Origin of the sequence: Rhodococcoides kyotonense (assembly GCF_001645385.1) — a bacterium.
Lineage (GTDB): Bacteria > Actinomycetota > Actinomycetes > Mycobacteriales > Mycobacteriaceae > Rhodococcoides > Rhodococcoides kyotonensis_B.
Window position 1 is genome coordinate 1 of record NZ_LVHI01000039.1, and the last position, 184931, is coordinate 184931.

At 65.2% G+C, this 184931-nt stretch carries 169 protein-coding genes, 1 tRNA gene, 1 rRNA gene, 3 pseudogenes and 1 riboswitch; of the genes and pseudogenes, 79 read left to right on the forward strand and 95 right to left on the reverse strand.

Annotated elements, in window-relative coordinates; translation table 11 throughout:
* Window positions 1-138: 138 nt before the first annotated feature.
* A complete protein-coding gene (locus A3K89_RS22590) occupies window positions 139-690 on the reverse strand; it encodes a TetR/AcrR family transcriptional regulator (RefSeq protein ID WP_084424036.1) in 552 nt (183 codons plus the stop codon).
* 113 nt (window positions 691-803) lie between these two features.
* Between A3K89_RS22590 and A3K89_RS22595 the strand changes: the two genes are divergently transcribed.
* Complete coding sequence (locus tag A3K89_RS22595; protein WP_068431107.1) at window positions 804-1718, forward strand: alpha/beta hydrolase; 915 nt, start codon at window positions 804-806, stop codon at window positions 1716-1718.
* Entirely contained in the window at window positions 1715-2512 is a 798-nt protein-coding gene (locus A3K89_RS22600) for an SDR family NAD(P)-dependent oxidoreductase (protein WP_068431110.1), read from the forward strand. The genes A3K89_RS22595 and A3K89_RS22600 overlap by 4 nt, the downstream gene beginning before the upstream one ends.
* Before the next feature lie 10 nt (window positions 2513-2522).
* Here the strand turns inward: A3K89_RS22600 and A3K89_RS22605 are convergent, their stop codons facing one another.
* Entirely contained in the window at window positions 2523-3488 is a 966-nt protein-coding gene (locus tag A3K89_RS22605; RefSeq protein WP_084424010.1) for an EamA family transporter, read from the reverse strand.
* 39 nt (window positions 3489-3527) lie between these two features.
* Between A3K89_RS22605 and A3K89_RS22610 the strand changes: the two genes are divergently transcribed.
* Both A3K89_RS22610 and helR read left to right on the forward strand, forming a co-directional pair.
* Window positions 3528-4079, forward strand: a complete 552-nt coding sequence (locus A3K89_RS22610; protein ID WP_068431113.1) for a CGNR zinc finger domain-containing protein — start codon at window positions 3528-3530, stop codon at window positions 4077-4079.
* A gap of 122 nt (window positions 4080-4201) precedes the next feature.
* Window positions 4202-6376 (forward strand): RNA polymerase recycling motor ATPase HelR, encoded by a 2175-nt coding sequence (helR, locus tag A3K89_RS22615; RefSeq protein ID WP_068431116.1) that lies wholly within the window; start codon window positions 4202-4204, stop codon window positions 6374-6376.
* Here helR and A3K89_RS22620 read toward each other — a convergent pair.
* A pseudogene (locus A3K89_RS22620) lies at window positions 6351-6703 on the reverse strand (VOC family protein). The gene helR and the pseudogene A3K89_RS22620 overlap by 26 nt on opposite strands.
* Window positions 6704-6826: 123 nt before the next feature.
* Here A3K89_RS22620 and A3K89_RS22625 point away from each other — a divergent pair.
* Complete coding sequence (locus A3K89_RS22625) at window positions 6827-7621, forward strand: HugZ family pyridoxamine 5'-phosphate oxidase (RefSeq protein ID WP_068431119.1); 795 nt, start codon at window positions 6827-6829, stop codon at window positions 7619-7621.
* Window positions 7622-7627: 6 nt separating this feature from the next.
* Here A3K89_RS22625 and A3K89_RS22630 read toward each other — a convergent pair whose 3' ends face one another.
* The 8 genes from A3K89_RS22630 to A3K89_RS22665 all read right to left on the reverse strand — a co-directional run bounded on the left by A3K89_RS22630 (window position 7628) and on the right by A3K89_RS22665 (window position 15377).
* On the reverse strand, window positions 7628-8284 hold the full coding sequence (locus A3K89_RS22630) for a nitroreductase family protein (RefSeq protein WP_068431122.1): 657 nt from the start codon (window positions 8282-8284) through the stop codon (window positions 7628-7630).
* Between the two features lie 100 nt (window positions 8285-8384).
* Window positions 8385-9197, reverse strand: coding sequence for an ATP-binding cassette domain-containing protein (locus A3K89_RS22635; protein WP_068431125.1), 813 nt, complete (start codon window positions 9195-9197; stop codon window positions 8385-8387).
* 6 nt (window positions 9198-9203) lie between these two features.
* Entirely contained in the window at window positions 9204-10262 is a 1059-nt protein-coding gene (locus A3K89_RS22640) for an ABC transporter permease (RefSeq protein WP_068431127.1), read from the reverse strand.
* A 64-nt stretch (window positions 10263-10326) separates the two neighbouring features.
* Window positions 10327-11367, reverse strand: a complete 1041-nt coding sequence (locus A3K89_RS22645) for a substrate-binding domain-containing protein (RefSeq protein ID WP_068431130.1) — start codon at window positions 11365-11367, stop codon at window positions 10327-10329.
* Window positions 11368-11519: 152 nt separating this feature from the next.
* Window positions 11520-12848: a hypothetical protein gene (locus A3K89_RS22650; RefSeq protein WP_068431133.1), complete on the reverse strand. Its 1329-nt coding sequence runs from the start codon at window positions 12846-12848 to the stop codon at window positions 11520-11522.
* Window positions 12845-13261 (reverse strand): hypothetical protein, encoded by a 417-nt coding sequence (locus A3K89_RS22655; protein ID WP_068431136.1) that lies wholly within the window; start codon window positions 13259-13261, stop codon window positions 12845-12847. The genes A3K89_RS22650 and A3K89_RS22655 overlap by 4 nt, the downstream gene beginning before the upstream one ends.
* Window positions 13258-13479 carry a hypothetical protein gene (locus tag A3K89_RS22660; protein WP_068431138.1) on the reverse strand — a complete coding sequence of 74 codons (222 nt, stop codon included), beginning with the start codon at window positions 13477-13479 and terminating at the stop codon, window positions 13258-13260. The genes A3K89_RS22655 and A3K89_RS22660 overlap by 4 nt, the downstream gene beginning before the upstream one ends.
* On the reverse strand, window positions 13476-15377 hold the full coding sequence (locus tag A3K89_RS22665; RefSeq protein ID WP_068431141.1) for a hypothetical protein: 1902 nt from the start codon (window positions 15375-15377) through the stop codon (window positions 13476-13478). The genes A3K89_RS22660 and A3K89_RS22665 overlap by 4 nt, the downstream gene beginning before the upstream one ends.
* A 285-nt stretch (window positions 15378-15662) precedes the next feature.
* Between A3K89_RS22665 and A3K89_RS22670 the strand changes: the two genes are divergently transcribed.
* On the forward strand, window positions 15663-17057 hold the full coding sequence (locus tag A3K89_RS22670) for an NAD(P)/FAD-dependent oxidoreductase (RefSeq protein WP_068431144.1): 1395 nt from the start codon (window positions 15663-15665) through the stop codon (window positions 17055-17057).
* Window positions 17058-17085: 28 nt separating this feature from the next.
* Here A3K89_RS22670 and A3K89_RS22675 read toward each other — a convergent pair whose 3' ends face one another.
* The 9 genes from A3K89_RS22675 to A3K89_RS22715 all read right to left on the reverse strand — a co-directional run bounded on the left by A3K89_RS22675 (window position 17086) and on the right by A3K89_RS22715 (window position 24662).
* Window positions 17086-17472: an ArsR/SmtB family transcription factor gene (locus tag A3K89_RS22675; RefSeq protein ID WP_068431147.1), complete on the reverse strand. Its 387-nt coding sequence runs from the start codon at window positions 17470-17472 to the stop codon at window positions 17086-17088.
* Window positions 17469-18134: an urease accessory protein UreD gene (locus A3K89_RS22680; RefSeq protein ID WP_068431150.1), complete on the reverse strand. Its 666-nt coding sequence runs from the start codon at window positions 18132-18134 to the stop codon at window positions 17469-17471. Before A3K89_RS22680 ends, A3K89_RS22675 begins: the two co-directional genes overlap by 4 nt.
* Entirely contained in the window at window positions 18124-18816 is a 693-nt protein-coding gene (ureG, locus tag A3K89_RS22685) for an urease accessory protein UreG (protein WP_068431152.1), read from the reverse strand. Before ureG ends, A3K89_RS22680 begins: the two co-directional genes overlap by 11 nt.
* A 34-nt stretch (window positions 18817-18850) precedes the next feature.
* On the reverse strand, window positions 18851-19507 hold the full coding sequence (locus A3K89_RS22690; RefSeq protein WP_068431155.1) for an urease accessory protein UreF: 657 nt from the start codon (window positions 19505-19507) through the stop codon (window positions 18851-18853).
* Window positions 19504-21225, reverse strand: coding sequence for an urease subunit alpha (locus A3K89_RS22695; protein ID WP_068431158.1), 1722 nt, complete (start codon window positions 21223-21225; stop codon window positions 19504-19506). The genes A3K89_RS22690 and A3K89_RS22695 overlap by 4 nt, the downstream gene beginning before the upstream one ends.
* Window positions 21225-21857 (reverse strand): urease subunit gamma, encoded by a 633-nt coding sequence (locus A3K89_RS22700; RefSeq protein ID WP_068431161.1) that lies wholly within the window; start codon window positions 21855-21857, stop codon window positions 21225-21227. The genes A3K89_RS22695 and A3K89_RS22700 overlap by 1 nt, the downstream gene beginning before the upstream one ends.
* A 118-nt stretch (window positions 21858-21975) precedes the next feature.
* Window positions 21976-23259, reverse strand: a complete 1284-nt coding sequence (locus tag A3K89_RS22705) for a DUF6986 family protein (protein ID WP_068431164.1) — start codon at window positions 23257-23259, stop codon at window positions 21976-21978.
* 5 nt (window positions 23260-23264) lie between these two features.
* Window positions 23265-23690, reverse strand: coding sequence for a PaaI family thioesterase (locus A3K89_RS22710; protein ID WP_157105425.1), 426 nt, complete (start codon window positions 23688-23690; stop codon window positions 23265-23267).
* Window positions 23691-23939: 249 nt separating this feature from the next.
* Window positions 23940-24662, reverse strand: a complete 723-nt coding sequence (locus tag A3K89_RS22715; protein WP_254303651.1) for a hypothetical protein — start codon at window positions 24660-24662, stop codon at window positions 23940-23942.
* A gap of 245 nt (window positions 24663-24907) precedes the next feature.
* On the opposite strand from A3K89_RS22715, the gene A3K89_RS22720 reads away from it, so the two are divergent.
* Genes A3K89_RS22720 through A3K89_RS22730 form a run of 3 tightly spaced genes read left to right on the forward strand, consistent with a single transcriptional unit; the run spans window position 24908 to window position 28334 of the window.
* Complete coding sequence (locus A3K89_RS22720) at window positions 24908-26383, forward strand: iron chelate uptake ABC transporter family permease subunit (RefSeq protein WP_084424012.1); 1476 nt, start codon at window positions 24908-24910, stop codon at window positions 26381-26383.
* A complete protein-coding gene (locus tag A3K89_RS22725; RefSeq protein ID WP_084424014.1) occupies window positions 26380-27486 on the forward strand; it encodes a FecCD family ABC transporter permease in 1107 nt (368 codons plus the stop codon). The genes A3K89_RS22720 and A3K89_RS22725 overlap by 4 nt, the downstream gene beginning before the upstream one ends.
* Window positions 27483-28334: an ABC transporter ATP-binding protein gene (locus A3K89_RS22730; protein ID WP_068431172.1), complete on the forward strand. Its 852-nt coding sequence runs from the start codon at window positions 27483-27485 to the stop codon at window positions 28332-28334. Before A3K89_RS22725 ends, A3K89_RS22730 begins: the two co-directional genes overlap by 4 nt.
* On the opposite strand, the gene A3K89_RS22735 is transcribed toward A3K89_RS22730, so the two are convergent.
* Complete coding sequence (locus A3K89_RS22735) at window positions 28331-30856, reverse strand: bifunctional lysylphosphatidylglycerol flippase/synthetase MprF (RefSeq protein ID WP_254303653.1); 2526 nt, start codon at window positions 30854-30856, stop codon at window positions 28331-28333. The two genes, A3K89_RS22730 and A3K89_RS22735, sit on opposite strands and share 4 nt — an antisense overlap.
* Window positions 30857-30939: 83 nt before the next feature.
* Window positions 30940-32241 (reverse strand): alpha/beta hydrolase, encoded by a 1302-nt coding sequence (locus A3K89_RS22740; RefSeq protein WP_068431178.1) that lies wholly within the window; start codon window positions 32239-32241, stop codon window positions 30940-30942.
* 180 nt (window positions 32242-32421) lie between these two features.
* On the opposite strand from A3K89_RS22740, the gene A3K89_RS22745 reads away from it, so the two are divergent.
* From A3K89_RS22745 to gndA, 4 genes and pseudogenes are all read left to right on the forward strand, one after another.
* Window positions 32422-32838, forward strand: coding sequence for a BlaI/MecI/CopY family transcriptional regulator (locus tag A3K89_RS22745; RefSeq protein WP_068431181.1), 417 nt, complete (start codon window positions 32422-32424; stop codon window positions 32836-32838).
* Between the two features lie 24 nt (window positions 32839-32862).
* On the forward strand, window positions 32863-33825 hold the full coding sequence (locus A3K89_RS22750; protein WP_068431184.1) for a M56 family metallopeptidase: 963 nt from the start codon (window positions 32863-32865) through the stop codon (window positions 33823-33825).
* A 256-nt stretch (window positions 33826-34081) separates the two neighbouring features.
* Window positions 34082-35766 (forward strand): annotated as a pseudogene (locus tag A3K89_RS22755) (DEAD/DEAH box helicase).
* A 167-nt stretch (window positions 35767-35933) separates the two neighbouring features.
* Complete coding sequence (gndA, locus tag A3K89_RS22760; protein ID WP_068431186.1) at window positions 35934-37385, forward strand: NADP-dependent phosphogluconate dehydrogenase; 1452 nt, start codon at window positions 35934-35936, stop codon at window positions 37383-37385.
* Window positions 37386-37452: 67 nt separating this feature from the next.
* Here gndA and A3K89_RS22765 read toward each other — a convergent pair whose 3' ends face one another.
* A complete protein-coding gene (locus A3K89_RS22765; protein ID WP_254303641.1) occupies window positions 37453-37959 on the reverse strand; it encodes a DUF4262 domain-containing protein in 507 nt (168 codons plus the stop codon).
* 165 nt (window positions 37960-38124) lie between these two features.
* Between A3K89_RS22765 and A3K89_RS22770 the strand changes: the two genes are divergently transcribed.
* From A3K89_RS22770 to A3K89_RS22805, 8 genes are all read left to right on the forward strand, one after another.
* On the forward strand, window positions 38125-38982 hold the full coding sequence (locus A3K89_RS22770) for a DMT family transporter (protein WP_068431471.1): 858 nt from the start codon (window positions 38125-38127) through the stop codon (window positions 38980-38982).
* An 18-nt stretch (window positions 38983-39000) separates the two neighbouring features.
* The gene (locus A3K89_RS22775) at window positions 39001-40437 is read left to right on the forward strand and encodes a GuaB1 family IMP dehydrogenase-related protein (RefSeq protein ID WP_068431191.1); all 1437 of its coding nucleotides are present in this window, start codon (window positions 39001-39003) and stop codon (window positions 40435-40437) included.
* 355 nt (window positions 40438-40792) lie between these two features.
* Window positions 40793-42175 (forward strand): hemolysin family protein, encoded by a 1383-nt coding sequence (locus A3K89_RS22780; RefSeq protein ID WP_068431194.1) that lies wholly within the window; start codon window positions 40793-40795, stop codon window positions 42173-42175.
* Window positions 42168-43277: a hemolysin family protein gene (locus tag A3K89_RS22785; protein WP_068431197.1), complete on the forward strand. Its 1110-nt coding sequence runs from the start codon at window positions 42168-42170 to the stop codon at window positions 43275-43277. The genes A3K89_RS22780 and A3K89_RS22785 overlap by 8 nt, the downstream gene beginning before the upstream one ends.
* Before the next feature lie 41 nt (window positions 43278-43318).
* Window positions 43319-44188: a 3-methyladenine DNA glycosylase gene (locus A3K89_RS22790; RefSeq protein WP_174551497.1), complete on the forward strand. Its 870-nt coding sequence runs from the start codon at window positions 43319-43321 to the stop codon at window positions 44186-44188.
* Window positions 44189-44252: 64 nt separating this feature from the next.
* On the forward strand, window positions 44253-46427 hold the full coding sequence (locus tag A3K89_RS22795; protein ID WP_068431473.1) for a malate synthase G: 2175 nt from the start codon (window positions 44253-44255) through the stop codon (window positions 46425-46427).
* Between the two features lie 76 nt (window positions 46428-46503).
* Window positions 46504-48231 (forward strand): substrate-binding and VWA domain-containing protein, encoded by a 1728-nt coding sequence (locus A3K89_RS22800; protein ID WP_254303642.1) that lies wholly within the window; start codon window positions 46504-46506, stop codon window positions 48229-48231.
* Between the two features lie 3 nt (window positions 48232-48234).
* Window positions 48235-49374, forward strand: a complete 1140-nt coding sequence (locus A3K89_RS22805) for a metallophosphoesterase (RefSeq protein WP_068431202.1) — start codon at window positions 48235-48237, stop codon at window positions 49372-49374.
* A gap of 4 nt (window positions 49375-49378) precedes the next feature.
* Here A3K89_RS22805 and gcvP read toward each other — a convergent pair whose 3' ends face one another.
* The 13 genes from gcvP to A3K89_RS22870 form a co-directional block, all read right to left on the reverse strand.
* A complete protein-coding gene (gcvP, locus tag A3K89_RS22810) occupies window positions 49379-52258 on the reverse strand; it encodes an aminomethyl-transferring glycine dehydrogenase (protein ID WP_254303643.1) in 2880 nt (959 codons plus the stop codon).
* Between the two features lie 150 nt (window positions 52259-52408).
* Window positions 52409-52506: riboswitch (glycine riboswitch) on the reverse strand.
* Between the two features lie 13 nt (window positions 52507-52519).
* Entirely contained in the window at window positions 52520-53212 is a 693-nt protein-coding gene (locus A3K89_RS22815) for a MerR family transcriptional regulator (RefSeq protein ID WP_371828822.1), read from the reverse strand.
* Between the two features lie 270 nt (window positions 53213-53482).
* A complete protein-coding gene (locus A3K89_RS22820) occupies window positions 53483-53956 on the reverse strand; it encodes a bifunctional nuclease family protein (protein WP_068431205.1) in 474 nt (157 codons plus the stop codon).
* Between the two features lie 115 nt (window positions 53957-54071).
* A complete protein-coding gene (gene ftsR / locus A3K89_RS22825) occupies window positions 54072-54809 on the reverse strand; it encodes a transcriptional regulator FtsR (RefSeq protein ID WP_068431208.1) in 738 nt (245 codons plus the stop codon).
* On the reverse strand, window positions 54806-55303 hold the full coding sequence (gene odhI / locus A3K89_RS22830; RefSeq protein ID WP_068431211.1) for an oxoglutarate dehydrogenase inhibitor Odhl: 498 nt from the start codon (window positions 55301-55303) through the stop codon (window positions 54806-54808). Before odhI ends, ftsR begins: the two co-directional genes overlap by 4 nt.
* A 179-nt stretch (window positions 55304-55482) precedes the next feature.
* Window positions 55483-55887, reverse strand: a complete 405-nt coding sequence (gene gcvH / locus A3K89_RS22835; RefSeq protein ID WP_068431214.1) for a glycine cleavage system protein GcvH — start codon at window positions 55885-55887, stop codon at window positions 55483-55485.
* Window positions 55888-55926: 39 nt separating this feature from the next.
* On the reverse strand, window positions 55927-56661 hold the full coding sequence (locus A3K89_RS22840) for a DUF881 domain-containing protein (RefSeq protein ID WP_068431216.1): 735 nt from the start codon (window positions 56659-56661) through the stop codon (window positions 55927-55929).
* Window positions 56662-56667: 6 nt separating this feature from the next.
* Window positions 56668-57084 (reverse strand): small basic family protein, encoded by a 417-nt coding sequence (locus A3K89_RS22845; RefSeq protein WP_084424016.1) that lies wholly within the window; start codon window positions 57082-57084, stop codon window positions 56668-56670.
* Entirely contained in the window at window positions 57081-57935 is an 855-nt protein-coding gene (locus A3K89_RS22850; protein WP_068431218.1) for a DUF881 domain-containing protein, read from the reverse strand. Before A3K89_RS22850 ends, A3K89_RS22845 begins: the two co-directional genes overlap by 4 nt.
* A complete protein-coding gene (locus A3K89_RS22855; RefSeq protein ID WP_243636803.1) occupies window positions 57928-58539 on the reverse strand; it encodes a CDP-alcohol phosphatidyltransferase family protein in 612 nt (203 codons plus the stop codon). The genes A3K89_RS22850 and A3K89_RS22855 overlap by 8 nt, the downstream gene beginning before the upstream one ends.
* A 40-nt stretch (window positions 58540-58579) precedes the next feature.
* Complete coding sequence (locus tag A3K89_RS22860; protein ID WP_068431224.1) at window positions 58580-59230, reverse strand: NUDIX hydrolase; 651 nt, start codon at window positions 59228-59230, stop codon at window positions 58580-58582.
* A complete protein-coding gene (locus A3K89_RS22865; protein ID WP_068431226.1) occupies window positions 59227-59634 on the reverse strand; it encodes a nitroreductase family deazaflavin-dependent oxidoreductase in 408 nt (135 codons plus the stop codon). The genes A3K89_RS22860 and A3K89_RS22865 overlap by 4 nt, the downstream gene beginning before the upstream one ends.
* 73 nt (window positions 59635-59707) lie before the next feature.
* The gene (locus A3K89_RS22870) at window positions 59708-61354 is read right to left on the reverse strand and encodes an FAD-binding dehydrogenase (protein WP_068431483.1); all 1647 of its coding nucleotides are present in this window, start codon (window positions 61352-61354) and stop codon (window positions 59708-59710) included.
* Window positions 61355-61484: 130 nt separating this feature from the next.
* Between A3K89_RS22870 and A3K89_RS22875 the strand changes: the two genes are divergently transcribed.
* The 3 genes from A3K89_RS22875 (at window position 61485) to A3K89_RS22885 (ending at window position 64628) form a co-directional block, all read left to right on the forward strand.
* Window positions 61485-62267: a PIG-L family deacetylase gene (locus A3K89_RS22875; RefSeq protein ID WP_068431229.1), complete on the forward strand. Its 783-nt coding sequence runs from the start codon at window positions 61485-61487 to the stop codon at window positions 62265-62267.
* Window positions 62268-62365: 98 nt separating this feature from the next.
* On the forward strand, window positions 62366-63523 hold the full coding sequence (locus tag A3K89_RS22880; RefSeq protein ID WP_084424018.1) for an alpha/beta fold hydrolase: 1158 nt from the start codon (window positions 62366-62368) through the stop codon (window positions 63521-63523).
* 82 nt (window positions 63524-63605) lie between these two features.
* Entirely contained in the window at window positions 63606-64628 is a 1023-nt protein-coding gene (locus tag A3K89_RS22885) for a LacI family DNA-binding transcriptional regulator (protein WP_068431232.1), read from the forward strand.
* An 11-nt stretch (window positions 64629-64639) separates the two neighbouring features.
* On the opposite strand, the gene A3K89_RS22890 is transcribed toward A3K89_RS22885, so the two are convergent.
* The 4 genes from A3K89_RS22890 to A3K89_RS22905 all read right to left on the reverse strand — a co-directional run bounded on the left by A3K89_RS22890 (window position 64640) and on the right by A3K89_RS22905 (window position 69405).
* On the reverse strand, window positions 64640-65569 hold the full coding sequence (locus A3K89_RS22890; RefSeq protein WP_068431235.1) for an aldo/keto reductase: 930 nt from the start codon (window positions 65567-65569) through the stop codon (window positions 64640-64642).
* An 81-nt stretch (window positions 65570-65650) separates the two neighbouring features.
* On the reverse strand, window positions 65651-66982 hold the full coding sequence (locus A3K89_RS22895; protein ID WP_068431484.1) for a YhgE/Pip domain-containing protein: 1332 nt from the start codon (window positions 66980-66982) through the stop codon (window positions 65651-65653).
* 82 nt (window positions 66983-67064) lie between these two features.
* The gene (locus A3K89_RS22900) at window positions 67065-68417 is read right to left on the reverse strand and encodes an MCE family protein (protein WP_068431238.1); all 1353 of its coding nucleotides are present in this window, start codon (window positions 68415-68417) and stop codon (window positions 67065-67067) included.
* 154 nt (window positions 68418-68571) lie between these two features.
* A complete protein-coding gene (locus tag A3K89_RS22905; protein ID WP_068431242.1) occupies window positions 68572-69405 on the reverse strand; it encodes a class I SAM-dependent methyltransferase in 834 nt (277 codons plus the stop codon).
* Between the two features lie 162 nt (window positions 69406-69567).
* Here A3K89_RS22905 and A3K89_RS22910 point away from each other — a divergent pair.
* The 3 genes and pseudogenes from A3K89_RS22910 to A3K89_RS22920 form a co-directional block, all read left to right on the forward strand.
* A pseudogene (locus A3K89_RS22910) lies at window positions 69568-69882 on the forward strand (winged helix-turn-helix transcriptional regulator); the annotation flags it as partial.
* 129 nt (window positions 69883-70011) lie between these two features.
* Window positions 70012-71097 (forward strand): Rv1355c family protein, encoded by a 1086-nt coding sequence (locus A3K89_RS22915; RefSeq protein WP_068431244.1) that lies wholly within the window; start codon window positions 70012-70014, stop codon window positions 71095-71097.
* Window positions 71098-71169: 72 nt separating this feature from the next.
* Window positions 71170-72387 carry a GGDEF domain-containing protein gene (locus A3K89_RS22920; RefSeq protein ID WP_068431247.1) on the forward strand — a complete coding sequence of 406 codons (1218 nt, stop codon included), beginning with the start codon at window positions 71170-71172 and terminating at the stop codon, window positions 72385-72387.
* Here the strand turns inward: A3K89_RS22920 and A3K89_RS22925 are convergent.
* Window positions 72355-73080 (reverse strand): hypothetical protein, encoded by a 726-nt coding sequence (locus A3K89_RS22925; protein ID WP_157105419.1) that lies wholly within the window; start codon window positions 73078-73080, stop codon window positions 72355-72357. The genes A3K89_RS22920 and A3K89_RS22925 overlap by 33 nt on opposite strands.
* Window positions 73081-73352: 272 nt before the next feature.
* On the opposite strand from A3K89_RS22925, the gene A3K89_RS22930 reads away from it, so the two are divergent.
* The 5 genes from A3K89_RS22930 to A3K89_RS22950 all read left to right on the forward strand — a co-directional run bounded on the left by A3K89_RS22930 (window position 73353) and on the right by A3K89_RS22950 (window position 79200).
* Window positions 73353-74267: a DUF4436 family protein gene (locus tag A3K89_RS22930; protein ID WP_254303645.1), complete on the forward strand. Its 915-nt coding sequence runs from the start codon at window positions 73353-73355 to the stop codon at window positions 74265-74267.
* Between the two features lie 80 nt (window positions 74268-74347).
* Window positions 74348-76648, forward strand: coding sequence for a transketolase-like TK C-terminal-containing protein (locus A3K89_RS22935; protein ID WP_068431250.1), 2301 nt, complete (start codon window positions 74348-74350; stop codon window positions 76646-76648).
* A 159-nt stretch (window positions 76649-76807) separates the two neighbouring features.
* Entirely contained in the window at window positions 76808-77998 is a 1191-nt protein-coding gene (locus A3K89_RS22940; protein WP_068431253.1) for an acetyl-CoA C-acetyltransferase, read from the forward strand.
* 60 nt (window positions 77999-78058) lie between these two features.
* Entirely contained in the window at window positions 78059-78880 is an 822-nt protein-coding gene (locus A3K89_RS22945) for an SDR family oxidoreductase (RefSeq protein WP_068431259.1), read from the forward strand.
* A 23-nt stretch (window positions 78881-78903) separates the two neighbouring features.
* Window positions 78904-79200: a DUF503 domain-containing protein gene (locus tag A3K89_RS22950; protein WP_068431487.1), complete on the forward strand. Its 297-nt coding sequence runs from the start codon at window positions 78904-78906 to the stop codon at window positions 79198-79200.
* A gap of 68 nt (window positions 79201-79268) precedes the next feature.
* On the opposite strand, the gene A3K89_RS22955 is transcribed toward A3K89_RS22950, so the two are convergent.
* Both A3K89_RS22955 and A3K89_RS22960 read right to left on the reverse strand, forming a co-directional pair.
* A complete protein-coding gene (locus tag A3K89_RS22955) occupies window positions 79269-80294 on the reverse strand; it encodes a Gfo/Idh/MocA family protein (protein WP_068431261.1) in 1026 nt (341 codons plus the stop codon).
* Window positions 80295-80307: 13 nt separating this feature from the next.
* Window positions 80308-81231 carry a sugar phosphate isomerase/epimerase family protein gene (locus A3K89_RS22960; RefSeq protein ID WP_068431269.1) on the reverse strand — a complete coding sequence of 308 codons (924 nt, stop codon included), beginning with the start codon at window positions 81229-81231 and terminating at the stop codon, window positions 80308-80310.
* 216 nt (window positions 81232-81447) lie between these two features.
* Between A3K89_RS22960 and A3K89_RS22965 the strand changes: the two genes are divergently transcribed.
* The gene (locus A3K89_RS22965; RefSeq protein ID WP_068431271.1) at window positions 81448-82431 is read left to right on the forward strand and encodes a LacI family DNA-binding transcriptional regulator; all 984 of its coding nucleotides are present in this window, start codon (window positions 81448-81450) and stop codon (window positions 82429-82431) included.
* A 33-nt stretch (window positions 82432-82464) separates the two neighbouring features.
* Here the strand turns inward: A3K89_RS22965 and A3K89_RS22970 are convergent, their stop codons facing one another.
* Window positions 82465-83217, reverse strand: coding sequence for an acyl-[acyl-carrier-protein] thioesterase (locus A3K89_RS22970; RefSeq protein ID WP_068431272.1), 753 nt, complete (start codon window positions 83215-83217; stop codon window positions 82465-82467).
* Between the two features lie 153 nt (window positions 83218-83370).
* Between A3K89_RS22970 and A3K89_RS22975 the strand changes: the two genes are divergently transcribed.
* Window positions 83371-84522: an acetyl-CoA C-acetyltransferase gene (locus A3K89_RS22975; RefSeq protein WP_068431273.1), complete on the forward strand. Its 1152-nt coding sequence runs from the start codon at window positions 83371-83373 to the stop codon at window positions 84520-84522.
* Here A3K89_RS22975 and A3K89_RS26525 read toward each other — a convergent pair.
* Genes A3K89_RS26525 through A3K89_RS22995 form a run of 4 tightly spaced genes read right to left on the reverse strand, consistent with a single transcriptional unit; the run spans window position 84503 to window position 87988 of the window.
* Window positions 84503-85594 carry an NAD(P)H-dependent flavin oxidoreductase gene (locus A3K89_RS26525; RefSeq protein WP_068431274.1) on the reverse strand — a complete coding sequence of 364 codons (1092 nt, stop codon included), beginning with the start codon at window positions 85592-85594 and terminating at the stop codon, window positions 84503-84505. The genes A3K89_RS22975 and A3K89_RS26525 overlap by 20 nt on opposite strands.
* Window positions 85591-86349, reverse strand: coding sequence for a CoA-transferase subunit beta (locus A3K89_RS26530; RefSeq protein WP_068431276.1), 759 nt, complete (start codon window positions 86347-86349; stop codon window positions 85591-85593). The genes A3K89_RS26525 and A3K89_RS26530 overlap by 4 nt, the downstream gene beginning before the upstream one ends.
* A complete protein-coding gene (locus A3K89_RS22990) occupies window positions 86346-87215 on the reverse strand; it encodes a CoA transferase subunit A (RefSeq protein ID WP_068431490.1) in 870 nt (289 codons plus the stop codon). The genes A3K89_RS26530 and A3K89_RS22990 overlap by 4 nt, the downstream gene beginning before the upstream one ends.
* A 5-nt stretch (window positions 87216-87220) precedes the next feature.
* Window positions 87221-87988, reverse strand: a complete 768-nt coding sequence (locus A3K89_RS22995) for an enoyl-CoA hydratase family protein (protein ID WP_068431279.1) — start codon at window positions 87986-87988, stop codon at window positions 87221-87223.
* 109 nt (window positions 87989-88097) lie between these two features.
* On the opposite strand from A3K89_RS22995, the gene A3K89_RS23000 reads away from it, so the two are divergent.
* Together A3K89_RS23000 and A3K89_RS23005 are read left to right on the forward strand one after the other, a co-directional pair.
* Window positions 88098-88895 carry an SDR family oxidoreductase gene (locus tag A3K89_RS23000; RefSeq protein WP_068431281.1) on the forward strand — a complete coding sequence of 266 codons (798 nt, stop codon included), beginning with the start codon at window positions 88098-88100 and terminating at the stop codon, window positions 88893-88895.
* Window positions 88892-89800: an SDR family oxidoreductase gene (locus A3K89_RS23005; RefSeq protein WP_068431284.1), complete on the forward strand. Its 909-nt coding sequence runs from the start codon at window positions 88892-88894 to the stop codon at window positions 89798-89800. The genes A3K89_RS23000 and A3K89_RS23005 overlap by 4 nt, the downstream gene beginning before the upstream one ends.
* An 8-nt stretch (window positions 89801-89808) precedes the next feature.
* Here the strand turns inward: A3K89_RS23005 and A3K89_RS23010 are convergent, their stop codons facing one another.
* Window positions 89809-90615 (reverse strand): SDR family oxidoreductase, encoded by an 807-nt coding sequence (locus A3K89_RS23010; protein ID WP_068431291.1) that lies wholly within the window; start codon window positions 90613-90615, stop codon window positions 89809-89811.
* Window positions 90612-91799, reverse strand: a complete 1188-nt coding sequence (locus tag A3K89_RS23015; protein ID WP_068431292.1) for an acyl-CoA dehydrogenase family protein — start codon at window positions 91797-91799, stop codon at window positions 90612-90614. Before A3K89_RS23015 ends, A3K89_RS23010 begins: the two co-directional genes overlap by 4 nt.
* A gap of 45 nt (window positions 91800-91844) precedes the next feature.
* Between A3K89_RS23015 and A3K89_RS23020 the strand changes: the two genes are divergently transcribed.
* From A3K89_RS23020 to A3K89_RS23040, 5 genes are read left to right on the forward strand one after another with little or no spacing between them, the layout of a single operon-like run.
* Window positions 91845-92711, forward strand: a complete 867-nt coding sequence (locus tag A3K89_RS23020; RefSeq protein WP_068431293.1) for an enoyl-CoA hydratase — start codon at window positions 91845-91847, stop codon at window positions 92709-92711.
* Between the two features lie 4 nt (window positions 92712-92715).
* On the forward strand, window positions 92716-93855 hold the full coding sequence (locus A3K89_RS23025; RefSeq protein ID WP_068431296.1) for an acyl-CoA dehydrogenase family protein: 1140 nt from the start codon (window positions 92716-92718) through the stop codon (window positions 93853-93855).
* Complete coding sequence (locus A3K89_RS23030) at window positions 93852-94832, forward strand: acyl-CoA dehydrogenase family protein (protein WP_068431298.1); 981 nt, start codon at window positions 93852-93854, stop codon at window positions 94830-94832. Before A3K89_RS23025 ends, A3K89_RS23030 begins: the two co-directional genes overlap by 4 nt.
* On the forward strand, window positions 94829-95953 hold the full coding sequence (locus A3K89_RS23035; RefSeq protein WP_068431300.1) for an acyl-CoA dehydrogenase family protein: 1125 nt from the start codon (window positions 94829-94831) through the stop codon (window positions 95951-95953). Before A3K89_RS23030 ends, A3K89_RS23035 begins: the two co-directional genes overlap by 4 nt.
* 31 nt (window positions 95954-95984) lie before the next feature.
* Window positions 95985-96665: a TetR/AcrR family transcriptional regulator gene (locus A3K89_RS23040; protein ID WP_068431302.1), complete on the forward strand. Its 681-nt coding sequence runs from the start codon at window positions 95985-95987 to the stop codon at window positions 96663-96665.
* 1 nt (window position 96666) lies between these two features.
* Here A3K89_RS23040 and A3K89_RS25895 read toward each other — a convergent pair whose 3' ends face one another.
* Window positions 96667-96813: a hypothetical protein gene (locus tag A3K89_RS25895; protein ID WP_157105421.1), complete on the reverse strand. Its 147-nt coding sequence runs from the start codon at window positions 96811-96813 to the stop codon at window positions 96667-96669.
* 220 nt (window positions 96814-97033) lie between these two features.
* On the opposite strand from A3K89_RS25895, the gene A3K89_RS23045 reads away from it, so the two are divergent.
* A complete protein-coding gene (locus tag A3K89_RS23045; RefSeq protein ID WP_068431305.1) occupies window positions 97034-97807 on the forward strand; it encodes a glucose 1-dehydrogenase in 774 nt (257 codons plus the stop codon).
* A 40-nt stretch (window positions 97808-97847) separates the two neighbouring features.
* Window positions 97848-98765 (forward strand): D-isomer specific 2-hydroxyacid dehydrogenase family protein, encoded by a 918-nt coding sequence (locus A3K89_RS23050; RefSeq protein WP_254303646.1) that lies wholly within the window; start codon window positions 97848-97850, stop codon window positions 98763-98765.
* Here A3K89_RS23050 and nac read toward each other — a convergent pair.
* Entirely contained in the window at window positions 98759-99691 is a 933-nt protein-coding gene (gene nac / locus A3K89_RS23055; protein ID WP_174551498.1) for a nitrogen assimilation transcriptional regulator NAC, read from the reverse strand. The two genes, A3K89_RS23050 and nac, sit on opposite strands and share 7 nt — an antisense overlap.
* A gap of 271 nt (window positions 99692-99962) precedes the next feature.
* Between nac and A3K89_RS23060 the strand changes: the two genes are divergently transcribed.
* The 8 genes from A3K89_RS23060 (at window position 99963) to A3K89_RS23095 (ending at window position 107608) form a co-directional block, all read left to right on the forward strand.
* Window positions 99963-100754 (forward strand): LamB/YcsF family protein, encoded by a 792-nt coding sequence (locus tag A3K89_RS23060; protein WP_068431311.1) that lies wholly within the window; start codon window positions 99963-99965, stop codon window positions 100752-100754.
* Entirely contained in the window at window positions 100751-101443 is a 693-nt protein-coding gene (locus tag A3K89_RS23065; RefSeq protein WP_157105422.1) for a 5-oxoprolinase subunit B family protein, read from the forward strand. The genes A3K89_RS23060 and A3K89_RS23065 overlap by 4 nt, the downstream gene beginning before the upstream one ends.
* Window positions 101436-102473 carry a biotin-dependent carboxyltransferase family protein gene (locus A3K89_RS23070; RefSeq protein WP_068431313.1) on the forward strand — a complete coding sequence of 346 codons (1038 nt, stop codon included), beginning with the start codon at window positions 101436-101438 and terminating at the stop codon, window positions 102471-102473. Before A3K89_RS23065 ends, A3K89_RS23070 begins: the two co-directional genes overlap by 8 nt.
* Window positions 102470-103813, forward strand: coding sequence for an MFS transporter (locus A3K89_RS23075; protein WP_068431314.1), 1344 nt, complete (start codon window positions 102470-102472; stop codon window positions 103811-103813). Before A3K89_RS23070 ends, A3K89_RS23075 begins: the two co-directional genes overlap by 4 nt.
* A gap of 10 nt (window positions 103814-103823) precedes the next feature.
* Window positions 103824-104579, forward strand: a complete 756-nt coding sequence (locus tag A3K89_RS23080) for an SDR family oxidoreductase (protein ID WP_068431317.1) — start codon at window positions 103824-103826, stop codon at window positions 104577-104579.
* A complete protein-coding gene (locus A3K89_RS23085; protein ID WP_068431318.1) occupies window positions 104572-105603 on the forward strand; it encodes an L-idonate 5-dehydrogenase in 1032 nt (343 codons plus the stop codon). The genes A3K89_RS23080 and A3K89_RS23085 overlap by 8 nt, the downstream gene beginning before the upstream one ends.
* 113 nt (window positions 105604-105716) lie before the next feature.
* Window positions 105717-106928 (forward strand): aspartate transaminase, encoded by a 1212-nt coding sequence (locus A3K89_RS23090; RefSeq protein ID WP_068431320.1) that lies wholly within the window; start codon window positions 105717-105719, stop codon window positions 106926-106928.
* 8 nt (window positions 106929-106936) lie between these two features.
* Window positions 106937-107608, forward strand: a complete 672-nt coding sequence (locus A3K89_RS23095) for a 4-carboxy-4-hydroxy-2-oxoadipate aldolase/oxaloacetate decarboxylase (protein ID WP_068431321.1) — start codon at window positions 106937-106939, stop codon at window positions 107606-107608.
* A gap of 6 nt (window positions 107609-107614) precedes the next feature.
* On the opposite strand, the gene surE is transcribed toward A3K89_RS23095, so the two are convergent.
* Together surE and A3K89_RS23105 are read right to left on the reverse strand one after the other, a co-directional pair.
* Window positions 107615-108379: a 5'/3'-nucleotidase SurE gene (gene surE, locus A3K89_RS23100; RefSeq protein WP_068431324.1), complete on the reverse strand. Its 765-nt coding sequence runs from the start codon at window positions 108377-108379 to the stop codon at window positions 107615-107617.
* Window positions 108376-109404, reverse strand: coding sequence for a 1-phosphofructokinase family hexose kinase (locus tag A3K89_RS23105; protein ID WP_084424022.1), 1029 nt, complete (start codon window positions 109402-109404; stop codon window positions 108376-108378). The genes surE and A3K89_RS23105 overlap by 4 nt, the downstream gene beginning before the upstream one ends.
* Before the next feature lie 109 nt (window positions 109405-109513).
* Between A3K89_RS23105 and A3K89_RS23110 the strand changes: the two genes are divergently transcribed.
* Together A3K89_RS23110 and A3K89_RS23115 are read left to right on the forward strand one after the other, a co-directional pair.
* On the forward strand, window positions 109514-110884 hold the full coding sequence (locus tag A3K89_RS23110; RefSeq protein WP_254303647.1) for a mycothione reductase: 1371 nt from the start codon (window positions 109514-109516) through the stop codon (window positions 110882-110884).
* 27 nt (window positions 110885-110911) lie between these two features.
* Window positions 110912-111790: a glucose 1-dehydrogenase gene (locus A3K89_RS23115; protein ID WP_084424044.1), complete on the forward strand. Its 879-nt coding sequence runs from the start codon at window positions 110912-110914 to the stop codon at window positions 111788-111790.
* Window positions 111791-111806: 16 nt separating this feature from the next.
* Here A3K89_RS23115 and A3K89_RS23120 read toward each other — a convergent pair whose 3' ends face one another.
* From A3K89_RS23120 to A3K89_RS23130, 3 genes are all read right to left on the reverse strand, one after another.
* Window positions 111807-112526: a TetR/AcrR family transcriptional regulator gene (locus A3K89_RS23120; protein ID WP_084424024.1), complete on the reverse strand. Its 720-nt coding sequence runs from the start codon at window positions 112524-112526 to the stop codon at window positions 111807-111809.
* The gene (locus A3K89_RS23125) at window positions 112471-113949 is read right to left on the reverse strand and encodes an MFS transporter (RefSeq protein WP_068431329.1); all 1479 of its coding nucleotides are present in this window, start codon (window positions 113947-113949) and stop codon (window positions 112471-112473) included. Before A3K89_RS23125 ends, A3K89_RS23120 begins: the two co-directional genes overlap by 56 nt.
* A gap of 110 nt (window positions 113950-114059) precedes the next feature.
* Window positions 114060-114668 carry a GyrI-like domain-containing protein gene (locus A3K89_RS23130; RefSeq protein WP_068431331.1) on the reverse strand — a complete coding sequence of 203 codons (609 nt, stop codon included), beginning with the start codon at window positions 114666-114668 and terminating at the stop codon, window positions 114060-114062.
* 183 nt (window positions 114669-114851) lie between these two features.
* Between A3K89_RS23130 and A3K89_RS23135 the strand changes: the two genes are divergently transcribed.
* Complete coding sequence (locus A3K89_RS23135) at window positions 114852-115433, forward strand: DedA family protein (RefSeq protein ID WP_114331009.1); 582 nt, start codon at window positions 114852-114854, stop codon at window positions 115431-115433.
* A 28-nt stretch (window positions 115434-115461) separates the two neighbouring features.
* Here the strand turns inward: A3K89_RS23135 and A3K89_RS23140 are convergent, their stop codons facing one another.
* The 4 genes from A3K89_RS23140 to A3K89_RS23155 all read right to left on the reverse strand — a co-directional run bounded on the left by A3K89_RS23140 (window position 115462) and on the right by A3K89_RS23155 (window position 120172).
* Window positions 115462-116643, reverse strand: coding sequence for a phytanoyl-CoA dioxygenase family protein (locus A3K89_RS23140; protein ID WP_068431503.1), 1182 nt, complete (start codon window positions 116641-116643; stop codon window positions 115462-115464).
* Window positions 116644-116816: 173 nt separating this feature from the next.
* Complete coding sequence (locus tag A3K89_RS23145) at window positions 116817-118289, reverse strand: APC family permease (protein WP_068431335.1); 1473 nt, start codon at window positions 118287-118289, stop codon at window positions 116817-116819.
* A gap of 124 nt (window positions 118290-118413) precedes the next feature.
* A complete protein-coding gene (locus tag A3K89_RS23150; protein WP_157105423.1) occupies window positions 118414-118869 on the reverse strand; it encodes a hypothetical protein in 456 nt (151 codons plus the stop codon).
* Window positions 118870-118978: 109 nt separating this feature from the next.
* Window positions 118979-120172: an acyl-CoA dehydrogenase family protein gene (locus A3K89_RS23155; RefSeq protein ID WP_068431338.1), complete on the reverse strand. Its 1194-nt coding sequence runs from the start codon at window positions 120170-120172 to the stop codon at window positions 118979-118981.
* A gap of 309 nt (window positions 120173-120481) precedes the next feature.
* On the opposite strand from A3K89_RS23155, the gene A3K89_RS23160 reads away from it, so the two are divergent.
* From A3K89_RS23160 to A3K89_RS23190, 7 genes are all read left to right on the forward strand, one after another.
* Window positions 120482-121873, forward strand: coding sequence for an NtaA/DmoA family FMN-dependent monooxygenase (locus A3K89_RS23160; protein ID WP_068431340.1), 1392 nt, complete (start codon window positions 120482-120484; stop codon window positions 121871-121873).
* Between the two features lie 28 nt (window positions 121874-121901).
* Complete coding sequence (locus A3K89_RS23165) at window positions 121902-123113, forward strand: acyl-CoA dehydrogenase family protein (RefSeq protein ID WP_068431506.1); 1212 nt, start codon at window positions 121902-121904, stop codon at window positions 123111-123113.
* A 2-nt stretch (window positions 123114-123115) separates the two neighbouring features.
* Window positions 123116-125026: an ABC transporter permease gene (locus A3K89_RS23170; protein WP_068431348.1), complete on the forward strand. Its 1911-nt coding sequence runs from the start codon at window positions 123116-123118 to the stop codon at window positions 125024-125026.
* Window positions 125004-125825 carry an ABC transporter ATP-binding protein gene (locus tag A3K89_RS23175; RefSeq protein ID WP_068431508.1) on the forward strand — a complete coding sequence of 274 codons (822 nt, stop codon included), beginning with the start codon at window positions 125004-125006 and terminating at the stop codon, window positions 125823-125825. Before A3K89_RS23170 ends, A3K89_RS23175 begins: the two co-directional genes overlap by 23 nt.
* Window positions 125822-126523 (forward strand): ABC transporter ATP-binding protein, encoded by a 702-nt coding sequence (locus tag A3K89_RS23180; RefSeq protein ID WP_068431349.1) that lies wholly within the window; start codon window positions 125822-125824, stop codon window positions 126521-126523. Before A3K89_RS23175 ends, A3K89_RS23180 begins: the two co-directional genes overlap by 4 nt.
* Before the next feature lie 15 nt (window positions 126524-126538).
* Window positions 126539-127735 (forward strand): ABC transporter substrate-binding protein, encoded by a 1197-nt coding sequence (locus tag A3K89_RS23185; protein ID WP_068431351.1) that lies wholly within the window; start codon window positions 126539-126541, stop codon window positions 127733-127735.
* 165 nt (window positions 127736-127900) lie between these two features.
* On the forward strand, window positions 127901-128269 hold the full coding sequence (locus A3K89_RS23190) for an OsmC family protein (RefSeq protein WP_254303648.1): 369 nt from the start codon (window positions 127901-127903) through the stop codon (window positions 128267-128269).
* On the opposite strand, the gene A3K89_RS23195 is transcribed toward A3K89_RS23190, so the two are convergent.
* Window positions 128259-128747: a hypothetical protein gene (locus A3K89_RS23195; protein WP_068431356.1), complete on the reverse strand. Its 489-nt coding sequence runs from the start codon at window positions 128745-128747 to the stop codon at window positions 128259-128261. The two genes, A3K89_RS23190 and A3K89_RS23195, sit on opposite strands and share 11 nt — an antisense overlap.
* A gap of 104 nt (window positions 128748-128851) precedes the next feature.
* On the opposite strand from A3K89_RS23195, the gene A3K89_RS23200 reads away from it, so the two are divergent.
* Window positions 128852-130096 carry an APC family permease gene (locus A3K89_RS23200; protein ID WP_068431358.1) on the forward strand — a complete coding sequence of 415 codons (1245 nt, stop codon included), beginning with the start codon at window positions 128852-128854 and terminating at the stop codon, window positions 130094-130096.
* A 534-nt stretch (window positions 130097-130630) separates the two neighbouring features.
* Complete coding sequence (locus A3K89_RS23205) at window positions 130631-131980, forward strand: APC family permease (RefSeq protein ID WP_068431368.1); 1350 nt, start codon at window positions 130631-130633, stop codon at window positions 131978-131980.
* On the opposite strand, the gene A3K89_RS23210 is transcribed toward A3K89_RS23205, so the two are convergent.
* The 6 genes from A3K89_RS23210 to A3K89_RS23240 all read right to left on the reverse strand — a co-directional run bounded on the left by A3K89_RS23210 (window position 131975) and on the right by A3K89_RS23240 (window position 137440).
* Window positions 131975-132838 carry an MBL fold metallo-hydrolase gene (locus A3K89_RS23210; RefSeq protein ID WP_254303649.1) on the reverse strand — a complete coding sequence of 288 codons (864 nt, stop codon included), beginning with the start codon at window positions 132836-132838 and terminating at the stop codon, window positions 131975-131977. The two genes, A3K89_RS23205 and A3K89_RS23210, sit on opposite strands and share 6 nt — an antisense overlap.
* A gap of 97 nt (window positions 132839-132935) precedes the next feature.
* The gene (locus A3K89_RS23215) at window positions 132936-133505 is read right to left on the reverse strand and encodes a DUF308 domain-containing protein (RefSeq protein ID WP_068431370.1); all 570 of its coding nucleotides are present in this window, start codon (window positions 133503-133505) and stop codon (window positions 132936-132938) included.
* Window positions 133506-133883: 378 nt separating this feature from the next.
* Window positions 133884-134774, reverse strand: a complete 891-nt coding sequence (locus A3K89_RS23225; protein ID WP_068431374.1) for a universal stress protein — start codon at window positions 134772-134774, stop codon at window positions 133884-133886.
* A 142-nt stretch (window positions 134775-134916) separates the two neighbouring features.
* Window positions 134917-135843, reverse strand: coding sequence for an SDR family oxidoreductase (locus A3K89_RS23230; RefSeq protein WP_068431376.1), 927 nt, complete (start codon window positions 135841-135843; stop codon window positions 134917-134919).
* Window positions 135844-135928: 85 nt separating this feature from the next.
* The gene (locus A3K89_RS23235; RefSeq protein ID WP_068431378.1) at window positions 135929-136768 is read right to left on the reverse strand and encodes a helix-turn-helix transcriptional regulator; all 840 of its coding nucleotides are present in this window, start codon (window positions 136766-136768) and stop codon (window positions 135929-135931) included.
* A 90-nt stretch (window positions 136769-136858) separates the two neighbouring features.
* A complete protein-coding gene (locus A3K89_RS23240) occupies window positions 136859-137440 on the reverse strand; it encodes an Rv1733c family protein (RefSeq protein WP_068431380.1) in 582 nt (193 codons plus the stop codon).
* A gap of 397 nt (window positions 137441-137837) precedes the next feature.
* Here A3K89_RS23240 and A3K89_RS23245 point away from each other — a divergent pair, with 397 nt between their 5' ends.
* The gene (locus tag A3K89_RS23245; protein WP_068431510.1) at window positions 137838-139526 is read left to right on the forward strand and encodes a SulP family inorganic anion transporter; all 1689 of its coding nucleotides are present in this window, start codon (window positions 137838-137840) and stop codon (window positions 139524-139526) included.
* Here A3K89_RS23245 and A3K89_RS23250 read toward each other — a convergent pair.
* The 3 genes from A3K89_RS23250 to pruA all read right to left on the reverse strand — a co-directional run bounded on the left by A3K89_RS23250 (window position 139511) and on the right by pruA (window position 143504).
* Entirely contained in the window at window positions 139511-140836 is a 1326-nt protein-coding gene (locus tag A3K89_RS23250; RefSeq protein WP_068431382.1) for a diacylglycerol/lipid kinase family protein, read from the reverse strand. The genes A3K89_RS23245 and A3K89_RS23250 overlap by 16 nt on opposite strands.
* Before the next feature lie 62 nt (window positions 140837-140898).
* Entirely contained in the window at window positions 140899-141861 is a 963-nt protein-coding gene (locus tag A3K89_RS23255; RefSeq protein WP_068431511.1) for a proline dehydrogenase family protein, read from the reverse strand.
* On the reverse strand, window positions 141861-143504 hold the full coding sequence (gene pruA / locus A3K89_RS23260; RefSeq protein ID WP_068431385.1) for an L-glutamate gamma-semialdehyde dehydrogenase: 1644 nt from the start codon (window positions 143502-143504) through the stop codon (window positions 141861-141863). Before pruA ends, A3K89_RS23255 begins: the two co-directional genes overlap by 1 nt.
* Before the next feature lie 131 nt (window positions 143505-143635).
* Between pruA and A3K89_RS23265 the strand changes: the two genes are divergently transcribed.
* On the forward strand, window positions 143636-145267 hold the full coding sequence (locus A3K89_RS23265) for a PucR family transcriptional regulator (RefSeq protein WP_068431512.1): 1632 nt from the start codon (window positions 143636-143638) through the stop codon (window positions 145265-145267).
* A gap of 29 nt (window positions 145268-145296) precedes the next feature.
* Here the strand turns inward: A3K89_RS23265 and A3K89_RS23270 are convergent, their stop codons facing one another.
* A complete protein-coding gene (locus A3K89_RS23270; protein ID WP_068431388.1) occupies window positions 145297-146577 on the reverse strand; it encodes an MFS transporter in 1281 nt (426 codons plus the stop codon).
* A 176-nt stretch (window positions 146578-146753) separates the two neighbouring features.
* On the opposite strand from A3K89_RS23270, the gene A3K89_RS23275 reads away from it, so the two are divergent.
* The 5 genes from A3K89_RS23275 (at window position 146754) to A3K89_RS23295 (ending at window position 151582) form a co-directional block, all read left to right on the forward strand.
* Complete coding sequence (locus A3K89_RS23275) at window positions 146754-147800, forward strand: ABC transporter substrate-binding protein (RefSeq protein ID WP_068431389.1); 1047 nt, start codon at window positions 146754-146756, stop codon at window positions 147798-147800.
* Window positions 147801-147883: 83 nt separating this feature from the next.
* Window positions 147884-148849 (forward strand): FecCD family ABC transporter permease, encoded by a 966-nt coding sequence (locus tag A3K89_RS23280; protein WP_068431390.1) that lies wholly within the window; start codon window positions 147884-147886, stop codon window positions 148847-148849.
* Window positions 148846-149604, forward strand: a complete 759-nt coding sequence (locus A3K89_RS23285) for an ABC transporter ATP-binding protein (protein WP_068431391.1) — start codon at window positions 148846-148848, stop codon at window positions 149602-149604. Before A3K89_RS23280 ends, A3K89_RS23285 begins: the two co-directional genes overlap by 4 nt.
* Window positions 149605-149643: 39 nt before the next feature.
* Entirely contained in the window at window positions 149644-150966 is a 1323-nt protein-coding gene (locus tag A3K89_RS23290; RefSeq protein ID WP_068431393.1) for a competence/damage-inducible protein A, read from the forward strand.
* Between the two features lie 40 nt (window positions 150967-151006).
* Window positions 151007-151582, forward strand: a complete 576-nt coding sequence (locus tag A3K89_RS23295; RefSeq protein ID WP_068431396.1) for a GNAT family N-acetyltransferase — start codon at window positions 151007-151009, stop codon at window positions 151580-151582.
* Window positions 151583-151627: 45 nt separating this feature from the next.
* Here the strand turns inward: A3K89_RS23295 and A3K89_RS23300 are convergent, their stop codons facing one another.
* The 3 genes from A3K89_RS23300 to A3K89_RS23310 are packed head-to-tail and all read right to left on the reverse strand — an operon-like array spanning window position 151628 to window position 155041.
* Window positions 151628-152623: an LLM class flavin-dependent oxidoreductase gene (locus A3K89_RS23300; protein ID WP_068431397.1), complete on the reverse strand. Its 996-nt coding sequence runs from the start codon at window positions 152621-152623 to the stop codon at window positions 151628-151630.
* Between the two features lie 44 nt (window positions 152624-152667).
* Window positions 152668-154200, reverse strand: coding sequence for an acyl-CoA synthetase (locus A3K89_RS23305; RefSeq protein WP_068431398.1), 1533 nt, complete (start codon window positions 154198-154200; stop codon window positions 152668-152670).
* Between the two features lie 37 nt (window positions 154201-154237).
* Window positions 154238-155041, reverse strand: a complete 804-nt coding sequence (locus A3K89_RS23310) for an SDR family NAD(P)-dependent oxidoreductase (RefSeq protein WP_068431400.1) — start codon at window positions 155039-155041, stop codon at window positions 154238-154240.
* 191 nt (window positions 155042-155232) lie between these two features.
* On the opposite strand from A3K89_RS23310, the gene A3K89_RS23315 reads away from it, so the two are divergent.
* The 5 genes from A3K89_RS23315 to A3K89_RS23335 all read left to right on the forward strand — a co-directional run bounded on the left by A3K89_RS23315 (window position 155233) and on the right by A3K89_RS23335 (window position 161379).
* The gene (locus tag A3K89_RS23315) at window positions 155233-155853 is read left to right on the forward strand and encodes a TetR/AcrR family transcriptional regulator (RefSeq protein WP_068431403.1); all 621 of its coding nucleotides are present in this window, start codon (window positions 155233-155235) and stop codon (window positions 155851-155853) included.
* A 105-nt stretch (window positions 155854-155958) separates the two neighbouring features.
* Entirely contained in the window at window positions 155959-156243 is a 285-nt protein-coding gene (locus tag A3K89_RS23320; protein ID WP_068431406.1) for a DUF1490 family protein, read from the forward strand.
* Window positions 156244-156286: 43 nt separating this feature from the next.
* Entirely contained in the window at window positions 156287-158428 is a 2142-nt protein-coding gene (locus A3K89_RS23325) for a heavy metal translocating P-type ATPase (protein ID WP_174551499.1), read from the forward strand.
* An 87-nt stretch (window positions 158429-158515) separates the two neighbouring features.
* Complete coding sequence (locus tag A3K89_RS23330; RefSeq protein WP_068431513.1) at window positions 158516-160903, forward strand: molybdopterin oxidoreductase family protein; 2388 nt, start codon at window positions 158516-158518, stop codon at window positions 160901-160903.
* Entirely contained in the window at window positions 160900-161379 is a 480-nt protein-coding gene (locus A3K89_RS23335) for a hypothetical protein (RefSeq protein ID WP_068431412.1), read from the forward strand. Before A3K89_RS23330 ends, A3K89_RS23335 begins: the two co-directional genes overlap by 4 nt.
* 65 nt (window positions 161380-161444) lie before the next feature.
* On the opposite strand, the gene A3K89_RS23340 is transcribed toward A3K89_RS23335, so the two are convergent.
* On the reverse strand, window positions 161445-162257 hold the full coding sequence (locus A3K89_RS23340) for an RCC1 domain-containing protein (RefSeq protein WP_157105428.1): 813 nt from the start codon (window positions 162255-162257) through the stop codon (window positions 161445-161447).
* A 319-nt stretch (window positions 162258-162576) separates the two neighbouring features.
* Here A3K89_RS23340 and A3K89_RS23345 point away from each other — a divergent pair, with 319 nt between their 5' ends.
* The 4 genes from A3K89_RS23345 to A3K89_RS23360 all read left to right on the forward strand — a co-directional run bounded on the left by A3K89_RS23345 (window position 162577) and on the right by A3K89_RS23360 (window position 166766).
* The gene (locus A3K89_RS23345) at window positions 162577-163071 is read left to right on the forward strand and encodes a CsbD family protein (RefSeq protein ID WP_068431420.1); all 495 of its coding nucleotides are present in this window, start codon (window positions 162577-162579) and stop codon (window positions 163069-163071) included.
* A complete protein-coding gene (locus A3K89_RS23350) occupies window positions 163071-164030 on the forward strand; it encodes a YihY/virulence factor BrkB family protein (RefSeq protein WP_068431423.1) in 960 nt (319 codons plus the stop codon). Before A3K89_RS23345 ends, A3K89_RS23350 begins: the two co-directional genes overlap by 1 nt.
* 209 nt (window positions 164031-164239) lie before the next feature.
* Window positions 164240-165208, forward strand: coding sequence for an LLM class flavin-dependent oxidoreductase (locus tag A3K89_RS23355; protein ID WP_068431426.1), 969 nt, complete (start codon window positions 164240-164242; stop codon window positions 165206-165208).
* A 631-nt stretch (window positions 165209-165839) separates the two neighbouring features.
* Window positions 165840-166766 carry a DUF1942 domain-containing protein gene (locus tag A3K89_RS23360; protein ID WP_068431429.1) on the forward strand — a complete coding sequence of 309 codons (927 nt, stop codon included), beginning with the start codon at window positions 165840-165842 and terminating at the stop codon, window positions 166764-166766.
* Between the two features lie 347 nt (window positions 166767-167113).
* Here the strand turns inward: A3K89_RS23360 and A3K89_RS23365 are convergent.
* The 19 genes from A3K89_RS23365 to rrf form a co-directional block, all read right to left on the reverse strand.
* A tRNA-Pro gene (locus A3K89_RS23365) sits at window positions 167114-167187 on the reverse strand.
* Between the two features lie 86 nt (window positions 167188-167273).
* Complete coding sequence (der, locus tag A3K89_RS23370) at window positions 167274-168710, reverse strand: ribosome biogenesis GTPase Der (protein WP_068431432.1); 1437 nt, start codon at window positions 168708-168710, stop codon at window positions 167274-167276.
* Entirely contained in the window at window positions 168707-169390 is a 684-nt protein-coding gene (gene cmk, locus A3K89_RS23375; protein WP_068431440.1) for a (d)CMP kinase, read from the reverse strand. The genes der and cmk overlap by 4 nt, the downstream gene beginning before the upstream one ends.
* Window positions 169390-170460 (reverse strand): pseudouridine synthase, encoded by a 1071-nt coding sequence (locus A3K89_RS23380; protein WP_084424030.1) that lies wholly within the window; start codon window positions 170458-170460, stop codon window positions 169390-169392. The genes cmk and A3K89_RS23380 overlap by 1 nt, the downstream gene beginning before the upstream one ends.
* 14 nt (window positions 170461-170474) lie before the next feature.
* On the reverse strand, window positions 170475-171158 hold the full coding sequence (gene scpB / locus A3K89_RS23385; protein ID WP_068431442.1) for an SMC-Scp complex subunit ScpB: 684 nt from the start codon (window positions 171156-171158) through the stop codon (window positions 170475-170477).
* Window positions 171151-171996 carry a segregation and condensation protein A gene (locus tag A3K89_RS23390; protein WP_084424032.1) on the reverse strand — a complete coding sequence of 282 codons (846 nt, stop codon included), beginning with the start codon at window positions 171994-171996 and terminating at the stop codon, window positions 171151-171153. Before A3K89_RS23390 ends, scpB begins: the two co-directional genes overlap by 8 nt.
* Window positions 171993-172892 carry a ParA family protein gene (locus tag A3K89_RS23395; RefSeq protein ID WP_068431516.1) on the reverse strand — a complete coding sequence of 300 codons (900 nt, stop codon included), beginning with the start codon at window positions 172890-172892 and terminating at the stop codon, window positions 171993-171995. Before A3K89_RS23395 ends, A3K89_RS23390 begins: the two co-directional genes overlap by 4 nt.
* 338 nt (window positions 172893-173230) lie before the next feature.
* Window positions 173231-174145, reverse strand: a complete 915-nt coding sequence (xerD, locus tag A3K89_RS23400; protein ID WP_068431443.1) for a site-specific tyrosine recombinase XerD — start codon at window positions 174143-174145, stop codon at window positions 173231-173233.
* A gap of 4 nt (window positions 174146-174149) precedes the next feature.
* Entirely contained in the window at window positions 174150-174779 is a 630-nt protein-coding gene (locus tag A3K89_RS23405) for an NUDIX domain-containing protein (protein WP_068431444.1), read from the reverse strand.
* Entirely contained in the window at window positions 174776-176524 is a 1749-nt protein-coding gene (locus A3K89_RS23410) for a CTP synthase (RefSeq protein WP_068431446.1), read from the reverse strand. Before A3K89_RS23410 ends, A3K89_RS23405 begins: the two co-directional genes overlap by 4 nt.
* A gap of 153 nt (window positions 176525-176677) precedes the next feature.
* The gene (locus A3K89_RS23415) at window positions 176678-177622 is read right to left on the reverse strand and encodes a copper transporter (protein WP_068431448.1); all 945 of its coding nucleotides are present in this window, start codon (window positions 177620-177622) and stop codon (window positions 176678-176680) included.
* A complete protein-coding gene (steA, locus tag A3K89_RS23420) occupies window positions 177619-178803 on the reverse strand; it encodes a putative cytokinetic ring protein SteA (protein WP_068431517.1) in 1185 nt (394 codons plus the stop codon). Before steA ends, A3K89_RS23415 begins: the two co-directional genes overlap by 4 nt.
* Window positions 178804-178892: 89 nt before the next feature.
* Window positions 178893-180653, reverse strand: a complete 1761-nt coding sequence (gene recN / locus A3K89_RS23425) for a DNA repair protein RecN (protein WP_174551500.1) — start codon at window positions 180651-180653, stop codon at window positions 178893-178895.
* Between the two features lie 2 nt (window positions 180654-180655).
* Window positions 180656-181612, reverse strand: a complete 957-nt coding sequence (locus A3K89_RS23430) for an NAD kinase (protein ID WP_068431452.1) — start codon at window positions 181610-181612, stop codon at window positions 180656-180658.
* On the reverse strand, window positions 181609-182436 hold the full coding sequence (locus tag A3K89_RS23435; RefSeq protein ID WP_068431454.1) for a TlyA family RNA methyltransferase: 828 nt from the start codon (window positions 182434-182436) through the stop codon (window positions 181609-181611). The genes A3K89_RS23430 and A3K89_RS23435 overlap by 4 nt, the downstream gene beginning before the upstream one ends.
* 1 nt (window position 182437) lies before the next feature.
* The gene (locus A3K89_RS23440; protein WP_068431455.1) at window positions 182438-182653 is read right to left on the reverse strand and encodes a hypothetical protein; all 216 of its coding nucleotides are present in this window, start codon (window positions 182651-182653) and stop codon (window positions 182438-182440) included.
* A 67-nt stretch (window positions 182654-182720) separates the two neighbouring features.
* Window positions 182721-183710: an HAD-IIA family hydrolase gene (locus A3K89_RS23445; RefSeq protein ID WP_068431457.1), complete on the reverse strand. Its 990-nt coding sequence runs from the start codon at window positions 183708-183710 to the stop codon at window positions 182721-182723.
* A complete protein-coding gene (locus A3K89_RS25615; RefSeq protein ID WP_084424034.1) occupies window positions 183707-184681 on the reverse strand; it encodes a hypothetical protein in 975 nt (324 codons plus the stop codon). The genes A3K89_RS23445 and A3K89_RS25615 overlap by 4 nt, the downstream gene beginning before the upstream one ends.
* 102 nt (window positions 184682-184783) lie before the next feature.
* Window positions 184784-184900 (reverse strand): 5S ribosomal RNA (rrf, locus tag A3K89_RS23460).
* Between the last annotated feature and the right edge of the window lie 31 nt (window positions 184901-184931).

Below are 184931 nucleotides of genomic sequence, written 5' to 3' on the forward strand. Positions count from 1 at the left end.
TCCATCCTGCTACCACCTTTCTCCTCGCTGCCACCGATACTACGGCGCGGTTAGATGTTGTTCGCACAATCCGCTGGCCCTCGACAACACCGAACTGGGGTAATTAGCAGGAGAACTCGCGACTACCGAACACGACACTTAATCAGTCACGACCGGCCATCGACTGGCCAGCGCTTCGCAGATGGCACGCTGCTCTCCCTCGTCGTGCGTGTGCATCAGCAGCCCTTCGACGGTGAACACCGCAATCATCACTTCGGCGTCGACGGTCTCCGCGGAGACGCCGGCTGCTTCCAGTTCGGCACGGAACAGACTGCCGGTGAGTAGATGAAAGTTGTTGTGCCACTCCGCTACCGCCGGTGAATGCGCCACGCGAGCATGGACTGTCGTCACCAGGCCGCTCATCTCGGTCAAACGCCGCACGATCCACAGCACCCGAGCCGCAATCGGCTCACCCGAAATTGCCTGATACATCGGCCAGACGTCGGCCATGACAGCCGAGACGACCGCGACGAGTACGTCGTCCTTGTCCCCGAAATACCAGTAGATCGTGTTGGCTGCTACCCCGGCTTCCTTCGCCAGCTTGCTCATCGACGTCGTGTCGAACCCGCCCTCGACGAACAACCTGCGCGCCGCCGCGACGATCTCTTCGCGCTTCTCATCGGCAGCTTGCGGTTTCTTGTTCCGCGCCACGGCGACGTTCACCTCCACGACGATGTTTCTGGAATGGCCACTGGCTCTTGAATGGCATTCAAGAGCCTGCTAGCTTGTTGAATACCATTCAAGATACCTCGTGGAGGTTTTCTATGACGTCTCAGCACAGTTACGTTCGGTCCGATGTCACTTTCGGATCCGGCGACGCGTCGTGCGCAGCCTGGCTCTACCGTCCGGACGGCGTCGCGAACCCGCCGATCGTCGTGCTCGCGCACGGCTTCGCGGCGTTCCGTGAACTCCGGCTCGACGCGTACGCCGCGCGGTTCGCCCAATCCGGCTATGCCGCATTCGTCTTCGACTATCGCCATTGGGGTGCCAGCGAGGGTATGCCGCGCCGCATTCTCGACATCGGCAAGCAGCAGGCCGATTGGGCTGCTGCACTCGCCTATGTTCGGAGCCTCGACGGCATCGACACACGGCGAGTGGTGGCGTGGGGGTCGTCGTTCGGCGGTGGCCACGTCCTGAAGCTGGCCGCCCGAGACACCGGCCTGGCCGCTGCGATCGTCCAAGTTCCTCACGTGAGCGGACCCGCGTCGGCGTTCTCCCAATCCCCGGCGTTGGTGGCGCGGCTGATCCTGGGTGGAATCCGTGACCAAGTCCGGGCATGGACGGGGCGAGCGCCCTACCGCATGGCCGCGGTGGGACGGCCTGGCGACATCGCGATGATGACCTCACCCGGCGCCTACGAGCTGGTCGAACGCATGGGCGACATGCGTGAGGAACTCCTGGCGGAGAACGACGTCGCCGCCCGGATCGCTCTACGCGTCCCGCTCTACTCCCCCGGGCGCTACGCACGCGACGTGAGCGCCCCCGTCCTGGTCCAACTCGCTGCGAAAGACGACGTCACACCGATCGAGAAGGCCCAGGCCGTCGCTCGCCGAATTCCGAACGGTGAAGTCCACACCTACGACATCGGCCACTTCGAGCCGTACCTCGATCCCTACTTCGACACCATCGTCGCCGAGCAAATCGATTTCCTCGACCGCCACTTGGGAGACCCACGATGACCACCGACACCGTTCGACGTACAGCCCTCGTCACGGGCGCCTCCGCGGGAATCGGAACCGCATTCGCCCGCCATCTCGCGGCAGAGGGTCACGACCTCGTTCTGGTCGCCCGACGCGCAGACCGGTTGGAGACGCTCGCACACGAACTGCGTCGGCAACACGGGGTACGCGCCGAGATCGTCGCGGCCGACTTGAGCGACCCGTCGACTCCAGCCGCGATCGTCGACCGCGCACACGAACTGGACATGCCGATCGACATCCTCGTCAACAACGCAGGGCTGTCCTCGAGTACCAAATTCTCCGATACACCATGGGAGTCGGTCGCTGCCGAGATTCAGCTGATGGTCACTGCCGTGACCGAGCTGACCCACCGTCTGATACCCGGAATGAAGGCGCGACGGTGGGGCCGCGTCGTGAATCTTTCGTCCCTCGCCGCGGTGTCTCCGCCGGGAGAAGGCCTGCTCTACACCGGAATCAAGACCTACGTCCTGAACATGTCCCAATCGCTCGACATGGAGCTGAAGCCCCACGGCATTCACGTCACCGCATTGTGCCCGGGCTTCACTTACAGCGAATTTCACGACGTCATGGGCACCCGCGACGCCGCAGACCGCCTACCGGGATTCATGTGGCAGCACCCCGAAGCCGTGGTCCGCGAGGGATGGGCAGCAGTTACCGCAGGAAAGCCCGTGTGCATACCCGGCGTGGTCAACAAGGTCTCCGCGGCAGCCATGCGGCCCATCCCTGGCCGTATCGGCTACTTCCTCGGGCGGACACTCAACCCGTTCAAGTAAAGGTTCTTCGTCAGAGACCGGTCTGAGCCCGCCTCCGCACACGGTTCTCCCCCAGTTTCACGACGACGACCCCGGCGAGGATCAGCACACCACCGCCGATTTGGACCGCCCGTGGAACTTCGCCCAGCAGTAGCCATGCGAACACCAATGCCGACACCACCTCGGTCAGTCCGACGAACGCTGCCAGTCGCGAGCCGAGCCGTCGGCCGGCAGCAATTCCACATACGTACGCCACTGCGGCCGTCACGACGCCCAGCACCAGAATCGAGACCCACCACGGCACACTCGCGCTCGCGAGCACCGCCGAACGCGTCGTCGCGGTGAACGGCACGATGCCGACGAGCCCGGCCAGCAGCAGAATCACTCCGCCACACAACAATCCACCGGCCGCAAGGGTCAACGGCGGCAGTCCGTTCGATTCGTCGGCCGATACGATCCAGTACACAGCCGCACCCGCCATAGCGCCCAACGCCCACAGGACGCCGATCGGATTCAGGGAGGTACCCGAGACGAGGTCGAGCACCAGCACCAATCCGACGGCCGCGACTGCTGCACCACCGAACGTCTGCAGCGTGGGACGTTGCTTGTGCCGCAACCACATCCACAGAACGACGACGACGGGCGACGTGAACTCGATCAACAGCGCCACACCGACCGGCATGTACCCCACCGCGTTGAAGTAGGCCAGCTGACATCCGGCGACGGCAATGGCCCCGTACGCGACGAGTACACCGATGTTGCGTGACAACACGTTCCATCGTCCACGCAGTGCAAGCAGGCCTGGAACGAGCAGAACGGCGGCGGCAATCAGAATTCGCGCTGTCACGGCTGCGCCTGCGCTCCACCCCGCGTCGAGCAGACCCTTGGCCAACGGGCCCGACAATCCGAACGATGCCGACGACACGAGCGCCAGTCCCAGACCGGACGCGAGACGAGATGGGCGTCGGACCGCGATGTCATCAGTCAAGGAGGTCATGACTCATGACGGTAGAAGGTGAAGATGTAAGGTGTCAATATGGTTTTCGCTCATGACACGGAGAGCGCGTTGGTGTCAGCGGTCGCCCTGGCCAACTCGGCCGAGAATCCCGACACACTCGAGACTCGAGCCGACCTGCGCGAGTTCTACCGGAACCACGAATACACCGGCCGATTCGACGGCGACGAGCACGAGCTGATTGCAGTTCGCGACCTGCGACCACTGCTCAGGCAGTTGCTGACGAGCGACCGCGACTCTGCGGTCGACGTCGTCAATCACATCCTCGCCGACGCGAATGCTCTCCCGCGTCTCGTGCGACATGGCGACACCGACTGGCATCTACACGCGGTCGGCGACGACCGTCCCTTCGCGGAACGCATCGCCGTCGAATCCGCTATGGCGATGATCGACGTCATCCGGTCGAACGAGATGTCGAGACTGCAGATTTGCGCCGCCGACTGCGACGGGATCGTCCTCGACCTCTCGCGCAACCGATCGCGCAAGTTCTGTAGCACGGCATGTGGCAACCGCACCGCAGTAGCGGCATATCGGAGTCGACAGAGCGAACGGGAACCGTCGGCCGAGGAATGAAGGAAGCGACGTATCTCGTCCTTCCACTGTCAATCTATAGCGCACCCGGGGCCTTGCGGCAAGGCCCCGTCCGTCCCTCATACTCGTGGACCCAACGCTTCGACCAGCGGAAACGAGAAAACATGAGTGGGAAACCGCAGACTGCCGACAGTGCCTTCGACCTTCCCGCGCACCTGCGCCACAAGAACGACCCGACTCTGATCGCCCACGACGAGGCCTTCTTCGCATCCGTCGCCGCGAGTCTCGAGCGCTCCATCACGGACTTGCTCGCTCGGCTCGACGCCACAAGGAAAGCGCCCGTCGAGATAGGTCGAGAAGCGCTCGAACGCGACATGGAGGTGCATCGGCTGAACGCTCGTATCCGGACGATGCGTCGGTACGGCCTCGATCTCTGCCTGGGCCACATCGTGAAAGCAGGTAGCGGCCGGACGGTCTACATCGGGCGACTCGGCCTGGTGGACTCGAACGGCGACCAGCTGCTGATCGACTGGCGCTCCCCTGCTGCCGAACCGTTTTTCGGCGCGACGCATGCACAGCCGATGGGCCTCGAACGACGTCGACGCTATCGCTGGACCCGGGGCCGAATCAGCGACTACTGGGACGAGGTCTTCACCGCCGACGGCTACGACGGTCCGCGCAAGGCAGCGCTCGACGATCAATCGGCGTTCATCGCGAGTCTCGGCGGTTCGCGGTCGCCGAAGATGCGCGACGTCCTGGGCACGATCCAGGCCGATCAGGATGCGATCGTTCGGGCCGGGTCGTCCGGAGCGCTCGTCGTCGACGGTGGGCCGGGGACGGGCAAGACCGTCGTCGCGCTGCACCGTACGGCTTATCTGCTCTACGCCGATCCACGTCTCGGGCGGGGCCACGGCGGCGTGTTGTTCGTGGGACCGCACAAGCCCTATCTCGCATACGTGTCCGATGTCCTACCCAGTCTCGGCGAAGAAGGCGTCGCCACCTGTACGCTCGCGGACCTCGTGTCCGAGGGCGAGAGAGCCGTCCCTGAGACGGATGCCGAGGTGGCCAGGCTGAAGTCCTCCGTCGAACTCGTCCGTGCGATCGACAAGGCGGTTGCGTTCTACGAACAGCCACCGAAGACGGGCATGACCGTCGAGACCGAGTGGGCGAACATCCAACTGACCCCGGACGATTGGACGGAGGCGTTCGACGCACCGGACCCCGGGACACCGCACAACGAGGCGCGCGAGATCATCTGGGATGCATTGATCGCCATTCTGATGGACAAGTACGCAGGTGACGAGCCGTTATCGTCGGTGCGGAAGTCGTTGCAGGAGAACGACGATCTGCGCACCGCGCTCGACAGCGCGTGGACTCTGATCGAGGCTGCCGACCTGGTCGGCGATCTGTGGTCGGTGCCGGCCTATCTGCGTCACTGCGCGCCCTGGCTGTCGGCGACCGACGTTCGCACGCTGTACCGCGTCGATGCGCACAAGTGGACGACCGCCGATCTTCCGTTGCTCGACGCTGCGCGTGCACGTTTGGGTGACCCGGAAACCGCACGGAGACAACGCCGTCGGTCCGCGGCTGCCGCAGCCGAGCGTTGTCGGATGGACAGGGTGGTCGACGAACTTCTTCAACTCGACGACGAGGACGGTTTGATGGCCCAGCTGCGTCAGGACGGCATTCGCGACGCGCTCGTCGACGGCGCCGCGGTTCCCGACGTCGACCCCGACCGCCTGGCCGGGCCGTTTGCTCACGTCGTCGTCGACGAGGCGCAGGAACTGACCGACGCCGAATGGCAGATGTTGTTGTTGCGCTGCCCTTCTCACAGTTTCACGATCGTCGGAGACCGGGCGCAGGCACGTCACGGGTTCGTCGAGACATGGCAGGAACGATTGGAGAGAACAGGACTGAGGCGCGTCCAGATGGCGTCGTTGAGCATGAACTACCGGACGCCGGAAGAAGTCATGACCGTGGCCGAGCCCGTCATCAAGGCGGCGCTTCCCGACGCAGGCGTTCCGAAGTCCATCCGTCGCAGCGGAATTCCCGTCGTCCATGCGCCGGTTGTCCAGCTCGACCAGATCGTCGACGCATGGACCGACAGCAATCCCGACGGAATCGGGTGTGTCATCGGACGCCCAGCTTTTCGCGCCAGGGACAGGATTTCGTCGCTGTCGCCGGAACTGGCGAAAGGACTCGAGTTCGATCTGGTGGTGGTCGTCGATCCGGAGTCGTTCGGATCCGGTATCGAAGGTGCCGTCGATCGGTACGTCGCGATGACCCGTGCGACGCAGAAGCTCGTCGTGCTGACTACGAGTGGTGCCGAACGATGTTGACGACGTTGCCGTCGGGGGCGCGGACGAGGAATCGCCGCACTCCCCACGCTTCGGTCGTCAGCGGGTGGACGATGTCGTAGCCGAGGCGTTCGGCTTCCTCGTACGCGGCATCGACGTCGTCGACCATCACCGACATGACGGAGTCCGCTGGTGAGGTTGCGTCACCGGTGACCACCTGCACGCTCGACTTCCCGTCGGGCGTCGTGAAGCGGGCCACCCAGCCGAGATCGAACTCCTTGTTCTCGGACCGAGGAATTCGCCGTAGAAGCTCTTGGACTGCTCGATGTTCCCGACTGCAAGATTCGGGACGATCTTACGCACTCGCATCGGCTCTCCTCGTGACGACCAGTGACGACCAGGCCAGCGTAGTGACGGCTCGAGGAACATGGGTACGGTTTCGCGTCGCGGAGCCGGTCCTATTCCGGCAGGTGCAGTACGTACACTTCGTCCATGGCACTCGACCACGGTGATCCCGGTGACGCACCCTCGACTCCTCCCCCGCTGACCGAGACCGAAACGGTGCGACGGCCCACCGCGGCCGAAGAAGCCCGAACCGTTGCCGCGTCGACCAACATCGCGACCCTCGCGAGCCTGACGGCAGACGGCGACCCATGGGCGTCGTACATCACCTACGGGCTCGTGGACGGCTCCCCTGTCCTGTGTGTGTCACGGATGGCCGAGCACGGGCGCAACCTTCTGCACGATGCGCGGGCGAGCCTGGCCATCGTTGCTCCCGAGTCCGCGAGCGATCCCCTGTCCGTCTCTCGGGTGACGTTGGCGGGCGTCGTCGAGTCGCCACGTGACGACGAACTGGACGCGGCCCGCGAAGCCCACCTCGCGGCGGTACCCGCAGCGAAGTACTACATCGACTACAGCGACTTCACGCTCTGGATTCTGCGTGTCCACCGGGCGCGGTGGGTCGGCGGGTACGGCCGCATGGATTCGGCGACCGCCGAGGACTACGCGGCCGCAGCCGCGGATCCCGTTTCGCCGCACGCCGCGTCGGCGATCACGCATTTGAACGACGACCACGCTGATTCACTGCTCGCCATGGCGCAACGTCTCGGCGGTTACCCCGACGCGACCGCGGCAACCTGCACGTCGGCCGACCGCTACGGTCTCGATCTCAGCGTGCGGACGCCGCGCGGCAATGCGACGACGCGCGTCGGATATGCACACCCCATCGATGCGATCGACGAGCTTCGTTCGGCGACAGTCGAATTGGCTCGACGCGCGCGAGGATGAACGCATTCACCACTTGTCGATGTGCAGAACGGAGTCGATCGGTTCCCGGGGCGCGGGCTTGAACGTCTCGCCGGTAAAGTACGCCGTCGGCATCAACGCTGCCTGGTGGAAGCCTTGCGGAATGCCGAGAAGGTCGGCCACCTCGGCTTCACGCGACAGATGCAGTGTGGTCCACGCCGTTCCCAGACCTCGCGCACGCGCAGCGAGCGAGTAGCTCCAGACGGCGGGCAGTAGCGATCCCCACAGTCCCGCCTGATTGCCTGCGGGCAACTCGACAGCTCCGCGGATGCACGGAATGACCAGGACCGGAACCTCGCCCATGTGCTCCCCCAGCCACGCGACACTGTCTCCGACCCGCCGCTGGACCGGAGCTCGGTCGGGGTCGTCGGAGAACAGCTTCGCTGCAGAACCGCGGGAGTCGAGGTACTTCTCGACTTCCTCGCGATAGATTTCGCCCAGCTGAGCGCGCAGCGATCTGTCGGTCACCACCATCCATTGCCAGCCTTGACGGTTCGAACCCGACGGAGCCTGCAGGGCGATCTCGAGACATTCGCGAATGAGTTCGACGGGAACCTCTTTGGACAGGTCCAGCCGTTTACGCACGGTCCTCGTGGTAGTCAGCAGCTCGTCGGGTGTCAGGTCGAGAACAGGAAACGACGTCATTCCTCGAGTGTGTCACCGACGGGTCGACGACTCAAAGACGTGGCCTCCGACCCGTGCGCGGATAGTTGTCAGGGGGTGGGACTATCCGCGCACGGGCGCGTCAGCGCCGTAGTTCGTGGGTGAGGGTGTCGAGTTCGTCGCCGCCTGCCATTTCACGGGTCAGATCATCGAGGCTGATCTCGTCGTAGGTGCAGTCGAGTTTCTGGCGTCCTCGGTTGAGCAGGACGAAGTGGTCACCGACCATGTAGGCGTGGTGCGGGTTGTGGGTGATGAACACGACCCCGAACCCTTGTTCCTTCGCCGCGGAAATGTACCGCAACACCATCCCGGACTGCTTCACACCCAACGCGGCGGTCGGCTCGTCCAGAATCAACACCCGCGCACCGAAGAAAATCGCCCGCGCGATCGCCACACACTGACGCTGACCACCCGACAACGATCCGATCGGGGCGTCGACGTCGGGCAGATCGATACCCATCTTGTGCAGCTCTTCGATCGTCGTCGCCCGCATCGCCGCCGCATCCAGGGTTTTGAACGGACCCTTCCGCAATTCCTGGCCGAGGAAGAAGTTCCGCCACACCGGCATCAACGACACCACAGCCAAATCCTGATACACCGTCGCGATGCCCTTCGACAGAGCATCTTTCGGAGAATCGAACTTGGTGTCGACACCATCGACCAACAACTCGCCCTCGGTCTGCTGGTGCAGACCGGCCATGATCTTGATCAACGTGGACTTACCCGCACCGTTGTCACCGAGCACACCGGTGACCTCACCGGCACCCACGCGCAGATTGATGTCCTTCAAAGCAATGATGTTGCCGTAGGACTTACCGACACCCTTGAGTTCGATCAACGGGGTCTTCCCACCCGACGGCGGAGTGCTGGTAGGAGTTTCAGCATGTGTGGTCATGACCGGTCACCTTTTCGCTGCATAATTACGGAAGCTGTTGTTGGCGATGACGGCGAACAGCAGCATCGCACCGAGGAAGAACTTGAACCAGTCCGGATTCCAGCCGGCATAAACGATGCCCTGGTTGGCCATACCGAAGATGAACGCACCGATCATCGCACCGACGGTGGTGCCGAAACCACCGGTCAACAAGCAGCCACCGATGACCGCGGCAATGATGTACAAGAACTCGTTACCCACACCCTGGCCGGACTGGACGGTGTTGAACGCGAACAACAGGTGCATACCGACGAACCAGGCACAGAACCCGACGAACATGAACAACCCGATCTTCACCTTCGTCACCGGCACACCGATCGCGCGGGCGGAATCCTGATTGCCGCCGACGGCGAAGATCCAGTTGCCGATGCGGGTCTTCATCAACACATACGTCGAGATCGCGGTGAACAGCAGCCACCACACCACCGTGATCCGAATCGACACACCGCCGATGGTGAACGAGGACGCGAACACCTTCTTCGCCGAATCGAAGCCGGCCATGTCCGAAATCGACGGGGTCGCGACCTGACCGGTGACCATCTTGGTCACCGCAAGATTGATACCGGTGAGCATCAGAAAACTAGCGAGGGTGATCAGGAACGACGGGATCTTCGTCTTCATCACCAGATAACCGTTGAAGAAACCGACGGCGAGGGCGAGTACCAGCGCGAGGGCCGAGCCGAGCCACACGTTCAGGTGCAGGTTGTAGGCGATCATCGAGGCCATGATCGAGGAGAACGTCACCGCGACACCGGTCGAGAGATCGAACTCGCCACCGATCATCAACAACGACACACCGATCGCCATGATCCCGATCGTCGACGACGCATACAACACCGTCGCCAACGCCTCAGGAGACCGGAACGGCGGCGCAACGATACAGAAGAACACGAAAATAGCGATCGCACCGAACAGGGCACCGATCTCCGGACGAACCAGCAACCGCTGCAACGGCTTCTGCTTCTTCACCCGCTCATCGGTGACCACAGTGTGCTTCGACAGATCCAAATCGGCCTGTGTACTCATAAGATTTCCCTTTCGCGCTGGACGAAAGGTGGCCCGGCCGGCGACAGCCGGGCCACCGACGGTCCTAGCGAGTTCCGTTCTTGGCGTACTCGGCAATTGCGTCGATGTTGGAGGAGTCGATGAACGCAGGACCGGTCAGGACCGGGGTGCCGCCACCGATGGTGTTGCCGTTGTTCAGGTACAGCCACAGCGAGTCGACTGCGAGGTAGCCCTGCAGGTACGGCTGCTGGTCGATCGCCCACTCGACGTCGCCTGCCTTGATGGCGTCGACCAGAGCGGAGTTGGTGTCGAAGGTGACAATCGTCGCGTCGCTGCCGGCGTTGGCCTTGGACTGCACCGCGGTAAGTGCGATCGGTGCGCCCAGAGCCACGATGTGATCGATGCTCGGATCCTGCTGCAGCTTGGCCGTGATGGTCGCCTCGACGGACGGCATGTCCTTGCTGTTCACGTTGAGGATTTCGGTGGTGCCACCGGTGAAGCCCTGCGTCACACCGGCGCAACGGGATTCGAGGGCAACCTGTCCCTGCTCCTGGATGATGCACAGCGTCTTACGTGCACCGTCGGCAGTCAGACGTTCTCCGGCGGCACGGCCTGCGATGGTCTCGTCCTGGCCGAAGTACTGCTGGACGCCCTGGTCCTTCCACGAGTCGTAGCCCGAATTGAATGCGACGACGGGAATGCCTGCGGCGGTTGCGGCTTCGACGGCAGGCGCCATGGCGTCGGGCTTCGCGAGGGTGACAGCGATCCCGTCCACGTCCGAGTCGATCGCGCTCTGAACGAGGTTGGCCTGGTTGGGAGCCTCGGGGTCTGCGGAATAGCGGAGCTCGATGTTGTCCTTCGCCGCTGCAGCCTCGGCGCCCTTCCGGATCAGGTCCCAGAACGTGTCACCGGGAACCTCGTGGGTGATCATGGCAATCGTCGCGCGAGGGGTGTCGGCCGTTCCGGCGTTGGATCCGCCGCCGGAGCTTTCCGGCGCACCGCCGGTGCTCGAGCAACCCGCCACGACGACGGTGGCACACAGCGCCAGCCCGATGGCGGCGCCCGAAGAGCGCAGCCTGCGGAGCGAACCCGGACGGCCAGTGCCGCGACTCGTGTGAAGTGTCATCAATTCTCTTTCTCGACGCCGGACCTAATGGCCCGGTGGTGAATCAATCGATGGTGCGATCAATATGTAAGCCACATCACAGCCGAATGTCAAGCATTTGTCCTGACATTAAAAACTCTCGCGTTCCGACGCCCGTCTCGCCGCGGTGCCGTTCAGCCTCCGAACAGCAAGAACAAACCTCCGAACGTGAAGAAGACCATCAGAACCATCAGCGCAAGTTGGCCGGTCAGACGGTGGTCTTTCGGCAATATCCTGAGCGACGCATCGTGTGCCCCGGAGACCCCGACGATGTGTCCCGCAAGCACGCACAGGACCTTGACCGTCGAGACGACGCCAGGGTGTTCCGACAGGACGTACGACACTTCCCAACCCTGCTGACCGACGAAGTTCCATCCCCGATGGAAGGGGTCCGCAAGGAGCAGTACGGTCGCCTGCCCCTTCTCGACGAGGTAGGTCAAGTAGTGAGCGAGTACGTAGCCGAACACGATCGGAACCAGCGAATGAACCAGCAGCCCCGGCAGTGTCGCGCGCTGCGCGGAGGTCACGCCTCCCGTCGCCCGGCTGCACAGCCAGAACGAGACACCGACGAACGAAACCAGCGCCAGCAATCCCCCGGTCCGCCACAGCATTGCCTCGGTGCTCGTCGACGACATGTCGTCGACGAGGTTGCGCCACGCGGGGAGTTGCGACGCGCTGTCGAACGCCGTCGACCCGAGCAATACTGCGACGACTGCAACCGAACCCGGAAGGACCGGCAGAGACGGCAAGCCGTTCAACGGATTTCGTAGAATCAGTGCCCTGTCCGCCGGGCTACGCGCCAGAATCGCGAGCCTGGAGATCGTATCGCTGTACTTCTCGAAGGGATCTGCGTTCTCGAACCACACACGTCCGAACACGACGCCGCCGACGATCATGACGAACACGTATGCGAGACACCAGGTTCGGATCGCGCCGAGTGATCCGGGGTCCGCGGACGCCAGCTCGAGCCAGACGAACGCGAACAGTCCGGCAGCGGAAGGCCAGGCGCCCCACCGTTTCGGGTAGGGCACCAGCATGCGGTCCGGCGACCGTCCGATCGCTCGGCATGCCAGGGTGTGCACCGTCCGCACCGGCGAGACCATTCGCCACACCGGTCCGAGTAACGCCGACACGACGGGAACGCCCACCCAAAGCAGCACGTAGAAGACTCCCGGCAGCGCGTTGGACGCGTCGTCCGGGCCGGTGATCGCGATCCAGACGACGAAGACCGTGAATGCCAGCGCTACGAGTCGGATCGCCGCCCGAGTAGTGGTCGCGTCGGCGACTCGGGTGACTCCCGCCGGAATCGTCGCCCACCGACGCGACGGATTCAATCGTGGTGTGCGCCAAGCGAAGATCAACACCGCGAACGAGATCGACAACGCCCACGCGCCGCCGATCAGAACGAAAGTGACCGGAAGCGGTAGGTCGGTGGATCCGCCGAGGCCGTGAGCGAGGATCACGGCCTGACGACGAGTGTGGCGATCGTCCGGTCTGCGTCGTGTAGTTCGAGAGCGACCTGTCCCGGAACGTCGACGGTGAACTCGAAGAGCTGTCCCTTCGTCGGCGCTATGTCGAACGAGTGCTCGGGCACCGAGTGGACGTGTAGTTCGTCCTCGGCGTCGCTGTCGACGCGCACCGTGACCTTCTCGCCCACCGACCCGTCGACGCGTTCGTTCGTGGGCGTGACCGAACCGTCCGCGATCACGACGTCGATGGTCAGCGAATCGGGTTCGGCCGTGACCGCAGACGTGGCGGCGGACGCCGACGTCGAGGTGACGGCCCCGTCATCGTCGTTCGACTGGCCGGACGAGCATCCGACCGCCAGACACAGCATCGCGGCGCCCGATATCGCGGCGCAGCGGACGTACTTCATGAACTCTCCTCGTCGTGGTGATCGTGCCCGGCGGGTCCTTCGCCTCGTGGCGTGCCCTCTGCTTGTTCGTTGCGTTCGGCGCGGCGGTCCTTGGCGACGACGTACAGGACCACCGCGACGATGACGAACGCCGGAATCAGGGCTGGTAGAGCGAGCACCACCGAATGGTCGGCCAGGTAGACGACGTTGTCCGGTGGTGTCGTCGCGAAAGCGGTCATGTTCGGCTCGGTGTCTTCGCGGTCCGTGCGTTACGAAGTGAGTTGCGTGGGGTGACCTCGCTGATGCGGACCGTGCCCCACGCCAGCGCCCACACGAGCGCCAGCGTGCAGACAAGAACCACCAGCGATGCCGCGCCGAACAGCCACGACGGGTGATCGAAGTTGCGTTCACGCTGCAGCAGTGTGATCTCCGAGACCAGATCGCGTGTGAACTCGGCGTCCGCGGACACTTCCGGCGCGCCGATGCCCGGGTCCGCGGCCATGAACACCGGTGCGGCGGTGAGCAATCGGCCGTCGTGGACGCGGAGCACCGTCTTCCACGTTCCGTCGACGGGCACAGGCTTGGTCGATCGATACGTCCCAGGTCCGGTCTGCTCGAGCTTGTCGACGACCAGGCCTCGCAACGTGTCTCCCGCGCCCTGCCACGCCAGGATCGCCAACCATTCGGGATCGTCGCTGACGAGGTCGGGCGGGTCGATCGTGACGTCCGCGGTGACCATGCGGTAGCCGTCGACCGGCGGCGCGTCGGTGAGGCGGACCGTCGCGGTGGCGTCGGTGGGGACGTCGAACATCAGACCGTTCGCCGTCGTGCCGGCGAGCGCCAGAATCATCGCCAGCACGATGCTGCGACGGACCGCCGCGCGGGGTAACCCGTCGCCGCTCAGCGCCTGGGCGAACAGTCCGGCGCAGAGTCCGGTCGTGATGCCCACCGGGACCGTCATCAGCAGCGTGTCCGCCCACATGCTCGACGTCCACGGAAAGATGTAGACGGCGTCGACCCACAGCGACTCGCCCCAGATGCCGATCGTTCCGACACCGAGGCCGGCGACGGCTCCGAACAGCAGGCGGCGCCTGACCAACGGAGTCAACGCAATCAGTTCGACGACGATCGCAGCACCCAGATACAACGCGAACACGTTGTGCGGTTGGCCGAAGACCGGCCCGACGAGCAGGGCCGTGATTTCGCGAACGACGGCCGCGAACGCCACGGCGAAGAGCGCGGCACCGGGACCGACCATGAGACGAGCGGCAACCAGCGCGAACGCACCCGCTCCCGCGATCAGCATCGGCTGGAAGATCAACTGGAACTGTTCGACTCCGAAGTCGAACTCGATCTGGAACACCGACAGACCGATCACCAGTCCGCCGAACGCGGAGCTCCGCAGAAGCCAGGTGACGACAGGACTCTTGTGCCAGCGGGGATCCGGGCCGTCGGCGTCGGACCCCATCGCGATACGGCCCTCGTGTTCGAGAAGGATCACGCCCACGAGCGACAGCCCCGCACCGCCGATCAACATCAGGTGCGTCGGACCCCACAACGTGACGTCCTGGCCGAAGATGCGGTGCCAGATGTCGTCGAGCGGGAAGCCGATCAGTGCATACAACCCTGCCCCGGCGATGAGGACACCACCGGTCGGCACGTACCAGGTTCGCGTCAGCTTGATCGCCGCACGGCCGGGCTTCTCGTCGAGCGGGAGGATCATCGCCAGTGCGCCGGCGATGAAGAGGAAGAACAGCCCGACGAGGATGAAGTAGTGCGCTGGGTTCGCGAGGGGTCCCTCGTCGCGCCCTTTCCCGATGTGCAGGCTGACATCCCAGATGAAGCCCAGGAACGCCGTCAGGATCGTCGATACGAACATCACCAACGGCAGCGCGGCCCAGCCCGGCAGGTTGGCCTTGCTGCCGGCGAAATCGGCAAGGCGTCCCAGCCAGGTGATCCGCCGAGTACGGTGCAAGAAGGCGAGATAGAGCAATCCCAACGAGATCACTCCGGCTGCCGCGCTCATGCCGAAGACCTGGTCGAGCGCCGCACCTCCACCTTGCCCGCCGCTACCTTGAGCGACGACGGTCGTCGGCGCCGCGTTGAGGTTACTCGCGGTAACACTTATCTCGAACATGGTCAGAGTATGTACCGCCTCTGCTCGAAAAACCAGAGTTTCGTCGTATTGCTCGACGCCACCCGCCGGTCGTATGTCCGGTGGTCACCGCACGTGTCGTTCTGAAGCGATCCAGTAGCTTCGACGCAACCATCGACGACCGCGCCGAAGACGCCGCCCCAGGTCAGTGGCCCTGCGGCATGTCGTCAGCAGCTAAAATGCCTGCCGCATGGGAACCTTGCCGCGACGACGAATCCGATGGCGACTACCGTTGCGTGAGACATCGCAATCTCTAGGGAGCAGGTAATGAGCATCCAACCGGTCGAATCGAAGCGTCATCATGTCGTCGTCATCGGTTCCGGATTCGGAGGACTATTCGGCGTCAAGGCACTCAAGAAGGCCGACGTCGACATCACGCTGGTCGCCAAGACCACCCACCACCTGTTCCAGCCGCTTCTCTACCAGGTGGCGACGGGCATCCTCTCCGTCGGCGAGATCGCGCCGACCACCCGAGTGATTCTGCGTAACCAGAAGAACGCCGAAGTTCTGATGGGTGAGGTTCTCGACATCGACCTCACGGCGAAGACGGTCACGTCGAAGCTGCTCGAGCGTGAGACGGTGACGCACTTCGACAGCCTTATCGTCGCGGCGGGCGCCCAGCAGTCCTATTTCGGAAACGACCACTTCGCCGAGTTCGCACCCGGCATGAAGACCATCGACGACGCGCTCGAGCTGCGCGGAAGGATCCTCGGCGCGTTCGAACAGGCCGAGCTGTCGAACGACCAGGAAGAGCGCGACCGTTTGATGACCTTCGTGGTCGTCGGCGCAGGCCCCACCGGCGTCGAGCTGGCAGGTCAGATCGCCGAGCTCGCGGACCGCACCCTCGACGGCGCCTTCCGCAACATCGATCCGCGCGACGCACGCGTCATCCTCCTCGACGCCGCTCCTGCCGTGCTGCCCCCGATGGGCGAGAAGCTGGGCAAGAAGGCAGCGGACAAGCTCGAGAAGCTCGGCGTCGAGATCCAGCTGAACGCGATGGTCACCGACGTCGACAACGACGGTCTGACCGTCAAGGAAAAGGACGGCACGACGCGTCGCATCGAGGCGCAGTGCAAGGTGTGGTCCGCGGGAGTTCAGGGCAGCCCCCTCGGCAAGCAGCTCGCAGATCAGTCCGAGTCGGAGACGGACCGAGCCGGTCGCGTCATCGTCGAGCCCGACCTGACGGTCAAGGGTCATCCGAACGTCTTCGTCGTCGGCGACCTCATGTCGGTTCCCGGCGTTCCCGGTATGGCTCAGGGCGCCATCCAGGGTGCGACGTATGCAGCCAAGCAGATCAAGGCATCGTTGAAGGGCGCCGACGCGACGCAGCGCGAGCCGTTCAAGTACTTCGACAAGGGATCCATGGCCACGGTCTCGCGCTTCAACGCGGTCGCCAAGGTCGGCAAGCTCGAATTCGGTGGCTTCATCGCCTGGCTGATGTGGTTGGCTCTGCACCTGTACTACCTGGTGGGATACCGCAGCCGCATCACGACCGTCATCTCGTGGTTCGTGACGTTCCTCGGCCGCGGTCGCGCGCAGATGGCGTCGACCGAGCAGCAGGTGTTCGCGCGACTTGCCATCGAGCAACTCAACTCGCTGGAGCCGTCACCTCCGGCGGTCGACGGTGACGGCAACCGTCGTGAGGAGAAAGCGGCCGGCTAGCCCGCCCGACGCTGCACCGAACTCGGCGTCACTCGTGCCCGTGATGGGCATGGGTGGCGCCGAGTTCGTGCAACATGGAGTGCACGATGTCGTCGTCGAGGCGGTACGACATCTTCTTCCCGTCGCGCTGAACCGCCACCCACCCCTCGTTTCGAAGAAGCCGGAGTGCGTGGGATACCGACGTCGCCGACATGCCGAGCGCGGCAGACAGATCCGACACGCAGATCCCCGGCGCGCGGTGCATGCACAGCAGAATGCGCAGCCTCGTCAGGTCGCCCAGAAGGTCGAAACGCTGAACCCAGTCTCCGATGTCGTCGACGGCATCGAGTGCGGCTCTGGCCTGGGCTACGTGTTCCGGATCGAAGGCTTCGGTCGAGTCGGTCGATGCCGGATCGGCAGTGGACGGGTCGGTCATGGCACCAACGGTAGTGCGTCGAGCGCGGGACCGGTGCTCGTCGTCAAACTCCCTCCCGCGGCCAACGGCATACGGACGGCGGAACTGCCGACGGCCCCGGCCGGTCGATCGTCCGGATACACGAGTGTGCTGGACAACGACCGCGGCGCGGACAACACGTCGTGTCCGACCGTGCCGACGCCCAATTCGACGCGGTGACGGAGATGAGCGTGTCCGTCCACATCGGTGTGCATCGTTCCGATCCACCGACCGAGGTTCTCGCCGACACGCCCGATCTGGACGCGCTCGCGATACTCGATTCGCGACGACGCAGCGAACTCGATCCGCGTGCGAGTGTGATGTATCGCGTTGCCCGCGACGACCATCGGCTCGGGATCGAAGACGAGGACGCCTCCCTCGTCCACGCTCACGAGCCATTCCGCATTCGACTCGACGACCGACCGGCCGGGAAGCGCGACCGACGCGGCCACGCTGTGCAGCGACAGCGTGGCACCGGCCCCGACGACGATCCTGATGCACAGAGTGTCGCCGCCGAGAGGCGTTGCGGCAGTGCCGATCATGTGGACGGTGTCCGGACCCGTCAGACGCGCGGCCAACCCACCGACTGCGTCGATCCTCGGACTTCGATCGGCGGACGCGACGATGGTGAGCTCAGTGCGCATCGGCCGCGGCCGACTCCCGCAGCTGCGTTCTGATCCATTCGAGCACCAGCGACGCCGACGGATCCTCGGTCAGCGAGACGAGAGCGGTAGGGCGGCCTTCCCGAACGCGGACGGCGTCGTTCTCCATCACGGTCAGGTCGGCGCCGACGAACGGGGCCAGGTCGGTCTTGTTGATCACCAACAGATCCGAGTAGGTGACGCCAGGTCCGCCCTTGCGCGGAACTTTGTCGCCGCCTGCGACGTCGACGACGAAAATCTGCACGTCGATCAGTCCCGAGGAGAACGTGGCGGTCAGATTGTCTCCACCCGACTCGACCAGGATCAGGTCCAGCGGCGGGTTGCCCTCCACCAAGTCGTCGATGGCATCGAGGTTGGCGGTGATGTCGTCGCGGATCGCGGTGTGGGGGCACCCACCGGTCTGCACGGCCGTGATGCGCTCGTCGGGCAGCACGGCATGACGCCGCAGGAAGTCGGCGTCCTCCGTCGTGTAGATGTCGTTGGTCAACACCGCGAGCGACAGCTCGTCACGTAGTTCCCGGCACAGCGCCGCCACCAGAGCGGTCTTGCCGGATCCGACGGGTCCGCCGATTCCGACGCGCAGCGCCTCCCCGGGAACGCGGGTCCGGCGCGGTCGGTCGTGGCTGTGGTCGTGCGGTTCGCCGTCGATCAGATGCGGAGGCATGGGTTTTCCGCCTTTCTTGTGGTGTGCCGATCGGTCAGGACACGAACAGAGGTCGTTCGCGAAGGGCATGGGACTCGGACAGGACGTCCAGCAGTGGATCGGACAGGTCGACCAACTCAGGATGCGTCGACACGACGACATCGGTGACCTCGTCACACGTGCGTGCCAGTCGCAGCGTGCAGGCGGCCACGTCCGATGGATCGAGGGCGAGCAGCCGCTGTGCCGCGATCGCCGACCCGGTCATCGTCGTGTAGATCTGAACCGCCGCGATGTCGCGATACGACAGGCCGGCGACTCGGCCGACTAGTCCGGCCACGACCGGTAGGTGCGGTCGGCGGGCCACGCCGTTCCAATCATGTTCGGGCCACGTCGTTTTCGCGAGCCTGAGCAGACCTCTCCCCTGCGCCCGTGACGCACCACGCGCTGCGGGCGACGGAATGCGCGCGTCCGTCTCGGCGTCCGCGGTCGTCGGGTCGAGCAGCCCGGCGCAGACCGAAGCGGCGATCGACGCACCCACGGCACCGCTTGTACGGAGACGACGGTTCAGGAATGCCTCGACCGTCGGCAGGTCGCGGACCACACCCTGTTCGACGGCTTCCTCGACGCCGCCGGAGTGCACGTGGCCCCCGGTGGGCAGGCGCGAATCGGCCAGGGTGAGAAGCGTCGAAACCTGAGCTGTCACTGCACTCAAAACAGGAAATACCTTTGCGCCATGGGCAACTCGGTGGCCGGCTGCTCGGTCCAGACCTCACCGTCGATACGCACGGTGAACGTGTCGGGATCGACCTCGATCCGCGGTTGCGCGTCGTTGTGCGGCATGTCGGCCTTTCCGACAGCGCGCACGTTACCGACCGGGACGAGCCTGCGGTCGCAGTTCAACCGGTCCGCCAAACCGTCCTCGATGGCCTGCGGGGCGACGAAGTGCACCGACGTCGCGGCCGCTGCCTTCGCGGAGGCACCGAACATCGGACGCGGCAGTTCGGGCTGAGGGGTCGGGATGGATGCGTTGGCGTCACCCATCTGGGCCCACGCGATCATGCCGCCCTTGATCACCAGGTGGGGCCGGACACCGAAGAACGCCGGATCCCACAACACGAGGTCGGCCAGCTTGCCCGGTTCGACCGAGCCGACCTCGTGATCCAGCCCATGAGCCACCGCAGGACAGATGGTGTACTTCGCGATGTAGCGCATGACGCGGGCGTTGTCGGCGCGGACATCGCCCGACAGGTAGCCGCGACGCTTCTTCATGACGTGCGCCGTCTGCCACGTCCGCAGTACGACCTCACCGATACGACCCATCGCCTGCGCGTCGCTGCCGATCATCGAGATGGCGCCCATGTCGTGCAACAGATCCTCGGCAGCAATCGTCGACGGCCGAATCCGGCTCTCCGCGAACGCGAGATCCTCCGGAATGGACGGGCTGAGGTGATGGCACACCATCAGCATGTCGAGATGCTCGTCGAGGGTGTTGACGGTGTGCGGCCGCGTCGGATTCGTGGAACTGGGCAGCACGTACCCCTCGGACGCGACGGTGATGATGTCCGGCGCGTGCCCTCCGCCTGCGCCCTCGGTGTGATAGGCGTGGATGCCGCGACCCTTGATCGCGGCGAGCGTCGTCTCGACGAACCCTGCTTCGTTCAGAGTGTCCGAGTGCAGCGCCGCCTGGACCCCTGCCTCCTCGCACACCGACAGGCACGCATCGATCGCCGCGGGCGTCGATCCCCAGTCCTCGTGCAGTTTGAACCCCGAAGCGCCTGCGCGCAGTTGCTCCCACATCGCATCGCGGCTGACCGTGTTGCCCTTGCCGAGCAACACGATGTTCATCGGCCAGTCGTCGAGCGACTCGAGCATGCGCGACAGGTGCCACGCGCCCGGCGTCACGGTCGTCGCCTTGCTGCCCTCCGCAGGCCCCGTGCCACCCCCGATGACCGTGGTGATGCCGCCTGCGAGTGCCTCGTCCATGATCTGCGGGCAGATGAAGTGGACATGGCAGTCGATTCCGCCTGCGGTGAGAATCTTGCCGTTGCCCGCGATGATCTCCGTCGACGGCCCGATCACGAGATCGGGATGCACCCCGGACATCGTGTCCGGGTTACCCGCCTTGCCGAGCGCCACGATTCGGCCGTCGCGAATTCCGACATCGGCCTTGACGATGCCCCAATGGTCGACGACGACCACTCCGGTGATGACGGTGTCGGGTGCGCCGTCGGCACGCGACGCGCGGGACTGTCCCATCGATTCGCGAATGACCTTGCCGCCACCGAACACGGCCTCTTCTCCGGCCAGACCGGGTCCGCCACTGCGATCCTCGGTGATCTCGATCAGAAGATCCGTGTCCGCCAACCGGATTCGGTCACCCGTCGTCGGTCCGAACAGTTGCGCATAGCGGGCTCGACTCAGGTGCGCCATCAGGCATCCAACTTTCCGGGAGGGTTCATGCTCAGCCCGTGCACTTCTCGTCCGCCGGCGAGGGGGACCAACTGCACCGTCATCGCGATGCCGGGTTCGAACCGCACTGCCGTGCCTGCGGGAATGTCGAGTCGCCGCCCGTACGCGGCGGCGCGGTCGTAGTCCAGTGCCTCGTTCGATTGCGGGAAGTGCACGTGGCTTCCGACCTGGACGGGCCTGTCCCCGGTGTTGACTACGTCGATCGTCACCACGTCGGCGCCTTCGTTGATCTCGATCGTTCCGTCCTCGGTGATGATCTCCCCCGGAACGAGATGGCCGTCACCACGCTTCGGCGAGATCGGCTCGTGCACGGTGATGAGCTTCGTTCCGTCCGGGAACGTCGCTTCCACCTGCACTTCCGGAAGCAGTTCCGGTACACCGCCGATGACGTCGTCTGCCGTGAGAACCTCACGACCCGACACCATCAGTTCGGCCACCGAGCGACCGTCACGCGCCCCCTCGAGCAGATGATCGGTGATCAGAGCGATCGCCTCGGGATGGTTGAGCTTGCGCCCGCGAGCCTGGCGCTTTCGAGCCAGCTCTGCTGCATAGCTGAGCAGTAGGCGATCCTGCTCGTGCGGAGTCAGCCGCATCGAATCTCCATCCCTCTCACGCGAACACCGTCGGGCGTCCACGCTAGTACCGACGCAGACCCACTCGGCGTGCGGGCGATGCTGAACGCCAGGGTGTTTCGCGGTGGAAACCCAGGTTTTACACGCTCGAAACAGGACCGGTTGGAGCGCCGGCGGTACCGTCGGACCGATCGAGAAGGCTGCGGAGCGAAGCCCGCGTGATCGACGACGACACGTCCGACAACTCCCGTTCGGTCACCGCCCCGGAATCGAGGCCGCGAACGAGCACTCCCGCAAGTGCCTGTGCGGTCGCGGGCTCGTCCATGACGCCGCTGTCCTGTCGACTCAGATAGGCCGCCACCCGTGTCGCAGCAGTCGGCATCGCGTCACGGAAGAACCCGAGCGTCGCTGCCCACCGCGTCACCAGGTGCCCCGGGTGCATGTCCCACCCCTGGTAGAACCCACGCTCGAGCGAACGGGTGACCAGACCGAAGTGCCTGCGCAACGCCGCCTCGATGTCGGCCTGCGAGCCGGCCGGGACCACCTGAGTGGACCCGTCGCACACCCAGACGCCGGTCTGCGCCGCCGCCGCGAGCATCACGTTCTTGGCATGATCGGCCACCGGATGCGCCAGCGACTGCTGAGCGGACGTGATTCCGCACGCGGCGCTGTAGTCGTAGGTTCCGTAGTGCAGAGACGTGCATCTGCCGTCTGTCAGGCGCAGTGCCCGCGCGACGGTCGCCGTACCGTCGGGACCCACGACGGCCTGGGGACTCTCGATCTGCAACTCGAAGCGCAGCGCGTGATCCGTCAGCCCGTGCGCACGTTCGAGCTCCTCGCACAGTGCGACCACCGCGGTGACTTGTTCGGCCACACGCAGTTTCGGAACCGTGAAGACGAAGCCGTTCGGGACACCGCCCGCAGCATCGAGAACCAGTTCGAGTGTGCGAACGGCACGTCGCCGTTCGTGGGCGGCAAGTCCTTTGGGCCGGATGCCCACCCACGAAGGACCCGTCGGATCCGCCGCCAGCGCGGAAAGAACCTGCCCTGCGTGACGTGCATCGCGGTCCTCGTCCTCGTCCGAACGCCAGCCGTAACCGTCCTCGAAATCGAGCCGAAGATCCTGGATCGGCGACGTGTGCAGGACATCGCGAACCGTCGTCAGAACCCCTGCGGCGTCGAGGGATTCGACGACGTCGGCGTGCGCGTCGACGAGACGGGCTGCCTGACTACCCCACTGCTGCGGGATGCCGACGTCGGCGACCGACGCGGGTACGTACACGGTGTGGATCGGCTGACCGCCGATACGGTCACCGGGATAGTCACGGGCGAGTTGCTCGTCGACGGGGCGGAGAATCGACTCGATGCGGCCGAGGGCTGCACCGTCCAACCGGGTGTCGAAGTATTCGGCGTCTCTTCTCACGCGCCCTAGTGTCCCAGAATTGCCGTGTCCACGATGTTCGCGAGGCGGACCTTCCCCTGCGCGACGGCCTTTCCTGCCTCGTCGACGATGTCGACCCGCCACAGTTGTTGCGTACGACCGCGATGCACCGGTACTGCCTCGGCGGACAGCGTGCCCGAACGTGACGCACGCAGGAAATCGGTGTTGTTGTTCACGCCGACGACGTGGCCACGATTCCCCAGCCATACGCTCGCGCCGATGCTGGCCAGCGACTCGACCACGGAACAGAGAACTCCACCGTGCATGATTCCTGCGGGCTGATGCAGGCTCGGCGTGACGTCCCAGCGCGCACGCACGCGGTCGGCGGTGACCTCGGTGTACTCCAACCCGATCGCACCGTCGAATCCACGCGAACTCACTTCGGTGATCGCAGCTACATCGCCGCTCGCCATCACGGCCGCGTCGACGGTGGGTCCTGGCTCGCTCATCGAATCTCCTCAAGCTGGTCCTGGTGTCACGACGGTTCGAACACCGACGAATCCAGAACTACACGAGGACATCTGCACATGGATCGGCGGGCCTCACATCGAGAGATGTGGACCGGGAGTCACTGCAGCCCTCAGGACTCCGGCGCGGTCCGTTCGTCTGGGATCTAGAATAGGCAAGCCTTACCTGATTGGCAACAGCTTCCGACGCCTTTTTCAGGAGGCTCGCGATCGCAGTCGCGCCGCTGTCGACAGGCGCGACCGAACCGGCGCGCCGGCCGCCACGAACGCGTCGAGCAACGCTTGACCACGACGCGCCCCGTCGGACACCCGGGCGCCGGCCAGAACCGGAACGTAGGTCGATGCACCCAGCACGGCGTCGCCGACAAGACTCCAGAATGTCCGCGCATCCAACGGCGCACGTGCTCCGATCGAGCGCAGTACTGCATGCAGCGAGGTGATGCATCGGTGGGCCGTCCAGACCAGAAGGGCTTCCTCGCACGGAAGGGTCACCGCACCCGGTTGGCCTTCGAGGTGGTCTCCGGGCAGGACGCGGAGCATCGGCGACGACACTCCCGCCCAATCGATTCCGCCGTCGCTGTCCATGTGAATCCACAGGTTGTCGATGCCGGGGTCCCAGGCACGACCCTCGAGCACGATCAGCGCCGCCACGCGCCCGACGACCGCATGAATGAGCGCGGTCGCGACCTGCGCGGCCGCAGCTTCGGGTAGCCGGAGGTCTTCCAACGACCTCGCGAGCATCTGATCGGTTCGGCCGTCCTCGAGCCCCACGCCTAGCTGCCACCAGCGCCGCTTGGCCTCCTGTGCCATGGATGCGATCGCGTACATGCGGGGGTAATCGGGGTTCAGCGCTCGAAGTTCGATACACGAGCGCGACAGCGCACCACCGTCGTCGATGCGGGTGATCGATCGATGCACCTCGGCCCATGCGGCGGACGTCGTAGTCGCAACTGACACCGAAACACTCCCTCTGTTGTTCCCTCGGCCCACGGCCGCTGTGCATAGGCTAGCCTAACCAATGCCACACGGTAGCGGTCCATCAGGCCATGTCTCCTGCATCACTGGAATGCGTTGGCTAGCCTTACCTGGACGCACGCTGAAGCAGAGGGTTCCGTAACCTAACTGCGTGGACCTTCGAACACAGTGAGGAATCAGGAACGACAGTGACTACGGCCCCCCTGCTCGGTCCGGGAGCACCTCACCCGACGCCCGACGACGACTTCGCCACCGAGGACATCCCCCGCGGACCTGCGCCGTGGGGTCCCAGAATCGCTGCGACCGTCGTCGATCTCGCGATCGTGCTGCTTCCACTGGGCATCGGGTGGTCCATCGTCGACTCGCTTCGGGACGACAACGGCGGCGGTGAAGCCGACAGGTTCGTGTTCGGCGCGATTTCGGTTGCCGTCGCCATCGGACTTCTGGTGTGGAATCAGGGGTTTCGTGAGGGTCGCGAAGGCCAGAGCACAGGAATGCGGTGGACCGACCTCGTCGTGCGCGACGCCGACACCCTGGATCCGATCGGTCCGAAGCGGTCACTGCTGCGCGCGGCAGGAGTCGGCCGGGGACGCACCGAGTCAGTACGCCAGAAGACCGCGCTGGACGAACAATTCGAGCCCATCCCCCGTGACAACTCGGTGGCGGGAATACGCAAGCGACGAATTCTCGGACTGATCGTGCTCGTCGTGGCGCTGGCCGCCGCCATACTCGCCAGCATCGCGATCGGGGCAAGGCCACTCACATTCGCCGAGATCGGCCACGCGCTGCTGAATTCCACCGGCACGGACACCGACATCATCGTTCGTACGCTACGAGTTCCACGTACGGTGCTCGCTCTCGTCGTGGGAATCGCGCTCGGTATCGCAGGTGCCTTGATTCAGGGGCACACCCGAAACCCATTGGCGGACGCGGGACTTCTCGGACTGAACGCCGGAGCCGCGTTCCTCGTCGTCCTCGCGATCTACCTGTTCCGCTTCAACTCTCCGAGTCAGTACCTGTGGTTCGCCTTCGCGGGCTCCGCCATCGCAAGTGTCGTGGTGTTCGGGCTGTCGTCGATAGGAAACGGAAAAGCGAGCCCGTTGAACTTGGCGCTCGCAGGCGCGGGGGTTGCGTTCTTCCTGTCGGCCATGACGAACGCCATCGTGCTGCTCGACCAGACAAGTCTCGACGGCTATCGCTTCTGGTCAGTCGGGTCCGTTGCAGGCCGCGGGCTCGACATCTTCTGGACGGTCCTCCCCTTCCTCGTCATCGGCGTCCTCATCGCGTTGGCCAGCACTCCTGGACTGAACGTGATGAGCCTCGGTGACGACGTCGCTCGGTCGCTCGGCACGAACATCGCCCTGACGCGCACCGTCGGAATCGTCGCGATCACTCTGCTCACCGGTGCCGCCACAGCCGCGTGCGGCCCCATCGCGTTCATCGGTCTCGTCGTACCGCACGTCGCGCGTGTGGTCACCGGCCCCGACTATCGATGGCTCGTGCCCTACGCGGGATTGATGGGCGGGGTGATGCTCATGATCGCCGACGTCATCGGCCGCGTCGTCGTCAGGCCCGGCGAGCTGCAGGTCGGCATCGTGCTCGCACTGTTCGGCGCGCCGTTCTTCATCGCTCTCGTCCGTCGTCGGAAGTTGGCAAGCCTGTGACCGCTCACCTCGAAACGCCGCTGTCCGAGTCGGATACGCCCGCGTCCACGGTTCCGTCCAGGCCTGCGTTCCGCTTCGGGCCTCTGTCTCTGGTCCGTCGTACGTTCATGGTCGTCGTGACCCTGATGTTGGTCGTTGCACTGTTCTTCGTCGTCTGCATCAACATCGGGCGCGGCGACTTCCCTCTGTCGATCGCGCAGGTCGTCGACGTGCTGTTGGGCGGCGGCTCCCGCATCGATCGATTCATCGTGATGGACCTGCGACTCCCGAGGTCTCTCACCGGCCTTCTCGTCGGTATGGCGCTCGGTATGTCCGGCGCTGTCACGCAGTCGATCTCGCGGAACGCTCTCGCCAGCCCGGACATCCTCGGCATCACGTCGGGCGCAAGTGCCGCTGCCGTCGCATTGATCGTGCTCGGCGGCGGCGGGTCGTTCGTCGGTGTGCTCGCGACGCTGGGCCTGCCCCTCGCTGCCCTGGTGGGTGGCCTCGTCACCGCCGTGTTGATCTACGCGCTTGCGTGGAAGCGGGGCGTCGAGGGCTTCCGGTTGATTCTCGTGGGCATCGCGATCAACGCGATGCTCGTCGCCGCGATCGGCTGGTTGCTGATCAGCGCCGACATCAACGACGTCTCGCGAGCGCAGCTGTGGCTCAACGGCTCGCTCAACGGCGCGGACTGGAGCAAGGTGTGGCCCGTGGCCGTGGCCGTCCTGGTCGTCGGCACGCTGACGATCATCTCGACGTTCACACTCGGCGCGCTTCGACTGGGCGACGACAACGCCAAGTCACTCGGTGTCCGCTTGCAATCGGGTCAGGCGACGCTCCTGCTCGCTTCGGTCGCACTCGCGGCGATCGCCACCGCCGCGGCAGGACCGATCGGGTTCGTCGCCCTCGCGGCACCGCAGATAGCACTCCGGCTGCTGCGGACTCCGGGGCCGCCGATCATCGCGTCGGCCATCCTCGGTGGTCTGCTCGTCGTCGGGAGCGATCTCATCGCGCGCACCATCCTTCCCGTCGAACTTCCCGTGGGCATCGTGACGTCCGCGCTGGGTGGCCCCTTCCTGCTCTACCTCCTGGTCCGCAGCAATCGAAAGGTCTCCGCATGACAACCATCGACCCGTTGCGCCTCGTCGCGGAAGACCTCACCCTCGGCTACGGCGACCGAACCATCGTCGAGAATCTCGACCTCGAAGTGCACACCGGTGTCATCACCACCGTCATCGGGCCGAACGGGTGCGGCAAGTCGACGCTGCTGCGATCCCTCGGCCGCCTGCTCAAGCCGAAGGCCGGTCGCGTCGTCCTCGACGGCAAGGCGATCTCGTCGATGCGCACCAAGGACGTCGCGCGGGTGCTCGGAATGCTCCCCCAGGCGCCGACCGCTCCCGAGGGACTCACCGTCGCCGACCTCGTGTCGCGCGGCCGCCACCCGCATCAGTCGTGGATCAGGCAGTGGAGTTCCGACGACGAATCCGAGGTCGCCAACGCACTCGAACTGACCGGCGTCGGCGACCTCGCCGACCGACCGGTCGACGAACTGTCCGGCGGCCAGCGGCAACGCGCCTGGATTTCGATGGCTCTGGCGCAGGGCACCGACATCCTGCTCCTCGACGAGCCGACGACGTACCTCGACCTCGCGCACTCCGTCGAGGTCCTCGACCTCGTCGACCGCATGCACGAGGACATGGGTCGCACGGTCGTGATGGTGTTGCACGACCTCAATCTGGCCGTGCGCTACAGCGATCAGCTGATCGTCATGTCCAAGGGCAAGATCGTCGAGAGCGGTCGACCGCAGGACGTCATCTCCGAAGAGTTGCTGCTCGACGTCTTCGGTCTCGAGGCGACGGTCATCGAGGATCCCGTGTCGGACAGGCCGCTCATCGTCCCGATAGGCACGCGGCACGTGTACGGCGCGACCGGCGGGCCTCGCAAGACCGTGACACGCCGGAACGCCTAGCGCTCGATCATCGTGCGCACGAGTCGATAACCCTGACCGAGAGACACCTCGGGCAGATACGCACGACCGACGGCGTTACCGATGCTCGGTAGCGCCGCAGGGTCGGCGTACGTCATGTGCATCGATTCGTACCGCGGCTGGAACTTCGACTTGAACGCCAGCAACGACCGGAAGCCGTAGACCGGTTCGAGCGTCCTGCCCAGCACGTCGAGCAACCGGTCGAGCAGACGCGAGAACGTCAGCTCTTCCGGTGTGCCGTTCTCGGAACTCTCGTCGTCGACCTTGGCCAGTGGCGCTCCGGACAGACTCAGGAAGCGGACCCCTTCCTCCTTCAGCAGAATTGCCGCCGACGCGATCAGGAATTCCATCGTCGGCCGGAATCCCTCCGACCGTCTCCGCATGAAATCCAGTGTCCATCCGACTATCTCGCCGTTCTCGTACACCGGCATCCACGACGTGACGCCGTGCACGGTCCGGTGCTCGTCGACCGCGATCAGACACCGCACCTGCGCATCGTCCACCTCTTCGAGGCCACCGAGAGTGAAGCCCATCTCGGGCATCCCCTTGTCGGCGACCCACTCCTCCGAGATCGCCTCGATCTGATCCGTGATCGCGAGGGGAGCATCCGGAAAACGAATCCATTCCGCATCGACGCCGGCTTTCTTGGCACGGTTCAGAGCCGTCCGCACATCCTGGAATCGCTTGCCGGTGAACGCCAATTCCTCCAGGTCGAGGATGGTCTCCTCCCCGACCTGGATCCCGCCCCAGCCGAGACCGTCCGTGATCTCTCGGACAGCAGGCGTCACCGAGTAGAAACACGGGATCCACCCGTTCTCCGACGCATACTCCGCGAATCCGACGACGTACTCGCGCAGCCGATCTCGGGGACCGACCGGATCGCCCGTCGTCAGTGCCACACCGGAGATGACCCGGTACGCGACGTAGCCACTGCCGTCCGGCGAGAACCAGTACGTGTTTCCTCGCCACGTCGTCATCCACGCGAGCGCGCTGCCGGAGCTCGACGTCAACACCTCACGTGCCCGCTCGGCCGCGTCGGACTCGGCTCCGAAGGCGGGCGTCAGAAAGGTTCCGAAGGTCAGGACGCATACCGCGACCCAGAAAACCACCCCGGTCCATTCGAACAGCAGCGTGGTCGGAATGTCCTCGGGCAGGAACCGAGGTTCGAGCCACTGGAGGTACACGGGTGGGATGAGTCGCTGGGGGAAGTCCGCGAGCAATCGAAGCGCAGTCGGGGTGTTGTCGAATCCACCTCGCGCCGCGAGCCCGCCCAGGACGTACAGGACCGCCAGGACCGCACCGGTGCCGATCACCGACAGGGTCCATCGCCGATAGGTTTCCTTCGGGGCCGACACGTCGAAGAACTTTCTGGTCGCCACCAGGATCGTGAGCACCACGAGTGGAAGGAGGAACGGAATCACGGTGCGGTACACCGTCGGCGATTCGAGACCGTAGAACAGGGACTCGTCGTCGCCGGACTCGAGGTATCGGATGGCGAAGTTGGCGACCGACACCACGAGGAGCACGACCTGAGCGACGACCGTTGCCCCCCATGCCAAGCGACGACCCCGGCGAAGGCCGTCGGCGAGAAACAGCAAGAAGATCGACGGCATCAACGACAGGATCGTCGGACCGACACCGCCGAGACGCAATTCGAGAAGACCCGTTCGACATTCGGGATCGGTCGCGGAATCGGCGCAGATCTCGCGTACCTCGGCGGCGGTGTACGGCACGCCGCGTACGACCTCACGCAGAACTGCAAAGGGGCCGACCGCATCGGGGCTCAGCGCGGCGAGCACAGGGCCGAGTGCACTCGCCGCGACCACGAGCGCCACCAACACGCGGCCTTCGCGCTGAGTGCCTGCAAGCCGCGAACCGCGTGCGGATCGGCCCACGAACGCCGGCCCGAGCATCAGCCCGACGATCGCCGCAGCCAGCCGAATGACGTCCTGAAGGTGGCCACTGAAGAGCGCCGACGTGATGAGAAGCGCAAGAAGCCCGACGCGAATGCGTCGGCGCCACAACGTGTCCATGCGGGCGCTCGCCACCATGACGACACCGACGATCCAGGTGGTGGGCCCGATGGCGGTTCCCACGTGCAGACGAAAACCCCAGTCCGCGTCGAACATCTTGGCCAGCGCCGCGAGCCCGAGTCCGAGCAACGCACCGAGCACCTGGGTCACGACGGCCGCAAGCGCGAACTTGCCCGACCCCATGCGTCGCTCGATCGGTGCCGCCGCGACGACGACGGCCACCACGACGACGATGTAGCCGAGAACGTTCGGCGCGAAGAGACCGGCCGTCAGGACAGTCCACACGCGGAAATCCTGGAACGCCATGATGCCGGTCGCGAAGTCACGGTGCAGAGTGTTTCCGCCGACCGCCACACCGATGATGCCGAGCGCGAGGATGACGGCGAGAGCACCGAAACTGACCGGAGCCCCTTTGGCGCCGTACACGATCAGCGAGCGCAGCCGTACGAGCTGACGGCCGGTGTTTCTCAGACCGGCGGCCACACGAATGCGGCGTAGTTCCAGCCAACTCGGCTCGGAGACCACGTCGTCCGTGGTGTCCTCGACGGCTTCGTTCACGAGATCAACCCCACTCTCTTCATCAGCCAGGGCAGCTCGAGTTCCAGTCCCTGCGACCACACGGCGAAACTGTGGCCCCCGGGAACCTCGTCGTAGCGCACGTCCATTCCAGCAGCCTTCGCCGCTTGATACATCGTTTGCTGGCCAGGCTTGTAGTCGTTGTCGTCAGCGCCGACGACGAATGCTCCACCCGAGTTCGGAAACTGCTCGGACTTCAGCAGATCGAGCGGGTTGACCGCGACGAACGCCGCATCGTTCCCGCCGAAGGCTTCGTCGACCGTGCGGGTCCGGTCACCCAGGGTCGGCTCGAGCTGGCCCGACAGATCGAGGAACGTCGGATAGACGTCGGGATGATTCGTCGCCATCTGTATCGAGCAGGTACCGCCGTACGACAGGCCACCGATGATCCAGCTCCGGGGATCGGTCGACACCTGCAAGTTCTGCTTGATCCACGCGGGCACGTCCTGAGAGAGGTACGTCGCGACGTTGCCGAGAGGCGAGTCGACGCACAACGGATTGGCGAGCGTCGACCCTGTCGCGTCGGCCACGACCACGACCGGCGCGAGACCGCCGTGGTCCCGCGCGAACGCGTCCATGGTCTCGGCCAGCTTGCCGCCCTTCAGCCAGTCGTCCGGCTCACCCGGCTGTCCGGCGAGGAGAACGAGGACCGGCAGTAGGGGACGTGGATTCGCGAAGTACGACGGCGGCAGATAGATCTCGGCCGGCCTCGCCGAGAAAGACGACGCCGTCGGAGGAATGGTGACCGACGTCAACTTGCCGGCCGACGGCATCGACGACGGCGGCTGCCATGCGTCGGACGTCGGATTGCCGCTGACGACCTGCTCCTGCGGCCCCGGTATGTCGGCGATCGAGATCCTGTCGACGTCCTCGACCCCGAACAGCGTCCCGACCGTCGGATACGCGGAGAACACGAGGTTGACGTGGGCGGACGCGGCCAGCACGACGAGAACGGCCGCGATCACCGATGCCGCCTTCGCCAGCACTCCCCGGGCAGCGATGGTGCGCGGTACGACCAGCAGCACCGCGGCGAGCCCGATGCCGATCCAGACGTAGATCTCCGTTTCGATGGGGTCGGGGAACGGACGCCACACCTTCTCGACGACGTAATAGAGCACCACACCGATCACGAATGCCGCGGTCGCGCCGATCGGCAGCGCCCGCAGCACATACCAACGCCGCTTCGACACGACAAGCCAAACGCCTCCGAGGGCACCGAGAACGGACAGGACCGTCGTCGTGGCGTCACTGACGAGCGACAGAGAGACGAACCAGTTCACGCGGTGCCTCCAGTTGTCTCGTCGTCGAGATGCTTCTGCAGAATAAGCGCATTCACCACCGGGCCCCCGAAGCCGCACAGGCGCGTGTGCAATGGACTATGACACATCACACACGCAGTGGCGGCGCTTACTACCACCAGTAGTACGCATTCCTGTCGGACTACCCGTAAACTTGGACGAATGGCAGGTCTAGGGGAACTCGAACGCGCAGTGATGGATCATCTGTGGGACTCCGCGGAGCCACAGACTGTTCGGCAGGTGCACGAAGCACTTGCTGCACACCGTGAGTTGGCCTACACGACCGTCATGACGGTTCTGCAGCGTCTCGCGAAGAAGCAGTTGGTGAAGCAGCAACGTGACGACCGCGCGCACCGTTACGCCCCGTTGCACGGGCGAGACGAGCTGGTGGCAAGTCTCATGGTGGATGCGCTCGCGCAGGCTCCCGAGTCCGGAGGCCGTGCAGCAGCACTCGTTCACTTCGTCGGACAGGTGGGTGCCGACGAAGCCGCAGCTCTCCGTGACGCTCTCGCCGCGCTCGAGGTGGCACAATCGGGTGGACGTGCCGGCTCGGCCGAAGCCGGACGACAATCGGACTGACCCCAGCCCTCGGTTAGTGAGGAAATGAACTCCACCACAGCTCTGGTCTTCGCACTACTTGCTCTGCTTCTTGCCGGGCCGGTTCCCGCCGTCCTGAGCAGGGCTACGTGGCCGTATCGAGCTCCTCGTGCAGCCCTCGTGCTGTGGCAGGCGATCGCCATCGCCGCAGTGTTCTCCGCGTTCTCCTCCGGCCTTGCCATCGGAGGGCTACTGCTCGTTCCTGGCCCCGACGGCCGCCCGACGACGGCGCCGACCGACGAAATCGATGCCCTCGGCCTGCCGCTGTGGCTTCTGTACGTCGTCGTTCTCGCGATCACCTTGGGTATCGGCGCGAAACTGATCTTCTCCGTGGTCCAGGTCGCCGTGCGTACTCGTCGCCGTCGCGCGCGGCACCGCGTTCTGGTCGACCTGCTCGACCGCAGCAGCGACGACGGTCGGCCGTTCCCCGGAGTCCGAGACGCGGATGTTCGAGTGCTCGACGCGGTCGAACCCATCGCGTACTGCCTGCCGGGCCTGAGGCAGCGAGTCGTACTGAGCGAAGGCGTTCTGACCAATCTTTCTCGTTCCGAGGTCAAGGCCATCCTCTCTCACGAACGCTCCCATCTGAGGTCGCGTCACGACCTGGTCCTCGAAGCGTTCACCGCGGTCAACGAAGCGTTTCCCCGCATCGTCCGTAGCAAGTCGGCTCTGGGCAGCGTCCAACTGCTGGTCGAACTGCTCGCCGACGATTCGGCGGTCAAGGTGACCGGTCCGACTCCCCTCGCCCGCGCGTTGGTGACGTGTGCAGGTTCGACGGCTCCCCGAGGCGCGCTGGCCGCGGGTGGACCGAGCACCTTGATTCGAGTGCAGAGGCTGGCGGGTCCCCGCAGCGACATGCCGCTCAGCGTCGCCGCATACGCAGCGGCGGCGGTGATTCTCGTCGTGCCGACCATCTTCGTCGCCATGCCGTGGCTCGAGGAGCTCAGCCGGCTTCTCGGCCACCGCTAGCAGTCGGCCAGCTCACAACTGTTCGAATCGAGGAATCGAACAGTTGTCGCGTACACTCGATCGAGGTCGCCATCGCGGCCGAGAAATTCGAAAAGGCACAAGCAGCTCCATTCTGCGCGACTTCAGTTCGCTCATCGATGGCCAGGTGACAGTGCCCTGGCTCGTCTCACTGTTTTGGCTGTGCCCACGTCTTCGATCGGCGTTTTCTACGGCTGTGGCTTCGTGGCGTGCCCGTAATCCGGAGAGGTTCAACTGCGTGACCCACGCTGTTCCATCTAGTACATCCGTTTCTCCTACCGCGGACGCCGACGACGCGACCGTCACATTCGCCGAGCTCGGCCTCCCCGAGCCCGTCGTCGCCGCACTCGCGCGCAACTCCATCACGGTGCCGTCGCCGATTCAGGCCAAGGCGCTTCCCGACGCCATCGCCGGCAAGAACGTTCTCGGTCGCGCTCAGACCGGCTCGGGTAAGACCCTTGCCTTCGGCCTGCCGATTCTGGCGCGCCTCGCACAGCACACGGATCGTCCCGCTGCGAAGCGACCCCGTGCGCTGGTCCTCGTTCCTACCCGTGAGCTGGCATTCCAGGTCGTCGACTCGCTGTCTCCGTACGCCGGAGCAGTCGGACTGAACGTGCGCGCCGCTGTCGGTGGCACGCCGTTCAACAAGCAGGTCGAGCAGCTGCGACGCGGCATCGACGTCTTCGTCGCCACTCCCGGTCGGCTTGCCGACCACCTCCGCCAGGGCACGTGCGTCCTGGACGCCATCGAGATCACGGCCCTGGACGAGGCCGATCAAATGGCCGACATGGGCTTCCTGCCCGAGGTTCGCGCCGTGCTGGCCGAGACCCCGTCCGACGGACAGCGGATGCTGTTCTCGGCGACGCTCGACCGCGAGGTGCAGTCCCTGGTTCGCCAGTTCCTGCCCGACCACGTCGAGCACTCGACGCAGGACGGCAAGGCGAGCGTCCGCACCATGGACCACTACATGCTGATGGTCGATCGTGGCCAGAAAGATCTCGTGCTGTCCGAGATCGGCGCTCGCGAGGGTGGCCGCACCATCATGTTCGCGCGTACCAAGCTCGGATGCGACGGCATCACCGATCGCCTGCGCGCAGTGGGCGTCGCTGCGGAGTCCTTGCACGGCGGTAAGGCACAGAACCAGCGCACCCGTGTCCTCGAGCGCTTCAAGAGTGGGCGCACACCGGTTCTGGTCGCCACCGACGTCGCTGCTCGCGGTATTCACGTCGACGGCATCGATCTCGTCGTGCACGTCGATCCCCCGGCCGACCACAAGGACTACCTTCACCGCGCAGGCCGTACGGCTCGCGCCGGCGAGAAGGGAACGGTCGTCGCGATCGTTCTGCCGAACCAGCGTCGGCAGATTCAGCGTCTGACCGGAATGGCCGGGGTCAAGGCCACCTCCGTGAACGTCGCACCGGGGTCCGCCGAATTGACCGACATCACCGGCGCACAGAAGCCGTCGGGCGAGCCGTTGCGCGCGGTCAGCAGCGGTGTGCGCGATCGACGTGACGACCGGCCTCGTTCCGGCGGCTACCAGGGCGACCGCCCCCGCACCGGCGGCTACCAAGGCGACCGCCCCCGCACCGGCGGCTACCAAGGCGACCGCCCCCGCACCGGCGGCTACCAAGGCGACCGCCCCCGCACCGGCGGCTACCAAGGCGACCGCCCCCGCACCGGCGGCTACCAAGGCGACCGCCCCCGCACCGCCAAGGCGACCGCCCCCGCACCGGCGGCTACCAAGGCGACCGCCCCCGCACCGGCGGCTACCAAGGCGACCGCCCCCGCACCGGCGGCTACCAAGGCGACAACCCTCGTACCCGGCCCAGCTACGCCCAGGACGACGCGAAGGCCGGTGGTTTCCGTAGCCGCACCGAGCGCCGCTCCTACGACGGATTCGACGGGCCTGCACGCGCCCGGTAATTCCATTCGGAATTCCTGATCGTCCGATGGCTGCCACCTCTTCCGAGGTGGCAGCCATCGTGCTTTCCGTGCGTCGGACAACCGGCGAAACGATGGGATCCTCGGCCGAAAGCGGGGACCACTTCGCTTGTCGTACGTTCGCGCGCCCGGCATGAAAAGCTGTACCTATGACCTCAGCAGTGAACTCGTCAGAACTCGCCCAGATCGGCGTCACCGGACTCGCCGTGATGGGCTCGAACATCGCCCGTAATCTCGCGCGCCACGGACACACCGTCGCGCTGCACAACCGCAGCATCGCCAAGACCGACGCATTGCTCGAGGAGCACGGAAGCGAAGGAAAGTTCGTCCGTACGGAGACGATCGAGGAATTCGTCGCCGCATTGCAGAAGCCACGCCGAGTCCTGATCATGGTCAAGGCAGGCGACCCCACCGATGCCGTCATCGAGGAGCTCGCGTCCGCGATGGAAGAGGGCGACATCATCATCGACGGCGGTAACGCGCTGTACACCGACACCATCCGCCGTGAGGCGTCCCTCAAGGAGCGTGGACTGCACTTCGTCGGTGCAGGCATCTCCGGCGGCGAGGAGGGCGCGCTGAACGGCCCCTCGATCATGCCCGGCGGTCCGGCCGAGTCGTACAAGGCTCTGGGCCCTCTCCTCGAGTCGATCGCCGCTCAGGTCGACGGCACCCCGTGCTGCACCCACATCGGTCCCGACGGTTCGGGCCACTTCGTGAAGATGGTCCACAACGGCATCGAATACGCCGACATGCAGCTGATCGGCGAGGCGTACAACCTGTTCCGCGACGCACTCGACCTCACCCCGGCCCAGATCGCCGACGTCTTCACCGAATGGAACAACGGTGACCTCGAGAGCTACCTCGTCGAAATCACCGCGGAGGTGCTGAAGCAGGTCGACGCGAAGACGGGCCAGCCGCTCGTCGACGTCATCGTCGACGCTGCAGAGCAGAAGGGCACCGGGCGGTGGACCGTCAAGGCCGCACTCGACCTCGGCGTCCCGGTTACCGGCATCGCCGAGGCCGTCTTCGCTCGTGCACTGTCCGGTTCGCGCACTCAGCGGAAAGCCGCCGTCGGCCTTGCGTCCGGCACGTTGTCCGAGAAGCCGTCCGATGCCGAGCAGTTCACGCACGACATCAGCCGCGCGCTGTACGCATCGAAGATCGTCGCGTACGCGCAGGGATTCGACCAGATCGCCGCAGGCAGTGCCGAATACGACTGGAACCTCCACCCCGGTGACCTTGCGACGATCTGGCGCGGTGGCTGCATCATCCGTGCACGTTTCCTCGACCGCATCAAGGACGCGTACGACGACAATGCCGAGCTTCCCAGCCTGATCCTGGCGCCGTACTTCCGCGAGGCGATCGAGAACGCGATCGACAGCTGGCGCCGCGTCGTCATCACGGCTGCGTCGCTCGGCATTCCGGTGCCTGCGTTCGCGTCGTCGCTCGCGTACTACGACGCGCTTCGCGCCGAGCGTCTGCCGGCGGCGCTGACCCAGGGACAACGGGACTTCTTCGGGGCGCACACCTACGAGCGCACCGATTCCGAGGGCAAGTTCCACACACTGTGGAGCGGCGACCGCTCCGAGGTGCAGGCCTAGTAAGCCACCGCCGCGACGAGCCGCCGGTCACGACACTCGCAGAGATGTCGTGACCGGCGGCTCGCTGTCACCATTCGCCGGCGTCGTACCACCCCGGCGGTGGACCGAGGACCGGTTGGACGATGGTCGACGGGGCGTCACCCTCCCACGGCAGGACGCCCTCGCAGTCTCTCCAGACGGCCTGGACGGCCCGTACCGATGCTGGAGAATACATGCCGTTCGCCATTGCCAACCACTCGTCGGTACGGTCGACGTCGACGACATAGAAGTCGAAACCCGCTGCCGAGACGTACATTCCGGCGCCCAGACGATCTCCACCGACGACCACGCGTCGCGCCAGCGCGTTCAATATCGCAGCGGAATCCGACGGGTCCCGGCCGGTCACCACGATCTCGGGGTGACCGTGGGCGGTCAAACCGATCGTGTAACAGAACGCGGGATCGATCCTGCCGTGCGGCAGGTCGGCGAGCGATCCTCGGGTGTCGGACTCCACGTACTGCAACGCCCACCCGTGTTTGTCGATCAGTTCTTCGATACTGCGTAGGTACTCCGGAAACGATCGGCCCTCACACATAGCGCACATGGCTCCCCCAAGCTCTCGACGTGGTGCTCGACAACCGATCGAACACATGTTCTCGCCGCGCATGTTGACTCGAGGCACCGACAGAAACCCGCCGCAGCGGTACTGTTCCGCTATGACGCACCCTCGTACGTTCGACGACGTGAGGTGACGGGCGAGATGCCCGTGCTGGCGATCGTCCTCGCTCTCGTCGCAGCGTTTCTCTTCGCGTGCGCGTCGGTGGCGCAACAAAGTGCTGCAGCTGCGGTACCCGAGGGCGAATCCTTGGTCGCTTCGCTCGTTCGCAGTCCGCGGTGGTGGGCCGGTGTCCTCGGCGACGTGGGCGGGTACGCCGTTCAGGTCGCGGCGCTCTGGGCGGGATCCGTACTGCTGGTTCAACCACTGCTGGTGTCGATGCTGTTGTTCGCGCTGCCGCTGTCGGCCAAGTTCTCCGGCTACCGAATGACGCGGACGACATGGGTTCTCGCGATCTCGCTCGCTCTCGCGCTTGCGGTGTTCATCGTCGTCGGCGATCCCACCGAGGGACATGCGAATGCACCGCTGTCGCAATGGATCGTGCCTCTGGTGATCGCGTTCGGCGTCGTCCTGGCGTGTATTGCTGCGGGCTCGATGTCGAGAAGACCCGGGTCCCGTGCGCTGCTTCTGGGCGCCGCGGGTGGACTGTTGTTCGGCATGGCCGTCGCGTTCACGAAGTTCGTGACCGACCTGGTCGAGCACGATGCGATGACCGCAGTGACTGCGTGGCAGACCTATGCACTGGTCTTCTGCGGCATAGCAGGCTTCTACCTGCAGCAACGCGCATTCCAGTCCGGGCCGCTGTCTGCTTCGCTCCCCGCCGTCACGATCGGCGAACCCTTCGGAGCGGCCTTCCTCGGCATCACGGTTCTGGACGAGCGCGTGCGCCACGATGCTTTCGAGCTGACCGTCATCGCCGCGGCCGTCGCCGTCATGATCTACGCGACGATCACCTTGTCGCGCTCGCAGGCGGAGGTCGCCGCACACGCGGACGCCGTCTGACCGGTACGCTGGCGCACCGTGCAGTTCCTCGATGGCCAGCAGCCCCCGTACGACTTGACCTACGACGACGTCTTCCTGGTGCCCAACAGGACCGACGTGACGAGCCGGTTCGACGTCGACCTCTCGACCGTCGACGGATCCGGAACCACCATCCCGATCGTCGTCTCCAACATGACCGCTGTCGCCGGTCGTCGTATGGCGGAAACCGTCGCGCGACGCGGTGGAATCACGGTCATTCCCCAGGATCTTCCGGTCGCAGCCGTGGCGGACACCGTCGCATTCGTCAAGAGCCGCGATCTGGTGGCCGACACCCCCGTCGTCCTCGGTCCCGACGCGTCGGTGTCGGATGCACTCGCGTTGATGCACAAGCGTTCACACGGCGCCGTCGTGGTCGTCGAGGCGGGCAAGCCTGTCGGAGTCGTCACCGAGGGCGCCTGCACCGATGTCGACCGCTTCGCGCGGCTCAGTTCGGTTGCCGTCACCGACTTCGTGACGGTGTCGTCGGACGCCACGCCTCGGGCGGTCTTCGAGTCGCTCGAAGCGTCACACGAGGGCCTGGCCGTTCTCGTGGCTCCGGACGGAACCCTCGCCGGCGTCCTCACTCGCACGGGCGCGATCCGGACCGGTATCTACACACCGGCCGTCGACGCCGCAGGCAAGCTTCGGATCGCGGCAGCGGTGGGCATCAACGGCGACGTCGCCGCGAAGGCAAAGGCACTCGTCGAGGCGGGCGCCGATCTGCTCGTCGTCGACACTGCGCACGGACATCAGGAGAAGATGATCGAAGCGCTGTCCGCCATCAAGGCGTTGGACCTGCCGGTCCCCCTCGCCGCCGGAAACGTGGTCTCGGCAGCGGGTACCCGCGATCTCGTGCAAGCAGGCGCGGACATCGTCAAGGTCGGCGTCGGCCCAGGCGCGATGTGCACGACTCGCATGATGACCGGTGTGGGTCGGCCTCAGTTCTCCGCCGTCGCTGAATGTTCCGCCGCCGCGGCGGAATTCGGTGCATCGGTCTGGGCCGACGGCGGTGTGCGCCACCCGCGTGACGTCGCTCTGGCGCTCGCTGCAGGCGCGGCGAACGTGATGATCGGCTCGTGGTTCGCCGGGACGTACGAGTCACCGGGTGATCTGCGATTCGATTCCGCGGGCAACGCCTACAAGGAGAGCTTCGGCATGGCGTCCAAGCGTGCCGTGGCGGCGAGGACTGCAACCGACAGCGCCTTCGACCGCGCACGGAAGGGTCTGTTCGAAGAAGGCATTTCGAGCTCGCGGATGCGACTGGACCCCGATCGTCCCGGCGTCGAAGATCTCATCGACCACATCTGCTCGGGGGTCCGAAGCACGTGCACCTACGCGGGCGCGCGAACGCTACCGGAACTTCACGAACGCGCCGTCCTGGGCGTTCAGTCCGCGGCAGGCTTCGCCGAGGGACGCCCGCTGCCCAGCGGATGGTGACGTCCGCCGCGGCACACGGGCGCGTCGTCGCCCCCAGACGTTAGAATGATGGCTTCGCGATTCATCGAACATCCTTCGGCCCGGTTCACGGACGTCACGTGCGTGGACAGGGTTCCAGGGAGCAACGGAAAGGAACAAGGTGCCTGAGGCACCCGTCATCACAACCGCCGCCGTCGCGTCCAGCGACCAGGGCGACGAGGGCTCCACTTCGGAGGGTTCCTCTATCGAGCCGGGTGAGAAACCCGGCGATCTCACTTCCTCTCGACCGGCATCTCGATCGACACTGTCTCGCCGTTCGCGGCAGCCGGAACCTCACGGCGCCATGCGCCTGTCCCAACTACGGCGGCGATGAGCCATGGACTTGATCCTGAGCATCCTCAGCCTCGTCGGATTCGTCGCACTGACCGCAGGCACTGCCCTCTTCGTCGCAGCCGAGTTCTCGCTGACGGCGCTCGAGAAGAGCGCAGTCGATTCGGCTGCTGCCGCATCGGGTGACATCCGTTCCCGGCAGGTGCAGCGCGCGCACCGAACACTGTCGTTCCAGTTGTCCGGCGCGCAACTCGGCATCACCATCACAACCCTCATCACCGGCTACCTCGCCGAACCGGTCTTGGCCCGCTTCTTCGTGCCCGTCGCCACGGCGCTCGGGGCGTCGGAATCCCTGGCGTCGGGTCTGTCCCTCGCGGTCGCTCTGATCGTCGCGACGTCGTTCTCCATGATCTTCGGCGAGCTCGTGCCCAAGAACATCGCCATCGCCGAACCCATGGCAACCGCGCGTGCCACGGCCGGATTGATGTCCGGGTTCTCGGCCGTCTTCCGGTGGGCCATCAACGGCCTGAACGGCTCGGCCAACTGGCTCGTACGCAGACTCGGCGTCGAGCCGGCCGAGGAACTTCGATCCGCCCGCTCACCACGTGAGTTGAGCTCGCTGGTGCGGACGTCGGCCCAGCACGGTTCACTCGACGAGAGCACTGCCCGTCTCGTCGGCAGATCTCTGCAGTTCGGCGAGCGCACCGCCGAGGAACTGATGACGCCCCGGGTGAAAGTCGAATCGCTGTCGGTGTCCGACACCGCGTCCGACTTGATCGAGACGGCGTCGCGCACGGGCTTCTCCCGATTTCCCGTCGTCGACGGCGATCTGGACGACACCGTGGGTGTCGTCCACCTGAAACATGCGTTCGCCGTGCCCGCGGGGCGGCGACGCGAGACCCTCCTCGACACGCTCGCCCAGGATGTGCCCGTCGTTCCGTCCAGCCTGGACGGCGACTCGGTCATGGAACGGGTGCGGGCGGACGGAATGCAGGTCGCACTCGTCGTCGACGAGTACGGCGGCACCGCAGGAATGGTGACCATGGAGGACCTCATCGAGGAGATCCTCGGAGACGTGCACGACGAGCACGACGAACCGGAAATCGACGTGCAGAGATTCGGCGACGGCTGGCTCTGCTCCGGCCTGCTTCGGATCGACGAGGTCGCCGCCGCGACCGGGTATCAGGCGCCCGAAGGCGAGTACGAGACCATCGGCGGCCTGGTTCTGTCCGAACTGGGCAGAATTCCGACCGCAGGCGACAAGGTGGTGCTCCCCCGCTTGGCGTCCGACGATCCGGCGGACTCCAACGGCGGTTGGGTCGCTCGAGTCACCCGCATGGACGGTCGACGAATCGACAGAATCATGCTCCAGCCCGTAGCCGCCGAAACGGTGGCACAGATCAGCGCGGAGGAGAACGCCCGTGGGTGACGTACTCGCCGTTCTGCTGGCGGTTCTACTGCTCGGCGGCAACGCATTCTTCGTGGGCGCCGAGTTCTCGTTGATCTCGGCACGACGCGACCGGCTGGAATCACAGCTCGCACAGGGCAAGAAACGTGCGAAGTCGGTGATAGAGGCCGGCCAGAATCTGTCCCTCATGCTCGCTGCAGCGCAGCTGGGCATCACGATCTGTTCCATTCTGCTCGGGCGCGTCGGTGAACCTGCCGTCGCGCACCTGTTCGAGAAGCCGATGGATCTGCTCGGCGTCCCGGAAGCACTGCTGCACCCGATCGCGTTCACGATCTCGCTCGCTCTGGTCGTCGTGCTGCACATTCTGATCGGCGAGATGGTTCCGAAGAACATTGCCATCGCGGGCCCGGAGCGCACGGCGATGCTGCTCGTTCCGGTGCATCTGATGTTCATCAAGGTCGCCAAGCCGCTGATCTCGTTCTACAACCTGTGCGCCAACCTCACGCTGCGTGCTGTGCGTATCGAACCGAAGGACGAACTGGAGTCGTCGGTGTCGGCCGACGAGTTGTCTCAGATGATCGGCGAGTCTCGATCCGAGGGCCTGATCGACGAGGAGGAACACCGTCGCCTCACACAAGCCCTCGACATCTCCGGACGCACGGTGGCCGAAGTTCTGATTCCGTTCGCGGAGGTGAGGACCGTTCGCTCGGCGAGTGCGACGTCGGGACCCACACTGGGTTCGGTGGAGGACGCCGTCGTCGCCACCGGCTTCTCGCGGTACCCGGTGCAAACAGCGGACGGTTCGCTCGCCGGCTATCTGCACCTGAAAGACGTCCTCGAGTACATGCTCGACGACACCGCAGGACCGGACACCGAGATACCCCGTGCGCAGGTCCGACGCCTACCCGTCATCGCGTCCGAGACGACGATCGACGACGCACTGACGCGGCTGCGTCGGATGAGCAGTCACCTCGGGGCAGTTCGGGACGCCACAGGAGCCACGGTCGGGATCGTCGCTCTCGAAGACCTCGTCGAGGAGTTCGTCGGTACGGTGCGCGACGGTACCCACCGGGTCGCCGACCCGATGCCCGGGCATCCGGCGCGTGGGAGTGATTCGTCCTGATCGCCACACGTTCGGTTCTGCCGGAACAGGAATGGACGGCGATGCGGGCCGCTCACGTGGACCGCGTGGATCGGCTGGTGGGCGAATATCTCGCGGAGCGAGCTCGGGGCGCGACGCACCCGGTCCTGGACTTCCTGTTCACCTACTACAGCTTCAAGCCTGGACATCTCCGTCGTTGGAACCCCGGCTACGGTGTCGTGCTCGCGGGCGACGTCGCGCGTGACTACGCCGGCTTCGCGTCGTACGAGCGACACGACGGTCCCGACGGAGGGATGCGAGTCCGTGAGTCGGTGCTGGACTCTCGTCGGTCCGCCATCGAATTCACCCTGGGTCTTCTCCGGGCGACCGCAGCGCGACCGCCCCACCACGGCTGCTTCGGACTGCACGAGTGGGCCATGGTCTACCGCGGCGGGCACGAGGCGCTTCGACACGGTTCGGTGCCGCTTCGGCTGGGCCACGACGGCACCGATGCCGTAGTCGATTCGATGACGATTCGGTGCACGCACTACGACGCTTTCCGCTTCTTCACCGACGACGCCGTACCCCGTAATCTGTTGCAGCTCGCGCCGTCGAGCCGGGTCGAGACGGAGCAACCGGGGTGCGTCCACGCGAGCATGGACCTGTACAAGTGGAGCTACAAACTCGCACCCTTGATCGATTCCGATCTCGTCACCGACTGCTTCGAATTGGCCCTTGCCGCACGCACTGTCGACATGCGGGCGAGTCCGTACGACCTGTCGGATTACGGCCTGGCTCCGATCGCCATCGAGACACCCGGTGGTCGGTCCGAATATGTGCGCGCGCAAGCCGCCCTGACGGCCAGGGCAACCCCTCTCCGACACGCCTTGATCACACGGTGTGAGAACCTACTCGTGAGCGGCGGCGATCCCGCCCGACCTACTGCCGAGTAACATCGTCCACGATGTCGTTGGGGCGGCCATGGAGTCGCCCGTGACCGGAAAGAGCGAGGGATTCATGACCGATCGCAAAACTGTTGGCGGACTGCAGGTTGCCGAGGTGCTGTACGACTTCGTCCAGAACGAGGCACTTCCGGGTACCGGCGTCGACGCAGACAAGTTCTGGGCGGGCGCGGAAGCCGTCATCACCGACCTGTCCCCGAAGAACAAGGCGCTGCTCGCCGTCCGTGACGAGATCCAGGGCAAGGTCGACGCCTGGCACGGTGAACATGCGGGACCGAACTACGACCGCGCCGCCTACAAGACGTTCCTGAAGGACATCGGCTACCTGACCGACGAGCCGGCCGACTTCCACATCACCACCGCGGGCGTCGACACCGAGATCACCTCGACCGCGGGCCCGCAGCTCGTTGTTCCGGTCCTGAACGCACGCTTCGCGATCAACGCATCGAACGCCCGCTGGGGATCGTTGTACGACGCGCTGTACGGCACCGACGCCATCTCCGAAGAGGGCGGCGCCGAGAAGGGCACCGGCTACAACAAGGTGCGCGGCGACAAGGTCATCGCGTTCGCCCGCGAGTTCCTCGACGAGGCAGCGCCTCTGTCGTCCGGTAGCCATGTCGGCACGACCAAGTACGTCGTGGATGCCGCGTCTCTGTCGGTCACGCTCGCCGACGGCTCGACCGTCGGTCTGGCGGATCCGTCGCAGCTCCTCGGCTACCAGGGCGCCCCGGATGTGCCGTCGGCAATCCTGCTGCGCCACAACGGTTTGCACCTCGAGATCCAGATCGACGCCGACAGCCCGATCGGCAAGACCGATGCCGCGGGTGTCAAGGACGTGCTGCTCGAGTCCGCGGTCACCACGATCATGGACTTCGAGGACTCCGTCGCCGCGGTCGACGCCGACGACAAGGTGCTCGGCTACCGCAACTGGCTCGGACTGATGCGCGGTGACCTCGCCGAGGAAGTCACCAAGGGCGGCAAGACCTTCACCCGCACCCTGAACGAGGACCGCGTCTACACCGCGATCGACGGAAGCGAACTGACGCTGCACGGACGTTCGCTGCTGTTCGTGCGCAACGTCGGTCACCTGATGACCTCCGATGCCATTCTGGACGCCGACGGCAACGAGGTCCCCGAAGGCATCCTCGACGCTCTCTTCACCTCGCTTGCCGGTCTGCACTCGCTGACCGAGGACAACGTGCTGAAGAACTCGCGCACGGGCTCGCTGTACATCGTGAAGCCGAAGATGCACGGCCCCGACGAGGTCGCGTTCACCGTCGAGCTGTTCGGGCGCGTCGAGCAGGTCCTCGGCCTGCCGGAGAACACGCTCAAGGTCGGCATCATGGACGAAGAGCGTCGTACGACGGTCAACCTCAAGGCCGCGATCGAGGCCGCGAAGGAACGCGTGGTGTTCATCAACACCGGCTTCCTCGACCGCACCGGCGACGAAATCCACACCTCGATGGAGGCCGGTCCGGTCGTCCCCAAGGGCGAGATGAAGGCACAGACCTGGATCAAGGCCTACGAGGACTTCAATGTCGACACCGGACTCGCCGCGGGCCTCGAAGGTAAGGCGCAGATCGGAAAAGGCATGTGGGCCATGCCCGATCTGATGCACGACATGCTCGAGCAGAAGATCGGCCACCCCAAGGCCGGAGCGAACACCGCCTGGGTGCCGTCGCCGACCGCCGCGACGCTGCACGCCCTGCACTACCACAAGGTCGACGTCTTCGCCCGGCAGGAAGAGATCGCGAAAGCCAAGCGGGCCACCGTCGACGAGATCCTCGAGATCCCGTTGGCACCGGCCACCGACTGGTCGGACGAGCAGAAGCAGCGCGAACTCGACAACAACGCGCAGTCCATCCTCGGCTACGTGGTGCGGTGGATCGACCACGGCGTCGGCTGCTCGAAGGTGCCCGACATCAACGACATCGCGTTGATGGAAGACCGTGCAACGCTGCGTATTTCGAGCCAGTTCCTCGCGAACTGGATTCGGCACGGCATCGTCACCGAGGACCAGGTCCGTGAATCGCTGCAGCGCATGGCACCGGTCGTCGATCGCCAGAACGCAGGAGACCCGGCATACAAGAACCTGGCACCGGACTTCGACTCGAACATTGCCTTCCAAGCAGCCAGCGACCTGATCTTCCAGGGCGCCGGCCAGCCCAACGGCTACACCGAGCCGATCCTGCACCGCCGCCGCCGCGAGTACAAGGCGGCCGCCAAGTAGGAGCCGACGCGATATCCCGGACCCCATGGGTCGGTCCGCAAGCTCTGCTGTCGCACAGCGCTTGTAGTCTTTCCACGTGGGTGAACATCGCACGTCGGGGGGCTCCCGGGGTATCAGCAAGGGACCGGTGATCGCGGCGGGCATCATCATCGTGGTGGTGCTCGCCGTGTTCGGATGGTTTCAATTGCGAGACCGAATCGCGGACCAGGGCGTGCAGGCGGCGAGTACGTGCGTCGAGGGTCCGTTGACGTTGCCGGTGACCGTCGATCCGGACATCTCGCCCATGGTCACCGAATTGGCCGCGCGTTTCGACGCCACCAACCCGATCGTGCGCGACCACTGCGTCACAGTCGACGTCGCGACGACGCCCACGGCTGCGATGGCCAGTGCCGTCGCAGCCGGCCCGGACAACTGGGACCCTGCCGCTCTCGGCGCTGTTCCCGCACTGTGGATTCCGCGCTCGTCCGACGCTCTGCAGGGGGTTCCCGCCGGAACGATCGACGGCACGCCCCGATCGGTCGCCCGTTCTCCGATCGTGCTCGCAGGCCCGGACGCTGTCACGTCCGCGTTGTCCGCCGGCAGCGTCGGATGGGCGGATCTGCCTCGCCTGCAACGCGCGTCGGACGGGCTCGACGCACTGGGGCTACCCGGCTGGGGTGGACTCCGCCTGCAGTTGCCTACCGGGCCCGATGCGGCGTCGACCTCCCCTGCATTGGCCGCGGTGGCAGCCACGACGGTCGAATCACCGACTGGATCGCTGTCGTTGGAACAGGCACGCAGCGGGGCCGTCGTGTCGGCCATGTCGGCGCTTGCGACCACCGATCGAGGACAGAGCGCCGTCTCCGTCGACTCGACCGATGCGGTCCTCGCACGGATCAGCGCCGATCCCTCCCCGAACTCGGATGTGCACACGGTTCCCGTCACCGCGCAGCAGCTGCGCGCGTCCGCCCAGACAGGACTGTCCACGTACGCGCCCGTCGGTGCGACGCCCGTCGCGGACCATCCCGCTGCGATTCTCGGAAGCCGCTTCTCGACCGACACGCTCGACCGGGCAGCCGCTCAGTTCGTCGAGTTCGTACGGCAGCCCGCCAACGCCACGGTCTTCTCCGACGCCGGTTTCGACGTCGGAGACACCGGAGCCGATGCTGCTGCGACCGCGTCGGACACGCGGCAGGCGTTGATCGACGCGGTTCAGGACCCTGCGACGCCCCGTCGCGCGACGGTGTTGCTCGACGTGTCCGGTTCGATGGACACGACCGAAGGTGCCAGGACGCGCTTGCAGAACACGGTCGACGCGCTGAACCAGCAGTTCGAGTCCGTCGTCGGCGCGTCCGATCTCGGATTGTGGGTCTACAGCGCGAATCTCGACGGTCAGCGGGCGTTCCGGACAGCGGTGCCCACCGGCCCCCTCGACGAGCAGATCGCGTCGGGAACGCGACGCGATGCTCTTGTTTCGGCGGCGAGCGCGCTGCGTCCCGAGACGTCGACGTCGACCTACGAATCCGTCGTGGCCGCCTATGTCGACGCCGTGGACAACTACGTGCCGGGCCGGCCGAACAGCGTCGTTCTCGTCACCGACGGACCGAACGACGACGCGTCGATATCGTCGGATCGATTCCTGCGCATGCTGTCCGACCTCGCCGAGCCCGACAAGCCGGTGGCCATCGATGTAGTGTCCATCGGAACCAATTCCGACATTCGCACGTTGCAGTCCATGTCCGACACGACCGGGGGTTCGACAACCACCATCGGTTCGTCGGACGGGCCCGAACTCCTCGACCTTCTCCGAAAGTTGCTGTACTGAAACATGACACGCCTGCTCGTGTTCGGCACGTTCCTCGCGCTCGTCGCACTTGTGCTGCATCTGCGTTACGTCAGAGCAACTCGACTGCCTCGCCCCTACTCCCTCGTCGTCGACGTCGTACTGGTCGTCATGTGGGCCCTTGCCCTGATCGGAATCGGTTCCGGTGAACTGTTCGACCCCGCATGGGCACGCATTCCGGCGTTCGTCGGTCTCAGCTGGCTCGCCGTGGTGCTCTACCTCGTACTGGGTACCCTGCTCGTCGGTCTGGCGACCTTCGCGATCCGCATCGCGGCGGCCGCACGCGGCCGCGACTCCGTTGCTACCCGTCGGCGGGTGACACGCGTGGGTTCCGCAGTGGTCGCGGCGGCGTCCGTCGCTGCCGTCGGGTACGGCCTCGTCGAGGCCGCACATCCCCGCATCACCGACACCACGATCGCGCTGGACCGCCTACCCGATGAGTTCGCCGGTCTCCGAATAGCATTGGTGTCCGACGTGCACGCAGGCCCGTCGCGCGGCCGGGACTTCGTGCAGAAGATCGTCGACGACGTCAATGCGCAAGCGCCGGACGTCGTCGTGCTCGACGGTGACCTCATCGACGGCACCGTCGAACTCGTCGGTTCGGATCTGGAACCACTGCGGCAACTGTCGGCGCCGCTCGGCGTGTTCGGAGTGAGCGGGAACCACGAGTTCTACGCCGACGACGGCGGCAAGTGGCTCGATCTGTGGTCGTCGCTCGGGGTGACGGTGCTGCGCAACGAGCGGGCCACCGTCAGCCGCGGAGGCCAGGACATCGACATCGTCGGAATCAACGACGCGACCGCACCTGCACCGTACGAGCCCGATCTCGCAGCCGCTCTCGAAGGTCGTGACCCCGAACGATTTTCGCTGCTGCTCGCGCATCAGCCGCTGCAGGCGGAGGAAGCGTCGGAGATGGGAGTCGACATGCAGGTGTCGGGCCACACGCATGCCGGGCAGATCTGGCCGTTGCGGTACCTCGTGCCGCTGCAGCAGCCGAGCGTCGAGGGCCTCGATCGAATCGGAAACACGACGCTGTACACCACGAGGGGTGCGGGCGCATGGGGTCCTCCGGTGCGAGTCGCAGCACCGCCGGAGATCGCGATGCTGCGACTCGTGTCGTCCTGACCGTTCAGGCGAACGATTCGATCGGCGGGCACGAGCAGACCAGGTTGCGGTCTCCGTGTGCGCCGTCGATTCGCCGCACGGCAGGCCACACCTTGGCTCGCCCGGCGCCCGTGTCGGGGAATGCGGCCTCCTCGCGCGTGTACGGATGAGACCACTCCCGCGCGAGGCTGCGCGCAGTGTGCGGGGCGCCCCGCAACGGGTTGTCGTCCACGGGCCATTCGCCCGAGCCGACGCGATCGATCTCGACGCGGATGGCGATCATCGCGTCGCAGAATGCATCGATCTCCTCGAGACTTTCGCTCTCGGTAGGCTCGACCATGAGCGTCCCGGCAACCGGGAAGCTCATCGTCGGTGCATGGAAACCGTAGTCCGCCAACCTCTTTGCCACATCGTCGACGGTCACACCGGTCCGCTTGGTCAGCTCACGAAGATCGAGGATGCATTCGTGGGCGACCATGCCGTTGTCGCCCGTGTAGAGCACGGGGAAGTGCTCGTCGAGGCGACGGGCGATGTAGTTCGCCGACGCGATGGCCGTCAGCGTCGCACGTCGCAGCCCCACCGCACCCATCATCCGGATGTAAGCCCACGTGATCGTCAGGATCGACGCGCTTCCGTACGGCGCAGCGGCGACGGGTGCGCCGCCTCCGAGTCCCTCGCGCAGCGGATGTCCCGGTAGGTACGGCTGCAGGTGGGCACGGACGCCGATGGGTCCGATACCCGGGCCGCCACCGCCGTGAGGGATGCAGAACGTCTTGTGCAGATTCAGGTGGCTGACGTCTCCGCCGAACTTTCCCGGACGGGCCAGTCCGACAAGTGCATTGAGGTTCGCCCCGTCGACGTACACCTGGCCGCCCGCGTCGTGGACTGCCGCACAGATGTCGTCGATCTGATGCTCGTACACACCGTGGGTGGACGGATACGTGATCATGATCGCGGCCAACGAGTCGGCATGCTGATCGATCTTCGCGCGCAGATCGTCCACGTCCACATCGCCGTTGGTACGACAAGCGACGACCACGACCTTCATACCGACCATGACCGCGGACGCCGCGTTGGTGCCGTGCGCACTCGACGGAATGAGACAGATGTTCCGATGACCGTCGCCGCGACCGATGTGATAGTCCCGAATGGCAAGCAGCCCAGCGTATTCGCCTTGACTGCCCGCGTTCGGCTGCAGGCTCACCGCGTCGTAGCCGGTGATGTCGACGAGCCACTGCTCGACGTCGGCTATGACGGACCTGATGCCTACTGTGTCGTCGTCGGGCGCGAACGGGTGCAGCCTCGCGAACTGCGGCCACGTGATGGATTCCATCTCCGCGGTCGCGTTGAGCTTCATCGTGCACGAACCCAGCGGAATCATGCTGCGATCGAGCGCGATGTCCTTGTCGGACAACATGCGTAGATATCGCAACATGGAGGTCTCGGTGCGGTGCCGGGTGAAGGCAGGATGCGTCAGGAACTCGGACGTGCGTCGGGCAGAAGCAGGAAGCGAGTCGGCGCCGTTCGCATCGGACCGCTCGGCGCCGAACGCCGCGAGCACCGCGTCGACGTGCTCGTCCGTCGTCGCCTCGTCACAGGACACACTCACGGTGTCGTCGTCGACGAGGCGCAGGTTGATACCCGCGTCCTTGGCGGCGGCCTCGACGGCGCCGGCACGCCCCGGAACTGTCGCCGTCACGGTGTCGAAGAACGCGTCACCGGCCAGCGAGACACCCGCATCGCGTAACCCCGCCGCCAGAGCACTTGCATGCGCTTTGACCCGCAGCGCGATCGAACGCAATCCGTCGCTGCCGTGATAGCTCGCGTACATCGCAGCGACGATCGCCAGCAACACCTGCGCGGTGCAGATGTTCGACGTCGCCTTCTCACGACGGATGTGCTGCTCTCTGGTCTGCAGCGCGAGACGGTAGGCCACGTCGCCGTCGGCGTCGACGGACACCCCGACGAGCCGTCCGGGCAGCTGCCGCGAATGCGTCGATCGAACGGCCAAGTAGCCGGCGTGCGGGCCGCCGTAGCCCATCGGCACGCCGAAGCGCTGAGAAGTTCCGAAGCAGGCGTCCGCTCCCACCTCCCCGGGCGGAGTCACGAGTGTCAGCGCGAGAAGGTCGGCGCCGACGGCCACGAGCGCACGCCGCTCGTGCGCACGGGCGACGATGACCGACAGATCGCGTACCACGCCGCTCGCACCGGGTGTCTGCGTCAGCAACCCGAAGAACTCACCGTCCGGAAGACCGTGCGACAGGTCGCACCGCACCAGTTCGATCCCGAGCGGTGCCGCACGCGTCTCGAGCACCGCAAGCGTTTGTGGGAAGACGTCGGTGTCGACGACGAATCTCGGTGACGTCGACGCCCGGTTCGCTCGTCGGAGCAATGTCATCGCTTCGGCTGCAGCGGTCGCCTCGTCGAGCATGGACGCGTTCGCGACCTCCATGCCCGTCAGATCCGCCACCATCGTCTGGAAGTTCAGCAACGCCTCGAGCTGACCTTGGCTGATCTCCGGCTGATACGGCGTGTACGCGGTGTACCAGGCCGGGTTCTCCAGGATGCCGCGGGTGATGACCGGGGGCGTCAGTGTGTCGTAGTAGCCGAGTCCGATCATCGAGACCGCGACCGTGTTCTGTTCCGCGCGCTGCGCGAGTTCGGCAAGCGCGTCGTGCTCGCCGACCGGGAGCGGCAACGCGTCGAGGCCGGCGCCGACTCCTGACGGTGCGTCGTCGAGGATCGCCTGCGGCACGGACTTGGTCGCGAGGTCGTCGAGCGTCGGCACCCCGACCACGTGCAGAATTCGTTCGAGTTCGTCGGCGCTGGGTCCGATATGCCGATCGGCGAACACGCGCTCGCTCGGCGTCGACGAAGAGTCGGTGGGGACGGTCGGATCGATCACGAGCCACTCCAGGTGCGTGCGACAGGGCCCTCCCCCTCTGTCGCATGCCCACCGACGCGGGCGCCTGAGAGATTCAGCCGGGGCGACGACGACGTCGTCCGGCCTTTCCCCTTGGGCGGATGGGTGCTCCCATCACTTTCCAGAGACGTCGAGGCTCACACGGTCCGTGTGCCTGAGAGATTGACGGGGAGGTGTTGCTCCTTCGGCGCCCGAGACTGGCTGTCCCGGAACTCTCCCGCGTAAGCGCGACGTGCGAAAAGTCTAACCGGTCTTTCGGCTGGCGCGATTCTTGCGTCGCGACGCGAGTTCGTCCTCGGGCGTCGTCTCGAAATCGCCGCCGTCGGCGCGTTCGGCCGGGAAATCCGCGATCAAGCCGGTCAGTTCACGCATGGCGCCGTTCACCGCGATTCCGAAGACACCCTGTCCGCCCTGCAGCAGGTCGACGACCTCCTCGGCCGACGTGCACTCGTACACCGTCGTGCCGTCGGAGAACAGCGTGATGTTGGCCAGGTCGCCGACCCCGCGCTGACGCAGATGATCGACGGCGACACGGATGTTCTGCAGCGAGATTCCGGTGTCCAGGAGACGCTTGACGATCTTCAGGACGAGCATGTCCTTGAAGGAGTAGAGACGCTGACTACCCGAACCCGCCGCGCTCCGGATGGACGGGACGACAAGCCCGGTGCGAGCCCAGTAGTCGAGCTGCCGATACGTGATGCCCGCGATCTGGCACGCGCTGGGAACGCGGTAGCCGACAAGTTCGTCCGGGACCGAATCGTCCGGAAACAAGCCTGGCTGGAAGTCCGGGACGGAAGTCGCCGGGGTCGCCTCGGCCGCGGAGGTGTCGGACGATGCGGCGGTGTCGGACGACGCCGTGTCCACCGCGTCCTGTTCAGCGGTGTCCGGCGTGTCGGACGCTGAACCGTGGCGGCGTTCCTGCGGCTGATCTCCCACTGACTGCTCCCTCTTCGGATGTCTCGACACTGCGCACGGATCGCCAACTTCGTTCGATCCGGCCGGGCTCAATTCCCGGCTTCCTGCCGCGTGAGGTCCATTCCGCGTACGAGGCCAGAGTACTCCCCGGCACGCAGCGACGACATGGGATCGCCGAGCGGAACTCACAGGCGGAACGTTAGGACCCGAGTGAGGGCGAATCAACGCAACGCGCCGTAACACTGAACCTAAAGTTGAGGTTGAGACTCTTCCGTTATCGAATCGGGCGCTCTACCCGCCGGTGGCCTTGAAATCATCCGGGGATACCGACTCGAGAAACTCCTTGAACTTCTCGACTTCGTCTTCGCGTTCGTCGGGCATCAGCAAGCCCGCTTCGGCGAGGACCGGCTCCTCCGCGTAGATGGGAACTCCTGCGCGCAGCGCGATGGCGACCGAATCGGACGGTCGAGCCGAGACGCGCACCTCTTTGTCGAACACGAGATCGGCGTAGAACGTGCCCTCCTGGAGGTCGACGATTCGAACCTCTTTCAGGGTGTGCCCGAGGGCGCCGATCAGGTCTTTGATCAGGTCGTGGGTCAGCGGTCGGGCCGGCTGGACGCCTTGCTGCTCCAGCGCGATGGCTGCCGCCTCCGTCTGCCCGATCCAAATGGGCAGATACCGTTCTCCATCGGACTCCCGCAGCAGGAGAACCGGCTGGTTCTGCGGCTGCTCGACCCTGATACCGACGACTCGCATCTCACTCATGGTGACTGCCTCCCACACGCGTTGAAATCGGGCCGCAGGTCTGGGTCCGTCCACTGCATTCGAGTCTATGGGAAGTCGGCGGTCGTAGTGGTGTCCGCCGACTTTCCTCCGTACATCAACGATCGAGTGCCCCGCGCACCGCTGCCTTCACGAGACACGTGTGCAGAGTCAGCGACAACGCCGCGAGTTCGCGGATCATCTCCTCCGCGCGGTCTCGCGCACCGGCGTCTCGGCTCTTCGCAACGGGCCCGGCGATCTGCGCGACCAGACCCGCCTCGCGGTCGGCGGCCAATTTGAACGCGCGAAGGTGCCGAACTTCGAGTCCGAATTGCAACATCGCATGTGCGGTCTTGGCCAGAACGACCGAGCCTTCGTCGTAGAACCCGGCCTGGCCGGGCGTGATCAGGCCGGCGCGGATCAGCTCGGTGAGGAACGAATCCTCGATTCCCGCGCGCTCCAAGAGATCGCTCTTGCTCAGACGCACCTCACGGTCGGCGAGGAACTCTTCCGGCGACACCTCCCCCGGCGCGACGCTCAGCGAGCGCGGCCGGCGGGAGGTCGGCTCGGCACGCTCGACACGCGCCGCGCCACTGTCGATGGCCTCCAGTTGCTCCTTGATGACCTTCAGCGGCAGGTACTGATCTCGCTGCGCCGTCAAGACGTACTTCAGGCGTTCGCAATCGGCGATGGAAAACCGCCGATAGCCGGACGGCGTACGTTCCGGCGAGATCAATCCCTCTGCTTCGAGAAATCGGATCTTGGAGATGGTGACGTCGGGGAAGTCGGGCCGTAGTCGATCGAGGACGGAGCCAATCGACATCCCCCCGGGAGACCGCTGCCCGACGGCGGTCACTGGCTGCCCGCACCCGCAGACGACTCGCCGACCTGAGTACCGGCACCGCCGCGAGGCCCGGTCAGGAAGACCAGGCGGAACTTTCCGATCTGTACCTCGTCACCGTTGGCCAGAACGGCAGAGTCGACCGGTTCACGGTTGACGTACGTGCCGTTCAGGCTGCCCACGTCGACGACCTGGAACTCGTCCTCGTCCTGGCGGAATTCTGCGTGGCGACGGCTCACGGTCACGTCGTCCAGGAAGATGTCGCTGTCGGGGTGGCGGCCGGCCGACGTCGTCGGCTGGTCGAGCAGGAAACGGGAGCCGGCGTTCGGGCCTCTCTTCACCACGAGAAGCGCGGACCCGACCGGAAGGCCCTCCACACCCGACACCGGAGCCTCGGACGTCTGACTCGTCGCCGAGTTGTCCAGCTCCTGCAGGAAGTCTGCACGGAAGACCGAAGTGGTCTCCGCCGGCGACTCTCCGTAGATGCCGTCGTTGTCGTTCTCGCTCACCGTTTCTCCTTCTCAGTCCGATCACCCGGGCGACGTACACCTCGGGTCTCGCAGTAGACAGCTTTCACGTTCAGTTCTTTGTGCGGACCTGTGCCCCCGACACGGCATCTACATACCCACGACCGTACCCTGCACACGAGCATGGGTGTAGACCGTTTCTCCGGTCCGCTCCCGCGAAGTTACCCGGCCGTAATGGCAGCATATCCGTCCGCGTCGAGCATCTGTGACACCGCCGCGTCCAGTGTCGCTTCGGTGTCGACTTCCAACTCCACCAACCACCCGTCGGTGTACGGACCCGAGTTGACCTTCTCGGGCGCAGCATCCAGATCTTCGTTGACAGCAACGACTTTGGCCGTCAACGGCGCGAAGACGTCGGACACGCTCTTCGTCGACTCGACCTCGCCCAACGAAGTTCCTGCTGTGACCTCGTCGCCGACGGACGGAAGTTGAACGAAGACGACGTCGCCGAGTTGTCCTTGGGCGAAGTCGGTGATGCCGATCCTGACCGTCGTCGGTCCCGTCCGCAGAACCCATTCGTGCTCGGGCGTGTACGACAATTCGGCGGATGGCGCGTTGTCACTCAACTCGGCGGTCCTTTCGGGTGGTAGTCGAGCGGGCTCGACCTAGTTTCCGGGCTGAGCGTATTGACGTGATCGCGGGTCTCGCAAGGCAGACACGGTGACCTGCTGAGATTGAGACACTGCGCACTCCCCACTGCTTTTCGCAACCGTGTCGACGACGCCACCGGGGATGTCCAGCGCGGCCGACAGCGTCGGCGGGTCGCCGATCGCGGTGATGACGAAGGGCGCCTTCAATTCCCGGCCGTCGACCACCGTGTTACCCGCCGGACCGGCGATCCAGGAATCGATGCCTATGCGAACCGTTTCGTCTGTGGCACCGGCGATCTGCATCGCTTCGGCACCGGCTGCTCGAAGTTCCTGTACTGCATCGACGAGAACCTCGGACCCGACGCCGTTTCGTGGATCGGTCACCGTGACGACGACGCCAGGCCCGGTCGCTGCGACCGACCCGACCTGGATCGACAGTGCGTCGAGCTCGGCGCGAGCCTCGTCCAGCGCCGCGCCGGATCCCCCGCTCTCGTTCTGCAGCGTCGTCAACGTGTTCTGCAGGGTGGCGATGTCCTCCCGGATGGCTGCCTCTCGGCGGCCGAGGTTGTCCAACACGACGAGCAGATCGGCCGGCCTCGCGGAGTCGAGATAGTCCTCGTTGTCGTTGACTCGCACCTGCGCGGCCAGGCCGATTCCGAGGACCGTCATCAGCAGAACAGCCAGGCATCCGAACACGACCGACCGACGACGGTTCTCACCGCGGCGTTGATGGCGACCTTCCTGCGACACCGTGTCTCACGCTCCGAACAGGCGGCGCCGGAGTGCCGCAGCGTTTCCGAAGATCCTGATACCGAGGACGACGACGATCGCGGTCGACAGTTGGGTTCCGACACCGAGCTGATCGCCGAGCCACACGATCGACGCGGCAACGAGCACGTTGAAGACGAACGAGACGACGAACACCTTCGCGTCGAAGATCTCGTCGAGGTAGGCACGAAGACCGCCGAACACGGCGTCCAACGCGGCCACGACGGCGATGGGCAGATACGGGGCCACGGGGTCGGGCACCTCGGGACTCGCGACGCTCCCGATGACGACACCGATCGCGAGTGCCACGAAGGCCAACAGAATCAGGCTGCCACCGCGTCGCCGGTGCTCCGGCGGTTCGTGCGGAGAATCGTCGACGTCCTTGTGCGTGCGCTCGTCGGTCATCGTGGGCCGTCCTGGTGTGCGAGGGCGATCGGGCGGCTGGCCGCTGCGGGTAGATCGATCTCGGACTCGGCTCGCACGTCGAATCCGACGCGGTAGAGCTGCGACAGCGCCGACATCCGGAGGTACGCGTCGCTGACCGAGAATCGAGCTTGCAGCTGTGTCGGCGACCCTATCGCCGACACGGTGTAGGGCGACGGCACCGGCCGATTGTCGACGAGCATCGCCCCTCCCGCCTGCCTGATGGTGACACCAGGACCGATCCTGATGCCGCCGACCGCAACCGCTTCGGCGCCGCTGGCCCAGAGGGAGTTGACGACGACTTGCAGGTCTCGATCCAACACGGTCGCGGCGGATGATCCGCGGGGCCGGGTGGACGCGTCGGACAGGGTTGCCGCGGCCGGCGGCTCGGACACGACGACGCTGATGCCGGGGCCCGTCACGGGCGTCGTTCCTGCCGCGTCCGCGACGGACTGCAGCGAGCCGAGTACGTCGTTGCCCGCATCGTCGCTCTGCAAGGCTTCTCGTCGTGCCTCGTCGACCGCGACGACCAGTTCGGCGCGCTGCGCATCGAGCTCGTCGGCGCGATGCGACGCCTCGCGAGCTGCACCGAGCGCATCTCGTCCCACCCCCGGAGCATCGGACGGGTCGAGCGCTGTGCGGCCGACGGCGACGCCGAACACTGCCCCGACCGCGAGCGTTCCTGCGATCGTCCAGGTGGCGGCCGACCGTCGCGAGCGGTTGTTCTTCGCGTGGCGAGATTCCGACGCGGCCGCGTAGCCCGGGTCCAGATGCTCCGACGTCAGCGACCGAAGGAGCGAGGACTGGGGATTGCGCTGCGCCGGCCTACGCATGAGGAGTCGGCCTGCTTTCGGCTGTCGGAGTCGTCATGCCGACGAGAATCGCCTGGTACGTGTACAAGATGCCGGTCCACGTGTACAACGCCGTCCCCCAGACAAGGAGTGCATATCCGATCGGCGAGCACACGTCGGCGACGGTCGAATCCCCTGCAGCGATCAGCAGGACGGGCAACGCCATCATGATGACGAACGTCGCCGCCTTGCCGAGGTAGATGACCTGCGGCGGAGGGAGTCCCCGTCGCCGATACACGAACATCGTTCCCGCCAGGACGAGATCCCGCCCGATCAGCAAGGCCGCAACCCACCAGGGAATGATGCCGCGCACGACGAATGCGACGAGCGCGGTCACTACCGACAGCCGATCCACCAGTGGATCGAGCAGTTCACCGAGCCGTGACGACTGGTCGAGGGCGCGGGCGAGCTTCCCGTCGAGCCAGTCGGTCGCACCGCTCGCGAGCAGCACGGCGAGTGCGAGACCGTCGGCGTGGCGGACCAGGAGCAGGTAGAGGAACAGCGGAATCAGCAGCAGACGGAGCACACTGAGAACGTTCGGAACGGTCAGGATGCGATCGCCCCGATCAGTTTCGGACGGACTCACCACTCGCACCTCGATTCCTGAACTGGCGAACGCAGATGCGTCAGCGCCACGCGAACACCGGCTGTTCGAAGTCTGCCACGCGTGTGTGTCGTCCTCGAAGTACCACCTCTCGGAACTGGTGAACCACCGCGCCCGTGGGCGCGTGGACGAGCGACTCGCGGAACGGCCACTGGATCACCGGTCGTTCCGATTGCTCGATGGTCACGAATCGCGGATCGATGTCGATTTCCGACACCCCGACCTCGTACACGATGGCGACCTCGTCGGGACTCGGTTTCAGTTCGGCCAAGCGGTCACCGACCCAGACGACGAACGGCGTGATCACGTAGCCCGATCTGGTCTCGTAGTCGTCGAGGCGTCCCAGCACGGCATCCTGGTCTGCCCGCAACCCGAGCTCCTCGTGCAGTTCACGCAGGCAGGCCTCGACCGACGACTCGCCCGGATCCACACTGCCGCCGGGCAACGCGAACTGCCCCGGGTGTGCACGCAGGCGCGACGGCCGTTTGGTGAGAAGCAGTCGTCGGTGTCCCGGTGTGCCACCGATCGCCAGCGCCACGGACGCGGCCCGCTTCGCCCGGGCTGGGACCGTCGTGGGGACGAACGACGAGAGAGCAGCGACGACGTCGGAGCGTTCGAGTCGGTAGTCGGGCGGTTCACCGGCGCCCGACGCGTCCGCCGTGTTCGCTGTCAGGACTTCGCCGACAACGCGACGACGGGAATGACCCGCGACGTCTTCTTCTCGTACTCCGCGAAGCCGGGGTACAGCTCTGCCTGTTTGCGATACAACTCGTCACGCTCGGTGCCGGTGATCTCCAAAGCCACGACGTCGACCGTCGAATCCCCCACCTCGATCGCGGCATCCGGGTTGGCCTTGAGGTTGTGGTACCAGTCGGGATTCGTGTCGGCCCCTGCCTTCGACGCGAAGATGACGTAACGATCGTCGTCGGGCAGGTACATCACGGGGCTGATGCGCCGAGCACCGGACTTGGCCCCCGTGCTGTGAAGCAGCAGCAGTGGCGCCCCCTCGAACGGCCCTCCCACTTTGCCGTGATTCGCGCGGAACTCCGCGATGACTTGCTCGTTGAAATCGGCCATCGAACACTCCTCGTCTGCGGCTGAACGGTGCGGTTCACTCTACCGAGACGGGGCGTCGAAACACCGGCTCCGGTCAACGCGCCGCGGCGCGACCTGCAGCTCGGCCCGAGAAGATGCATCCACCCAGGAATGTGCCCTCGAGCGACCGGTAACCGTGGACTCCGCCTCCACCGAACCCGGCCACTTCACCGGCTGCGAACAGCCCGTCGAACGGTTGTCCGTCGCGACGAAGAACTCGGGAATCGAGGTCGGTTTCGAGCCCGCCGAGTGTCTTCCGGGTCAGAAGATGGAGCTTGACCGCGATCAAGGGTCCCGATGCAGGATCGGACATCCGATGCGGCGTGGCGATCCGTGCGGCCTTGTCGCCCCTGTATCTACGGGCCGCATGAATGGCCGACACCGAGAGGTCCTTGCTGAAGTCGTTGTCCATTTCCCGGTCGCGTGCGGTGACCAGTCGTTCGATGTCGCCTGCTTTCAGTTCGACCTCGCCGATCCGGTTCATGCCGGCTACCAGTTCGCCGATCGAGTCGGCGACGACGAAATCCTCGCCGCGACGCTTGAAGGCTTCGACCGGTCCCGGTGCTCCGGATCGCACGCGTTCGAGAAGCTTGCGGACGCTCTTGCCCGTCAGGTCCGGGTTCTGTTCCTGGCCGGACAGCCCGAACTCCTTCTCGATGATCTTCTGATCGAGCACGAACCACGAGTAGTCGTATCCGGTCCGGACGATGTGTTCGAGTGTGCCGAGGGTGTCGAATCCGGGAAACAGCGGTGCGGGCAACTGTTGTCCGTGCGCGTCGAGCCACAGCGACGACGGGCCGGGCAGGATCCGGATACCGTGGTTCGGCCACACCGGGTCGAAGTTGGTGATTCCTTCGGTGTAGTGCCACATGCGGTCCGGATTGATGACGCTCGCGCCCGCGTCGGCGGTGATCTGCAACATTCTGCCGTCGACGTGCGCCGGTACACCGGTGAGCATGTGCTTGGGCGCAGGCCCCATGCGCTCGGGCCAGTTCTTCTTGACCAGGTCCCAATTCGCGCCGATGCCTCCGGACGTGACGATGACCGCGGGCGCGTCGAACTCGAACTCTCCGATGCCGAGACGCGACGACGGGACTCCGCGTGGCGCGCTCGACGGTTCGAGAACGGTGCCGCGCACGCCGGTAGCGGCGCCGTCGGTGACGACGATGTCGTCGACACGGTGGCGGTGCGCGAGCGTGACCAGCCCGTCGGTGACGCCCTTGCGCACGATATCGGCGAAGATCTCGACGAGCGCAGGCCCTGTCCCCCAGGTGATGTGGAACCGCGGAACCGAATTGCCGTGTCCGGTGGCACCGTATCCACCTCGTTCCGCCCATCCGACGAGCGGGAAGATCTTCAATCCTCTTTGCCGGAGCCAGCTTCGCTTCTCCCCTGCGGCGAACTCGACGTAGGCTTCCGCCCAGCGACGCGGCCACCGGTCTTCTTCGCGGTCGAACCCGGCCGTGCCCATCCAGTCCTGCAAGGCAAGCTCGTGCGAATCCTTGATGCCGAAGCGGCGCTGCTCGGGACTGTCGACGAAGAACAAGCCACCGAACGACCAGAACGCCTGACCACCGAGATTGGCCTCGCTCTCCTGATCCACCAGAATCACGTGCTTGCGCGACGCCACGAGCTCGGCCGTCGCGACCAGGCCTGCCAGGCCCGCCCCCACGACGACGACATCCGCCTTGGAAACGACCATGTCCACCCCTTCTCATCCACACCCCGCCGGTACTGCGCTCCGACTGTAGACGCCATGGCGAACGAGTCGAGGGCGAACGCACGGGTTCTGCACTACTCTGCTGTCGACTGCCGACCGGAAGGTACCTGCCATGCCCGTTCGCACCACCGACGACGATCACGTTCCCAGCGTTCTCTGCGTCCACGCGCACCCCGACGACGAAGCGCTCTTCACCGGGGGCGTGTTGGCCCGCACCGCTCGTCGGGGCGGACGGACCGGCGTCGTCACCTGTACGTGGAGCGAGGGAAGCGGCCGGGTCGAGGAACTTCGGCGGTCGCTCGACATTCTGGGCGCCGGCGAGCCGCGCCTGCTCGGGTATACCGACAACGCGTTCGACGACGGGGTGAAGTTCTGTTCCGCGCCGTTCGACGAGGCGGTCGGGAAAGTCGTCGGCCACATCAGGGACTTCCGTCCCGACGTCGTCGTCACGTACGACGCCTTCGGTTCCTACGGACATCCGGACCACGTCCACGCACACAGGGTGACCATTGCCGCTGTGGAGGCCGCAAGTCATCACCAGCTCTACCCGAACGCCGGGACGCCATGGGCGCCGTCGCATCTGTGTTTCGCGACGTTTCCGCGCAGCGAGGTCGAGAACCGGTGGGGAACGCTGTTCGGCGGCACGGCACCGCAGCCCGGCCCCGGAATCCCCGGCGTCGACGACGAACTCGTGACGGTGACCGTCGACGTTCGGGAGTTCTTCGAGACGAAGTGGGCCGCATTCACGGCCCACGAATCCGAACTCGCGCGCGGCGGCGGCGCGAGCCAGTTCGTCGCCATGAACGACTTGGATCGACGCGACACCCTCGGCACGGAGTGGTTCATCCATCGACAGCTGAGAGGCGACGCGACGGACCCCTTCGCGCCTCGGTGACCTGCGCGTCGACGCGGCCGCGTCGTGGTGTCGCCGACGACGCGTACCGTGGTCGAAGACCACTGAAGTCGAACGAGTAGGTCCGGAGAGTTCACCTCGTGCGATGGGACGACCGGCTGCGTCGCGAGCGCCTGGCGCAGACTCGGCTGGGGCACGACTGGATCGTTCTCGGCCGAACGCGTCGCGCGCTCCTACGCACGGCACTCGCCCTGATTCCACTCCTGCTCGTGCTGAATCTGTACTGGCAGCACGACGTCGCGCCCGAACAACGCAGACTCGCGTCGACGACTCCTCAGGTCGATCAGATCTTCGATGCAGCGGATCCTCGAGACCGCGCTACCGCCGTCGTCGACATGGTCGGACTGGGCAACGTCGATGCAGCACCGACCGCGATGTCGCTCCCTGCATTCGGTGCGATCGGCCGCGTCTGGGCGGTGCGCTACGACAACCGCGGTATCGACACCGAGGTGATCGGCCAGCTGATCGCCGCGCGCGCGAAGACCGCGGGGGTGAAGAACGTCGTGCTGGTCGGCCACAGCATGGGTGGCGTCGTCGCGCTCGAGGTCGCGCAGCATCTGTACGAGGACAGCGACGTCCGCGTGACCGGAATCGTGTTGGACTGCACGCCCCTCGACCTGCACGCCGTGCGCGCAAGCAGTCGAGACGCAGGTGAGAACCTGTTGCGGTGGATCGGCTGGCTGCCGGGAGCGCGTGAGAGTCGCACGCTACGCACCGTCGTCGAGATGGCCGCTCGCTCCGAGAGATTCGTCGACCTGCATTCGTCGTGGTACCCGAGAATCCACTGGGACGACGCCGTCGACGCGTTCGACGAAGTCATGCGGGACAAGATCCTGAACCCCTCGGCCGCGAGCAACGGGTTCATCGAGTCGCAGTTCAGGACCATCGTCGCGTCCGGCGCACTCGACAACCTCGATGCGCTGAACCGCCCGGTCGACGGAAAGCCCAGTCCGGCAATCGTCTTCATGCGTCCCTCGATCGGACGCGCGGACGGCGTCGTCGACGTCGACTATTCGCAGTCGATCCTGTTCGACCGGGTAGGTGGATCCGACGGGCAGCTACGTGTCGTCCGCATGCCGGGAACCGGTCATGCGAATCCGCGCCAGGAACCGCAGCGGTACAACGATGCCGTCGTCGACCGTGTACTGCCGTTTCTCGAACCACGCGTGTTCTCGTCGGGCCGCTCGGCGCTCCCGGTGAGCGGCGACGTCACTCGTCGGACGACGTCGCCGGGGTGACCGACGCTGCGGCGGCCCGCGACGCTATGGTCGTGACGGACACCCAGCGTGGATCCATCCGAAACCCCTCAGGAGTTATCCGATGCCCCACCCGTATCCGGTGCGCGAGATCGCGAGGCAAGCCGGCGTCAGCGAGGCGACCGTCGATCGCGTCCTGCACAAACGCCCAGGTGTGCGTGCCGGTACCGTCCTGCAGGTGGAACAGGCGATCGCCGACCTCGATCGTCAGCGCACGCAACTGAGGCTCTCCGGCCGGACGTTCATGGTCGACGTCGTGATGGACACACCCAATCGATTCTCCCGTCTCGTGCGCGAGTCCCTCGAGGCCGAGCTTCCGGGCTTGCGGCCCGCGGCCATCCGCGCACGGTTTCATCTGAAGGAGGGTTGGCCGGTCGACGACCTCGTCGCGACCCTGGACTCCGTCGCCGCGAAGGGCAGCCACGGCGTCATCCTGAAAGCTCCGGACACACCTGCCGTGGCTGCGGCGATCGATCGAGTGACGGCCGCGGGCGTTCCGGTTCTGACGCTCGTGACGGACGTACCCGCGAGCAATCGGATCGCGTACGTCGGGATGGACAACCGCGCCGCGGGAAGCACTGCGGCATATCTGGTGTCGCAGTGGCTACGGCAGTCCGACGCGGCCGTCCTGGTCATGACGAGCCGCAATTTCTTCCGCGGCGAGGAAGAACGAGAGATGGGCTTTCGTGCCGCGATGCGAGCACGAGACCCAGGTCGTCGCATCGTGGAGATCTCGGACACCGACGGCCTCGACGACACGTCTCGGATACTCGTCGCCGCCGAGTTGGAGCGAGGCCAGGACATCCGCGCTGTCTACTCCATCGGTGGCGGCAATTCCGGTGTGCTCGATGCATTTTCGGCCGCCGGACGCGAATGCGAAGTGTTCGTCGGACACGATCTGGCCCAGGAGAATCGTGCGCTTCTGCAGACCGGTCACCTGACGGCGGTGTTGCACCACGACCTGCGCGAGGACATGCGGTACGCGGCCCGGTCCATCATGACGTTCCACGGGGCGCTGTCGGGCTCGGTCCGTACCGTCCGGTCCAAGATCGACGTCATCACCCCGCACAACATGCCGGGGCGATGACGCGTTCGGTGTCAGTTGTTCTCGGGGAGGCCGCTGATCCAGGACGTGCTGCGGACACCGTCGGTGATCGCGAGGACGTCGGCGAGCAATTCCTCGTCGATGGGCGCCGAGACGGCGGCCACTGCTGCATCGAGGTTCTTGGCCTTGGTCGTGCCGATCACCGTTGTCGCACAACCGGATCGCTGAATCGAGAACTGGTTGGCGAGAAAGGACACGTCCACGCCGCGAGCGGCACACAGCGCGGAGACGGCGCGTGCCGCATCGAGAATCTCCTGCGGAGCAGGCAGATCGATCCGCAGGCCTGCTGGCGTCAGTAGACCGAGAGCGACTGCGGCAGCGTTGATCACGGCCGTGTCGTTGTCGCGGCACACCGGAGCGAGTACCGTCTCGAGTTCGGTGTTCAGCAACGTGAAGTGGGCGTAAGAGAGGATAACGTCGAGGTCCGTCTCGGTCACCGCGCGGGCCAGCGTGTGCATCGGATATCCGGTCATGCCGATGTAGCGGCACTTGCCCTCGTCGCGCAGCGAGACGAGCTCCGCGTAGGCGTCGCCGAACACGCCGTCGAGAGAGACGAACTCGATGTCGTGCAGTTGGAACACGTCGACGTGATCGGTGCCCAGCAGCTCGAGGCTGCGCTCGAGGCTCGTGCGAATCCCGTTGGGCGAGAAGTCGAAATCGTTCGCACCGTTGCGACCCGCCTTGGTGCCGATCAATACCTCGTCGCGTATTCCGGCGACGGCGCGACCGAGCCGGCGTTCGGCCAACCCCTGCCCGTAGTACGGGGACGAGTCGAAGAAATTGATTCCGGCGTCGACTGCGCGACGAACGGCGTCGAGCGCCGCCGTTTCGTCGGCACTTCCGAACATGTCGCCGAGGGGCGCCGTTCCGAACGATACGGCGGAGACCTTCAGCCCGGTGCTACCGAGGGTGTTGTACTGCATGGATTTTCGCGACTCCAGTCAGGTGAGGTGGTGCACCCGATTATTCAGGGCGGGCGGCAGCTCGGACAAGCGACCTGTCCATCAATTGTCCCTCGAGGTCACGAGAGCACCGTTGCGGCGCTCGAAGCCCTTGCGGTCGTAGAGGCGAACGACGACGAGACCGACCAGAAGACCGATCGCCATACCGATCGACGTCATGGTCACTCCGTGTCCGAGGCCTGCGTCCCATCGGGCGTCGAAGTAGAGGATCGCGCGCACCGCGAGGTAGACCTGGTGCATCGGCTCGAACTGTGCGAGCCATCCGAAGATCCTCGGTGCGGCGCTGATCGGGACGGTTGCGCCCGCCGACGGTAGCCCCAGAACGACGAACAGGATCAGGTTGATCAAGAGGCCGAGCGTGCCGAACACCGACACGATGGACACCGCCGTCACACCGACCGCGGTGATGGCCAACGCCCCGTACATCCACAGCAGCAGCGAATGCGACGACGGCATACCCAGCGCGTGGGAGATCAGCAGATACAAAGCCGACACCACCAGGCCGACGATGGCCATGAGCGCCCACTTGATCAGCATGGTCTGCAGGCGGGATATGGGCGCGGCCGCCGTGTGACGGAAGAACGGCCCGTACTCGGTCGGCGTGAATCCCAGGACGCTGTCGACCAGAGAGCTGACGACCATCGCGCCCGTGAAGCCGGCGAGAAGGAGCAACAGCGCATAGTAGAACGCAGACAGGCCGAGGCCGGTTCCGTCCGGGAGTGGATCGTGCGGAGTGACGATGATGTCGATCGGCTCGGCGAGCGTCAGTGCAGCGGCGCCCGAGATCGGCGACGCTTCGGTCGCACCGAGCTGTGCCTGCACCTGCTCCGTGAGCTGTTGTCCGACCTTGGCATTGGCTTCACCGAGCGCCTGATCGCCGATCGCGCTGAACAACGACGAGCCGAGGGTTCCTGCACGCGGGTTCGTGTAGACGGTGATGACAGGCTTGTCGACGTCGCCTGCAACGACACTGGCCTGCGCCAGTATGGACAGGCGTTTCGTGAAGTCGCTCGGAATGACGATGGCGCCGAACACGTCTCCACTGTCGAGTTGGTCGTGCGCCTGCGCGATCCCCATCTGCCTGAGGTCGACGGTGTTCGGGTCGATCCCTGCAACCAGTCCATCGCGAATCTGGTTGCCGAAATTCGCCTGTTCACCCGTCGGCAGAACGTCCCCTTCATCGCTGACGACGAGAGCGATCGGGAAGTCGTGCAAGCTCTTCTTCGGATCGAGGATGCCACCCATGTACACCGCAGCCAGCACGGACATCAGCACCGACACCACGAGGATCGGTGCGATCCACAGCCGAGGCACGCGAAGCGCACCTGCACCGGATCGCTCGTGCTGCCCGTGCTCGGGCTTCCCGTCTGTCATCCACGACTCCTCGAACGCAGTGAGAGGTCCGTCGCGTGCACCACGCGGCAAACCCTTGCCGGTCGGCGACACCGATCGCCGATCACCGGAAGCCTACTTCCGCCCCTCGTAGAGCGGGTGCGCCCAGGGTCGTCGTCCACGACGGCACATCCTCCGGAGCGACGCCTCCTGCTTCGCCGTAGATCACGGCGAGCGTGTCGCGTTCGAAGTCCGAGCCTTCGTAGGCACTCGGCAGTGCAGCGTCGGAAGCCGCGGGTACCGCGGAGTACTGCGGCGCCGGCAACTCCGGAACATCCTGCGGCCCCGGGTTTCTCGACGGGACCTGGTACGAACCGTCGTTCACGGAACCGCCCGGATACTGGCCGAAGAATTCACCGGCGGCGGTATCGGCAGGTTCGAAGCACCGGGGCCCGCGGTTGTCGAGGAACCGCGGCTCGTCCTGGTTCGGCAGGTAGCGGCCCTTGGGGTTCACGATCGGCATCGTGACGTTGATGCCGCGGTATTCGTCGCCCACGCCGATGACTTTCTGCGCCTCGGCAACTGTCGGAACGAACTGCGCGAACGTACATCCGAAGGAAGGCGAGTACTCGGCCAGAAGCTCGAGCGCTCGACGGGAGTCCGCGGCGATGCCGACGAGGTTGTCCGAATTCGCCTGCAGGAAATCCGAAGTCGTACCGGCCGTCGACGTGAGTGTTGCGATCAGCGTGTCCACCGCAGGTCGCGGTTCGACCACCGTGTTCCCTGTCACGGTGAGATTGTCGAGGGCGTCCACCAACTGCGGGGCCGCATCCGAATAGGTTTGCGTCAGATCCGCGAGGCCACGCAGATCGTCCTGAATGGTGGGCAGTTCGGTGTTCAGGGCGGCGAAGATGCGCTCGAGTCGGTCGATCGTCAACCCGAGATCGCTGCCGCGCCCGGTCAGTCCCTGCGCCAGCGCTCCGAGCGTGCTCGCGAGGTCCTGCGGCGGAACGGCTTCGAGCAGCGGAAGCAGGTTGTCCAGCAGCTGGCCCACCTCGATGGCTGCGCCGCTCGTGTCCTGCCTCAGCACGGAGCCGTTCGTGATCGGCTCTCTCCCCGCGCCTTTCGGCACGATCAGCGACACGAATCGCTCACCGAACAACGTCTTCGGCAGCAGACGAGCCGTCGTGTCCGACGGAATGAGGTCGGCCTTGTCCGGATCGATGGACAGACGGGCGGTGACCACACCGTCGGCCGCCGACGTGGATCGCACCTCCCCCACGATCAAGCCGCGAACCTTCACGTCGGCGTTGGCGGGCAACGCGTTTCCGACGGAGTCGGTGATCAGATCGACGTCGACAACCGTCTTGAACGTCTTGGAATACGACGTGATCGACCACGCGACGAACACGATGATCATCAGGAACAGGAGCATGCCGAGCAGTCGCCGCTTCAGCGGTGACGGAGATTCGATCATGCGGCGACGCCCGGCCGCGACCCGATTCCGGCCGAGCGTCGCGCAGACCGACAGGACGACACGAGGAGGGGGTGTGCGCTCATTCCGCGAATCTTAATGTAACGCGGGGTCACAGTTACAAGGGAATGTGACGCACACGATCACCCGACGGCTGTCACTCCGCGCGACGGCCGGTGACCAACAGATACTCCCATTCCATCGACGTTCCGTCGTAGAACTCCTCGGCCAGTTCCCGCAGGACTGCGTCCAGTGCCCGAACCTTGTCCGGCTCGGCCTCGATGCGCGAGTACACCGCGATGGTCGGACCGTACTTGGCCTTGAAGTAGTCGAGGAAGCCGTCGGGCTCCGCGAACATGTCGACGACCAACTTCTTCCTCGTGCACTGCAGGTCGGCGACTCGATCTCCGAACAACTCTCGCACGTGAGCCTCGTCACCCCACAGGGGCGGAGGCTGCGCTCCGGGCGGGGGCGGTGCCGCGTACGGCTTCAGTGCGGCGAACATGCGGCCGATGAAGCCCGTGGGGGTCCAGTTGACCATCCCTATCGACGCGCCTGGCCGGGCGACGCGAATCATCTCGTCGGCTCCCGCTCGATGGTGCGGCGCGAACATCACCCCGATGCACGACAGCACCGCATCGAACTCGCCGTCCTTCCACGGGAGCGCCTCGGCGTCGGCCTCACGCCACTCGATGTCGGTGAGTCCGCGTTCTGCCGCGAGTCGCCGTCCTTCGTCGAACAATTCCGGTGTCAGGTCCGAAGCCACGACGTGCGCGCCGCATGCCGCAGCGGCAAGCGCCACGTTGCCACTGCCCGCAGCCACGTCCAGTACTCGTTGTCCTGGCGATATCGAACACGCATGGACGAGCATCGGTCCCAGTTCGCCCACTACCTCGGCTGCAATGGCCGGGTAGTCACCCATCGCCCACATCGAGCGATGAGCCGCCTTCAGCGCACGGTCGGCGGCGATGGTGTCGATCGAGTCGGTCATGACATCCTCCTCTCGCGATTCGTTACCTCGACATGCTGTCTTCGAATGGTAAAAGCACTGCTCCCACTGCCTCCAGTACTGAATCTGTACCGCCTCGGGCTTCGGGCGAACAGGACCGGACGACTCTGTCGGTCCCGGCCGACCCGTCGTAACATCCGGCACATGGGGGCGACCTACCACCAGTTGTGTCCCGCGGCGAAAGCGATGGAACTGTTCGACGAGCGCTGGACACTCCTCGTCGTCCGCGAACTCGTTCTGGGAAGCAAGCGGTTCAACGAACTTCGACGGCAACTTCCGACTATGTCGCCGACGCTGCTGTCCAAACGACTGCATCGGTTGTCCATTGCCGGGATCGTCGAGAAATGCGTCGTCGACGACGACGTCCACTACGCACTCACCGAGTCCGGGCGAGATCTGCGCACGGTCGTCGACGCGCTGGGAGCATGGGGTGCACGCTGGCTCGACACTGCCGACGATGCGCACGCGCTGACGTGACGACACCTCGCACTGCACCGCGCGCGCTGACCCGTTTTCTCGGCTGCGTACGGAATGATCGGGATGGTGTCCGCATCGGTGCGGGCGGTGACGTGACTTCTGGAGGTATGGGTGGCCGAGCATCGGGTGTTCGATGTGTCCGTTCGCGGCGACGAGGAGGACGCCCGGCAACTACTGAACGACCCCACCATCGCGGTTCTCGACACCGTCGACCAGCAGCGGCGATCGCTGGCAGAGCTGCTCCCGAGGCCGGTGACCGAGCTCGAGGAGCAGGCGCGCTGGGTGCACTACCCGTGGCGCCGGACCGTCGCGCGAGTTCTCGGCCCCGACGGTTTCCACCGGCTTCGCTTGGACCGCAACCGGGACAAGATCACTCTCGACGAACAACGGACGTTTCGGGGTCTGAAGATCGGAGTCGTGGGGCTGAGCGTCGGGCACGCGATCGCCCATACTCTCGCCCTCGAGGGGTTGTGCGGTGAGCTGCGGCTGGCCGACTTCGACGAACTCGATCTGTCCAACCTCAATCGGGTTCCGGCGTCGGTGTTCGATCTCGGCGTCAACAAGTCCGTTCTCGCCGCCCGTCGCATCGCCGAAATCGACCCGTACCTGCCGGTTGTGGTGTTCACCGACGGCATCACCGAAGCGTCGATCGACGAGTTCGTCGACGGGCTCGATCTGGTGATCGAGGAATGCGACTCGTTGGAAGTAAAGCTGCTCGTCCGCGAGCACGCACGCCGACGACGTATCCCGGTGGTGATGGAAACCAGCGACGGCGGAGTGCTCGACGTCGAGAGGTTCGATCTCGACCCGGACCGACCGCTGCTACACGGACTTCTGCCGGATCTCGGACCCGCCCGGTTCTCGGCCATGACTGCCGAGGAGAAGACGGCAGTAGCTGCATCGATCCTCGACCCCGCGAAGATCACCGCCCGGATGGCGGCATCGGTACCGCAGATCGGATCGACTCTGTCCACGTGGCCGCAGCTCGGCGGCGATGTCGCGCTCGGCGGGGCGGCCGTGGCCGCGGCAGTACGGACGTTCGGACGCGGTGAGTCACTCCCGTCCGGTCGCAGACGTATCGATCTCGACGCACTGCTGCGCGCCGGTGAGGATCCGCTGGCCCGACAACGTGATTCCGCGGCACGCGCCGCCGTGCCGTCGCAGTCCGCATCGGGTGACGACGCCGACACCGCTTAGCGGACTAACTTCGTGCGTGTGATCTCTAGGTAGTGTTCGTTCGGTCCACTTCCCGATTCGAGGGTTTCGACGATGAATGTGTTTGCCCGGTTGCGCCCGCGTTCGTGGGTGAGCTCGTGGCGTTCGCATGTCGACACCCGCACGTCGATGGTGATCCTCAGCGCGACCGGCGCCGTGCCGCTTCTGGTCATCGCGATGATCTCGCCGACGTTCCTGCGACCGAATGCCTTTCCGCTTCTGATCGGTGTGCTCCTCTTCACCGCGGTGACAGTGCTGTTCGCGGCACGGGTGGGGCGGCTGACCGAACAGCAGTTCGCCGTGCTGGGTTTCGGCGGGATGGCCGGTGTCGCAGTGTGCGCCTACCTCATCGCCGACCCGGCGGGCATGCGGGCAGTGACGTCGATGTTGGCGATCGTGCCTGCCATCGCGGCGTCGGGGTCGCCGCCGCGCGTGACCATTGCCTTGACCGCGGTGTCGGTCGCCATGGCCACGGCGTTGTCGATCGAGGGCATGGGGTCGTCGGGCTGGGCGGTCACCGCTGTGGCGATCGGTGCTGCCGCAACCGCTGTGCTGGTTCCCGTCGTCCTCATCACCGGTCTTCGCCGTGCCCTGCATGTGATCAACGAACAGCTGCGAGTACTGGCGAGCACCGACCCGCTGACCGGGTTGGTCAATCGCCGTGGGTTGCTCACGCTCACCGAGGAATTGCTGGACACGGCCGCCCGACACGACTTCCCGGTGTCTGCATTGGTGGTGGACATCGACCTGTTCAAGACCGTCAACGACACCGACGGGCACGCGGCCGGTGACCGCGCTCTGACTGCAGTCGCGCAAGCCCTCGTCGATGCCGCTGACGATGCCGGAACACCGAACGCGATCGTCGCGAGAATCGGCGGTGAGGAGTTCCTCGTCCTCGCGCCGAGTCGACCTGGTACGAACCTGGCGGACAAGGTGCTGCACCGGGTTCGGTCCGACTGCACGGTCACCGTCAGCGTCGGAGCTCTCACCGTCGACCTGCAGCGGGCCTCCCCCGGCACGGAACCTCGCCCACCACGGTCGAGCGGCACCGAACGGGATATCGATGCGGTCCTCGACCAGGTGGTCCGTGCGGCCGACATCGCTCTGTACGCAGCGAAGAGCGCCGGCCGCGACCACGCCTGCCACGCAGGTGTTCTGCGCATTCCCTGGGGAGCCGACTCGGTGCGCGGCACACGCATCAGAGCGTCCGCCGACTCTCGTACTGCGACCGGTGAGAGATCACGCGGCGACGGCAGCCGCAGAGTGTCGTAGGGCCCGCGCGTCGCGATACATGCGGGACAGCACGTCGGGCCGAGCGTCGACCTGGATGCTCCGGCGATCCCACCACATGATGCGGGTGCGGTACCGCTCGTCTGGATACGCGGCGTAGGGCACGTGCTCCGCGACGCGGCCACCCGACGACTCCCACCGTCGCAGAACGTGTTCCGCTGCGGTCGCCATGATCCATCGCACGTTCATCGCATCCATCGTCGGCACCGCGACGCGAGCGAGCGCACCTGCGACGGCGCCTGCGTCGGCGAAATCGGCGTCCACCCAGGCAGTTTTCATCTCGACGACGCCGTCGCGCAGCCTCGAGTCGATCATGTCGCGGACCTGTTCGCGGCCGATGTTTCCCGCCCACTCCGTCATCGCATGCGACTGGTCGGCACTCGTGTATGCGCCCTGGCCGCGAACTCCGCCGACGACGGCGCCGGTTCCGTCGATCGACACGAAGAACAACGCCGTTTCGGATGCAAGGTGCCGCGAGTCGGCATCCAGGACGACCTCGACGCCATGCTTCGCGTACGAGATGTGCGCCCCGCGGAGGTATTCGGACCACAGGTCCGGGTCGTCGAGAGGTGTCGTGCGGACGAGGGTGAGACCGGTGAGGGCGTCGTGCACCTCGGCGCGCCCGACGTACCGCCAGGAGCGAGCAGGTGCTGTGTCGACTGTCGAGAAACTCATCTGTGGACCTTTCGAGGAACCGCTCCGAGCGGATCTGTGGGAAAAACGTGTGAATGTCGGTGCTTGCCCATGAAAACAGGCACCGCGGTCAATTCTCTGTGCCGGGACCACCTTGTACAACGTGCGCGCGCAAGATGCCTGTCCATCGAGTATCCGCAGAACGGGTACGAGAGACCGATTTTCGCCGGTGCCGGTCCCGAGGCCGCACGAATCGCATTGCTGTTCAGGGTGTTCCGACCCCGCCGCGCGAGCGCCGGCGCTAGACTCTCGCATTGTCGGAGTCTCGTGTCACCGCACCCCACCAGGTCCGACCCGGAAAGGGCGCCATGGGCATGCAGGACACAGACGGGGCTGTCTCCCAGCGCAAGCCGTGGCGAGCTGCGTCGATCGCCCTGCTCGTGGTCGCGCTGTACGTGGTCGTGGTGACGATCTACGGTCTCGGAGACCGCGCGGGGGCGCCCGATACCCGAGAACCTTCCGCGTCGGGCGCCCTCGTGTATCTCGACGTCGTCGGGGTGGACGGCGCGAATTTCTCGATCGACGCCAGAGTGACCGTCTATCCGGGACAGGATCTCGTGGACGACGACGGTTACCTGAAAGACGACCTCGTCGTCGACGTCTCGCCGCTTGCCGCGGGTGATCGGCTCGAGTACGTCGCGGGAACGACGCCGGGGGCTGGACCGGTGACGCTGTACGCGGACGGTGACATCACTCGGTGGCCGTTCGACGTGCACGACGCCGCCGACGTCGCAGTTCGGGTGACCAGCGAATCCGTCCGCGGCAGCATTCCGATCGCCACCGACGTCGCGGTCACCGATTCGCTGTCCGGATGGAATGTTCGAGCGGACGATCCCGATCGGTTGTCCCCGCAGTCGTTCGGCGTCACGGCGAACAGGACCGCAGGCTCGGTGATCTTCGCCCTCGCGCTGTGCGTCGTTCTACTCGTGCTGCCGGTGTGCGCGTTGTTCGTGACCGTGCAGACCGTCCGTGAACGCAAGAAGTTCCAGCCGCCGATGGTGACCTGGTTCGCGGTCATGTTGTTCGCGGTTCTGCCGCTGCGCAACCTGTTTCCCGGTAGTCCGCCGATCGGATCGTGGGTGGACTACACGGTGGTGCTGTGGGTCGTCGCAGGTCTCGTCACCGCGATGGGCATGTACGTACTCGCGTGGTGGCGTCAGGCTCCCTAGAGCACGCCCGGCTCGGCGCCGGGTGCCTACTGTGGACCGCAAGGCAAAGCATCGACCCGTTTCACGGCTTGGGAGGGTGAATGGTTGCGTCAGCGAACCTCGAGACTCTGACGGCGATCGAACGACGCGTCCTGTGGTTGTCGACATCGATGATCCATCACGCCAACCGCATTCGACCCAATCCGTCCGGCATGAAGGTGGGCGGGCATCAGGCGTCGTGTGCGTCCATGGTCACCATCATGACGACGTTGTGGTTCGAGCAGCTGGGTCCCGGCGATCGGGTGTCGGTCAAACCGCACGCGTCGCCGGTGTTGCATGCCATCAACTACCTGCTCGGCGACCTCGACGAGAAGTACTTGACGACGTTGCGCCAGTTCGGTGGTCTGCAGTCGTACCCCAGCAGGATCAAGGATCCCGATCCCGTGGACTACTCGACGGGTTCCGTCGGAATCGGTGCCACTGCACCGATCTGGGGCGCGATCGCGCGTCGCTACGTCGACACGGCGTTCGGCGACACCGGCGGTGGACGGCAGTACTCGCTCGTCGGAGACGCAGAACTCGACGAAGGCGCGATCTGGGAAGCGGTGATGGACACCTCGGTGGCCGAGCTCGGCGAGATCGTGTGGATCGTCGACCTCAACCGGCAGTCTCTCGATCGCGTCGTCCCCAACATCGCGGCCGACCGGCTGAGCCGCATGTTCGACGCGGCGGGCTGGCAGGTGATCGTCGTGAAGTTCGGTGCGCTGTTGGAGTCGCTGTTCCAGCGGCCTGGAGGTGATGCGCTGCGGACTCGCATCCTCGACATGCCCAACCCCGAGTACCAGCGTCTGCTGCGCTGCACGGCCGAACAGGTCCGTCAGCGCCTCCCCGGCGCGGGTACCGATGCAACCGACATCGAGAAACTGATCGTCGATCTGGACGACGACACGCTGCTCCGCGCGATTCGCAATCTCGGTGGCCATGACATCGATGCGATGAGGCTCGCCTACTCGCAGATCGACGACACTCGGCCGACCGTCGTCATCGCGTACACCATCAAAGGGCATGCACTGCCGACCGAGGGTCACCCGCAGAACCACTCGTCACTGCTTACCGTCGAACAGTACGACGATCTGGCACGCGAACTCGGCACAGACGTCTCCGATCCGTGGCGGCGCTTCGACGACGGCAGCGACGCGGCCGCGCTCTGCACCGCCCGTGCGCAGGCCCTGCGACGGGACGACGTTCGCCTGACTCCCCCGCCCTCGGTGCCCGTCGACATGGGGAGGACTCCGTCGGGCACGTCGACCACACAGGCGGCGTTGGGCCGAGCGCTGCTGGATCTGACGCGCGAGGCCCCCGACGTCGCCCAGCGGGTGGTGACGGTCAGCCCCGACGTCACCTCGACGACCAACCTGGCGGGGTGGCTGAACAAGGTCGGGGTCTGGTCACCCACCGAGCGACGTGACTGGTTCGACGACGACGCGGAGACGATCATGCATTGGCGCGAGAATCCGACGGGCCGACACATGGAACTCGGAATCGCCGAGACGAACCTCGTCGGACTGATCGGCGAGCTGGGTGCCACATGGAGCCGATGGGGTCAGCCGCTGTTTCCGATCGGCGTGCTGTACGACCCGTTCGTCGAACGCGCGCTCGAACCGTGGTCGTACGGTATCTACGCCGGAGGACAGTCGATCCTCGTCGGGACGCCTTCGGGCGTCACTCTCGCTGCCGAGGGCGGCGCGCATCAGTCCATCACCACGCCTTCGATCGGGCTCGAGCAACCTGGTTGCATCAGCTACGAACCCGCGTTCGCCATCGACACGGAATGGACGTTGTTCGCGAGCATCTCGCGACTCGGCCGTCCGGACGGCGTCTCGTCGTACCTGAGACTGTCGACGCGTCCGGTGGATCAGACACTGGCAGCGGTGCCGACCGACCGCGCGGCCCGCGAGCGACGACGGCGCCACGTCGTCGCAGGCGCATACGTGCTGCGGCACAGTCCCGATCCCGCGGTCGTCCTCGTCGGAATGGGCGCGATGATGACCGAAACCCTCGTCGCTGCAGATCGTCTCGCCGAGATGGGAAAGGCGGCCTGCGTCGTGTGCGTCACGAGTCCAGGGCTGCTGTTCGACGCCGTTCAGGCTCGGCGCGGGCTGTCGGACGCGCCGACGTGGATCCTGGACCAGGTCTTCCCCGCGTCGCGACAGGCCCCGATGGTGACGGTCCTCGACGGCCACCCGCACACGCTCGCGTTCCTCTTCGGCATCGGCGGAGTGCGCGGAACGTCGTTGGGTGTGACCGGCTTCGGCCAGGTCGGATCGCTCGACGACGTCTACCGCTACCACGGGATCGACGCCGACGGCATCGTCGGCGCCGCTCTGGACCTCGTCGGCTGAGAACGACGCGTTCACTCAGTGGACGGAACGGAGGCAGCAGACCACGGCATGAGCAGAATGCCGACCAAGTAGGTACTGCCCTACCCCTGCGTGGCATCCAGTGCCACACTGGGTGTCTACGAACACAGTTGGACATCCATCTTTTCTGGAGGAGATTTCGTGACTACATCTGTCATCGTCGCCGGTGCTCGCACTCCGGTCGGTCGACTGTCCGGAGCGCTCAAGGATCTGTCCGGATCCGACCTGGGCGGCATTGCCATCAAGGGCGCCCTCGACAAGGCAGGTGTCGCACCCGAATCCGTCGAGTACGTCATCATGGGCCAGGTCCTCACCGCGGGTGCGGGCCAGATCCCCGCCCGCCAGGCCGCCGTCGCCGCCGGCATCCCGATGGATGTTCCGGCGCTGACCATCAACAAGGTGTGCCTGTCCGGCGTCGACGCGATCGCACTCGCCGACCAGCTGATTCGCGCCGGTGAATTCGAGGTCGTCGTCGCAGGCGGCCAGGAATCGATGACGCAGGCTCCGCACATGCTCGAGAAGAGCCGCGCCGGCTTCAAGTACGGCGACGTCACGATGAAGGACCACCTCGCCTACGACGGGCTGTACGACATCTTCACCGACCAGGCGATGGGCGGGCTCACCGAATCCCGCAACGACGGCCCGACCGCGTCGACGCGCGAGGAGCAGGACGCGTTCGCCGCGGCATCGCACCAGCGGGCGGCGTCGGCATGGAAGAACGGCGTGTTCGACGACGAGGTCGTGCCGGTGTCGATCCCGCAGCGCAAAGGCGATCCGATCGTCTTCTCCGAGGACGAGGGCATCCGCGCCGACACCACGACCGAGACGTTGGCGAAGCTGCGCCCCGCTTTCAGCAAGGACGGCACCATCACGGCAGGCAACGCCTCGACCATCAACGACGGCGCTGCAGCGGTGATCGTGATGAGCAAGGACAAGGCCGAGAGCCTCGGACTGTCGTGGATCGCCGAGATCGGTGCACACGGCGTAGTCGCAGGCCCGGATTCGTCGCTGCAGTCCCAGCCCGCCCGCGCGATCGTCAAGGCATGCGCCAAGGAAGGCATCGATCCGGGGGATCTCGACCTGATCGAGATCAACGAGGCGTTCGCTGCCGTCGGGATCGCGTCGACGCGCGAACTGGGCATCGACGAGTCCAAGGTCAACGTCAACGGAGGCGCCATCGCGATCGGGCACCCGCTCGGCATGTCGGGTGCACGCATCGCTCTGCACCTGGCGCTCGAACTGAAGCGTCGCGGCGGCGGCGTCGGCGCGGCGGCACTGTGCGGTGGCGGTGGCCAGGGTGACGCACTGATCGTCCGAGTCCCGAAGCAGTAACCACCCTCGAACGACTCGAACGAGCGGCGCGAACCGGAATGGTCGCGCCGCTCGTTCGCGTTGCAGAAGGTGTGGTTCATCACCGGCACGTCACGCGGTTTCGGTCGGGAGTGGGCGATCGCTGCCCTCGACCGAGGTGACAAGGTTGCGGCTACGGCACGCGACACGTCGACGCTGTCCGATCTCGTCGACCGATACGGCGACTCCGTGTTGCCGATTCAGCTCGACGTCACCGACAGGGCAGCCGATTTCGCGGCAGTGAAGCAGGCACACGACCATTTCGGGCGTCTCGACATCGTGGTCAACAACGCGGGCTACGGCTTGTTCGGTTTCGTCGAGGAGGTGAGCGAACTCGAGGCCCGAGATCAGTTGGAGACCAATGTGTTCGGCGCGTTGTGGGTCACTCAGGCCGCGCTGCCGTTCATGCGTGAGCAACGGAGCGGACACATCCTCCAGGTTTCGTCCATCGGCGGCATCAGCGCGTTCCAGAATGTCGGGCTGTACCACGCGTCGAAGTGGGCATTGGAAGGATTCTCGCAGTCCCTTGCGCAAGAGGTGGAGTCGTTCGGCATCCACGTCACGTTGATCGAGCCGGGTGGCTTCACGACGGACTGGGCTGGTTCCTCCTCCAAGCGGGCGACGGAGCTTCCCGCGTACGCCGACGTGCACGAAGCGGCGAACGCTGCACGCGCACAGCGCACGTCGAAATCGGGAGACCCGAAAGCATCGGCCCGCGCGCTCATGAAGGTCGTCGATGCAGAAAAGCCCCCGCTTCGGGTGTTCTTCGGTGAAGCGCCGCTGGCCATCGCGAAGGCCGACTACGAAAGCCGCCTCGCACTCTGGGAGAAATGGCAGCCGGTGTCGATCGAGGCCCAGGGCTGACGCGGGGTCTAGACTTCCCCTCGATGTGGATCGGATGGATAGAACTCGATTTTCTACTGGGTGACGTGCACTCCTTGAAAGAGAAGCGCTCGGTCGTACGCCCTATCGTCGCCGAAATGCAGCGCAAGTTCTCGGTGTCGGCGGCCGAGGTCGATCATCTGGACCTGCACCGTCGCGCATCCGTCGGAGCGTCCGTGGTGGCAGCCGATGCGGCGCATGTGTCCGAAATCCTCGACCGGCTCGAACGGCAGGGCGCGGCTCGGCCGGAAGTACAACTCGTCGGCGCTCGTCGGCGCGTCATTCGCGCCGACGACATCTGAGGACGCGGACTCCCGACGAAAATGGCGCCCAGTGCAGATGCACTGGGCGCCACCGAGTTTCGATCGGATCAGATGGACGAACGCGCCACCATCTCGACCGGGACGCGCTCCCCGGTCTCGAGCGACTTCACCCCGGCTGCGCAGACGGCGGCAGCAGCGTAGCCGTCCCAGGCACCCGGCCCGTCGATGTAGTTCCCGGTTTCTGCGCCGGCCTTCACCGCGTCGACCCAGCGCTGAATCTCCGTGTCGTAGGCCTGCCCGAAACGCTCCTTGAACGACGGTGTGATGGTTCCGCCCCACGAACCGGGCTTGCTCTTGCGGACCAGGCCGACGTCGAGACCGATCATGGCGCTTCCCAGTTCCGCGACGACCTCGGTGCGCACCTCGTACGCGACGCCCGTCGTGACGAAGACCTCGGCGTCGACGTGGCGGCCCGACTCGGTCGCGAACAGTGCGATCTGCGGGTCCTGCAGTCCTTCGGGAGCGTTGGCGTTCGCCGACGGCTTGATGATCTGCACCGACGTGATCTCCTCGTCGAGAAGGAAGCGCGTGACGTCGACCTCGTGGACGAGCGAATCCTTGACGATCATCGCGCTGTCGAAGCTCGGCGGAACCGTGGGGTTGCGGTGTGCGCAGTGGACGACGAGCGGACGGCCGATGTCTCCGGAATCGATGAGCGCCTTGAGTTCTGCGTACTCGTTGTCGAAGCGGCGCATGAAGCCGACCTGGATGAGAGTCTTGCCCAGCGCGGCCTCGGCTTTCACGACGGCCAGCGACGTCTCGACCTCGGTGGTCAGCGGCTTCTCGCACAGGACCGGCTTTCCGTGCTCGAGGCAGGCGAGCAGCTGCTTCTCGTGCGTCGGGCCTGGGGTGGCGAGCAGGACCGCGTCGACCTCGGGATCGGCGATGGCCTCGAAGGGATCGGCGACGGCGCGGCAACCGGGGATCGTCGCGGCGAGTTCTTCGGCCTTCTCGGTGAAGAAGTCGTTGACGACGGCGACGCGCGCGCCTGCGATCTTGGTGGTGATGCGGGCGACGTGGTCGGCGCCCATCATTCCGACGCCGAGCACGGCGATGCGGAGGTCGTTCGACATGAAGAAAGCCTCTTTACTGGAAGGTCACGGACGGGATGCCACAGGAGCTCAGGTACTTCTGCGTACGCTGCGCGATGGGCAGGGGCGCGTCGGGCGCGCAGGGGTACATGTCCTGCTCGACGATCGCGAAGATGTCGGCGGTCAGCTTGCCGTCGTCGGCGAGACGCTCGATGGTGCTGAGCAGCGGAGGCATGTCCGGAATCCCCAGCGGCGGTTCGATCATGGCGCCGAGCTTGCAGGCCTCGCCGAAGGGCAGGTCCTCGGCCTCGACCTTGGCACGCACCTCGACGTTGACCTGCTTGAGGTGCAGGTATCCGATGCGCTCGGGGGCGCGTTCGATGATCGCGATGTTGTCGCCGCCGCAGTAGCTGATGTGTCCGGTGTCGAGGCAGAGGTTGACGAACTCGCTCGACGTGCCGTCGAGGAAGCGGTAGACGTTCTCCTCGGTGTCGACGTGGCTGTCGGCGTGCGGGTGGTACTGCGCCTTGACGCCGTACTGCTCGAACATGCGCTTGCCGAGCTCGTTCATGCCCTCGGTCTTCTTGCGCCACTGGTCGGCGGTCAGGTTGCGATCCTCGAGAACAGCGCCTGTGCCCGGGTCACGCCACATCTCCGGGATGACGACCACGTGCTTGCCACCGACGGCGGCGGTCAGCTTGGCGACGTCCTCGATCTGTGTCCAGACGGCGTCCCACGCGCCGTCCTGGTGCAGGTGCTCGAACACCGTGCCGGCGGACAGTTTCAGGTTGTGGGCGGCGAGTTCGTCCGAGAGCTGCTTCGGATCGGTGGGCAGGTAGCCGTAGGGACCGAGTTCGATCCACTCGTAGCCCGACGCCGAGACCTCGTCGAGGAATCGGGTGTACGGCGTCTGCTGCGGGTCCTCCGGGAACCACACGCCCCACGAATCCGGTGCAGATCCAACGCGGATCACGCTCATGGCCAGTCCTTTCGAGTGGTCTCGGGGTTGCGATGGTTCCCGAGCGAGACGAGAATCTGACGCGCGTTACTGACGCGCTTCAGTCGCTACTATGGTGACTCGATGTGTGATTGTCAAGACAATCTGTCGAGCAGCTGAAGACGGTCACCACGACAGGGAGGGCACGTGCAGAAGTCGAGGGAAACACCCGAGTCGTCGCCTCGGCGACGCGCCACCATGGCCGACGTCGCCGAGCGCGCAGGCGTGTCCCGCACGCTGGTGTCGCTCATCTTCAGCGACAAGCCGGGCGCGTCGGAGGAGACGCGACAGCGGGTGCTGCGTGCCGCGGACGACCTGCGGTACCAGCCGGACCGCGCAGCTCAGCTCCTCGCGCGCGGTCGTAGCCGAACCCTCGGCGTGTTGACCGACGTCAAGCAGACGTTCCAGGCGGAGATGATCGGGACGGTCTACGACGCCGCCGAAGAGGCCGGGTACGACGTGCTCCTGTCGGCAAGTGGCCCGACACGTGACGAACGCAAGGCCATCGAAGCGCTGTTGAGCCACCGGTGCGAGGGCTTGATCCTGTTCAACCCGCTGTCCGATTCGGACTACCTTCGATCGGTCGGCTCCCGTGCCGCGCTGACGATCGTCGGACGCAAGGTCACGGACGCCGCGGTCGACACCGTTCGCTCAGCGGACAGCACCGGAATCCAGCAATCGGTCGACCACCTCGTCGAACTCCGTCACCGCGACATCGTGCACGTCGACGGCGGCGAGCACTCGGTGTCGATCGACCGTCGTCGCGCGTACGCCGAAGCGATGCGGACCCACGGTCTGGACGACTACGTACGCGTCGTGCCCGGTGCGCACGACGAGGCCGCAGGCGCTGCCGCGGCGGAGTTCCTCCTCCGAGGTTCGACACTGCCGACGGCGATCATGGCAGGCAACGACCGCAGCGCGCTCGGCATCATGGATGTTCTGGTCAAAGCAGGCGTGTCGATTCCCGGCGACGTCTCGATCGTCGGTTACGACGACGCTCCCCTGTCCCGACTGTCCCGCATCGATCTGACGACCGTTCGTCAGGACAGCGCGCAACTGGCTCGAAAGGCCCTGGAGTTCACGGTATCTCGACTGGACGATCCCGAATCGACGGTCGGAGACAGCGTCATAGAGCCGGAATTGATCGTTCGCGGCACGACGGGTCCCGCACGTTCCACGTGAGCGCGAATGGGTACCCTGAGCGACCAGAGGGCGCTATACGTTCGCAGTCACGAGGGGTTCGACGCGCACCAGCGCGGACGTCGCCTTCTCCGTCTCGATCTGCATGTACAGCGTGTCGCCGTCGCGATAGGACTGCACCGTGACGTCGTCGCTCTGCAGCACGGCGCCGACATGTTCGACGATGGCACGATGCGGCCTTTCCACGAACGCCGGGTCGCCTGCGAGTTCGTCCTCGACCGGCTGCCAGTAGATCGCGTTGTTGACGTGGCCCAACCGGTCGAAATCCGTCGACCGCGTCGGAAACGCAGTTCTCCGCGTCTCGCGAGACCCGTCGAACGGACTCAGGTGCGCCTTCCACCGCAGCCTGTGCACGGTGGTCTGTTCGAGCATCGGCGCCATGAACCGATCGGTCATGCGACTGGGACCGCCCGTCGTCGGGTCGATATGGATGAAGAACGCTTCGGTCTCCACGAGTCCGCCACGATCGCCGACGATCTGGACACGAATGTTGCACCAGCGGTTGGACAATCCCGACGACCATCGCCGCAGCGTGACGTTCTCTCGGAACACGATCGGGCGTAGGACGTCGACGACGGTCCGTCGCACGATCCAGGCGCCGTGGAGGTGGCCGTCGTCGGACACGTCGAGATGGTCGAATGCGATGTCCTGCAAGTACCGCGCGACGGCGTCCAACCTCAGCCGGTCCTTCGTGTCGGTGTCGCCGAGGCGCACCGTCCACGTCCGTTCGAAGGCGGGCGTGTCGGGACCGAGCGCAGGCAGGGGCATCCGGGACGCGATGTAGTCCTCGCTCGAGACTGAAATTCGAATTCCTCCTGTGTCGGGTGGCTCACAGGCTAGCAAACGGAGCGCGCCGAAATCGCCTGCCAAACAATTGCTTGGTTGTTACAATCGCCGCATCCCGAGACCGCGAGGAGTCCCATGCCCGAGGCCTACGTCGTCGACGCCGTGCGTACCCCTGTCGGCAAGCGGGGCGGGGCGCTGTCGTCGATGCACCCGGCCGACCTCGGAGCGTGCGTTCTACGCGCGTTGCTGGACCGAACCCCGGTCGACCCCATCGATGTCGACGACGTCGTGTTCGGCTGCGTCGATGCCATCGGGCCACAGGCGGGGAACATCGCCAGGACCTCCTGGTTGGCAGCGGGCTATGCGGAGGAGGTACCGGGCGTCACGGTCGACCGTCAATGCGGATCGAGCCAGCAGGCACTGCATTTCGCCGCGCAAGCCGTCATGAGCGGCACCGCCGATCTGGTCGTCGCCGGGGGCGTGCAGAACATGTCCGCGATCCCGATCGCCGCGGCCATGACGGCAGGCCTCGCCTACGGATTCGACACTCCGTTCGACGGATCGGCAGGCTGGGTGCACCGATACGGGAAGCAGGAAGTCTCGCAGTTCCATGGCGCGGAGATGATCGCCGAACGGTGGAACATCGCACGCGACGATATGGAGGCGTTTGCTCTCTCGAGCCACGAGCGTGCGCGTCATGCCATCGCGACCGGGCGTTTCGACCGCGAGATCGTCGCGGTCGACGGGTTCGCCGTGGACGAGGGTCCGCGCGCCACCACGCTCGAGAAAATGGCCGCCCTCCCCACGCTCGTCGAGGGAGGACGACTGACTGCGGCGCTCGCGAGCCAGATCTCCGACGGCGCCAGCGCCACGCTGGTGGCGTCCGAGGCGGCGGTTCGCGAGCACGCGTTGGTTCCACGCGCTCGGGTGCATCACCTGAGCGCACGGGGAAGCGATCCGATCGCGATGCTCAGCGCGCCCATTCCGGCCACACGCCACGCGTTGAAGCGCACCGGATTGGCGATCGACGACATCGACGTCGTGGAGATCAACGAAGCGTTCGCCCCGGTGGTGTTGGCCTGGACGAAGGAGATCGACGCAGACCCGGCACTCGTCAACGTCAACGGCGGCGCGATAGCTCTCGGCCATCCGCTCGGCGCAACGGGCACGAAGTTGTTCGCCACGATGCTGTGCGAACTCGAACGCACCGGTGGCCGTTACGGATTGCAGACGGTATGCGAGGGCGGCGGCACCGCGAACGTCACGATCATCGAACGCCTGGGGTAGCGTCGTCCGATCGGTCCAACGTGGCACCGAGCCGTTCGATCGCCGCCACCGCGTCGTGCACGATGTGCTCGATCAACTGCTCGACCGTCGGAACGTCGTCGAGCACTCCGACGACCTGACCCGACGCCAACACTCCTGCGTCCGTATCACCCTGGACGAGACCCGATTTCAGCATCATCGGCGTGTTCGCGGCCATCAGCACCTGCGCCCAACTCAGGTCACGACTGCGGCGCATCTCCACGCCGTCGCGCACCATGGCGCGTAGCGACATTCCGGTCATTTTCCTGAACCGCACAGCACTCCGCACAGCGTTCACGAATCCCGTTGCATGCGAACCATTCTCCAGAGATTCGACCAGCGGGGTCCGAAGAACTCGGTGCGGCATGCCGTCGACGCGGGTCGACACGACCGTCCCGTCGAGCCCGGACTCCAGGTACTTTCTCTTGACGGCGTCGGGCACCGTGGATTCCTGCGTCAGCAAAAAACGTGTCCCCATCGCGACTCCCGCTGCACCGTAGGACAATGCGGCCGCCAACCCCCTGCCGTCGAAGAATCCGCCGGCTGCGACGACAGGGATGTCGACCGCGTCGAGCACCGACGGCAACAGCAACGTCGTCGCCACCGGACCGGTGTGTCCGCCGCCCTCTCCCCCTTGCACGACGACGGCGTCAGCACCCCACTGCGCGACCTTACGGGCATGCTTCGCTGCCCCGACGGAGGGAATCACCACTACCCCAGCCTCTTTCAGGGTGGCGATCAAGTCGGGTCTCGGTGCGAGCGCGAAGGACGCGACGCGGACGCCCTCTCGGATCAGTAGATCGACGCGCTGCCGCGCGTCGGTGGCGTCGGCACGGATGTTGACACCGAACGGGCACGACGTCGCGCGTCTGGTCTTCGCGATCGCTGCCGCCAGTTCGTCGTACGTCATCGTCGCCGACGCCAGGATGCCGAGACCACCCGCGTCGGCGGTCGCTGCCACGAGACTCGGTCCGGCCACCCACCCCATCCCGGTCTGCACGATCGGGTGACGCACTCCGACGAGTTCGGTCAGCGGCGTGGACAGCGTCGTCACGACGACGGCACCTCCTTCTCGCGCAGTGCGCGTGGATCGAGCACGTCTCGGATCAGGTGCAGTTCCTCGTCGGTCGGGATCCGCGTTTCCGCCACGTCGGTGCAGGCGAGCTCGAAACCCGTGGCGGCGCACACGTCGTCGACGGACACTCCGGGGTGTGCCGACAACAACCGCATCGAGCGACCGGGTCCCCCGAAGTCGAGGACACCGAGATCGGTGACGACGCGGTGCACGTCGAGGAAACGTGCAGCCGGATCGTCGCCGAGTCTGTCGTAGCCGACGCCGGACACCATGTCGACTGCGTCGACGAAGACCCGGGTGGAGTGCTTCGGTACCCAGTAGCTGGTCCGGTGATTGATCGTATTGCCCGGTCCGCCGCGCACCCCGAACATCTGACGCGTCGGCCGTGCATGATCGCCGAGGCACGAGATGTTCTGGTTGCCGTGACGATCGAGCTGGTTGGCGCCCATGACGACGTGGCGTCGCCCGCTTGCGACGACGTCGAACACTCTGCGATACGGAATCCAGCCTTCGATCGCGCCGCTGCCGCTGAGCGCGGGCGTGTCCGCGAGCAGATACGCCTCGCCGTCGGACAGCAACAGATCGGGTTCGGTGGTCAGTCGTGCGAGCCGTGCGCCGAGGGCCGGAACGAGCGCCATCGGGCTGGCGAGTATCTCCCCCGCGCCGAGGAAGAGGTCGGCGCACGCGGCAGTGCAGATCTCCGCGCGCGTCGCCGTCGTGGTCACCGTCGTCATCGCACTGCCTCCTGTCGCGCGTCGGCACCGCGCGCGAACCGCTCGACGAATCGTTTCCCTTCGGCGACGTCATTTGCCGCGCGCACGTAGTCCTTCTGCATCTCCTCGTCGCGTCCGTAGTCGGGCACGCACGACGTGAAACGAGCTCCCCCAGACACTTCGACGACGGCGTCGACCATCATGCGGTTGGTCAGCAACGCCTGCGGTGGTACCGCATCGACGAGATCCGCTGTCGATACAACCCGTTCGCACGTCAGGTAGCGTCGTTCGGCCGCAAGCAGATACAGGTCGTCGAAGTACGGGTCGGGCCCGAGGTACGCGCCGTTTCCGCTCGCATCCGCGAGATTGAGGTGCACGAACGCCGCGTCCAGAGTCAGCGAGGGCATGGCGACGAGTTCTTCGTGTGTCGACGTTCCGGGAATCGGATACGGTGAGAGCACGGTGCGCAGTTCCGGGTAGTACGCCATGACGTCCGATCCGAGCCCCGCGCGAATGGGCAGAAACGGCAGGCGTGCAGCCGCGGCCCGGAGGCCCGCGTTCAACATCCCCTCGTCGAGTTCGCGTACCTCGATTCGACCGGACGTGCGTGCTCGCGCGAACCACGGGTCGTACGGCACGGAATCCAGCGAGACGAACCCGAACACCACGCGTCGCACTTTCTCTGCAGCACAGAGCATCCCGACGTCGGGTCCACCGTACGACACCACGGTCAAGTCCTTCAGATCCGACCGCAGGATCGCCTGGACCGCCGCCATGGGCTTGCGTCGCGAGCCCCATCCCCCGAATCCGACGGTCATTCCGTCGGACAGTTCGGCGACCAGTTCGTCGAGGGTGGTCGTCTTGTCACGCCGAGTCGGTACGGCCATGTCCGTCATCCCTTCTCGGTCGGCGCGCGGAAGTTGTTGTCGAGCGATGCTCGCCGGGCCTCGTCGGCAGCGCCGGACAGATTCAGCTCGAACGTGAATCCCTGCTCGAATCTGTAACTCCGATGCACCTGCTGCGGGTCGATTCCGTTGAGCGCTTCTTTCGCGGCGCGAATGACGCGCGTGTCCTTGGCCGCGATCTCGCGCGCGACGCGAAAGGCTGCCTCGACGAGATCGTCGCGGGGCACGACGTCGTAGATCGACCCGAAGTGCTGCAGCGTCGCGGCGTCGATCTGCCGAGCCGTGTAGTAGAGCGTGCGCATCAGATGCTGCGGCACCAACCGCGCCAGGTGCGTCGCGGCTCCGAGCGCGCCGCGGTCGACTTCGGGCACTCCGAACGTCGCGTCGTCGGAGGCGACGACGACATCCGCATTTCCGACGAGACCGATTCCACCGCCGAGGCAGAAGCCGTGCACCGCAGCGACAACGGGCACCTCGCATTCGTAGACCGCGGAAAATGCTGCGGCGCAGCCCTTGTTGGCGCCGATGAGATGGTCGTAGCCAGAGAACTTCTCGATCTCCTTGATGTCGACGCCGGCGCAGAATCCGCGATTCTCGGCGCGAAGTACGACGACCCGCACGTCTGCATCGCGACCCGCGGCACGCACCTCGTCCGCGAGGTCGAACCAGCCCTGCACGGGAAGCGCGTTCACCGGCGGGTAGTCGATGGTGACGACGGCTATTCCCGGCTCGGGTTCGGTTGCAGTGATTGCCACGATCGATCCTCACGTTCGACGACAAAGCAAGCATGTGCTTGGTAAGTTAACACGGAGATCCAACGAACTCGGACGGTTCGGCGATTTCTCAGCCCGACGGGAGACAGACGTGGAATCAGCTCGCATCGGCAAGGTTGCCCTGGTCACCGGCGGCGCACGCGGCGTGGGAGCCGGAATCGCACGCGCATTTCTCCGAGCGGGGTATGTCGTCGTCACGTGTGCGCGACGCGAACCCGAATCCCCGGTCCTGGACGGCCTGGCGCACGCGGAGTTCTTGCGATGCGACGTGCGGCGGGAGGACGACGTGCAGCATCTCGTGTCCACGATCGTCGAACGGCACGGCAGCCTGGACGCGGTCGTCAACAATGCGGGCGGTTCCCCCTACGCGTTGGCCGCCGACGCGAGTCCGAATTTCCACCGGTCGATCGTGGAACTCAACCTCCTTGCCCCACTGCTCGTCGCGCAGACTGCGAATCACGTCATGCAGCAACAGGATTCGGGCGGGTCGATCATCATGGTGAGCAGCGTCAGCGCGCGACGCCCGTCGCCCGGGACGGCCGCGTACGGAGCGGCGAAAGCCGGCTTGGAGAATCTGACCGGGTCGCTCGCCGTCGAGTGGGCTCCCAAGGTTCGCGTCAGCGGTCTGACCGTGGGGATGGTGGCCACGGAACGGAGTGCGCTGCATTACGGCGACGCGGACGGCCTCGATGCCGTGGCGCATACCGTCCCACTGGGGCGGCTCGCGACGCCCGACGACGTAGGGGCGTCTGCCGTCTTTCTGGCGTCCCCGGCCGCGTCGTACATCACCGGAACGATGCTCGCAGTACACGGAGGCGGTGAGCGGCCCGCATTCCTGGGCGCGTCGAATGCCGACAGAGATCGAGAACCCGAGGGAGGACCTTCATGACAGGGTTGTGCCGAGACCGCGTCGTCGTCGTGACCGGGGCGGGGCGAGGTATCGGGCGTGCACACGCGCTCGCATTCGCGGCCGCGGGCGCCAAGGTCGTGGTCAACGATTTCGGCGTCGCGCTGGACGGGTCGACGGCGTCCGGGGGTCCGGCGCAGGCCGTCGTCGACGAGATTCGCCTACGTGGAGGCGACGCCGTCGTCGATACCAGCGACGTCGCGGACTGGGCAGGCGCTCGCACGGTGATCGACACGGCGATCGAGACGTTCGGGTCACTCGACGTGCTCGTCAACAACGCAGGCTTCCTCCGTGACCGCATGCTGGTGAACCTGGAGGAAGCCGAATGGGATGCCGTCGTTCGCGTGCATCTCAAGGGTCACTTCGCGCCGCTACGCCATGCGGCCGCGTACTGGCGGTCTGAGTCCAAGGCGGGACGACCGGTCGACGCGCGCATCGTCAACACGAGTTCGGGTGCCGGGCTGCAGGGAAGCGTCGGGCAAGGCAATTACGCGGCCGCCAAAGCCGGCATAGCGGCCATGACGTTGGTTGCGGCGAGCGAACTCGCGCGATACGGAGTCACCGTCAACGCCATTGCGCCCGCGGCACGCACACGCATGACGGAAGGCGCCTTTGCCGACGACATGGCCGCGCCGACATCGGGATTCGACGCCATGGCGCCCGAGAACGTCTCACCCCTCGTCGTCTGGCTCGGCAGTACCGAGTCGAAGGACGTGACGGGACGCGTGTTCGAGGTCGAAGGCGGAATAATCCGACTGGCCGAAGGGTGGCGCCACGGCCCGTCGGTCGACAACGGCGCACGGTGGGCCCCGGCGGACATCGGGAAGGGTGTGCACGAGATCCTCACGGCCGCAGCCGATCCGGTTCCCGTCTACGGCGCTCGTTGACGGACCGGTCACGCCCGCTGACTGGACACCGACACGACTTCGCCCGTCAGATACGTCGAATAGTCGCTGGCGAGGAATGCGATCGTGCTCGCGATCTCCCACGGCTCGGCGGCGCGCCCGTACGCCTCGTCCGCTGCGAGCCGATCGAGCAGTTCCTCCGACGTCACCTTGGCCAGGAATGCATGAGCGGCGATGCTGGGCGCGACGGCGTTGATGCGCACTCCGAACTCGGCGGCCTCGATCGCACTGCACCGAGTCAGGGCCATGACCCCGGCCTTGGCCGCCGCGTAGTGCGCTTGACCGTGCTGTGCACGCCACCCGAGAACACTGGCGTTGTTGACGATCACGCCGCCGTGATCGACTCCCCGGAAATAGTTCAGCGCCGCCCGAGTGCACCGGAACGTCCCGTTCAACGTCACGTTCAACACGGTCGACCATTGATCGTCCGTCATGTCGACGACGGGCGTCTCACCACCGAGCCCGGCATTGTTGACGACGACGTCGATCCGCCCGAACGCGTCGACTGCGCCGTCGATCAGCGCGTCGACCTGGCCGGTGTCGGTCACGTCGCAGACGATCGCTGTCACCGCGCCGAGCCCCAACCCCACGAGTTCGTCGCGCGTGGCCTCCAGTCGCCGGGGATGCGCGTCGGAGACGACGACGTCGGCCCCTTCCCAGAGGGCGCGACGCGCCGTGGCACTTCCGATTCCGGTGCCCGCGGCGGCGGTGACGACAACGACACGATCCGTCAGCAGACCGTGACCGGGCGTTTCGACGGGAGCGATCGAGAGGGGGCCGGGTGGGCGTGTGGTCAACGTCGTGCCTCTCGTGGAAGTCCGAGCACTCGCTCGGCGATGATGTTTCGCTGTATCTCGTTTGAGCCGCCGTAGATCGTGTCGGCGCGGCTGAACAGGTACAGCCGCTGTAGTCGGTCCAGGTCGTCGTTCGGAGCCATCGCCGACGGCGCACCGACGACCTCCATGGCCAATTCGCCGAGACCGCGATGCCAGGTGGCCCACAGCAGCTTCGAGACCGACGCCTCACCGTGCTCGCCCGATCCCCCGAGCGTCGACGACGCGTATGCCCGCATCACCTTCAGCCCGATCCACGCGCGAATCAACTTCTCGCGCACCACAGGGTCGTCGGCGGCCCCGTTCCGGTGCGCGATGTCGACGATGTCCGACAATTCCCGAGCGAATCCGACTTGCTGACCGAGGGTGGAGACGCCGCGCTCGAATCCCAAGGTGGCCATCGCCACCGCCCAGCCGCGCCCGGGTTCCCCGACGACGAGGTCGCCGTCCGTTCGGGCACCGTCGAAGAACACCTCGTTGAACTCCGATGTTCCGGTCAGTTGTCTGATCGGCCGAACGGTCACACCGTCCTGCTTCATCGGCACGAGCAGGTACGAGAGACCGGCATGTCGACGAGATCGCTTGTCCGTCCTGGCGATCACGAACGCCCAATCGGCGACGTGGGCGAGCGAGGTCCAGATCTTCTGTCCATCGATCACCCAGTCGCCGTCGATCAGAGTGGCCGACGTCGACACCGCTGCCAGGTCGGATCCGGCGCCCGGCTCCGAATAGCACTGACACCACAGCTCGTCGACGCTCGCGATGCCAGGAAGGAATCGAGCACGGTGCGCGTCGGTTCCGAAGGCGATGAGGGTGGGCCCCAACAATTGTTCTCCGATGTGCGCGACGCGGGCAGGCGCGTCGGCCCGCGCGTACTCCTCGTGGAAGATCACCTGCTGTTCGAGGCTCGCGCCGCGTCCTCCGTACTCGACGGGCCAGCCGATGCATGTCCACCCGGACCGAGCGAGGTGACGCTCCCACGCCACTCGGTCGTCGAACGCCTCGTGTTCACGTCCTGGACCTCCCATCCCTTTCACCGCCGCGAAATCGCCTGCGAGGTTGTCGCGCAGCCAGTCTCGGACGCGACGGCGAAATTCGTCGTCGGAGGTGTCTTCGAATCCGCCGAACCTTCCCGCGACGTTGTCCATTCGGGTACGTTAACAAACCAAGCCCTTGCTCAGCCAGGAGTCGACATGACCGAAACCAGCGACAGCCAGGTAGTCACGTACGAGACCCGCGGACGGGTCGCGCTCGTGACGATGAACCGACCGGAATATTCCAATGCACAGAATTCGGCGATGACCTACGCGTTGGACCGCGCATTCACCACGGCGGTCGAGGACGACGACGTCGCAGCAATCGTATTGGCGGGCAACGGAAAGCACTTCTCGGCCGGACACGACATCGGTACGCCGGGCCGTGACGTCGACGCGCACTACGAGAACCGAGCGGTGCTGTGGTGGGACCACGTGCGCAAGGCGGGCGGCGACCAGAGGTTCGCACGGGAGATGGAGGTCTACCTCGGAATGTGCAGGCGGTGGCGGGAGATACCGAAGCCCACCATCGCTGCCGTGCAGGGTGCCTGTATCGCCGGCGGTCTGATGCTGTCCTGGGTCTGCGACCTGATCGTGGCGAGCGACGACGCATTCTTCTCGGATCCCGTCGTGCGGATGGGTATCCCCGGCGTCGAGTACTTCGCGCACCCGTGGGTCCTCGGGCCACGTCGAGCGAAGGAAATTCTGTTCACCGGCCAGCGGTTCACGGCCGAGCAGGCACTCGAGTGGGGAATGATCAATCGGGTCGTTCCTCGCGCCGAGCTGCACGACGCGGCGTCGACGCTCGCCGAGCAGATCGGCGAGATGCCCGGATTCGGGTTGGTGCTCACGAAGAAGGCCGTCAATCAGTGTGAGGACATCATGGGACTTCGCGCCGGGATGGATTCGGTGTTCGGTCTGCACCACTTCGCGCACTCGCACAATGCCGAGGTCGATTCGGATTCGTTGGGCGGTATGGATGCCAGGTCCATGAAGACGTCCGCAGCTGCACGCGAAACGACGTGAGCGCATGGACCTCGACTTCGATTCCGACACAGTTCGTTTCCGCGAGAAGGTGCGAGAGTTCCTGCGGGACAACATCCCCGAACGGCCGTTGCGGTCGATGGACACGGCCGACGGTTTCGAGGCCCATCGCGAATGGGAACGAATGCTTGCCCGACATCGCTATTCGGTGGTCTCGTGGCCGCGAGACCTGGGCGGCCGGGACGCGTCGGTGCTCGAATGGCTTGTCTTCGAGGAGGAGTACTACGCGGCCGAAGCTCCGGGTCGCGTCTCCCAGAACGGCATCTTTCTCCTCGCCCCGACGTTGTTCGCGCACGGCACCGACGAACAGCTGCGACGGATTCTCCCCCGGATGGCAGCTGCCGACGACATATGGGCACAGGCGTGGTCCGAGCCCGAGGCAGGCAGCGACCTGGCCGGAATCCGGTCTTCTGCGCACCGGACCGACGGCGGCTGGCTGCTGCGCGGACAGAAGACGTGGAGCTCGAGGGCCGGGTTCGCCGACAAGGCCTTCGGGTTGTTCCGGTCCGACCCGGCGGCCGAGCGCCACCGCGGTTTGACGTACTGCATGTTCTCGCTGACGGCCGACGGCGTCACCGTCCGACCGATTCCGCAGTTGAACGGCGAATCCGGTTTCGCCGAGATCTTTCTCGACGACGTGTTCGTCCCGGACGACGACGTCCTCGGCGCAGTGCACGACGGCTGGCGCGTCGCGATGAGCACGTCCAGCAACGAACGCGGAATGTCCCTGCGCAGCCCGGGACGCTTCGTCGCCGCGGCCGATCGATTGGTCCGGCTGTTCCGTGAGCACGGCGATGCGTCGGACACCGCCGTGGCCCACCGCGTCGTCGACGCGTGGATCGGTGCCCAGGCGTATCGGCTGCACACGTTCGGGACGGCGACGACGTTGGCCGACGGCGGCAGCCTCGGCGCGGAATCCTCGCTCACCAAGGTGTTCTGGTCCGAACTCGACGTCGCGCTGCACGAAACCGCGCTCGACGTGCTAGGTACGGACGCAGAGGTACGCGGACCGTGGACCGACGGCTTCGTGTTCTCGTTGTCCGGCCCGATCTACGCCGGCACCAACGAGATTCAACGGGGTGTCATCGCCGAGAGACTGTTGGGCCTGCCGAAGGCACACCGATGAGATTCGTTCTCGACAACTCGCGACTCGATTTCGCGGCCTCGCTCGATTCGATGCTCGCCGCTGCCGACGTACCCCGCGTGTCTCGGGCTCTGGCGGCAGGTGACACCGGGCCGGTGCGACGGCTGTTCCGGTCACTTGCCGCGCTTGGGGTCACGGGCCTTGCGATCGACGCCGATCACGACGGCGTCGGCGCGGACCCCGTCGACATGGTGGTGGCGATGGAGCGACTCGGTCGGTGGGCGGTCCCCGGGCCGCTCGTCGAGTCGATCGCCGTCGTGCCCGTGCTGTTGACACACACGACATTCGATCGGCGCGATTCCTGGCTGACCGCACTCGAGTCCGGTGAGCTCATCGCCTCGTCGGCACTGCCGCCGTCGATGCCGCGTGCCGCCGACCCTGGCGTCGCCGATCTGCTGTTTCTCGTCGAGAACGGCAACGTCCGGACGGCCGTCGTCGACGCCGCGGTCCAGTCGGTCGATCCGTCGCGCACCCTGGCACACCTCCGCGCGTCCGACACCGTGTCGGCGCTCGCGGACGGGGCCGAGGTCGTCCTGAGCCTGAACGGGTCTTTGGCATGCGCTGCGCAGTTGGCGGGCGCAGGCCGGGCGCTTCTCGACACCACGGTCGAGTACGCGAAGTCCCGACGGCAGTTCGGCCGTTCCATCGGGACGTTCCAGGCCGTTCAACACGCGCTGGCGGACGTCGCGATCGAGATGGAGATGGCTCGTCCGCTCCTGATGGGGGCAGCGTTGTCCGTCGGGTCGGGATCGGTGGACGCACGCCGCGACGTCTCTGCCGCCAAGGTCGCCTGCACCGATGCCGCGTACCGGGCGAGCCGGACCGCGCTGCAGGTTCACGGCGCGATCGGATACACGAGGGAATGCGACCTGTCGCTCTGGATCGGAATGGTCCACGCGTTGCGTTCTGCGTGGGGAACGCCGTCCGCGCATCGACGGATCGTGCTGGAGTCGTTGTGAACATACTGAACGACGATCGGACGATGCTCGCGAAATCCGTGCGCGCGTTGCTGTCCAAGAGGTCGGGATCGCCGGATGTGCGTGCCGCGACAACGACCCCCGACCGATTCGACCGCGACCTGTGGACGACGTTGTGCGAGCAGATCGGAGTGGGCGGTCTGCTGATCGACGACGAGCACGGCGGTGCGGCGGGCTCGTTGATCGATGCGGCGGTCGTCGCCGAGGAACTGGGACGCATGCTCACCCCGTCCCCCATGCTCGGAACGGCGTGTCTTGCAGCAACTCTCCTGGCCGCCTCGACGGACGACGACGCTCGGGCGCGACTCCTCCCCGGGATCGCAACAGGAGCGACCGTCGTGTCGGCGTGCCTCGCCGACGAATGCGGCCGCTGGTCCGGCGCACGCCTCGGGGTTCAGGCGAGGCTCGAGCACGAGTGGACGCTGACGGGTACCGCCCACTACGTCCTGGACGCCGGTGCTGCCGATACGTTCGTCGTTCTCGCGACGAACGACGGCGATCCCGGCCTGTTCGAGGTCGGCGCTCACACCCCCGGTGTGGCCGTATCCGACGGCGGCACACTGGATCCGACGCGAGCTCTGTATCGAGTCACGTTCGACGACGCGAACGCTCGGCCCATCGCCGCCGCCGATCCGGTGCGAGCCGTCGATCATGCCCTGTCCTGTGCGACGGTGCTGCTCGCCGCCGAGCAGGTCGGAGCTGCGGCTCGGTGCCTGGAACTCACCGTCGACTACACGACGTCGCGCACCCAGTTCGGACGGCCGATCGGCAGCTTCCAGGCCCTCGCTCATCGGATGGCGGACCTGCACGTACTCGTCGAATCGGCCAGAGCCGCAGCCTATGTCGCGGCACAGTCGATGACCGAACACGGTGCGTCGAACCCGGACGTCTCGGTCGCCAAGGTCTGGTGTTCCGACGCGTTCGGAGCCGTCGCCGCCGACTGCGTGCAATTACACGGCGGGATCGCGATCACCTGGGAGCACGACATGCACCTGTTCTTCAAGCGAGCTCATGCGAGTTCTCTGCTGTTCGGTTCGCCGGGGACGCACGTCGCGGCGCTCGCCGAGGACGCAGGCTTCTCATCGGAACTGCCCCCAAGCTAACGCTCGGGCGGGGAGAGTGGATAATTTGCGCATGGCTGCATCGACCGAACCCTCGCGGAGCCCCGCGGCACCGCGGCGCCGCAAGAACGGGCGCGCGACCGACCCGGCATCCCAGGGTTCGACGCGCCGTCAGGCTCTCGTCGACATCGCAGCAGAACTGTTCGCCGAGCGCGGCTTTCGATCGACGACCGTGCGCGAGATCGGGGACGCGGCAGGCGTGCTGTCGGGCAGCTTGTACCACCACTTCGATTCCAAAGAAACCATCATCGACGAGATACTGACGAGCTATCTCGACAGTCTCATGGCCACCTACCGGGACATCGCCGGACGCGATCTCGATCCGAAAACGACACTGCGCGAACTGATCCTCGCCGCGTTCGTCTCCCTCGGTCCGCACCGAGCAGCCATCACGGTCATTCAGAACGAACGCAACTACCTGTCCCAGTTCCCTCGCTTCTCGTACCTCACCAAGGCCGAAACCGACGTCCGGCAGATCTGGGTCAAGGTGATAGAAGACGGAATCGCGCAGGGCGACTTCCGCGACGATCTCGATCCGATCATCGCGTACCGCTTCCTGCGCGATTCGGTGTGGGTAGCCGTCCGATGGTTCACCCCGTCGGGGAAGCTGTCGGCCGAGCAGCTCGCCGACCAGTATCTCTGCCTCGTTCTGGAGGGGCTGGAATCACCGAGGAAGACCCGTCGGCAGCGATGACCTAGCGGTCCGACGCGCCCGCGAGCTGCAATTCCTGCCGCACCGTCACGTCCGCCGTAGCGTCTGCGGGACGCCTGCACACTGCCATCGTCTGGTCCCACCACGACTGCACTGCGTTCGTCTCGGACCCCGACCTGCTGTTCTCCACCGATCTCCTCCAGGTGTTCGTCTCATTCGGCTCGCGCCTGAGCAGGTGATACCCAGCTCGTCTCATCTTCAATCACATTGCCGACGAGGCGCCGCGTATGACGTCAGACCCGATAGGTATGCCCGTCGGCCTTGCGCACCGAATGTCGCTTGGCAGGATGTATCGACAGACACCTCGGCAGCGCCGAGACCACGACATCTCTCCACGGAAGGCGTGATACGTGCACGGCCATGAGGTTTTCGACTTGCGCGACAAGGTTGCACTGGTCACCGGATCGAGCAGAGGCATCGGCCGCGCGCTGGCCACCGGGCTGGCGGAGGCGGGCGCGCGCGTCGTGTTGAACGGGCGCGACGCCGACGCACTGTCTCGCACTCGTGACGAAGTCGCCGAGGCGACCGGAGCCGACGTCCGCGCCGACGCATTCGATGTCACGGACTCGGCCCAGGTCGCGGCGGCAGCAGTGCGTATCGAGTCCGAGGTGGGCCCGGTCGAGATCGTCGTGAACAACACCGGCGTTCAGCATCGCGCTCCGCTGCTCGAGTTCCCCGACGACGATTTCCGTCGGGTACTGGATACGAACCTCACCAGTGCGTTCTACGTCGGCCGTGAGTTCGCACGCGCGATGGTCGATCGCGGGCACGGCAAGATCGTCAACATCTGTTCGGTCCAGAGCGAACTGGGACGGGCAGGCATCGCACCCTACGCGGCGAGCAAGGGCGGGTTGAAGATGCTGACCCGCGGTATGTGCGCGGATCTCGCTCCGCGCGGTATTCAGGTCAACGCTCTCGCGCCCGGTTACTTCGACACCGAGTTGACGCGCGCGCTCGTCGACGACGCCGAATTCACTGCCTGGCTCGCCGCGCGCACGCCTGCCGGTCGATGGGGCCGTACCGAGGAACTGGTCGGTTCGCTGCTGTTCCTGTCCTCGCCCGCATCCGATTTCGTCAACGGCCAGATTCTGTACGTCGACGGCGGCATGACCGCCGTCGTCTGACACACACCAACCGTTTCGTCCAGAAGAAGTGAGATCTCTCGTGGCACCTGTACGTATACACCTCGGCCCGACGCACAATGCCGAACTGGCCGACGCGATCACCGGCGCGGGAGGCGTCCTCGCACCGCTCGACGACGCCGACGCGGTGGTGTGGACGGCGGGTCCCGATTCGTTCCCGCGTGATCTGCCCGACTCGATCCGTTGGGTGCAGCTCTCGTCGGCGGGCGTCGAGTCCTGGTTGGACGCAGGGATCGTCGACGAGAAGAGGACGTGGACGTCCGCCGCCGGCGCCTATTCCCGCACGGTCGCACAACACACCATCATGCTGCTGCTGGCCGGTGTCCGACACCTGCCCGAGCAGCTGAAGGCAGACTCCTGGCGGAAGGACGAATTCGACCCGCGAGTCGGGACGCTGGACGGAAGCACCGTCGCGATCGTCGGGTGCGGCGGCATCGGCCGGGCACTCATCCCGTTCCTGCACGCAGCGGGCGCGAAAGTGCTGGCGGTGACGCGCTCGGGGGTTCCGGTCGACGGCGCCGCGCTCACGCTGCCCGCCGACCGTGTCGACGAAGTCTGGTCCAACGCAGATCATTTCGTGATCGCCGCGCCTGCGACGAGCGAAACCGCGCATCTGGTCGACGCGTCCGCGTTCGCCCGCATGAAGCCGTCGTCGTGGGTGGTCAACGTGGCGCGCGGGGCACTGGTCGACACCGATGCTGCCGTCGACGCAGTGAAGAACGGAGTGATCGGCGGAGTCGCGTTCGACGTCACCGATCCCGAACCACTCCCCGACCAGCACCCGTTGTGGTCGCTCGAGAACGCGATCATCACACCTCACGTCGCGAACCCAGCGTCCGGATTGTCGACGGCGCTGGCTGCACACATCGCACGTAACGTCGAACTTCGCTGCGCTGGAAGCGAATTGGTAGCCAAGATCGACCCGAACCGGGGCTACTGACCTCGTTCGGGCGGACGGGTGTTGGCGGCGACGTACTCCGCCAACACCGTCCGTAGCACCTCACGGACCGCTTCGGCGGGTTTGGACAGCGGCTGGTTCGCGGGTGTCCCCAACGACACCTGCACTTCGATGACCGGTTCGATCCGTCGCAGCTCCAGCCCCTGAACGTTCATCATTCTGCGCGCCACGGACAGCGGTAACACCGTCGCGCCGAGGCCACTTCTGACGGCTTGACCCATCAGGGTCACCGATTCGACCTCCGCCACGATCTTCGGTTGTGCCAGAGCGGATTCGAACGCTGCTCCGACGACCTTGCGGATCGTGTGCATCCGGCCGGGAAGCAGCAGCGGCACTTCGAGCAGGTCGAGCAACGACACGGCGCTACCGACTTCGCCGGGAAGACCGGTTCCCGACGGCGCGACCACCATCAACTCCTCGGTCAGCAGCCTCTCGAACGTGACGCCCTTGATCGGGCCCGCGTCGTAGAGCAAAGCCATGTCCATGCGGCCGGTCATCATCGCTTCGCTGAGCACACCGCCGAAGTTCTCGTTGATATGCAACAGAATCGACGGGTACCGCGCACGGACCGCCGTCAGCAGCGGCAGCGCGATCGCAGCGACGGTGCTGTACGGAGCAAGCCCCACCGACACGCCGCCGGCCAATTCCCTTCCGACGACACTGACTTCGGCCTGTGCGCTCTCCACCTGCCGCAGAATCACCTGCGCGTGTCGGTACAACGCCTTTCCTGCGTCGGTCGGTTCGACGCCCTGTTTGCTGCGAATCAAGAGCTGCTGCCCGAAGTGCGACTCCAACGCCGTCATCTGTTGACTGAGCGCCGGCTGGGCGATGTGGAGGATGTCCGCTGCGCGCGTGATGCTGCCGGCATCGACGATGCGAACGAACGAGTACAGCCGTCGTGTGTCCACTGTTTGTTCTTCTCTCCTATCGGTTCAGCACAAGGTTTCCTCACCGTTTCAGATGAGCTACAGCGCTGTAGCGATTCACGTGCATCCGACACGCGGGTCCCGCATATTCCCAGGTGAACCAGCATAGGCCTTTGCTATTACATCACTGCGAACGGGTATTAACGCTCGATCGCCGTTCCTGCGTAGCGTCCGTTCCAACGAGATGCGGCACCGGGCGTACAGCCCGCCGTCACCTGACGTTCCACTTCGACAGGCAGAAAGGCAGGAAGCGATGGTTTCCAGAATCGACCTCGTCGCCGATCTGGGCGAGAGCTTCGGCGCATGGACCATGGGCGAAGACGAGGCGCTGCTCGACCTGCTCACGTCGGCGAATGTCGCCTGCGGCTTCCATGCAGGCGACCCGCGCACGATGGACCTGACCGTTCGGCGTTGCGTCGAACGTGGGATTGCCGTCGGCGCGCACCCGAGCTTCCCCGATCTGGCCGGATTCGGCCGTCGCGCAATGGATCTGACGCCCGACGAGGTACGAACGGACGTCCTGTACCAAATCGGTGCCCTGCAGGCGTTCGCGACGGCGCACGGTACGTCGGTCACGCACGTGGCTCCGCACGGCCGGCTCGGCAATCTCGTTGCGACACGACCGGATTACGCCACCGCGGTCGTCGACGCCGTCTGCGCCCTCGACCCGAGCATGATCGTCATGGCGCAGGACGGCTGCCTCGCGGACGAGGCCCGCACGCGAGGTGTACGCGTCGGAATCGTCGGAATCGCCGATCGCGCGTACCGACCGGACGGCACCCTGGTGCCGCGCACCGAGCCGGGAGCCGTGATCGAAGACCTCGACGAATTGGTGGCTCGCACGGTGCGCATGGTGGTCGACGGTGTTCTCGACGCGGTCGACGGCACACCGATCGCCATCGCGGCCGATACCGTTCTACTGCACGGCGACAACCCGGGTGCAGTCCGCACCGCCGCAGCCATTCGAGCTGCTCTCGACGCGGCAGGCGTCGAGATTCGGGGGTTGCATTCGGACACCGTGCGCCGCGATCGCTGTCCGGCATGACGGGCTTGACCATCACCGACTGCGGCGACTCGGCACTGCGAGTCACGTCGTCGGCGGCGACGACGGAAGAGAAGTGGGCCCGGGTACACGCCCTGGCGGCCACCCTCGACGCTCGCAGTCCCGTAGGCGTGTTCGGCGCGATCGTGACCTACGACGCGCTGCTCGTCGAATTCGATTGCGTGACAACCTCACACGACGCGGTACGGCGGGCCGTCGAGTCCGCAGCACTGGCAGGTGGCGACACAGAGCATCGCGCACCGCGGTCCTTCGTCGTTCCGGTCGTCTACGGAGGTGCCCACGGTCCCGATCTGGAGCTCGTCGCCTCGGTACTGGGAGTGAGCACGGACGAGGTCGTCCGTATCCACTCCTCCGAGCCGCTCACCATGCGTTGCTTCGGGTCTCCGGGCGGAGCGCCCATGCTCGACGGGCCTGCGTTCGAACTTCCCATTCCTCGACGGTCCAGTCCACGCCCGAGTGTTCCGGCCGGAGCTGTCGCCGTCGCGGGACGTCAGGCCGTCGTATCCGCCCGACCGGCACCCGGCGGTTGGCAGGTTCTGGGCCGCACACCTGTCGAACTGGTCGACCTCACGTCGAGCCCGTTGTCGCCGTTCGCCCCGGGAGACACGTTTCGTTTCGAACCCATCGACGCTGCGGAGTGGGACGCGTACGCAGGAGGCATCGATGGCTGAGACCTTGACGATCCTGCAGCCTGGGATCTCCGCCGTCACCGACCTCGGACGGCGGCGCGCGAGCCGTGTCGGGCAGATGACCGGTGGCGCGTCGGATCAGTACAGCGCCGAGGTCGCGAACGCTCTCGTCGCGAGCGGCCCGACTGCACCGTTGATGGAACTTATGGCGTTGGACTTCGCCATGGTGCCGAGCACCGACATACTCGTCGCTGTCACCGGCGCCCCGGCCGATGTTCGCGTCGACGGCGTTCGGGCCGCGCAATGGGAACCCGTGGTGGTTCCGGCAGGCGCGACGCTGTCCGTCACACGGATCCGTCATGGGCTGCGCGTCTACATCGCCGTGCACGGTGCCGTGCACGCGCGGTCGTTGATGAACAGTTGCGCACCGGATTCCGTGCTCGGGTTCGGCAATCACCTCGCATCGGGAGACACGATCGAGATCGATGTCGACTGCCCTCCGATACGACACCCCCATTTCGACATCCCCGTCTTTCGTCTCGGCGCCGCCCGCCCCCGGTTCGGCGACCACTGGGACGTTCCCGTCACCGACGGCCCCGACATCGGGGACTTCGGTGGCACCGAGACACGGCTGTTCGACACCACCTTCACCGTCGGTGTCGCCAGCAATCACATCGGACTTCGCCTGGCCCCACCCGACGGCCATCGGCTTCCCGAACGCACCGCGGCGACGGAGATGTTGTCCCGCGGTGTTCCGATCGGAGCCGTCGAGGTTCCCGCCGGTAACGAACTTCTCGTCCTCCATCGAGGACGCGGGGTGACTGCCGGTTACCCGGTGCTCGCCGTCGTCACCACGATCGGCCTGTCACTACTCGGCCAGGCTCGACCCGGCCACACCGTCCGTTTCACCCGTACCGGCATCGACAGCGCGGTCGCTGCGCACCGACGACGGCAATCCGACATCGATGCAGTGCGGTCGAGAGTCCACACGGTCTTCACCGCGCTCGGCATTCCGACTCACGTCGGCCCTGGACCACTACCCAGCTCTGCACTCACACTGGAGTCAGCATGACAAACGCACTCACCCCGGACACAGGCACTGCACCCCCGGCACCGGAGACGACCAAGATTCGCAAGGTCGTCCTGGCCGGTTGTGTCGGCATCTTCGTCGAGCTGTACGACAACGGCATCTTCGCCTTCATGGCGACGGCGCTGGCCATCGTGTTCTTCGACGTCTCGAAGTCGTCGGATGCCCTGATGCTCGTGTTCGCCGGCTACGCCATCTCGTTCTTCATTCGACCGCTCGGCGCCGTGGTCTGCGGCATCCTCGGTGACCGCATCGGCAGACAGAAGATGCTGGTGTTCGTCATCATGCTGATCTCCGTCGCCACCGCAGGAATCGGTCTGCTTCCGACCTACCAGGCCATCGGAATCGCTGCTCCCGCGCTGTTGATCCTGCTGCGAATCTTGCAGGGCTTCTCGGTGGGCGGCGAGGCTGCAGGCGCGATGACGTTCCTCGCCGAGCACGCTCCGGACAACAAGCGCGGTCGAATCACCAGCTACGCCCAGATCGCATCGTTCCTCGCTCTGCTGACCGGCACGCTCGTCGCCTTCGCGATGTCGCCCTGGCTGAACGAGGCAGCGATCGACGGCGGCGGCGTCGCGAGTTGGGCATGGCGCGTTCCGTTCCTCGTCGCAATTCCGATGGGAATCGCCGGGTGGTACATCCGTCGTGCAATCAGCGACACCCCCAACTTCGAGAAGCTGAAGGCCGAAGGCGGTCTGTCTCGGAACCCGCTCAAGGAAGCATTCGCGACCCCCGAGCACCGCAAGGCAATGCTGTTGGCCCTGTTCATTCCGCTGATGAACGGCTCCGGTTACTACGTCCTGTTCTCGTACATGCCCACGTTCCTCAAGGGTGAGAGCATCGGATTCTCCACCGGCACCGCGCTGCTCGTCACCGCCGCATCGCTGGTCGCGATCTGCATTGCAATCCCGTTCATGGGCGCGCTGTCGGACCGGATCGGTCGGAAGAACGTCATTGCCGGAGCGGCTGCGGCCATGGCCGTCGCGGGCATCCCGTGCTACGCACTCATCGCTACCGGCAACGTCGCCCTCGCCGTCCTCGGCGCCTGCGTCATGGCCGTCATCTTCGCCGGACACACTGCCGTCATCCACATCCTGATCGTGGAGCTGTTCCCCACCCGCGTTCGCTACTCCGCGTACGGCCTCGGGTACAACATCTCCTCCGCTCTGTTCGGTGGAACGGCTCCGCTGCTGATGACCTGGCTCATCCCCCACTTCGGAATCTACGTCCCTGCCTACTACGCGGTGATCACCGCGATCGGCACGCTCATCGCCGTCAGCACCATCACCGACCGCGCCCACGAACCGCTTCGGGACACTCTCTAAGGACTCTGTCATGCCATTCAGCGACTACAGCACTGCCCTCGTCACCGGAGCGAACACCGGAATGGGCGCCGCCGCCACCGAACTGCTCACCAAACGCGGAATCACCGTGTACGGCCTCGCCCGCGATGCTGCCAAACTCGACGACGTCGCATCACGGACCGGAATGATTCCGCTCGCCGTGGACGTCACCGACACAGCCGCATTGACTGCAGCTGTCGGGGATCTCGACATCGACATTCTCGTCAACAACGCAGGCGTGTCGGCGACGGGCAACATCCTCGACGCCAGCGAGGAATCCGTCGACGCGATGGTCGACGTCAATCTCCGCGCCGTGCTCCATCTGTGCCGGCTGCTTCTGCCGGGCATGGTCGAACGCGACCGCGGACACGTCGTCAACATCAGCTCCATCGCCGGTCTGTACAACTTCTACGGACACACCGCCTACCACGCCACGAAGGCTGCGGTGCACCAGATTTCGCGCCAGCTCCGCAACGACACCAAGGGCAAGCGCATACGCGTCACCGAGATCTGCCCCGGCCGCGTCGAGACCGAGATCTTCGGTCGCAATCTCGGCGGAACACCGGAAGCCATGAAGGAAGCGTGGGACACGTTCTACGAGGGCTTCGAATCGATCACCACCAAGGACATCGCCGACGCCATCGAGTTCGCACTCGATGCACCGCGCCACGTCAACATGGGCCTGATGGAGATCATGCCGACGTTCCAGGTCCCCGGCGGCCTCGACTTCGTGCGGCGCAATGACTGAGACGACGCTCGGCGTGGTCGCACACGCAGCCGACGACCTGCGCGTCGAACAGGTGCCGGTTCGCCGTCCTGCTGCCGACGAGGCCGTCGTCGAGATCGCGTTCGGCGGAATCTGCGGATCCGATCTGCACTACTGGACGCACGGCGCCGCAGGCGAGTCCATCTTGAAAGCTCCGATGCTTCTGGGCCACGAAGTGGTCGGCACGGTCGCGGCGGCGGCGGCCGACGGAAGCGGTCCCGCCGCCGGGACCCGTGTCGCGGTGCACCCTGCCACCCCGAAGCCCGGCACCGTGCGTCATCCCGAGGATCGGCCGAACCTCTCACCAGGATGCACCTATCTCGGTAGCGCGGCCCAATTTCCCCACACCGAGGGAGCTTTCGCGAAGTACTCGGTGCTGCCGAGTCGCATGCTGCGCCCTCTGCCCGACACTCTGGACTTCCGCACGGCTGCCGTCGCGGAACCGGCCGCGGTGGCATGGCACGCGGTTGCACGTGCCGGCGACGTGACGGGAAAGAAGGCGCTCGTCGTCGGATGCGGACCCATCGGCGCACTCGTCGTCGCGGTGCTGGCACGCGCCGGTGCCGCCGAGATCGTCGCGGTCGACCTGCACGAGACGCCGCGTGAGATCGCCCGGTCGGTGGGTGCAACCCGCACCCTCGACGCCTCGGACTCCGAATCGATTGCCTGCGTCGATTCCGACGTTGTCATCGAGTGCTCCGGCAATCGATTCGGTCTCGAGTCGGCCATCCGCGGTGCGACGCGCGGTGGCCGAGTGGTCATGCTCGGACTGCTTCCGACCGGAATGCAGCCTGCTCCACTGTCTCTCGTCATCACGCGCGAACTCGAGCTGGTCGGTTCCTTCCGATTCAACAGCGAAATCGACGACGTCCTCGAGGCGCTGGCCGACGGTTCGCTCGACGCGAGCGCCGTGGTCACCCATACCTTCGGCGTCGACGATGCTCTCGAAGCATTCGCCGTCGCCAAGGATTCCGCACACTCCGGCAAGGTCCTGCTCGAGTTCTGAGCCTGCGCGTCATCGCCGATCGTTATATCCCGAGAACGAACAGGTCTTGGGCATCAGGAACATTCGACGCTAGCGTCGATGTCGACACCACCATATTCACCCGAGGAGATCACATGTCTTCGCCCCTTCTCGCCTCGCGTGTCACCCGCATGCGTGAGTCTCCGAGTGTTGCAGCGGCACAACGGGTTCGGGAACTGAAGGCCGAAGGGCGATCGATCCTCGATCTCACCGTCGGTGAACCCGACTTCGACACACCGGACCACATCAAGACGGCCGCGATCGCGGCGATGCAATCCGGATTGACCAAATACACTGCCGTCAACGGCATTCCAGTACTGCGCGAAGCGATCTCCAAGCGGTTGATGGAGAAGACAGGTCTCGACTACGACGCGTCGCGCATCACCATCGGCGGTGGCGCGAAGCAAGTCATCTTCCTCGCGCTGATGGCGACGGTCGAAGCCGGCGTCGAGGTTGTCGTCCCCTCCCCGTACTGGGTCTCGTACCCGGACATGGTCGAGGCGCACGACGGCACCCCCGTCGTCGTCGACTGCCCCGAGTCGGACGGATTCCTGCTGACGCCGGAACGTCTCGAAGCTGCCATCACACCGGCCACCCGCTGGGTCATCCTGAACACCCCGTCGAACCCCACCGGCGCGATCTACGACGCGGACAGGTTGGCGGCGTTGGCCGCGGTGCTCGACAGGCACCCGCATGTCCACGTGCTCTCCGACGAGATCTACGACGAGATCTGCTATCTCGACGCCCCCGCTCCCACGCTGCTCGGCATCGCACCCCACCTGCGCGATCGCGTCTTCCTCACCAACGGCGTGTCGAAGTCGTACGCGATGACCGGCTGGCGGCTGGGTTACGGCGTCGGCAATCCGGAGCTGGTCGGCGCGATCAACAAGTTGCAGTCTCAGTCGTCGTCGTGCCCGTCGTCGATCAGCCAGGCTGCTGCCGCCGAGGCGCTGTCCGGTGATCAGAGTTTCGTCACGGAGTCGGTGGCGAGTTACCGACACCGACGCGACGTCGTGTTCGAGTTGCTCGACGCCGTGGACGGGCTCGACCCCGTACTCCCGCAGGGTGCGTTCTACCTCTTCGTCGGCTGCTCCTCCCTGATCGGCGCGCGCACACCCGAGGGTGTCGAACTCCGTAGCGATCAGGATGTCGTTCTCTACCTGCTCGATCACGCTTCGGTCGCGACGATCCAGGGGTCCGCGTACGGCGCGGACGGGTACTTCCGGGTCTCGTTCGCCACGTCCGAGGACGTTCTACGTTCCGCCGCGGCCAGTATCTCCGCAGCCGTCTCGTCACTGACTCGATAGGAATTCTCATGGTCCACGTCACCACCAAGATCGACCGCCCTGCGAAGGAACTCGTCGACGAGCTCGGCGCCTTCTCGGCCGCAACCATTCACGAGGCTCAAGGACGTTCCGGCGCATTCGATTCCGGCATCAAGCCCCTCGATCGCGACATGTCGTTCTGCGGACCGGCTTTCACGGTCGTGTGCCATCCCCGCGACAACATCATGCTGCAGGTCGCCATCAGCTACGCCCAGCCGGGTGATGTGCTGATCGTGTCCTCGGGCGACCAGCCCGCGGGCCAGTTCGGCGACGTGCTCGCCAATGCCTGTGTTGCACGCGGTATCGCAGCACTCGTCACCGACGGCGGTGTCCGCGACTCGCGTGAAATTCGCGAACTCGGCTTCCCGGTCTTCAGCAAGCATGTGTGCATCCAGGGAACCGTCAAGGAATCCCTCGGGCCGATCAACCAGCCGCTCGTCTTCGGCGGACAGCTCGTCCGCCCCGGAGATGTGATCAAGGGCGACTGCGACGGTGTCGTGCTGACGCGTAGGGAAGAAGTGCGGTCGGCGATCGACGCCTGCCGCGAACGCGACGCCGCCGAGGCGGAGTACATCGAACGCTACAAGCGAGGCGAGACGCCCATTCAGGTCAGCAATCTCGCAGCGGTTCTCGAAAGCAAGGGTCTCACCGTCGACGTCTAGAGACGCTTACCGCGACGAGATCGTCCTGGTCAAGGCCGCGAGATCGACGTCGACAGCACTCGGTGCGCGCAGCGAGGTCACGGTCGCCCACTTACGGCCGATGAGCCCGGCATCGCTGTCGTCGTCGCTCTCCGCGACGATCTCGTCGAAGCGCACGGTCACGAAGCCCTCGCCTCGGTCGCCGATCTCCGCCTGCACCGCGCCGAACTCGGCCAACGGCGCAGCGGCGACGCCCTCGAGTTCGTCGAGTGGCACGTCGGGAATGTTGACGTTCAGCACGGAATCCGGCCTACCGTTCTCCATCGTCCACCGCACCGCATCGCGTACCACGAGCTCGGCGGTGTCCCAGTGCGTGGGGTTCGTCGTCGCGAGCGACGCCGCCATTGCCACCACGCCGTGTGTCGACGCCGTCAGAGCCGCGCCGACGGTTCCCGAATGCAACACGGCCGAGCCGGTATTGGGGCCGTGGTTGATGCCCGACAGCACCAGGTCGGGTGGATCCCCGAACGCGCCGCGTGTGGCGACGAACGCGATCAGGGCCGGCGACGCCTTCACGGCATACACCGGGACGTCGGCCAGACCGTCGATGGACCGGGTCGTGACCGCCAGACGCGCGTCGCTGCCCATCCCCGTCAGCGACGCGCTCGCACCGCTGCGCTCCTCGTGCGGAGCGGCGACGACTACGTCGAGACCAGCTTCGACGGCGATACGCGTCAACAAAGCGATGCCGTCGCTGAAGACGCCGTCGTCGTTGGTGACCAGTGCCCTCATGACGCGGATCCGAACGGGCGGACATCCACGGCCTCTGTCAGTCGCAGGACGAGATCGCGCTGACCGCTGCCGAGGCCACGTCGCGTGACGTTGGCGCTTCCCGCACCGCCACCCAGTTGCAGAGCGTCCCTCATCGACCTTCCTCTCGCCAGACCGGTCGCGATACCGGCACTCATCGAATCGCCTGCGCCGTGGTGGTCGACCTGACTCAGGTCGGGGGTCACGATTTCGAGGACTTCGTCGTCCACCAGAGCGAGCGCGGGTTCCGCGGCACGGGAGATGACGACTACCTGGGCGCCCTCGTCGTGCAGCGCTCGCATGGCCTCGATCAGCGCCTCCGGTTCCTCGGAATCGGCTCGGCCGTCCTCGATCAGATCCTCGTGACTGACCTTGAGCACGGTGAGCCCACCTGCCAATGCGGCCGTCATCGTCGGTCCGGACAGATCCGCCACGATCGGCACCCCGAGCGCAGTCAGATCGGCGGCCAGTCGGGTGTAGAGCTCGGGTGGGACGACGTTCCCGGAGTGGGGTCCGCCGAGAATGGCGATGTCGCTCTTGCTTCCGACTGCAAGCGACAGGCCGAACAAGTCGTCCAGTGCGTGGCGCGCCAAGGGCGGCGGGTCGACGGTCGCGACTTCCTTGCGTTCCCCGTCGCGGCGGTCGTGCACGTACGAACCGCTTTCCTGGCCGATCTCGACGGCCTCGACCTTGATGCCCTCGCGTTCGATGAGGTCACGCAGAACGCCACCGATCTCACCACCGAAGACCCCGCACAGCGTCACATCCAGGCCGAGCACCGAAGCCATCCGGGAGATCCAATGCCCTTGGCCACCCGCATGCACGTGCAGTTCCGGGTCACCGCTGGGCGAACAATCCAGCGTCACCGTCAACAACGGCGAAGGGGCGAATACGAATGCGGTCGGACTTTCGCGAATGTCAGGCACCGAGACGGAATGCCCGATCCACGCGCGGGTCAAACGGACTTTTCGGACGCCGTCGATGCCGGCGGCGCCGCCGTCGTGCATGTTTCGCGGGGCGACGGTTCGGCAACACCGAAGAGGTGTGGCCCTCTCGCGCGCCTCGCCCGAAGCGCGGTGTGAACCAGGCACACGACCACCGAAAGGGCTCGCACACGTGCACTTCGACATCGTCATCATCGGCGCAGGTTCGGGAAACATGGTCGCGGACAGCCGCTTCGACGACAAGTCCGTCGCCATCGTCGAGGAAGCCGCCTTCGGTGGTACCTGCCTGAACGTCGGATGTATCCCGTCGAAGATGTTCGCGTACACGGCCGATGTGGTCGACACCGTCGTCGGCGCGCCGAGTTTCGATGTACCTGTCGATCAGGACTCGGTGTCGGCCCGGTGGCCCGACGCTCGCGATCGCATCTTCGGTCGCCTCGATCGTGACGCGCGCGACGCGCGTCGGGGGCGTGAGGAGGCCCCCAACATCACGGTCCTGACCGGAACCGCCCGGTTCGTCGGTGAGAAATCCTTGCGCGTCGAACTGGCGGACGGATCGACGACCGATGTCAGCGGCGATCGCATCGTCGTCGCGGCGGGAAGCAGACCCGTCGTCCCCGACGCTCTCGCCGGCGACGACATCGGCTGTCACACATCGGATTCCATCATGCGCATCGACGAGGCCCCGACGCGCCTCGCCGTTCTGGGCGGCGGGTACATCGGAGCCGAATTCGCACATATCTTCTCGCGCTTCGGGTCGGCCGTCACGATCATCGAACCGTCGAAGACTCTGTTGTCGGGCCACGACGAGACGATCACCGACACCTTCACGACAGTGTCCTCGGCCCGCTTCGATCTTCGACTGGAGAACTCGGTGACGGCGGCACGCCGCACGGCCGACGGCATCGTCCTGTCACTGGAGAACGGCGACACACTGACCGTCGACACCGTGCTGGTCGCGACGGGGCGCACACCCAACACCGATCGACTCGACTGCGCCGCAGCAGGACTCGACATGGACGACGACGGGCACCTGCTCACCGACGCGCAACAACGCACCAACGTCGACGGCATCTTCGCGCTCGGTGACATCTGCGCGTCCGTTCCACTCAAGCATGTCGCCAACCGTGAAGCGAAGGTGGTGGCACACAACCTGGCCGACCCGGACCATTTCCTCCGGATGGACGACGACCTCGTGCCGTCGGCTGTCTTCACCATTCCCCAGATCGCCAGCATCGGAAAGACGGAACAGCAACTGCGAGACTCGAACACCGCCTACGTGGTCGCACAGAAGAAGTACTCGGACGTCGCCTTCGGGTGGGCCATTCAAGACGACACGGGTCTGTGCAAGATCCTGGCCGACCCGGACAGCGGTCGAATACTGGGCGCCCACATTCTCGGACCGCAGGCGGCGACGATGATCCATATTCTTTCCGTCGCAATGCACTTCGACATCTCGGCGCAAGACCTCGCCCGACGGCCGTTCTGGACACATCCGGCGCTCCCGGAACTGATCGAGAACACGCTGTTGGACATTCACTGAAATCATCTCGAACGAAAGGACATGCACATGACCGACCCGACGACCAGGTTTCCGATGCCCGAACGGAGCGGACAGCCGGAACTGCCGCATCCAGGGCTGACCCAGGACATGGTGACCGCTCCCGACCACGGAGAGAACAGCTACCGCGGATCCGGGCGACTGGACGGGCGCAAAGCACTGATCACGGGCGGCGATTCGGGAATCGGCCGCGCGGTCGCGCTGGCGTTCGCGAGAGAAGGCGCCGACGTCGTCATCGCGCACCTCGAAGCGGAGGCTGCCGACGCCCAGGCGACCGTCGAACTGATCGAATCCGCGGGACGTTCCGGACGCGCGATCGCATGCGACATCACCGACGAGGCGCAGTGCGCTTCTCTGGTATCCGCGGCGGTCGACACACTCGGCGGCCTCGACATTCTGGTCAACAACGCCGCGTACCAGATGGCCCAGAACGGCGGTATCTCCGACATCACTACCGAACAGTTCGATCGGGTGCTCAAGACCAACCTGTACGCACTGTTCTGGATTTCGAAAGCCGCTGTGGGAGTGATGAAATCGGGGTCCACGATTGTCAACACCACGTCGATTCAGGCGTCGAATCCCTCGCCGGAGCTGTTGGACTACGCTACGACGAAGGCCGGTATCGTGGCCTTCACCAAGGGTCTGTCCGCTGATCTCGCCGAGCGCGGAATCCGTGTGAACGCTGTCGCTCCGGGACCGATCTGGACCCCGTTGATACCGGCGACCATGCCCGCATCCAAGTTCGAGAAGTTCGGTGAGACGGTCCCTCTCGGACGCCCAGGACAACCTGCCGAGCTCGCGCCCGCGTACGTGTTCCTGGCCTCGGACGATTCGAGCTACATCACCGGCGAGACCATCGCCGTGACCGGGGGAACGCCGATGACGTGAGGCGACTCCGTCGTCGTCATCGGGTGCTCGGGGCCTGCCACAACCCGACGATCGCGTCGATCAGATCGGTACCGCACCGATTCCACTCCTCGACGGGGTCCGCGCGCGAGTCGGCGACGTCCCGTTCCGTTTCGGCGACGAAGTGTGTCATCAGGTTGCGTGCCATCGCCCCGCGCGAGCTCCTGACGTCGGCGGGCAGGTCGGGCTTGCGCGCGTCGAGGCCCGCGACGATGCGACGCAGCGATGCAGACGCGAGTGCTTCCTCGTACACGATCGGACGGAGCACGGGATCGGTGATCACCTGCGCGGCGAATCGTGCATACCACGTCGGACGTCCGAGCTGCGCCAAATAGTCGGTCGACGGCCTGACGAGAAGCGTGATCCATGTGCGCAGATCGTCTCGGTCCGAGTCGTCGTTCGCATCCGATTCCAGCAGGTCTCGCCGGATTCGCTCTATACCGCGAGCGTGTTTGACGACGATCGCGCGCACCAGGTCTTCCTTCGTACCGAAGTGGTAGCCGACAGCCGTGTTGTTCCCTTGGCCCGCAGCTTCGCTGACCTGACGGTTCGACACTGCGAACACGCCCTGTTCGGCGAACAGCCGTTCTGCGGCAGTCAGAATCACCTCGCGCGTCTCTGCCGCGCGAGGTGATCTGCTCTTCGAATGCGTCACTGCAGCATTATCGGGCCGAGACCGACTCGTCGTCGTCGGAGACCGCCACCGACCGGCTCGCATCGGCGTCCGGTCGTGCCGGAACGAACCGCGGCAGGAAGGCTGCGATCACCAATGCGACAACCGCCGCGCCCGCGGCGACCCCCATGACGACCTTGAAACCGTCCTGCGACGGCAACGACACCGAGCCCATCGACATGGTCATCTGCGCGAGGATCACGCCCGCGACCGCACTTGCGAACGACGTTCCGAGAGAACGCATCAGCGTGTTGAAGCTGTTCGCCGCGGCAGTCTCCGACGCGGGGACGGCTCCCATGATCAACGCAGGCATCGCACCGTAAGCCAGACCGGTGCCCGCACCGATGACGAGCGAGACCAGAACGAGCTGCCACACGGCGCCCATCAGGAAGACGCCGCCTCCGTAACCGATTGCCACCGTGATCGCACCCACCATCAACGTCACCTTCGGACCCATGGTGGTCGTGATTTTCGACGAGAGCGGCGCCACCACCATCATGACGAGACCGGACGGCGCCATCACGAGACCGGACAACAGCATCGACTGCCCCAATCCGAATCCGGTCTCCTTCGGCATCTGCAGAACCTGCGGAAGAACCAGCGTCATCGCGAACATCGCGAAGCCGAACACGATGGACGCGAGGTTCGTGAACAACACCTGCTTGCCGACACTGACGCGCAGATCGACGAGCGGCTGCGCCACTCGAAGTTCCCACCAGGCCCACACCGCGAACGCAGCCGCCGCGACGACGAAGCACGCCAGCGTCGTGCCACTGCTCCAGCCCCACGTTGCGCCCTTCGAGATCCCGAGGAGCAGCGTGACGAGGCCGATCGACAGCGAGGCCGCACCACCGAAATCGAACCGACCACCGGTGCGGACGGCCGATTCGGGGACGACCGTGACGACCAGCACCGTGACGACCGCACCCAGCCCGGCCGCGGTCCAGAACAGGAAGTGCCAGTTCGTGTATTCGGCGATCAAGGCGGCTGCAGGCAATCCCAGTGCACCGCCGACGCCCAACGAAGCGCTCATCAAAGCGATGGAGCCGGGCAGTTTGTGCACGGGCAGGACGTCCCGCATGACGCTGATCCCCAGCGGAATCACGCCCGCTGCAAGTCCTTGCAGCGCGCGCCCTGCGACGAGCGGAACGAGGCTGCTGCTCAGCGCGCCGACCACGGACCCGGCAATCAGGAGCCCGAGGCTGACGAGCAGCATCCGACGCTTACCGAACATGTCTCCGAGACGACCCATCGTCGGGACCGCGACTGCTCCGGCCAAGAGCGTCGCCGTCACCACCCACGCGGTGTCCGACGCCGGCGCGTTCAGCAGCGACGGCAACTGCGGGATCAACGGAATGACAAGGGTCTGCATCAGTGCGACGACGATGCCCGCGAACGCGAGTACGGCGACGACCGGACCCGTTGCGGGCGCGTGCTGCTCGTCGTGCGCAGCGTGCGTAAAGCTCATGAGAACTCCAGAAATAGGGGACGTGCGACCGCCATGTGGTTCAGTCGACTGACTTAAACTACGAACGTTGCTTGTATCCGTCAACTAATTCGCGGTGGATGTGTCCTCTATCACGCGACGGGCTGACGCAAGATGGTGCGCAGTTTCGACGCGTCCACGCGGCGTGGGTCGTTCAGATAGATCTCGTGATGCTTGCCGGTCATCGTCAGCCCCGCTTCGGGCAGATAGCGGTGATGCAGTTCTGCGAGCACAGGAGCCTCGTCGTCGTAGGGGCCCACATGGAGCGTCTGAACACACCGGCCTTCTCGAAGCGTCTCGACACGCACCGCGTCGATACTCCGCGGGTTGCTCTTGCCCCTCACGGCGACGACGGCCGCGTCGAACATCGACGCGTCGATCCAGTCCGGCACCATGATCATGACCGTCCAGTGCCATGCCGTTTTGTCCCGAGCGGTCGTGAACGAGTCCATGTCCGGCGCCCACCACAGCGCCTCCAGCGGCGGTACGACGTAGTCGCGTGTCAGATCGCGTTTGCTGGCGAACTTCAGCGTGTACGCCACCGGGTACAGCGCGGCGAGCGCATCGGCGTATGCGGATGCAGTGTTGGGGTCGCCCTGACCGTCGATCATCGCGTACTGCATCGGCGGCATGTCGACGACTCGAAACTCGCCGAGACGCGCGACGTATCCGTCGAGTGTCGTCTTGAAATCGACCTTCACGCCGGGCCCCGTCCGTCGGTTCAGGCGATCACAGTACCGCTGACCGCCTGAACGAGGACTCGACCGAGCACGCCACGGCGCCCGAATCGTCCATTTCGTACAGTGGATGCAGTGAACCACGTATCGAGCATCGCTGCATCCGAGAACGAGCTGGGTGGACTGGCCGGTTGGGCCGTCGGATTGATGGAGGCGATCGGCGGCCCAGGAGCGGGCATCGCGGTCGCGGCGGAGAACTTCTTCCCTCCCCTGCCGAGTGAGATCATCCTGCCGTTGGCGGGGTTCACCGCGTCGCAAGGCGGGATGACGCTGTTCAGCGCGTTGTTCTGGACCACAGCAGGCTCGGTGATCGGCGCGCTCGTTCTGTACTGGCTGGGCGTGAAGCTCGGGCGTGACCGGATGTACGCGATCGTCGACCGCATGCCGTTCGTCGACACGAATGATCTCGCGAAGGCAGAGGATTGGTTCGCCCGCCACGGTCGATCGGCGGTGTTCTTCGGTCGCATGATTCCGATGGTGAGATCGGGCATCTCCGTACCTGCAGGCGTCTCTCGCATGCCCGTCCTGCAGTTCACCCTCTACACCACGCTCGGCAGCCTGATCTGGAACTCGATCTTCGTCCTCGCCGGCTACTTCCTCGGCGAGAACTGGCACTACGTCGAGAATTACGCCTCGGTTTTCCAGTACGTCGTCATCGGGGTCGTCGTCGCTCTGGTCGTGTTCTTCGTCGTGAAGAAGAGGAAGAAGCGCCGCCAGCCGGCCTCCTGACGAAGACCGGCCGACGGCGTCGAACCGTCTAGGCCTGGTGACGAGCGAACAGCGCTCGTGCCGCCACGTCGAATTCCTCGAGGCTCATGCGGCTGTCCACGGCGCGCTTCACCAGTTCCGCATGGGTCTCCCCTGCCAATCCGGTGATCGGCTGGTCGAGATCCAGGTTCGACGGAAATGCGTAGCCCTCGGCGGATGCAGCGATCACGTTGTCGACCTCGCGGTCCCGACCCTGCTCGGTCCAGTCGAGCAAGATCGGGTACAGCGCGGAACCGATGACCTCACGGTCGACGCTGTCGAGCGCCCGTCCGAACGGGGACGAGACCTGCAGCAGGTTCGCCATGCGATAGATGTCGCTCGACGTGTTGTGACCGGCGGCATGGAACAGGGCGGGATTGAAGAACACCGCGTCGCCCTCCTCGAGGGGCAGCTGAATGTAGTTGTCCGCGAAGTACTCTCTGAACTCCGGAAGGTTGAACGCGATGTAGCCCGCTTCGAACTTCTGCGAGTACGGAAGGTACATCGTCGGGCCGCTCTCGATCGGCATGTCGCAGTGCGCCACTGCTCCCTGCAGCGTCAGGGCCGGTGACAGTCGATGGATGTGTGCCCGGAACTTCGCCGCGGTGTCCGTCGACATGAAGCCTAGGTGGTAGTCGCGATGCGGATTCTGTGCGGCCCCACCGGGGTTGACGACGTTGATCGCCGACGTGACTTGGTACATCGGACCTAGCCACGCCTCGGACACCAGCGCGAGAAGGTCGTTGGAGTAGTAACGGGCGAACTGTTCGGGCTCGGCGATCGCGAGCTTCTGCAATGCGGACCAGATGCGGTCGTTCGCACCCGGCTTCGCGAAATGATCTCCGCCCACCACACCGCTCTCGTGCTGCCGACGAATGATGTCGCGGAATGTCGAGGTGGTTTCCTCGATCGCGTGTTCCGACGTGAAAGCCTTCTTGAACACCACAATTCCGGGCCCGTTCAGCAAAGCGTCCGCGAGCTCGTCCTGAATCTCGGCACGAACAGCCGCATCCGAGGCCTTGTCGGTCAGCGCAGCTGCGTCGTAGATCAACACGTTCTTCAGTACGTCGAACGCGTGCGGGTAGTCGGCCAACGCCGTTTCCTGCGACACCAGAGCTCGGAATTCGTCGATGTCGCAATCGGACTCGCGAAGTCGGCCGGTGCGTGGGGTCTGCTGGATGTTGCTGGTCATGACACCGTCCTCGGCTGTGGAAAGGGTGGAACCGCGCATCACGGTTCCGGTGAAGTGGTTCAAAGCTTGCCGAACGCGGCAGCACGCGCACAACCCGCAAACCCATCAACTTTCCCTCGAGGATATCGAACGGCGATCGTGTCGGCGCGCGCGGCCGTGGAACGCGACCGACGCTAGCTCTTGTCGGTCGCCATCGTGGCTGCAAGCCGTGCATGTCGACGTCCGTACGCGAAGTAGATGACCAGCCCGAGCGCGAGCCACACCAAGAACCGAATCCACGTCTCGACCACCAGGTTCAGCATCAGATAGACACAGGCAAGACCGGACAGGATCGGCACGAGCGGAGAGAACGGAACACGGAAGGGCCGCTTCAGATCCGGCTTGGTCCGCCGAAGAATCGGCACCGCGAGGGAGACGAGGAGAAACGCGAACAACGCTCCGATGCTGACCATTTCGGCGAGTTCCTTCAGCGGCACCAGCGCGGCGAGCAACGCGACGGCTACCACGACGCCTGCGGTCAGTCGGGTGGGTGTGCCGAATCGGGGTGAGACCTTGGCGACCGATTTCGGCAGCAAGCCGTCCCGTCCCATGGCGAACCCGATGCGGCTGATCGTCACCAGTTCGACGAGGATCACCGACGTCAGTCCTGCGACCGCTGCGATCGACACGAGGGAGCCGGCCCAGCTCGCACCGACCGCGTCGAAAGCTTTGGCAATCGGAGCACTGTCGTCGAGATCGGTGTACTGGACCATTCCCGTCACGACGAACGCGACGAGCATGTAGAGAACTGTGCAGGCCACCAGCGTGCCGATCAACGCCCGAGGCAGATCGCGTGACGGATGCTTGGATTCCTCACTGAGATTGGCGACGGCTTCGAAACCGGTGTAGGCGAAGAACACCACTGCTGCGGCAGTGACGACGCCCGCGACGCCGAATGCTGCAGGCGCGATACCCGCCACTGCCTGCATGAGCGGTTGGTCGAGGGTCGAGCCGCCTGCCTCCGCCGGGGCCGACTTCGGAACGAAGGGCACGAGGTTGGATTTGCTGATGAAGAAGAAGCCGGCGACGACGATGAACACCGAGATCGCCACCTTGATTACGACGAGCGTGTTCGTCACGCGCGCAGACTCTTTGACACCGACCGCCGCGACCACTCCGAGCGCGACGACGATCAGCACAGCGCCCACGTTGACGGGCGCCTCCTCGGTGAACAGACTTGGTGGAAGTCCGAACAGGTCCGCAAGGTACCCCGACCAGCTGCGGGCGACGACTGCGGCGCCGAGAGCGAACTCCAACACGAGATCCCAGCCGATGATCCATGCGAACAGTTCGCCCAAGGTGGCGTAGGCGTAGGTGTAGGCGCTCCCGGCCGTCGGAACCGCGGACGCCAGTTCGGCATAACACAGGGCGGCGAGCAAACTGACGACACCAGCGATCGCGAACGACAGCACGACGGCGGGGCCGGCATTCTCCTTCGCTTGAACTCCGGTCAGCGTGAAGATGCCCGTCCCGATGACGATTCCGACGCCGAAGCCGAAGCCGACGAGATCACGAAGACGCAGTTGCTTGCGCAGACTCCCCGGGCCACTGTCGTCATCCACATCGTTCTTGATCTCGTCGACCGTCTTGGTGCGGAATATGTCCATTCATGTGACGCTAGAACACGAATTGTCGTGTTCGCCAACCGAACTCGATGTCTATTTTGCGACTTTTCGGGATTACGGACATATCGGGAAATACGCCCGTACCTGTGCGCTCGTACGGTACCGGTCAGGACCCGTCGCCGAGGTAGGCATCCAGTACTGCACGATTCAGCTCAGCCGCGGCGACGACGATGGCGGCCGCCTGAGCGGGGTCACACGTGCCATCGGTCGTCACCGCCACCGCTTCGCGTAGTCGCGCGCACATCTCGGTCACCTCGGGGTCGGAGGACTCGTCCACGTCGGCCGGTTCCGATTCGTCGACGAGCGAGAGCCGCGGCAACGAAACATCGTCGACGGTCGGAGTGCTCTCACCCTCGCGGTCGGCGGTCTCGTCCGCGGTCTCGGGACGGTAGTTTCTGGCATTGCCGTTCAGTACCGTCCGCTCCCCTTTCGACAGTGCGACGAAGGTCGCTCGTCCTGCGTCCGGATCGCCGCTCACCCGGAACACCGATGACGGCGCTGCCACCTTGCGCACCACCATCCCGTCTTCGACGCCGTTGGGGTTGCGGCGTGTCCACGCCATATCGGTCACCTCCGGGTGCGCTCGACGGGATTCGGCTCCCGTTTCAGACTTGCACACGACCGATTCGGCGTCGACTGTCGCCATGACGGACCCTGCACCGCCACCGACCTCAGACGGACCCGTCGAGGAGCCACCGACCGGCCCGGTGATACTTCCATCGAGCCGGGTCGTGGGTGCTGTGCGTGCGCACGTCACGCCAGTAGCGGTGGAAGTTCAGCGAGTCCGACGTCGACCGGGCGCCGATGAATTCGAACAGCTCACTCGCCGCTCGCTCCGCACTCTCGCTCGCGAAGGCACTGGCTTCGGCCACCGTGACGGCTGCCCGTTCGTAATCCTGCTCGGTGCGCATGACGTCGGCATGGTCGAGTCGTCGAGCGGCTTCGTAGAGCAGCTGCTCCGCGGCGTGTACGTGCGTCCCGAGCTTGCCCACTCGGTACGCGGTCAGCGGGTCGTCGACCGCGCGGTCGACGTGCGCTGTACGCCACGGTCGAGCGACGTCGCGCAGTAGTTCGGCACCCCGGTGCAGGACGCCGAGCCCTATTCCGACGTCGACGGCGGCATGGATGACGGTTGCGTACGGCGGGAACGTGTTCTTTCGATGATGCCCGTCGAAAGGCCTCAGCGAGAACAGTTCCGGCACTTCCACCCCGCTCAACCGGACCGTTCCGCTGTGAGTACTGCGCTGCCCCATGGCGTCCCAGTCGTCGACCACGGTCAGTCCCGCTGCGTCGCGCGGCACGTACGTCAACGAGAATTCGCCGGATTCGGTCGCGGCCTGCACCGGAATCCACTGCGCGGTCAAGGCCCCGGTCGAGTAGTGCTTGACGCCGTCGAGCACGACCGTTCCGTGACCGGTCTCGGTCAGCGTTGTCGTCGGCAACGACAGCACGGGCCGTGACCCACGTTCGGCTTGCGCGTTTCCGAACCGGTGTCCTGCAAGGATTTCCGCCGCGAAGTGACGCTTCTGTTCGAGCGTTCCGTCGGAGAACAACGGTTCGATCAGGTGGAAGTGGTTCTGCGGTACCTGACCGAGCGATCCACTGGCGCGGGACAGAACGACGAACACCCGGACGACGGTTTCGTAGGAGACGCCGGCGCCACCGAACTCGCGAGGCACGCGGATTCCCAGAAGACCACTCTCGGCAAGAGAGGTCAGTTCCTCGACCGGGACCTCCCGAGAGCGGTCCAATCGATCCGCCGCCGCACGAAAGACGTCGGCCAATTCATGGGCTGCCGCGAGAGCCTCGTCGGCGTCGCGTAGAACGGCGACCTTTCCGATCGGCAAAGCGGTGTCCGCGGTCATCGATTCTCCTACCATTCTCGGGGAATTACCCGCCGCTGCAGCATTGCGAGGGGCGCGGGCAGACTCAATCACCGGACCGAGAAAGCTGTCAACCTGCAATAACGTCTGTTTGTGATATACGTCACCACCGTCCCGGCATGCGGTCGACAGGAATGCCCTGTGGTCTGGCGAACTTTAAAACCAGCGTGAATTTAACTGAGGAATTTCACTCCGACGAAGAAATGCGCACGCACGAAAAGTTTGACTTCAATTCGAGCCGGTGTAACTGTTCTGCCCGGAACTGCACAGTCCGAAAAGAAAGTTCTGTCGATGCCAAGACCGCTCGTCTACAACGCTTTCCTGCACTTGACACCCAATCACCACAGCCACGGCTACTGGCGGACCCCCGAGGGCCGCGTCCAATACGGATACAAGGATCTGCAGCCGTACATCGACGTGGTGAAGACGCTCGAGCGGGGCCGAATCGACGCGCTCTTCATCGCTGATGTCGTCGGGGTGTACGACCTCGACTTCGGAGACGGCACGACGACCATACGCGCAGGCTCGCAGTTCCCGGAGAACGATCCGATCACTATCGTCTCGGCGTTGGGGCATGCTACCGAGCATCTCGGTATCGCTGTGACCAGCAACATCATTCAGGACCATCCGTTCTCGTTTGCCCGACGCCTCTCCTCGCTCGACCACTTCACGAACGGTCGCGTCGCGTGGAACATCGTGACGTCGTATCTCAGCAACGGATTCCGTAACTACGGGTACGACGAGATAGTCGGCCACGACGACCGATACGAGTGGGCACAGGAATACGTCGACGTCACCTACAAGCTCTGGGAACACTCGTGGGAGGACGACGCAGTTCTCCACAACCACGAGACCGGTGAATTCTTCGACCCCGCCAAGATCCACACCATCGATCACGTCGGCAAGCGCTACAAGGTGCAGGGTCCGCACATCGTCGAGCCGTCACCGCAGCGCACACCCGTTCTCTTTCAGGCCGGGAATTCCCCTGCCGGACGTAATTTCGCGGTCACCAATGCCGAGGTGACGTTCCTCCCCTCGTACAGTCCCGCCTCAGCGGTGCGTGACGTCGCGATCCTCGACGAGCAGGCGCGCGCGATCGGTCGCGAGCCGTCGTCTCTCAAGAAAATCGTGATGCTGTCCACCATCATTGGTTCGACGGAAGAGGAAGCGAAACGAAAGCGCGAGTACTTCCGAGAAAACGTCGACTTCGAAGCACTGCAAGCATTCTGGAGCGGAGGATCCGGCATCGACCTGTCTTCCGTCGATCCGGATACGCCGTTGTCCGAACTTGCCGGCCGGGCCCAACTCGGCAACCACGTGCAGTCCAACTTCCGCGCCGCGGCAGATTCTCTGGAGGACCCGTCGACGGTGAGTTGGCGCGAGTACCTCGTCGAGAAGTCTCTTCTGCCGGGCAGATTCGCCGGCACGCCGGAGCAGATCGCCGATCACGTGCAGGATTGGGCCGACTCCGGGATCGACGGTTTCAACGTCGTACCCATCACCACGCTCGGTTGGTGGGACGAGTGGGTCGACCACGTCGTGCCTGTACTGCAGGACCGCGGCCTAGCTCAGCGCGAATATGCGCCGGGCACGCTGCGTGAAAAGCTGTTCGGCCGTGGCGACCGCCTCGGTGACGACCACCGTGCCCGCTCTGTCCGCATCGGCAGCCACCAACCCGCATGATTCATATCCACTTCTCCGGAGCCACTTCATGACTGCCACGCTCGACCCCATCACGGTGCGAGAACGATTCGCCGATGTCCTAGCCGACATCGCAGCCACCGCCGTCGCGCGCGACCGCGATCGCACACTCCCCCACGACCTGGTACGACGGCTCGCCGAACGCGGTTTCGGCGCCCTACGCGTACCGACGGAATTCGGCGGGTCGGGTATCGCGGTTCCCGAACTCGCCGAGCTGGTACTCGATCTCGGCGCCGCCGACTCCAATGTCGTGCAACTGCTTCGCACGCACTTCATCTTCACCGAGGCGATCATCCACTCGCCTGAATCCGACGAACGTTCGGAGTGGTTGCGCCGCATCGGACGTGGCGACCTGTTCGGCGGCGCCTACACGGAACAGAATGCGCAGAACCAAACCCACTTCTCGACGCGCATCGAGTCGAGAACCGGTCGACGCCTGGTCACCGGACGGAAGTTCTACAGCACCGGGTCCCTCTACGCGGACTGGATTCTCACCACTGGAGAGGGAGACGACGACACTGTCGAGCAGGCCGTCGTGCCCGCGAAGGCCGACGGCGTCACACTCGTCGACGACTGGCACGGATTCGGTCAGAAGCTGACCGCAAGTGGCACGACGGTGTTCGACGCGGTCGACGTGACCGACGCTCCCCAGTTGCCCGCCGACCTGGAGCTGGGAAGCTACGGTACGTCCGTCGCGCAGTTCTGGCACCTGCTCGCCCTCGCGGGAATCGCCCGCGCGGCGCACGTCGACGTCGTCGAGTACGTCCGCGGTCGGGCCCGCTTCTTCAGCCAGGGTGCCCGGCAGTTGCCCCGTGAGGACGCGCTGGTGCAGCAGGTCGTCGGTGAGGTCAGCGCGGCACGCCATGTCGCCGAGACGCTGGTACGTCATTCGGCTCGCACGCTCGGCGACCACGGCACCGCCTTGCTGGGAGGCAACAACTCGCAGGAGCTGGAGGACGCGACCGAGATCGAGATCTACCGTGCTCAGGTGTCGGTCATCGATACCGTGTTGAAGGCCGTCACCCGGTTGTTCGACGTCGGCGGCGCATCGGCGCTCAGCGTGGAGAAGGGCTGGGATCGACACTGGCGCAACGCACGAACGCTGGCGAACCACAATCCGACGCCGTACCGTCTGGCGAGCATCGGCGACTTCGACCTGAACGGCGCGTCCCCGTTCCGGCAGTGGCTCAGCGGCATCGACCTGCGCAACAGGGAGAGCTAGCCGTGGACTTTCTCACCTACGCCTCGCTCGGATTGTCGACGGGTGGCGCCTACGCACTGGTCGCGCTCGGGCTGATCGCCGCCTACCGCGGCACCGGCGTCATCAATTTCGCGCAGGGCGCGCTGGGAACTTTCGGTGCTTACTCCTTCTGGAAGCTGCACGAAGCCGGCTTGCCGCTCCCCATCGCCATCGCAGCAGGCGTCGTGGTCAGCGGTCTGATCGGCGTCGCCTTCTTCGCGATCGTCGGCAAACGCCTGGCGCATGCACCCGTTGTCACCAAGATCCTGATCACGCTCGGTCTACTACTGGTTCTGGAAACCGTCATCCGACTCGTCTGGACCAATCACCAGATCACCATCGATCCGTTCCTGGTCAGCGGTGGGTTCGAGGTCGGCGGGGTACGCGTGCAGAACATTTCCGTCCTTCTCGGAGTCACCGCCCTCGTCGCCACCACAGCGTTGCATGCGCTGTTCACCCGAACGCGGTTCGGCTTGATCACCATGGCCATCCAGGACACCGACCTCGGTGCTCAGTCCATCGGTATCGATCCACGTAAGTGGGGATCGGCCGCATGGGGTCTCGCAGGTGTGCTGTCCGCTGCAGGCAGCGTCCTCGTTCTCCCGATAACGCAGTTGTCGCCGACGTCGGCTGCGACGATTCTGGTCCCTGCGCTCGGGGCCGCGCTCGCGGCGAAGTTTCGCAGATTCTGGGTGGCGTTCGGCGTCGCGATCGGAGCCGGTGTTCTCGAGGGCCTCGTGACCGGACTGTACGACGCGCAACTTGCGCGTGCCGTTCCGCACATCATCGCGCTCGCAGTTCTCATCGTGTTCGCACGCACCGACATGAGCCGAGGAACCCGCGAGGTCAAGGCGGTCTTCCACGTCGGATCGGGACGAATCCGCCCGCTGCATGTCGTGATCGGTACCGCTGTCGTCGTCACGCTCGTCACCTTCGGAAACGGTTCGACAGTCGACGCATTGAGCCTCACTGCGATTTTCGGCCTCGTCGCTCTCGGCATCGTCGTGTCGACGGGTTACACGGGCCAGGTCAATGCACTGCCGCTCACGTTCGCCGGCATCTCCATGCTTGTGTTCGGTGCAGTGAGCCACCACGGCGCCTCGCTCCTCACCGCCGCGGCGGCAGCGGTGGTCGTCTCCTTCGTCGTGGCAGGCCTCTCGTCGATCGTGTTCATACGTGCCCGCATCTACGAAGTGACCATCGGGTCCCTGGCAATCGCGTCGATCGTGCAAGTCCTTGTGTTCTCGGTGGACAAGTTCTTCAACGGCACGACGGGATGGGCCATCGGTGACACCGAGCTGTTCGGGATCTCGTTCAGCAACATCGTCGAACCGCAGAATTTCGCACTGCTGGCGTGGACCGTGCTGATCGTGGGGCTGATCGTCGTCGCGAACATTCGACGCTCTGCTGTCGGCCGATACCTGCTGTCGGTGCGCCAGGACGAGCGCCTGCCCGCCGCTCTCGGAATCAACGCTGTGCGAGCGAAATTCACGTCGATTCTCCTGTCGGGCACGTTGTGGGGGCTCGCGGGAATTCTGCTCGCGATTCAGCGTGGGTTCATCTCCAAGGGTCAGATCACGTTGGAGGGCTTCACCTACAGCGACTCGTTGGCACTGATCGCGTTCACGATTCTCGCCGGTACAGGACATCTCGCCGGCGCGGTCCTGGCAGGGTTGTTCGCCCCAGGTGGACTCCTCGCGAGCATCCTGTCCTTCACACTCGACATCAACGACTGGTTGTCGTTGTTCTTCGCCGCGAACATGATCCTCGTTCTGACCACCGAACCCGACGGTGTCGTCGGCCAGTTCCTTCGGCTCCGCGACGCGGCGTTTCGCACGTTCCGATCGGCTCCCGTACAGAAGGAGAAGGTGCATGCCACGCTTGAACGTCAGTGACCTGTCCGTCGACATCGGAGACCACAGGATTCTGAACGACGTGTCCTTGTCGGTGCCCGAGGGCCGAATCGTCGGACTACTCGGAGCCAACGGCGCAGGAAAGAGCACCGCGATCGACGCCATCACCGGGTATCAGCGCGTCACGTCGGGCACCGTCGAGGTCGACGGCAAGGACGTGACGAGGACGACCGCACCCGCTCGGGCCCGTCACGGCCTCAGCCGCACGTTCCAGGACTACCTGCTGTTCGAGGACCTCACCGTGGAAGAGAATCTCCTCTCCGCCACGGAAGTCAGGAGCCGAAAGTCGGTCGCTGCCAGCATTGTTCGGTTCGGTCGGCCCGGCGGCCAGGAATTTGCGCGGGTCGACGAGGTTCTCGTGGCCCACGGTCTCGACGCCATACGCCACAAGCGCGTCGAGGAACTGTCTCTCGGTTGGCACGCACGAGTGAATCTGGCGCGCGCCGTCGTGCAGGATCCGTCCGTGCTGTTGCTCGACGAGCCGGCCGCCGCGCTCAGCCTCGATGCACGACGACGCGTCGTCGACACCGTCAAGAACATTCGTGACACCTCGGACATCGCAATACTGTTGGTGGAGCACAATTTGGACGTCGTCACCGAAGTCTGCGACGACATCTACGTTCTCGAAGCGGGGTCCGTCATCGCGCACGGCCCCACTTCCGAGATCCTCGATCATCCGATGGTTCGGTCCATCTATTTCGGCGAGAAAGAATCCGGAGCTCTACCGGCCGGGAGCGGAGCCGGCGGAGTGACCCAGAAACGCACCGAGGTGACCGCATGACGATGGCAATCGACACCGCTGGCCTGCACGTGAAGGGCCTGACCGTCGACTACGGCAACGGCGCGGGGCTGTGGGACTTCGATCTCGACGTCGCACCCGGCGAAGTGGTCTGTGTCATCGGCAAGAACGGCGCGGGCAAATCCAGTGCATTGCTGGGCATTTCGGGTTTCGTGAAGCCACAGTCCGGATCGGTCGTGGTCGACGGGCATTCGCTCACGGGTACTCCGTACCGACGGTGCAAAGACCACATCGGTCTCGTCGTCAAGGGACGTTCGCTGTTCGGAAGCTTGACCCTGGCCGAGAACCTCGCGCTCGCGCACATCGACGATCGCGACTTCTTCGACCTCTTCCCACAGCTCGCCGATCGTCGCGACGTACCCGCCGGAAGCCTCAGCGGAGGTCAACAGCAGCTGGCCGCCGTCGGCCGAGCGCTTCTGCGTGACGTGCGTGTCGTGTTGCTCGACGAATTGACGTTCGGACTCAGCCCGGCCGTCCGAACCCTGATCGCGCGTGTCGTCGGCGAGCAGGCCCGAGACCGAAGCATCAGCGTGGTCGTAGTCGAGCAGCACGTGGAAACTGCGGTTGCCATCGCCGATCGCACCCTCGTACTCGCCGACGGCCGAACCGCACTCGAGCTCTCACGCGACGAACTGGTCGACGCCACCGAACACGTCGAACACACCTATCTACATCCCTGATCACGAAGGAAAACCATGTTCATACGTAAGTTCCGTGCGGGTCTGATCGGCTTGTCCGCACTGTCGCTCCTGGCCGCCGGATGCTCCGGGGGTGGCGACAGCGACTCCGACACGATCAACGTCGGCTTCATCGCGCCGCTGTCGTCGTCGCCGTCCGCGTTCCAGGATCCAGCATTGGTTGCCGAGATCGCCGAGAAGGCCGTCAACGACCAGGGCGGCATCAACGGCAAGAAGCTGAACGTCATCGTCTACGACACGAAAGGTCAGCCGGCCAACGTCATCGCGGGCGCACGCAAGCTGGTGAACGAGGACGACGTCGTCGCGTTCATCGGCGGCAACAGCGGCGACGGTCTCGCCGAGATCGGCAAACAGGCAGGCGTCGTCAACTGGTTCCCGATGGGCTGCGCCGCTGCCGACGTCTCGAACGAGCTGTCGATGATCGCTGCACTCAACTGCGCCGGCGCGGCTCAGGGAACGTACCTGGGCGGCACCAGGTTCAAGCCGAAGAAGGCCGTCTACGTCGCGTACGCAGGCAATACTCCGTACATCGAGAATGCGAAGCTCGGGTACCGAAATGCCGGCGTCGACGATGTCGAGATCATCGAGATCGCGGCCGACACGACCGATTACGCGCCCGTCATCGCCAAGATCAAGGCGGCGAACCCGGACGTGTGGGGCGGCATGATCTACACGCCGGAAAAGCTGACTGCACTGGTCCAAGCTGCCGTCGATCAGAATTTTCGAATTCCGATGGTGCTCAGCAACAACGTCATGGAAGACGCCACCATCAAGGTCGTCTCCGACTCCGGAATCCCGAACTCCGTCGCCCTCGAAAAGGGTGAGGACGCGGCGCAGTTCGCCACGTGGAAGGAGTACGAGGACCAGCTCGCGAAGTACGACCCGGAAGGCAAGGTCAAGACTCCGCACGACGGCAGCGTCAGCACCGACTGGCTGGCCGTCTGGACGTTCGCACAGGAAGCACGCAAACTCGACACCGTCGACCGCGACACCTTCCGCGAGCACACCCAGAACCTGACGGACTTCCAGACCGACGTACTGCACGACATCGACTTCACGATCCAGGACGGTCCGGTCCTCACTGCGCCGCGTCAGGCCAACTTGTGGGCCTTTGCCGGTCACATCGCCAACGGCAAATTGAATGTCGACGACCCGACCCCGTTCAGCGCGTTCGAGAAGACACCAGTGAAGTAGCACCGCCACTACCCACGACGAGATCGAAGTTGTGTAACGGATCAGAAGAATGCCGGTGCACAACTTCGGTCTGGTCGTCGTGTCGACAGGCCGTGACCCCCACGTTTCGCGACGGTCCGGCTCGGGCATGCGGACGCCATGCCCTCAATCCTCTACACCGCACAGGTGACCGCGACACCCGGATCCGTCGAAGCAAGCGACGGCGCTCTGACGTTGGACGTGCACGAACCCTCGGAACTCGGTGGAACCGGTGGATCCACCAACCCCGAACAACTGATGGCCGCAGCTTTGGCGTCGTGTCTGCTCGAGTCCGTCCGCATCGCTGCGGGCACGGCCGGCGAAAGCATCGACGACGTGTCCGTCGATGGTTCGGTCAGCCTGTCCGACACGGACGGCGTCGGCTACGACGCCACGTACTCTCTCGCTGTCTCGCTGCCGAACTTCGCGAACCCCGACAACGTTCTGGCTCAAGCGAAATCGATCTGCCCGTTCCTGAAGAAACTCGACGACGTCGACGTGACCCTCACCGACTGAAGTCTCTTTTCGCGCCGCTGCGAGTCAGCACGAGACCTGTACCGACGACGCCGATCAGACTGATCGCCAACGCAATCGAGGACCACCCCTCGGTGTGCCAGTACACGTCCTCCAGAGTGATCAACAGCGCTGCTTCGTCCACGATCAGACCGAGACCGATTCCCAGTGCCGCTCCCATCCAGGACCGACTTCTGGGTGAGCGGTCGATGAGCCCGAACACGGCCACTCCCGCCAGAATCAGTATCCCCCACAGGTAATGGTGAAGGTGCACTCCGCCGGCGGACACGTCACCGACGTTGCTTGTGTCGATTTGGATCAGCCACGTCACCAATCTCGCGCCGCCGAACGTCACGGTGAATGCCAACCACGCCAACACGATTCCTCGGCGCGCCGGATCCACTTGTCTGAGCCGACGTGGAAACCGGAACCGGGCGGGAGTGGATATCTCGTGGGACTTCGCGGCGGCATCGTCGGACATACTTACTGTCTACTCCAGTATGTCGGGGCGCCATCTGTCACCCTCGCCGAGCGGTGATGTGACGCCAGAGGAAGATGACGACACGCACACAGTCTGGAGGACACGTGACATCTGGCGGGGCGCTCGCGCGGCGGTTGGGGCTGTCCGACGCGATCGTGATCGGCGTCGGATCGATGATGGGCGCAGGTGTGTTCGCGGCGTTCGCCCCGGCGTCGGCAGCCGCGGGCGTCGGTCTGCTCGTTGGTCTTGCTGTCGCCGCGATCGTCGCCGTGTGCAACGCCCTGTCGTCGGCGCAGTTGGCTGCCCAGTATCCGACGTCGGGTGGCACGTATGTGTACGGGCGAGAACGGCTCGGGCACTGGCCGGGGTTCCTCGCCGGGTGGAGTTTCGTGATCGGCAAGACTGCGAGTTGCGCCGCGATGGCGTTGACGTTCGCCCACTACGCAGTACCCGACGAGTACACGAAACTCGCTGCCGTGGCGGCGGTGGTGGTGCTCGCCTCCGTCAACTACGTCGGCGTGACGAGAACCGCGGCGCTGACCAAGGTGCTCGTGACACTCGTCCTGGTCGTTCTGGTGGGAACCACGCTCGTCGGGCTGTCGGCACCGACGCGGCTGCCCGACGCCTCGGCGAGTATCGACCACGGCTGGTACGGGATCCTTCAATCGGCCGGACTGTTGTTCTTCGCTTTCGCCGGCTACGCGCGCATCGCCACGATGGGTGAAGAAGTCGTGGACCCACGCCGAACCATCCCCCGCGCCATCATCACGGCCCTGGCGGTCGCTCTGTGCGTTTACGCCGTCGTCGCGGTAACGGTCCTCGCGGTGCTGGGACCCGACCAGCTCGCTGCGTCTACCGCACCGCTGGTCGATGTCGTGACCACGGCGGGCCAATCATGGGCAGCCCCGATCGTGCGCGTCGGCGCCTCGCTGGCAGCGCTGGGTGCTCTGCTGGCGCTCATCGCGGGGATCGGGCGTACATCGCTGGCGATGGCTCGCAACCGCGACCTACCGCGCTGTCTGTCAGCGGTGCATCCGCGCTTCGCGGTACCCCACCGCGCCGAGATCACCCTCGCCGTGGTGGTCGGAGTTCTGGTTCTCACCGTCGACCTTCGCGGCGCGATCGGGTTCTCGTCGTTCGGGGTTCTGCTGTACTACCTGATCGCCAACGTCAGCGCGTGGACGCAGGCGCCGGACGATCGTCGGTATCCCCGACCTGTTCAAGCAGTGGGGGCCGTGGGATGCGTCGCGCTCATGGCGACCTTGCCCGCGCCGGCGATCGGCGTCGGCGTCGCGGTTCTCGCCGTCGGGGTCGTGTATCGCTGCGTTCGACTCCGACGGGCCCGCTGACGTCTCCGCCCGTCCGACATGTTCTGCGACGGCACAGGGTCGACGACCCGCCCTGTCTCCAGGCCGCCCGACATCGTCGACAACATGTCCACGGCCCCGACGAGGGCCAGCAGACAGAACAACGCAACGAACCACACCGAGAATCCCATCACGACAGACGCAATCCCCGCCCCGGCCAGCCCCACGACAACGAGGGCACCCCATCTTTCGTACACGTGAGAACTCCACTCGTTGCGGTTCCACTGTTTCGTCAATGAACATTCGCAGCGCGCGCAGCGGGGGCACAGAGTCCAAAGTCACCGACGGACGGCACAAGACCTCGTGTGCGGTGTCGCGAATTCAGTTCTCTCTGCGGACTTTTCGGCGACTGGACCTGCGGTCGTCACGAAAACGAGGGGCGGCGACGCGTAGCACGCGATCCGCCGGAGGAGTAGTCGGTTTACAGCGTCGCCCCCGACCACCGTGCCGGGATACCACTCGCCTCCCCCCACCCGGTTTCCGTTTCGTGCGTGCACGGAACGGGCACACACGCGCATGGTCACGAACGAGCCTGGAACAACCTCACCTCCGAACACCTCGACACCGTTGAAGCGTGCGATCACCGGGAAGATGCTGTTCGTGTTCATTCTCGGCGACGTCCTGGGCGCCGGAATCTACGCGCTGGTGGGCGAAATCGCGGGTGAGGTCGGCGGGGCCATCTGGCTGCCCCTCTTGGTCGCGCTACTGATGGCGATGCTGACGGCGGCGTCCTACGCGGAGTTGGTCACCAAGTACCCCCGAGCCGGTGGAGCAGCCGTGTTCGCGGAGAGGGCTTACCGACGGCCGTTCGTGTCGTTCATGGTGGGATTCTCGATGCTTGCTGCGGGTGTGACCAGCGCTGCCGGTCTTGCGCTCGCCTTCGCGGGCGACTACCTACAGGTTTTCGTCGAGATACCAAGTGTGGCAGCTGCTTTGATCTTCCTGGCGGCGGTCGCGATGTTGAACGCGCGCGGTATCACCGAGTCCATGCGAGCCAATCTGGTGATGACGGTCGTCGAAGTGTCCGGACTCGTGACGATCATCGCGCTCGCCGGGCTCGTCCTCGGGCGCGGCGAAGGTTCACCGTCACGCGTTCTCGAGTTCGCCGACGGAACCACCCCCGCATTCGCTGTCCTGGGAGCCGCACTTCTCGCCTTCTACTCCTTCGTCGGTTTCGAAACCTCGGCGAACGTGGCAGAAGAAGTGACGGATGTTCGCCGCGTGTATCCGCGCGCGTTGTTGGGCGCGCTCGTAGCGGCCGGAGCGGTCTACATCCTGGTCGGTCTGGCGGTGTCGACCGTCGTCGATGCGGACACCCTTGCCGGGTCGAGCGGGCCCCTGCTCGAGGTCGTGAACACGGCAGACGCGGGATTTCCGCCGTGGCTGTTCAGCCTGGTCGCGCTGATCGCGGTCGCGAACGGCGCCCTGCTGACCATGATCATGGCGTCGCGATTGACGTTCGGCATGGCACGCGACGGACTTCTTCCGTCGGCGTTGAGCAAAGTACTGCCGGGTCGGCGCACTCCGTGGGCGGCCATCGTCGCGACCACTGCCGTCGCCATGATCCTGTGTGCGACGGGATCGGTCGCGGCTCTCGCCGAGACTGTCGTCCTGCTTCTGCTGGTCGTGTTCGTGAGCACCAACGTGGCCGTGCTCGTTCTTCGCCGAGACGATGCGGACGGGGACCATTTCCGAGTTCCGACGGTGTTCCCCGTTCTGGCTGTCGTGACGTGCATCGTCCTGGCCACGCAGCAGTCGGCGGAGACCTGGCTGCGTGCGTTGGTGCTGCTCGCGATCGGAGCTGTTCTGTACGGCGTGCGACGTCTCGCGACGGCTCGGTCGGGCGGTAAGTCCGCGACGTCATGACCGATCCTTACCGATGGAGACGGTCCGCCCCCTCTCCACGTACAGAACCTTGTCTCCGATTCCGTCGGCGTCGGCCTCACGAAGAAAGTCATCGAGCGGCGACGAGAACACGCCGTAGTCGTCGAAGTGAACGGGAATTGCCCGGTCCGGATCGATCATCCGGATCGCGCGAACACCCTGTTGCGCATCCATCGTGACCATCAAGCCGCGTCGAGGCGACTGCCCGAACGGTAGCGTCGTGCCGCCGAGGTGAAACACGCCGGTGTCGATGGACGGATACCGTCGCGGAATCTCCAGGAGGTCGTCGACCACGAGCGTGTCGCCAGAAATGTAGATTCGCAACTCCACATTCTGCGATTCGAGTCCCGGATCGATGCGCGAGAACTCGATCATGCTTCCCATGACGGGCGGCACGAGGTGGCCGGCGACTGCCCACCGCGGGCCGTGACGACCCGGCATCGACGTCACGGTGGCGCGAGTACCGCGTCGTTCGATGGTCTCGGACTCCCATGTCTTCACCGGGCGTGCGTCGACGAAACCGCGACGGCCCAGTTTCGACGCCGCGTGCCCCGTGGTGATGATGGGGGTCTCGCGATCCAGCTGTTTCTGGGCGCGTCGATCCCAGTGGTCTCCGTGCAGGTGCGACAGAACGACGGCGTCGATGGGAGGCAGTTGGTCGATCGACAACGCCGGTTCTCGCAGACGTTTGGACACCAATCCGTGGCCCAGGTACGCGTACTCCCCCGCATGGAGAAAGTTCGGGTCGGTCAGCAACGTGATGTCGCCGACCGAGATCAAGCACGTTGCATTGCCGATGAAGGTGAACGTTCCGTGCATGGTCTTCTCCCACGACGACATCGAATGGACTGTCGTTCGGCTTCCACGGAGTCACTTCTCGCAAACCCGCTCCGAGCTCGCGCACTAGTTTCGTCGCGGCTCGGAACCCGATCCCGATTCACGCGGCCGAACGTCGCTGAAGAAGGGACAGTCGGACGCCCGACACCACGAAGAACACCCCTCCCAGCACCGCGTACCCTGCGACTCCCCCAACCTCGGCGGCACCCCGCACGCCCTGTGCCAGAAAGCCGCCCCCGGCCACTATAGAAATGCCGCCGCTGAGCATCTGAGGCACCTGACCCCCGCGATGCCGGTTTCGCACCGCAGTGACGAGTTGCGGAAGGCCTGATCCGACAGCCCAAATTCCCCATACGACCAGGACCGTTGCGATGGATACGGTCGACGCCCACCCGAGCGCGACCGCGACGACAACGCTCACCAAGACATTGATCCACTGCGCGATACGCGCCCCCTGTCCGTTGTGGCGGTTCCTCACCTGCCACAGAACCGCGGCCGCGTCGACCAGCGGGTAGACGACGAGCAGAAGCGTCAGCGCCGGCCCCGACGAGCCCCCGGCCAGTATCAGCGACGCCGCCCACAGCATCGCGAATGCGAAACGCGCGAAATAGAGCCGACGCAATCCCACCTCGTGGGTCGATCCGGACGTCGCCTCTGTCGTGATCGTCATGGTCCTCCTCTTCTCTGCACCCAAAACGGTGCCCGTAGGGTTACTAGTTCGTCTACGTCGAGACACTAGACGGGCCGGCACTCGGTTGCAACAGCACAGAGTGTCGAATGCAGTGCACGTCCGCAGGACCTACGACTCTCGCGTGCACTCCGCCGATCCTCGATCGTCGAATGTGCGAAACACGAACACATGCCACTCGATGGACGTCTTCGTCAGGAGGAACCGATGAACACCCTTGTGGTCTACGAATCCATGTACGGCAGTACCCGTCTCGTCGCCCAGGCCATCGCCCGGGGAATGCGCGTGACCGACGACGTTCACGGGTCGAGTCGGCTCAGGACGCGGGATGCCGGCATCGGAGCGGCGTGGGCGTCGCAATCAGTGCACGACCAGAACGGGACACTGGGCGTAATGAATCATGTTCTGGCTCACCGAACCGAGTAACGCTCCTGCCATCTTCCCCCGGCCCCGGCTCCCGACGACGACGAGCTGAGCAGAGGCGGACAGTGTTCGAAGGTGATGTGCGGCTTGCCCTTCGACACTGGCGCACGTGACCGCGACATCCGCGAACGAATCGGCGATGGGGTTGACCGTGTCGCGCAGCCATTGCCGCTGATCGCTGCGCAACCGGTCCCAGTCGATGAGACCCGCCGTGTATCCCACTCCGACGGACTCTGCGATCTGCCACGCATGTGTCGCGATGACCGGGGCCTTCACGGTGTCGGCGAACTCGAACGCGGCAAGCAACGCGTGATTCGACGACTCCGTACCGTCGACTCCGACGACGACCGGCATGTCAGCATCGGCGTCGTCAGCCGAGTGTGCGCGCCACACCAGCACGGGGCACTCGACCGAGTTGCACACGCGAATCACCTCGCCCCCGAGGACGAGATCGGTCAGCGCAGACGACCGACGGGAGCCGACCACGATGACGTGCGCATCGTCCGATACCGATTCGAAGTAGTCGGTGACGGATTTGCGCGTCTGCACCGCCCTCAGGTCGATGCTCGGGTTTACCTCCCGTACGGCGCGTTCTGCAGCGTCGAGCGCCTGCCGTCCCACCTCGCGCAGCTCGCCGAGAATCTCCTGCTCACCCGCAAGGACCCCCGTCCCCAGGTACCAGGTCACATCGGGAAGCGAATGCACCAAGACCACCGAGCGTCGAATCCGAGCGGCGTACTCCCCCGCCCACCGTGCGGCTTCCAGAGCCGGAACGGACCCGTCGATGCCGACGTAGATCGGCATCGCATCGTTCGTCGATTCATCCATCCGAGTCACCCTCCCGGTCGAAGCGAATGATGGCCCTTAAGATTTCCTCGACGCGGGCGACGCCGTCAGTGCCGAAAGTCCTCGCCGACGGCTCTATCGGTGCCTCGGGACGACGCAGGCTGCGCCCGGCCGGCACCGCGACCTATCGCGGTGACACCCGTCCGTCGAGAAGCCGTTCGGACAGGTCCCACAACTGCCTGGCGTGCTCCATGTTCTGCATCGGCTTCCACAGCGTTCGGAGTGCGGGCGGCCCACCGATCACGCGAGTCGGACCGAAGAACTGGTCTCCTTCCGACGTAGTGCCCACTGCCGCCACGACAGCTGGACGGGCAGCACTCTCGACGGTGCCGGTAACACCCACGCGGGTGAGTGCACTGATGACGCGTCTGCCGACCACGTTCTTGTCTCTGCCCATACCTGGTTGCGCGGCAAGCAGATTCGTGGGAGACACACCGGGATGGGCGATGTTGCTGGAGATTCCCCACCCAGCGGCCTTGCTTCGTGAGTCGAGTTCTCTCGCGAACAGCGCGACCGCAAGCTTGGACTGAGCGTACGCTTTCGAGACGTCGTAATGCTTCTCCCAGTTCGGATCGTCCCAGTTGATCGAGCCCGATCGCGCCGCGATGCTCGTCTGATGCGTCACTCGTGCACCACCCTCGCGCAACAAGTCCAGCAGGCCGAGCGTCAGCGCGAAGTGGCCCAGATGATTCGTCCCGAACTGCAACTCGAACCCGTCCTCGGTGACTTGCCGGTTCGGCGGCTGCATGACACCTGCGTTGTTGACGAGGATGTCGATCGCACGCCCGTCGGCTCGGATGCTGTCCACCAGTGCCGCAACAGAATTCAACGACGCGAGGTCGAGAGGCCGCGTCGACACCTTCGCCCCCGGCACGGCGGCACGGATTTGTTCGATCGTGGCCGCGCCCTTCGCGGAATTGCGAACCGGCATCAGCACTTCGGCGCCTGCGGCGGCGAGTTGCGTTGCGACAACTCGCCCGATCCCGTCGCTCGCGCCGGTCACGATCGCCAGTTTGCCGGTCGAATCTCGAATATCGATGTGGTGTGCCATGAGTCGCTCCCGCTCGTTCGGTTTCCGTTACACCTTCGATGTTCGCGGTCCGTCCCGTCGATAACCAGTGACTGTCGATCCACCGTTAAGGAATTGTCTGCGTGCCGACGACAGCCAGCAGCTGTAGTTTCTCGTAGCTCTCGCTACCGGGTACCGCGGTGTACACGAGAAGTCGGTGGAACTGGTCGGGATCGAGCAGGGTCTGACACTGCAACTCGAGTTCACCCACGATCGGATGGACGAACCGTTTGACGTGCCTCGGACGCAATCCCACCTCGTGCGCTGCCCACAACACTCGAAATTCCTCGCTTCGATCGTGCAGGAGGTCGACGTATTGCGCAGCGCGAGACCCCGGGCCGCGAAGGGTGACGATTTCACGCAAACCGGAGACGTACAGGCGCGACAGGACCTCCCGCTCGTCCGGGTGATACATCTCCCGCGTGCTGGGATCGGCGAACCATCGATAGCCGAGACTGCGCGCGGGTCCGACGCGTAACGACGCATCACCGGTCAACGCCGCACTGAGCGGCGTCTGTCGAAGCGTCTCCCCCAGTTCGGACACCACCTCCGCCGGGGTGTCCTGCAGGCGATCCAGAATCCGCAGCACACCAGGACCGACATGATCGCTCTCGGTTCCCCGTACAGGTGGGTTGTGGCCGGCGAGCCGAAACACGTGGTCACGTTCCGCCACCGACAGGTGCAGTCCTTGACAGATCGACGCGATCATCTCGACCGAAGGATGCGGACCCGTTCCACGCTCCAACCTCGCGTAGTAGTCGGTCGACATGTGGCAGAGCTCTGCCACCTCTTCACGCCTCAGACCGACTGCACGTCGTCGTCTGCCGCGCGACATGCCGACGTCCTCGGGTTGTAGCGACTCTCGTCGACGACGAAGAAATGCCGCCAACTCGACGCGGTCGATCACAGCGCGCTCTCGCATGTCACGTTCGGGATCTTCATGTCACGTTCATACCGTGAGACAGGAGCCGCCGACCAGGGACCAGCAATCCACCCTTCACCCAGTCAAGCGTTCGAGGCGCCGCAATTCGCGAGTCCACCTCTTCGAATTGGCGCTCGCGGCAGTCACTCGCACCACCCCTACGCCGCACGCCGCGACAACGCTCCCCGCTGCCCAGATTCCCAGTGCAGCACATACTCCCAACGCTGCATTCTCGATGCCCTTCCTGGGAGGCCGAGTCCAGCTACCCTCGTCGTCGACCCAGATCGGAATCGTCTGTCCCTGTACAGCATCGATCGGTACTTGCACGCGTCCCGAATGTTCGACGTCGGCGACCCTCCATCTCGCCTCAGCGTAGCTCTGCATGACGACCGCGAATTCCGTAGGCGCAGTCACCGGTGCAGGAACGTCCACGACCGTTGCCTGGGCCGGGTGTACATGCGCGCTGTCCAGCGAAGATTCCGCGCCCAGCCTCGAATAGGTCGACGATCCGAACACGGCGGCGACAGGTACCAGCAACAACACGAAACCTACTGCGATCACCGTTGCGAGAGAGGTCATTCGATCCCCACGTCGCATCAACGAATTGCTGCTCCACGGCGCCAGTCGCCACCACCGCACCATGCGATCCAGGTTCATGATTCGGCTGCCACCTGCCCCTCGTACCGCCCCACGATCGAGTCTTATCGACTCGACACGACCGGGTCAGGGACAAAAGTCACGTAGGTTGCCGCGTTGGTCCACCGGAATGCGCCGTAGCTTCCGAGCTCATGGGCGGCGGTAAATAGCACTCGACTGTCTTCGCTCGACGACGGTGCAAAACTCGCCGTTGTACGACGAAACCTGCTCGATCGGCGGACAATGACACCACCGGGACGGGGGTCGGCGGGGCCGCGTTCAGCTCGACGGCAGGCTTCGGCCCACAGCCGGAAGTGGGGGTGTGGGCAGTGGATGAAGTCGACGAACTCGGGCCGGACGGTGCCGCACCCATCACTGCGGCCGTCGATCCGCGGCGCGTTCGAAAGTCGTGACCGTCGTGCCCGGACAACCGATCCTCAGCCGGCTACCCGGTATCGCGACCGCGCGCGACTATCGTCGGGAGTGGCTGCGCCCTGACATCACCGCCGGGCTCGTCCTCACCGCCCTGCTCATTCCGGCGGGGATGGGGTACGCGGAGGCGGCCGGTTTGCCGGCGTACGCCGGCCTCTACGCGACCATCGTTCCGCTCCTCGCCTACGCGCTGGTCGGACCGTCGAAAATACTTGTCCTGGGCCCGGATTCGTCACTGGCACCGTTGATCGCCGCCGCGGTCGCGCCGTTGGCCGTCGCGGACGACCCGGAAAGCGCACTCGCCCTCGCGGGCATCCTCGGCGTCCTCGTCGGACTGGTGTTGCTCATCGGAGGTTTTCTCCGGCTCGGGTTCGTGACCCAGCTCCTGTCCAAACCCATCCGACTCGGCTACCTGAACGCAATCGCGCTCATCGTCGTGGTCGGCCAGCTCCCCAAGCTGTTGGGATTTTCGGTGGACGCAACAGGCCTCGTCGGCGAAATCGGAGGGATAGCGACGTCGGTCGCACGGGGCGAGATCGATCCGATTGCCGCCGCAGTAGGCGTGGCATCGCTGGTTGTCATCATCGGACTGCGGCTCGGGGCACCCCGGGTGCCGGGTGTGCTCGTCGCAGTCGTCGGCGCTGTCGTCGCGTCCGCTGCGTTGGGACTCACCGACGAAATCGGAATGGTCGGTGCATTGCCGGCAGGACTACCGCTGCCGTCGTTCGGCGGAGTCGACTGGGGCGATGTGGGGCGACTCGTCGGACCCGCAGCCGGTATCGCCCTGATTGCGTTCGCCGACACAGGCGTTCTCTCCCGCACCTTCGCTGCTCGGCGTGGCGACGATGTCGACGGCAGCACCGAGATGAAGGCCGTCGGAGTCGCGAACGTCGCCGGCGGACTGTTCGGCGGATTCCCCATCTCGGCGAGTGGATCTCGAACACCGGTTGCCGAACAGAGCGGCGCCCGGACGCAACTTGCGTGCGTCGTCGGCGCCGTCGCGGTCCTGGTGTTCGTACTCGTGGCTCCCGGGGTGACGAGTTATCTCCCCGACGCAGCTCTCGCGGCCGTCGTGATCGTGGCGGCGACCGCGCTCGTCGACGTGAAGGGGTTGGTTCGACTGTGGCGCATGAGCACGGTCGAATTCGGTCTCGCGATCGCAGCATTCCTCGGGGTGGCCCTCGTCGGCGTACTGCAGGGAATTCTCGTTGCCATCGGCCTGTCGTTCGTCGCGGTCGTCGCTCGGGCGTGGCAGCCGTATCGCACCGAATTGATCAGCCTGCCCGATCGCGCGGGGTTCCACGACGTCGAGCGCCATCCGGCAGGGCATCGCATTCCAGGGCTGGTGCTGGTGCGGTTCGATGCACCGTTGTTCTTCGCCAACGGCGAGATTTTCGACGAATACGTACGGTCCGTCGTCGCCGACGCACCCACTCCGGTCGAATGGGTCGTCGTCGCTGCCGAACCGATCACCGGACTCGATACGACCGCAGTCGACGAGCTGGTCGACCTGGACACCTACTTGGAGGGGAACGGGATTCGTCTGGCGTTCGCCGAGATGAAGGGTCCGATCAAGGATCGTCTGATCCGATTCGGTGTCGGCGACAGATTCGACGCAACGCACTTCTTCCCCACCGTCGAGTCGGCGGTGGCCGCCTTTCAGGATCGCGCCTGATCGGACAAGGCATTCGGACGAAACGCCAAGCGCCACAATCCAACCCAATCGAATAGCGGAGTTGCGGGTCGTACGCCTGGTCTCGACCTGGGGACCCGCACGCGAAGCACGCCCGGTTCGACGATGCACCGCACGGGTGTCGCCAGCTCGAGAGATTCACCGTCGACTCCTACCGGGATCCGAGTGGCGTCGGCGGCGACGGTGACCTCGACGGCAGTGTTCTGCGTGAGCCCGTGAATGTTGGTGCGACGCAACAAGCCGACGGCTTGTCTCGTGTTGGCCACGGACACGGTGACCGCGCCGAGGACGCCCCGGTCGAGACGGTCTCGGCGACTCAGGCCCGCCAAATCGGTACTGCCGTACGGATTGTTGCTCACCAGAACTGCCTGCGGGCCCTCGACCGTCGTGTCACCGATTCGCGCGACCAACCGGTGCCCCTCGTTTCCGGTCAGCAGATCCGGAAGCATCTTCAACACCGTGGCAGTCTTGTCGTCGCGATAGGCAGGACTGCGGACGATCTCGGCGTACACGCCGAACGACGCATTGTTCACGAACGGCCGACCGTTGATGAACCCGAGATCGACGTGCAGTTCGACCCCGTCGCGCAGAGCATCCAGTGATCGCGACGGATCGATACGGTCGAGTCCGAGGTCCATGGCGAAGTGGTTGCGAGTTCCTGCACTGATGACCAGGAACGGCACGTGATGTTCCGCCGCGACGGCGGCAACCAGCGCCTGCGTCCCATCGCCACCTGCCACCCCGAGCAGGTCTGCCCCGTGCTCGACCGCTCGTTCGGACAACGCCGTGACGTCGACAGTGCCCGGCCCCTCCAACAGGACGACGTCCGCGCCCAGTTCCTCGGCCTTGCGCTTCAGATCGAACTTCTCGACCTTTCCGCCACCCGAATACGGATTCATGACGACGAACGGGCGTTGCGGCGGGGGCACGTCGTACTCGGGCATGCTCGCCTCGGCACGTCGTTGCCGCAAAGCGCGACGGGCACACGCGACGGCCAGCGCCGCGAGCGCATAGGACAGCAACACGACCCAGAACAGACGGGATCGTACGAACAACGCGAGCATGACGATCGGCGCAGCGATCGCGATTCCGAGCCCCAACCACCGGAACAATCCGCGCCGAGTGAGAAACCAGTACAACGCGGCGACCGTGACGACGACTCCGCCTACACCCACGAGCACGAGCGCAACGGTCCCGAGCACGCCGGCGAACACCACCGGAACGACGGACGCCGCGGCAGCGAACAGTATGGCCGCACGTGCCGACCACCGTCGACTTCCGTTCCCGCTCATCGACCCTCCCCCCGACTTCGACGCCACCCCGGTCCATCTTCCGCCATCGACGGCCGTCGTTGTCAGCTGTTCGAGATCAAAGACCGTGAGAAGAAGGCAAGGTTGGCCGGCCGCTCGGCAAGTCGACGCATGAAGTATCCGTACCATTCGGTCCCGTACGGCACGTAGACCCGAACTCGGTGCCCCTCCTCGACGAGCCGGGTCTGTTCGGCGTCGCGTATTCCGTAGAGCATCTGGAACTCGAAGTCGTTCGACGAGCGATTCTCGCCGACGGCAAGTCGCTGGGCAGCGGAAATCATCACGGGATCGTGTGTGGCCACCATCGGGTATCCCCTGCCCGACATCAGGATTCGTAAGCACACGAGGTAGCTCTCGTCCACCGACTGCGCTTCCCGATAGGCCACCGACGCCGGTTCGTCGTATGCCCCCTTGCACAGGCGAATTCGTGATCCCGGTCCGGCCAAGTCGTGACAATCCTGTTCGGTTCGCTTCAGGTACGCCTGCAGCACCGTTCCGACCGTCGGGAAGTTCTCGCGCAGTGCGCGCACGATGTCGAGCCTCGACTCGGCTGTGGTGTGATCCTCGGCGTCGATGGTGACCCGCGCGCCCACTTCTGTTGCTGCCGAACAGATTCTGCGAGCATTGTCGAGTGCGATCCGAGGGCCGTCCTCGGGCAAACACAGCCCGAGAGCCGTCAGCTTCACGGACACTTCCACCGAACGAGTCGAGACGCCGGTCCTCGGTAGCGGCAGCTGCGCCAGAGCGGACAGCAAGGTCAGATAGTGCTCGACGGTCGCCGTCGCTTGCGCGGGTTCTCCGGTGTCCTCGCCGAGGAAGTCGACGGTGATGTCACGCCCCGACGACAGGATCGCGGCTGCTGCTCGCACTGCATCGTCCTCGGTGTCGCCTGCGACGAATCTGTCGACGACCTTCTTGGTCACCGGTACCCGCGTGACGGTGCGTTCGATGCGTGAAGACCGAGCCGCAGCCAGCAGCACCGGCCGGACGAGAGTGGAGAACGGAATCACAGCTCCTCCTTCTGATGCGGATACGAGTGGTCGGTCGGGGGAACGAACGTTTCCTTGATCGTCCGTGCGGACGCCCACCGCAACAGGTTCAGCGGAGACCCTGCCTTGTCGTTGGTTCCCGACGCCCTCGCGCCGCCGAACGGCTGCTGGCCGACGACAGCGCCCGTCGGCTTGTCGTTGACGTAGAAGTTGCCCGCCGCGAACCGAAGTCCCTCGGCAGCTTTCGCCACTGCAGCCCGGTCGTCGGCGATGACGGAACCGGTGAGTGCGTACGCCGAGCCCGTGTCCACGACGTCGATGATGTCGTCGAACGCGCGTGGCCTGGAGTCGTCGTAGACGTGGATGGACAGGATCGGCCCGAAGTACTCGGTACGGAACGCATCGTCGGTGGGGTCGTCTCCGAGCAGAACCGTCGGCTCCACGAAATAGCCGACACGGTCGTCGACGCCACCACCGGCTGCGATCGTCAGACTCGGGGTTGCCTTGGCTCGCTCCAAGGCGGCCGCGTTGCGATCGAATGCGCGTTTGTCGATGACGGCGCCACCGAAATTGCGGAAGTCCGTGACGTCGCCGTAGGACAGCGACTGCACCTTGTCGATCAGGTCGGTGCCCATCGCCGACCAGACCGACGCCGGAACGAACGCACGCGATGCTGCCGAACACTTCTGGCCCTGGTAGTCGAACGCGCCGCGGATCAATGCGGTGGTGAGCACGTCGGGGTCGGCACTGCTGTGCGCGAGCACGAAATCCTTGCCACCGGTTTCACCGACCAACCGAGGGTAGGAGTCGTAGCTGCCGATGCTGTGTCCGACCTGCTGCCACAGTGACTTGAACGTCGCTGTCGATCCCGTGAAGTGGATCCCGGCGAGACGGGGATCGGACAACGCGACGTTCGAGACCTCGGGTCCGTGCCCGTTGACCAGATTGATGACACCAGGCGGCAGGCCCGCCGCTTCGAGCAGCCTCATCGTCCAGTAGGCGGCGAGAGACTGGGTTCCCGACGGCTTCCACAGGACGGTGTTTCCCATGAGCGCCGGCGCGGTCGGGAGGTTCCCTGCGATGGCGGTGAAGTTGAACGGCGTGATCGCGTACACGAACCCTTCGAGAGGACGGTACTCGACCTTGTTCCATACACCCGGAGACGAGACCGGTTGATCCTCGAGGATCTGCCGGGCGAAATGCACGTTGAAACGCCAGAAATCCACGAGTTCGCACGGCGCATCGATCTCCGCCTGATACGCAGTCTTGGATTGTCCCAACATCGTTGCCGCAGCGATCTTTTCACGCCATGGTCCGGCCAGTAGGTCCGCTGCACGCAGAAAGACGGCTGCGCGATCGTCGAACGACAGGGCACGCCATGTGGGTGCGGCATCGGACGCAGCGGTGATGGCGTCGGAAACGTCGGTGTCCGTCGGCAGCGTGAAGGTGCCGAGAACACTGGCGTGCCGATGCGGTTGCACCACGTCGATCGTCGGGCCCGGACTGCGCCGGTGCTCCCCTCCGATGACGTGGCTGATCTCGGTATGCGCACTCGACAGTTCGGCCAGTGCGTCCTGCAGTCGAGTGCGTTCCGCGCTTCCTGGTTCGAAGGACCCGACGGGCTCGTTGGTCGGCCGCGGAGTGTTCGTGATCGCGTCCATGATGCGTCCTCCTCGAAACAGGGCGGCATCTCGCCGCGGTGGTCGTCCTGATAGCAGTCAACATCGATTCGCGACGGCGAAATTCAGCCGATCGGCCGAAGTTTCCGGGCAGAATTCGTACCGTCGAACACATGGACGTCGTCACGTTGGGTGCACTTCTCGACGCGCTGGACTCGGCCGTCGTCGGTCTGTTGGAAGCGCCGACCGGCGATGACGTCGTCGTCACCACGGCCGAATTGGTGGACGGCGACGAGCTCGTCGCAGGCCGGAACGCCCGCACGCCGTTGTCGGACGTCTATCTCCTGGTCGGCGTCCACGAGGACGACGCCGTCACGTGGCTGCACTCGCTCGGCTCGACGGCACCCGAGGCCCGGCCGAAGGTCGTGATGACGAAACACGCTGCACGTCGGTCGTCGATGGCCGCTGCAGCCCGTCGAGCCGGCGTGGCCCTGGTGGCCGTGCACCCTGACGCGCGATGGAATCAACTGTTTCCGTTGATACAGCGGGTTCTTCGGCGCACCCGCGTCGGCGACCCCGATTTGCTCGCCGCGGAGACAGACCTGTTCGACCTGGCGCGCATCACCGCCGACAACGCGTCGGGAATGGTGTCGATCGAGGACGTGCACTCGCATGTCCTGGCCTATTCAGCGTCCGACGAGACCGCGGACGAGCTTCGTACACTGTCGATTCTGGGACGCGAGGGGCCGCAGGACTATCTGCGCGCGCTGCGGGACTGGGGAGTTTTCGATCGCCTTCGCGACAGCGACGACGTCGTCGACATCCCTCCGCACGACGAACTCGGTACCGAACACCGTCTGGCGGTGAGCATTCGACAGCCGTCGCTGGACGGAACCCTCCCGCCACGTAACCTCGGGACGATCTGGCTGCAGCAGGGCAACACTGCGTTTTCCGACGATGCAGCCGATGTGCTGCGGGGAGCGTCGGCGATCGCGGCGACACTCATCTCGAGAACACTCGACGCGTCGACCACCCACGGCGTTCTGATTCAGCGTTTGTTCGGTGCGCGAGGCACCGGCGTCGACGTGCCGTCGATCGCGAGCGCTCTCGGTCTACCGGTCGACGGCCCTGGCGCGGTGATCGGATTCGCCCTCGTACCGGGCTCCTCGGCGCCCGTCGCGGATCTTGCGACGATGGGAAGCGCTCTGCGACTACATGCGAGCGCGTTTCGACGAGACTCGATTGCGACCATCGTCGACGAGCGCGCTTACGTTCTACTCCCCCGATATTCGTCGCCCACCGCCGTGACGGCGTGGACTCGTCAGCTCGTCGCGCACTTCGAGACCAGATACCGCGCGGTCCTCCATGCGGCAATTGCGCTCGACATCGAGCATCCCGGCCGCGTCGCGGCAGCGCGGACCGAAGTGGACCGGGTACTGAACGGCACCGCGACGTCGACGACGGGCACACGCGTCACGACATTGGCGGAATCGATGACCGCGGTACTGCTCGGCGAGTCCCTCACGGTGCTCCACAGCCATCCCGAATTGCACGACCCGCGCGTGCAGGCGTTGTTCGAGTACGACGAGAACAAGGGCTCGTCGTTACGACAGAGCGTGGAGGCGTTTCTGTACGAGCACGGTGACGTGCGCGCGGCTGCTCGGCGAGTGCAGGTGCACCCCAACACACTTCGCTATCGCCTCCGTCGTGTCGAGCAGATCGTGGGGATCGACCTGTCCGACCGAGCGGACCGGCTGCTGCTCGAACTGCAGCTCGCGCTGCCGCGTAACTCACCCGGACGATGAATATACGCAATCCGTCGACGAGAAATGCCTTACTCCGGGGCCGGAACCCTCTTCAGGATCGCCCGCATGCTCGAGGCGCTCACGACGGGGAACGCGGCGGCCACGAGCCAGGGTGATCCCGACGCCCACCCGGTGTCCGGCACCGCATCGACGACGGCACCGACGACAACCGACCCGACGAGCACGCCGATGCCACCCAGCGACGCCATGAATCCGTAGTACGAGCCCAAACGCCTCTCGGAAGCGAGGCGAGGAACGAGATCGCGCGCCTGCGGCAGTGTGACCATCTGTCCGAGCGCGAGCACGAGGACGAACACGGCGGCCGGGAGCAGACCCACCAGACCGTCGAGCTGCAGCGGCGTCGCGAGCGCGACGACCACGAACGACAGTGCCATCACCACGAAACCGATCGACAGAACCACGCGCGGTGGCCTGCGGCCGACCGTCCTGGTAACGAACATCTGCGACGACACCACGAACACCGCGGACAGGGCGAAGAACCACCCCAGCACCGACTGCGAACCCCACGCACGTTCGACTTCGAGAGGGAGCAACAGGTACAGCTGGTTGTAGGCGATCAACTGGGAGCTCATCGCGAGCGCGAACAGCACGAACACCCTGTTGTGCACCACTTCGTTCCACCCCGCGAGCCAGGAGTCCCCCCGATGCTCGCCCGGCTCTCGGGGCAGCCACTTCAGGTGCGCCGCAAGCACTCCGACGAAAATCAACGCCGCCACCACGCACGCGAGCCGGAAATCGACGAGCAACAAGAGCGATCCCACCAAGGGACCGGTGAACGATCCGATCTGATTGCACACCGACAGCAACGCGAATGTCTGCACTCGGCCGGGTCCGCCGTCGCGATCACTCTTGCCCGCCTCGGTCGCTATCGCGGATTCGACCGCGGGCGAGAACAGAGCCGCCGCGAATCCGACGGCAACCGTCGAGGCGAGCACGCCGGCCAGAGAGTCCGACACGGACAAGCCGAGGAACCCCGCCACGCGCACGACACAGCCGACGAGGACGACGGGCTTGACGCCCCATCGATCGGACAGAGTCCCCCCGACGAAGAAGAGCCCCTGCTGCGAGAACGTCCGCACTCCGAGCACGACGCCGACCACGGCTGCGCCGAGACCGAGATCGCCGGTCAAGTGCACCGACAGGTACGGCAGCACCATGAAGAACCCGACGTTGAACGTCAACTGGGTCAGGACGAGCAAACGAATCGCAGGGCTGGCCCGCCTCATCTCGACGATGAACGACCAGCCCCATTTTCGTGCTCGAGTGTCAGGGCCCGCGGCCACGCACATCTCCCTCGTCGACCGATGTTGCCGACAGGGACGTTACCGGTGCGGATCGATGTGACTTCACCGCGCGGGATAGGTTAGCCTATCCGCGTTCGTCGCCACGTACGTTCTGCGCGAGTGAATGGCGCAGCAACGCCGCGTCCACTCACGCATCGGTCTCGTCGAAAGAGTTTCCTACAGTGAGTGCACTCTCCAGACGCGTCGGCGTCCTGTCGACCGTCGCCCTGCTCGCCGGCCTGCTCACCGCATGTGGCGAATCCGAGGCCGTTTCTCAGACCGACGCCGTGGCCGGAAACGGCGACACCTCGTATCCGCTCGTCATCGACAACTGCGGGCAGTCGGTCACGGTGGACACGCCTCCGCAACGGGTGGTTTCCCTCGATCAGAACTCCACCGAGATTCTGCTCTCGCTCGGACTACAGGACCGCATGGTCGGCACCGCGTCGTGGACCGATCCCGTACGGGAGAATCTCGCGGCCGCGAACGCCGAGGTCCCGAGACTGGCAGACAACGCCCCCACCTACGAAGTGGTGCTCGACGCCGAACCCGACTTCGTCACTGCATCGTTCGGACGCCACTTCAAGGAAGGTGGCGTCGCCGAACGCAGTCGTTTCGCAGAGACCGGGGCGCAGACCTACCTGTCGCCGACGGACTGTGACAACGGAGTGAGCATCAACGGCGGCAACAAGAGAACCACCCCGCTGACGATCGACTCTCTCTACCAGGAGATCTCCGAACTCGCCGAGATCTTCGACGTTCAGGACCGCGGCACCGCACTCGTGACCGAACTGCAGAATCGCATGGATTCGGCGACGCAGGACATCACCGATTCGGGCGAAACCATGGCGTTTTGGTTCGCCGACACGAAGAGCCCCTACATCGCCGGCGGCCGCGGCTCGGCGAACCTCATCGCCACCACCGTCGGCGCCACCAACGTCTTCTCCGACATCGAAGACGACTGGCCCGCGGTCGGCTGGGAAACCGTGGTGGACCGCGACCCATCCGTGCTCGTCCTCGGTGACCTGCTGCGTGCGCGATTCCCCGGCGATGTACTTGCAGACAAGATCGCGTTTCTCGAATCCGATCCGGTGACCAGAACGATGCGTGCGGTCCAGGACAAGCGCTACATCTCGTTGCACGGCGCCGAGATGAACCCGTCGATCAGAATGGTCGACGGTGTGGAGAAGGTCGTTGCGGGCCTTCGCGAGATCGGTTCGCCGTCCTGAGCACGCAGACCACGGTCGACGCGCGTGGTGCGCGCCGACAGGTCGGTCTCCCCGTCGTCATCGGAAGCGGGCTGGCGCTACTGCTGCTGTCCGTTGCCGCGGCGATGACACTCGGGCCGGCGAACGTGTCGTTGGTCAACGTCCGCGACATCGTGACCAATCATCTCGGACTGACCGACATTCCGGTCAAGGTGTCCAAGAACGCCATCGTCTGGGAAGAACGTCTACCTCGAAGCCTGGTTGCCGCGGCGTGCGGCAGCGGTCTCGGCATCTGCGGCGTCATCATGCAGTCCCTCTTGCGCAATCCGTTGGCCGATCCGTTCGTGCTCGGCATCTCCTCCGGCGCGTCCACCGGAGCGGTGATCGTCGGAGTTCTCGGAGTCGGCGGGGCAGCACTGGGGTTGTCCGGCGGTGCGTTCATCGGCGCCCTGGTGGCGTTCGGTCTCGTCCTCTTGCTGGCGAACCTGTCCGGAGGAAACCACGACCGCGTCATTCTCGCGGGTGTGGCCAGCACGCAACTGTTCTCGGCCCTGACATCGTTGGTCATCTTTGCCTTCGCCGACTCCGACGAGACTCGGGGCGTCATGTTCTGGCTGCTCGGATCGCTCGAGGGCGTCCGGTGGAACGACGTCGTCCTGTGCGTGGCAGTCGTCGCGGTCGGCGTCGGCATCTGCTTCTACTACGCGTTCGTGCTCGACGCGTTCAGCTTCGGCAACGAGGTCGCGTCGTCGCTCGGAATCGACGTCCGCACAGCACGAACGGCGCTCCTCGTCGTCACGGCACTGATCACCGCGACGCTTGTCAGCGTTGCAGGTGCCATCGGGTTCGTCGGCCTCGTATTGCCGCATGCTGCACGGTTTCTCGTCGGACCTCGTCACCAGCGACTGATTCCGGTGACCGCGGTCATGGGTGCCGTGTTCATGGTGTGGGTCGACGCCGTCTCACGCGTCGCGTTCGCCCCGACTCCTCTGCCTGTCGGAGTCGGCACCGCACTCGTGGGTGTTCCCGCGTTCATCGCCATCCTCGCCCGACGGAAAAGGTCGACGTGACACTCGCAGCTACCGACGTACGCTGGCAGCGCGGCGCAGCGCTCGTCGTCGACGGCGTCTCTCTCACGCCCGAGCCCGGCGACACCGTCGGCCTGCTCGGCCCGAACGGATCCGGCAAGTCATCGCTTCTGCAGCTGATGAACGGTGCGGTGAAACCGACCTCGGGTGTGGTCACGCTCGACGGCGCGGACATGAACGCGGTGCGTCGTCGCGACATCGCGAAAGTGGTTGCGGTCGTGAGTCAACACGCCGACACCGATTTCGATCTCACCGTCGCCGACGTCGTGCGACTCGGCCGAATCCCCCACCGCGGCGCATTCGGCGGAAACGCCACGGCAGACCAGCGTGCCGTCGACGCCGCTCTGGCGCACACCGGCCTCACCGACAAAGCACACCGGCTGTGGCATCAACTGTCCGGTGGTGAACGGCAACGTGCACAGATCGCCCGAGCACTCGCGCAGGAACCGCGGGAATTGTTGCTCGACGAGCCGACCAATCACCTCGACATCCAACACCAACTCGAATTGCTGTCACTGGTGTCCCGGTTGCCCATCACGAGCGTCGTCGCACTGCACGACCTCAACCTGGCGGCGATGTTCTGCACCAAGGTCATCGTTCTGTCTCGAGGCCGGGTCGTCGCAACCGGAATTCCGTCCGAGGTGCTGACCGAAGAACTGATCGAAGAGGTCTACAACGTGCGCGCCCGGGTTCAGGTCGACGACGACCGACGGGTTTTCATCCGGTTCGGAATCTGAGGTGCGCGACCGACCGACGGTCGGACGTAAAGTCGAACGATGACTGTGCGAGCGGGTGTCGTTGTCACGGGAACGGAAGTTCTCTCCGGCCGGGTCACCGACAGAAACGGCCCGTGGGTGGCCAAGCAGCTACTGGAGATGGGCGTCGACGTCGCGCACATCACCATCTGCGGGGATCGGCCCGGTGACCTGACCGCGCAGCTCCGATTTCTCGCGGATCAGCAGGTCGACCTGATCGTCACCACCGGGGGCCTCGGTCCGACCGCCGACGATCTGACCGTGGCGACGGTTGCCGCCCTGTACGGCCGGGAACTGCACGTCGACGTCGAACTCGAGGAACGCATCCACGCAATCGTGCAGCGATGGCGAAGCCGACTGAGCTCGTCGACCGACTCCGAACCGCTACGGGCGGGGATCCGCAAGCAGGCTCTGGTTCCACACGGTGCCGAATCCATCCCGCCGAGGGGAACGGCACCCGGCGTGGCGATGCCCGCCGACGAATCTCGTTCACTACCTGCCGTTCTCGTATTGCCGGGCCCGCCTCGCGAACTGCAGGCGATGTGGCCGGATGCCGTCGAGAGCACACCGGTCGCCGAGGTACTGGCCCGCCGAGCGCGGATCCGGCAAGACACCATTCGCGCCTATGGGCTGTCGGAGGCCGACCTTGCCGCGACGTTGCGGACGGCAGAGAGCCGGATGACGGGATTCGACGATCTGGAAATCACCACCTGCCTACGGCTCGGGGAGCTCGAAATCGTCACCCGATACGAGGAGTCCGCGGCGGACACGTATTCGACTCTGGCAGGCCTCATCGACGACGCCCATGGCGCACAGATCTTTTCGACCGACGGGTCCACCGTCGACGACATAATCGCGCGTCACCTGGCTGGGCGACGGATCGCCACGGCAGAATCGTGCACGGGCGGGATGATCGCCGCCCGTCTCACCGATCGCGCAGGCTCGTCGGCGTATGTCACAGGCGGCGTGGTGTCCTACGCCAACGAGGTCAAGACGAGCCTCCTCGACGTCCCCGCCGGCATTCTCGACGAGCACGGTGCCGTGAGCGAGCAGGTGGCGGCGATGATGGCGGAAGGCGCGCTGAAGACGATGAACGTCGACGTCGCAATCTCCACGAGCGGCATCGCAGGACCAGGAGGCGGCACCGAGACCAAACCCGTCGGCACCGTGTGCCTCGCACTCGCGTTCGCCGACCGGCCCACCATCACCCGGACGCTGCGTCTCCCCGGCGACCGAGCCAGTGTGCGTTCGCTTTCCACCACCGCGGCGATGCACATGCTTGCCGACGCGTTGTCACCTGATCATCGAATGGAGCCCGGTTCCCAGTCGTCGGAGCACACCTGATCGACCACGTCACCGTTGCGTTCACGCTACGCTGTGGCGCGTGAGTTTCTCGGTCCGGCCGGCAACGTCGTTCACCGACCTGAGTACCGTACTCGGGCCCAAGAACCCGTCGTCTTCGGTGTGCTGGTGCCTCAGTCACCGACTCGACGCCAAGACGAACAAATCACTCGTCGGTGTGCAGCGCGGCGCCTACGTCGAGACGTTGACTCACCGAGACGTTGCACCGGGAGTACTCGCCTATGCCGGTGACGAGGTCGTCGGCTGGGCTGCGGTGGCGCCGCGGGCCGAACTGCCGTTCGCTCGGTCACGGAAGATACCGCACGTCGACGCGTCGGCGGTCTGGACGGTGTGGTGTATCCGGGTCCGCCCGGGATACCGCAAACGGGGCGTTTCGCACGTCCTTCTCGACGGCGCCGTCGAATTCGCTGCACACCACGGTGCGCCGGCGCTGGAGGGATATCCGGTCGACAACAGGGGTGAGAAGGTCGATCCGACGATGGCCTACGTCGGAACCCGCAGCTTGTTCGAAGCATCGGGCTTCGTGTTCGCGGCCGAGACGTCCGCGGTCTCCGGTGGATTCACCCGGGTGGTCATGCGCAGACAACTGCACGGGTAGCCCGCGTCGCGACGGTAGATGATGCGACGCGGGCTACGCCGTGAACTACATCGCCTCGATCTTCGGCAGGATGTCGTTCTTCAGGCGCTTCATGTCGTCCATCGTCTTCGGCGTGGGGACATCGGCGAAGGGCGGCCACACGAGGAGCTTCGTCAGGCCCGCTTCGCGGTACCGCTTGAGCTTGTCGGTCACCTGACGTTCGGATCCGACAAGCAGGTTGGTCGCCTTACCAGCCGGGGTGTCGTCCATGTCGACGTCGGTGATCACGGTCCAGATCATGGTCGCGATGTCGAGGTCGTCGACCGTTCGTGCCGTGTCGAGTTTGTCGAGTTCCGTTGCGATTCCGGCGCGCCAGGTTGCGATCTCTTCGGGAGAGTCCTGAATGCCGATCCAGCCGTCGAGACCGTACCTGGCGACTCGCTTGGCTGCGCGTTCGGCGTCCTTGAGACCGCTGAAATACATTGGCGGACGCGGAGTCTGCAGCGGCTTCGCTCCGAATCCGCTGGGGCCGAAATCGGCGAATTCGCCGTGGTACTCGAACACATCGTTGGCCCAGATACCCTGCAGGATCTCGATCGTCTCTCGCAGGTGTTGATGGCGACGCGGGAAAATATGACTCGCGCTGGCGGCCGCGAATTCCTCTGGCATCCAACCGGATCCGACTGCAACGTTGAGTCGACCGTTGCTCAGGTGATCGATCGTCGCCAGTTCGGCGGCCAAGACGCCCGGCGCGCGGTACGGGGTGTCGATGATACTCATCCCGATTCGAATGGTGCTGGTCTTGGCCGCCAGCCACGGCAGCAACGGGAAGCCCTGTAGGAATTCGCCCCGCGAGGACACGGGCAGTTGCTTGGGCAGCTCGTGCATCATCCCGAAGGCGTATTCCATCTCGGCGCGGTCGGAGGCCTCCGGGACGATTATTCGGTCCAGGGTCCAGACCGACTCGTACTCGAGTTCCTCCGCCAGGCTGGTGAGGTCCTCGAGTTCGGCGACGGTGATCTTCTCGCGGAAGTTGGGCAAGTACAAAGCAAGCTCGAACATGTGTGTTCCTCCTCGTGAGGTCTGTATGGATCGATGGGTGCGGCTCAGTCGGCGACCAGGGTCGACCTGATTTCGGTCTTGAGAATTTTCCCGACGGTCGAGCGCGGGAGGTCAGGCCACACCTCGATCTGCTTGGGCGCCTTGACCGATCCGACCCGATCCTTGACGAAGGCGATGAGTTCACTCGGCGCCGGGGACGCACCCTCGTGGAGCAGGACCACAGCAGTGACGCGCTCGCCCCACTTGTCGTCGGGCAAACCGATCACTGCGCAGTCACGGACGGCATCGTGGGCCATGAGCGCCTGCTCCACCTCTGCGGAATACACGTTGAAGCCGCCGGTGATGATCATGTCCTTGGCGCGGTCGACGATGAAGAGCAGACCGTCGTCGTCGAGGTAGCCGATGTCGCCGGTGTGGTGCCATCCGTGCGCCGACGCAGCGGCGGTCGCTTCGGGATTGCGGAAGTATCCGGCCATCACCAGCGGTCCGCGGACGCAGACTTCGCCCCTGGCCCCCGTCGGGACCGGGTTTCCGGCTTCGTCCAGAATCGCCACCATCACCAACGGCGACGGGTAGCCGGCGCTCGTCAGGCGTGCGTCGTCGATGCTCCCGTCGGGGCGACGGTGTTGAGCGGGCGACAGCGTCGAAATCATCATCGGCGCCTCGGACTGGCCGAACAGCTGTGCCATCGGGCCGATCCGTTCGAGCGCTTCGGCGAGGCGTGCGCTCGAAATGGGCGCCGCCCCGTACCAGAAGCATTGCAACGACGACAGATCCGTCGCGTCGAGCCTCTCGTGTGCCAGTGTCATGTAGATCAACGTGGGCGGCAGAAAGGTGTGTGTGATCCGGTGACGCGCGACCAGCGCAAGGAACTCGCCTACGTCGGGATGGTCCATCACGACTATCTCCCCACCCAGCGCCATGATGGGGAAGCACAACACCCCGGCCGCATGAGTGAGCGGTGCCAGCGCGAGGTACCGGGGACGGCCGACGAACGGATACTGCATCAGCACGATCGATGTCATCGTCTGCAGATTGCCGTCGGTGAGCATGACGCCCTTGGACTTGCCGGTAGTACCGCCTGTGCCCACGAGTGCGACGACATCGTCGGCAGATGTCGCGTCCGGCGCATCGTCATCGGCTGCCGCGGCGAGCCAGTCGTCGAAACCCTCAGCGACACTGTCGGACTCGCCGAACCGCACCAAGGTGGTGAGCCTGGACAGCCGGGGCGCGATCTCGGCAACCAGTTCGTCGAACGCCGGCTGGAACAGTAGCGTCGTGCAGTCGAACAAGTCGAGCAAGTCGGCGTTTTCCTGTGCAGCGTTCCGCGGGTTGATGGGGCACCAGACCGCCCCCGACCGGGCGATGCCGAACACACACGCGAACGACGTCGGGTGGTTGGCCGAAAGAATCCCCACTTTGTCCCCGGGCATCACGCCGGCCCGTCTCAACGACCGGGCCACCGATTGCGACAGAGCGACGACGTCTCCGTACGACAAGGACTCGCCGTTCAGCGTGAGACACGGCGCGTCCGGGCCGAGGGACGCACCCTTGTCGAGGTAGAAAGCAAGCGTCACAAGGGAACTCCCGCCGTCGAACTGGCGGACACGCGGTTCACATCCCCATCCCGCCGTCGACGGGAAGTCCGGCACCGGTGATGAACTTGGCGGCGTCGGAAGACAGGAACACCACGGCGTCGGCCATGTCGTCGATCTGGCCGAGACGCCCCAGCGGAGTGAGCTCCGCGACCGCGCCTGCGGCGGCCTCCGGCGACTCGAACAGTCCCAACGCTGCCGTCTCGACAGCGAGCTTGTTGCCCATGGCCGTCGGCGTGAGTCCCGGATAGATCGAGTTGACGCGCACGCCGTAGCCGAGCTTGCCGGATTCAGCCGCGGCCACCCGGGTCAGACGATCGATACCCGCCTTGGACGCCGAGTAGATCGCGATACCGGGGAACGCGATCGTCGCCGCGACCGAGGCGATATTGACCACCGAACCACCGGCGCCGGCTGCCCCACCCGGGCGCATGGCTCGGAAGGCGTGCTTGATGCCGAGCGCCGTCCCCAGGATGTTCACGGTCAGCAGCGCCGACGCTGCTTCGGCGTCCAAGTCGACGAGGAGGTCGGTCACCTCGACACCGGCGTTGTTGACGACGATGTCGAGTCCGCCGAGCGCGGCCACGGCCGCCGACGTCGCTGTCTCCCACCCCGCATCGTCACGGACGTCGAGGTGGAAGTACTCGGCTTTGGCGCCCGTGGATCGAAGGTTGTCCACCGTCTCCCGGCCCAGGTCGTCGTTGATGTCCGCGACGGCGACCGCCGCTCCCGCTTGCGCCAACGCTGAAGCCATACCGGCGCCCAGCCCTTGTGCGGCCCCGGTGACGAGGGCCGTTCGGCCGGAAAGGTCGTAACTGGTCATGAATGTGCCTCTTTCTCGACAGACCGCAACGCGACGGTGCAACACCCGGCATAGTTCTGAATGAATGAGATCGTCGTCACATTACGAGGCTTGTTTGACAACTGTCAAGGATTTTGGACACGTGTCCAAATTGGCCTCCACGACGTACCTGAGATGCACACCAGCCCTGACTAGCGCCGTACACTCGGTCGATGACCGATGCCACGCAACTGGACGCGCGGACGGGCGCACGCGGCCCGGAGAAGTTCGCGGCACGGCGCGTCGAGCTTGCTACAGCCACCCTCATCACACTCGCCGAGCTGGGGTACGCACGCACCAGCCTGCGCGAGATTGCACAGAACTCGTCGTTCTCCCATGGAGTGCTGCACTACTACTTTCGAGACAAACTGGACCTCATCGCCGAGGCTGTGCGGATCTACGAGGGCGTGTGCGTCACGCGATACGACGAGGCAGTCGCCTCTGCGACTACGGCCGAGGAACTTCGGCAGATGTTCTCTACGATGTTCGTCACGACGCTGCAGTCCGATTCCTCGTTACACCGGCTCTGGTACGACTTGCGTAACCAGACCCGCTACGAAGCATCGCTGCGCGCAGAGGTGAGCGAGATCGAAGCCAGGCGAACCGACATGGTGTGGAACGTCGTGAGCCGCTACTGCGAATTGCGTGGTGAACCAGCTCGGCTGCCCCAACAGCTGATCTACCTGACATTCGACGGGATCGCCCAACAAGGCCTGGACAACCTGCTCGACGGCACCGACCCCGACATGACGCGTTCGCAGACCCTTCTCGAACAAGCCTTCGACGCAATCTGACCGAATCATCCGGCGTCGGTAGGCGCCATGCCCAAGCCACCGCTACGCTGAGCTATCGACAACGATTGTCAGCAAGCGGCAATCTCGACCGAGGGAGTACGAACCATGGCGTTTCCGATCATCGTCGCGAAAGCAGTATCGACGGTCGTGACGGGTGCGGTCGGCGTCGCCGCATACAACGGTGCGAAGAAGTTGTACGAGAAAGCGCCTGTTCGTAAGGTCGCGGTGTCGGTCACCGAGGTCGGACTCCGCGCAGCACGAAAAGCCGAGGTACAGGCGGAGTCTGCGCGTCTCGCGGTGTCCGACGTCGTCGCCGAAGCTCGGGACCGCCTCGGTGAGGACGTGCCTCCTCCCGTGGTATCCGAGACCGGACACGGACATTCGCACTGACACCGGGCATACCGTGTCGACTTCGGTTGTACCGCAACACGATGTGCTCCCTGAGGGGTTCGAGATCCTGTCCGACGCGGCCGGCCGGATACGGCTACGCGTCGACTGGTTGAAGTCGAGCCCTGGACGCGCGGTGGCCATCGAGGATCACGTCGACAAAGTCCACGGCGTCCGCGCGGTGCACGTGTATCCGCGCACTGCGTCTGTCGTCGTGTGGTACTCGCGCGCTCGCCTCGACCGCGCGGAGTTGTTCTCGGCTGTCGCCTCCGGCCGTGACACGGCCTGGGCACTGGTGCCTGCGCGCAGTCCTCGTTCTGCCGACGTCACCAACGGCGACGTCCTTCGCATGACCATCGGCGGCGCTGCGCTGGTCCTGTTGGGACTGCGCCGGTATGCATTTCGACGCCCGCCGATTCTGGGCCCCACCAGTCGAGTCGTCGCGACGGGCGCCACGATCTTCACCGGCTATCCGTTCCTCAAAGGCGCGCTGCGATCTCTGGCAGGCAGTCGAGCAGCAGGTACCGACGCACTGGTCAGCGCGGCAACCGTTGCCAGCCTCGTGTTGCGGGAGAACGTCGTCGCTCTGACCGTTCTGTGGCTGCTCAACATCGGCGAATACCTGCAGGAGTTGACGCTCAAGCGAACCCGGCGGGCCATCTCCGATTTGCTCAGCGGCACCCAGGACACCGCGTGGATCCGGCTCGCCGACGGCTCCGAGATCTCTGTCGACGTCGACCGTCTCGAAGTCGGTGACGACGTCGTCGTCCACGATCACGTCGGCGTTCCTGTCGACGGGACGGTGGTCGACGGCGACGCGGTGATCGACCAGTCGGCGATCACGGGTGAAACGCTGCCCGTGTCGATCACCGCCGGCGACCGCATCCACGCCGGTTCTGTCGTGATTCGTGGCCGCATCGTCGTGAGGGCGTCCGCCGTGGGGCGTGACACCACGATCGGCCGCATCATCGCGCGGGTCGAGGAGGCGCAGGAGGACCGTGCGCCGATCCAGACCGTCGGCGAGAACTTCTCGAGGCGTTTCGTTCCTGCGTCGTTCATCCTGTCGGCGCTGACGCTTCTGGTGACCCGTGATGTGCGGCGTGCGATGACGATGTTGCTCGTCGCATGCCCATGCGCGGTGGGCTTGTCGACGCCCACGGCGATCAGCGCGGCGATCGGAAACGGTGCTCGGCGAGGCATTCTCATCAAGGGCGGCTCGCATCTCGAGCTTGCGGGCCGCGTCGATGCCGTGGTGTTCGACAAGACGGGTACGTTGACCGTCGGCCGCCCGGTCGTCACGAACGTCGTGTCCTTTCACGACGCCTGGGAACCGGAGCAAGTTCTCGCATACGCCGCGAGTTCGGAGATCCATTCCCGTCATCCGTTGGCGGAAGCCGTCATTCGCTCCACGGAGGAACGCCATATCGCAATTCCTCCGCACGAGGAATGCGAGGTCCTCGTCGGCTTGGGAATGCGCACGGTCGCCGATGGGCGGACACTGCTTCTCGGCAGCCCGTCGCTCCTGCGCAGCGAGAACGTCGATGTATCGGAGAAGGCAGCCGATTGGGTGTCACGGTTGCAGCGCGAGGCCGAGACTCCCCTGCTCCTCGCGGTCGACGGGACTCTGGTCGGTCTGATCAGTCTGCGAGATGAGGTGCGCGCCAACGCATTGCGCGTCCTGAACGAGCTACGCGCCGACGGGGTGGAACGCATCGTCATGCTCACCGGTGATCACCCGGAAACGGCGGCTGCAGTGGCTGCCGAACTCGGCATCGACGAGTGGCGGGCCGAGGTCATGCCGGACGGGAAATTGGAAGCCGTACGCGAGCTGCAGGAAGCGGGCTATGTCGTCGCCATGGTGGGTGATGGCACGAACGACGCGCCCGCGCTGGCCGTCGCCGACATCGGTATCGCAATGGGATTGGCGGGGACCGATGTCGCCGTCGAGACCGCGGACGTCGCACTCGCCAGCGACGACCTGGACCGACTACTCGACGTCCGCGACCTCGGCAGGCATTCGGTGTCGGTCATCCGACAGAACTACGGAATGTCCATTGCCGTGAACGCCGTCGGCTTGATCGTCAGCGCCGGAGGCGCCCTCTCCCCCGTGCTGGCGGCAATTCTGCACAACGCTTCCTCGGTTGCGGTGGTGGGCAACAGTTCCCGGCTCATTCGTTACCGACTGTGAGCGTTACTCGACCATCGGTTCGTTCACCTGTGAGGACCACGTGTCGGAGCGGTGTTTGCAGGCAGGTACCGCGGGTACGCGCACGTCGTGACTACTGTGAACCGGATCACCGAGCCGTGGGGTGAGCGCACCCCCTTCTCCCGCGGCGAGCGGTGGCCGGTACGCGTGGACACTCATCTTGCCGACGGAGTGTCCGACGCGGACGTCGACGCCTGGGTTCAATCGGCGTCGCTTCTGCACAGCAACGGCGATGCCATGGACATCGCGGTCAAGGACGGCTCCATCGTGGGGGTTCGTGGTCGGGCCGACGACCGGGTCAACCACGGCCGTCTCGGACCCAAAGACCTTTACGGGTGGCAGGCCAATGCGTCACGCGATCGTCTCACGACACCGCTGATTCGCGTCGACGGTGAACTGGTGGAAACCGACTGGGACACCGCGATGAACCGAATCGTCGACCGCAGTCGCGCCCTGTTGGACGAGCAAGGGCCCAGTGCGCTCGGCTTCTACACGAGCGGGCAACTGTTCCTCGAGGAGTACTACACCCTGGGAGTGATCGCACACGGGGCGATCGGCACGAACCACGTCGACGGCAACACCCGCCTGTGCACGGCCACCGCGGCGGAGGCCCTGAAGGAATCGTTCGGCTGCGACGGGCAACCCGGAAGCTACACCGACGTCGATCACGCCGACGTCATCGCGCTGTTCGGTCACAATGTCGCCGAAACCCAGACGGTGTTGTGGTCACGCATCCTCGACCGACTCGCGGGAGAGGATCCACCTCGCATTCTGTGTGTCGATCCTCGTCCCACCCCCGTCGCCCGGGCAGCGACCATCCATCTCGCGCCGTTGCCCGGCACGAACGTGGCGTTGATGAACGGGCTCTTGCATCACGTGATCGCCTCCGGGTGGATCGACAAGGACTACATCGACGCGCACACGGTCGGCTTCGACGAACTGTCTTCGCGCCTCGCCGATTACACCCCCGAACGGGTCGCCGATATCTGCGGCGTGTCCGCGGACGACATTCGCAGTGCTGCCGAACTGGTCGGTACCGCGGACCGTCTGCTTTCGACGGTTCTGCAGGGTTTCTACCAATCGCATCAGGCCACCGCCGCCGCGGTACAAGTGAACAACCTGCACCTGCTGCGCGGCATGCTCGGCAAACCCGGGTGCGGGCTATTGCAGATGAACGGGCAACCCACCGCCGAGAACACTCGCGAATGCGGTGCCGACGGAGACCTCGCGGGCTTTCGAAACTGGTCCAACGACACGCACGTGCAACAGTTGTCGCAGTTGTGGAACCTCGAGATGCACAGCATCCCGCACTACTCCCCTCCCACCCACGCCATGCAGATCTTCCGCTACGTCGAACAAGGTTCGATCCGCATGCTGTGGGTCAGTGCCACCAACCCGGCGGTCTCGCTACCGGAGCTGTCCCGGATTCGATCCATTCTGTCTCAGCAGCGCCTGTTCCTGGTGGTTCAGGACATATTCCTCACCGAGACAGCCGAACTCGCCGATGTGGTTCTCCCGGCCGCGACCTGGGGCGAGAAGCTCGGTACTTTCACCAATGCCGACCGAACCGTCCACCTGTCCGACAAAGCCGTCGAACCGCCCGGACACGCGCGCGCCGATCTGGACATCTTTCTGGACTACGCACGTCGAATGGACTTCCGAGACAAGGACGACAATCCGTTGCCTCATTGGCAGGACCCGGAATCCGCATTCGAAGCGTGGAAAAAAGCCAGTGCGGGACGCCCGTGCGACTACACCGGGCTCACATACGCACAGTTGCGCGGCGGCAGCGGAATTCAGTGGCCCTGCACTGCGGATCGGCCGAACGGCACCGAGAGGCTGTACGAGAACGGTCAGTTCGCCGCCTCCCCTGACTACTGCGAGAGCTACGGCAAGGACCTCGTCACCGGCACCCCCGTCGAACCGACCGAGTATCGCGCGATGAACCCGGACGGAAAAGCGATCTTCAAAGCCGCGGAGTATCTTCCGCCGCACGAACGGCCGAGTGTCGAGTATCCGTTCGCGTTGATCACCGGACGCACCCTGTACCACTTCCACACTCGAACCAAGACGGCGCGCGCTCCGCAGCTGCAGGCCGCCGCACCACAAGTATGGGTGGAAATGTCCGCGGGGGACGCGCGCGAGCATCAGATCTCCGAAGGCGATCTGGCGAGGGTGCGCTCCCCTCGTGGGCACATCGACGCTCGTGTCCGAATCACCGATATTCGGCCCGGAGTTCTGTTCGTGCCGTTCCACTACGGCTACTGGGACTCGCACGACGGCGGAAGACACGAGAGAGCCGCGAACGAAATGACCATCACCGACTGGGATCCTGCGTCGAAACAACCTATCTTCAAGACCTCCGCTGCGGACATCGACCGCGTGGCGGGGTCCTCCGACGACACGACGGCGACTCGGTCGCCGTTCGAGAAGTCGAGAAACGAGGCCAGGTCATGAAGATTGCGTTGGCGCTGCGAGAACTCCATCGCTCCGAGGCCAAACTGACACGAATCCTGTCGACCATCGCCGCCCGCCACCGCGTCGAACCGGAAGTCCATCACGTCGCCCTCGACATCCGCGGGTGGTCGATCGACCATCTCGCAGCCCTGGCCGAACATGGGCGGCACTACGAACTCGACCTCGACGCTGAACCTCGCACTGCGGCACTCGGTACCACTGTGCAAGAACAGATCAGCACCCTGCTCGGCCGACGACCCGAACCGGCCCTGGTGCTGCTGATGGATCTCAGGCATCTGCACCGTGCCGCCGCCGGGGTGTCCCTCGATTGGGAGCTGCTCGCGCAAGGAGCGCAAGCGGTCGGCGATACAGACCTGATCGACCTGTGCCAGCGCTGTCACCCCGACACTCTGCGGCAGATGCGATGGGCGAACGGGATGCTGAAGACACTGTCACCACAGGTGCTCGCAAGCTGAAGCAACTGAAGTCGTTGCGAGACGGATCATTTCGATATCGTGCTCAGCTGTGTGTCGAACGACCGTCACAACTCGCACTGTTGATCGTCGTTGTTGCCGGTCGCAAGGACCGAGCCGTCGACGCGCAACCCTATGGTGTGTTCGGCGCCGGCAGCGATGGCGACGACGTCGCGCCATGTGTCGACGTCGCACTGACCCCGAGTGTTGACACCCGCCGCACGAACCCGGCCACCCGACACGATACCGACCGTGTGGTGACTACCTGCGGCGACAGCGGTGATGTTCTCCCACGTGCGGCAGTGATCAGCCCCAGCATTCCGATTGCCGCAGTACAGGACTCGGCCGTCACCGGTGGTTGCAACAGTGTGCAGATATCCTGCCGACGCGGTGTTCACGTCTCGCCAGTTCTCGACGGCGCATTGCCCTCGGTGGTTGTTACCTGCGGCTGAAACGGTGCCGTCGGCGTGAACGCCGACGGTGTGCCAATCCCCGGCGGTGACGTCGACTATTTCCCGCCAATCCTCGACGTCGCATGCTCCCTCGGCTCGCCTTCCGACCGCACGAACGGTCCCGTCGGCGAAGAGGGCGACCGTCCGTCGCCAACCAGCGGCAATCTCGACCACGTTCGTCCAGTCGCTGACGTCGCACTGGCCGTCGCCGTTCCAGCCGACCGCGACGACGGTGCCGTCTGCGCGCAGTCCGACCGTGTGTGATCGACCGGTGTTGGGGGCTGCATGAACGTTTCCGGCTGCAACCATCGTCAGTTCGGACCAGGCGGCAACCTGGGTCTCGGGCCAGTCTGGGTTTCCCGCGGCCACAGCTGAACCGTTGGCCAACACTCCGACGGAATGCCGCCGCCCAGCAGCAATGCTCTGCATCGCGGTCACCGTTTCGGTCGTCCTCGTTTTCTGTCCCAGGGTGCGAGCGTAATTATCGAACGGGGAGAACGCGTACTTGTTGCGTCATGCGGACTCGAGCGTCCGGACAGATATCGCTCTTTGATGGACAACTCATTCCGGCACGGCTCGTCGCGTCTCCGTTGGCGTGTCGTGCGTCACAAGCTGGAGCCGAGACGCGCGCTTTACGTGAGTGTCTACGACCAACTCCCTACGAACGGCTGCCGGTAACTCGGCGCCGACCCGTTCGCGGTGTCGAACCTCGATTCCGCGGGACCGCGATCACGAGTGGAGGAAAAGGATGTCCGACTTCATCGACAAGGCGCAGCACAAGGCCGAGGAGATCGCCGGTGAGGCGAAAGAGCACATCGGTTCAGCAACGGGTGACGACGAGATGCGCGGACGCGGGGCTGCAGAGAAGGCGAAAGCCAACGCCCATCAAGCAGCCGATACCGTGTCCGATGTTGCCTCCGGCGTAGCTGACTCGGCGACCAAGGCGGCATCGTCGATCGCAGACAGCGCAGCGGCCACCGCTTCCGACGCGGCCGACACCGCTGCGGATCTGGTGGACCGGGCATCCGCGAAGGCTCGCGAAGTCGACGTAGATGCCGTCGTCGACACGGCCACCTCGCCCCGGACACTGGCTGTCGTCACAGCGGTTGTCGGCGCCGTGCTTGCAGCGGTTCTGATCAGCCGTAACCGTCGTCGACGCTCACCGCACTTGGTGCGCGAATCCAAGCGCGCTGCCCGGGCAATCGCGCGGAGCACGGGCTCGAAGCCGATTTTCGGCCGCTGATGGTCTCACGCATCGATGCATTCCAACGGAGGCATCCCGCGGCAGGATTTCCGCTCGCGGTCGTCTACAAGTTTCTCGACGACCGCGGCGGGTATCTGTCTGCGCTGATCGCTTACTACGCGTTCCTGTCGCTGTTTCCTCTTCTGCTGCTGTTCACGACGTTGCTGGGCATCGTATTGTCGGGCAACCCCGAACTGCAGGAGCGCATTTTCGATTCGGCGATGAGTCAGATCCCGGTGATCGGCGATCAGTTGGGTCAGCCGGATCGGCTCAGCGGAGGTGTCACCGCGATCGTCATCGGCGTAGTCGGTTCCCTGTACGGCGGACTCGGGGTCTCCCTGGCAGCGCAACACGCACTCAATACGGCGTGGTCCGTCCCACGGAACATTCAGCCGGATCCGCTACGGGCGCGGCTCAGGGGCTTGTTGCTGCTGACCACGGTCGGCTCCGCGATCGTCGGACTGACGGTCCTCAACGCAGTGGCGTCGTCGGGCATGTTCGGTGTCGCCGGCGGTACGCTCGCCCTCGTCGGAGCAATCGTGCTGAACAGCGCAGTGTTCGCCGCGGCCTTTCGTATCGGCACTGCTCGAACGCTCTCGGTGCGAGACGTTCTTCCAGGAGCGATTGCGGCAGCGGTGATCTGGCAGGCACTCCAGTCCTTCGGCGGAATCTACATTCGCTACGTAGTCGGGAATGTCAGCACCAGTAACGGTGTCTTCGCAATCGTCCTGGGTCTGTTGGGTTTTCTGTACGTCGCGTCGGTACTCATCGTCGTGTGCATCGAGATCAACGCGGTGCGGGTGGACAACCTGCACCCCCGGGCTCTGCTGACGCCCTTCACGGACAACGTCGACCTCACCGAGGGAGACAAGAACTCTTACACCGGACAGGCAGAAGCCCAGCGCAACAAGGGATTTCAGGAAATCACCGTCACGTACGACGACAGCGATGCCCGGTGACGTCGCGGAAGAAGGCCGATCGCTCGGCTGGACGATCTCGTATCAGCGTGGTCTGCCCTGAGCGCCGGGTCCGCGAAAGCCGCTTCCGAGTGATGTTCGGACGCCGATATCACGAACGAAATCATCGTTCCACGGGCATACTGACGCCACCGCCCTCGAAATGCTCGGCACGGTCGGGGTCGGTCCGAGTGCCGCGACGGGAGTGACCTGTGCACAACGCGAACAAGCTGGGCGTGCTGCTACCCAGAGATATTGCGATCGAGGACTTTCTGACATTCGCGCACACGTCGGAACGTTTAGGTTTCGACGAGTTGTGGCTCGCCGAGGATTGCTTCTTTCGCGGCGGGATCGCCCAGGCGACAGCCGTACTGGCCTCGACCAGTCGGATCACTGTCGGTATCGGCATCCTTCCTGCCGCCTTGCGGAACCCGGTCGCGACGGCGCTCGAAGTGTCCTTCCTGACGGAGTTGTACGGCGACAGACTGATCCTGGGCATTGGCCACGGAATGCCTACCTGGATGCAGCAAGCAGGAGTGTGGCCCGAAAGCCCCCTTGCAATGCTGTCCGAGAACATCACCGCAGTCCGAGAACTGCTTTCAGGCAAGACCATCGAATCAGCCGGCCGTTACGTACACCTCGATGACATCGCGCTCGAGTTTCCTCCTCGCTCGGTGCCGCCGATCATGGCAGGCGTTCGCGGACCGAAGTCTCTCAGGGAATCGGGCCGAGTAGCAGACGGCACAATCCTTGCCGAGCCATCGACACCTGAGTACGTCGTCGCCGCTCGGCAATCCATACGCGGCGGCGCCGAGCACCGAATAGTCGCTTACAACGTGGCAGCAGTGAACGAGTCTGCCGACTCGGCACGTCAGGTGGTGCGGCCAGCGTTACGCGTAGTGGCCGAGCCCGAATGGCGTGCCCACATCCAACCCCTGGACTTCTCGGAAAAGCTCTACGACTTGCGGTCTCGTTGCGAGACAGCCGACGAATTCGCAGAGCGCATGCCCGCGGAATGGGTCGACCGTCTTGCATTGGCGGGAACGCCCGAAACCGTGGCGCAGCGCATTCGTCAGTTGCATGAAGCAGGAGTCGACACCGCGGTGCTGGTGCCCCCGTCGGGACACGACTATCTCGACAGTTTGCGCAACTTCGAAACAATGCTGACGCTGTTCGGGTAAAGGTCGGAGTGACCGTGATCGATACCGCGACCAGTGCCGTCGAGACCACCGAGCCAGTGAGAGCCAACCCAGACCTGACCACCGACTCGAGCGGAACCGCCTACATCACCAACGGCGAAGGCAGCTCTGTGAGTGTGTTGACCACAGCTACCGACCGGTGCACCGGTATTGCCTGCATCCCACTGGATCCTTCGGCGGTTGGCAGATCCAGCAGCGCGCCCTCGGGCAGCCGGGGCCGCACGTACTGCGTTATTCGATTGCGCCACAACTCAATCAGGGCGGAACCCGGTTCCCTGGGAGATCAAACTATCGGGTAGGTTTTGTGCATGACTCCGACGTGGAAACAGATCGAGAGCAACGCCGGACTTGGGCTCGGATCCCACGCAAGCGACGGAGTTTTCGTCCGCGCCAACTAAGATCCTCTAGCGCAGACAATTCACCGCTCCACCTGTGGGACACGCCAGTGGATGGATCGCATTTGTGAGCTCGGTGCAGCTCCTATCGTCCTCGGTGCGGCGTGTCAGGAATTCGATGGACCGCTCCGGCACGCTCTAAAGTGCTCAGATGTAACGCCTGGCAGCACACAAAGATACTTGATCGGCATACACCGACACAGAAACGGGACGCATCAATGACGCCCAAGTACATCGCAGCATCGTGGCTCCTTGTCCCTGCCATCACCGCGCTCGTTCTGACAGGCTGCGGCAGCACCAGCGGCGTCCCGACAGCAGAACGAAGCGGCACGAGCACCGATGCGACTACTGCGCGACCGACCGATGCGACGGTTCCGATCGGAGCCGCACAGGATGTCACCGACGACGACGTGACGACTCGGATTACCGTCCAAACCCTCGCCCCTGCACAAGGGTCGAAGTACGGCCTCCCCGCCGCCGGTGAACTGCACCAGATCACAGTCACAGTGGAAGGGGTTCGAGGGACCACAAACGTCAATCCGCTCTACTTCACCGCCAGGGCGGCCGACGGCACCTCCTACGACGCAGCACTCGGGACAGTCGACGGGCAACTTCCGACAGGAACCGTCACATCGGGAGACATCCTCAAAGGAGTTGTCGCCTTCGATGTCACCGGACCGCCGATCGCATCCATTCGCTACAACGGCGCCCTCGGAGACGAACTGGCCAAGTGGGTTGGACAATCAGCAGCATCCGCGCCATTTACATCTCCCTCGCCAGCCATCGCACCTACGCCCTCGACCGGATCGGCACGAGGCGACCTCGCCCTGGCCTCCACCGTGTCAGTCCCGTCGTGCAACGGCACAGGCATCGTCGTGCTGTATTCGGCAACCAACCCGAACACCTACGCGCAGGAGGTCGCAGCGGAACTACTCGCCAACCCAGGTGCGCAGTATCTGCGCACCGACAACGCGTGTCCGTCGCTTCGACAAGCCACCACCGACGGAAACGCTATCTACGCGGTCTACCGCATCGCGGGCACGACCGCGGCCGAGGTATGCGCCGCCGTCGCGGCATCCGGCGGCGACTCGTACGGCAAATGGCTCGACACCACCACAGACCCGAGCTACATCATCCCGTGTTAAACGCGAACGACAGCGGCTAGCACACGCCGCATCGACAGTGCGCTGCCAGCGGATCTAGACGACAAGTAAACGGAGCCATCGATCTAGTCCCAAGAGGCAACTCGACACGGACCTCTCTGGACTCCATAGCTACTTGACAGCAATCCTGCCGAATCAAGTGGCTTCGTCCGCCCGGGTCCATTCGCTCAACCAACGCAGATTTCCGGACATCCGTGGATCCACCTGGACACCGCCTCAGCGCCGAATTCGACCCTGAAAGGAACGAGTGGTGACACTCTCGCGGCACGCAGACGAAAAAGGCGGCTCCGGATTTCTCCGAAACCGCCTCTGAACTGCGCTTATATATGTCGGGCTGACAGGATTTGAACCTGCGACCACTTGACCCCCAGTCAAGTGCGCTACCAAGCTGCGCCACAGCCCGCCGCACCCCTCTCGGGGTGCTCGATGAGACTACCCCAGCCCCGCCCCTGAGAGGAAATCGCCTGCTCGAGGACGGGGCGGGTCAGCTCATCGACGCTTGCCGGGCCTTTCGCGCTTCTCACGAATACGCACGTTGACGCGAACAGGGCTGCCGTCGAACCCGAATTCCTCACGTAGGCGCCGCTCGATGAACCGGCGGTAGCCGGCCTCGAGGAAGCCCGTAGTGAAGAGCACGAACGTCGGGGGCCGCGTCGTCGCCTGCGTCGCGAACATGATTCGCGGCAGACGGCCACCACGCATCGGCGGCGGCGTCGCGGCGACGACCTCCTTGAGCCAGCTGTTCAAGCGTCCGGTCGGGATTCGCTTGTCCCAGGACTCCAACGCCGTCTCGAGCGCCGGCACGAGCTTCTGAACGGCCCTACCGGTGTGCGCCGAGATGTTGACGCGCTGCGCCCACGGCACACGAATCAGATCGCGGTCGATTTCCTTCTCGAGCTGCAGGCGACGGTCCTCGTCGACGAGGTCCCACTTGTTGAACGCGAGCACGAGCGCGCGTCCGGCATCGGCCACCATGCTCAGCACCCGTAGGTCCTGCTCGGAAATCACCTGCGACGCATCGATCAACAGGATCGCGACCTCGGCGGCCTCGATCGCCGACTTCGTCCGCAACGACGCGTAGAACTCCGCACCGCTCGCGTGCGAGACTTTCTTGCGCAGACCAGCAGTATCGACGAAACGCCAAGTCTTGCCACCCAATTCGACGAGTGAGTCGACGGGGTCGACCGTCGTACCGGCAACATCGTGCACCACCGACCGCTCGTCTCCCGACAGCTTGTTGATCAGCGACGACTTGCCCACATTCGGCTTGCCCACCAACGCAACTCGGCGCGGACCCCCACCAGGAATTCCTTCACGCGGTGTTTCCGGTAGCGCTTCGAGCACGAGGTCGAGCAAGTCACCCGTTCCGCGACCGTGCGTCGCCGAAACCGATTGCGGCTCACCGAGACCCAGCGACCACAGCGAGGCGACCTCGGATTCGGTCCGTGCGTCGTCGACCTTGTTGGCCACTAGGATCACGGGAGTCTTCGATCGCCGCAACGTACGTGCGACGGCCTCGTCCGTGGTGGTCGCCCCGACACGGGCGTCGACGACGAGCAGAATCGCGTCGGCAGTACGCATCGCCAATTCCGCCTGGCGCGCAACGGATTGCTGCAGGCCCTTAGCATCGGGCTCCCAACCGCCTGTGTCCTGCACCAGGAATCGACGTCCGGCCCAGTTCGCCTCGTACGAGACACGGTCCCGGGTCACGCCGGGGATGTCCTCGACCACTGCTTCACGACGGCCGATGATGCGGTTGACGAGAGTCGACTTGCCCACGTTGGGACGTCCGACCACCGCGAGCGTCGGAACAGCTACGTCCGCGCCCTCCTCGTCACCGTCGACGAAGTCGGCGAGATCCCACTCCCCCTCGTCGCTCCAGGTGCCGTCGCCGGCCGTTTCTGCCGCGTAGAAATCGTCGGTCACTGCACAACTCCAGTTCTGTCGCTTACGACCTGCAACAACGCGGCGATGACGCCGTCCATGCCCAGGTCGCTGGTGTCGACGATCACCGAATCCTCCGCAGGCCGCAGCGGCGACACCGCGCGGGTGGAGTCCGCGTGATCGCGGCGTTGGACGTCGGCGAGGACGGCTTCGTAGTCGTCGCCTCGTCCCTGAGAAATGTTCTGCTTGTTGCGTCGATCCGCACGCGCCTCGGGTGACGCCGTCAGGAAGACCTTGACGTCGGCATCCTGCAGGACGACGGTGCCGATGTCGCGCCCTTCCACGACGATCCGAGGGAACGACGCAGCGATGTCACGCTGCATCTGCACCAGAAGCTCGCGCACACGCGGTACGGCGGACACCGCAGAAACCGCCTTGGTGACGGCGTCGCCACGAATCTCGGCGGAGACGTCCTCGCCGCCCATCGTGACGGCTTCCGCGGTCGGGTCCGTGCCGATGTCCAGTGGCAGTGTCGCGACGACCTCCGCAACCTTGTCCGGGTCGGTCGGATCGATCCCCGCGCGGAGCACCCACACCGTCGCGACGCGGTACATCGCGCCCGTGTCGAGGTATCGGGCGTCCAGCGCGGTGGCGAGCTTGCGCGACACCGTCGACTTCCCAGTCCCCGACGGACCATCCATGGCGACGACGAGACCCGCCATCAGAGGCCTACCGATTCGTACAGCTTGCCGACCTCGCCGCGTCCGAGGACACGCAGCGTGCCGGGACGCTGGTCGCCCAGAGCGATGTTGCCGACGTCGGTGCGCACGAGGCGGCCGACGGGGAACCCGACGTGATCGAACAGGCGTCGAACAATGTGCTTGCGACCCTCGTGCAGCGTGATGCGCACGAGCGACAAGCCGTTCGAGATGTCGAGAAGGGCGAAGCCGTCGACCTTGACCGGACCGTCGTCGAGGACGACGCCGTCGCGCAGCTTCTTGCCCAGGTCACGCGGAATCGCGCCGAACAGCGTCGCCAGGTAGGTCTTCGAGACCTCGTACGACGGGTGCATCAACCGATGGGCCAGGTCACCGTCGTTCGTGAACAGCAGCAGGCCTTCGGTGTCGGCGTCGAGACGGCCGACGTGGAACAGGCGCTGACCGGCCTGGACACGCTCGGACACGATGTCGCCGACGCAGGGACGTCCCAGGTCGTCGGACATCGTGCACTGCCAGCCACGCGGCTTGTTCATCGCGAGGTGGACGAGCTCTTCCTTGACGACGACGCGTGTGCCGTCGACACGCACGACCGCCACGTTCGGATCGATGCGGATGCCCTGCTCGGTGACGATCCGACCGTCGACCTCGACGCGTCCGTCGGCGATGAGTTCCTCGGCGGCACGCCGCGATGCGACGCCTGCCTGCGCGAGAACCTTCTGTAGGCGAACGCCCTCACCGCGGGGCACGTGACGACGCTTGCTGTCCGCGTCGGCGTACTGGTGCTTCGCCGGCTTGGCGTTGCTGATGGTGGTCGTGGGGACCTGCTTCTTCTGCGGCTTCGGGGGTTTGGGCCGAGAAGGCTTCTTGCGGGGCACCGCGTCGTTGCTGCGATCGTTGATGCCGCTGTGTCCCGACGAATCGGCGGCTTTGCGCGGAGCGGCCTTGCGGGGGGCGCTTCCGCGTGCGGTTCCGCTGCGCGGATCCTCCGACCTGCCACCTGCGGTCGGCTTCCTGCGCGGAGCCTGTTGTCTGTTCCTGTCCGGTGTGCCATCACGGCGAGCGGGCTTGTTCACTTTTGTGTACCTATTCAGTCGTCCGAGTCGAGCTCGGCTACCGGATCGGGTTTCGATCCGCGGTTCTTGGTGGAGCGGGTGACTCTCGGGTCCGTGTCCATGCTGTCACTGATCTCGTCGATCAGGTCGACACCCGGCAACAACGGTGCCAGCGGCGGCAGGTCCGTCAGCGATGCCAGGCCGAGTCGTTCGAGGAACAACTCGGTGGTGGAGTACGTCGTCGCGTTCGATTCCGAATCCACTCCGGCCTCCGAAATCAGTCCGCGAGCGAGCAATGTGCGCATCACCCCGTCCACGTTGACGCCGCGCACAGCACTGACCCGCGCGCGAGTCAACGGTTGACGATATGCGATAACGGCCAGAGTCTCCAATGCCGCACGTGTGAGCTTCGACCGAGCACCGTCGAGAAGGAGCCGCTCGACATACGGCGCGTATGCCGTGCGCGTGTAGAAACGCCATCCGTCGGCCGCGTAGCGAAGGTCGATTCCGCTGCCACGTTCGGTGAATCCGGCAGACATTCGCGCGAGCGTCGACTTCACGCGCGCGACGTCGCTACCCACCGCCGACGCCAGTTGCTCGTTCGATGCGGGCGAGTCGACGACGAGCAGTACCGCCTCCAACGCAGCTTCCAGGGTCGCGTCGTCGAGTTCCGAGTCGTCCTCGGCCTGCTCGTCCAGCTGTGTAACGTCCTCATCCATAATCCACCGCCGCGACGAGTACGTCGTCGGACTTCGCCTTGCCCGTCCAGCTCACCAGCAATTCTCCCAGCGGCTCGGGTTGTTCGAACGCGAGTACCTGCTCGCGGAACAGCTCGAGCAACGCAAGAAACCGCGCAACGATTTCGACGGTGTGCTCGCACCCTTCGGTGAGGTCGCCGAACGGCGTCCAGGCACCCTCGCCGTTGCTCCTGAGCTTGTCCATGATCCATTTCGCCTGTTCCGGCACCGACACCGAATGCTGGTGAATGTGATCGAGGCCGACCTTCGGCACCGGCTTCGGCCGAAACGCAGCGGCAGCGATGTCGGCGAACCGCGCAGGATCGACGCCCAGCAGCACCTCGGGGATCAGATCCGTGAAGCGATCCTCGACCGACACCGACCGCGGATACCGGCGTAGCGCAGCAGCCTCCAGTTCACCGAACAGCTGCGCGACCTGCTTGTAGGCCCGGTACTGCAACAACCTGGCGAACAGTAGATCTCGTACCTCCAGCAGCGCAAGATCCTCGGCGTCCTCGACATCTCCCGACGGCAGCAGCCGGGCTGCCTTCAGGTCGAGCAACGTGGCGGCGACGACGAGAAATTCCGTCGTCTGGTCGAGGCCGACCTCGTCGCCGAGGCTCTTGGTGAACGAGATGAAATCGTCGGTGACGGTGTGCAGCGCGACTTCGGTGACGTCGAGCCGATGCTGGCTGATCAACGTCAGCAACAGGTCGAACGGTCCCTCGAAGTTGAGCAGCCGGACCCGGAATCGCGACGGATCTTCGTTCTCCGGAACCTCGATCTGCGTGTCACTCGACGTGGATACCGTCGCTGTCACGGGCCGGACCGGTAGATGACCTCTCGGGCCAACGACTTGTAGGCCAGTGCACCCGAGGACTTCGGCGCCCACGTCGTGATCGGCTCACCCGCGACGGATGTCTCCGGGAACCGCACGGTACGCGTGATGACGGTGTCGTAGACGACGTCGCCGAACACCTCGACGACGCGCGTCATGACCTCACGCGAGTGCAGCGTGCGGGCGTCGAACATCGTCACGACGATGCCGGCGAGCTCGAGTTTGGGATTGAGCCGGTCACGAACCTTCTCGACGGTGTCGTTGAGCAGCGCCAGACCGCGGAGGCTGAAGTATTCGCACTCCATCGGAATGATGACCTCGTCGGCGCACGTCAGCGCGTTGACCGTCAACAATCCGAGGGACGGCTGGCAATCGATCAGCACGTAGTCGTACCGGTCGAGCACGGGATGCAGGACGCGGCCCAGCGTCTGCTCGCGGCCGACCTCGGTGACCAGTTGAATTTCGGCGGCCGACAGGTCGATGTTGCTCGGCAGCAGGTCGAGATTCTCGACGCGGGTACGCATCAGCACGTCATCGGCCGAGATCTTCGGTTCCACGAGCAGGTTGTAGACCGTCAGGTCCAGCTCGTGATGCGCGACGCCCAAGCCTGCCGACAGGGCGCCCTGCGGATCGAGATCGACCAGCAGAACACGCCGTCCGTATGCGGCGAGGGAGGCACCGAGATTGATGGTCGACGTCGTCTTGCCGACGCCACCCTTCTGGTTGCACATCGCGATGATCTTGGCCGGTCCATGACTGGCCAGTGGGGTGGGTTCGGGAACTTCGCGGGTCTTGCGACCCGTGGGTCCTAGCTCGTTGGCCGCAGGAATGGTCTCTCTCGTCTCACGGCTCGATTCGGGTCGACGCGTATGGAACAACGCGCCGTCATGGTGTGGTTGGTCGGTGGGCGAGCTGGTCGGCTGCGCCTCGCTGGGCGAGCTGGTCGGCTGCGCCTCGCTGGGCGAGTTGGTCGGCTGCGCCTCGGTGGGCGCAGCAGCGGGAGAAACTTCGGTCGACCGCGGACTCACCTGCGCGGAGTCGCCCAGGGTCGATCCTGAGCCTGACTCGGTCGCTGGCAGTTGCGGTGTCGACACTTCTCCTACGCTCCCCTGTCCGTTGACCTCGGCTCGTCCGGTTGCACGACGACCGTCGGCTAAACGCTACCGTGTGGCTCGTCCACGCCGTCGCGGGACACGCGCAAAACACGCCGGAGCAGTCATCGCGCGCGTGGATGTGCTTCCGCCCACACCTCACGCAGCGTGTTGACGGTGACGAGCGTGTAGATCTGCGTCGTCGTCACGGAGGCATGCCCCAACAACTCCTGTACGACGCGCACATCGGCGCCGCCGTCGAGCAGGTGGGTGGCGAAGGAGTGGCGGAGTGTGTGCGGCGAGACGGGAGTCGCGATACCTGCGCGTTCGGCCGCCGAGTGCAGTACCTGCCACGCGCTCTGCCGCGACAATCGTCCGCCGCGTGCGTTCAGGAACAACGCCGGAGTCGATCGCTTGACCAAGCCCGGCCGACCGCGCACGAGGTACGCGTCGATCGCCTCGATGGCCGGACGCCCGACCGGGACCAGGCGCTGCTTGTCGCCCTTGCCGTGGAGCAACACCGAACGCGTCTCGGTGTCGATGTCGTCGACGTCGAGTCCGACGGCTTCCGAGATGCGCGCACCCGTCGAGTACAGCAATTCGAGAATTGCCTTGTCCCGCAATCCGCGCGGCGCATCGGGACCTTCGGTCGACGCCGAATCCAGAATGGCGACGACCTGCTCCACCGGGAGGGACTTCGGAAGACGCCTACTGGGTGCGGGCGGCTTCACCGCACTTGCGACGTCGGTCGTCACGAGTCCTTCGGCCGCTGCGAACTTGTGCAGACCGCGAACGGCGATGAGCGTCCGCGCAGCCGAACTCGCTGCGAGAGCGGGAAATTCGTCACTCCCACGTCGGAGGTCGACGACGAATTCGGCAACGTCCGTTTCGGCGACCTTCGCGAGATCGTCGATGCCGTGGTCGCCGAGAAACGCCTCGTACCGCCGCAGGTCGCGGCGGTACGAGGACAACGTGTTGGCGGCAGCACCGCGTTCGACCTCGAGGTGATCGACGTACGCCCCGATCTGCGCCGGCAGCACGTCGCTACCCGTGTGAGTTCTTCCGACGCTCGAACGTGGTCGGCAGATCCACCCATTCGGCGTCCGCAGGCCGGAGTGTCTTCGAGCCTGCCTTCGCTGCGGCGAGGGCAAGCACACCGGACACGGCCGACGCGTTGACGAACTCGCCCGCCAGGGCCCGCTCGACGGCTTCTTCCCACGGCACGTACGCGAGTTCGATGTCGGCTTCCTCGTCCCTCGCTTCGGGACGGTCGACCTCGGACAGCCCTTCTGCCAAGAAGATTCGCACGCACTCGTCCGTGAAGCCGGGAGACGCCATGACGTCGACGAGCACGGACCACCGTTCGGCGGCGAGTCCCGTTTCCTCGGCGAGTTCGCGCTTGGCCGCATCGACGGGAGGTTCGTTCAGCTCGTCGAGCAGGCCTGCAGGAAGTTCCCACAGTCGACGCCCGATCGGGTGACGGTACTGCTCGATCATCGCGATCCGGCCCCGATCGTCGAGCGCGACGATCGCGACGGCACCGTGATGTTCGACGACCTCACGCTCGGCGACGCGTCCGCCCGGCATCTGCACCTGATCCAGGCGAAGCGCCAGGATCGCGCCTTCGTAGACCGTCGTGGAGCCTGTCGTCTCGAACGCATGCCGTTCGGTCATCCGATGCTCTCGGCGGTAGCACCCGAAACCGGGAATTCGGAGTCCTCGGCCGCGGCGTCCTCACCGTGCACGTCGACGGGAAGTCGTTCTGCTGCTTTGTACTTCAGAGCCGCGTCGATCAGCGCCGCGAACAGCGGGTGCGGACGCGTCGGCCGGCTCTTGAGCTCCGGGTGCGCCTGCGTGCCGACAAAGAACGGGTGCTTCGACGCGGGCAGCTCGACGAACTCGACCAGATGGCCGTCGGGCGACGTGCCACTGAACACCAAGCCGCTCTTGGAGATTCGATCGCGGTAGGTGTTGTTGACCTCGAAGCGATGGCGGTGACGCTCGGAAACGTCCGTCGAACCGTACGCACCTGCGACGACCGAACCCTTGATCAGCTTCGCCGGGTACGCACCGAGACGCATCGTGCCACCGAGGTCGGCTTCACCGGCGACGGCGTCTTCCTGGTCGGCCATCGTCGAGATGACGGGGTACTCGGTATCGGGCTCGAACTCCGCCGAATTGGCGTCGGTGAGGCCGACCGACCGGGCAGCTTCGATGACCATGCACTGCAGGCCCAGGCACAATCCGAGCAGCGGCACCTTTCGTGTGCGCGCGAACTCGATGGCTCCGAGCTTGCCCTCGATGCCACGGATTCCGAATCCACCGGGAATCAGGACCGCGTCGACGTCACCCAGTGCAGCCTGAGCGCCCGCAGGCGTCTGGCATTCGTCGGAGGGCACCCACTTGATCTCCACCTTCGACCGGTGCGCGAAACCGCCGGCACGCAGCGCCTCGGTGACCGACAGGTACGCGTCGGGCAGGTCGACGTATTTGCCGACGAGGCCGACCCGCACGGTTTCGCGAGGCTCGTGCACACGCTCGAGCAGACCGCCCCACACCGTCCAGTCGACGTCGCGGAACGGCAGACCCAGCTTGCGGACGACGTAGGCGTCGAGACCTTCCTTGTGCAGGACCTTCGGGATGTCGTAGATCGACGGCGCGTCGGGCGTCGAGATGCATCCGTCGACGTCGACGTCGCACATCAGGGCGATCTTGTTCTTCAGGCCGGGGGTGACCTCGCGGTCGCACCGCAGGATGAGCGCGTCGGGCTGGATACCGATGCTGCGCAGAGCGGCGACGGAATGCTGCGTCGGCTTGGTCTTCAACTCACCCGACGGGGCGAGGAACGGAACGAGCGACACGTGCAGGAAGAACACGTTCTCGCGGCCGACGTCGTGGCGCACCTGGCGTGCGGCCTCGAGGAACGGCTGCGACTCGATGTCGCCGACGGTGCCACCGATCTCGGTGATGATCACGTCGGGCTGATGCCCCTGCAGATCCGGGCCGTTCATCGCGAGGATTCGGCTCTTGATCTCGTCGGTGATGTGCGGGATGACCTGGACCGTGTCGCCGAGGTACTCGCCGCGGCGTTCTTTCGCGATGACCGCCGAGTACACCTGGCCGGTGGTGACGTTCGCGAATCCGGACAGGTCGCGATCGAGGAAGCGCTCGTAATGGCCGACGTCGAGGTCGGTTTCGGCACCGTCCTCGGTGACGAACACCTCACCGTGCTGGAACGGGTTCATGGTGCCCGGATCCACGTTGAGATAGGGATCGAGCTTCTGCATGGTGACGCGAAGTCCGCGTGCTGTCAGTAGCTGGCCGAGGCTCGACGCCGTGAGGCCCTTGCCGAGCGAGGACGCGACGCCCCCGCTGACGAAGATGTGCTTGGTGTCAGATCGCGACTGAAGGCGTGACAATGATGCTCCCGTGACCAATCTGCAGGGCTTGCTCCTGCCAGAGAGCTGGCAAGAGAGGTATTACGTCCATAATGGGCCTGCTACCCACGGGTCTTCACGGTAACACCTGTCGGGCACATACCGCGAACGACGCGCGCGTCGGAGCGGTGCGAATCACCGTGCAGGCGCTCCGACGGTGACGGCCGTCGAGTTGGCTCCCGTGCCGTAGCGGCCCGCCGCGCCGTCCAACTGCTCCTGCAACGCGAGCGTGGTCGTGATGCGGCCTGCCTCGCGATCGACGTTGTCGACTGTGCTGACACCCGAAGAGAGTGCTGCATCGGCACGAACGACGGCTACCGCGCCGTTGCCCTCCGCAGCTCCGGTCCGACCTGCGAGGACCGTCCCTGCTCCCCTGCCGTCGAGTCCGCCGGCGAAGCGGGCAACGATCGCGCCGCGATTGCCGTCGTCCGAACCGGTGTTTCCGCCGGTGACGACGACAGCGAGCTGGGCCGGCGCGACAGCGCCGTTGTCGTACGCGATGAATCCGCCGCTGCGTAGCGTTTCGAGCGCCAAGGACAGCTCCTCGGGCGACGATTGCGGTTCCGCCGTCTGTGCGTTCAGGAGCAGCACCGAACCGAGCAGGTCACCTGCCATGCTCCCCTGATCGACGGCCCCGGTCCGCAGCTGCGTTCCGGCGGGCACGACATTGGTGAGTCTGGTGCGCAGGTCGTCGCCGCTCGCAGCGGATACGAACGAATCCGTCAGCGACACACGCCCGGTGATCGCTGCACCCGCTGCCTCGATGGAGCGGGTGACTCCGTCGACGTCGCCTGGATCGGCGTCCGGCGTCGTGATGACGACGACGCTCCTCTGCGCCAACGCATCCCGAACCACACGCCCCGACACCGCGGCATCGAACCCGTCCGCAGAGTTGAGTTGTTCGCCGAGTTGGTTGTTGGTGCTCTGCAGCGAGTCGACCTGATCTTCGAGCCCCGTCTTGTCGTCCCGTAGACCCGAGACGAGCCCGCTGGACAGCAGGCCGGAGCCGAGTACCACTCCGATCGCGAGAGCGATGAAGATCGCCGCGATCGAAATGGCATGTTGACGCATCGAAATCACGCGAGCAGCCCCTGAACCCAGAGGGCGAAGCTGTTCCACAGGTCGACTGCCCAGTCGAGAACCTCGGTGCCCATGTTCGACACCATCAGCGCGACGATGATCGCGACGAGCGCTGCGAGAACGACCAGAGCGACGGCGCCCCCGGACACGCGGCTGCGATACAGCGTCGCAACGGCTTTCGCGTCGACCAGTTTGGCGCCGACCTTGAGACGCGTCATGAACGCAGCCGGATTGGTGTTGCGTCGACCTCGATCGAAGAACTCGTCGAGGCTCGCCGGGCTGCCGACGGTGACGATCAATGACGCGCCGTGGTGGTCGGCCAGCAGCAGCGCCAGATCGGCGGGAGCACCGGTTGCCGGGAACGTCATCGCCCCGATACCGAGATCCTGAATGCGCTCGAGACCGTTCGCGTGGCCGTCGGAATCCGCGGGAAGTACGACTTCGGCGCCGCACTTGAGCGTTTGCGCCGTGATCTCTTCCGGGTCGCCGACGATGAGGTCGGGCCGGTACCCCGCCTTCATTGCCGTGTCGGCGCCTGCACCGACACCGATGATGATCGGGGCGTACTCCTTGATGAACGGCTTCAAGGCTTTCAGGTCTTCTGCGTGGCCCGGTCCGTCGGCGATGACGACGACGTGACGATCCTGCAGCACGATGTCGATGTCGGGAACGCCCACACCGTCGATGAGCAGCGGGCTCTCGGTTCGGATGAACTCGATCGTGTTGCCCGAGAACGCTTCCAGGTGATCGACCAGACCGGTCTTGGCCTCGATCATCCGGTCCGAGATCTCGGCTTCGCTCTGTTCCTCGCCTTTCGCGAGCCTGCGATCGCCGGTGTAGATGCCGCCCTCGTTCAGGCGAATCTTCGTGCCGTCCTTGATCTTCTTGAAGACCTCGGCGCCCGCCGAATCGATCAGCGTGATCCCGTTGGCGACGATCACCTCCGGTCCGAGATTCGGGTATCGACCCGAGATCGACGGCGACGCGTTGACGACCGCGAGGACGCCCGCTGCGACGAGTGCATCGGCGGTCAGCCGGTCGAGGTCCAACTCGTCGAGCACGACGATGTCCCCGGGGCCTACCCGTTTCAGCAGTTTGGCGGTGTTGCGATCCACCCGGGCGATACCACTGATTCCGGGTAGCGAATCCTGACTTCGTGATAACAGAGCGGGCATCTTCATGGCACCCATGATGACCCCGACGTCACGCACCACGGCGGAGGCGCGCCGAAACAGTTACCACACTGGTCACACGAGTACCAAGCCGTGGATCAGTTCTCTCGGTCCGCTCTGGCCGTCGCCAACAGCTCCTCCGCGTGTGCGCGTCCGGTCTCGGTGTCGTCCAGTCCTGCCAGCATGCGAGCCAGTTCGACGACGCGTTCCGACGACGACAACGACTTCACACCGCTGTTCGCAGCACCTTTCTTGGCATCTGCTTTGTTCACGACGAGATGTGTGTCCGCGAACGCCGCCACCTGCGGAAGGTGGGTGACGACGATGACCTGATGCGTCCGCGCGAGTCTGGCCAGACGACGGCCCACCTCGACGGCAGCCCGGCCACCGACTCCGGCATCGACCTCGTCGAAGACCATCGTTGCGCCCTTGTCCGAGCCCGCGAGCACCACTTCGAGGGCGAGCATCACGCGCGACAGCTCACCGCCGGACGCACTCTTGCTGATCGGCAGAGCCTGAGCACCGTCGTGCGCGGACAGTTTGAACTCGACCTCGTCGACGCCACTCTGTCCGGCATGAAGCTCGGAGCCGTCGACGGTCAGGGGCGCGCTGTCGTTCGGTCCCGCCGGCATCGTGCGGAGATCGAGTTGCAGTTTGGCCTTGCCCATCGCGAGCCCGGCGAGTTCCGTACTGACGGCCTTGGCCAGTTTGGCGGCAGCCTTCGCGCGGGCCGCGCTGAGTTTGCTTGCTGCAGCGGCGACTTCGGCTGCAGTCTCGTCGACGCGAGCGGACAGTTCGGCCAGCGCGTCCGCGGACACGTCGATCTTTCCGAGGCGTTCGCGTGCGTCGTCGGCCCATGCGATGACGCCGTCGACGTCCGCGGCGTACTTCCGCGTCAAGCCCTTCAACTCGGCCTGACGGTTCAGCAGCGTCTCGAGTGCGCTGGGATCCGACGGCAGGTCCGCCAAATACGAGGTGATGTCGGCTCCGACGTCGGTGACGACGGCCAACGCCTCGTTGAGCCGCGGCACGAGCTCCGTGAGCACAGCGTCGTCGGCGGATTCCAGCCTGCTACGTGCTTCCCCGAGCAGGTGGAGGACGGACAACCCTTCGCCCGCGTCGTCTCCGGACAGTGCCGCACTGGCGTATTCGGCGGATTCGCGCAGCGAGTCGAGGTCGCCGAGGCGTCGGACATCGTTTGCGACGGTGACGTCCTCGCCGGGTTCGGGTGCGACAGCGTCGATCTCCTGCAGTCCGAACTGAAGGCGATCGGCCTCCTGCGCCAGTTCGCGGCTGCGTTCGGTGCGGTCGAGGAGTTCCGTGCGAGCAGCGAGCCATGCGGAACGAGCGGAACGGTACTTCTTCAGCGGGGCCGAGACCGCGTCACCGGCGAAACGGTCCAACGCGCCCAGCTGACGATCCGGTCGGAGTAATCGCAGCTGATCGTTCTGGCCGTGGACGGTGAGCAGGGAGTCGGTGAAACCCGACAGCACGGACGCGGGCACACTGCGACCGCCGAGATGAGCGCGGGAGCGACCGTCGGCATTGACCGTGCGCAACGCGATGATGGAATCGTCCTCGTCTCGTTGCGCGCCTGCCGATTCGAGCACCTGCTCGACCTCGTCGACCACCTGCGCCGACGCCGTCTCGGTACTGAACCGGCCCTCGACGACTGCACGATCGGCACCGAGCCGTACTCGACCTGCGTCGGCACGCGCGCCGGACAACAGATGGAGACTGGTGACGACCATCGTCTTACCCGCACCGGTCTCACCGGTCAGAACCGTCAGACCTTCGTGGAACTGGGCACTAGCCGAAGAAATGACACCGAGGCTGTCGATTCGAATCTCTTCGAGCATGGTTACCTCGCTCTCCCCCGCCATCCAGTGATTGGCAATGCGAACTTCGTGACCATTCGATCGGCGAACGGCGCCGAGTCCAGGCGCACCCACTTGATGGGCGACGCGCCCCGCACGACTTCCACGCGCCCGCCCGCAGGCAGTTGCAGTGTTCGACGACCGTCGCAGAACACGACCCCGTCATGGCTTCCGGCGACGGTCTCGACGGCGATGATCGACTCGGGGCTCGTGACCAGCGGCCGGGCGAACAAAGCGTGCGCGTTGCTCGGTATCACCAGAATTGCTTCGAGTTCCGGCCACACCACAGGTCCGCCGGCGGAGAACGCATAGGCGGTCGATCCGGTCGGCGTCGAGATCAGAACCCCGTCGCATCCGAACGCGGACACCGGACGATCGTCGACTTCCAGGACGACCTCGAGAACGCCCAGGCGCGAACCGTTCTCGACACTGGCCTCGTTCAGAGCCCAACCACGGTCCACGACGCGTTCACCCGCCCGAACCACGATGTCGAGCGTCATCCGATCCTCGACGCGATAGTCACCGGTGACGACGCGAGCCAACGCATCCTCGAGATGGTCGGCCTCGGCTTCGGCCAGGAAACCGATGCGCCCGAGGTTGATTCCCAGCACCGGAATGTCCGCGGTCTTCGCCAGTTCGGCGGCGCGGAGGAACGTTCCGTCGCCGCCGAGCACGAGAACCAGTTCGCAGCCGACGGCGGCATCGGGTCCGAATTCGACCACGCGGAGTTCGAGTTCGGATTCCAGGGAGTCGTCGCCCTTGTCACGGCCCGACGGCTCGATACGACTGGAATCGACCTCGTCGACGAGCACACGAAGCCGAATGTTGGCCTGCGACAATACTTTTCCGACCCGACGGACGGTATCGGCGATGTCGGGACGGCCGGGATGCGCGACGAGCAGAATCTCTCGCACGGTGCTTGTCCCTCCCTCGGTTGTCACTGTGGGCCCTCCTCGACGGCACGCTGGACAAGGGCAACGATGTCGCGCTCCATGTCGTCCGCTTGCTCGACAGTCTGCGATCGTAGCCACAGAAAGTACTCGACGTTGCCCGAGGGACCAGGAAGCGGACTTGCCGTCACGTCCCGGAGTGCCAGACCCAGATCACGTGCGGTGTTCGCGACGTCGATCACCGACTCCGCACGCAACGCCGGGTCGCGGACGACACCGCCCGAGCCGACGCGATCCTTGCCGACCTCGAACTGCGGCTTCACCATCAGCGCCAGATCGGCCCCGGGAACCACGCACGCGACGAACGCTGGTAGCACCAGCTTCAACGAGATGAACGACAGATCGGCGACGACGACCTCGACCCGTCCCCCGATGGTGTCGGCGTCGATCGACCGCACGTTGGTGCGATCGACGACCGTCACACGGTCGTCGGACTGCAGCCGCCACACCAATTGCCCGTATCCGACGTCGACCGCGACAACCTCGGCAGCATCCTTGCTCAACAGAACGTCGGTGAACCCGCCGGTGGACGCACCCGCGTCGAGGCAGCGTTTGCCCGCAACCGAGAACCCGTTCTGCTCGAACACCTCGAGCGCGCCGAGGAGTTTGTAAGCACCGCGCGAGGCCCAGTTGACTTCGTTGTCCTCGGCGGACACCACGAGCGGAGTACCTGCCTCGACGGCAGTCGCCGGCTTCGTGGCCACCGTGCCTGCGATCTTGACTCGGCCTGCGTCGATCAGCTCTACGGCGTGTTCGCGTGACCGAGCCATCCCTCGACGCACGAGTTCGGCGTCGACGCGTGCGCGTCGGGCCACGTCAGCTCTTGTCCACGGACGACAGCGCCTGCACGAGCACGTCGTGCGCGCGTTCGAGGATCTGCGCCTGAACCTTCAGATCCATCGGAGGTGCGTCACGATCCGGAAGCCGGTCCAGTAGCTGGTCGACCTCGGCTGCGACGGCACCGGGTTCGACCACGGGCGTGCTGGCATCGTGCGGACGATGCTGACCTGGGAGTGGAATGGACGTGCTCATCGCCCACAACGCTATCCGATCGGGCCGACAGATGTTCCAGCGCAGTACCGCGACGCGGGACGACGTGTCACACCTCGAGTAGGGCGCGGAGCTCGTCCAGTCCGGAGCCGACGACCTCGACCCTGTCCCAGTCCGTTGCCGACCATCCGACGGACGCGGCAGTGAGCAATCCGTCCAGGGTGTTCACCGCAGTGGTTCCGTCGTGCGAGACCGTCAGGACTCCGGCGCCGACGGATGCCGACCATCCCGGTTTCACGCCCACGGACGACACTTCGGCAGGCTGGTTCAGCACGTCCAGGTCGAAGCCGATATGGGTGGGCCGCTCCGATTCGCCCGCGCGAAGTGCGTCGACCGCGCTGCTGACGCCGGTGAGCACCAGTAGGGACGGGATCCCGGTCGCATGGGCGCCCGCGATGTCGGTATCGAGGCGGTCACCGACGACCAGGGGCGACGACGCCGAACTCAGGCGGATCGCGTCGCGCATGATGGGCGACGCCGGCTTGCCTGCGACCTCCGGTTCGGCACCCGTAGCGGTCCGCACGACCGCCACCATCGATCCGTTCCCGGGTGCGAATCCCCGTTCGGTGGGGAGCGTCGCATCCATGTTCGTCGCTACCCACAGGGCGCCGGACTGAATGGCGAACACCGCCTCGGCCAACGCCTTCCAGCCGGTGTCGACGTTGTGACCCTGAACGACGGCTACAGGCGACTGATCGGCCGACCGCACCGGCGTCAGACCGACGGTGGAGATCTCGTCGGCCAGTGCCTCGGTACCGACCACCATGACGGCATCTCCGGGAGTCAGCTTCTCGGCCAACATCCGCGCCGCGACCTGGGCACTGGTGACGACGAAATCCTCGGACGTGTCGAATCCGAGCGCGCGAAGGTGCTCGGCCACGTGCTTCGGTGAGCGACTTGCGTTGTTGGTGACGAAGTAGCGCTTCTCGGTTCCACCGCGCAACGCGTCGGCGGCTCCGACGACAGGCTTGTCGCCCTGATAGACGGTCCCGTCCAGGTCGAGAAGTAGGACGTCGTGCGCCGATCGCAGAGTCGTCACTGACCGTCACCCGACAGTTCTTCGACGCGCTCCTCGGCGTCCGTTTCCCCGTCGACATCCGCAGCCGCCGCGTTGAGGAACCACTTCACGCCCTCTTGCACACGGCCGGCAGCGACCAACGCATCGGCATAGACGTAGAACAGCCGCGCAGCGGCCGTCCCCGACCGGGATGCGTCGAGGTCCGGCGTCTGCAGGGTGACGACGGCCTGGTCGTACTGGTTCAGGTCCATACGAGCCCCCGCGACGACGATGCGGAGTTCCGACGCCTCGTCGCCCGTCAGCGCACGTGCTTCGTCACTACGCCCGAGTTCGATCGCGCGCTCGGGCCTGCCGAGCCCGCGCTCACAATCCGCCATGACTGCGAGGTGCCCCGGCCCGCCGGCCATGCGGCGAGCAGCCCGCAGTTCCGACAGCGCTTCCGCCCATTCGCCCGCGTGGTACGCGGTGATGCCGGCAGTCTCACGTACGACGGCAATCCGTCCCGCGCGCTGACGAGCGGCGCGTGCATGCTGCAACGCGAGCTGCGGATCATCGTCGACCAGGCGGCTTGCCATCACGAGGTGGCGCGCCACGGCCGACGCGTTGTTCTTGTCCAGGCTCAGCAGATCGCGACGAACGGCCGGATCCAGCTCGCCGGGCTCGACCTCGTCGGGAAGATCGGGTTCGTCGGGGCGGGGAGGGCGCCGATCGGCGGGCCCGCGCGCACCTCTGCGTCGATCGCCTGCAAATCCGCCTTCGCCTCCGCGGCGACGAGGGGGCCCGTCGTTCCGACGGGCGTCGGGACGACCGCGTCCATCGCCGCGAGGAGCATCGGAGCGACCTGTGCCTTCAGCTCGACGAGAATCCCCGGAACGATTTCCTTCGCCCGAACGACCGCCGCTCGACCGGCCTCCGGTTCCGCCGCGTGGGTCCTGAGAACGGGAGGATCCGTTGCCGCGGAAGGAGCGGCGTTCGTTGCTGTCTTCCGGCACAGCAGTTCCTTTCGATCGAGCGGGTCGCTACCCATGAAATCAGACAGGCAGTAAGAAACGAAAAAAGGGGACCCAGTGGCTGGGTCCCCTTTTTCGATAGATGCACGGCGGTGTCCTACTCTCCCACACCCTGTCGGGTGCAGTACCATCGGCGCTGGAGGGCTTAGCTTCCGGGTTCGGAATGGGACCGGGCGTTTCCCCTCCGCTATGGCCGCCGTAACTCTGTGAAACAGTCACACACGGAACACAA

Coding starts and splice junctions, on each gene's coding strand:
- A3K89_RS22595 (WP_068431107.1), top strand. CDS start 804: ATGACGTCTCAGCACAGTTACGTTCGGTCCGATGTCACTTTCGGATCC.
- A3K89_RS22600 (WP_068431110.1), top strand. CDS start 1,715: ATGACCACCGACACCGTTCGACGTACAGCCCTCGTCACGGGCGCCTCC.
- A3K89_RS22605 (WP_084424010.1), bottom strand. CDS start 3,488: ATGACCTCCTTGACTGATGACATCGCGGTCCGACGCCCATCTCGTCTC.
- A3K89_RS22610 (WP_068431113.1), top strand. CDS start 3,528: ATGGTTTTCGCTCATGACACGGAGAGCGCGTTGGTGTCAGCGGTCGCC.
- helR (WP_068431116.1), top strand. CDS start 4,202: ATGAGTGGGAAACCGCAGACTGCCGACAGTGCCTTCGACCTTCCCGCG.
- A3K89_RS22625 (WP_068431119.1), top strand. CDS start 6,827: ATGGCACTCGACCACGGTGATCCCGGTGACGCACCCTCGACTCCTCCC.
- A3K89_RS22630 (WP_068431122.1), bottom strand. CDS start 8,284: ATGACGTCGTTTCCTGTTCTCGACCTGACACCCGACGAGCTGCTGACT.
- A3K89_RS22635 (WP_068431125.1), bottom strand. CDS start 9,197: ATGACCACACATGCTGAAACTCCTACCAGCACTCCGCCGTCGGGTGGG.
- A3K89_RS22640 (WP_068431127.1), bottom strand. CDS start 10,262: ATGAGTACACAGGCCGATTTGGATCTGTCGAAGCACACTGTGGTCACC.
- A3K89_RS22645 (WP_068431130.1), bottom strand. CDS start 11,367: ATGACACTTCACACGAGTCGCGGCACTGGCCGTCCGGGTTCGCTCCGC.
- A3K89_RS22655 (WP_068431136.1), bottom strand. CDS start 13,261: ATGAAGTACGTCCGCTGCGCCGCGATATCGGGCGCCGCGATGCTGTGT.
- A3K89_RS22660 (WP_068431138.1), bottom strand. CDS start 13,479: ATGACCGCTTTCGCGACGACACCACCGGACAACGTCGTCTACCTGGCC.
- A3K89_RS22665 (WP_068431141.1), bottom strand. CDS start 15,377: ATGTTCGAGATAAGTGTTACCGCGAGTAACCTCAACGCGGCGCCGACG.
- A3K89_RS22670 (WP_068431144.1), top strand. CDS start 15,663: ATGAGCATCCAACCGGTCGAATCGAAGCGTCATCATGTCGTCGTCATC.
- A3K89_RS22675 (WP_068431147.1), bottom strand. CDS start 17,472: ATGACCGACCCGTCCACTGCCGATCCGGCATCGACCGACTCGACCGAA.
- A3K89_RS22680 (WP_068431150.1), bottom strand. CDS start 18,134: ATGCGCACTGAGCTCACCATCGTCGCGTCCGCCGATCGAAGTCCGAGG.
- ureG (WP_068431152.1), bottom strand. CDS start 18,816: ATGCCTCCGCATCTGATCGACGGCGAACCGCACGACCACAGCCACGAC.
- A3K89_RS22695 (WP_068431158.1), bottom strand. CDS start 21,225: ATGGCGCACCTGAGTCGAGCCCGCTATGCGCAACTGTTCGGACCGACG.
- A3K89_RS22700 (WP_068431161.1), bottom strand. CDS start 21,857: ATGCGGCTGACTCCGCACGAGCAGGATCGCCTACTGCTCAGCTATGCA.
- A3K89_RS22710 (WP_157105425.1), bottom strand. CDS start 23,690: ATGGCGAGCGGCGATGTAGCTGCGATCACCGAAGTGAGTTCGCGTGGA.
- A3K89_RS22730 (WP_068431172.1), top strand. CDS start 27,483: ATGACAACCATCGACCCGTTGCGCCTCGTCGCGGAAGACCTCACCCTC.
- A3K89_RS22745 (WP_068431181.1), top strand. CDS start 32,422: ATGGCAGGTCTAGGGGAACTCGAACGCGCAGTGATGGATCATCTGTGG.
- A3K89_RS22750 (WP_068431184.1), top strand. CDS start 32,863: ATGAACTCCACCACAGCTCTGGTCTTCGCACTACTTGCTCTGCTTCTT.
- gndA (WP_068431186.1), top strand. CDS start 35,934: ATGACCTCAGCAGTGAACTCGTCAGAACTCGCCCAGATCGGCGTCACC.
- A3K89_RS22765 (WP_254303641.1), bottom strand. CDS start 37,959: ATGTGTGAGGGCCGATCGTTTCCGGAGTACCTACGCAGTATCGAAGAA.
- A3K89_RS22770 (WP_068431471.1), top strand. CDS start 38,125: ATGCCCGTGCTGGCGATCGTCCTCGCTCTCGTCGCAGCGTTTCTCTTC.
- A3K89_RS22780 (WP_068431194.1), top strand. CDS start 40,793: ATGGACTTGATCCTGAGCATCCTCAGCCTCGTCGGATTCGTCGCACTG.
- A3K89_RS22790 (WP_174551497.1), top strand. CDS start 43,319: ATGCGGGCCGCTCACGTGGACCGCGTGGATCGGCTGGTGGGCGAATAT.
- A3K89_RS22795 (WP_068431473.1), top strand. CDS start 44,253: ATGACCGATCGCAAAACTGTTGGCGGACTGCAGGTTGCCGAGGTGCTG.
- A3K89_RS22805 (WP_068431202.1), top strand. CDS start 48,235: ATGACACGCCTGCTCGTGTTCGGCACGTTCCTCGCGCTCGTCGCACTT.
- A3K89_RS22820 (WP_068431205.1), bottom strand. CDS start 53,956: ATGAGTGAGATGCGAGTCGTCGGTATCAGGGTCGAGCAGCCGCAGAAC.
- A3K89_RS22845 (WP_084424016.1), bottom strand. CDS start 57,084: ATGACCGACGAGCGCACGCACAAGGACGTCGACGATTCTCCGCACGAA.
- A3K89_RS22850 (WP_068431218.1), bottom strand. CDS start 57,935: ATGCGTAGGCCGGCGCAGCGCAATCCCCAGTCCTCGCTCCTTCGGTCG.
- A3K89_RS22865 (WP_068431226.1), bottom strand. CDS start 59,634: ATGGCCGATTTCAACGAGCAAGTCATCGCGGAGTTCCGCGCGAATCAC.
- A3K89_RS22870 (WP_068431483.1), bottom strand. CDS start 61,354: ATGGTCGTTTCCAAGGCGGATGTCGTCGTCGTGGGGGCGGGCCTGGCA.
- A3K89_RS22875 (WP_068431229.1), top strand. CDS start 61,485: ATGCCCGTTCGCACCACCGACGACGATCACGTTCCCAGCGTTCTCTGC.
- A3K89_RS22885 (WP_068431232.1), top strand. CDS start 63,606: ATGCCCCACCCGTATCCGGTGCGCGAGATCGCGAGGCAAGCCGGCGTC.
- A3K89_RS22890 (WP_068431235.1), bottom strand. CDS start 65,569: ATGCAGTACAACACCCTCGGTAGCACCGGGCTGAAGGTCTCCGCCGTA.
- A3K89_RS22895 (WP_068431484.1), bottom strand. CDS start 66,982: ATGACAGACGGGAAGCCCGAGCACGGGCAGCACGAGCGATCCGGTGCA.
- A3K89_RS22900 (WP_068431238.1), bottom strand. CDS start 68,417: ATGATCGAATCTCCGTCACCGCTGAAGCGGCGACTGCTCGGCATGCTC.
- A3K89_RS22905 (WP_068431242.1), bottom strand. CDS start 69,405: ATGACCGACTCGATCGACACCATCGCCGCCGACCGTGCGCTGAAGGCG.
- A3K89_RS22920 (WP_068431247.1), top strand. CDS start 71,170: ATGAATGTGTTTGCCCGGTTGCGCCCGCGTTCGTGGGTGAGCTCGTGG.
- A3K89_RS22925 (WP_157105419.1), bottom strand. CDS start 73,080: ATGAGTTTCTCGACAGTCGACACAGCACCTGCTCGCTCCTGGCGGTAC.
- A3K89_RS22935 (WP_068431250.1), top strand. CDS start 74,348: ATGGTTGCGTCAGCGAACCTCGAGACTCTGACGGCGATCGAACGACGC.
- A3K89_RS22950 (WP_068431487.1), top strand. CDS start 78,904: ATGTGGATCGGATGGATAGAACTCGATTTTCTACTGGGTGACGTGCAC.
- A3K89_RS22955 (WP_068431261.1), bottom strand. CDS start 80,294: ATGTCGAACGACCTCCGCATCGCCGTGCTCGGCGTCGGAATGATGGGC.
- A3K89_RS22960 (WP_068431269.1), bottom strand. CDS start 81,231: ATGAGCGTGATCCGCGTTGGATCTGCACCGGATTCGTGGGGCGTGTGG.
- A3K89_RS22965 (WP_068431271.1), top strand. CDS start 81,448: ATGGCCGACGTCGCCGAGCGCGCAGGCGTGTCCCGCACGCTGGTGTCG.
- A3K89_RS22970 (WP_068431272.1), bottom strand. CDS start 83,217: ATGCCCCTGCCTGCGCTCGGTCCCGACACGCCCGCCTTCGAACGGACG.
- A3K89_RS22975 (WP_068431273.1), top strand. CDS start 83,371: ATGCCCGAGGCCTACGTCGTCGACGCCGTGCGTACCCCTGTCGGCAAG.
- A3K89_RS26530 (WP_068431276.1), bottom strand. CDS start 86,349: ATGACGACGGTGACCACGACGGCGACGCGCGCGGAGATCTGCACTGCC.
- A3K89_RS22990 (WP_068431490.1), bottom strand. CDS start 87,215: ATGGCCGTACCGACTCGGCGTGACAAGACGACCACCCTCGACGAACTG.
- A3K89_RS23005 (WP_068431284.1), top strand. CDS start 88,892: ATGACAGGGTTGTGCCGAGACCGCGTCGTCGTCGTGACCGGGGCGGGG.
- A3K89_RS23015 (WP_068431292.1), bottom strand. CDS start 91,799: ATGGACAACGTCGCGGGAAGGTTCGGCGGATTCGAAGACACCTCCGAC.
- A3K89_RS23020 (WP_068431293.1), top strand. CDS start 91,845: ATGACCGAAACCAGCGACAGCCAGGTAGTCACGTACGAGACCCGCGGA.
- A3K89_RS23025 (WP_068431296.1), top strand. CDS start 92,716: ATGGACCTCGACTTCGATTCCGACACAGTTCGTTTCCGCGAGAAGGTG.
- A3K89_RS23030 (WP_068431298.1), top strand. CDS start 93,852: ATGAGATTCGTTCTCGACAACTCGCGACTCGATTTCGCGGCCTCGCTC.
- A3K89_RS23040 (WP_068431302.1), top strand. CDS start 95,985: ATGGCTGCATCGACCGAACCCTCGCGGAGCCCCGCGGCACCGCGGCGC.
- A3K89_RS23060 (WP_068431311.1), top strand. CDS start 99,963: ATGGTTTCCAGAATCGACCTCGTCGCCGATCTGGGCGAGAGCTTCGGC.
- A3K89_RS23065 (WP_157105422.1), top strand. CDS start 100,751: ATGACGGGCTTGACCATCACCGACTGCGGCGACTCGGCACTGCGAGTC.
- A3K89_RS23070 (WP_068431313.1), top strand. CDS start 101,436: ATGGCTGAGACCTTGACGATCCTGCAGCCTGGGATCTCCGCCGTCACC.
- A3K89_RS23075 (WP_068431314.1), top strand. CDS start 102,470: ATGACAAACGCACTCACCCCGGACACAGGCACTGCACCCCCGGCACCG.
- A3K89_RS23080 (WP_068431317.1), top strand. CDS start 103,824: ATGCCATTCAGCGACTACAGCACTGCCCTCGTCACCGGAGCGAACACC.
- A3K89_RS23085 (WP_068431318.1), top strand. CDS start 104,572: ATGACTGAGACGACGCTCGGCGTGGTCGCACACGCAGCCGACGACCTG.
- A3K89_RS23090 (WP_068431320.1), top strand. CDS start 105,717: ATGTCTTCGCCCCTTCTCGCCTCGCGTGTCACCCGCATGCGTGAGTCT.
- A3K89_RS23095 (WP_068431321.1), top strand. CDS start 106,937: ATGGTCCACGTCACCACCAAGATCGACCGCCCTGCGAAGGAACTCGTC.
- surE (WP_068431324.1), bottom strand. CDS start 108,379: ATGAGGGCACTGGTCACCAACGACGACGGCGTCTTCAGCGACGGCATC.
- A3K89_RS23105 (WP_084424022.1), bottom strand. CDS start 109,404: ATGCACGACGGCGGCGCCGCCGGCATCGACGGCGTCCGAAAAGTCCGT.
- A3K89_RS23115 (WP_084424044.1), top strand. CDS start 110,912: ATGACCGACCCGACGACCAGGTTTCCGATGCCCGAACGGAGCGGACAG.
- A3K89_RS23120 (WP_084424024.1), bottom strand. CDS start 112,526: ATGCGAGCCGGTCGGTGGCGGTCTCCGACGACGACGAGTCGGTCTCGG.
- A3K89_RS23125 (WP_068431329.1), bottom strand. CDS start 113,949: ATGAGCTTTACGCACGCTGCGCACGACGAGCAGCACGCGCCCGCAACG.
- A3K89_RS23135 (WP_114331009.1), top strand. CDS start 114,852: ATGGAGGCGATCGGCGGCCCAGGAGCGGGCATCGCGGTCGCGGCGGAG.
- A3K89_RS23140 (WP_068431503.1), bottom strand. CDS start 116,643: ATGACCAGCAACATCCAGCAGACCCCACGCACCGGCCGACTTCGCGAG.
- A3K89_RS23145 (WP_068431335.1), bottom strand. CDS start 118,289: ATGGACATATTCCGCACCAAGACGGTCGACGAGATCAAGAACGATGTG.
- A3K89_RS23150 (WP_157105423.1), bottom strand. CDS start 118,869: ATGGCGTGGACACGCCGCAACCCCAACGGCGTCGAAGACGGGATGGTG.
- A3K89_RS23155 (WP_068431338.1), bottom strand. CDS start 120,172: ATGACCGCGGACACCGCTTTGCCGATCGGAAAGGTCGCCGTTCTACGC.
- A3K89_RS23160 (WP_068431340.1), top strand. CDS start 120,482: ATGCCAAGACCGCTCGTCTACAACGCTTTCCTGCACTTGACACCCAAT.
- A3K89_RS23165 (WP_068431506.1), top strand. CDS start 121,902: ATGACTGCCACGCTCGACCCCATCACGGTGCGAGAACGATTCGCCGAT.
- A3K89_RS23175 (WP_068431508.1), top strand. CDS start 125,004: ATGCCACGCTTGAACGTCAGTGACCTGTCCGTCGACATCGGAGACCAC.
- A3K89_RS23180 (WP_068431349.1), top strand. CDS start 125,822: ATGACGATGGCAATCGACACCGCTGGCCTGCACGTGAAGGGCCTGACC.
- A3K89_RS23185 (WP_068431351.1), top strand. CDS start 126,539: ATGTTCATACGTAAGTTCCGTGCGGGTCTGATCGGCTTGTCCGCACTG.
- A3K89_RS23195 (WP_068431356.1), bottom strand. CDS start 128,747: ATGTCCGACGATGCCGCCGCGAAGTCCCACGAGATATCCACTCCCGCC.
- A3K89_RS23205 (WP_068431368.1), top strand. CDS start 130,631: ATGGTCACGAACGAGCCTGGAACAACCTCACCTCCGAACACCTCGACA.
- A3K89_RS23210 (WP_254303649.1), bottom strand. CDS start 132,838: ATGTCGTCGTGGGAGAAGACCATGCACGGAACGTTCACCTTCATCGGC.
- A3K89_RS23215 (WP_068431370.1), bottom strand. CDS start 133,505: ATGACGATCACGACAGAGGCGACGTCCGGATCGACCCACGAGGTGGGA.
- A3K89_RS23225 (WP_068431374.1), bottom strand. CDS start 134,774: ATGGATGAATCGACGAACGATGCGATGCCGATCTACGTCGGCATCGAC.
- A3K89_RS23230 (WP_068431376.1), bottom strand. CDS start 135,843: ATGGCACACCACATCGATATTCGAGATTCGACCGGCAAACTGGCGATC.
- A3K89_RS23240 (WP_068431380.1), bottom strand. CDS start 137,440: ATGAACCTGGATCGCATGGTGCGGTGGTGGCGACTGGCGCCGTGGAGC.
- A3K89_RS23250 (WP_068431382.1), bottom strand. CDS start 140,836: ATGAGCGGGAACGGAAGTCGACGGTGGTCGGCACGTGCGGCCATACTG.
- pruA (WP_068431385.1), bottom strand. CDS start 143,504: ATGGACGCGATCACGAACACTCCGCGGCCGACCAACGAGCCCGTCGGG.
- A3K89_RS23265 (WP_068431512.1), top strand. CDS start 143,636: ATGGACGTCGTCACGTTGGGTGCACTTCTCGACGCGCTGGACTCGGCC.
- A3K89_RS23270 (WP_068431388.1), bottom strand. CDS start 146,577: ATGTGCGTGGCCGCGGGCCCTGACACTCGAGCACGAAAATGGGGCTGG.
- A3K89_RS23290 (WP_068431393.1), top strand. CDS start 149,644: ATGACTGTGCGAGCGGGTGTCGTTGTCACGGGAACGGAAGTTCTCTCC.
- A3K89_RS23300 (WP_068431397.1), bottom strand. CDS start 152,623: ATGTTCGAGCTTGCTTTGTACTTGCCCAACTTCCGCGAGAAGATCACC.
- A3K89_RS23310 (WP_068431400.1), bottom strand. CDS start 155,041: ATGACCAGTTACGACCTTTCCGGCCGAACGGCCCTCGTCACCGGGGCC.
- A3K89_RS23315 (WP_068431403.1), top strand. CDS start 155,233: ATGACCGATGCCACGCAACTGGACGCGCGGACGGGCGCACGCGGCCCG.
- A3K89_RS23320 (WP_068431406.1), top strand. CDS start 155,959: ATGGCGTTTCCGATCATCGTCGCGAAAGCAGTATCGACGGTCGTGACG.
- A3K89_RS23335 (WP_068431412.1), top strand. CDS start 160,900: ATGAAGATTGCGTTGGCGCTGCGAGAACTCCATCGCTCCGAGGCCAAA.
- A3K89_RS23340 (WP_157105428.1), bottom strand. CDS start 162,257: ATGCAGAGCATTGCTGCTGGGCGGCGGCATTCCGTCGGAGTGTTGGCC.
- A3K89_RS23345 (WP_068431420.1), top strand. CDS start 162,577: ATGTCCGACTTCATCGACAAGGCGCAGCACAAGGCCGAGGAGATCGCC.
- A3K89_RS23350 (WP_068431423.1), top strand. CDS start 163,071: ATGGTCTCACGCATCGATGCATTCCAACGGAGGCATCCCGCGGCAGGA.
- A3K89_RS23360 (WP_068431429.1), top strand. CDS start 165,840: ATGACGCCCAAGTACATCGCAGCATCGTGGCTCCTTGTCCCTGCCATC.
- cmk (WP_068431440.1), bottom strand. CDS start 169,390: ATGGCGGGTCTCGTCGTCGCCATGGATGGTCCGTCGGGGACTGGGAAG.
- scpB (WP_068431442.1), bottom strand. CDS start 171,158: ATGGATGAGGACGTTACACAGCTGGACGAGCAGGCCGAGGACGACTCG.
- A3K89_RS23405 (WP_068431444.1), bottom strand. CDS start 174,779: ATGACCGAACGGCATGCGTTCGAGACGACAGGCTCCACGACGGTCTAC.
- steA (WP_068431517.1), bottom strand. CDS start 178,803: ATGAAGATGCCCGCTCTGTTATCACGAAGTCAGGATTCGCTACCCGGA.
- recN (WP_174551500.1), bottom strand. CDS start 180,653: ATGCTCGAAGAGATTCGAATCGACAGCCTCGGTGTCATTTCTTCGGCT.
- A3K89_RS23440 (WP_068431455.1), bottom strand. CDS start 182,653: ATGAGCACGTCCATTCCACTCCCAGGTCAGCATCGTCCGCACGATGCC.